Genomic DNA, 228,195 nt, shown 5'->3' with positions numbered 1-228,195 from the left:
TCAGTTTGTCGTAGTCGGACTCGGTAATGTCCGCGCGCTCCATCATGGCGTCGCGGATTTTCTCGTCCTTTTCCGCCAGCTTGATCAGCAGGCGAGAGCCCCATTCGGAAAACTCCGCACCGGAGTTGGCAGCAACAGATTGTTTGACCGGGTTCTCGCCGCGTTCCAGCAGGACATCGGTGACATTGGCCTCAAGATGCTGGCGTTTCGAGATCGCCAGCAGGTGCCCCTGGCCCATGGTCTTGGCCAGCCGCAGGATATCCTCGGTCTTGAGCGCATTGGAGGACGTCAGCATCGGCCTGGCGATGTCGATCTCTTCTCGGGCAAGCTCATAGGCGACCTTGTTGGACGTGTCGTCTATCGGCGCCAGCTGTTCGGATATCGCTTTCTTCTGTTCAGGCTCCATGGTGGGAAGCATGCTTTCCAGCACCGTGTTGAACAGGGCGATTTCTTCTGTCTGGTAGCTGTTCGCGCCACGCACAAAAAGCTCGGTAACGTGTTCCACCAGTTGGTGGCGTTTTTCCGGGGTGCTTTCCTGAGCGAGATTGAGAAGGTCGTTGAGCATATTTTAGCTGTCCGTTTTTCTTGCAACAGGACTACCGCAGAGACAGTTTACAACTGTCTAAAGCGCAGGATAAAAAAAGGATAAATCTATCGCGCCATCCGTATTAATTACAGGATAAGACTGACATTTTGCGCGCTTATGCGTGCCTCAAGCGTGTTTACTTTATTCGATAAAGTCTCTGGGAGACCCCGCACGGATTTGCACTAGGTAACTACTGGTTGAAGAAAGTGTCATTTTCCCTGTTCAACTTCCAAAGGCCCGGTGTCCAGAACGACCTTGTCCATTGGCACATCCCAGGGCATTGGAAAGATGGAGTTGAGACTGCAGAACGCGAACCCGATCCCGATGGTCAGCGGTTTGGCCGGCAGCGATGCCAGCGTGCGGTCGTAGTAGCCGCCACCATTGCCGAGGCGGTAAAAGTGGGCGTCGACACCAACCAGGGGCGCGATCACGACCTCGGGCACCTGCGATGAACCTTCTTCGGGAACGGGAATGTTCCAGAGGCCTCGCACCATCTTGCAGCCTGGCTGCCACGGGCGAAAGACCAGCGGGGTCTGCTTTTCGAGAACGACGGGTAGAAGAACTGTCCTGCCCGAGTTGCAAAGCTCCTGCATCAGGGGGCGAAGGTCCGGTTCTCCACGGATTGGCCAGTAGAGCGAGATCCTCTGATAGTCGACTGCTTCAAGGACGGGGCGAAGCTGATCGATCAGCGCAGCGGTCTTTGCCGCCCGCTCCGTGCTGGTCAGTCCCTTTCGCTTTTCATAGAGGCGGCTGCGCTCAGATTTGCGGAACCGGCTGACATCGCGAAAGGTTTCCTGATCTACGACAAATCCGCCCACCAGCATGTCGGCGTAGCAGACAGGGTCTCCCGGCAGGTCGTCATCTTGGCTCATTCAGGAAAATTCCCTTCGCGTCCCTGTGCTTTTACCGCGTCAGGCGGCCTTTCTGTCCGTTGCGGGCCAGACCAGGGCCTCAAGCAGGAGTGAACGGGTCAGAAAACCTTCGAACACTCCCTCCTGGCATACCGGAACATGATCCAGATTATCGCGAACCATCACATGCAGGGCATCACCAAGCGGCAGAGTGCCGTCGAAAGACGTCACCGGAGCATGCAGGAGGTCGCGAGCGAGGGGAGGGGCGAAGTTCGATCCGTCACCGAAGCCTTTGCTCAGGACGCGTAGCAGGTCGCGCTGGTTGATGAGACCGGCAAGATGGCCGTCAGCATTCACGACTGCGACTTTGGATGTTTCGGACTGCTGCAGTTTGCTGAGGATTTCCTGTAGAGACGCGTCTGGAGCTACATGAAGGTGTTCCAGGGCGATCGCATCTGCACAGGCTACCCCTTCGAAGGGAGGCTGTATCAACTCTGCCTCGACAGCGGCCACAAGCCGGGCAAGATCGACAGCACCGAGGTTGGTCGACTGGTGAAATTTCGACAGCAGGTCCGACAGATTTTCCTCGGTCAGGCCAAGCCGCCGCATTGGTGGTGGCCCGCTTTGCGAAAGGCTTGTCCGGAACGGATATTTCCGACCGGAGAAACGATGAAACACAAGGCCGGATGCCACCAGTACACAAGTCATCACGGCTGTATTGAAGACGATCATCAGCGCGCCTGTTTCTGTCAGAAGCTCAGGCGACAAGCCAATCAGCAAGGCGACAGCTCCGCCAGGCGGATGCAGAGCCCGGCCGAGCATCATTGCGGCAAACGCAAGCGCGACAGCCAGAACCGGCGCGGTTTCCAACGGCAGCAAGGCAAGCGCCACCACACCACACACCGCCGACAAGGTGTTTCCCAGAATTGCGGACCAAGGCTGTGCAAGCGGGCTGTTTGGTACGGCAAACACCAGTACGGCAGACGCACCAAGAGGCGCCATCAGAAACAGCGGCAGGCCGCCATATGCATGCATCAACCACACCATCAGGGCGCATGCGCCGATACCGACAGCGCCGCCCGCCATGGCCAGAAACGCTTCGGTTGGTTGCGGCCAAGGCAACGCCGGGGCGAACGCGGTTCTGAAGGTCGGTTTGGGATCGATGTGCATGAAGTCGCCTGAAAAATATGCAATTGCACAAGTTCTAGGCGAAAAATCCGAAATTGACTTGGATTTTGAAACTCAATTTTCGCCCTGTCGCGAAACGGATTTTCGCACTTGGGCCGGTGGCGATCAGGCAGCCTGCTCGTGTTTGGCTGCTTTCAGCCTGATTTTCATGAGCGCCAGAAGCCGGCGGGCATCGGTGTCATCGAGCATGTGGTAGTTCGTCAGCCACTTGCTGCCGGTGCTTTCTGGAAACTTCAGATGCTTGCATCGTTCCTTGCACACGGCCTGGAATTCCATTGCACCGATGCCGGTCGCCCGGCAGACGGTGGCGATGCCGGTGGAATCGAACCGGACCATGAGATTGTGGACATATTTCATGTCGAGGCCGGAGAAGAACGAGAGCAAGGCGACCGCATCGAGAAGATTGTGTTCCTGGGCCAGCTGGTAGACCGCCTTGTTCAGGGTCGTCTTGCCGAGACGGATGCCCATCAGCCACGCCTTCGGGCTGATCTTGGATTGCTTTTTCACCAGTTCCGCACCGGCAGCGACTTCACCGTCGTCACGGAACAGATCTTCCAGCAGCTCCTCGTTCGACTTGCGCAAGTGCCGGATGCGATCACCAAGCTGCTTGGGCATGTCCTTCACCAGGCTTTCGAACACCGGCATGGTGATCTCGGCGCCGAGGTTGGCGGCCAGCGTATGTTTGACATCCCTGCTGCCGCGCTTGATCAGGATATTGCTGATATCGTTGCTGACGTGGTCGCGCTTGGCGAGGGCCAGAAGGTAACCCTGGTCCTTGGTTTCCGCGATCTTGCGCAGATCTTCCTCGCGAAGCGACTTGGAGCGTTCCAGCACTGCCTGGGCCACAGGCAGGTCGTCGCCGGCCATTGCCGCGGCAAGCTTGGAGGACATTGACGGCACATCTGCAAGACGTTCGGACATCTTGCGCTTGGCGTCGTGAGCAAGGGAATCGTAGACGCCCTCGAGCATGTTGTTCAGAAGATGCGTCTCTTCGGAGCCGGGGTCGTCTGCGCGGGCAACAAGCAGGCCTGTCACGTGCTCGGCAAGCTCGTGTTTTTTCTCTGAAGAACTGTCCCTGGCAAGCTTAAGAAGCGAGTCGCTCATGTCCGTACCCTATCGGCATAAGTTTCGCCAAATTTCCTTTATAACCTGTGAAAACCACCAAGTGCTTTGTTGCAATAAGGTGATTTCGGCACTGTTGACCTGCAGGCACCGATGGGTCATTCCACGCGCATGAACGCAACCTTGATGCCGATCCTCTATTCTTTCCGCCGCTGCCCCTATGCCATCAGGGCAAGGCTCTCGATTGCCGCAAGTGGCGAGCAGGTCGAATTGCGGGAAATCGTCCTGAGGGACAAGGCACCCGAATTTCTGGAAACTTCTCCTTCGGCAACGGTACCCTGCCTGAAGACCGGTGAAACGGTGATCGATGAAAGCCTCGACATCATGCTCTGGGCGCTTGACCGGTCCGACCCGGAAAACTGGCTGAAGCCGGAAAAAGGCGATCTCGATGCCATGCTGGAATTGATCGGCGTTTGCGATGGCCCGTTCAAAAGCCATCTGGATCGCTACAAGTACGATACGAGATATCCGGACACTGACAGGGAAACAGAGCAAGCCGGTGCTGCGGAGTTCCTTTGGCATCTGGACAGCCGTCTCGCCGCTACGCCCTGGCTTTTCGGCGGCAAGGCCTCGCTGGCCGACTTTGCGATCCTGCCGTTCGTTCGTCAGTTCGCCAACTCGGACCGCATCTGGTTCGACAGCCAGGAGTGGACGTCGCTGAGCGCCTGGCTGGAAGCCTTCGAAGTGTCGTCCCGGTTCCAATCCGTGATGCCGAAATGGAACCGATGGCAGGCGGGAGATACGCCGGTCGTCTTCCCCTGACAGGCGAATCAAATCCGTCGTAACGCGACGCAGAGAACACTCTGCCTGGGTCGCTGGCCGGCTGTTTCCTGCTTCCTGCACTCGGTTTTCAGTTCTGTGCATGTTCGGGACGGAAAAAACCGTTGCCACTTGTGCCCCGATCGTGGCGGTTTTCCTCACGTTTTCTGTCATTTCTTCCAACCTTACAAAACCGTAATGCCGCCGACAGGCGCCTGTAAGACTGGTTCACCTACTTTCACTTTCGAACCTGGAGCGCTTTCCCCGCAAGCAGTCCAGGAAATGGTTTTCAAACCTTATCTCGAAAGAGGAAGACAACATGCAAAACAGTCGCTCAGTTTCTCCCCTGCGCTCCCGTCGCGCCAAACTGCTGGCAGGCGTCGTCGCGCTCGGCGCAGCCGGACTTCTGACGGCACAGACCATTGTTCCGAGCCAGTTGGCTCTGGCTGATGCTGTCCGTGTCGATACCGCGGCTCCGCTGGACTTCTCCCACGTCGTCACTGCCGTCAGCCCGGCCGTTGTCAGCGTTCAGGTCAAGCAGGCCGCAGAACCGCGCATGATGAACTTCGGTGGCGGCAACGACAATTTCGAAGACTTCTTCAAGGGCCTGCCTGATGGCCATCCGTTCCAGCGCTTCTTCCGCGAGTTCGGCGGCAAGGGTGGCGGTGACCAGCAACAAAATCAGCGCCGTGCCCCGCGCCAGTATGGCATTTCCCAGGGCTCCGGCTTCTTCATCTCTGATGACGGTTACCTCGTCACCAACCATCACGTGATCGAAAACGGGACCGAGTTCACCGTGATCGACCGTGACGGCAAGGAATATGATGCCAAGCTCATCGGCGCCGACAAACGGACGGATCTGGCCCTTCTGAAAGTCGAAAGCGACGAAACGTTCACCTATGTCGATTTCGCCAAGGAAGCACCGCAGGTCGGCGAATGGACTGTCGCTATCGGTAATCCGTTCGGTCTCGGCGGCTCCGTCACGGCGGGTATCGTCTCGGCACGTGGCCGTGACATCGGCGCCGGTCCTTATGACGACTTCATCCAGATCGATGCTCCGGTCAACCGTGGCAACTCCGGTGGTCCGGCCTTCAACATGCATGGCGAAGTCATCGGTGTGAATGCGGCGATCTTCTCGCCGTCCGGTGGCAACGTCGGTATCGCCTTCGCAATTCCGGCTTCGACCGCGCAGGATGTCATCATGGAGCTGAAGGACGACGGTACCGTCGTTCGCGGCTGGTTGGGCGTTCAGATTCAGAACGTCACGGATGACATCGCGGAGAGCCTTGGCCTCGAAGAGGCCCGCGGCGCCATCGTCGCGGAAGCGCAGGAAAACAGCCCGGCACAGAAGGCTGGCCTGCGCTCGGGCGACACCATCCTTGCCGTTGACGGCACTGAAGTGAAGGGCCCGCGCGAGCTGTCCAAGATCATTGCGGCTTACGAGCCCGACAGCCAGGTGGACATCACGGTCTGGCGTGACGGCCAGAAAGAGGACGTCACCGTGACACTGGGCCGCCTGCAGGATCAGGAACAGGTTGCAGCCGTTCAGCCGGAGGCCGGTGAAAGCAAGACCAGCCTGGATGATCTCGGCCTGGTCCTGACGACGAAAGCCGAAGCTGGCCTGGAAGGTGACGGCGTGGTTATTGCCGAAATCGACCCGGAAAGCCCGGCAGCCGAAAAGCGCCTCAACACCGGTGACGTGATCCTGGAAGTGGCTGGCATGAAGGTCAACAGCCCGTCCGATGTGCTGAAGGCGCTGGACAAGGCGGAAAAGGATGGCCGCAAGGCGGTTCTCTTCCGGGTTGAAAGCAACAACACGACACGGTTCGTGGCCCTGCCCATGAACCTCGCCTGATCAGGGGCCGGTTCTGCCCCGAACCGGACCTGTGAGGCAAGACCGGCCTGCCCTCTGCCCCCAAACCCCGACGGGCCGGTCATTGCCAAGGGTTTATCTGCTAAACCCTGACTGACTGGCGGCGGCGACTCTCACATCCATCGCCGCCGTCAGCCATTTTCTTTAGGGCCAACTCAAGCTAAAAGGATGAGATGTTGAGGATTCTTGTCATTGAAGACGACCCGGAAGCTGCAAGCTACCTCGTCAAGGGTTTGAGTGAACTGGGCCACACCGCCGACCAGGCTGCCGATGGGCGGACCGGGCTGGATATGGCCCTCGACAGGGACTACGACATCCTCATTGTTGACCGCATGCTGCCGAAGATGGACGGCCTTTCGGTCATTCAGGACCTGCGCCGGGAAGGCAACCACACGCCGGTGCTGATCCTCTCGGCGCTCGGTCAGGTCGATGACCGCGTCAAGGGCCTGAAGGCCGGTGGCGATGACTATCTGCCCAAGCCTTACGCCTTTACCGAACTTCAAGCCCGCATAGAGGCACTGGCACGACGCCCCAAGTCGGCCAGCCAGATTGAAACCACCTATACCGTCGGTGACCTGACGCTGGACCGGATGGCGCATTCGTGCCGCCGCGGCGAAACGGAAATCCCGCTGCAGCCGCGTGAATTCCGCCTTCTGGAATATCTCATGCAGAACGCCGGTCAGGTTGTGACCCGTACGATGTTGCTCGAAAACGTCTGGGAATATCACTTCGATCCGCAGACCAACGTGATCGACGTCCATATCTCCCGTCTGCGCGGCAAGATCGACAAGGGTTTCGAAACACCACTTCTGCACACCATCCGGGGTGCCGGATATACGATCCGTGACGCGGCTCACTAGGTTTACCAGAACCACAGCCTTCAAGCTGTCGCTGCTCTACATTGCCGTCTTCACGGTGATGTCCGGTGTGCTGCTGTTCTATATTGCGGACAACACGGACAACCTGATGTCCGAGCAGGTGGTTCAATCCGTCGATTCAGAACTGAAAACACTTGCCGACGTCTATGTGCGCGGCGGTGTTCGCGATCTTGTCGAAACCATCGACAGGCGCTCCCGCCACCCGGATGCCAGCCTTTATCTCCTCGTCGATTTTGCCGGCAATGCGCTTGTCGGGAATATTGCCCGCCTGCCGACCACCGTTCTCGAAGAGGCCGATGGTGGATTGCGCCGGGTTCGTTACACGCGCCTTGGCCAGGATGCAGAGGACGTAGAGCGGCAGGCCATGGTGCGCACGTTTGAGCTTCGCGGCGGCTTCCGTCTGCTGGTTGGGCGTGACCTGGGCGACCAGCTCAGGTTCTCCAACCTTCTGGCCAACGCCTTGCGCCTGTGGCTGGTCGTCGTGGTGGTCATGGCCGCGATCACCTGGTTGTTTGTCAGCCGCAGGGTGATGAAGCGCATCGACGAGATTTCCGCCACCAGTCGCACGATCATGCAGGGCGAGCTCTCCGGCCGTCTGCCCGTTGCGGGCAATGACGACGAATTCGATCGTCTGGCGATCAATCTCAACACGATGCTCGACCGGATCGAACTGCTGATGCAGTCGATGAAGGATGTGACAGACAACATCGCCCATGACCTGAAGACACCACTGACGCGCCTGCAGACCCGGATCGAAAATGCCTTGCGGGAAGCCAAGGGGGAGGAGGGCTACCGCGGCGCCCTGGAAGCGACACTGGAGGAATCCGACCAGCTCCTGAGGATATTCAACGCGCTGCTGCGTATTGCGCGTGTTGAATCCATGGCACCGGCCTCCGTCATGGAGCCGACCGATCTCAACAAGCTGGTTGCCGAGGTTGCCGAACTTTACGAGCCGTTGGTTGAAGATGAGGGCGGCAAGCTTGAAACCGATTTGCCCGAAGGGTTGAAGGCAGACTGTAATCGCGACCTCATCAGCCAGGTACTGGTGAATCTCATTGAGAATGCACTGAAATACGGTCGTCCTGAAACTGGCGACCTGCTTATTCGCCTTGGCGGGCGGGAGGAGGACGGCCGCATCGTCCTCAGCGTCACCGACAATGGTCCCGGCATTCCGGAAAAGGACCAGGACCGGGTGAAGGAACGTTTCGTTCGGCTGGAGGAAAGCCGTTCCGAACCTGGAACAGGCCTTGGATTGAGTCTTGTCAAGGCGGTTGCCCGCTTGCATGGCGGAGACTTGCGCTTCATGAATGAGGACCCGGGGCTGAGCGCCCGGATCGATCTCAAGCCGGTGAAACCGGACAGCAGCAGGAGCGGGCATGAACAAGGCGGCACAGCCGGGCAAACGGGAGACGGGAACTGACCAGGACGGTGGCGCGGGCGTTCTGGCCGACCGGATCGCGGTGGTCCCAACGGCACCGGATCCCGATCATGCAGCCCTGTTCCTGAAAGATCTTCTGGCTCATGCCGAAGCCGGTGAGGCCCTCAACGCTCTTCTGCACGAAAAACCGGACCTGGAAGGTTTCCTGATCGGGGTTATTGGAAACTCGCCCTATCTGCGCGATCTGATGCTCGCCGATCCACCGCGTCTCCTTCGCTTGCTGCAGGAAGCGCCGGAAAGCCGTCTTGAAAACCTGCTGTCTGCCGCCCGTGAAGCGCGGGCGGAGGACGAGGCCGGTATCATGCGGACCTTGCGCCACTTCAAACACGATCTCGCCTTGACGCTCGGCCTCGCCGATATCTCAGGTGCGATCGGTCTGAACCGCGTTACCGGTGCCCTGGCCGGGTTTGCCGACGCCGCGCTGACGGCGGCAATCAGGTTCTGCCTCGGCGATCTGGTCCGTCTGAACAAGTTCGCACCGCATGACCTGGAGAAGCCGGAAGTCGATAGCGGCCTCATCGTCCTTGCCATGGGCAAGCACGGCGCAAATGAGCTGAACTATTCGTCCGATATCGATCTGATCGTTCTTTACGACCCGGCCAAGGCGCCCATGGCGGGAACAGCGGAAGCTCCGGTGGAATTCGTTCGGCTGACGCGGCGCCTGGTCAAGATCATGCAGGATCGGACCGCGGACGGTTACGTCTTCCGTACGGATCTTCGCCTGCGCCCCGATCCCGGTGCGACCCCACTTGCCATGTCGGTGCCTGCTGCGCTGGTCTATTACGAATCCCTCGGGCAGAACTGGGAACGGGCGGCGCTGATCAAGGCGCGGCCCTGCGCGGGCGACATTCCCGCCGGCGAATCCTTCCTGCATGAAATCGTGCCGTTCATCTGGCGCAAGTACCTGGACTTTGCAGCAATTGCTGACGTTCAGTCGATCAAGCGCCAGATCCATATGCACAAGGGCCACGGGGCCATTGCGGTTGCCGGACATAACGTCAAACTCGGCCGTGGCGGCATCCGGGAAGTGGAGTTCTTCGTCCAGACCCAGCAGCTGATCGCGGGTGGCCGCAACCCGGCCCTTCGCGGACGTCGCACACTCGACATGCTGGACGCTCTGGTGGATGCAGACTGGATCAAGGGCAAGACACGCGACGAAATGGCCGCCGCCTACCGGTTCCTGCGCAATGTCGAGCATCGCATCCAGATGCTGAACGACGAGCAGACCCAGCTTCTGCCGAAGGATGAAGACGGCATGAAGCGGGTTTCCGCGCTGATGGGCTACGACACGCTTGCAGCCTTTGAAACGGCACTGCTCGACCACTTGCGAACGGTTCAGCACCACTATGCCGAACTGTTCGAAGATGAACCGGCACTGTCGTCCGAGCTGGGCAATCTGGTCTTTACCGGCGATGACCACGATCCCGGGACCCTGGAGACGCTTGCCGGTCTTGGTTTCAAGCAGCCCGCGGAAGCTGCCGCGATCGTCAAGTCCTGGCATTTCGGCCGCTATCCGTGCACCCGTTCGACCAAGGCGCGGGAGCGGCTGACCGAAATGCATCCTGCGCTTCTCAGTGCGCTGGCGGCCACGGACAATGCGGACGCTGCCCTGCGGGCGTTCGACAACTTTCTGGCCAAGCTGCCGGCGGGCGTGCAGCTGTTCTCGCTGCTGCGGTCCAATCCACAGCTCCTGACGTTGCTGGCAACCACCATGGGCGCTGCGCCACGCATGGCCGAAACGGTCTCCAAGCGGGTTCATGTGTTGGATGCAGTCCTCGATCCGGCGTTTTTCGGCGCCATGCCGAGCGTCGAGGAGTTCCGCGCCGGGCTCGACAGAACCCTGTCTCAGGCCCGCTTTTATGAGGAAGCACTGGACAGGGCGCGGATATTTACCCAGGAGCAGCAGTTCCTGATCGGCTTGCGGATGATTTCAGATACCTTGTCCGCCGACCGGGTAGGGTTTGCACTGGCACGGCTGGCCGAAGTTGTCGTCGACCGGATCCTGAAGCAGGTGATCGTGCATGTCGGCGAAAGCAACGGCACGGTGCCGGGGGGCAATATCGCGGTCCTGGCCATGGGCAAGCTTGGGGGGCGCGAAATGACGGCAGCCTCCGATCTGGACCTGATCCTGCTTTACGAAGCTCCGGAAGACGTCAAGCAGTCTGATGGAAAGCGGCCTTTGGCAATCACCCAGTATTACACCCGTCTGACCCAGCGGCTGGTCACGGCCCTCAGCGCACCGACGGCCGAAGGCTCGCTTTACGAGGTTGATTTCCGGCTTCGTCCGTCCGGCAATGCAGGTCCGCTCGCGACCAATCTGGACGGCTTCATAGCCTATCAGCAGAAAGAGGCCTGGACCTGGGAGCATATGGCTTTGACGCGTGGACGGGTGATTGCGTCCACGACGCCTGAGTTCAAACAGAAGATTGTCGACAGCATCTGTGGCACGTTGGTGCAGACGCGTGATCTGACGAAGCTGGCCGACGATGTTCGCACCATGCGTGCCCGGATCGAGAAGGAAAAAGGCACCAAGGATGTCTGGGATCTGAAACAGGTGGCCGGCGGTCTGGTCGATATCGAGTTTCTTGCCCAGTTTCTGCAGCTTGCACACGCTCAGGAAAACCCGGAAATCCTGGCGCAAAGCACGGAACAGGCTTTGGAACTGGCCCGCGACGCCGGCTTCCTCACGCTGGGCGACGCCGGGCTGTTGCTGGAAGCTCTCAGGCTTTACCACCGACTGACCCAGGTGTTGCGGCTGGCTCTTTCCGGCAAGTTCGTGCCGGCAGAAGCACCCCGCGGGGTGCTGGATCTCCTGGTTCAGGCCTCCGGCAGTCCGACTTTCACCCGGTTGGAAGCAGAGCTCGCAGACCTTCAGGTGAAGGTGCGCGAGACGTTTGTGCGGCTGATTGGCGAGGTTGAAACGGTCAACACTTGACCCGGATTGCCAAGCTGTTTCCATTGGGATAGGGAAGGACCGCACCGGCGGCCGATTTCAAATCATTCGCGCTCTCTTGAGCGAACCCTTTCCCATACTCTGAGAAACCTCATGACTTATTCATTCGACGAAACGGTCCGTCGTCCGGACCGGAGCGACCGTATTGCGCTGGCTGGCAGCCGTGTGTTTGCCTGGTCTGAATGGGGCCCGGTGACAGGCACGCCGGTTCTGTTTCTGACAGGCGCCGGCATGGCCGGCACACTCGGCTTTGGCCTGGAACATCTCGAAAAGCTAAACCTTCGATTGATTGCACCGGACAGGCCGGGCCTCGGCGCTTCATCGCCCGATCCTGACAAGTCACTGGCAAGTGTCGCGCGTGACGTTGGCGAACTTGTTGCGAACCTTGGCCTTGTCGGCATCCCAGTGGTCGCCTTTTCGCAAGGAGCGCCTTTCGCTTTCGCCGCTGCAGCGTCGGGATCTGCAAGCTCCCTTGCGATCGTCTCCGGCCAGGATGAACTCTACCGTCCGGAATTCGCGGATGGTTTGCCGGATCAGGTGAGGGATATGACCCGGCATGCACAGGAAGACCCCGCAGGGTTTTCTGCCATGCTTGAAGGCTTCGCCGAGCCGGATGGCTTCTACGACCTGGTACTGTCGATGAGCTCACCGGAAGACAGGTCGGTGTATGGCGTCGAACCTTTCGCCGCGGCCTACAGGCACGCCCTTCGGGAAGGTTTCAGGCAGGGACCGAAAGGATATGTCCTTGATACGCTCGCAGCGCTCAGGCCCTGGTGTATCGACCTTGGCATGATCAACTGCCCGGTCTCGCTCTGGTACGGCGGCAAGGATGGCAGCCCGGTTCATTCACCGGACTTCGGTCTTTCGCTCGCAGGCAGATTGCCCAATGCAAGTCGCCGGTTTTTTCCGGAGGAAGGCGGCGCATTGCTCTGGACCCGTTCGCTCGACATCCTGAGTGAACTGGCAACAACAAGCGGCAACGACTGATCTGCTGTGCTTTAGGGCTACGGACAACCTGGCTCGCCTGGAGGGTAAAACTCTTCAGGCGGCTTCCTTGTCGGCAAGCGGCAAGGTGAAGCTGACAGTGGTGCCTTTCTTGACTTCCGACTTGATTACCAGCGCTCCGCCATGAAGTTCAACCAGCGAGCGGGCGATGGCTAGTCCGAGGCCCGAGCCCTGGTGGGTCTTGGTGAACTGGTTTTCCACCTGCACGAAGGGTTGAGCAAGGCGTTCTATATCGCGCTCCGAAATTCCGATGCCTGTGTCGATCACTTCGAAATGCAGCTTGTCTCCGCGCGGCCGTGCCCTGAGCGTAACGGTGCCATTGTCCGGCGTGAACTTCACCGCATTGGCCAGCAGGTTCAGCAGGATCTGTTTGAGCGCCCGCTTGTCTGCGTGCACCGAGACGTTTTCAACGACATCCGTGGTGACGGTGATGTTCTTCTCGGTTGCAGCTCCCGTGACGATCCGGCTGGCATCTTCGGCCGATTCCGAAGCATTGACCGTTTCGGTCTCGATACTCATGCGACCGGCTTCGATCTTGGACATATCGAGAATGTCGTTGATCACGTTCAGCAGGTAAGTGCCGGAAGAATAGATATCCTTGCAGTAGTCGGAATACCTGTCGGTGCCGACGGGGCCGAACATTTCCTGCGTCATGATGTCGGAGAAGCCGATGATGGCGTTGAGCGGCGTTCTCAGTTCATGAGAAATATTGGCCAGGAATTCGGACTTGGCCTTGTTGGCGGCTTCCGCCCGGGTTTTCTCTTCCTGGTACTTCTCTGCCATTTCCACCAGCTGCCGGGCCTGAACCTCAAGGGTCTGACGGGACTTCTGGAGGTCGGAAACGGTTGCCCTCAACCGCTTTTCGGAGTCGATCAGCTTTTCTTCGTGTTTCTTGAGCGGGGTAATGTCGGTCCCGACAGACACGAAACCGCCGTCCTTGGTGCGCCGCTCGGAAATCTGCAGCCAGCGACCGTCTTCCAGTTGCGCTTCGTAGGAGCCGTCAGGAGCACCGCCACGCTGGCGAAGAGTGACCGGTTGCGGTGCTACTTCGGCATTGGAGGCAGCTGCCATCACGTCCTTGTAGGGTGTGCCAGGCTTGATCACGGCGTTCGGCAGGCTGTGCAGCGACTGATAGTTGGAATTGCAGATCACAAGCTCGTTTCGGGCATTCCACAGAACGAAAGCTTCCGAGATTGTCTCGATCGCATCACGCAGGCGAAGATCTGCCATACGGCTCTGTTCGGCAAGCTCGTGCTGCTCGGTAATGTCGATGCAGATACCGATGAGGTGCGGCTCGGCACGGCCGGGTTCCGACTGGATTTCACCACGGGCGCGAAGCCAGATCCAGCTTCCGTCGGCGTGGCGCATGCGGAAGGTCTCATCGACAAGGGTTTCACCGCTTTCCAGCAGGTGCTCGGCAAGGCCCAGAAGGTCGATGTCATCGGGATGGGTGATGTCTGCGACATCGGCAAAGCTGAGAATATCGTCCTTCGGTTCGCGTCCGAGCAGCTCGTACAGCGAAGAGGACCAGAACATTCTGCCGCGCGACAGATCCCAATCGAACAGTCCGCAGCGGCCGTGGGTGAGGGCGGTGTCGATGCGGGCACGGGTTGCCGCATACATGTCGTCAGCCGCTTCCGCGCGGGTTGCCTGGCTGAAGAAGCCGTAGATGACCGCAAGCAGCACCAGCGAAGTTCCGACGAAGAGCGTCACATTGGCCGAAAGGTCATCCCGCCACTGGCTGAAGATTTCGTTTTCCGGCTGCAGCACCGCCACCATTCCGAGGCGGCCGTCGAGGTGATGAACCGTTGCAAGAACCTGTTCTTGGCCCCGGCCTGTGCCAAGGTTGGTGGCAACCGGCATCACACCGGCACGGGCGCCAAACACCATGAGTGGCTGTGACGGGCCAAGGAGGTCGCTGATCGGCCGGCTTTCAAGCGATGGCTGGAGCGGTGCCGAGGCAACGATGGTGCCGGATTGGTCCGCAACGAGGTAAATGCGGCCCTTGCTGGTCGCCCCTGTGGGCAGACTGTCGGCAAGGATGCGTTTCAACGTCGTCCGGTAGCCCGTTTCAGGCAGATCGTTTTCCGACGACATCAGGCCGCTGGCGACGACAGTTGCCATCAGGCTGAGCGTAACCTGGGCGTTTTCCTGGGTCCGGGTGTAATCGCTAACAAGGTCGCCGGTGCGGAACAGGGCGAGTATGACGATGAAGATGATGGCGAGGCCGGGAATGAGGCGTCGCATCAGGCTATCGGAGCGGGCCAGGCTTTCGGCCAGAGCGCCGAGGAGGTTGCGCAGAGGCAGGCGTTTTGTGCCTGCGTCTGTCTCCCACTCAGACTCCTTCTCGCCGCGCCGCGCAGATGCGTCGCCAGCTAATGCTCTCGCCATAGGAAGTGTGCCTCAAAAACCGCCGCGTCGGGGGTGCCCCGAATCACTTCCATTTGAATCAAATCGTCTGTTTTTGTCCAGACCCGTCAAAGAATAAAATGGTTAACGCAAATCCGGATTTTCCGTTCTTTCGTTAACCTTTCTCAGTATTGCAGACTACTGCAAGGTTCTGTCGACGATGTCACGGCTGTCTCTCGACAGATTTTCGCATGCTGAAATCCTCAAGAGGGCAGATTCAGCAAGGGCACTTCTTTGTGGGTCAAGTGCGCGCCACGAGCGGAAGCTCGTCAGAAGTCTCGATGCCACTTGTGGATTTCGCTTATCGATCTCCAGAACTGATTCGGCGATCAGTTCAAATCCGGCACCATCCATCCGGGCAAATTGTGTCGGGTTGCCGGTGGCAAAGGATTGCAGCAGCGAGCGGACACGGTTCGGGTTGCCGGCATCGTAGGATGGGTCCGACATCAATGCCTTGACCCGGTCCAGCGTTTCGTTGCCGGGCGCGGTGGCCTGGGTCATGAACCACTTGTCCATGGCCAGAGAGCTGTCCGTGTGCCGCTCGCGGTAAGCTGCAAGCGCTTCCTCTTCACGTGGCATATGGTCGTGTACCAGAAGGGTGAGGGCCGCGAGGCGGTCAGTCATGTTGTCGGCAGAGGCAAACCGCGACCAGACCAGGTCAGTCGCATCGGCTGCGCCGGAGACTGCGTAATAATGCAGGCAACGGTTTGCGAGCGCTCGTTTTCCGGCTGCCTGCGCATCCGGAGAAAAGGTCCCACCTGCGGACTGGTCGGTAATGAACGGGACGAGGGAAGATGCGATGCGGGCGGCAACTGCGCGCCGCAGCATCTGACGGGCCGTGTGAATGGCGTCCGGGTTGACGTCCTTGCCGATTTCCTGTGCGACATCCGCTTCGCTGGGCAATGTGAGTGCCTGCGCACGCAGGGCTTCATCCAGCTGGGTTTCACCCAGAACAGACGCGAACACACCGATGACGTCTTCGGACGGCGTGCCTTCCGAGCCGTCACGGACCAGATCGGCAAGCCTCACAAGGTCCTGCATCGCCAGCGTCTGCACCGCCTGCCATCGATTGAACGGGTCCCGATCCTGTGCTGCCTGAAACAGGAGTTCCTCGGAATGCAGGGGCTGGTTCAGACGAACGGGTGCGGAGAAACCGCGCAGGAGAGACAGAACGGGAGCGGCGGCGACATTGTGGAAGACGACGTCCTGGTGAGCCTTGTCGAGCACAAGCACATCGCCGGCGACGTTGGCACCCTCCACGGAGCCTGTTTCCATGTCCTCGCCATTGGGGCCGATCAACCCGAAACGAAGCGGGATGACTGCCGGTTTGCTGGACTTCTGGCCGGCAATGGGCGGGATTTCCTGGGACAATGAAACGGTGAAGGACTTGCGGTCGGGATCATATTCCGTTTCCACCGACACGACTGGCGTTCCTGCCTGCTCGTACCAGAGCGAAAACTGTTCAAGATCGGTGGACGATGCTTCCTCGAAGCAGGACAGGAATGCCTCGATTGTGGTTGCTTCGCCGTCATGGCGGTCGAAATAGAGGTCCAGTCCGGCCCGGAACTTCTGTTCGCCCAGAAGCGTCTGAAGCATGCGAACAACCTCGGCGCCTTTTTCATAGACAGTCGCCGTATAGAAGTTATTGATTTCATGATAGGTTCGCGGACGCACAGGGTGTGCGAGCGGGCCTGCATCCTCCGGAAACTGATGCGACTTCAGCAAGCGTACATCGGCAATGCGCTTGACCGCGCGCGAGCGCATGTCGGACGAAAACTCCTGGTCGCGGAACACCGTCAGGCCTTCCTTCAGGCACAGCTGGAACCAGTCCCGGCAGGTGATGCGGTTTCCGGTCCAGTTGTGGAAGTATTCGTGTGCGATCACGGCTTCAATATTGGCATAATCCTGGTCGGTTGCCGTTTCCGGGTCGGCCAGAACGTACTTGTCGTTGAAGATATTGAGGCCCTTGTTTTCCATCGCGCCCATATTGAAGTCCGACACGGCGACAATGTTGAACACATCCAGATCGTATTCGCGGCCAAACACTTCCTCGTCCCAGCGCATGGACCTCTTCAGGGAATCCATGGCCCAGTCACACAGGCTCTCCTTGCCATGCTCGACGTAGATGTTGAGTGCGACCTCCTTGCCGGACATGGTGGTGAACGTGTCCGGAACTTCGGCGAGATCGCCCGCAACCAGTGCGAATAGATAGGCCGGTTTGGGGTGCGGGTCGTGCCACACGGCATAATGCCTGCCGGTGCCGTCGATATCTCCTGTCTCCGTCAGATTGCCGTTGGCCAGGAGAACGGGGCAGTCTTTCTTCGAGGCCTCCAGACGTGTCGTGTAAACGGCAAGGACATCCGGTCGGTCCAGAAAATAGGTAATCCTGCGAAAGCCCTCGGCCTCGCATTGGGTGCAATAGGTTGCCGAGGAGCGGTAGAGCCCCATCAGCTTCGTGTTCGCGTCCGGATCGAGTTCGGTCACGAGTGTCAGCTCGAACGGATCGGCAGGCGGTGAGGCAAGTTCGAGACGATCGGCTGTCGCTGCATAGGCAGTCTCGGCAAGCGCTTCGCCGTTCAGCTTGATGCCCGCAAGTGACAATTCGTCACCATCCAGCACAAGCGGGGCGCCGGCCTCTGTTCCCGGTTGCCTGCTGACCTCAAGCGTCGCGGTCACGCGGGTTGCGCCCGGGGCGAGTTCAACGTTCAGGGCGACCTTGTCGATGCGATAAAGTGGCGGTTGATAGTCTTCCAGCCGTATGGCCGGCGCCGTTTCTGAACGCATCGAATTCTCCTGCTGATGTTAGGCGCAATTGCCCGCCTGTGCCTGGCCGAAAGGCCCTTTTTGGAGGCCGCAACCGCACCCTCATGAAAATGTGAGGATGAGCTAAGGCGTTAGCATGATCGCAGATTACGGCAAAGTCCTGTTTGACCTTCCGCAAGGGCTGGTATTCCGTCAGCCTTTGATAACACCTAAATACGGACGGGAGGTTTTGACGGCAGCCGGGGCATTGTCTATGTCAGGTGCGTCGTAAGTTGCAGGGAATTTTTTTCATGAGCCGTTTGGACAGTTTTATTCGTCGAATGACATCCCAGAAAACATTGCTCGAATTTCTGGTCGACAAGGTCAACGAAGTCGACGGACCTATCCTGGAACTCGGGTTGGGCAATGGCAGAACCTATGACCACCTGCGCGAGATTTATCCGAACAAGGAAATTTTCGTATTCGATTTCGCCATGGACTGCCACCCGAGCTGCGCTCCGGACGCGCATCACATGATCCTCGGCAACATTCGCGACACGCTTGTTTTCTGCGGGCCGCGGATCGGGGCGAAGGCGTCGTTCGCCCATATCGACATCGGTTCGGCTGACCCTACAAATGACCTGGCGACAGCTTCCTGGCTGGCTCCTTCAATAGATGCCCACATGGCCGTTGGCGGAATTATCCTGTGCGCGCTCGAACTCGACCTGCCGAATTACGAGCCCCTGAAAAAACCGGATGGCATTCACCGGGGTCGCTATCATATCTATCGCAAGACATCAGAAGCCTGACCGTCGGCACTATTCAGGAAGAGACACATGACCGCGCCGCTCAAAGGCATCAAGGTTGTCGAACTGGCCCGCATTCTGGCCGGGCCCTGGACGGGCCAGACCCTGGCGGACCTGGGGGCAGACGTCATCAAGGTGGAAAGCCCGCAAGGCGATGATACCCGGGGCTGGGGACCGCCATTTGTCAAGGACGAGGCGGGCGCGGACCGGGATGCCGCCTATTTTCATGCCTGTAACCGCGGCAAGCGTTCCATTGCGGTCGACTTTCGCACACAGGAAGGTCAGGACCTCGTCCGCCGCCTGGTGGCGGATGCCGACATTCTGGTCGAGAACTTCAAGGTCGGTGGGCTCGCCAAATACGGCCTCGACTACGACAGCCTTTCCAAGGTCAATCCGAAGCTGATCTATTGTTCGATCACCGGGTTCGGTCAGGACGGTCCCTACGCTCATCGGGCCGGCTATGACTTCATGATCCAGGGCATGGGCGGCATCATGGATCTGACCGGGGACCCGGAAGGCGACCCGCAGAAAATCGGGGTGGCGTTCGCGGATATCTTTACCGGGCTTTACGGTGTCATCGGCGTTCTTGCCGCCTTGCGCCGCCGCGATGAAACCGGCGAAGGCGAATGGGTCGACATGGCATTGCTCGATGCGCAGGTCGGAGTGCTGGCCAACCAGGCGCTCAATTACTTTGTTTCGGGCAAGGCGCCGAAACGTCTGGGCAATGCGCATCCCAACATCGTTCCCTACCAGGTCTTTCCGGCCAGCGACGGGCATCTGATCATCGCGGTTGGCAATGATGGCCAGTTCAGGCGCCTTTGTGCTGTTCTTGGCCTGCCGGAACTTGCCGACAATCCCCGCTACGCCACCAACGCAGCGCGGGTTGCCGCCCGCTCGGACCTTGTGCCGATCCTGACGGCGGAAACGTCGACGAGAGCCCGCGACGACCTCCTGGCTGCGCTTGAAGTTGAGGGTGTTCCGGCTGGACCGATCAATTCCGTGGAAGATGTCTTCAACGACAAACAGGTGTTGCACCGGGATATGAAGGTCGACCTGCCGGCGACCGGTGTCGAAGGCGGCTCCGTTGCCTCCGTCCGCACACCCATCAGGTTTCGGAACGGGACACTCGTGCTGGACCGCGCCGCGCCGGCACTTGGCGAGCACACGGAAGAAATCCTGAAGGAACTGGGCATCACGTCTGAGCCGAACTCCTGAACGAAGAAAGCACTGCCATGAGTACCCCGGATTACCTCAAGGTCTCCGATAGCGAAGTTCTGTCCAATTCCTGGGGAACGCTGACCCGCCACCGGATCGAGTACAGGCGCCGGGACGGCGATTGGCAGGCGCAGGTGCGTGAAGTCTACGAAAAGGGACATGGAGCAACCTGCCTGCTCTACGATCCGGAACGCAATTGCGTGCTGCTGACGCGCCAGTTCCGGCTGCCAGTCTGGGCTGCCGGCCGAGACCCGATGTTGATCGAAGCACCTGCCGGTCTTCTGGAAGGTGCGCATCCGGAGGATCGCATGCGCGCGGAGCTGATCGAGGAAACAGGATTTGAGGTTTCGGACCTGGAACATCTCTTCGATGCATTCAGCAGTCCGGGATCCGTAACCGAATATGTGGCATTCTTCCGCGGGACATACCATCTGAAGGACAAGGTCGCCGAAGGTGGCGGCAAGGAAACAGAGGGGGAGGATATCGAGGTGATGCACGTTCCCCTCGACCAGGCGCTCGAGATGATCCGCTCCGGTGAAATCATGGACGCAAAAACCATTATCTTGCTGCAGGAACTGGCCCTGCGTCGATTGACCGGCTAAAGGCAAAAGACATCGCGGTGGCAGTCCTTTGCGGTGGAAAGTCGAAAGCTTGCCTTAATTTGACGGAAACCGTCATGCAGGTAAGCTGCCTGTTCGCAACAAGGGTCACCGCCCAATGAAAAAATCGAAACGCACCGGCCGGCGCATAATGCTGCCCCTGACGACTATCGTCGGGCTGGGGTTCGGTGCGTTTGTTGCGATTGCGATCGGTCTTGTGCTGGGCCTGTCTGTCTCTGCAAACTTTCGCAACACGTTTTCCCTGCTGAACGACAAGACGATCCTGAGCACTCAGGCGCTCGAGACGCAGCTGCGGACGCATTTCGTGTCTGTCGAAAACGCGATCATCGGCCTGAAGCCCTATTTCGACGACGGCACGCTCGGCTTCGATGATACGGAAAGGACGCTGCAGGATCTCTCGATCGCGCTGAAATCCAATCACGACATCACCACACTGGTGGTGACTTCGACCGACAGAAGCAAGCTGGGGATCTATCGGGCACCGACCGGCAAACTGTGGCGGATTGAAACCGACGCACCGCCACCCGGCATGAGCATGCAGGAAATGCCGCAATTGAGCGCCGACAGTCCGCCGACCTGGGGCCCGCTCGTCAAACACGAGGTCGGTCTTTTCGCGAATGTTTCGGTGCCGTTGGTGCGGGACGGCAAGGTTGCCGGCATGCTGACGGCTGCGACGTCCATGGAAGAACTTGCCCACATCGTTTCTGCTCAGGACGAGGGCGGCGACAACACCGTCTTCATCATCGCGGACGGCGATCAGGTGATCCTGCATTCGGACGCTCCCTGGCTCCAGACCGGCGGCAGCATTCAGGACAAGTTGCCGGGCTCCTGGCAGACGATCGGCGACCCCGTTCTGGCTGCCATGGTAAATGAAGAAAAGCTGGACGAATTCAAGAAAGCTGCGGAACTTGGCATCGACGTCTCCACCGTTGATGCAAACAACGAAGAATATATCGTCATGAAGGCCCAGCTGGATGGTTTCAGCGACCGGCCCTGGACTGTCGGGCAGTATTACCTCAGCGCGACGGTCTCCCGGGAGCTGCGGCGTCTTGCAGGCTCCATGTTCGTCGGCTTCGGTGCGCTCGTGGTGTCGGTGCTGATCGCATTCTGGATGGGGCGGCGCGTCGCCCGCCCGTTGCGCTACCTTGCAGTTCAGTCCAAGCGCATCGGTAGCCTGTCGCTCAACGAGGTTGAGCCCCTGCCGCGCAGCCGCGTTGCGGAGATCGATCAGGTGGCGCTCGCCTTCAATTCCATGGTTGAAGGCCTCAAGGCCATGAACACCTATGTGCCGCGCTCGCTCTTCATCAAGCTGATGCGATTGGGAGGCGGGAATGCTGCACAGGCGCGCGGTGCCGAACTCACGATCCTCTTTACCGATATTGTCGGGTTCACGGCCTTGTCCGAGCACCTGAGTGCGGAAGAGACCGCCAGCCTGCTGAATGACCATTTCGCTATCCTGGTCGAGGCTGTTGAAGGCGAGGGCGGCACGGTCGACAAATTCCTGGGGGATGGCATGCTGGCCTTCTGGGGCGCGCCTGATGCCCGCCCGGACCATGCGGAGGCTGCTGTCAGAACCGCACGCCGGATTGCAGCCGCGCTGCATCAGTCGAATCTGAACGCGGTTACCCAGGGGCGTCCGCAGATGGCGCTTCGGATCGGTATTCACACCGGTCCGGCAGTTGTCGGCAATGTCGGCGCGCTTGATCGCTGGAATTATACCGTTGTCGGCGACACCGTGAACGCGGCCGAACGCCTGCAGACGCTTGGCAAGGAAGTTCCCGAAAACCCGGAAGTCGTCATCCTGGCGAGTGCGGACACCGTTGCGCATCTGCCTGGTGAGCGGCACCAGCGGCCGGTCGGCGCGCATCACCTGCGCGGCCGAAGCGGGCAGATGGAAGTCTATTGGCTCGATCCCTTTCCGCAGTCAAAGCCTGTACACAGGCTCGTGGAGCGGCCGGTGTCTGCCGCGGAGTGATTCCTTCCGGACCGTTGGATCGTCGGCCAGGCTTCCAGCTAGTCTGTTTCGTGTTCAGATGAACGCAGAAAAAATGATTTCAGGTTCGTTCGACAATTGCAGTTTAACGTTCGGTTGCACCCGTTAATCGAGTGGCGGAACGGGTCTGCTCTTGCAAACTGTGACGAACATCACAGTTTGTTTTCATGAATCCTGCATTGCTATCCACTGGCGAATTTGGTTGTCTTTCAAATGCAATGAGGGCTTAGTAAGCCTCTGTCAGACAATCCTTGCCTGGGAGGAAATGCGCGGTGAATGTTCTCTCGATTGAGGGACTGACGGTTGATTTTAATACGGCGGAAGGTCAGGTCCGGGCGGTTGACAATGTGTCATTTGTCGTACCCGAGAACCGGACTGTCGCGCTGGTGGGCGAATCCGGGTCGGGCAAGACGGTCATATCGCAGACGATCATGGGTCTTCTGCCCCAGGCTGCATCCATTACATCCGGGAAAGTGATCCTGGCGGATCCGACCGGCACGGAGCCGCCTGTCGATATTGCAGCGCTTGAGCGCAAGGGACCGCAGATGCGGCACCTGCGCGGCAACCGGGTTGCGATCATTTTCCAGGAGCCGATGACGTCGCTGTCGCCGCTGCATACCATCGGCGACCAGATCGGCGAAGCCGCACTTCTTCACCGCAACGTTTCCAGCGCCGAGGCACGCGAACTGACCAAGACCATGCTGAGCCTGGTCCAGTTCCCCGATCCCGAGCGCGCTCTCGACACCTATCCGTTCGAACTCTCAGGCGGCCTGCGCCAGCGCGCGATGATCGCGATGGCCATGATCTGCCGCCCCGCGCTGCTGATCGCGGACGAGCCTACCACCGCGCTCGACGTCACAATTCAGGCGGAAATCCTGAAGCTCATTCGCGAAGTTCAGGCCGAACTGCGCATGTCCGTCCTGATGATCACCCACGACTTTGGCGTGGTCGCCAACATGGCCGACGAAATCGCGGTGATCTATCATGGCCGCATCATGGAAAAGGGCACTGCCCAGCAGCTCTTCTCCGATCCCAAGCACGACTATCTGAAGGCTCTGCTCAACGCGGTCCCGAGCTTCCACATGGACCGGGACGAGCGGCTGGTGCCGATCCGGCCCATCAAGGTCCGCTCGGAGGAACTGACGGCCAATCGCCCGCATTGCGACGTCAAGCCGGGCGAGCCACTGGTCGAAATGCGCGATGTCACCAAACGGTTCACCCTGCGCAAAGGGTCTTTCCTCGGTGGCAAGGTCAAGACCATGACCGCACTCGACAGCATCAACCTGACGATCCGCCGCGGCGAGTGTCTCGGCCTCGTTGGGGAATCGGGTTCCGGCAAGACCACCGCAGCAAAGGCCATCCTGAGGGCAATCGGTATCGAGGGCGGCAATGTCCTCTACAATCGCGGCAAGGGGCTGGAAGACATCTCCAAGCTCAAGGGCGCGGAACTGATGGACTATCGCCGCCGCGTGCAGCTTATTTTCCAGGACCCGTTCTCCTCGCTCAACCCGCGCATGACCATCAACGACACACTGATGGAACCCCTTGAGGTGCACGGCATCGGCACCCCTCAGGAGCGGGCCGAGCGCGCACGCAATCTGATGAACCTGGTGGGGCTCGACCCGCGTTTCCTGCGCCGCTATCCCCATTCGTTCTCCGGCGGTCAGCGCCAGCGCATCGGGATCGCACGAGCTCTCGCGCTGAACCCGGAATTCCTGTTGTGCGACGAACCGACCTCGGCGCTCGACGTCTCGGTACAGGCGCAGATCCTGAACCTTCTGCAGGATCTCAAGCGCGACCTGAACCTGACCTATCTCTTTGTCAGCCATAACCTGGCTGTCGTCGACTATGTTGCCGACCGGATCGCGGTCATGTGCCGTGGACGACTGGTCGAGATGGGGGAAACACGAACTGTCGTCGGCAATCCGCTGCACCCGTACACGAAAGCACTGCTTTCGGCCGTGCCCGAGCCGGACCTGTCGGCACCACTGGATTTTGCCGCCCTAGATGCCAACAGAGCATCGGAGCCGCAATCTTGGCCGGAACCTTTCCGATTGACCGACGGCCAGGCGCCGTCGCTGGTGGAAATGGAACCGGATCACTTTGTCTGCGCACCTGGCCTGAAGAATGCCGGGGCGCTTGAGGGGACTGCAGCATGAAGTTTTTGAATTCCGTAAGGGCCGGTCTTTTCCTGACCGTAGCTCTGATAGCGGGGCCACTGGCCGCGTTGGAGCTGAAGGAAACACCGGGCCTTGATCCGTCTCTGCCACCTGTGGCGGAACGGGTTCCCTCCGACCCTCTGATCGTTGATCTTGAAGCCAAGGGTCGAACCGTCGGCAAGCCGGGAGGCAAGATCGACACCCTGATCGGCCGGGCAAAGGATGTTCGACTGATCAACGTTTGGGGCTATGCCCGCCTCGTTGGCTACAACGAGCAACTGGAACTGGTTCCCGATATCCTGGCGAACGTCGATGTTGAAGATGGCCGCATTTTCACGCTTCACACGCGCGCCGGCCACAAGTGGTCTGATGGCCATCCCTTCGGTGCCGAGGATTTCCGCTACTTTTTCGAGGACATTGTCAGCAACGAAAGTCTGACCCCGTCAGGTCTGCCGCCGTACCTGCTGGCCAACGGCAAGGGCCCCAAGTTCGAGGTCCTGGACGAAACCACCGTCCGCTTTACCTGGGATTCTCCGAACCCGCTGTTCCTGCCGGAACTGGCAAAGTCCCGTCCGCCGTTCATCTATCGGCCAGCCCACTATCTGAAGCAGTTCCACGAGAAATACGGCGATCCTGATGTGATCGCCAAGGAAGCTGCAAAGGTGAAGGCGCGGGACTGGGCACCGCTCCATAACAAAAAAGACGACATGTATAACGCGCAGAACGTCGACATGCCGTCGTTGCAGCCTTGGGTGCGCAACCGCGATGACAGCGATCTGCGCTTCGTTCTGGAACGCAATCCATACTATCACCGGGTCGACAGCACCGGTCAGCAGCTTCCATATGTCGACGAAATCATCATGACGGTTGCCGACGGCAAGCTGATCCCGGCCAAGGCACAGGCTGGTGAAAGCAACCTGCAGGCACGTAACCTCAACTTCGCCGACATTACCGTCCTGAAGAAGGGCGAAAAGGACAATGACTATGTCACCGCGCTCTGGTCCAACACCAAGGGTGCGGAGATCTCGATCCTGCCGAACCTGACGGTCAAGGATCCGGTCTGGCGTGAACTGATGCGCAACACGAAGTTCCGTCATGCCCTGTCGCTCGGGATTGACCGCAACCTGCTCAACCGGGTCCTGTTCTTCGGGCTGGGAACACCGGGCAACGACACGGTTCTGGCGTCCAGCCCGCTTTACAAGGCCGAGTTCACCACCAAGTGGGCGGAATACGATCCGGAACAGGCGAACGCGCTTCTGGACGAAATCGGCCTCACCAAGCGCAACGGAAACGGCATTCGTCTGATGTCCGATGGCCGTCCGCTGGAAATCATCGTGGAGACAGCTGGCGAGGAACAGGTCCAGGATGATGCCCTGGAGCTGGTCAAGGAAATGTGGAAAGAGATCGGCGTCGCTCTGTTTGCCAAGCCGAGCCAGCGTGACAACATGCGCGAGCGCGCCATCACCGGTGACCTGCTGATGTCTGTCTGGTCCGGCTTCGAGAACGGCATTCCGACGTCCGAAATGCCGCCGGAAGATTTTGCCCCTGTGCGTGGCGACGCGTTTTCGTGGCACAAGTGGGGTGACTATTTCGAAACCCAGGGTGAGGGCGGCGAAAAACCCGACTGGGCCCCGGCCGAGCGTCTGATGGAACTCTATACCGCATGGTTGAGCTCCAGAACGCCGGAAGAGCGCACCGAGATCTGGGAAGAAATGCTCCAGATCCATGCCGACGAAACCATTCATATCGGTCTGGTTTCCGGCGTTCGTCAGCCGGTTGTGATCAAGAACGTCGAAAACGTTCCGCTTGAAGGTATCTACGGCTGGGATCCCGGCGCCCATTTCGGAATTCACCGCATGGATGAATTCTACATGGCCAAGTAAACCGCAGTTCCGCTTGTTTTCCGGTCCGGCTGGTTCTGACACCAACCGGCCGGGGAAACTGCCAGAGATATCGTTCGGTTCGGAAGATTATCCGAACCGAACGCTTTAAAGGCGACGGGCTGACTTGATCCGGCCTGTTCCGCCAGACGTTTTTCCGGGGACTGACTCTTGGTTGAAAAACGTCATACTATCGAAACCGAATTTGACTTTAAGTGCAGAAATCAGAGCCTGATTTGCGCAAAGTGCCGGGGCTGAGGGGAGTTTAGGTGCTCTATTACATTGTCCGACGTATTTTGATGATGGGTCCCACCTTGCTGGTGATCAGTCTGCTGACTTTCTTCATCATCGAGTTGCCGTCCGGTGATTACATTTCCAACCAGATTGCTGCCCTGAAGTCCTCCGGTGAAAGTTCCTCGGTTGCCAAGCTCGAGTTCCTGAGAAAGGAATTCTCTCTCGATCGTCCCTTCATGGAGCGCTACCTCATCTGGGTCGGCCTCTGGCCGGGACCTCACGGTTTCGACGGGTTGATCCAGGGCAACTGGGGCTGGTCGTTCGAATTCGACAAGCCGGTGGAGCAGGTCATAGGACCGACACTTCCCTTGACCGTGGTCCTGAACTTCGCGACGATCCTGTTTGTCTACGTGGTGTCGTTCCCCATCGGTATTTTCTCTGCAACGCGTCAGTATTCTTGGGGGGACTACGGGTTCACTTTCCTGGGCTATATCGGTCTTGCCACCCCCAATTTTCTGCTTGCGCTCATTCTGCTCTATTTCTTCAATCGCTGGTTCGGCCTGTCCGTCGGTGGCCTGATGGATCCTCAGTACATCGATCAGCCCTGGAGCTTCGACAAGGCAATGTCGGTGCTGGCGCATCTGATCGTGCCCACCATCGTGATCGGGACCTCCGGCACGGCGGCCATGATCCGGCGCCTGCGCGCCAACCTGCTTGACGAGCTTCACAAGCAATATGTCACCACGGGCCGGGCGAAGGGGCTGAAGGAAAACCACCTGCTGGTCAAATATCCCCTGCGCATGGCCATCAACCCGTTCATCGCCGACATCGGCAACCTGATCCCGTCGCTTGTTTCTGGCTCGGTGATCGTTTCGGTGGTGATGAGCCTTCCGACAGTCGGTCCGGTTCTTGTGTCCGCGTTACAATCGCAAGACCAGTTCCTGTCAGGGTTCATTCTGCTGTTCGTTGCCATGTTGACGCTGATCGGCATGCTGATCTCCGATCTGTTGCTGGCAGTTCTCGATCCGCGCATTCGTCTTGGCGGGAGGGCCTCGTCATGACCATGGACGTGAAGAACACGCCCACGCGCGAAGTCGAGCATTACGTCGATCCGACGCCGTTCAACCCGGCAGTCACCGAGGAGATGACCGCCGAGCAGGAGCGCTTCTACCAGGCTTCCCAATGGAAGATCATGTGGTGGAAATTCAAGCGCCACAAAATAGCGGTCTGGTCAGGCGTGGTCCTGATCCTGTTCTACCTGTGCGTTCCCTTTGCCGAAGTAATTGCGCCCTATGGCGCCAACAGCCGCGACAGCATGCATCTTTATGCTCCGCCGCAACCGATCCACTTGTTTCACGAAGGCAAGCTCGTCGGCCCGTTCGTCTACGGCATGACCTCGGAAATCGACATGGAAACCCTGCAATGGGTGTTCAAGGACGATCCGAATAATGTCCAGCCGCTCCGCTTCTTCTGCAGCGGCGCAAAATACAAGTTCTGGGGGCTTTGGGACGCGTCCTTCCACCTTGTGTGCCCGGCGGAAGGCGGCACGATGTTCCTGTTCGGGACGGACCGGCTTGGCCGCGATCAGTTCTCGGGACTGGTCTACGGCGCCCGGTTGTCACTCACTGTCGGTCTGATCGGCGTCGTGATCTCAATTGTTCTAGGGCTCTTCTTTGGTGGGATCGCCGGCTATTTCGGCGGCTGGATCGACAGTCTGATCCAGCGGGCGATCGAGATCCTGCGCTCTCTTCCCGAACTGCCTCTGTGGATGGCGCTCTCTGCGGCGCTGCCTGTCACCTGGAGCCCCGTCTGGATCTATTTCGGCCTGACGATCATCCTTGGTCTCCTGGATTGGCCGGGGCTAGCGCGTGCTGTCAGGTCGAAGCTTCTGTCCCTGCGTGAAGAGGAATACGCCAAGGCGGCGGTCCTGATGGGGGCCAAGCCGAAGCGCGTGATCACGCGGCATCTGCTGCCGGGTTTCACCAGCCACATCATCGCGTCGGCGACGCTGTCGATCCCGTCCATGATCCTGGGTGAGACCGCGCTGTCCTATCTTAACCTCGGTCTGCGTCGGCCGGCGGTTTCCTGGGGTGTTCTCTTGAACGAAGCGCAGAACATTTCGGTGGTGACCGTCTACCCCTGGCTGATGGCTCCGGTGTTGCCGATCATCATTGTCGTCCTGGCGTTCAATTTCCTTGGCGATGGTTTGCGCGACGCGGCAGATCCCTATAAGTGATGCATCTGAAATCTGAAGAACCGGCGGGCCGTTCTGGCCCGTCTTGCTGTTAGGAAGTCACAATGTCGAAGAATGCCACCACCGCCGCTGGCTGGGACGAGGAATATGAAGCCGGTCGCTGGGCCTTCCTGCGCTCGCTGCCTGAAAGCGGCCGATATGGCATTATCGGCATGTGGCTTAGTCTGACCGGCTCCATGGATGACGTTCTCGATATCGGCTGCGGCGAAGGCCTGCTCTATGAGCGTTTGCAGCCTATGGGCGTCAAGCGCTATGTCGGCATGGATCTTTCCCCGGCTTCCCTGCAGATCGCCAATGTCGACCCGGCCATCGCCAGCCTGCGGGCAGGCGACATGCACACTTTCGAAGCGCTGGAAGGCGAAACGTTCTCCGCCATTGTCTTCAACGAGGTTCTTCACTTCGCGAATGACCCGGCTGCCGTCGTCGCCCGCTACGTCCCGTTCCTGAAGGAAAACGGTGTTATCGCGCTGTCGATGTATTCACCGAAAAAGCCTGAGTCGGGTGCAAACAAACTGATCAACAAGCTCTGGGAAGCAACCGACGATACCAGCAAGTGGGAAGTGCTCGATGACTATCGTCTCGTCTCCGACAAGAAAGGCGTCACCTGGCGCATGCGCCTGGTGAAGCCGGTACGGTAAGCGCCGGAGAGCCCGAAAATCAGCATTGAATTTGGCGAACACAGTCCTGCTTCCTCGGTCTGAGGAAGCAGGACTGTTTTGATTCCAGATGGGGCGGCGTGATCAGGCAGCGGCTCCCCCGTTCCTGGTGTGCACCTGGTGATCCTCCTCGGGAGGACGATTTGCCCAGTGACAGGTGATCAACCCGGAAGCACGACAATCGTGGACTTGCCGCCCTTGTTCCGAAGGGCGTGCACATCGGCAAGGTCCGGGTCGCGATGCCAGGCCTTGGCGGCATCGGGAGTGGGGAAGGACAGCAGGGCAACCATGTTCGGCGCATCGATAGCCGCTTCCAGGACCAGAGGTTCGGGATCCGCTGCAATGACGCTGCCGCCATGGCGGGCGAGAGCGTCTGCAGCTTTTTCACGATAGGCGCCGAGCGCTTCGCGATCCGTCACCGTGATCATGGCAATCGCTTGAATGGACATCTCTTAGTCTCCTTTGTTTGAGATGCCAGAATCGTATCGCAGAGGCGGTTTGCGAAAAATTCTTCAAATTCGTAACCGAACTGTGCAAAAATGCACATGCCATGTATAGCTGGGATGATCTGAAATTCGTGCTCGCCATTGCCAATGCCGGCAGCCTGACCAAGGCCGCCCGCAGCCTTGGTGTGACGCATTCTACGGTGTCGCGGCGGCTGTCTGCGCTGGAAGAGGAAATCGGCGCACGTCTGTTCGACCGTCTTCCGGAAGGGTTCACGCCGACCACCGCCGGCGAAGAGGCGGTTGAAGCCGCCCGCCGGATGGAATTGGAAGTGCTTGCGTTGGACATGCGCATTGCCGCCAAGGATGCCGAACTCGAAGGCCCGCTGCGTGTCACGGCAGCACAGCTAATTTTCCAGGTGCAACTGGCCGAGATTGTCGCGCGCTTCAAGGAGCGGCACCCGGGCATCGACGTCACCATGAATGCGGCCAACGAAATTCTGAGTCTGCACCGGCGCGAGGCCGATATCGCGGTGCGTGTCACCGACAAGCCCGATGAAAGCCTGTTTGGCCGTCTTGCCACAGGCCAGAACCGCTGTTTTTACGTGTCGCGAGACTTTGCCCGCCGATACCGGGACGCGGCGCTCGAAACGGTCACATCGCAGGCAGTGCCTTTCATCGCTTTCAAATGGTGGGGCAACAAGGTGCCGAAGGAAATGCGCGATCGGTACCCCAATGGTGAGGTGGCAACGGTCACCGATGACATGATCACTATGCATGCGGCCGTTCGGGCCGGCATGGGTATCGGCCGTTTGCCCTGCTTTCTGGGGGATCCTGATCCCGACTTGATCCGCCTGCCGGGCGTCGAACCGAGCCGTTACTTCGATATCTGGATCCTGACCCATCCGGACCTGAAGAACGTCGCCAGGGTACGAACCTTTCTTCGCTTTGCGGCCGACGCCTTCAAGGAAAAGAGCAGTCTCTACCTCGGGAATTGAGTGACGTTGCCAGCTGTCAGAGCCAGCGGCGAACGCGCGCGCAATAGTCGAGATACTCCTGACCGAACAGGCGCTTCAGATGCTCTTCTTCAGGCCTGATCTGGAATTCGGTCAGGTACCAGACAAAAGCCGGAACGACGGCGAAAACCGTCGCCGTACCGAGGTAGGTGCCGAATGCCAGCAGCAGTAGAACGTCGGCGACATACATCGGGTTGCGCGACACCCTGTAGAAACCATGGGTCACCAGAGTTCTGGCTCTATCAGGCGTTATGGGGTTGAAGGTCGTTCCCGCCATGACAAAGCGAAAAAGCGCGTGTCCGCCAATTGCCAGTCCGGCGATGAGGAACACCGCGGCGATCGAAGTCTGACCTGAAAAGGTGAGGTTCAGCGCCGGAAACAGCCTGGCGCCTCCATACAGCAGAAGCAGTCCGATGCCGACGACGACCGGAGGCGGAAGCAACAGGCGCATGGTCGTCCTCAGGACCTCTGAAGAACGATTGGTGCGCCGTGCGGCGTGGCCCTGGCCGCGTTGTCCCAGGCCTTGCGCAGGTCTGCAAGTTGTCCGGCTGCGGCAATGTTCTTGGCTGTGAGCAGACCTTCAAAGGCCGCCAGCCAACGGTCGTAATAGCCTTCGGTCTCGCCGCTTCCGTCGCCATCCTTGGCAAGCTCGGCGCCCAGAGCCTCAGCCCATTCGCCCCAGGTAAACACTCCGGCTTCATGGGCTTTCACGGTCATGGCGAAAACCCTGGCTTCCCACGGAGCTCCGAACACCGGCCCGCCGTCTTCATCCAGCGGCAGACGCGGCGTTTCGAGAAACTTATCGGGCAAGGTCAAGATAAGGCTCCCAGAGATCGATACGCAGGGAAAGCTTGGGATCGCTGTCAGGACCCCAGATGTCGGTCCCCTTGAAGAGGACACCATAAAGCCAGGCCGGCTGTTCGCCTTCGCCGTGCGCGTTGGTATCCGGAAACACATGAACGCCGTGAATGGCCTCGATCGTGCCGACAGCATCGCGGGCATAGCGGGGAAGGCGGGTGTGGTGTTCGGGGTTCATGCGCCGCGTATGGACCTTGTCACCGACACGAAAACGGGCGGGCTGATGTTCCTCTCGGTCGACCGGTGCGCCCTTGGCCAGAACTCCGGCAACAGCGTCTGCCGAGAGCACGCGCTTGACCGGCTTCGCGGCTTCAAGTTTCCGGCCTTGTTTCAGTTCCTCTTCCGTAACGAGGCCATTGGACAGCACAAGTTTTTCAAGGCCCCTGGTCCAGATCTCGTAATAGCTGGAGGTCAGGTAGGTAACTTGCGGCAAGGATTCGCGGGCAAAGCGCGAGGCATCAAGCGTCCAGGAGCCGGTTGCGCCCATGGCCAGCGTTACCGCAAACGCGCGTTCTTCCCATTTGGCATGGAAGTTGGGTTCGTTTTCTTCCAGTTCGATGGGGCCAAAGCCCATCTGTCCGCCAAGATCCTGCGCGCCGTTCATGCCGCATCCTCCAGTTCGGAAGGATCGAGCGCCAGGCCGGTACCGATCATGCTGTTGCGGGTGACGAGATCCGCCAGACGTTCCTCGCTCCATCCGTCTGTTCCCGCAGGGCGTTTGGGGATCACCAGATAGCGGATTTCAGCCGTCGAATCCCAGACGCGGACTTCGGTATCATCCGGCAGCATTACGCCAAATTCATCCAGAACACCTCGCGGGTCGCGCACGGCGCGGGACCGATAGGGAGCGGACTTGTACCAGACAGGCGGCAAGCCCAGCACTGTCCAGGGATAACAGGAGCACAGTGTACAAACGACCATGTTGTGGGTCTGGTCGGTATTCTCGACCGCCACCATGTGTTCACCCTGACGGCCAGTGAAACCGAACTCGGCAATCGCTGAGGTCGCGTCTTGCAGGAGCCGGTCCCGGTAGTCCGCATCCGCCCAGGCCCGCGCAACAACGCGAGCGCCGTTCTTGGGGCCGATCTTGGTTTCGTAAGTCTCGATCAACTCGTCCAGGGCAGGGGGATCTATATATCCCTTTTCCGTCAGCAGCGTTTCCAAAGCGCGTACACGCAGCTCTATTTCGCTCAATTCGGAATGGTCGTGATCGTGGGAATGATCGTGCTCGTGAGCGGACATGGAAAGCTCCTCGCTGGCAGGTACCTCATATGAGAACGCAGGTCATGGCCTGTCAATTCCAACACGAGGTTGATCGCCTGATTTTGAGGAGGGTTTGTCATCCCGGATCGGTGCTCGACCTGGTCGCATTTGTCCGGGATGGCGGTGTTGCGTGGATCGGCCTTCAGATTAGTTACGAATGTAACCAATTTGACTTAGATCAAGGCGGGTGGGCTGTGGAGCTATATGGTTACATATGTAACTAATTTGGAGGAGCGGTCCCATGAAGATCGAGCAGATGCATCACGTCGCCTATCGTTGCAAGGACGCCAAGGAAACCGTGGAATGGTACGGCAAGATGCTGAACATGGATTTTGTTCTGGCGATCGCCGAAGATCATGTGCCCTCCACCCACGATCCCGATCCCTACATGCACGTCTTCCTGGATGCCGGAAACGGCAACGTCCTGGCGTTCTTCGAACTGCCGACCAAACCCGAGATGGGGTTTGACCCGAATACGCCGCGCTGGGTGCAGCATATCGCCTTCAAGGTGAAGGATCGGGACGAGCTGATTGCGTTCAAGGACCACCTGGAAAAGAACGGTGTCGAGGTTCTGGGCGTGACCGACCACTCAATCTTCCACTCCATCTATTTCTTCGACCCCAACGGTCACCGTGTCGAGCTGGCGTGCCCGGATCCCGAAGAAGACCAGCTTCTGGCTCGTCTGGACGAGGTCAAGTGGCAGATGTTGGAAGAATGGTCGAAGACCAAAAGGGCCCCGAAACACGCTGAATGGCTGCACGCCAAAGAGCTGGCCGATGTGTGAGCAAGACACATGCCGCCAGTGCGGCAAATGCCGTTCGATCGATGCCGCCTTGGCGGATCTGGGAGGAGAGCCCGATGTTTCAGACCTATCAATATCCGCAATACAGTTATCGTCAGTCGGAGGAGCAGCAGACAGGTACGGTCAAGCGCCACAAGGTGGTGGTGATCGGGGCTGGGCCGATCGGACTGACGGCTGCGCTTGATTTCGCCCAGCGGGGCATCCCCACCGTCGTTCTGGACGACAACAACACCGTTTCCATTGGCTCGCGCGCAGTCTGTTACGCCAAGCGACCGCTGGAGATCTGGGACAGGCTCGGCTGCGCCACACGCATGATCGACAAGGGTATCGAATGGAAGATCGGCAAGGTCTTCTTCCGCGACGACCTTGCCTACACATTCGACCTTCTGCCGGAAGACGGCCACAAGATCCCGGCCTTCATCAACCTCCAGCAATATTATCTGGAGGAATACATGGTCGACGAGGCTCAGAAATCGAACCTCATAGACCTGCGTTGGAAGCACAAGCTCCTTAACCTGCAGCAGGGGGACGATCATGTCGTACTGACCGTCGAAACGCCTGACGGCGTCTTCAAGATGGAAGCAGACTGGGTAGTTGCCTGCGATGGTGCTAACTCCGACACACGCAAGATGGTCGGGGCAGGCTTTTCCGGCCAGTTCTTCCAGGATCGGTTCCTGATCGCCGACATCATCATGAAGGCCGATTTTCCGACCGAACGCTGGTTCTGGTTCGACCCGCCGTTCCACCGGGGGCAGTCTGCTCTTCTGCACAAGCAGTGCGACGATGTCTGGCGGCTGGATTTTCAGCTTGGCTGGGAGGCCGATCCGGAAGAAGAGAAAAAGCCGGAAAACATCATTCCACGCGTCAAGGCGATGCTGGGAGAGGACAAGGAGTTCGAGCTGGAATGGGCCTCTGTCTACCAGTTCGCCTGCCGGCGGATCGATAACTTCCGTTATGGCCGGGTACTGTTCGCGGGCGATGCTGCCCATCAGGTTTCACCCTTCGGCGCACGCGGCGCCAACACCGGCGTGCAGGACATCGACAATCTGGGCTGGAAGCTGAAACTGGTGCTGGACGGAGACGCCCCGGAAAGCCTCATCGACAGCTACCACACGGAGCGAGCCTTCGCGGCGGACGACAACCTGCTGAACTCGACCAGGTCCACCGATTTCATCACACCGAAAAACGAGGCCTCTCGCAGGTTCCGGGACGCGGTTCTGGATCTTTCCGAGGTGACCGACTTTGCCAAGCCGCTGGTCAACTCCGGACGTCTGTCGGCGCCCACACCTTATGTCGAAAGCACGCTCAACACGGCCGACGAATCCAGTTTCGCAGGCAAGATGTCCCCGGGCACGTGCTGTGCGGACGCACCTGTGAACGTGAACGGTGAGGCGGCCTGGTTCCTCAACCAGATCGGCGACGGGTTCACCTTGCTTGTCTTTGGAGATGAAGCCGCAACAGATGTGTCAGCCGGCAACGTCAAGGCCCGGGTCCTGCGTGTGGGCAAGGACCTGCAGGACAAGGACGGAACACTTGCAGCCCGTTACGACGGGGCTCCCGGCACGGTCTACCTGATCCGCCCGGACCAGCATGTCGCCGCTCGCTGGCGCTATTTCAACGACAACAAGGTGGAAGCCGCCTTGAAAACCGCGATGGGAGGCGCATGAACCATGGCCCTAAATCTGAAGCTGAACCTGACACGAAACCTTCCCGATCCGGACGGCTTTTATGAGTATCTGGTCTCCAGTCAGCGCCATATGAGTGACGAGGAAGCAAACTGCATGAATGCCAGGCTGATCCTCATCCTCGCCAACCAGATCGGCGATCCGGATGTCCTCAAAGCCGCCATCGACTTTGCGGCCAATCCGAAGGCGGCAGAGAAAAGGGAAGCGGCCTGAGGCAGAAGGGGTTGGAGCACGTGTGTTTTGCATTGCCGTGGCTGTTGTCCGGATGCCTTCAAAACCCTTGATTTTCTGCAATGTCGGGCATGAGTAACCTGTCATTCCAGCGAAGGCCGGGATCCAGTAATCTGCTGACCCCGCCGTGGTTTTCGGCCGGGCCTCGCGGATACCGGGGCCCGGTCTTGCCGCTTGCGCGGCAAACCGGAACGACAAGGAAAGAGATCAGGAGCAGGCGCCTTTCACTCACACCCTGAGCCGCGCCATCGCATAGGCGTCGATAAACGACCCGGAGCGGAAGGCAAAGTCCTTGTGGGTGCCTTCTATTTCGAAGCCAAGTGTCTGATAGAGCCTGACGGCGGCTTCATTGTCGGTGAAGACGGTCAGTTCCAGGCGGCGGATGTTCATCCAGTTGTCCGCTATCTCGATCAGCTCTGTCAGCATCGCCCGGCCGATCCCGCGTCCGGTGTAATCGTCGTGTACGCCCATGCCCAGACTGGCCGCATGTCCACGCCGTCCGGCGGAACGGGCAAAACCGGCGGCGGCGACCAGCGTCCCGCCCAAAATGCCGACAAGGGACACCTTGTCCGGTGAGGACTGGTTCACACGGGCCTCGACGTCCTTGCGCCTGGGATAAGGCAGACGCAAGGTACCTGCCCGGAACTTCGGCAGACCTTGCAAGACGGTCAAACCGTTCACGTCGTCCGGTGTTTCGGCGCGTATAATCAGGCCTTCGGGCCAACTACCTGCCCTGGAGACCGGTGCAAATTCCGCGGGGATGTCTGAAATGCTCATTTTGCTCTCATTCGTTGGATCGAGAGAGCAGGCATCTGACAAACCCTGCTCTTCGAAGCAGGGTTGCGATGCGATCCGGCTAGATGTCTTCAGCCAACAGTGATCCCCTCGCGTCCCCTGCGGGAACGACGATATGCACCACGGTTAGATGAAGGGTCGCGCGATTGATCATGCCTCACAATCTTATGTTGTGCGCTGCCTGTCAATTGACGGCATAAGATCTCGTCTGGGGGAATCTCCGCCAAGCCGTTTTGCAAACGAAATGCCTGACGTCACACTGGGAGCATCGATCATGACATTGGAGGCCGGGGTGAAAATCGGGCTGGGCGGCGGGTGCCATTGGTGCACCGAGGCCGTCTTTCAGGCAATTGCTGGCATTTCGAAGGTGGAACAGGGCTTCATCCGCTCCGATCCGCCAGAAAATGCCTGGTCAGAAGCGGTGGTGGTGACCTTCGATCCGGTCGCGCTGCCGCTGGAGGTCCTGCTCGAGATCCATCTGCGCACCCACTCCAGCACCTCCCACCACAAGATGCGCGGCAAGTATCGCAGCGCCGTCTACGTTTATGACGCCGGTACAGGTGTGAAGGTCGGAAGGTTGATGCGCGCCTTGCAGCAGCGCTTTGACGAACCGCTAGTGACGCGGGTAATGACGCTTGCCGAGTTCAAGGCCTCCGACGAACAGTTCCGGAACTACTATGCCAAGGGGCCGGAACGCCCGTTCTGCAAGACCTATATCGACCCGAAGCTCGCCCTCCTGCGCAAACAATTTGCTGCTGCTCTGAAGCCGGAACGACTGGAAGCCGCGGAATAGACGAAGACTTTAAACAGGTCTGATTTTTGTCTGTCAGGGATGAGGATGCGGAAAGCCGTGGCGCTCGGTGAGGGCGGCGAGGATCGCGTCCTTGTCATTGATGAATCCGCCTTCGGTGAGCACCAGCACAGGCAGGGACTGATTGTCTTCCCCCAGACGTTCGGCCACTTCCCTGCGCGGTTTCGGCCAGGCAATGCGGCGAACGTCAAGCCGGTCCGCAAGCTCCGGAAACGAGGCGAGCACGCCTTCCATGAGCGCGCAATGCCAGCAATAGAAGGTCTTGCCGGGATAGGCGGGGTCTTCGAATCCAGGGGCGAGTATGTAGAGCGTGTCTTTCATGCCTTGGGCCTTTGCGTCGACTCCCCGGATTTGGATCTGGCGCAGCTATGCGGCAGACCAGCCCAAGCTGCAAGCTCCTGATCCATTCTGGTAAGGAAGACCATCTGGCAGGAGTAGGTCACCCCTAAAAGGCCACCCAGGGCGATCGCAGAGAGTAGACCCCGGATCTGCGCGGTGCTTGGCCGGGGAGACGCATAACTTTTGCTCGTCTGGCGCCTCTCGCCTCAGACAGAGGCTCTCACCCGAACGGCCAGGAACCGTTCTCGCCAAAGAGGCTTTTCACGTCCGGCCATTCCGCGCCTTCATGATGAGCGGCGATTTCCAGAAAGATCTCCAGAAACTCGAAGCAGCCGTCGTCATGCACCAGATGGTGCGTCAGGAGGCCGACCGGCTCGGCGCCGGTGTTGCGCCGGCGGGTAAGCTGCAGGTCGAAACGCAGGCGCGCGCTTTCCCAGCCGATGAAGCGCACCTGCTTTTTCCATTTCAGGATGTCGATGTGCGACTGGAGCTGATGCGCCCTCGGAAAGTTGTGCCAGGTGAAGGTGGAAAGACCCGACAGGCCGATACCGGGCAGGCGGCGGGAGATTTCAGGATCGATCCGGTTCCAGGGCGGCACCATGGCCTTCACGAACTTGTCGCCAAAGAGTTCCCACAGGCGGTCATGACCTGCCTTGAGCTCGGCCATCAGGTCGTCCGGATCCCGTCTGGAACCAAGCTCGGCTGCTTTTTCGCCGAGGTCCTTCCGCTGGAAATTCTTGTGCTGCCAGCCGTGTTGCAGAACCAGCGCATGTGGTTGATCGGCGAACCGTTCCGCAAGGGCTTTCGTCGCCATCTTTGGGATGACCGCGAACGCCACGCCGATGTCATGATTGTTGGCAAGAGACAACATGCGTTCAAGAGCCGGTGTCGGTTCGATGGCGTCGTCGTCGCGCCACCAGAAGCGGACCTTGCGGCCGCGTTCGGCAAACCAGTCGAGATGATCGGTAAGCTCCTGCCGGAAGCGCTGCGGGTGAGTGGTCATGACATCCGGTCTTTCAGGTCTTGAAGCAGGACACGGGCACTTTCCTCCGCACCACCCAGGCGGACGCTGTGCTTGCTGCGCGGAAGAGCCAACGCATCGTCAATGGCAGCGGCAAGCCGCTCCGGTGTGAGGTCTGCTTCCGGCGTAACAATCGCCCGTCCATGGCCGGCAAGCGCTTCCGCGCGTTGCGTCTGCTCGGTCTCGTTGATCTGGGCAAAGGGCACGAAGACAGCCGGAACACCAGCCTGAAGAATGTCGAGCACGGTGTTGTAGCCTGCCTGGCTGACGGAAAGGCGCGCCCGTTTCAAAAGGTCAGGAAAGTCACGCCGGGCGCGCTCGACAATGACGCCATCCACCGCGCTTTGCCGGTAAATGGCAAAGGCGTCGTCGGAAATGTCGTGACCGATCAGCACTCGCCACGGCGTGTCTTCCGCGCGGCGCGACAGCGGTCTGGCTTCCAGTGCCGCCGACAGCAGGCTTTCGGCAACGGCGCCGCCACCGCAGGAAATGATCACCTCGTCCTCGCCGTCCGGTCCTTCCACAGCAGGCCGTGGATCGCCGCCGACATAACCGGTGTAGCGAACCAGGTGGTCGACTTCCTCGGCAAAGGGGAAACTGTCTGCAAGGCGGATGAAGTCCGGATCGGAATGGATCAGGATCCGGTCGTAGAATTTCAGCGCCTGGTCGGCCATCCAGCGTTCTTTCCAGAGCTGCTTCTTGCGCACCAGAATGTCGCGAATGGAAGTGGCAATCAGCGGGACCTTGCTGCTCGCCTTGGCCGTTTCCAGAAGAGGGGCCAGTTCGAAGTCAAGCTGGCGACGACCGAAGGGGTAGGTCTCGGTCAGGAGCAGGTCGAAGTCGTCGGCCTCAAGAACTTGAATCGATGCTTTAACGCGGGCGATTTTCCAAGCATCGTCAATATCTTCATTGTCCAAAGTCACAAGACGCTTGAAGGTCGCGTCCGGACTTCTGCAGGCTGGCAGTTCGATGATCTTCAGTGATCCGGTGTCGAGTGTCGGCGGTATTGTGTTGCCGCTGGCAAGTGTCACCTCAACGCCTTCGGCGGCCAGTGCCTTGCCGATGGCCGCGGCCCGCACGACATGGCCTGTCCCGAGCAGATGCTGAACATGTATGAGGGCCTTGAAGCTCATGCGTCTTTCGTCTCCCGGCGGCTCAAGTGGTTCCGCATGGCCTTTTCGGCAAGTGCTTCCAGCCGGGCAGCGCCTGCCGAAAGCGTATGGAAATGAAGGATGTGGTGACGGGCTGCCAAGCCAAGCCTGTCCACAAGCGCCGGTTCCCGCATGGCACGGCTGAGGTTGGCGGCAAGTGCGGATACATCGCCTTCGGGGGACAGCATTCCGGTTTCGCCATCACGGACAATGTCGGGAACACCGAATGTGTCACCGGCAATCACGCCGACGCCTGCTGCCTGCGCTTCCAGAAACACGAGACCAAATGCTTCCCGGATTGCGGGCCAGATGAAGAGGTCGTGCCGCGCGTATTGAGCTGGCAGGTCGTCGCCGGCAAGGGCGCCGAGCCAGGTAATCCGTTCGGGTGGAAACAGGGCAAGGACCTGCTCGCGCATCGGGCCGTCGCCGATGAGCGTCAAATGCCAGGGCAGGTCCCGAAGTTCGACCAGTGCCGCGGCAAGCGCTTCGTAAGAGCGCTGCTTGTCACCTTCGCGCATCATGCCCACGGAGAGCAGTTTCAAAGGACTTGCCGCAAGCGGCTTGGCATTGGTCGATGCGGCGAGAAAGGGATCGGCATCCAGAAACGGCAGGAGGACCGACAGGCAACGATGCGGCACGACCGCCGCAAGGCATTCGGCATCAGCGTTGTGGATGGCGGCAACGGCATCGGCGCGCTTCAAGGCTTCATCCGCGGCGGCAAACCCGAAGGCCCAGTCGCCCTGCTGCCGTTTCGGCGCACGGCTGGCTTCAACGATCGCATAGGGAAGGTCGAACCGGTCGGCAAGCGCCGGGCCGATCCAGTCCGGCGCCTTGTGATAGAGATGATAGGTCAGGAACAGATCCGGCCGATAGCCTGATTGTTGCCAGTCGGCGCTTATCCGGTCTGCCTCTGCCAGCGCCTCATTCCGTACCTCTGACTGAATGTCGTCGCTGCCATCCTTGCGCCAGGACCTGAAACGGCTGGCAATCGTCACTTCGTGCCCCAGACTTTCCAGAGCCTTCACGATCAACCGTCCCATGGTCCGGTCGCCGGACGGGACCGGATGATCCAGGGGCTTCATCGGGGCAGTGAAGGCAATCTTCATGGTTTTCCTGGGGTTCTGCCTAAAGGACTTTGCGGAACTTGTCTGCAAGGCGGTCGAGGCCGGGGTCTGTCGAGAACGTTGTTCTGACCCTCGTGGCCGCGGCAAGGCCGAGACCGTGACGGATCTCGGGGGCGGTAATAAGGCGCTGCATGGCCTCGGCCAGTTCCTTTGGTGCGCCAGGGGTAACAAGCACACCGGTTTCACCGTCGAGGATCAGTTCGGGTATCGCCGAAACCTTGGTGGACAGGCAGCAGATGCCCATGGACTGGGCTTCCATCAGGACATTGGGCAGGCCGTCGCGGTCACCGGATTTCGCGAGCTTCGATGGCAGGACGAAGAGATCAGCCTCGCGGCAGGTGGCGATCACCTCTTCGCGCGGCTGTGCCCCCCGCCAGGTGATCCTGTCCGACAGTCCAAGCGCATCCGCCTGTGCCTTCAGGTGCTCGGAAAGGTCTCCGCCACCGATATGGGTGAAGTGCCAGTTGAGAGACGCAGGCAGTTTTGCAAGAGCATCCAGAAGGTCGTCATAGCCTTTCTTTTCCACGGCCCGGCCAACGGAAACCAGACGCACGGGCTCACCGCTGCCATCACGCGTCGTGGCTTTGGTCTTGGGCTCCGGAAAGCCGGAAAAGTCGAGGCCGTGATAAAGCAGCTCGATCTTGTCCGGATCCTCGGCAAGGCCTTTCAGGTGTTCGGCATTGACCGCGGTACAGGTCACGCCCCAGGCCGCATCGTTGATCTTGGTTTTCAGGTCCCAGTCGGGGCTGGTCCAGATGTCCTTGGCGTGTGCGGAGAAAGACCATTTGCGGCCGGATAGATGCGCAGCATAACGCGAGGCGGAGCAGGGGGTGTGCAGATAGTGGGTGTAGATCCAGGTCACGTCTTCCGGCAGTTCATGGGCGAAGACGCAACCCTGAGCCCACCTGCGTCGCCGGTCGGCGTTGGGTTGATGCGCGAAATCGGCATCGAACAGAGCCTTGGCAGCCTCGAAGGTCGGCTGTTTCTCCGCCCAGCGTTTGGCGCGGGCAACCCGGGCCGGGTCGTCTTTCACGTATTCCGGCAGATACATGACTTCTGCTGAAATCTGCCGGTGCAGATCGTGAATGTACGGGTCGTACGGCTTGCGCAGGGCAACGATCAGGATCTCGATACCTCGCCGCTCCAGACCAAGCATTTCCTGGGCGATAAAGGTTTCGGACAGGCGAGGATAGCCTTTGACCACAACGGCGATACGGGACATCGGTCAGCCCTTGAAAGAATGCGATTTGCGGGTGGCGATGGTCAGAAGTTGACCAGCTTCCGGCTGGCTGCCTGCTGTTCGTCGAAGATTTCTCCAACGCGGTTGGAGATGATATCCAGACCGCCAAGCAGGTTGTCGACGCCGGCTGCCGAAGGCGAAGCCATGCCCGGAAGTTCGGACAAGGCCGCAGCCATCAGGTCGGGATCCGGATACTGGTCGATCGGCAACACCTTCAAGAGGCCGCTTTGTTCGGCTCGCTCAGCCCGGATAGCCTGTTCCCGGCGCGGAATGACACGCGGTACCATCAGGGTTGGCTTGTCGAAGGACAGGATCTCGCAGAACGTATTGTAGCCCCCCATGCCGACAATGGCTGTGGCATTGGCAAGATAGGGTTCGATCTGCGGTGTGAAACGGATGATCTCGACGTCGCGCAGGTGTTCGGCGCGCTCGCTGAACTGGGTTGCGGCGGCCGCCGGCATGAAGGGGCCAAGCACGATCAGGGCCGGGAAAAGCGGACGCTGCCGGGCTTCGTAGGCGCGCATCACCCAGTCGACCATTTCAACGCCATCACCGCCGCCGCCTGGCGTCACCAGGATATAGGGTTCTTCGTCAAACGGCGCGGGTGCGGGATTTTCGAGCGCCGATTTCGGCAGCTCACGGCGCAGGTAACCGGTATAGCGTAGCTTGTCGCGCACCGATTGCGGCAGGTCGATGCCTTCCAGCGGATCACAGATATCTTCCGGTCCGTAGATCCAGATCTCGTCGTAAAGGTCGCGCAGGGCCGGATAGACGTTCTTGCGGTCCCACTCTTCCTTCAGCACCTTCGGGTCGTCCATGACATCGCGCAGGCCAAGTACGAGCTGGGTGTCGGTATCCTTCAGGGCTTCCAGCGTCCGCAGCACTTCCCCACGCAGGCCAAGCGGTTCCTTGTCGACGATGAAGATGTCCGGATCGAACACCTTGGCAGTGTGTTCGATGATCGATGACCTGATCGCAAGCGTCTGGTCGATGTTGATATGCAGCGACAACGGCGTGTACTCGCCGTTGCGCAGCTTGATCACGCCGGGAATGCGAACGAAATCGACACGGGAGCGAAACTCGAAACTGCCGATGATCGGGGAGCCGGACAGGATCAGGACAGACAGCGTATCGAAGTCCCCGACCAGGGATTGCGCAATGGCCCGGCAGCGTCTGAGATGGCCCAACCCGAAGGAATCGTGGCTGTAAATGAGGATCTTCGGCGTCTTGGAACTCATACTGCCCCTAAATTTGTAAAACTGCCCCGAAAGGCTTATGTCTCAATTGATTGGCCCTTGTCACGTGCGGATATTTCTTGACAGGGGACTTTCGACAAGGAACGGTCTGCGGACCCTTTTAAAGCGGTTGTGGCAAATGTTAATCCCGGCTGGCGCAACTAACTCGGATCGCTAATATACCAAATATGATCTGCTTGCACATATTTGATCCTTGTCTGTTTGGATGAGCTTATGGAAAAGAGCCTTTTCGGTTTTATTTGGAAATACAGCGCCAGACAGCAAATCTTCATTCTCATGGTCACCGTACTCACATACCCGGTGGTCTATGTCCTTCTCGAACTGCCAAAACTGATTGTCAATGATGCCGTCCAGGGAGACAATTTTCCTCGGACGATCCTTGGCGTCGATTTCGATCAAGTTCCATATCTTCTTCTTCTGTGTTTTGCCTTCCTGTTTCTGGTCGTCGTTTCGAACGGGCTGAAATTTTATCTCAACGTCTACAAGGGACGTCTCGGCGAACGCATGCTCCGGCGCCTGCGGTTCGAGCTGTTCCAGCGGGTGCTTCGCTTCCGCTTGCCGCATTTCAGAAAGGTCAGTTCAGGCGAAATCATTCCGATGATCACATCGGAAGTGGAGGATGTCGGCGGTTACATTGGTGAAGCCTTTGCGCTGCCGGCCTACCAGGGCGGCATGCTGATCGTTCAGATCGGCTTCATCTTCATGCAGGACCCGCTACTGGGCCTGGCTGCCATCAGTTCCTATCCCATTCAGGGCTATGTGATCCCGCTTTTGCAGCGCAAGGTGGTGCTGTTGTCCCGGCAGCGGGTGCGCAACATCCGCGTCATTGCCGACAAGGTTGGCGAGAGCATCACGGGCGTTGCCGAAATCCATGCCAACGACGCGGCGGCCTGGCATTCGGCGGATATCTCCGACCGCCTCTACGAGAACTTCAAGATCCGGTATGACATCTTCAACCGGAAATTCCTGATCAAGTTCCTGAACAACTTCATGAACCAGCTGACGCCGTTCTTCTTCTACCTGATCGGCGGGTATCTGGTCATTCAGGGCAATCTGAGCATCGGTGCCCTGCTGGCGGTCATCGCGGCCTACAAGGATCTCGCTGGCCCCTGGAAAGAGCTGCTTTCCTTCTACCAGATGACTGCGGACGTCAGCGTCAAGTATCAGACTGTTGTCGAAAACTTCGACCCGTCGGATATTTATGACAAGGAGCGCCTGACCTCGGACGATACGGTCGACCTTTCCGGCGACGTCAAGCTCGAGAATGTCAATTTCTCCGGCGGTGCGGCCGGGCAGGAGGTTGTCGACGTCTCGCTGACCGTTCCGTCCGGCAGTGCTTGCGCGATTGTTGGTCCGGACGGATCCGGAAGGTCGGAGGTCCTGCAGCTTGCCGCCGGGCTCGTTGCGGCCGTCTCCGGCAAGGTCTGCATCGGCAGCCACGATCTCGACAAGCTGACGGACGCCACTCTCGGCCGGCAAATCGCTTATGTCGGCGGGGCAGTGCATGTCTGGACGGGAACGATCCGGGACAACCTCTATTATGGTCTGCGCCACCGTCCGCTCGTTCCGCCCCAGCGGGAGGGGGAAAGCCTGAAGAACTACAAGCGGCGGCTCGCCGAAGCTAAGGAAACACGCAACCCAACGTATGACCTTGCCGCCGATTGGGACGATTTCGCTGCCGCGGGTGTCAGCGACGAGAGAGAACTCGACACAAGGGCGCTTGAACTGCTCGAAACCGTCAAGATCGACAAGGACATCTATCGGCTCGGTCTGCAGTCGCGGTTCGACCCGACCATGGACGACGGCTTTGCCGACAAGATCCTGAACGTGCGCAAGGCACTCGCCGAGCGCATTGCCCACGAACCCGAACTTGGTGGCCTGGTCGAGCTGTGGCATCGCGATCGCTTCAATGCGAGTGCCAGCCTGGCGGACAACCTGTTCTTTGCCGTGCCGGCCGATCCGGAAATCACCATGGACCAGGTGCCGGACCTCGATGAGGTCAAGGCCTTCCTGGCGGAAACGGGCTTCGATCAGAAGCTTCAGCAAATCGGCCTCAAGATTGCCGAAACCATGCTGGAACTGTTCTCCAATGTTTCCGGCGACAGCGGTCTGCTCGGCGCTTACTCCTTCATCACGCTGGATGAGATTCCGGATTTCGAGCGCATCGTCCGCATCGCCAAGTCCGATCAGCCACGCCCGGGACTGACAGACGCCGATCGGTCACGTCTGACCGGGCTGGCCTTCAAGCTGGTCCCCGCCCGGCATCGTCTGGGTGTCATGACCGACGAATTGAAACGCGATATCATCAGCGCCCGCCAGACGTTCCTGGAAGAGGTCGTCAAGAACAGCGACAACTTCGTTGCCTTCGATCCGGATGTCTATCTGCCGCCGCTGACCATTGAGGACAATCTCCTGTTCGGGCGTGCACGCGTCGATCGCCGGGATGCCCGGCGGCGTATCGACGATGTTATCCGCACCATTGTCGAGGAAACCGGTTTGCGGCGCCCGATCATCTATGCGGGCTTCGGATACCATGTCGGTGTGTCCGGTTCGCGCTTGTCTGCCGGCCAACGCCGCAAGATCGCACTGGTCCGCGGTCTTCTGAAAAACGCAAAAATCACCATATTGGACGATATCGCCACCGGTATGACGGACGAGGACAAGACGCTTCGCGAAGGCTTGAGGCAAATCCTGTCCGGTAAAACATTCCTGTTCGGCACGTCCAATGCCGAAATAGCAGCTGAATTCGATCAGCGCTTCATTCTGGATCAAGGACGGCTTTCAGAAAAAGGGTAAGACGGTGGGTGTGACAATAGGTGGGCAACCGGTCTGCGGAGACCGGCCGGGCGATTCGGTTCGGTCGGAACGAAAAAACAACGGGCGCGGGAGAAGAAGATGACACTTGAAACCGAAGTCGAGGCACTCCGTAAGGTGCCATTGTTCCGCGGGATCGACGAGACCAAGTTGAGGCTTCTGGCCTTCATCAGTGATCGGACCGAGTACCCCTCCGGCGAACGTCTTTGCTCCCAGGGAGAAGAAGGTGATTGCGCCTTCATCATCTTGTCCGGCGATGCGGATGTTCTGGTCGACACGCCTGAGGGTGAAAAAAAAGTAGCGCAGGTTTCGGAAAATTCAATTGTTGGCGAAATCGCTATTCTGTGCGACGTACCAAGAACCGCGACACTGGTCGCAGCGAATGACATGGATGTTCTCACTGTTTCGAAAGACGATTTCTTGAAACTATTGAAAGAATTTCCGGATATCTCGCTGGAGGTGATGCGGACACTGGCGCTGCGGCTTGAACGGACGACCCGGGATCTTGCCGACGCACGTCGAGGGGCTGCCAGCGGTTAGGGAGTAACACGTGGCTGAGGAATTTTCGCTTCGTTGCTGGGGCGTCAGAGGGTCCACCCCGACGCCGGGGTCGAGCACACTCCGCTATGGCGGCGAAACGTCGTGTTTCGAGATCCGGGCCGGCGACGCACTGGTTCTGGTCGATTGCGGTTCCGGCGCCAGAAATCTGGGCGTGGAAATCTGCGGGTGCAAGACACGAACCTTCGATTTGCTCTTCACCCACACCCATCTCGACCACATCTGCGGTCTTCCCTTTTTCAAACCTGCCTATGATCCGAGCTTCTCCGTCACTGCCTGGGCCGGACACTTTCAGGACGAAACCAGCCTCGTTGACATCGTCAGCCGGATCATGTCGCCGCCGATCTTCCCTGTGGCGGCCAAGACGTTGAAGGCGGTCGAGTTCAAGTCCTTCAATGCCGGAGACCTGATCCCGCGCACCGATGATCTCGTCATCCGCACCACGCGGCTTAACCACCCCGGTGGAGCGTGTGGTTACCGCTTCGAATTTAAGGGCAAATCGATTTGCATCATCACGGATCACGAACATGGCGATCCGGAAATTGATGCCGCTCTACCTGATTTCGTGCGCAATTCCGACGTCATGATCTATGACGCCATGTTCACTGACGACGAATACGACACCTACAAGGGTTGGGGCCACTCCACCTGGCAGAAGGCTGTCGAGCTGGCAAAGGCCGGCAACGTAAAGACCCCCGTTCTCTTCCATCATGATCCGCGCAGGTCCGACGACGAGCTCGATGAAATAGGTCTCGCCGCTCAAAACGCTTATCCCGGAACACTGGTCGCCAGCGAAGGCATGACCCTCAAGCCGTAAGCACCGCCCTGCCAGACAAGCCTCGATTCAATAATAAAAAAAGGGCGGCTCAAATAGCCGCCCAAAAAATCAATAAGGCTTAAAAATAGATCGATCGCCGGTTGCTGGAATGCGGGAATCCCGAGATTGCCGCCGGAAAACAAACACTTGTGACTTGAAACGCCGTCACACGTGCCTGCCGGATACGATCAATAGTTGTTTACAGGGTGTAGGAAATACTTGCATGGTCCATTTGGACTATAAATATGTATTTTCCGCAGCTGGGGAAGGGAGGATGGTTGGCCAGTATTTGGAAATTTGCCGGCCTCTGCACGACTGGCGTGATGACGAAATGGTCGGAACTTGATCAATGTTAACGCGCTGCCTCCGTTTTTTGCATATGTATTGAGGTGGAGCGTCGCAAGGTGGAGCGGGCTTAGCGGAAGCTGAAGCGTCAATCTGGTCTGCCCGACTTCGTTTACTGGCGTGATGCCGCAAGAACTCCCGGGGGGAAGGGTTGGCTGTCGCAGCAGAAGAATTGATTAGGCTGTCGAACCTTGCTGTATCGGCGGCACTGGATCCTGGGCGGTGGCAGGTTTTTCTCGACACGCTGAGCTGCAGCCTTGGTACGCGCGTATGCACGCAGCTGATCGGCTACGACGACCTGACCAAAGCCACACCGCTCACCTTTTCGTCAGGATACGACCCGTACATTCTGGAACTTTACGACGAGCACTACGCGGACAAGAACCCGTTTGCTGCTAACTTTGCCACCTGCAAGGTGGGAGACGTCGTATCAACCCATCAGCTGTGCCGACCTGAAACGCTGAAAAAGACCCAGTTCTACGCCGACCTTTTGTTGCCTCTTGAAGATATTACCGGTGGCGGTGGGGCGATGCTGGCACTGGATGGCGATCGCATGTTCCTGCTCGGTGGCAACATGCGCTCGAAGGACCGCGACAAATACGAAGACGACTGGCTTCGCCTGTGCGCGCAACTCGCCCCGGTCATCCGCCAGTCACTGGAAATAAATCGGACCATCTCCGGACTGACCTTCGAGAAATGGGCTGCTGAACAACATCTCATGGGATCTGGGACGGCGATTTTTGTGATCGATACCGCGATGCGGATCCACTATGCCTGCGCGGAGGCGCAAAATCTCCTGGCCTCAGGCTCTCTTGTCGGTTGTGGTTTCGACAGGCGTCTGCATTTCCGGTCCGAAGAGGATCAAGGCAGGTTCGCTGGTTTCGTGCAGCTACAATCCATGGGTGGTTTCGATGTGTTTCGGAACTGGCAGGCAACGGATGGCAGAGGCAGGAACTGGACCTGTCGCTCAATAGGTTTGCAACTGGGGGATCTGGACAAGACGCCCTTCGGTGTTTTCATGAACAAGGCGGTCTCTGCAGTACTTCTGGCGGTCAGGCCCGAAGCAGGCAGCGACACGTTCCTGGCTCAAATGCAGAAGAAGCTTGGCCTCAGCCCGGCAGAAGCGGCAACGGTCCTGAAGCTCGCAGATGGCCGGACACCGGCGGAAATAGCCCAGGACCGTGAGATCAGCATTTATACCGTGCGCAACCAGATCAAGGCTGCGCTCTCCAAGACCGGGTCGCGACGTCAAGCCGAACTTGTGCGCAGTGTTGAGCAATTGCGTTTGCAAGGCAGCCGGTAAGGGCCTGCTCACGTCCACTCACTTTACCGCGGGGTCGCTTGCGCAATCCGCAGTGCCGGTGGAAAATCCGCGCACGAGCAACGTCTTATCGGCGGCGAGATGACCACCATATCCCAGACACTGCGTTACATCCTGCAAGGCGGACCTCCGGATACCGGCATTCCGGAACGGGTCAGGGCCGAAATCCGTGCCCGAGAAGCGTCCTCCGAGCGCCTGATAGGCTGGGTCCAGCTTGGGCTCGTTCTGTTTTTCTCTCTGCTTTACGCCATTGCACCAAGGGCTGAGGGATCGGCCGGTTTCAACTTCGTGCCGATTGCCCTTGCTGCCTACTTTCTGTTCACCGTCCTTCGGCTTGTGCTGTCGTACAGGTTTGAGTTGCCGCGCTGGTATCTATTTGTGTCGATCGGTGTCGACATGGCGCTCCTCGTCGGGCTGATCTTTTCGTTTCACATTCAATACGGCCAGCATCCGACGTTCTATCTGAAAACCCCAACCTTGATGTATGTCTTCCTCTTCATCGGGCTAAGGGCTTTGCGGTTCGATCCGCGTTTCGTATTGACCACAGGCCTTGTGGCGGTCACTGGCTGGCTCGGACTGGTGTTTTATGCGGTGTTCGCAGACATGGACCACATGCGCGTGACCCGCAATTATGTCGACTACCTGACAGGCAACACCATCCTGATTGGTGCCGAACTGGACAAGACCATGGTCATCCTGGCCGTGACGGTCATTCTGTCCGTTGCCCTCTACAGGGGACGGTCGATGCTGTTCGAGGCTTCGAAAGATCACGCGGCTGCAATGGATCTGAGCCGTTTCTTCTCGCCGGAAGTTGCGGCCTCTATCACCGGAGCAGACACGGAGTTGCAGGCCGGCGAAGGAAGCTTGCGCGATGCCGCCATTCTTTATGCCGACATCCGTTCCTTTACTTCCACCTCCGCCACTCTGCCTCCGGAAACTGTGCTGGCGGTCCTGGCCGAGTACCAGAACCTGGCGGTTGATGTGATCGTTGAGGAAGGAGGACGGGTAGACAAGTTTCTAGGTGACGGCATCCTGGCAACCTTCGGCGCTGTCTATCCCTCAACGACCTACGCCGCCGATGCGCTACGAGCGGCCAAACGTCTGGTGGAAACTGTGGAGCGGGAACAGCAGCGTTTTCGGGACGCCGGCTGGCCGGGACAATTGCGCATTGGAACAGCGGCTGCCGCCGGGCCGGTCACGGTCGGTGTGATCGGCTCCAGGGAGCGCCTGGAATTCACCGTGATTGGTGATGCCGTCAACTGCGCTGCCAAGCTGGAAGACGCCAACAAGAGCCAGGGAACCAAGGCGCTGACAGACAAGGCGACGTTTGATCTGGCCGTTGCACAGGGGCACGACCTGCCCTTGATCGAAGCAAGGTCGGATGCGGCAGTCCAAGGTATCAAGCGTCCTGTCGACCTGGTGGTTCTGGCCAGATAGGCCGTTGGAGGCCCGCCGAACTGCCTTTTTGGTCAATACCGAAACACTTGACCGAACCGTCAATCTGGGCCAATTTGCCTTCAAAATTGACCTAATCGTCAATTGAGTAGATTAAATTCATTGATTTCAATGAATTGCATCCGTTTGGAGGTTTCTGTGAAACTGGACTCAACACTTTCAGCCATCGTGACAGGCGGTGCATCCGGGCTCGGAGCCGCCACCGCGCGCATGCTCGCGGCCGAAGGCGTCAAGGTAACGCTGTTCGATCGCAATGCCGGTCAGGGGGAACAGGTCGCTGCAGAAATTGGCGGCGTCTTTGCCGATGTCGATGTGACTGACCAGGCGAGCGTCGAAGCCGGTTTCGAAAAGGCGCGCGCAGCCCACGGTCAGGAGCGGATCCTGGTCAATTGCGCCGGTATTGCACCTGTGGCGAAGACGACGTCTCGCGGCGAACCTCACCCGATGGACATGTTCGAGAAGGTGATTTCCGTCAACCTGATCGGGTCCTTCCGGTGTCTGTCGATTGCAGCAACGGGCATGGCCGCGCTGGAGCCCGTCACGGCGGACGGTGGACGTGGTGTGATCGTTTCCACCGCTTCGGTTGCTGCTTTCGATGGCCAGATCGGTCAGGTGGCCTATGCAGCCTCCAAGGCAGGGGTCGCAGGAATGACGTTGCCAGTCGCCCGTGACCTTTCCAAATCCGGCATTCGTGTCATGACGATCGCACCGGGCATCTTCGAGACGCCCATGCTGTTGGGTCTGTCACAGGAGGTCCAGGATTCGCTTGGCCAGCAGGTTCCGTTCCCCTCGCGCCTCGGCAAGGCGACCGAATATGCGAAGCTGGTCAAATCCATCTGCGAAAACGACATGCTGAACGGCGAAACCATTCGTCTTGACGGCGCAATCCGCATGGCCCCCCGCTAAAACCGCTGTTGGCGGGGGCTGCCGGAGCGGCAAGAAGAACAGATCTATCCGGTTGGTGGCCGAAAGGCTGTGGCCGGATAGGTTGTGTCAAAGTCCTCCAAAGTCATACTTTTTCATACGCATGATCGGAAATCCCTTTTAAGGTTACGCGACTGTTTCTGCCACATCAGGCGGAACAAGGGCTTAAGGGGGAATTGCGATGGCGGAAAATATGCACGAGCTTGCTCCGCATCATCTGCCGCCTTTCATACCGGCTGCGGACGGTGGTGATTGGCTTTTTACCGTGATGCTGGTCGTGCTGATTTTCGGCGGGATCCTTGTCGGGGTGTTCTATCTGCATCTGCATTCGATCCCCGAACGGCTTGCCCACAAGCATGGACGCATGCAGTTCGAGCTTGTTGCAGTCCTCGGCCTTTTGGCTCTTTTCACACACAACAACATCTTCTGGGTCGCAGCGCTTCTGCTTGCCTTCATTCAGCTTCCCGATTTCTGGACACCGCTGGAATCGATGGCTCATTCCCTGAGCCGTCTGGCGGGAACGGGCGGTGTTTCGTCCGAAACCTTGGTCGAGCATGATCTTGAGCAGGAAGAGCAGGAGCTGGAGGCCGGCACGAGTGCGTCGGAGGGAGCGCCTCACGAACCACCGCCAACGCCAACCGGTCATTCCACCGCATCTGCCAAAGAACAGGAGAACAAACATGTTTGAGCTTCTGTTCTGTTCCCTTCTCACCATATTGCCCGACTATCTGATCCGCAGATATGTGCAGGGCAAGCGCATCGGCCGGGAAATAACGCTCTATTCGGTCTGGTTCGAGCTGCGCTACGGCATTGTGCTGTGCCTGATGCTGACCGTGTCCCTGATCACGCTGATTTTCTATTATCATCCAACGGCAACCACGGCGGTCTCGACATTCCGGACAATTCCGATACTGCCGGAAAGTTCCGGCAGGGTCGTCGAAACCTTCGTGCCGCGTGAGCTTGAGGTGGACATCAAGGCAGGTGACCCGATTTTCAAGCTCGACAGCACGCGCCAGGAAGCGGATGTCGTGACTGCGCAGCAGCAATTGGTCGAAATCCAGGGAGAGCTTGCACTGGCCCAGAGCGAACTGGCTGTTGCCAATGCCCAGACCGAGCAGGCGCAGGCAGCACTGAAGCAGGCGCAGGACGAGCTGGACACGAGGCAGGAGCTTTTCACCCGCAATGCCAATGTCGTGAGTGAACGGGACATCGAAAAGCTGCAGAACGCAGTGGATGCGCGAACCGGCGCACTGCGCGCGGCGCAGTCCAACCAGGAACTCATCCAGACCAAGATCACGGTATATCTGCCCGCGCGCCTGAAAAGCGCGGAGGCCAGATTGCACGAGGCGCAAGTGGAGCTGGAGAAGATGACTGTCTACGCCGGTGTGGACGGCACCATGAGCCAGTTCATTCTGCGTCCAGGTGACATCGTCAACCCGATGATGAGGCCTGCAGGCGTGCTAATTCCCACGGATGCACAGCGAGAGCGAATCGTTGCGGGTTTCGGCCAGATCGAGGCCCAGGTCCTCAAGGAAGGAATGGTGGCGGAAGCGTTCTGCGGAGCCGTACCTTTCACCATTATTCCGCTGGTCGTGACAGAAGTGCAGTCGCAGATCGCTTCCGGGCAGATAACAACCTCGGGCCAGCTTTTTGATGCCGCTCAAAGTGTGAAACCGGCAACGATTACCACCATGCTGGAACCGCTTTACGAAGACGGCCTGGCTGACTTGCCACCGGGGGCAATTTGCACGGTCAACGCCTACACCAGCAATCATGACCGTCTGTCGTCGGGCGAACCGATTGGAACCGGTGAGTTCATCTTCCTGCACGTGGTCGACACGGTCGGTCTCGTCCATGCGATGATCATTCGGCTTCAGGCGCTGCTGTTCCCGATCCAGACGCTGGTGCTGACGGGCCACTAGAACAAAAACATCCCGGCGGGACGGTGGGAAACCGTCCTGACGGGGTGCGTATCATTCACTTCGTGTAGCTGACCACTTCAAACTCGATGCCATCGTCATCGTCGAAATAGAATCTGCGGCCCGGCTCGTAGTCGCCGTGATTGTGCGTGTGATAGCCATCGGCCTTGATCACTGCTTCGGTTGCGTCGATGTCGTCGACGACGACTGCGATGTGGTTGAGGCCTCCGTGGTGGCTGTAGCTGTCTCCAGCAACCTTGCTGGTTGTACCTGGCGGTGAATAGGCTGCTACGTAGCTGGTTTCGTTGCCGATGTGATACGTCGTGCCGCCGCCAAGGCTTGCACCTTTCCAGCGAACCTTCCAGCCGAACCAGCTTTCCAGACGTTTGGCCGTCGCTTCCGGGTCACTGACCGTGACGTTCACATGTTCCAGGAATGCACTGCTCATCTCGGTGTCCTTTCAGGGTTTGACCTTTTGTGGACACCAGACATAATTCCTCAACCTTAGTTGAGGTCAAGAGAGACGAGGCGATATTTTGACGAAGGTTATGAAAGGCACCGATCTTCTAACCATCGGGGATCTGTCAGAGCGGACAGGACTGTCCGTTTCGGCGATCCGGTTTTACGAAGAAAAGGGGCTGGTGCACCCAAGCCGGAACGCTGGCGGCCAGCGGCGATTTTTAAGGGCCGACATCAGGCGCCTGTCCTTTGTACTGGTCGCGCAGGAATTCGGGTTCTCGATTGCGGAGATCGCGGCGCAGCTCCAAAGGTTGCCGGAGGGGCGGGCACCGACCAAGGCGGACTGGACAAGGATCAGCAGAGATTTTCGATCTCACCTTGATCGGAAAATCGAACGGATGACCGCCTTGCGCAACAAACTCGATGGCTGCATCGGCTGCGGATGCCTGTCTATGAAGACTTGCCAGCTCTACAACGCAGGAGACGCAGCGGCCAGCAAGGGACGTGGGCCCCGCTATCTTCTTGGCGATCGTCCGGATTTCGCCAGGGACTGACCCCCGAGCGGCTTTGGGAAAGTTGCCGGGACGCCAACAGGCTGTCCCGGCTCCTGACTTCACCTGTTGTCCAGTTGAGCCCTCACACGTTTCAGACCCAGCGGCGTGATCCGATAAGGGCCGCTGTTCCTGGAGGCGATCAGCCGTTTGTATTTCAGCTTATGGAAAAGCTGTGGTGAGCAGCCGCCCCAGAACCAGCCTTCACGGGTGACGGTTTCATGTTTGATGACACGGCCATCCTCATCCTTTTCCAGAAGGATATAGCCGCCTTGAGCCAGCAGGTGCAGGACCCGCTGCTCGGCTTTGGAAATGTCCATTGATTTGAATTTGCCTGAAAGTATGCACAGATCTTCAGTCACCGCAGCTAATCGCCTGCAGTGCTGATGTGACTGGCCCCGACTGATGTCAGCCGGGGTCTACCGGGACTGTTGCAATCCGCGCATAAAACCTCTCAGTTGGTGGGAAGGCCCTTAGCACACGCTGCCAAACGCGACAACGCGCCGAGGCTCAATGCAGCGGTGAGGCTGGGTGATTTGCAGAGGCTGTTGCAAATCTGCTGCGATCTGAAAACGCAGGATTTCGATTTCCTGGTTCGGTCGGGAGAAATAGCTTCAGCTGTGTTCAGCCGGCCAGTAGCCGTTGTCGGGGTTGCGGGAAACCGCGATGGCCTCGACATCCCGCGAGCCGCAGGAAGCGCAAGTAAGTGTTTCGCTCAAGGACGAGACTTTCTGGTCTCCGGTGAACCGTGAAAAGTTCATGTAACGGAACCGGCCACAGTGATTGCACAATATGGCAAGGCGTCGATCGGTCTTGAAGAGGGTGTCGACTGTTGGGTCGTCTGTTTCAATAGATGAGAGTAAAGTCATGGCCTTTAAAACTTATTTTAAGGAATGGAAGCTGCCAGAGGCAATGCATGTCAAATACTTGTATTCACAAAAGTAGCACAGAGTTTTGCTGTACAAAACCGTTTAAATTTAGGTGAGCTGAGGGTCATGTCCCGGCTTCTTGCCAGGGAAATGGGACTGTTTCATTCAATTACATGGCTTTACGGCCAACTGCTGAGACGAGACTGCAGCAATTTGCCGCCGGACTTATGTCCTTAAACTTGGAAACCGGCTCGCATTTTGTCCCGCACAAGGCTATGAGGAAGCCATGATGACGCTTTCAGAAACCTGGTACGACCTCTTCGGCCTTGCTGGCCTGTTCAACCCGTTTGCGCTGCTGATCGGCGGGTATCTGGGGTGGAAGGCCGACCGGCTGCAAAAGCTCTGGATCGCGGGATTCGCGGCGGCAGCGCTGACGCTCATTCTGGATGTGGCGATTGGCGCGCTGCCCGTGCCGCAGCCTTTTGCGCATGATGCCGGTGCGCTGGCTGTCTTTCCGTTCCGCTTTGTCGGCGGTTTGATTGCGTCTGCCGTGACCTATTGGCTCAGCCGCCGCGTGAAGCGCGCCTGAGGCCGGTGCTGCCGCGTTTTCAGCTGTCGATCCAGCTGTTGAACAGGGGAGCGTTGGGGCAGTTCGGCAGGGCTTCATCCGCGCCATCGGGATGGCTTTCAAGCCAGGCACGACAGGCTTCGGTTTCGCTGCAGTTGATGCATCGATAGGCGGCAGACCTTAGCGCCGCACCCGTGTGCACACCGGTCGGGACGTGGTTCATCGCGCCGATTGTGTCCAGCATCCTGCCCATCAGTTCCGCGCGCTCGTTGAGGCGATCCATCCAGTTCAAGCCGTTTCTCCTTCCGACGGGACATGTGCAGACATTGTCTGCCAAGGCCTTCTGTCTCTTGATGCCGCTCTGGTTTCCGGCACCGGTTATGAAGGACACAATGCAGCAGAAACACCTGCGTTACCTTGATCAGGGTCAACTCTGGGCAAGCATTGCGAAACCAGCCATACTGCAGGTTCATGATTCTGAACCCCTGCCAGGCCGCCTCCTGCAATTCGGAGCGCCGCAACACCTGGAGACGGTGGGATGGTTGAAACGGTAGGCGCCTCGCCGCTGCCCCAGGCAACCGGCAATGGCACAGTAGCTCAGGGACTTGTGCCGGGAACGGAACTCAAGGCCAAGGTTGAGGCGAACCTGCCGGGTGGTGTGGTGCGCCTTGCGACACCCGACGCAAAGCTGGAGCTGCGCGTTCCCGCACCACTTCCTGAAGGCGGCGAGGTTACGGTTACCGTCAGCGGCTCCAAACAGCAGCCTGCGATCCTGATCACCGTGGGCAAGGAGCAGCCGCAGCAGCAACCTTCCGCGCCGGCGACAGCTTCTCAAGGTCAGGCGTCGCAAGCCCAAGCATCCCAAGCTCAAGCACCCCAAGTACAGGCGTCAAAAGGCCAGACCGGCCAGGCTCCTGCGCAATCCGAATCCGGAGCGCCCCTGCAACCGCAACCTTCAACGGCGACCGCCTATCCGCGGCCGTCGCCGGTTCTGGCGCATCTGGTTCAGGTCCTTTCGGTCAACACGGCTCCGGGCCAGACTGCCGGCAATCCCCAGACCTTGCCGCAAACACCTCTGCCGGGGGCGTCTTCGCCAACCAGCGCTCCGCCGGCGGCCGGCGGCGTGCAGCCTCCGGCTTCAGGAAACGTCGCAACCGTTCAGCCTCTTCCGCCGACAGGAGCATCTGGACAAACAATCGCTGGAGCGACACCTCCGGCAGCGGTTTCTCCGCAGAACTCGGCGCCGACGCAGCCTGCTGCTGCCCCGTCCCAGGGGGCCGCACCTGCGCCAAATGGCCTTTCGGGTGGGGCCGCGCAGCCGCAAGTCGCTACCGCACCACCGGCGGGCACGCCATCTTCCGGGATCTCTCAACCGGGACAGCCTGCACCTCCGGCAGGGACTGCGGCCGGACAAGTGCCGTCGGGGGGAGGCGTACCTGTTACGGCTGCTACCGGACAAGGTGCGGCGAGCCTGTCGAACCTAACCGGTGGACAACCGGTTTCGCAGCCGGCAGCAGTTGCCTCAGCGGTTACAGGCATGCCCACGCAACCCGGAACATCGGTGAACCAGCCCGTAGCGAACGCTGCCGCAGTTTCACCTGCCGCTGGTTCTGTTCAGGCACCACCATCCACGCTTTCAGCAGGCACGCTGGCTACGCCAGCACCGCCGCCTTTACAAGGTAACCCGGCAGCTCCAGTGGGGGCTGCTTCAGGAAACGCGCCTGCGCCTGCCACAAGCGTCCCTGGTGTGCAAAGTGCAGTCCCCGGAACGTCGCCCGGTCAGGTTCCGGCAGGTGCAGGGGCCGGAGCGCCCGTATCAAGCACGGTGCAGGCAAATCCCCAGTCGGGAGGACCATCAGGACCAGCGCCTGTCCAGGGCTCGCAATTGGCATCAACCGCCGCGGGGGCTGGTGCCAACTCCGCTTCTCCTCCAGCTGCAAGCCTGCCTGGCACAGGCGTGCCCAATCAAGCCACAGGGCAGTCAAACGGCGCATTTCAGACAGTTGGAGGACAGCCCGTAGTCCTGACGCGAACGGCGATCCCTCAGACTTATCCCGCATCCGTTGGTGCATCCGTGCCGACTGCGGGAGCCCCGAACCCAACCGCGCAGGCTTCAGGGGTGGGGCAGCAGCCTGCCAATAAGATTGCCGAATTGCTGAAGCAACCGCTCAGTGAGCAGCAGGCCGGCCTTGGGAGCCTTTTCGCCCAGATCGGAAGCCTGATGTCCGCGCAGAACAGCGGGAACGTTTCTTTGCCGGATCCCGTGGTCAAGGCAATGCAGCAGATCCTTGGTCTACGCTTGTCGTCTGCCCAGGCACCGAGCGCGCAGGATCTGCAACAGGCCGTAAGATTGTCCGGACAGTTTCGCGAAGCACAATTGTCCTTGCCTTCCGGAGCGCAGCCGCAGGGCCAAGTCGCGCTGCCGGATTTGAAATCCGCCCTTTTGTCGTTCAAGGCACTGCTTCAGCAGTTGGGTGCCCGCTCTGAAATCACCCACCCCGCAGGACAGCCGCCGGCGCCATCCCGGCATGGTGCACCACAAGGCCAGGCGCAACAGACCAGCAGCGGGTTCTGGGCAGGAGCTGCTTCGCAAAATCTGCAGGCACTTCTGAAGGAAACGGATTCGGCCCTGGCGCGCCTACGGCTGACGCAGCTCAGCAATACAAAACTGTCCAGAGACGATGGACCGCGCGCAGCGTCCCGTCCGATGGATCTTGTGGTTGAACTGCCGCTCGCGTTTGGCAATGAAACGGCCGTGATGCAAATGCAGGTCGGCCGCGACGGGGCCGGAAACCAGGACGAGGATGAGGGGGAACCCGCCTGGCGGCTGCGGTTTGCACTCGATCTGACCGCGACAGGACCGCTGGAAGCTGCCATTAGTCTGCGCGGCGGCGGTACCTATGCCAGCTTGTGGGTGGATCGCAAGGAAACCTTCGACAGCCTGAACGCCGTTCGCGAAACCATGGAAGCCGCTTTTGCCGATGCGGGGCTGGATCTTCAGGAGCTGCGGCTGATCCGGGGGCTCCCACCCAGAACAGCGGCCAAATACGGCGCACTGATCGACAGGCAATCGTGAGACGGAACCGGCAATGAGTGAAAAGGACAAATCCGGGAAGAAGCTTGCGGTCGCACTGCAATATGAGAACGAGGGCGCTCCCGTTGTCACCGCCAAAGGCGCGGGCTCCATGGCTGAACAGATCGAACGTCTTGCGCGGGAGGCAGGCGTGCCGATTGAACAGAACCCGATGATGGCGGAGGCCCTGTCGCAGATTGAGGTCGACCAGGAAATTCCGATCGAGCTTTATCAGGCGGTCGCCGTGCTGATCGGCTTCATCATGCGGACTGGCCAGGCCAAGCACCCGCCGCAGGAATGATGGTGCAAGGCCGAGTGTTGTCGCGCTGACAAAGCAATTGCCACTGTGACCTTCCGTTGCACGCGTGTTGGTCGTGCTTTCTGGCTCTGGAAATGATCAGGCCGGGGGTGGCATTACACTCGTGCGTGACGGCACGGATGCTTGTTGCAACGCTTCGCAATGCGCGATTGCCAGGCAGGCAGACAGGAAAGGCGCGTCCTGCTGTGCGAAAGCTGACGCTTCAGGCAAGGAAAACCTTGCAGCCAGGACAATTCCCGACTAGGTCATCAAACGGCTACAAATTCGCGCCGCAGCATGTCTTTCCAGCTGGTTGACCAGACGCGAAATCAAAACGAACAGGATTTTTGACGACTATGACGATTGTCGACGTACGCACACCCGATCCGAAGAAATTCATCAAGGGCGCGACGGGCGATTGGGAAATCGTGATCGGTATGGAAGTCCATGCCCAGGTCACGTCCGAAGCCAAGCTCTTTTCCGGCGCCTCAACGGAATTCGGCAAGGACCCCAACGATAACGTCAGTCTCGTGGACGCGGCCATGCCGGGCATGCTGCCGGTGATCAACGAGGAATGCGTGCGTCAGGCGATCCGCACCGGCCTCGGGCTCAAGGCCGAGATCAATCTGAAGTCCGTGTTCGACCGCAAGAACTACTTCTATCCGGATCTGCCGCAAGGCTACCAGATCTCCCAGTTCAAGCAGCCGATTGTCGGTGAGGGCAAGATCCTTCTCGACATGCCGGACGAACAGGTCGAGATCGGTGTGGAGCGCCTGCACCTCGAGCAGGACGCCGGCAAGTCTCTGCACGACCAGCATCCGACCATGTCATTCGTCGACTTGAACCGTTCCGGCGTGGCGCTGATGGAAATCGTCTCCAAGCCGGACCTGCGGTCTTCCGACGAGGCAAAAGCCTATCTGACCAAGCTGCGCACCATCCTGCGCTATCTCGGTACCTGCGACGGCAACATGGACCAGGGGTCCATGCGCGCCGATGTCAACGTTTCCGTCCGCCGTCCGGGCGGCGAATTCGGCACGCGCTGCGAGATCAAGAACGTCAACTCGATCCGCTTTGTCGGCCAGGCCATTGAATATGAAGCACGTCGCCAGGTCGCACTTCTGGAAGACGGCGGCTCGGTCGATCAGGAAACCCGCCTGTTCGACGCCGTGAAGGGCGAAACACGGTCCATGCGGTCCAAGGAAGAAGCGCATGACTACCGCTATTTCCCGGATCCCGACCTGCTGCCGTTGGAGTTCACGCAGGCGTTCGTCGACGAACTGGCACAGCACCTGCCGGAACTGCCGGACGACAAGAAGAACCGCTTCATAGGCGACTATGGCCTCACCGCCTATGACGCCGAGATCCTGATTGCCGAAAAAGCTTCTGCCGATTTCTTCGAGGAAGTCGCCAAGGGCCGCGACGCCAAACTGGCTGCCAACTGGGTGATCAACGAGCTCTTTGGCCGCCTGAACAAGGAAGGCAAGGACCTTTCGACCAGCCCGGTTTCCGCGGCGCAGCTCGGCGGTATCGTCGATCTGATTAAGGACGGTGTCATCTCCGGCAAGATCGCCAAGGACCTGTTCGAGATCGTATGGACCGAAGGTGGCGACCCGGCGAAGATCGTCGAAGAACGTGGCATGAAGCAGGTGACCGACCTTGGTGCGATTGAAGCCATCGTCGACGAAATCATTGCCGCAAACCCGGACAAGGTTCAGCAGGCAATCGCCAAGCCGGGTCTTCTCGGCTGGTTCGTCGGCCAGGTGATGAAACAGTCCCAGGGCAAGGCCAACCCGCAGGCCGTCAGCGACATGCTGAAGCAGAAGATCGGTCTGGAGTAAGACCATGACCGGTGAGGGGACAGCGCCGAAAGTCGAGCTGCCCATCACCGGTTCCTGCCATTGCGGGGCGGTGTCTTACGAAATGAAGACACCGCCTCGACACGCCGTTGAATGCAACTGCTCCATCTGCCGCCGACTGGGCACCATCTGGGGGCATGGCGAAGCTGGCGATATCGAGATCAAGGCTGCTCCCGGAGCAACGCTCAGCTACGTCTGGGGCGACAAGGGACTGGCTTTCCACAGCTGCAACACTTGCGGCTGCACCACCCACTGGCAAAGTCTGTCGGCTGAGTTTCCCGGTCGGTTGGCAGTCAACCTCCGGCTTGCACCTCCTGGAACCATCGAAGCCATCGGGCTGCGTCACTTCGATGGCGCGGATACCTGGACCTTTCTGGACTGAAGGCACGTTGCGTGCTCTGATCGGGCCGAAGCGCTGTTGCGTACGTAATGCCATCCACACCTGGGAGGGGCAATGAACGAGCATCTTGCGAGCCTTTTTCTGGCTCTCGGCATCTTCTCTCTTGGTTTCGTCAGCATTGGACCAAACATCCTCGCCATCATCGGGACGTCGATGGAACGCGGTCGCAAGTCCGGCACCCAGCTCGCGTTGGGTGTAGGCGCAGGCTCCGGTCTATGGGCAACCTTCACGGTTGCCGGACTGACTGCCCTGATTGCCGCTTATGCCCAGGCCGTTACCGTTCTGAAGATTTTCGGGGCGGCCTACCTGTTGTGGCTGGCATTCAAGGCATTCCGTGCGGCTTCAAGGCCCGCCAACGCAATGCATGTAACCGGTGCAAGGGGACGCAATCTGTTCCTGCAGGGGCTCGCTATTCAGATGACCAACCCGAAGGCGGCACTGCATTGGATCGCGATCGTCGGGATAGGCCTGGGTGCTGATACGCCGCTATGGGTCGGTCTGCTGCTGATTGGCCTGAGTACGGCAATTTCCATCATCGGGCACGTCGCCTATGCAGTGACGTTTTCAACCGCACCCGTCATCCGCTTCTATCGGCGCAGTCAGCGCTGGATAAGCGCAACGCTGGGCGTCTTCTTCTCCTTCGCAGCTTACAAACTGGCTACATTCCGGCCTTGAGCGGAAAGACTTCGCTGCCGGCTGCCTGCTTCAAACTTTCAGGCCAATGTCCACTGAAGCTCAGTGGACATAACTGTTCAGCAGACAACAGGTTTTCGGTGACGTTCTGTTGGTTGCTTGGTTCAGATCCGGTCTGCGGCCTCCGGGGCAGGTGAGCGAAACCGCTTGGGCAGTGCTGCGAGCAACATCACCGTTGCGACACACGGTATTGCAAACAGTGCTGCGGTTGCGCTCATTGAGGCTACGCCACCCGTTTCAAGCATCCATCCGCCCACGAAGGTACCAAGTGCAATGCCGACATTGGCGGCTGCAATGTTCATGGATGCCGCGAAACTCTTGTGATCAGGCCCTGCCGTCATCACGCGCACCTGCGACAGCACGAAGCCGGCAGCGTGGGCCATGCCCCAGGCAATCAGTACGACTGTCAAAAGCAGGGCGGGAGCAGTCGCCAGAAGGCCGAAGGCCATGGCTCCGCCTGAAACAAGCAATGGAACGACAATGGCTCCGGCCAACGCATGATCCGCTGTCCTTCCTCCGACCCAGTTCCCGGCGAGGCCGGCTGCACCGAAAACCAGCAGCGCGATGGACATCTGATCTCCTTCAAGTCCGGCGTTGGCCAACAGACTGGTGAGATACGAATAGCCAGCGAACATTGCCGAGAAAACGCAGACAGACAGAAAAAGCTGACAGAGAAACGATGGACGGCGAAGCAGGGAAAGTGCGCTGGCTGTCTTTGCCTGGAAAGGTGGCAAATGAAGCCTCAGATTGGCGAACAGCAGGACTACTGACAACAAACCAAGGCCTGCGACAGGGGTTTGCCAGCCAAACCGTTCTGCAAAGAATGTTCCGCAAGACGGCGCCAGGACGACACCGAGCGTAACGCCGATATAAACTTTCGCGACGCCTTTGCCGGCGCCATACACCTGGGAGAGATGAGAGCTTGCGAAACTGATGTAGACCGGCAATGCCGCTCCCTGAGCGACCCGGAGAGCGGCGGCAAGCTCGAAATTCGGCAATACGATCAATATCAGGTTGGTGGAGTTGGGCAGCATCATCCAGCCGAGCACCTTCGCCGGAGATGTATCAGACAGATACGCGGAAAGGAACGGTGCGGCGAGGGCGGAGCCAATGGCAAACCACGTCACCAGCCAGCCGGATTGCGAGGGTGTCATGTCCAGCTGCGCCGACATTGCAGGTGCAAGGCCGATGACGACGAACTCCGTCGCCACCAGCACCAGTGCCGACAGCCCGATTGTCAGGGCTGTGGCTTTGGAAGAACCTCTTGTCATCAAGCGTTGGCACCATTGTCGATCAACCAGTCCGCTCCTGTAACAGACTGTGCAGCGTCCGAGGCGAGAAAAGCGACAACATTGGCAATTTCTTCAGGCTGTGCATAGGCTTGCCGTGCCATGAGGGCCCGTTGCCCGTCGGCAAACGGACCGTCGGCAGGGTTCATGTCCGTATCTGTGGAGCCCGGATGCACGGCATTTACCGTTATCCGCCGGGAGCCGAGATCACGCGCAAGCGCATGGGTCAATCCGGTGACGCCTGCCTTGGTTGCGCTATAGGCCACCAGTCCGGCCATGGGCGCCTGAGCTGCAAGATTACTGCCGATCGAGATGATCCTGCCTCCGTCCGGCATGTGCGTGACCGCGGCTTTTGATGCAACGAACACTGCACGAAGATTGACCGCCAGGGATGTGTCGAAGTCCTCCAGGGACAGTTGGTCGACCGGGCCGACGAGAAAGACGCCGGCGTTGTTCACCAGAATATCGATCTTTCCGAAGGTGGATGCAGCCTTGTTGATCGCGTCCTGCAACTCATTGGCCTTGCTGTTGTCGGCGCGAATGGCCAGTGCCTTGCGGCCCGTCTTTTCGATCGCCGCAACCGTCCCTGCGGCCGCGTCCTCGTTTGACGCAAAACTGATCGCTACATCAGCTCCATCTTCGGCGAGCTTGCGGGCGATTGCTGCACCGATGCCCCGGCTTCCCCCTGTCACGAAGGCGGTTTTTCCAATCAATGTCATCGTCAAATCCTATTTTGTAGTGATTGATACAAAATTAGATGGACTGCTTGTGTTGAAGGGTCAAGTGATTTATTTATCGATCGATACAGAAAGGGTTTGAATGGCAACGAGAGGTCGTCCGAGAAAATTTGACCGGGAAGAGGCTCTTGAACGAGCGATGCGTGTTTTCTGGTCGAAGACCTACGAGGGAACATCGCTGAGCGATCTGACATCAGCCATGGGAATAAACACGCCCAGCCTTTACGCTGCCTTCGGCAGCAAGCAGGAGCTTTTCCGCGAAGCTCTGGCTCACTACGTCGAGAACTATCACAACGGTATCTGGACCGGTTTGGACGAGGCCCCCTCAATTTTCGATGCGGTCCGGACCTTCCTGACACGCTCTGCAGAAGCCTATTGCATGATCGGACAACCACCTGGCTGCATGGTCGTACTGGGAGCTCAACACAGTTGCACCGAGGACCAGTCCGTTCCGGCGGGCTTGAGTGAGATGCGGAAGAACAATCTTCTCCAACTGCAGGCACGCATCGAGCAGGCAAAGGAGGAAGGTGAACTTCCCGGTGACTTCGATGCCGCAGCCGCGGCAACGATGCTCTTCTCGATGCAAACGGGAATGTCGGTTCTGGCCCGTGATGGCGTGTGCGATGACGCCTTGCTTGCTGCAGCCGACCAATGTGTCGAGGCTTTCAGGGCAATGGCAAACCGGCCCCGATAACAGCTATTCAGCAAGCCTGTCGCATCCATCGAGGCAGTGTCCATCAGGCAAGCAGTCCAGATTAATCGTCCAGGCATCCCCTGCGGCCTTGAAGTCGTGATAGCTGCACGATGCACACCCTCAACCCGGTGCCTGATCAGGTTTCTAGCTAGCTCGGTATCTGGGTGACCACCGGTCATGCCTGGTTGTCAGGTCGGACTGCCTTGTAATTTTGCCCAATATCGAGGCAAGTGCCTCCGTTGTTCGCGCATCACTTAAGTTCAGCTGCAGGTTCATGGCGAACGCCTGCAATTCTTTCCTTTGGCACAAGCCTTGCTCTTCCAACTCTGGTTTGAACCATTGGAAGTTTTTGATGAAGCACGGCCTTGTTTCTCTGGTTGGTATCAATGTCCAACCTTAGATTTTTCGAGATCTACCGGAATCCGGAATATTTGTGGCTGCTCGCCAAGGGCGCATTGATCAGCGCTGCGCTGACAATCGGCGGCGGCATCCTGGGGTTTCTCCTCGCCGTGCTGCTGGCGGCAGTCCGCCACTACAGGGTGCCGGTTCTTGCCCAACTGGCGGCAGCCTATGTCGAATTCATCCGCAACACGCCATTGATCGTGCAGATGTTTTTCGTCGCCTTCGGTTTACCGCTGCTTCTTGGGTACCAATGGCCCTTCTGGGCCCATGCGCTGCTGGCACTCTCCATCAATTTTTCCGCCTATTTTGCGGAGATCCTGCGCGCGGGCCTGGCGTCCCTCGGCGCGGGGCAAACGGAAGCCGCCGATGCGCTCGGTCTGCCGCGCTGGCTCAGCTTCGTGAAAGTGTGCCTGCCGCAGGCAGTTGCCGCCATGTATCCTTCGCTCAACAGCCAGTTCATCTTCCTGTTCCTGACAACCGGCATCATTTCGGAAATCGGCGTGACGGACCTGACATGGGCGGGTCTCTTCATCGACAGCCGGAATTTTCGCTCGTTCGAGATCTTCTTCACCCTGACGGTGATCTACCTGTTGATGTCACTGGGTTTCAAAACCCTTCTGGCGCTGCTGCATGACCGGTTGTTCAAATGGAAGGTGGTTCGATGAAAGACGCCTTCGTCGCCCTCCTTGGCAAACCATTCGGCATCGTCCTGTTCCAGCTTCTGGAAGCCACCCAATACACGATCTATCTGTCTCTGATCGCTTTCATCGGTGGGGGCTTGATCGGCGCATGCGTAACCGCTTCGCGGGTTTCACCGGTCAAGATATTGCGGAAGATCTTCACCGCCTACACCTGGCTGTTCCAGTCAGTGCCCTTGCTGATGCTGCTGTTTCTGCTCGGGCTGGGTATTCCGCATCTTTTCGAAATCCAGATTGACCCGTGGCGAGCGGCCGGCATTGCCCTGACGCTTTATACAAGCGCCTACCTGGCCGAAGTCTGGCGCGGGGCGCTGACGGCCATACCGGCAGGCCAGCATGAAGGCGGCAAGGCGCTGGGCATGACCTTCACTCAGATCATGTTCTTGATCATTCTGCCACAGGCGTTTCGCCTGGCCATTGCGCCCACGGTCGGCTTCATGGTGCAGATCATCAAGGGTACTTCGCTTGCCTATATCATCGGCTTTCATGACCTGATGACGGTCGGCAAGCGCTGGGCGAATGCGCCCGTGCCGGGCACCCAACCCTTCGTCATCTATCCGCTGATGGCGATGATCTATTTTTCTCTTTGTTTTCCGTTGTCTGTGTGGTCGCGGCGCCTTGAAAAGCGCCTCGGATCCACATCGTCCAAGGGCGGGGCTGCCGCCGCCGCCTGACAAATCGCGCTTCAAGAACAACCGAAGGAGGGTCGCGTAATGTTGAAAAAAATTTTTGGGCTGACAGGCTTGGCAGTGTCTGCCGCATTGATGATTGCTAGTCCTGCATCTGCAGAGCTGAAGGACATTCTGGAAGCCGGCAAGATCAAGATCGCTACACCGGAGAATTTTCCGCCTTTTGGCTCGCTGGGCAGTGAAGGCGAATATGAAGGCTACGATATCGACGTCGCAAAGATGATCGCGGAAGACCTGGGCGTCGAACTGGAGCTGGTGCCCGTCACGTCCAAGCAGCGCATTCCGTTTCTGGAAACCGACAAGGCCGATCTCGTGATTGCAACACTCGGTGCCAATCCGGAACGCGCAAAGTCGATCTGGTTCTCTCACGCCTATGCTCCGTTCTTTTCCGGAGCCTTTGCCAAGCCTGACGTGGCCGTTTCCACCATCGCGGATTTTTCCGGCAAGAAAATAGCGGTGACCAGCGGCACGCTTGAAGATCTGGCAATCTCGGCGGATGCACCGGAAGATGCGGAGATCATCAGGTTTGGCGACAACGCGGCCACCATTGCAGCTTATGTTTCCGGCCAGGCCGACGTTATCGTGACCGGCAACATGGTGGCTTTGGGCATTTCCAATGACAACCCGGACTTCAATCTGGAAAACAAGTTCATCATCGCCAATTCGCCGTCTTTCATCGGTGTGAAGACGGGCAACATCGACCTTCTGCAATGGGTCAACGTTTTCGTTCTGCACAAGAAGCTGAACGGCAAGCTGGGCGAGCTGTCAGAGAAGTGGCTGAAGACGCCGCTGCCGCCTTTGCCTGCACTTTAAGGCCTGCCGGCTGAACGCTTGAAGCGCGCGGCGTCGAGCCGCGCGTTTTTGTTTTCGCAAGGGAAAATGCGAGGTTACAGGCTTCCGAAAATCTAGTATCCCCCTGCCATGATGTTTCGCAGTTCGACCGCCGGTACAGGGCCGGCTCCGTTTTATGCCACGCCCCTCGGCGTCTGGGGCGTCGTCGCCCTTTGGGGGCTCGCGCATATCCTGCTGAGGGCGTTGAACACGCCCGTCCTTGGTACGGACGATATGTTCGAGAACGTTCTGGTGCAGACACTGGAGCCCGGTTACATGCTGCGTCAGCCACCGCTTTACGAGTGGCTGCTCTGGTCTGCGCAGCAATTGTTCGGCCCTACAATCTGGGCAGCGCTTTTCGTCAAATACACCCTGATCTCGATTGCCGCGCTGTTTCTGTTTCTGATCGCGCGCAAGGCCATTCACGACACGCGCCTTGCGGCCCTGTGTGTCTTTTCCTATTCGCTCTTCTACCAGTTCGGCTGGAACCTTCATGAAGGCGTCACTCACACGGTGGTGTTGACTGCAGCCTGCGCCATGAGCGCCTTCTTCTTCCTGAAGGCGCTGGAGACACAGCGGCTCGGCTACTACGTGCTGTTTGGCATGGCGGCCGGGGCCGGACTGCTGGGCAAGCATTCCTACCCGATTTTTGTACTTGCCCTGATCCTGGCAGCGGCCAGCGACCCGGCATGGCGCACCCGGCTGCGCCTTTCCGGCTTGTTGCTGGTGCCTTTCGCGGCGGCACTGATCTACAGCCCCTATGCCTATTGGATCTTCAGCGAAGGGCTGAAGCTGCTGGCATCGGTTTCCGACACCATGGGCGTCAGTGCTGAAACATCGCATCTGATGCGCGCAGGCGAGGGGCTCGGGAAACTTGCCTTCGGACTTGTCGGTTTCTCGGTTCCGCTGGTTCCTCTGCTGCTCCTGCTGTTCTGGCCGCGCTATCTTGGCCGCAAAAAGCCCGAAACACCTGCCGTGAGTGACGCAGCGCGCCTGTGCGGGCGCACGGTTCTCCTGATGATCCTGCTGACGGCGCTGATGATTGCGATCTCCGGTGCGACCTACGTCAAGGAACGGCACATGCACCCGCTGCTTCTGCTGCTGCCGGTGTGGCTGTTCGCCGACCTGGAACGCTTCGGATTTGAAAAACAATGGCGCTGGCTGACGGCCGTTGTTCTGGCGGTTGTCGCGGTTGCCTTTCTCGCCCGGGTACCAGGGTTGGTCGCGCCGGACAAGACATGGTGCGGTGGCAAGTGCCGGCACATGAAGCCTTACGCGGACCTGAAGGCACCGCTGGCTGACCTGGGTGCAGCAGACGCCACACTGATTGCCGATGATGGCTATACCGGCGGCAATCTGAGGGTCTTGTTTCCCGATGCCAGGCTGGTGACCAAGGCCATTCCGGCCAGAACGCCACCGCGACAAAGCTGCTTCTTCATCTGGGAAGAGGGGGACAAGGAGCCGGACACGTCTGCAATGGAGCGCTTCAGTCAGGTCGCCTTCTGGGATGCCGGCGAGGCGCTTGAGGCAACGTATCTCACCGGCGCTTGGCCGCATTTGTGGAAGCCGCCCGGCTGGCGGACAAGCTGGTGGGGCGTAGCGAAGCTCCCGCCCGAGAGCCCAATCTGCCGCTGACCGTAATCTTTCCTGACCAAAGGCGCGAACCGAAGATGCCGGACACATTTGCCTCGACTGTTTCCATCGAAAAAGCCCGCCCGGAGCACCTTCGCGAGATCGTCGCCATCATCAATGCGGGGGCGACCAGTGTTCGCAAGGACAGGGAATTTGCCGATTGGCAGGACTACCGACCGGCATTTGACGCGCTTGTCGCCGCACCCGAGTGCGATATCTACGTCGCGCTTGGCGAAAGCGGAGAAGTGGTCGGCACCTTCCAGATCCATTTCATGAAGGGGCTCGCTTTCCAGGGGCGTCCGAGGGTTGAACTGGAAAGCGTTCACGTGCGGGCAGACCAGCGTGGGTCCGGTGTCGGGCGGCTGATGATGGCAAGGGCTGAAGACCTGGCACGGCAGGGCAACGCCTGCATGGTGCAGCTGACGTCGAACAAGGAACGCGAAGGCTCACATCACTTTTACAAGCGGCTTGGCTACGACCAGAGCCATCACGGCTATAAGAAGATGTTCGTCTGAGCCATCATTTATCAGTCGGTGCCTGGCGCGCTGTGCCTTGATGGAACCGTAACTGCCAGGCTCCGTCTCGTCTGCTCCAGATCGAACTGCGGTTTGCTGTTTCAACGTTACCAAGCTCACGCCTGACCTCACTGACGTAGGTCACGAGAACCGAATTCGTGTCGATCACGGTGAACTTGAGGCCGGGCAGGGGCAGGCGTACGTCGATAGGCCGTGCGGCACACGCGGGCAGGATCAGGTCTTCACGCGGATAGATACGGCCGGATCGGCCGAACTCAAAAAAGTCATCCGCAAAGATCCGGTCCATCAGGACCGGATCGTACCGCGTTTCCGCTCGCCACAGGCTTTCCTCCAGTCTGGTGAGCGTTTCGATATCGTCGGGCGTGAGGCACGTGTCAGACATGGATCCGGCCTGAGCTGGTGAACCGGCGGTGTCAGTCGACCCGTCGCCAGGTTTCCTTTTCGCAGACATTGAAAACGACGCGGACGCAGCCCTGTACTTCCAGGGCGGAGGCGTTCTTCGGGCGCAAGGTGGCATCCGCGCTAAAGCCGCGACGCGGATCATAGACCCGGCCTTTCCAGCCATCTTTCTGTGGTGCCATGCGCCAGAGCACGGTCAGGCCGAGCACCTTCCGTTTGCGCTTGCTTTCGTCCTTGTTTTTGAGATCCGGCGTGTTTTCCATGGAATAGCCTTTGGGGGCCGGAAACCGGACAATCTTGCCGCAGGGCACCTTGCCGCATTTTTGTATCTGGATGACGGCCCCTGCCGGTGTCAGCCATTTGCCGTTGATGTCCGGGGCTGCAATGGCTTGGCCCCCTGTGCCTGCAAGCAGGAGAGCGAACAGACCGGCTTTCGATAACAGTCTGGAAGCCGGAAACGCAGAAACAAAGAAAGAAACAGGAACCACGATTATCCCCCGTCGCAATGCTGGTGACGACTGCGCCACAATCTCTGACCGGCAATTGCGACGGAGGAAAGGCCAAATCGACAGGATCTGGCGATTTCGGACTTTGTTCAGCCGTTTATTGTTCTCGTTTCCAGGTTTCGCCCTTGCAGATGAGGCCGCCCATCACGCAGCCCTCCAGTTTCAACGCGTTGGCGGACGTCAGCTCGATGAAGCCGGTATAGGTTTTGCCGTCCTCGGCGTTATAGACCTTGCCCTTCCACTGGTTTTCCTTGTCGGTGGGTTTCATGGCCTGAACGATCTGTACTCCCAGCAGCGGGCGGTCCCGCTTGGCCGCGTCCGGGTTCCTGGTGTCGTTTCGCGGCTCCCGCAGCCATATCAGCTTGCCGCACAAGGAACTGCCGCAGGAGCTGATCCGGATCTTGGATGCCCCGTTCGGGCGGACCCAGTCTCCCTTGGCATCGCCTGCGAAAGACATTGTTGCGGATGTGGTGATGATGGCGCCCGCAAGAAGTGCGGACGACAGAATGGTTTTCAGCATAAGTTCCTCCCAAAGCGGAATGCCTTCCGTTTACGGAAAGGGAATGTATAGCCCGGGAAACGTGCTGAAAAGCCGTCACCCAACGTCAGGTCGTCCGAAAATCTGCCTGAACGCCAAAGGGAGGCAAAGTCTGGTTTTCTGAAGGGAAGGGAACGAAATAGAGCCGGACAAAGAATTGTGGAAACGAATCCATGGTGAACAGATGGTTGATGGGCCTTGTCAAATTTTCGGAGAATGTGACTGATTAAAAAGGGAAAATCGCAACCATATACTTACCGCAATATGAATTTCAGACTTATTTAAATTTTTGTTCGCATTACGTTAAACCTGTCTTTTAACGCCCCTTTTAACTGCTGCTGATGAAGTAGACCTCAAGAAACAACGGGGAAAGCTTCACGAAAGCTTGTGTTTCTTAGATCGGTCCTTGCCAAGCCATTGTGTTCAGCAAAGTGACCGGTTGGCAGTAGGGAACCGGAACGGTGGGTCCAGAAGGATCGGAGCTGTTCCGCAGAAGTCAGACAGACGAAAGGGGAGCGTTATGGCTCGTTTTGAAATGCACTCGGCCGATATGGCCATCATGGGCGAAAAGCCGGTTACCGCGGACATCCTGTTCCAGATGGGTCTGGATAGCGCTTGCGGCCGTCACGGCATGACCGATCTCATCACAGCGCACAAGTGGTTCAACATCGCTGCTCTGAAAGGCAACAAGGACGCAGCGCGCTACCGCAAGGAAATTTCCGGTGAAATGTCCACTTCCGAAATCGCCGAAGCTCAGCGGTCGGCTCGTGAATGGCTGTCGATGCATTGAACCGGATGAAGGCTGCCGGCCGAACGGCACCTGAACCGGTATCCACAACCTGACGCGGCAGCACAGTTTTCTGCCGCGTCCAGTTTCCGGCCCCTTGCCGGGACCGCTCCAGTCAATGGATCGGCGCCAGACCGTACTCATCCCAGATCGAGCGGTCGATTGGTGCACCAAGGGCATATTCGAACCCGCTGACGATCTTGCCGCTGGCGTCCAGCCGGCATCGATAGGCGATCTCGTACCAGACCCGGTTGCTTCTGAGGGCTCCGGCGGGCACAACAATCATATCTTCCTTCTGAAATGAATTGCGGAAAGCATGTGGCGCAAGCCGTGTCGGCTTGAACCCCGGCCGCGCATGGCGAACCTGCTCCATTGCCTCCAGCGCGCAAATCTGTTCGCGTCCGTCTTCACTGGTCAAGGTTGGCAGAAACTCGCGTGCCTGTGCGGAGCGTGGGTCGTTCAGGACATCATTGGCAAAATAGGCATTTGCAGTAACCCATTCCTGCTCGGGCCTGGTCCTCGAAGAAGGTGGGTCCGTGGGCGCGGGCAAGTTGGCATTCGAAGAAGGCACCTGTACCGAAGGCGCGTTCGAACCTGACAACGGATCAGCAGTGGATTGCGGGGAGACTGCCGCAGTTTGCGACTGGCTCTCGTCGATTTCTTCCAGCGCGGTTTCCGGCAGACTTGGCGGCAGGAATTCAGGAATGATCTCGACGGAGACAGGCTCGGGCGGCTCTGGCAGGATAGTCCGCCACAGCGCCGCATCGCTCAACAACGCATAGAGCGCAAGGTGCAGCCAGAGCGCACAGATCCACGGAAACCTTTCCGCGACAAACCGAGTCAGATGCGTCGGAGGGGCGAGCTCGGCTATGGCATTTCTCCGATACCCGGCCAAGTTGAAGAATATCCATCGCACCAGAGGACTGCGGCTGAATTATGAAGGGGAAGACGGGAACTGGATCTGTTCCCGCGAACGGCGGCAGGCCAGTCAATCATCATGCGAGAAGGGTTTGAGACTTTCTGGTAGCGCGATGAACCACCTCTGGAAAAACGTTCCCTAACCCAACAGCCTGGCAGTAGCCCTGGGCAGCAGCCTGGTCAGTTTCTTGCGGGTGCGAATTTTCCGTTTCGACATCTTTCCGCGCATTATGTCCAGTGGTGAAACAGCCTTGGCTCGTCTGAGCGCCGCAGTCCACTCGTCTGTCCATGCATTGAACTGTTCCGGGTGGCGATCGTCACGCATCGGGACAATTTCGAATGTCGTTCTTGCAGACCGGTTGCACGAGCAGGTGCGCCGCAAATTTTCCCTGAGGGCGTGATTGTCAAAACAGGTCGCGGGTATTGCAAGGAGACTGACCAGAGAAAATGTTTTCTCTGGATGCAGACGCGCCATCATCTCTTCAAAAAGGGTTGTTTCGCTTTTCAGATGGGAAACTTCTGCATGAAAGTCGTTTATCGAATTTTCTTCCGCCACTGCCGCGTTGCGATAGTAGATGAAGGTCGTTTTTTCGCCGGTGTCTTTGATGAGTTTCCTGAACCTGTCAATCCGAACCCTGTAGTCCGCCAATACGTCACTGTTGTCGTGTGGATTGGTGTGCAGATGCGCGATTTTCGGGTAGTCCTTGAAAATGAGGAACTTCTCAACCGGATTTATTTGATGCGAGGCGTAAGTATAGTCGTGCTTGCTGGTAAGGCCCTTGAAGTCTGTCGCGATGATTTTCGAGACGTAGTCCAGGCCCGCGTCAAGGTTCCAGAGCCAGTCGAAGGGGTATTGCTCATGCCTCAGGCCCAGCTTCTTGAGGTTTGTCGCAGCGTCACACCCGCCACCCAGCGAAACAAAAACGTTTTTCAAGTATCACCCAAACCCAAATTCATTGATGAAAGAGGGTCGTTTTGCCGGTGGCGGGCCAAAAGTCAACTCTAAGATGTGACGGTGGCCGGGTGGGGAGGAAAAAAAGCGAAACCTGGCGAGCGAATTGCCAACCCGACTTGCGACGGGTGGAAAGAGGCGGTTCATTTTCAAACGAACGAGGCGTCAGGTTCCGCGATTTGTGAAGACGATGCCGGATTTCAGCGTTCGATGCCTGTCTTCACCTTCCAGAAGTTGCGAGGCCAAGCGCGGTGGAAAAAGTGACAAGGCGTAAAAAACGCCTTGAACTGTGAGGCTTTTATTCGTACACGGGCGTTACCGGAGAGGTGGCCGAGTGGTCGAAGGCGCTCCCCTGCTAAGGTTGTTCGCGAAATCAAAATTCGCCTTTAGAAACAACCCACTTACTCACTTTACAATTTTTACCTGTCTGGATTTTGCAGATTTGCTCTGCCTTCCTCGTGTGAACGCATCCCGAACATTTGCAGAACTCTCTTCGGAGTGTGCATAGGTATCAAGCAAGATGCGAGGGCTTGACCAGCGCCCGGCTTTGGCAGCGTCAACCGGGTTCACACCCTGGCGTACTACCGTCTCTGTTCCGAAGCCGTGCCGACCGGCTGCGTGTGGCGCAATGTACTCGATCTGAGCGCGTTTGCAGGCTGTTTGCCATGGCCCATATACCGAGTGGCGTGAAGCGTAGCCAAAGACCTTTCCATTGCGTGCTTTCAGGTTTGCCAGGACCGCTACCATTTCCGGAATGATGTCTACCCATTGACCGGGGTGCCCCTTGGAGGGTGGGAGCCAGACGCGGGAGTTGCGCAATTCCAAGTGCTTCGGCTCAATCAATACAGACTGCCCAACGCGGGCGCCTGTCGTGAACATGAACAGGGCCAATGCACCCATGTACTCGTTCGCTTCATCCCGGAACTTGTCGAGCCAATCCCAGGAACCAGGCGTTTTCTTTTTGCGGCTCTGCTTCCCGCGGATTTCGTCTTGCGCCTGGCGTTCGGCAGGGGTGTACGCCTTTACCCGGATCGGTGGGGTTCCCTTTTCTTGGTGGGCGTTATTGATGACGGCGCAAATTGGCGTCACCACTTGCCGGCGCCACGTATCACACGCGGCGGCCGGGTAGAGCTTCTTTCCCAGATCGCGGACAAGCTTGGGCTTGATGTCCTTGACCCTCATTTTCCCAATCTCTGGAATGACCTTTAGAAGGTAGCCCGCGTCCGCTGGCTTCGCGTCGTAGAGCACGACCGCGGCGGCAAATGTCAGCTCGTCTTCTTCCGTCGGCGCATCTGATCCAAGGATTGCACGTTGCCGGGCTTTCCTTTCAATTTCGGCGACCTTCGCGGCTGCAACTTGGATGTCAGATGTTTTGAGGCTTCGCTCAATGTAGCCGTCGAGCCCATCAGTGCGTCCACGGACCCAATAGCGGTTGCCTCGGCTGTAGATTTCGAGCGGCATGTTTCTTCCTCAAATATTCTGTCGATGTGCTCGGGTTTGATCAGCATCACGTTGCCCAGGCCGCAATACGCTCCTGTTTGACGGGCACGCTCTCTTAGCTTCCGCTCCGACAATTCAAGCCCAGCTTCAGCGAAGATTTCCACCCACTGTGCGGGCGTCTTCCCTTGTTCAAGGATCTTTGGCAGAGCCATTAACTTGCCTTCCTTATCTCGTCGGGTGTCACAGGCACGCGGAAGTCTTCGGCAATATGCTCGTCCGTCGGGTGCTCTCGGCGCACGGGAAGACTGCCGATCTGGTAGCCCTTGGCGCCTGTCTTGATCAGTAGCCGGATTACCCTTTGCCTCCGGCTTCCTGTCATAAACTGCACGTCGTCAAACAGGATTTCGAAAGCCTCGGCAACGTCGGCCGTTGTCAGCTTGAACCCGTTTCCAAGTGGCAGGCGTCGGCGGTAGTCCTCGACGCATTCGCGCAAGGTGTCTTCCTCGGCCGCCGTCAGCAAGTCGCCTTCGACGGCCTTTTGAAGCACTGCTATTTTTGCGACTGCAAGCAATGGCGTCCCTCACTCAGCGGCTTCATCAAATTCGCCGACAATGGCGAGGTTGATATTTCGGGCAAAGGTCGCCTCGACCAGTTCTCCAAAGCGCGGGTCCCGCTGTTTCGCATCCGCGATTGTGATGTTGACGGCAGTTGCAAGTGCGCCAATCACGACGGCGCGGCGCTCTACCTCGGGAAGTGGGCCAGTCACTAAGAGCATGTCGGCAAGCGTGTTCTTGGCAAGCTGCTCAATGCGGTCACGGTGTTTCTCGACTATGGCGCTCATTTCGTTGCCCTCCTGGCGTTCATGATGATTTTGCGGCCTGCCTTTACGTCTCCGGAAACCGCATAGAGTTGGCGCGCTACTTCCAGCGGATCGATGCCGATGCGATCCCAAAAGGCTTTTTCGTTGCCGCTGTGCTGCAGGCGGTGTTCCTCGGGCAACATGGGAACCGTCCAAGCGTCATCCGGCTTCCGCCCCTTGGCGGTCTTCGCCTTCTTGTGGCGCGGGTCGCCGTAACGGACGTGGCAGGCCTCGCAGCCGTGACCACCTGAAACCAGGCTCGGCAGTTTCCGGATGAATGCGAGGTGCGTTTCATCCGTCATCCGCTGCTGACCTTTGCCGCTCGGATCGAGCGAAAAAGCGGTTGTGGCGTGTGGGTTGTGCCAAAGGTGAGACATTAAACGGCCTCCTTTTCCAGAGACGGGAAAGAGGGCAGGGTGACTTTCACCAAGCGCGTTCCTTGCGGCCCGGTCAGCTTCTTCCCCGAATAACGATGATCGACAAGCGAAACGCTTTTCGTCTTGATGATGATCGGGCGAAGGCCCTTGCGGCCCGGGCAAACGAGGATTTCCGATTTCATGCTGCTGCCTCCTTAACCGCGGACTTTCCCGCCTTCGCCGTTCTCTCGGCCTTTAGTTTCGCCTGGGCTTCGTAATTCCATTTGATAAGACGCATAGGCCCGCCGTCTGGCTCGTAAAGCATGTAGTCAGCCCACTCCCACAACGGCCGTTCTCCGAAGACGGTCACCCCGTCGCGCTGAACAATTACGGGTGCTTCCCGGTTGTGCCCGCCTTCCTGCAGAAGTCGTGCAAGCTCGTGGATAACTCCGCCTTTGGACTTGGCGGCAGATAGGCCCTCGCATTCCGCAATGCTGAAATATCGGGTGCCGTCTGTGCTCGGTCGGCTTTCGTTCCGAATGGTGATGATCAGGGTCACGCCGCTTGCTCCATGTCAGAGATGATGTTCTCGGCGCAAAGGACGGTGAAGATGGCCCGGCAGGCTTCCGCCTTGGTGTGCAGGTTGTCCGGATAGATCCCGGCGTCTGGGGCTATTGCATTGAGCGCTTCGATTATCGTTGGCGCGACTGCCTCGCCGTTCTCATCCTGGCCGCCCACAATCGTTGCGCAGATGCCAGCAAGGCTCGTTGTCCGGAGTTGCGGCCGGATCAGGGTTGCCGGGTTGGCGTCGTGCCGGATCAACGCGGCCCGGATCACGTCAAGGTCAAAATCCAGATCCCAGCCGATAAGGTGGGTTGAGGTCTTGAGCGAGTTGGTCAGCCATGAAATGGCGGTCCGTTCCGGTAGGCCACGGCTCCGCGCAACACGGTCGCCGATCCCGTGGGATTTCTCCGCGCTCGCCGACACACTCTTTTCCTGGCGGATGAAACTGCGGTACTCGGCGAACACGCCTGCCGCGTCCCACTGCACGGCACCCATTGCGACGGGACGCGGGTACTGCTGATCATCGAGCGCGGCCGGGCGCTGAATGCCGGTGTTGGCGAGGCAAAGGGCAAGCGTGATCATTTGCCTGCCTCGATCCGCTCTTTCCGCTCATTGATCGCCAAGCGGGCTTGTTTCTTGTCCTCGGGGCGAAGCTGATTAAGGCCTGCTGCAAAGTCAGCCTTGATCGCGTCGACAGCTTCCAGCGTCTGGGCTTTGGACAACTCAGCCTTGAAGGACGCCAGCGGGTCGGTTGCGCTCTGTTTTGCCGGGGCTTCCTCGGCCGGTGCCGGGTTCTCGCTCTCCTGCGGCAATGGGCTGTTGTCTGCCGGGGAAAGGTCGAGCGTATTGGCGTTGCCACTCTGATCCGGCTTGTCCTGTTGAGCTGCAGCCTGTGCGGTGGTTGCGTTGACGTGTTCGAGGTTGAAGCCTTCTTGAGGCAGAAAGCTCTGTTCCGGCTGCTCCTGGCTCCGCTTCGCGGCAGCAAGACGTTCTGCGCCTGTCGCCCGGGCTGGTGTTACGTCGCGGGCATTATCTGCACCTTGGAAGCTTGCAACTTCTTCCCTGTCGTAGACGCCCAACAGTACTTCCGGGGTGTAACGGCGCGCCCATGCCCGGGCAGAGTAGTAGCCAAGCTGCTGTTGCGGGTCAGTCTTCCAAAGAGGGGAATTTTTTGTGGTTATTGCGCCGACCGGTGGAGACGTATAGCTGTACTCTTCACCGTCAATTGTGCCGCGAACGGTGCAAGTGAGGCTGTCGCCTTCGCCTTCAAATTCGTAGCGTAGCCGCCCTTGAATGCCTGAGCGGGTGTTGACCACGGCGGCAATGAGCTGCGCTTCATATGCAATTTGACCATTGACAGCATAAGACTTGGACGCGACCGCAAACGGGCTCATGTCCCATTCCATTGCCTGAAGTGCGACAGCCATGCAGGCGCCAGGGTTGTTCCGAAGGTGCTTAGGCAGAGCGATATCTGCGCGGCTCATGATGTCCGCAAATCGCAGGACTTCACCAAGTGACTGAGGCGCAAGCTTTGCGCCCTTCACGTGGTCAATCGAAACTGTTTGTCCCTTCTGAACCGCCAATTCAAGCGCGTCTTGGGTTGCCGGTACCTGGGTCATGCTGCTTGCTCCAATGCTGGGGTCTTAAGGTCTTGCTCGATGGCTTCGCGATCCCAATCGCCAATGCGAACGGGGCGGGCCTCATAGGGGCGGGCGCCGGGCCAGATGCCGGACGCCATACATTCGGCGATAGTGTCCAGGCCGTGACGAATTAGGGCTTCGCCTAGGTCTAGGTCGGCTGGATCCAGTTCAACGGCCTGAGTGTCGGGGGTGTCTCCGGTCGAAACGTAGACATTCCAAAAGCTGTCAAAGGGCAGGTCGAGTTCCCGGGCAGAGCGACGGACGCCGCCGCCTTGGATGAAATAGCCGTTGTCTTTGATCTGCCGCCGGATGAAACGTTCATCCATGCTCGACGTGGTTTTCAGGTCGGCAAAAAAGCCGTCAACTGCGTCGTTGTCCGGTCGGGACCTGAACCAAAGGCCGGTCCGCTCGTCCTTGATGAAAAGGGACCGCTCAACAGCGCCGTTCAAGATGCCCTGTTGCACCATGGGGTCGCGGGCTGCGTCCTCCGCAATGCGGCGGATCTTTTCAATCTGCTCGCTCGTGACGATGGTTTTGCCCGCGTCTTCCTGTTCCTTGTTCCACGCTTTGCAGTGAGTTGCGTTGTTGCTCCACGCGGACGGCTTTCCGGTTTTGCTATTCGGATATGTCTCCGGCTGCACCGCGAACTTTTCGGAAAAGACTTCGTCACCCAAAAGCAGTGCATGGACCGCTTTCCCTAAGTTCAGGGCGTTCGTTGTCTTCGGCTTGATGTGGTTGGGGTTCTGCTTCCATAGGTGCCAAAACTTTTTGGGGCTCCCGCCGAGGGCTGGAAACAGGTGTTTTAGCGAGGACTTGGATACGCTCGGTGCGTCCAGCAGTTTGAGATTGTTGTGGTATTCCTCAAGCGGAATGCCAACGTATACGCCTGGTTCTGTGATCGTCTCGCCGTTCCATTGGATTGCTTCGGTCATTGTGCCAACTCCTGCACAATGCGGTAGACGGTGCGGGCCTCTTCAACGCTCCGGATTTCAGCAGTGTGGTAGGTCGATTTTCCAAGTTGATCAGCAACAGCCCTATAGACTTGTTTCCGGCTCATGCGCTTTGACTTCCAAATCGGATCAAGCACCCGGTGAATTTGCTGACGGGCGTTTTTGATTTCGGGCGTGGGGATGCAGCCGAGCGGCGTTGGCGGTTTGCTGGTCTTGTGGTGACAGCCAACAAAGTTCTTGCAGCTATCGCACTTCCAGAAAGGCAAGCGTGATAGGTCGCGGCGATGTGGGTAAATCTCCCGGCCGGTTGTCAGTCTCGCCGAAACGTCTTCGCCGCACGCGCAGCAACAAATCTTCATCGTCAAGTCCTCTTGTGCCTGTTGCGCGTCTCCACTCGGGAGAGGCGGAAAAGACGGCCGGTCTTCCGGCCAGTTGGTGGGGAGGATGGTCAGAGTTGGGACGTTCTTCTGTGCCCCCGGCTGGCGTCCCTCAAAACCAGCCGGGGGAGTGTTGCAGCGTAGGAGGAAGTGCCGCTGCAAACAGGGGCGTCACATGTGGCGGAAGTGGCTTCCGATGGTCAGGGCAAGAAGGATCATTGCCGCCAGACCTGCCCGGCCCATTGCCGTGAAAAGAACCCGTTCAACCGAGTGAGAAACGCCGCGGTGTTTCGGCGGAAGTGGGAGCCGCTTCATGCGGCCACCCTATGCTCAACGCCTGCGACAGAGCCGGAAATACGCTCGGCCGAGTAATCGGAATAGTCTTCGCCGTCGTCTTCAAGTTCGGGGAAGGCGGCCGCCATCACGTCAGCGGTAATGTCGTTGCTCCAACCCTCTGCCGGGTTGAACTCGAAAATCGCTTTCACATTCTCAAGCTGGCCGCTCTGAATGTCGGCGACGATCTGCGAAAAGCGCAATTCTTCAACATCCATTTCCGGCGTGTAGATCGTTCCCTTGATGTCGCAAAGGACGTGGAAAAAGGATGTGTCGGTGCTGAGGGACATGGACTTTCTTCCTCTTCAAAGCTTGGCGGAAGATCTGGTCTGTTGCCGCCTTCGTTCCGCTGTTGATGAGAGAAAAATACCGACTTGGTATATTAAATCAAGTCCAAAATGGTATTGACGGCATAAAATATACCGATATGGTCTTAAATCAGCGGTGACAGGGTGCAATTCCCTGCTGGATGAAAACTGCAGGCGCGGGGGTCGAAAGTCCTACGGTGCCGCCAGAAACAGAGGACGAGTTAGCTGAAAGGCGCTCTGGCGTTTGTGTCCCATTCCCGGCTCCGGTCGACAAGACACAGGCCATGGTCTTCCCGCCTTCTGGGTCGCCCCAGGGGGTAGGGGGGTCTATGGCTTGGAACCCTTCCCCCACCTATCGACAGAAACAAGATCTGAAACTTAGGGTAGAGAGTTACGGATAGATCAGAGGGGGGCCGATTTGGGAAAGAGTCTGCTTGTAGCAAAAGCACCTTTCAAGGCCATTTCGTCGGACAAAACCAACTCAATCAATTCGTCTCTGCCTGGCTCGTTCAGCATCATTTTAGCGATCGCACCAGCGTCGTTTTCCCAAAGCTCTCGACGAAAATTTCCCTCATCGTGAAGTTTCTCAAGGATTCTCAAAATAGCGGCGCCGGCAAAAGGCAATTTTGTGAGCACGGTTTCAGCATCCGCCTCTTTGGCATCTCGTGCGAATGAAATAACAGTTAGGTGCGAAGCGGTTTCCGCCCTTGAATATCCATTCTCAACGGAGGCCAGCGCGACAGCAGCACCGAAAGGGGTAAGGTCATAGCCCATGTGCTTTACTAGGGCAGAAATCTCGGTCAGCGCATCGTTTGACGGGGCGTCGCTGTCTTGATCTTTACGACGCTTCGACAATACGAATACACATGCGGCACCAACGAACGCAGCCAAAATTAACGAATAAAAAGTTGGTTGGTCCATGGCTAATTGCCGCGGATTTACGACACCTCGCGAATGACTTTCAAAATCTTCGCGATAATCCGCACTTCCGTAGCTTCCTCGCTGTGTTCGTCAAAAATAACCGGCTCTTGAAAACGCGAGTCTGTAGACTCGGGACGAAGCTCAATGTCACCGTTGTGGCGCACAACACGTTTAGCGGTACGCTCCAATGTATGGCCGCCGTCCCTGAACCGCTCAACAACGACTAAGTCACCGGACACCAGATCAATTCCGGCCTGCCCATAGTCGAGACAAAGGATTAGGTCGCCATCCTGGGCGATCTTGTTCAAGCTCTCGCCACGAATGCGAAGCAGATATTGATAGTCCAGCGAATATCTTGCATCGCCGCCAGCTAAGCTAGAGTTCTCGGCTTTCTCGCTGTCAAAAAGATCAGCTTCCATCCATAGGCCAGCGGCGACATCTCCCTTTACTGAGAGGGTTTTGTTTTCCGCGGATGTTACTTTTACGATGTTGTCGGCGAACCCTGAACGCGAAACGGGCTTAATATGCAAGTTGTCTAATTTACCTTTGTGCTCATCCGGGAAGAGCAGCTCTGACGGGGAAATACCTAAGTGAGGTGCCAGGCGTTCCGCCCATTCACGCGTAATTGTTCGTTCGCCGTTTTCTAGGCGACGAATTTGCGGCTGTGACGTGCCAGCTAGTTCCGCAAGACGCGCTTGCGTCAATTCTCTGGCGGCCCGAAGGTCTTTCAACACATTCATACCACATTGGTAACCCCAATCACTTGGTATATCTAAAGCCAAATTGGTATTTTTATCTTGCATGATTATGCCTAATCGGTATGTTTTGGCTTATGAAGCTCAATGACTTCCTTGGAGATAACCAAATGTCTCACGCGGAATTTGGCGGACGCGTTGGCGTCTCTCAGGCCGCTATCAGCAGATATGCGAACGGCCTCCGCTGGCCTAAGCCGGAAATCATTTCGCTGATCGAAACGGCAACTGGCGGGCAAGTGACGGTGAAGGATCACTACGACGCTTACCAAGGCGCCAGGATCACTAAGAAGGCAGCCGCCTAGAAAGGCACAAGGTCATCACCGTTCGCCTTCTTCTGGGGTGAGCGATCGGACCCGGAAAGTATCTCTTCCCGGGTCCAAACCAAGCTTATCCGGCGTTTCCGCAGTCTCTCGGCCAGACTGTCAGCTCTGCGGGTGCCTGAGGCTACAAGCCTCAAAAAGTGTGGGTGTGGGGTCTGTTTCGTTTCCATGCCCAAAGAGGTGGGAACGCCCTCTGAAGTCTTCACGGTTGCAAATATTGGAAGAGAGTAACCATGGATTATCTGAGCCGCGACGAATACGACCGGTTGTCAATCGCAAGCAAAGACCTCGTGCGCGCCGCTGGTGGTGCCGAGAGAGCCCGGGAAATCACCGCATATAAGCAGCTCACGCAAATACAGCGCTGCACCACAATCGACGGCCAGGACCGTCGATTTTTTCCAATCAAGGCAATTGCCGAGCTTGAGGCCGACGTGGTGGAGAGCGGTTGCCTTCCTCCCGTAACCAAATGCCTCGCTGATATGGCGGGCTTTGATCTGGTGAGGCGCGGGACCTGCAAAGGCGACGGCTGTGCGCTCACGTCTCTCTCCGAACTAATGAAGGTCTTCGCGGAAGCAAGTTCGACAGTCGCCGATGCCTATGCGGATGCAAAGCTAACCAGCGAAGAGCAGGCGGCGTGCATTGAACGTTTGGAAGCGCTGTTGGATCAGACGGCAAGAACGCTGGCCATCCTCCGCGGCGAGAAGGTTTCTGCGAACGCAAGGGAGGTGGCTTGATGCGGATATGCGGGCTCGACGTAGCAACTAAAACCGGCTGGTGCATCGCGGACGGCAGCAATTATCAAACCGGCCTGTTCAATGCCGGGAAGGTCGGCAAACGCAAGGCGTCATGCGATGCCGAGCGGAATGCAAATTTTCGTCAATGGCTCTGGACCTTTCTAAAAACCAATGACGTACAGGCCGTTGCGATCGAGCGCCGGGCGGTCGCGAACATGAAGAAGAAAGTGAAAGACCCGCTCAGCGGCAAGATGGTTGAAACTGTCGTCACAAACGATGCGACGGCGGCAACGTTGGCTTACCTAAACAACTGCGCTCAAGAGGTATGCTTTTCTCTGAGCATACCTTTCCACCTCGTAGCGGTGCAGTCTTGGCGCAAAGACTTCCTCGGCGGTCTGAAGCCGGTCGGTGAAGAAGACTACAAGGACGTTGCAAAGCGCGTCTGCCAGATGATGAGGATCGAAACCAAATCCAAGGACGCTGCAGAAGCGGCTGGGGTTGCCTTCTGGCTCCAAACTCAAATGAGGCTGCAACGCGCTCAAGCTCCAGCCGGCGGCCTCTTCGGCGTGGGGGAGGCGGCATGAGCAACCTCGATCAGGCATGGACCGATTACAAACTGCGGGCGAATAAGGTTTCGCTTCTGGATGCCGCAAAGAAGAGTGGCGCAACGCTGAAGAAGGCCGGGGGCGGGGAATATGTCGGCCCGTGTCCGGGCTGCGGCGGAACTGACCGCTTTGCGGTGAACACGTCAAAAAATAAATGGGTGTGCCGGGGTGCTGGCGGCGGCGGTGATGCAATCGGCCTTGTCATGCACTGCGCCGGGCTGACCTTTCCGCAGGCCTGCCAAGAGCTGACCGGTGAAGCCCCACCGTCTGGCGGCACCGAATACACTCCTGAGCAACGCGCCGCCTGGGCGAAGCGTCAGGCTGAAGCCGAAGAGCGCGACCAGAAGAGGCAGGATGACGAAGCCCAGGACGAACTGGCCCGGCTTAAGGTCGCTAAGCAACTGTGGGGCGAGGCCCAGTTGATTGAGGGCTCGGTGGCAGAAGACTATCTGCGCAGCCGTGTCAAAGGCCTTGAAGGGAAGCTGCCCGATGTCCTCCGGTTCCACCCGAAATGCTTCCTCGGACCAGGGCAATATCATCCCGCGCTCGTCGCACTCGTCCAAGGGGCAGAGGGAAACCAGCTTGGAGCCTGGCGGATCTATCTGGATGCGCAAGGCAATAACCTGCGCGATGCGGAAGGCAACAAGATCAAAAAGGGCCTTGGTCCCTGTGGCGGTGGCGCTGTTCGGCTGCATCCTCCTAAAGACGGTCGTTTTATTGCTGTTTGCGAGGGGATAGAGACCGCCTTTGGCGTGCATCTGCTTTCAGGCCTGCCAGTTTGGGCCTGTAGAACAGCAAATGGCCTCTCTGGCCTTGAACTACCCAGGGAAATTGAACGGCTCGCGATCTATCCGGATGGCGATAAGTGGAAATGGCAGGCCGACAAGGGCCGTTGGCTGGATCCAACTGGCCGCCGCGAAGCGTTGAAACTCGCAGAGCTGGCTGTTGCGCAAGGCATTGAAGTGCTCATGCAGCCGGAACCAATGCCCGGGTTTGATTTCTTAGAAGTCCACAACAGTCTCTACATGAGAACTGAGATTAATTGATGAAAGAAAACGCTTATCACGCATTCAGCGGCGAAGAAATGGAACTATTTCTCGTCAATCTGGAGCCAGTCGTCTTCCTCCTCATCAACGGGCTGGGAGCCAATACTTGTCCTGCATTCGAGCGACCGAACATGCTCCCTGTTTTCATCTCTGTATCGCCATTCAATCTCAAGGGAGATTTCTTGAGCTGGAATATCAACGTCGTATTTCTGATCTGCGAATCTAATACGGAAAGTTATGGGTCTGCATCTGTGGCCGACTGGTGTCCCTGGAACAATGTCAACAAGACTCACTCTGCGGCTCTGTTCAAGCAAATTGCCAAGCGCTTCTCTGAGCTCATTATTCTTGATAATGTCTTTTTCTCTTGGATCGTTACGGCCATACTCAAGGAAGCCAAAGAATATATTGTCTGGCTTTGTTATCCTGATACTGAGAATTGTAATGTCTCGTCTATTGTAGTTCCAAAATCGAAAAATTTCCCTGTCGTCAGACTTAGCTTTCCCGTTGTGATTAAATACAGGGAGCAAATTACCCGTAACGACTCTTGTTTGCGTTTCAAGGATTTCGTTGCTTTCTCTGGCAGTGGAGAGCGTTTGTTTCAAAACAAACAGCGTAACTACAGCTGCACCAGCAGCAGCCCAACCACTCAGTGCTCCGATCCACGCCCGGTAGCATTCAAGAATGCTCTCATCGGCTTTACTCGCCGTGTCGAGGGAGCATGCGGTGTCGAGCATTGCGATCGACAAAAACAAGCCAATGGGGAGAAAAGCGCCGATCAGGATCCAGTGGTGAGGCTTCATATGACAGCCTTTAACACGCACAAGTTGACTCTGGGAGTCCTTGCATGACTTTTCATTTTCCCAACATTCCAGATCGCGAAGCCGAGCTGATTGGGCTTGTCCTGGCTCAACCGGAAATCACCGGCCACGTTTTGCGGCGTTTGCCGAAAGAGGCATTCACCAATCAACTGACTGTCGCAATCTGGGGCGCAATGCAGGGTCTCGAGGCCGGTGGAACGCGCATTGGTATCCAAGCGCTTCGTGAACGTGTGGACGTAGACCCCGCAAAGTTCGGCATCCCCGATCTTCCGTCATTTCTCGGCACTTGTCTGCAGCGTGCCGGCGGCGACATGCCCGCGTCTGACCTGTTGGACGTGCTTTCCGAGACCGTCTTTGACGAGTTCATCCGGCGCCAGGTGGTCGAGTTTTCTACGGATCTGATCCGCCGTGCCGGCGACAAGTCGGTGAACGGTGTGGACCTGGCCACTGCGGCAACCAAAAAGCTGACGGCAATTTCCGGCCAGCGTGTCCAGCGTGTGGGCGTCTCGGTTTTCGAGGCAGGCAAGCGGTTCATTGATGACCTACAGAAGGTTGAAAGCGGTGAACGCAGTATTGGTTTTCGCTTTGGTGTGGGGGCACTTGACGACCTGATGGGGCCGATCAGGGACGGAGACTTTGGCTACATCGTTGGCCCGTCTGGTCATGGCAAATCTGCCCTGGTTCGTCAGATCGCCAGAGCAAACCCATGGGTCAAGCATCTGCTCATCACTGCAGAAGAAACGGACGAAGACATTTCAGCCAAGGAAATCTTAGCAGAGGCAAATGTGAGTTCCGACCTGGCCTATCGTGGCGGGCTGTCAGCGCAGGAAATGGAAAGCATCGTCAATGCCCATATGGATCTGAAAGACGCGCCGTTGCATGTCGAGCCCGGAGACGACATGCGGATTAGCACCATTGAAAGCAAGATACAGGCTTTCAAGTTCCAAAACGGCGGCAAATGCGGTTGCGTCTTCCTGGATACGATTGATGACCTAGACGCGGAAGAGAAGGGCAACTTTTCCCTTGCTGAGCGCCCGGCATTGTCGGCCCGCAAGCTGGACAAGCTTTCTACCAAATTGATGGTGCCAATCATCGCTATAGGCCAGCTAACAAGCGCCTACGCGAAGCGAATGGACATCAGCATAAGCCTTGCGGACACCTACGGCGGTCAGGCGGTCCGGAACAAGGCCAATTGGGGCCTGATGATGCACCGGCCGGCACAGAAGATAGACGATGTCATCTTGCCGTCGCACCTCACGCAGGCAGAGCGTGACAAGTGGCTTTCTGAACGCGCCAACTGGCTCAACCTGGCTGAGTTTATCAATCTGAAATCACGCCGTACTGCAGTTGGGAAGCGTGCAAAGGCCGGTTGGGTCGGCCCAAGAACTTCATTCGTTGACTATGACGAACGCGGGCAGGAGGGCTTTGCGCTGTGATGGATCTGAAAGACCAAATCGAAGCCGCCCAACACAAGGTCGAAATGCTGCGGCGTAAGGCAGAGCGGCCTGGTGCCCGGATCGAGGACGAATTTGCCCTTGAGAGGGCGCGTAATCGGCTGCTCGTCCTTGAGCTCCGGGTGTTGAAGCAGGTCACGAGCCTGCAAAGGAAGATGCTCAAGGGGCATAAGCCGCAGCAAGTGCAGCAACCTCGACGCATGACCGCAAAAGAACGCGCGGAAGCGGCCTTTGCTGATTTGCAGAAAGAGGGGGCTTGATGGCATCAGGCGGCCACGTTGACCGTATAGCCGCGGAATTTGGCGTCCACTTTGTCGACCACACTACGCGGCCGACAGGGCGGCACCAATCGCGCGCCCGGCGGACATGCCAAAAGCTCTTGAAGAACCACGGTGCGGAACACCTGCGCCTTGTCTTCGGGCTGATCAACGCGGGTAAGAACCGAGGGAACTGGTCAGCCCCATGTATGTCTGCAGTCTCTTGGCTCGTGCTCAATAAGCCAGAACTAATTGAGCGTCGAGATTTCATAGAAATGTTTGACTGTCTGGACTTGGAAATCCTTCTGAAACGCTCAAAGGCAGTAAATCCAGCTGCGCCAACGGTCACGATGCGAATTTTGCTTTCCGCGGAAGTTCTTTCGCAGATTGAACAAATTGAAATCGCAAAAGTTGCCTGAAGTGTGTTCACTATGTAAATTCAACACGTTACGTAAGTTGAAACGGGGAGGGCCGAAAATTTAGTATTGCGGATTAATGGTGTGAAAATCCAATAAAGAGCGAGGCAAACATGGCGGGTTGGCAAATAACAGGTTTCGATAGTTCCATCGAAATTTACAGTGCAAAGTTACCAGATCTGTCCAAATCCGAAGTCGTTGAGATACTCAAGAGACTTTGTTGCACATCATTAAGCTTTGAAGAAATTCGGAGGTCTTCGCTGCGCAAGAATGATAAGGATCGCCTGTCCCTTCTCGATCGCTCCGGTAGTGAGTTGCCGATTTCTATAGGCGAGAATCCTTATTTCATTGCTGAGCCAATTTAAATGAGAGGGGTAGGTAACGTGAAGGAAAAAGAATGGGTCCTCATTAACGATCATTCAAAATTGTTGGGACCTACAGCTAATCAAATAACGCAATATTCAGATCAAGCACTTCGGTTCGCCACGTTTGAAGACGCGCAAACTTTTCTAGAGCAGAACAAAGACGTTGCTGAGCTGCTGCATCCGAACGCTCGGGCGTCCAAGCATCCACTTTAACAGAAGATAGGGGCCAACCGAATTGTAGGCGGAGTGACTTTCGTGAACTCTATCGTTCGCACGCGATACCGTCTCCATCCCGATCCAGGCGGTAGACGTCAGGCCCAATAACGCGGATTGGCCCCCTTACATAGACAGGGCCATTTCCGCTGCCACCAGCACAATCAACGTCACTTGCTATGGGCACGCATGGGTCGTAACTCGGATGGCAACCTGATTGAGATTGCGTCGGCGTGATTGAAGCGCCCACAACTAACAATGCAAGAAACAAGCGAATAGACATTGCAACCTCCCAACTCAATGAGAGGTTGCGTGTATTTTGGGTCGACCGCAACTCTTATTGCGGCGTATCCTTAACGCTCAAGAATGGAATTTTCGCAGAATGATTAGAACGATACTCGCGATGCTTCTTTGTCTTCTCTCATTTCAAGCATCAGCGGAGGAATGGAATAGCACCGTATCTAGAGTGATTGATGGCGACACGTTTCAGCTTAGCCGGCCGTTGATCAAAATCCGCCTGTGTGGAGTGGATACGCCGGAACGTGGCCAGCCTGGATACCGGGAAGCAACTCTGTTCACAAAGCGATTGGTTGCGGGGAATGCCGTGCAATGTCGGACTGTGGGCGAGGGGACGCCTTGTGATGGACGATCGCGCAAGAAATCTGGTGCGCGCTTCGTGGCACAGTGCTTTGTCGGCGGAAGGGACATTGGAATGGAATTGGTGAAGTCCGGACATGCTTGCGCCTGGCGTAAGTACTCCGGGCGCCACTATGTTGGCAACGCCGCGTGCGTAAAATAAACAATGGTACCGCAGACTTGAGCGGGCTGGGTTTGCGTTTGCACGTACCCATAATTGTGATTTTCAATGACTGCGAGTAGATACGCAGTTCAACGTCTTGAACTTGATTCAGCTTTCTAGTCGAAGGGTCACCAGTTTGCGCTGGAACAAACAGAATATCAGGCCGAGGCTGATCGCCTTGGGTGATAGCCATGCTCTTTATAATTTCGCGGGTGTTGCTGAGGCCAAAATATTCTGGCTTGGCCCCGTCACCATGCATCGAGCAGCGCGGGACGGTATCCGCGTTCTAATTCCGAAAAACTGCCGGCCGAAAAAAGGTGACTTTTTCGTTCTATCGTTTGGTGAGATTGATTGCCGGGTACACGTCAAGAAACAGGCCGTCTTAAAGAAAACGAACACGATTGAAGAGGTGGACAACCTTTGCGCTCGTTTCGAAGCGGCGTTGACCGAGTTCAAGGTAACTTGCAGGGCCAACATATGCTTGATGTCTATTGGTCCGTTTAATCCGGAGTTCCTCGACTGTTCGGCCTACGACAGCCCGGAGGAATGCAGGCAAGACGCCAAGGCGATCCGCGACCGCATTAATCAAAGGTTGTCGAAAATGGGGGGCCCATTCATTGATTATCGGGATGCGTTCTCAAACGCAGATGGGTCTATCAAGTCGGACATGTCAGACGGAAATGTTCATATCGATCACCGGATTTCTGATCCAATTTTGACCGCCTTAGGCCTGGCAACCGGCGTGGCCTACACCAGTAGAATACCGCCTTGGCCTTACCCCAGATCTTTGAATGAGCCGCCTTACGTTCCTCCGTTAAAGCAACTGCAGAAGCGCTTGTTGTACTTCACACGCCCGTTCCGTCGAAAATTCGAGAGGTTTTTTTCTGATCGCAAAACTGGTCAAAAGCATCCGTGAAAGAATAGAAGCGATGACCAATGAAACGGATATCGGAACGGAGTTGTTGAAGTCCTGACATGCTTGTGTATAGCGTCGGCACCACTGAAAATAGTGAAGAGAGAAAGATATATGGAGACCTTTTTATTATATTTTCCTTATATTTGTTTGGGAGTGTTCTGTGTTTCTTTTATAGCTGCTTTTTTTGATGGTGTTGATGAGGTTCATGTTGCAAATAATTTTATAGCAATAGTCACAATTCCTACGTCATTATTTTATTTGTATATAGTTCTTTCGTTAAATTGGGCGGATAGTTCAAATGGGAATTTTGGAGCAGGTTTTATTCTTGCTTACATTCTCTTGTTCTCGCTCGTAGCTTCTCCGGTAATTATAATCTTCCAGGGGCATGCAGGGTGGTCACTAGGTCATTACTGCAAATCTGGTTTCGGCGGGTCGCGCGATTAGTGGGCCATGAGCCCGTTTGTCTCCTCGTTTTCAACAGCCGAGCTTGTACAAGCCAACAATAATCTGGCTTTGTTTCGTTGCGGTCATTGTGAAAATGGAGAGACCACGCATGACATCAGAAACGATACTAACGCGGCTGATCGAGGCCGTCGAAGTCATCGCCATCATAGGAAAGAGCGACGGGCCAAGGACTACCTGGGCGGCATGGCCGGATCCAAACATGATCCGCAAAGTTCGTCGGTCGCGGATCTGCAGCGCTCAAGAGATTGCTCGGGCGGAAGAGGCGTTGACGTGGTTCGCGCTGATCGATGATCCGGACGCACGCCGGGCACTGCAATTTGAGGTCATGTGCAAGGCCGGGGGCGGGAAATTCACCCAAGTTTGCAAAAATTTTGGGTGGGAGCGCTCAACTGTGCTCAAACGCAACCGCGTTGTTCTGAAAAAGCTATCTGAAAAGCTGATCCTAGGAAGCATTTCTAGGCAAGCGGCCTAGCTGGACAGGTTTCACAGAATGCGCCTAAAAGCAGCCCCATAGAGATACCTTGAAGAACTGCGCCTGATACTGGGTCGCTACTTCAAGGCATCTTTCTGAGACATGCGCCGGGTCGTTTGACATGGACCATGCGTCACGTTGGTGTGGACCAACGCCCGGCACTTTTTTAGAATAGAATGACATGCGGCAAGAGATCAGATTAGCTACGGTCCTCTATTATATTTTGTATCTCTCCAAGTAATTTGATTTGGACATTTCGTTCTTCTATCCGAAGCGACCTCGCATCTGCTTCTGAAAGTCTTGTTATGTAATTTTTGTATATCTCTGCGTGATAAGATCCGATTTCATCCAAATCATAAATAGATTTTCGTATGTCGTCAGGATCATTACTGTCGTTAATGTGGAAATCTATTGATTCTTTTAGTTGTGAAAAAATTTCCCTAAAAGTACCTATATTGGTTCCAATGTTGACATCAAAAACACTGGGGGGCGAAATGTTAAATTCTTTACCGTTTACTGTCACTTTTGGAGGAAAAGTCTTCATTGTCACAGATGGATGAGAGATCGTAGGATTTTTTTCGCTCTCGCAAAGTGAAACATAATCCCTTCGCGCTTCAGACTGTTGCCGAAGAAGATTTTCGTATTCGAGGATTTCTGTTTGTTTTTTGAAGTAGTCTCCACTTCGTCTCGCCTCTTCGGCTTGCGCTCGTGTTGCTTCTTTGGCGTCCTCGGCTACTTCGCGTGATAGTTTCATCTCCGCGCGAGTTAACGAAAGTTCTTCACGTTGAGCTTTTAGTTCGCGTGCCTGGATAAACACCGCGAATGCGAGCCAAATGAAAGCTAGTGGCGCAAATGCTCCTGCGAGAAAGTCGCCAATTTCGTTTGAGGTCAAGCATGCCAGGACAACAGCTTCGTTGGTTCTATTGCACTCACTGCCACTGAAAAAGCCTACGGTGAGTATCGCTATCCAGACACTGCTGAGAAACAGTAGGCAATACAGACCAATTCTCATTGTTTAGGACAGCCTTCGACACTTTTATGGAGCGGCAGAGTAACCTCTGCAAATGATCGCCATCAACAGTTGTTGAGTGACACCTTGCACAATTAGATACGAATGAAACAAATCTCTGTCACCACACTGCAGGAAATAAAAGACAACCGTTACCGGCTGTCTGCCTACTGCCAATGGTGCCGACGTACTGAATGGCTGGAACTGGACAAGCTGATTGAGCGCCTTGGGCCTGACTATGTAGTGGCCGGCAATGATAGTTTCCGCCGTGCGCTCTCTTGTACTCGCTGCGGCCGCCGTCAAGCACAACTAACCGTGCATCCCCGCTGACAAATCCAAAAAATTGAAGAGGTGAGACATGGCCGCGCCAAAGGGTAATGCCTACGCGATGAAATGGCCGACGTCTGAAGCACGGCAGGAGCTTTGCCGAGCCTTCTGCGACCACATGGCTGCGGGGTACTCAATAGAGAGTTTCCCCGATGCTGACCGGAAGACGATCCGCCGATATGCGCAAGCGTTCCCGAAAGATTTCCCACCCGAAAAGCTGGATGAAGCCGCAAGGCGTGGACGGCTGGAATGGGAAAAGATCGGGAAGGATGGGGCCAAGGGTGAAATTGCCGGCTTCAACGCCACCGCCTGGATTTTCAACATGAAGAACCGGGCAGGGTGGAAAGATCGCACTGAGGTCGAGGCTTGGGGCATTCTCGGCGGTCCGGACGATGCCAAAAAACTGGAACAGATGAAGCCGCGTAGCGCGGAAGAAATTGCGCTCGGGGTTATGGCGCTGCTTACAAGTGGGGATGCAAGCGACAATGGCGACGGCACTGGAAGCGCTGATTGAGAAAATCAACGGGATGCCTTCGGCGGCTCGCTCTGAGCTTCAGCGGCAATTAGATGAGGCGGGGGTGCTGGATCAATTCGAGGTCTGGCGCCCGCAGAAAGGGCCGCAAACTGAGGGCTATTTCAGCACCGCAGACTTGACGCTGTATGGTGGCGCAGCCGGTGGCGGTAAAACGGATCTGATTGCCGGTCTGTCGCTATTCGCACATCACAAGGTCGCTATCTTCCGCCAGTCGTTGAAGTCCCTGAAGGGTCTGACCGAACGCATGAACGCGATTATGCGTAAGGCGGGAATGGGAAAGATCGCGGGCAACCCGCCCCGGTGGGTCGGTCCGGATGAACGGGCAATTGAGTTCGGGCACTTGGGTTTGCCGGGGGCGGAAGAGGACTGGCAGGGGCGCGACCATGACCTTAAAGCCTTTGATGAGGGTGCGCAGATGGACCCGCGCAAAATCATCTTTGTGCTCGGTTGGCTCCGGTCGACGCGCCCGGGACAACGTTGCCGGGGATTGATCGCCACAAATCCGCCTCTTGGTGGTCAGGGTGACTTCCTCGTGGAATGGTTCGCGCCCTGGCTGGATCCGCTGCACCCGCTGTTCGGCACAGTGAAGCCCGGGGAGCTGCTTTGGGCCGCTTTTATTGACGACGGGGACGCCATCCGCACGGTGTGGGTAGATGGTCCGGAGCCTGTCGAAATTGAAGGCGAAGTCCGAACCCCGAAAAGCCGGACTTTCATCCCGGCTCTGCGGAAAGATAATCAGTACCTTGGTGCCGACTATGACGCGCAGCTTGATCAGATGCCGGAACCGATGCGCACGGCGCTGAAGACTGGCGATTTCATGGCGGCCCGTCAGGATCATGAATGGCAGGTAATCCCGTCCGAGTGGGTAGAGCTTGCGTTTCAGCGCTACGATGATGGCGTTGACGCTGGCGCCCCTATGGACGTGTTGGCGGCGGACGTGGCGCAGGGGGGCAAAGACAAGACGGTCTTGCAACCGCTCCACGGCCGCCGGTTTGAAACCGCGATAATCCGCAAAGGCGTCGACACAAAGGACGGCGCGGATGTTGGCTCACTGATCATCAAGGAGCGGCGTGACGGCGCGTTGATCGTTGTTGATTGCACGGGCGGCTGGGGTGGCGACACGGTGGGCTTTCTCTCCCGGGAAAACAATATCCCGGCAGAAAAGTGCGTCTTCTCCGCTCAGTCGGGTGAGAGTGCCAAAGATAGCCGCATCCCGTTTTATAACCTGCGGGCGCAAATGTACTGGCGTCTACGTGAGGCCCTGCACCCAAAAAGCGGGCTTGGCCTGGCAATCCGGCGCTCGGCCACAGTGAAGGCGCAGCTAACCGCGCACCGCTGGAAAATGCGAGGCGGCCGCATCCTGATCGAAAGCAAAGAGGAAATCAAAGACCGCACGGGCTCGTCTCCGGATGAGGCCGACGCAGTTGTGATTGCGCTTGAATGGAAAGACAAAGCAGCACTGAAGAAGGTGAGGGCGGCGCAAAGCACGCTGCAGAGCGTCCCCTTGGCCGATCCGTTGGGCGACTTCTGATCAAGGGCCTATGCGTTCGTGATGCCTCTTACATTGCCGCGAACATGCGGCCGCAGGATTTTGCAGAGATTGGCTGTCTATGGGAGCGGTTTGACAGCCGCGTCTTAGGGATTGCAGCCATGCGGGCGGCGGTCGACGGTATGGCCTGGTCTGTCTGGTACGACGGGCAACCGGCTGCGGCCTACGGTTTCAGCCATGCGGCGGCCTTCGATCCGGAACACTGGCAAGCCTGGGCCTTCGGAACACATCGCTTTCGCCGCTGCGTCCCGATGATCACGCGGCACCTGACCAGCATTCGGCCGATTATCGAGCGTGATTGCCGCCGGTTGCAGGTGATTACGCACACAGAACACGACATTGCACACGGGTGGATTGAAGCCCTCGGCGCAAAACGTGAAGGCCTGCTGCGGTCCTACGGCCGCAATGGGGAAGACTTTTGTGTCTACGGATGGGTTAGAGCTCCGGCTCTTCTCCAAAATCGACAGCGCAGGCGATTTGGTTTGCAGGAGGAAGCTGGTTCAAGTCGATGAACTTGTCTTTCTCTTCCTTCGACCGGCAGCGCGGCACTTCCACGAACTTATATCCTTTATTGCGAAGGCATTGGACTTTTTGCCGGTCGCGCAAAGAGGCGTTCGGGTCTGTCGTGTAGACGGTCGTTGGAGACGAGTAGCCTGGTGTTGTTTCGCAATAGTAGGCGGTGCAGTACGAATAGCCTGGAGTGTAGGTGCCGGGGATTACAGTAGTTTGGGATGATGGCGGTACGGCTTTTAGCGCCTGAATTCTACATGAATCGATGTCCGATAGGCGTTTTGCTTGAGACACGCCCTGTTTGTAGGCCATCCCGATGTTTGCTGATTGGCATCCGGTCAGAAACAGAACGGCCAAAATCCCCAAGCTGCGTTTCATTGTGTGTCTATTGTCCAAGCTTTTCAGTTGTTTGGCAGAATCTCGGTAGAACGAGAAGCTACCTACTTTGTGTAGCACAGGTTCTGATCGAAGCAATCAGAGGTTTTGCTGTTCGCAACGCCTGAAACACTAACTGGAAGAGGTGAAAGCATGTGTATGTTTGGAGGTGGCGGCAAGAAGCAGCCCGAACCGGAACCAACGCCACCGCCGCCGCGTGAGCCTGATCCGCAGCGGCAAACAAAGAACCTGCAGGAAAACAGCCGGCGCCGTCGTGCCGCTGCCTACAGCACCAAGGCAACCACGCTCACGAGTCCATTGGGTGTCTCCGACTTCGGAAGCGCTTCACGGCCTGGCGTTACTCTTCTGGGGCGGGCTTAGGGGCATGTGGCCCTCGCTTCTGGGTTCGGTGAACCGTAGCCCGACCATTTCTAAGTCTCGCTCGTATTCGGCGGCAATCCAAACCAATGCAAGGATTAACAGCAGTCCGGCGATGTAATTTAGATCGACCTTCATTTCCTACACCTCTCAGCAAAAAAAAGAGGTGTGACTGCTGCTGCTGCGCACTGTGCGGTGATGACCTGGATGGGTCAAGCCGGGGTGAACTTACAGGGTCTAGACCGTCCGCATCTAACCTGGGGAAAACTCAATGAATATTGTTGATGATCTGAAGCAGGAGCTTCAGGCAGCCCGATCAGACCGTCTTTTCTACGAAAACGACTGGCAAGAGTACGTCACGTACACGGCGCCGGACATGGAACGGGCGTTCAACACTGCCAGCGGCGTGACTGCGCGGGATGGCATGTCGGCGCTTCGCCAGTCTGCTGCCCGGGAACGGTCCCGCAAGCTTTACGATCCGACGGCCGTTTGGCTGCTCGACCGGCTGGCTTCGGGTGTCGGGTCGCTGACGATGCCCGAGGGCTTCCATTGGCACGGTGTAGGCTATGGCGATCCGTTCGCCCCCGAACCATCGCAGGCAGAAGAAGAGTTCTTCGAAAAGATCCGCGACCACCTGTTTCGGGTCCGCTATTCCGGCCGGTCCGGTTTCGCCCTGGGCAACCGTTCGCGTCTGCTTTCGACCATAAAGCTCGGGACTGGCGTCCTCTATCCGGTCGAGAATGAAGACAACTTGGCCGACTTGCGGACGCCGATCCACTATCGATATGTGCCGCTCTATGAAATGTTTCTCATTGTCGACGCGCAGGGCAATGATTGCGGGTTCTTCAGGGTTCGCAAGCTCAAAGCCTGGCAGGCAATGAAGCTCTACGGCGGCAAGGTTTCCGACAATGTGCAGGCCGATGCGGAAGACCCGAAGCGCAAGGCAAATGAGCACGTCTTTGTGCATGCCTGCTTTAAGCGTGACGGCGGTTATAAGGACGCGCACGACGTTCAGCGCTCAAGGTATGAGAGCATCCATTTCGAGGAAGAGACTAAGCATATCTGCCGCCGGTCCGGCTTCTTCGAATATCCCTTGGTCATAAGCCGATGGGAGAGGGACGGGCTTTCGCCCTACGGGTCGCCTCCGCAGGCAAAGCTTATGGGAGACATCAAAAGTCTTCAGAGCCTTGCCCGTGACGCCTTGATTGCCAGTGGTCAGGCTGTGCGGCCGCCCATTGCCACCCATGCGCAAGAGCGTCAGCTAGATCTAAACCCGGGCCGGATAAATCCCGGGCTGATCGATGAACAGGGCCGCCCGCTGTTCCGGCCGATGATTGACACGGTGAACCCAGGTGCGGCCGACACGCAAATTGAGAACATCCGCGAAAAGCTGAGGGTTGGGCTCTATGGCGACCTCTGGCAGACGTTGCTTGAAGGGAACGGCCGCACCGCGACAGAGGCCAACATACGTCGCAAGGAAATGGCCGACATGATCGGGCCTTTCTCAACCAACGTGATGGCAGGCAACGAAAACCTGTTTGACCGTGAAATCGGCATTCTCGGCCGCCGTGGGGCTTTCGATCCGGGCTCGCCGCTGGAACCGCCGGAAGCTCTGGCCGAAAGTGAAGTGACGCTGACCAGCACCGCGCCAATCGATCAGATGCGGGAAGCCGGTCACTTTGAGGCAATCATGGGCTTTAACGAGTACCTGGGCGTCAAGGCCAACATGGACCCGTCGGTCTTGGATCTGGTCGACAATGAAGAAGAGTTTGACTTGACGCGCCGTTCGCTCGGCCTGCCGGCCAAACTCAAGCGCACGCCGGAAGAGGTCGAGGCGATCCGGAAACAACGCGCCGAACGCGAACAGCAGCAAGAGCAACTTGCGGCCGGTGAAAGCGTGGCGCGTATGGCAAAGGACGGTGCCCCGCTTCTGAGTGCTCTGCAGCAACAAGGGGGCGGTGGCAATGGCGTGGCTTAGCCTTCGGCGTCGAGCGCCACAACGCAAACATCGTGGGAAAGAAATTGAGCGGGCCTATCGGTCCGTTTTTTTGTGCCCTGAGGGTGAAATGGTTCTCGCCGATCTGGCGGCAGAGTGCGGCATGTACCAGGCGCCGCCGGTTGCGCTGGACACGCGGCAAAGCGGTTATGTGGACGGCCGCAAAGCCATGTTCGCCCGCATCCTATCGATGATCCGTATTCCGCCGGAAGAACACGCCGCATTGCAGGAGGCGGCCCGGCTGGAAACCCTGCCAGACTTCAAACATGAAGAGGACTTTTGACGATGTTTATCAAAACCAGCGGTGGAGCATTTGTGAGCGGTGCAAGGGTGATGCTGCAGGGCTCCGGCCCGGGCTTCCGGAATTTGCCCGTGTTCACTCCTGAAGGTGCCCCCGGGGCTGGCGGCACACCGGAAGGCGGTGCAGGCGGTGAAGGTGGCGGCGATGCTGCGGCATTCCTCGCCACGCTGAACGACGACAACCGCACCATTGCCACGGAAAACGGGTGGCAGGGTGTTGACGGCGTCTTTGAGGGCTATCGGTCTTTGCAAGACAAGCTGAGCGGATCGGTTGCGCTCCCGGGTGAAAACGCCACCCCGGAACAGCGGGCCGAGTTCTACAGTCAGGTTTCGGCCGGCTGGACGCCGAAAGACGGCTATCAGTTCTCGATGCCTGGCAACCTGCCGGAAAACTTTCCCTACGATCAGGACTTTGCCAAAGAGGCCGGGTCTTGGTTTCAGGAAGCAGGCCTGCACCCGTCGGCGGCTCAAGTGCTGCATGACAAGTGGGTGGGCAAAATGGCGGAACAGTTCACGGCCGGTGAACAGTCCGCAACTGAAGCTGCAACGCAACAGGCAGAAGCGGTGGAGACAGCCCACCGGGAGCTTGTGAAAGAGTTCGGCGAACCTTCAAGCGATGGCTACAAAAATGTAATTGCCAAAGCTGGCCGCGCCCGGGATGGGCTCAAGAGTGCCGGTATCGACGTATCCGACTGGTTTGCTGAAAAAGGCATCCTGACGGACCCCGACGACGACGGCAATCAACAGGTGGCAGACCCGACGGCGGTTCGGCTGCTCGCCTTCATTCACGACAAGGCCTTTTCTGAAGACGGTCTTAGCGATCTGGGCGAAGGCGGCAACGGTTCCAATCCGTTCGACAAGGACAAGCCCGACCTCAAAACACAATCCGAGCTGCTGGATAAGAACCCGGCGCGCGCAAAGCAGTTGATTGAAGCTGCTGGCCGCAACCCGGCTTCCTTCGGCCTCTAATCTCGCAATCTCTCGAAAGGGTAGCAAATGACGACTGCAATTTCTGACATCGTGGTACCGCGCGTCTTCACGCCTTACATGGCTGAAAACAAGCCGGCCAAACTGATCATGCTCGAAAACTCCGGCATCCTGGCTGGTCCGGCGCCTGAAATCGCACAGCGCTTTACCTCCGGCGGAAATCAGATCGAGGTCCCGTATTGGGAAGATCTGGACGACACGGAGCCGACCGTCATTGACGACAGTGACAACAAGATCGGCGTGAGCAAGATCACGGCCAGCGACATGAAGGCCTACAAGCACCGCCTGGCCAAAAAGCACGGCGCCAAGACGGTTGCCAGCTATGCGGCTACGGGTCGGGGCGACAGCGCAATGAACCGTGTTGCAGAGCGGATCAGTTCTTATTGGGGGCGCCGCAAGGAAGAGCGCATTATTGCCACTGCTCAAGGCGTCATTGCCGACAACGCGGCAAACGACGGCGGGGACATGGTTTATTCCATCTACTCCGACGTTGGCTCTCCGACGGCCGCCAACCGGGTCAGCTACCAGGCGATTAACCGCGCCCGGCTGACAATGGGCGAAAATCTGGACGACCTGCGCGTGATCGCCATGCACAGCTTCGTCTACGGCACGCTTCTGGACGACGAAAAGATCGAGTTCAAGAAGCCGTCCGAAGCGCCTTTCGAGGTGCCCTATTACGCCGGCATGATGGTCATTCATTCCGAAATGATGCCGGTTGTTGCCGGCGCCAACTCGGATGAATACTCGTGCTTTCTGTTCGCACCGGGTGCCTTCATGCACATTGACGAAGTGCCGAGCCGTCCGACGATCTACGGCAACGAGGGAACGGAAATCACCCGTGACCCGGATATCGGCGACGGCGGCGGGGCGGATTACCTGACCACTCGCCGCTTTGAGCTGATCCACCCGGCTGGAATGGACTTCACGGCCGCCTCCCTTACCAAGTCGCAAGGCGCAACCCTGGCGGAGCTTCGCAATGCGACCAACTGGAACCGGAAGTATGAACGCAAAAACGTCAAGTTCGCCTGCCTCAAGGTGAACATCTAACGCGTTCGACGGGCAACACTGAGGACTGAGAACAGGGCGGCTTTTGCCGCCCTTTCTCTTTGCAAAGAGGGTTTTCACATGGATGAAATCGAGCAGCGCCGGAGAGAGCACCTTGCCCGGCTGCAGAAGAACCACGCGTCTGATTACAAAGAGCGTTTCGACAAGGGCAAATCCCTTGACCAGACGCGCCGGGAAAAGCTGAGCGACACAATCTCGGCCGACTGGAACGCAAAGCAGAAGGCAAAAGCCGCTGCAATCGCGCCGGACCACGGCAAGCCGTTGCCTGAAGGGTGGCGCGATGCCCATTGGAAGACGCTTCAGGCCATGGCCGCAGAGTATGCGGGCGTTCAAACCAAGAACAAGGACGAAAGCTTGACCGTCCTTGAGAGCTATGAAGCGAAGTTGGCCGAAACCCCGGCCGAATAACAACCCACGTTAAGGCGGCTTCTCATGTCCGGCACGGTCAACACCTCCGTTGAAATGGCGAACCTTGCTCTTGCGCATCTGAAAGAGGCGCCGATCAGGGATTTTGATTTTTCTTCCGTGGCTTCTCGCTGGATGCGAAACCACTATGCGGCCCATCGTGACGCCTATCAGGCAATGCATGATTGGGACTTTGCAACGGAGCTTGTGAACCTTCCTGCAGACGTGGAAAAGCCGCCTTTCCGTTGGCAATACAGATACCGCAGGCCAGACAAAGCGCTGCGTCTCCCGCAACAGACCATAGGCGGCAGGCCTGACGGTGCGATTGTGCCTTATGAAGTCGTGGGGCAGTGGATCATGACGGATCAGCCGCCGCCCTTCGCTCTTCGGTACATCAAGAGAGTGGAGCGGGAAGCCGAGTTTTCGCCGCTCTTCGTGCACGGGTTCGGGCTCTTCCTGGCGTCCGGATGCGCTCATGTCATCACCGGCAAGAACAGCCGGGCCGAAGCACTCCGACAAGCTGCAACAGAGGCTTTTGACCAAGCGGGCGTCGCCGATGCGATGCAGGGGACGCCCCTCCCGATGGTTGAATTGGACATAGTGACGGACAGATGAGCTACAGCCTACAGGCAACGTTTAGCCGCGGTGAACTGGATCCAGAACTAGTTTACCGCTCCGATTTGGAGTTGTTCCGGTCCTCGCTGGCAACGTGCGAAAACTTCATTACGCTCAAGCGTGGCGGCCTGCGTCGCCGGGGCGGAACCAAATTCATAGCCGAGCTGAAAGACAGCACTGTTGGCGGTTGGCTGATCCCGTTCGAGTTCGGGAACGGGCAATACTACATGCTTGAATTCGGCAACGGCTATTTCCGGGTCTACACGAACGCGGGCCGGGTTGGCACGGTCGAGGTCTCCACACCGTACGGCATTGCAGACTTGCCGGGCCTGAAGTTCGTTCAATCGACTGACACGCTGTTCATTGCCGGCGGTGGCGTTGCCCCACATGCTTTGAAGCGTTTGGGGGAAACCTCTTGGACCATCGAGCGGATGAGCTTCAAGGATGGGCCGTTTCTCGATGTGAACATTTCGCCCACGAACCTGAAGCCGTCCAGCACCGGCAACCCGGTCCCTGACATGACCTCCAACAGCGCACCGAGTGGCACGGTGTCGGCTTCCAACGGCAGTTCTACCGCCTGGCAAGTGTTCAGCCGGTCAGAAGGCAAGTCGGTCCTTGGCGCTGGCGCAACGGGGTGGGTGCAGTATCAGTTCCCCAGCAGTGTTGTAATTGACGCCTACATGCTTCAGGCGCCGAACGACAACAGCCAGAACGACGACATGCCGTGGCAGTGGAACATTGAGGCATCGAACAACGGTTCTGACTGGACCATTCTGGATACGCAGGACGGACAAGACACGTGGGCGTCAAACGAGTGGCGGCAGTTCGCCTTCCACAATGAAACGGCATTCAGCTATTACCGGCTGAGCTTCACGCAGGGTGGCGGCCCTAACTCGGACAATTCGGCAATCGGTCAGATTGTCTTTCACCAAGCCGGGGAAGATCAGAGCCCGTTCAACCTGACGGCTTCCAGTGCTGCAGGAATCAATAGCGGATCTGGGTTTAAAGTTTCAGATGTTGGCCGCCATATCCGGTTCCGTGGATCGGATGGCTTTTGGCGTTGGTTCAAGATTACAAGCCGATCCTCCGCAACGGTGGTCAAGGTGCAGGTTTTCGGGCAGTCGCTACCAGACACGAAAGCGCAGAGCATTTGGCGCCTGGGCGCTTGGTCCGATACGACGGGTTGGCCTGAAACGGTCGGGTGGCACAAGAACCGCTTGGCGTTCGCCGGGACGGTGGAAGAGCCGCAAAAGATCTGGGAAAGCCAGACTGAAGACTTCACCAACTTTTCCGTTTCGCACGTGCTGGAAGCATCGGACGCGGTTTCGGTCGGCGTGCTCTCCGGTCAGGTGAACCGCATTCAATGGCTGGTCGATGACAATGACCTGATTATCGGCACGTCAAGGGCGGTGCGAGCTGTCGGCAAGGCGACTGAGCAAGACCCGTATGGGCCTGAAAACGTCGAGCAAAACCCTGAAACCAATTTCGGGGCCAACGGCGTGAGCCCTATAAAGGTGGGGTCGGTGCTTCTCTACTTCGGGCCATACGGTACCGACATGCGAGAAATGGGGTATGACTTCAGCGCTGACGGCCGCGTATCGCAGGCGGTTAGCGAGGTGCAGTCTCATTTGTTCCTGCCTGGCATCGTGGGGGCCTGCTACCAGCAATATCCCGATAGCATCATTTGGCAGTGGGATCGCAACGGCCGGGGCGTCGGCTTCACCTATGAACGCGAACAGCAAGTGTACGGAATGCAGCGCCACGACTTTGGCGGCGTTGTCGAGTGCATGGCTGACCTGACCGGCGTTCAATCGGATGAAGTTTGGATGACCGTCAATCGCACCATCAACGGGGTGACACGGCGATACATCGAAATCATGCAAAGGCCTTTCCGTGGCGGCCAAATAGAAGACGCTTGGCACCTTGATTGCGCCTCAAGGTACGAGGGCGTTCCAGCCAACACCATTGCCGGGCTGGACTATCTGGAAGGCAGAGACGTGATCATGTTCGCCGATGGCTCGGATTACCCGGCTACGGTGACCGGTGGAGAAGTCAGCCTGCCCAACGGGCGGACGGCGGAAAAGATCTTGGTTGGCCTGGATGTGAAAGCACGGGCCAAAACGCTGCCGTTTCCAATCAATGCGCAAGACGGTGCAGCCCTCGGCCGCAAAATGAAGGTCGACGATTGCAAGGTAGCGGTCATTGAAACGGGGACGCTCCGGGCGGGGTCAGACGCAACCTATTTGGATGAGCTGATCTATTACGGCGCGGGTGATCCTGCCGGGGAGCCTGCACCGCTGCGAACTGGTGTCATTGATCGGTCGCTAGAAACTCGCTGGGAAGATGGCGGGCAACTCACGCTTGAGGCAAGCGGCGGGAAGCCTTGCACGATCCTGGCACTCAATTTCGGTAGAGACGTGGAGCCCTAGAAAATGTGCGATCCCGTAACGCTCGCCCTGACGGCCGTCTCCGCTGTGGGGACGCTCGCGGGTGGCATGGTCCAGGCGCAAGGCATCCGGCAACAGGCGGAAGCAGAAGCCAAATCAGAAGAACGCCGCGCCGAGCTGGCAGAGCGTCAGAAGGAAGTCAATCAGACGCAAGCGTCTTTCGAACGAAAGAACGTCACCGACAGATTGCGCCGGATACAGGGGCAGAACCGTGCGGCCGGTGCCGAGCGTGGCTTATCTGAAACCGGGTCACTGGTCGACGTGATGGACGATAACGAGTTTGAGGCCGGGAAAGAGCTGGACGCGATCCGCTATGGGGCCGAAGGCGAACGGGGCAACCTGACGTTTGAAGCCAACACAGCCCGGGAGCGGGCAACCTCGGCACGCAAGGCCGGTAAAACTGCCGCGTTCGGCGCGGTTCTGGGCGGTGTGACCGGCGCAGTTAGCACTATCGGCAACTCCTTCTATCAACGCCCACTCACAAACTGACGGTGCATTGAATGGCAAACTTCGACAGATACCGCAACAACCGGGCACTGCCTGGGGTGCGGCAACCTACCGTCATCGCCGACACGGCGCAGGGGCGGGCGGTGGAAGGGCTCGGCCGTCAGATCCAGCAGTCAGCCGGGCAGGTCGGCCAACTCGCTCAATTGTCGCAACGCCGGCAAAACGAGATTGACGACTTTCAGCGCAAAAAAGGCTGGCTCGATTTCGAAGGGCAGTTTTCGCAGAAAGAGCTTGAAGCGCAAACCAACCTGCAGCCTGGCGCCGCTGGCTACACCAAGTCGATGCAGGCGAAATTTGATCAGGACGCTACGGCGTTCATTCAAAGCCTGCCGGAAGGTGCAAGGGCACAGGCTGAACTTGATGTTGCGGACCTGCGAAACCGATACACAAACCGCTTTGCCAAAACCGAGCTCCAAGAGCGCACCCGGTACTTTAAGCAGGGCATTGCCGAAGGCTCCGACCAGTTAGCGAAGGGCATTCGGGCAAACCCGAATACCTATGATGAGGCTCTTGAGGTCGGGCGCTCGCTGATCACGGAAAGCGGCCTGCCTGACATCGAGAAACAAAACGCCCTCAAGTCTTGGGAGCGTATGGCGTCGATTGCCTGGGCTGAAACGCTTCCGGCCACCGAGCGGGCTGAGTTGTTCGGCGTGTCTGCTATCGATGCCGGTTCGTTGATCCGCTCGCGTGAAGGTTTTGAAACCAAGGCCTATGCCGACACTGGCGGGCATGACGGGAAGCAGTTTTCCGGTTGGCGTGTGGGGTACGGCTCCGACACGGTGACAAAGGCAGATGGCACAGTCGTCAAAGTCACCAAGGACACGGTGATTACCCGGGCGGACGCTGAACGCGATCTGGAACGCCGCATTGCCGAGTTTCAGGCTATCGCGGTTAAGCAGGTCGGTGCGGATGCCTGGCAACGGTTGCCGCCACGGGCGCAAGCTGCGCTTTCCTCGATCACGTACAACTATGGGGAAGTTCCTGACCGGCTCCACGCGGCTGTCAGGTCTGGCGATCTTGAGCAAATCGCGTCGGCGGTCGAGGGGCTGAAAGGTGACAACGGCGGCGTCAATTCAGAACGTCGGCAGCAAGAGGCCGACATTATCCGGGGGAAAGTCTCGATCCCGAACGCCCCGCCTGAAGTTCAAGAGCGGTTAGACCGGATCTCGTATGAGGATCAAGTCAAGCTCTACGATCAATCGCAACGCGATCTTGTGTCGGTCGCTTCTGACCGCCAGGACGCTTACCGCCTGCAGATTGCCACCGATCCGTTGACCGTCGACCGTCAGCAGGTTCTTGACGATGCGATCTTAGACGATGGTCAGAAAGCCACGCTTATCAACTCGTTGAACAGCGCTCTTAAAGACGGGGAGAAAGAGCGCAAGGCGATTGATTGGGCGAACAGCGGGGCGGCCGCCAATCCGCTGGATCCTGACGACAGGAAAAGCGCCGAGCTGGTCTACCAGCAGGCAATGCGCACGGAACAAGATCCGGACCGGGTTGCCTCTGCCATTGTGGCCGGCAAAGGCGTTGTCCCTAAGCCATACGTTGACTTTGTGCGGAACGGCTTAAGGGGCACCGATCCTTTGCAGGTAGGCGCTGCATATGAGCGGGCTGCGGCTCTATATTCGATGAACCCGCAGGCCGTGCGCGGTGCCGATAACGGTGCGGAGCTTGAAGACGCGGCAACCAAGTGGCGGCTCTACACAGAAGGGCTCGGCCTGGATGCGGTGCAAGCCGGTCAGCGATTAGCCGAACTGAACAGCCCGGAAGCGATAAAGCAGCGTGACGCGCTGTTGGAAAGCCAGCCGGTCAAGGATCATTTGAAGAAACTCGACGCAAGCCGGGTGGAAGGGTTCTTTGACAAGGGGGTCTTTTCCATCGGTCCGGACCTTGGCGCCTCGGAAGAGGGCAAGGCCTTGGCGGTTTCCGAGTTCCGGCAGTTGTTCAAGGAAAGCCTCGGGGAAGTCGGGGGCGATCTGGATGCGGCCGAAAAGCTGGCATTTGAACGCATGTCCCGCACGTGGGGAACGTCCGAATATTCCCCGCATGGTTCCGACGTGGTGCTGAAATACCCGGTTGAAAAGCTCTATCCGCCGGTAGGGGATAGCGGCCACGAGTATATCGGCGATCAGGTCAAAGCCGCTCTGGAAGAGGAAGACATAGACGCAAAGCGGTTCTACCTCGTGGGCAACGAATACACGGTTGCTGACCACCGCGCACAGCGGGAACCGCGTCTGACGCTGCAGTATGTCGACAAAGACGGCGTGTTGCAGCAACTGCCCTTCGCTTTCAAGGCTGACGTACCGGGTGCGATCGCTGCGGAACAAGCGCGGAAAGACGCCGATTTTGAACAGAACGGCGCGCAATACCTGCAAGAGCGTGAAGACGCGACAGCACGTAAAGCCCTGGGCGACAGCCTGCGGCCATCTGAACAGCCGGGCGGCGCTCCATTGGACGAAATGAGCCGAGCGGCAAGTGAAGTCGATGCGTTGGATGCTGAAGCGGCGGAAGTCGAAACTGCGCGCGAGGAAAGAAGGCGAGCTGCTGACGAATTTCTTAAGGATAGACAGAAGTACCACGCATCTAAACCGCGCTGAGCAATAAGGAAAAAGTAATGCCGCTTGATAAGAACAGCCCCGTTTCCAGCGACACGGGGGCTTACACTCCGTTTGATCTGAACGCACAGGCTGGTGATCGAGTGGAAAAGCCCGGCTTCTTCGGCGCCACGGGTGCCGCGTTCCGGTCAGAAAATGAAGTCGGTTCGCTGCTCGCCTCGGAAGCTCTTGACCTCGACAAGCGGGAATATTTCCGGGTTGATCCGGAATATAACCCTTTCACCAACGGTGACTTGAAGGGCTATGAAGAGCATTCCGACCGCTTCCTTGAAGCCCAAAACGCAACCGTCGTGGAAGCCATCAAGGCCGATATTGACCGGGAAAAGCGTGACCGGGAAACCATTGAGGCGGCTGGTTGGGGCGGTACAGGTGCCGAGATTTTCGCCAGTGTTGCCAGCCCTACGCTATTGCTTCCAGGCGGCGCATTGGCGAAGGCTGGGCGCGCGGGCTACTTTGTCGGCCGCTCTGCTCTTTCCGTCGGTGTGGCGTCCGGTGCGGGCGCAGCTTTGCAGGAAGGCGCGTTGCATCTGACGCAACAGACCCGCGACCCGGGCGACAGTGCTTATGTGGTCGGTGGCTCCGTCATTCTGGGCGGGGTGCTGGGCGCTGCTGGCGCTCAAATCTTCAGCCGGTCGGATTGGGCAAAATTCAGCCACGCACTTGAAGAGGACTTGGCCGACGCAACGCCGCATCCTGCGCAAGTCTCGCAAGAGATTGTCCGGAAGCTGCGCAGTGCTGGTTCTGCGGCAACCGATGACCTTGATACAGTCGATTGGGAAAAGGAATTGCAGATTGGTGGCGGCCGTGCGGCCAAGGCGATTGCGAACGCAACGGCGGCTGTACGCCTAAATCCGGGGCTTCAGCTTCTAACCTCTCCTTCGATGAAGTCCCGCACCACGTTCCTGAAGCTGGCAGAAAACCACGTCGGCACGGCGGGCGAGTTAGAAGGCCGAACGCTTGGCCCGGCGGTGGAAAGCACGATGAAGCGTTACCAAGGCAACCTTGCAACGTTCATTGTAAAAAGGCGCGAGGGCTTCAAATCGGCAAGGAAAGCAGGGTTCACCGGGAAGCAGGCGGACTTTGACGCGGCCGTTGCCCGTGCCACCCGACGTGGCGACAAGGACGTTGACGGCAACGAGTTCGTTGAAGCTGTCGCACGGTCCTGGCGCGAAGACGTAGCGGACCCGCTGAAGGACGAGGCTGTGGGCGTTCGCCTTTTGCCGGAAGGCGTGAAAGTGACCACCGCACCAAGCTATCTTTACCGGATGTACGACCGGGGAAAGATCCTTGCGGGCGAGGGGCAGTTTCGGGGCATCCTCAAACAGTACATTCGCGGCGAGGTCGACAGGGCGATTGCACGGCAAGAGGAAATCGAGATTGCCAAGAACATCAACCGTGCATCTGACGTTGACGAACAGCTAAGCCGTGCGCTCGGGCGTGTCGAGAACGTTGACGAGCGCCTGGCCAATCGCAGGAAGGTCCGCGAGGGCAAACTATCAGCGATCCGCCGGAAGGAAGGCAAGCGCTTTGACGTGCTCCGGGGGCGCGTTCCTGAAACGGTTCTTGCTGCGGCAAAGCAAGCGGCTGATGACGATGTCATGGTGTGGTCGGTGGCAGAGGCTTCCCAATCGGTGAAGGCCGGGCAAAAGCGTCCTGTGCTGTCTCTACTGTCGCAGAAAGGCGGCGTTAAGATCGGCTCTGCGCTGGACCAAGAGCTTAGGCATATGGGGGTCACCCCGAAGACTGCCCCGGGCTTGTTCCGAAAGGAAGGCGGCCTGTCAGCGGTCGACAACTTGGTTGCGCGGGAAGACCCGTTGCTTGCCCGGATGCACACAGACCAGAACGGTTACGCTGACCCGGATGAAATCTTGGCGGCGATCCGTGATGAAATGGCCGGCGCACCACTCCGCACTGAAGACGAGTTGGCGGCAGAAGCCGCGCGCGAAGCTCTTGAGGCCAACGCGGAACAATGGTTGGAAAGCATCGGCTTGCCTTCAAATGCAACGGTCAAACAGGTGCGCGAGCGACTGAGCCGGGCCTTGAAGCAAGAAGACAAGCTGTCTGATCTTGACCAGGCTATCGGCCGGATGACGGGTGAGCTGGAAGAGTTCGACAGACTTACCGACGAAATCTCGGCCGAACGTCTCATTGCCGAAGCAGAAGCCAACCGCTTTGCGGATGAGCTGAATGACTTGGAGGCGAAAATCAACGAGGTGCGCCAGCAGGCCAATGCCTCGCCAACGGTTAAAATCTTGGTCGATTTCGCCGACGCTCGAAAGGCTTTTGCAAAGGGCCGGTACGATCAAGCCCGGATCGGAAACCGGATCGAGGCCATTGAACGCGTTGAAGCCGAAGGGCGGATGACGCCGGACATGGATGCAGAGTTGCGGGCACTTCGGGCCGACAAGAACAAGGCCGACGAACGGGTGTTAAAGGCAAAGGCGAAAGTTGATAAACTCAAGCCAATGCTGCCGAAGGATCGGGGCGAAGAGCTGGACTTTGCCGACGACTTAGACATTGACGGCTACGTTGACGAAATCGTGGGAAGCACCTTCGACAAAATCACCGGCCGTCAGGTCGAGGACGTGCCCGACTGGATGGTGCCAGTTAGCCGCGGACCTTTGAAGGGCCGGACGCTTCACATTCCTGATGAGCAAATAGAGGGCTTCCTTGTCAATGACATGGAAATGATTGCTCGGCGGTATGTGCGGCAAATGGCGTCTGAAGTGGAGCTGACCCGGGCATTCGGCCGGGCTGATATGCAAGACCAGATCAAGGAAATTCGCGCGGATTACAAAGAACTTCGGGCGAAAACTTCGGATCAAAAGGAGCTGACGAAACTCAAGAACCGTGAAGACGTGGACGTTGCCCACATTGAAGCTTTCCGCGACATGTTGCGGGGAACCTATCGGGCGGCGGAAGAGCGTTCGAATTGGTCAGCTTTTACCCGTCTGGCGCTGAGTTGGAACTATATCCGTCTACTTGGTGGGGTGGTGCTTTCAAGCTTGCCTGACGTGGCGAACGTTATGACTAGGCAAGGCCTAAGGTCATTCTTGGATGACGGACTAACGGGCCTGGTGTCGACCACCAAAGCGGCAAGGATTGCAAAACGTGACGCCCGTGAGTGGGGCATTATCACGGAAACGGTTCTTCAAACCCGGTTGGCTGAATTGGCGGAACTTCATGATCCTTATGCGGCGGGGACAGTTGTTGATCGGTTTATGAGCAATACAACCTCGTTGTTCTCGCGGGCGACGTTGCTTAGCCATTGGAATGACACGCTTAAAACTATCGTGACGTTGCAGGCCGGTAACAAGATCGCTCGCCTTACGCTTGGCAGTTTGGAAGAACTTCCGACCAAGTGGGAGACAGTCGGTCGACAGGCTTCCTTTGCCAAGCTTTCAAAATACGAGCGCGGCTATCTCGGCAAGCTCGGTATTGACGAGGCGATGGCAACCCGGATTGCTGACCAGATCGACCAATATGCTGTGAATGAGGGTGGAATTTGGGGGCTCAATCTCAGGGCATGGAAAGACAATGATGCCCGCCGCGTCATAGGTGCTGCACTCAGCAAAGAGGCTGACGGCGGGGTAGTCACTCCCGGCATTGCGGATAAACCGCTCTGGGCACGTTCCAATGCGGGAAAGCTCGCAATCCAGTTCAAGAGCTTCGGTCTTGCCGCACACCAGAGGATTTTGTTGTCGCGACTGCAAGGCCGGTCAAAGCACCTAGCTGAGTTCCTGGCATTCGGAACTGCGCTTGGAATGATGGTTTCTTACCTCAAGCTCATCGAGCGCGGGGACTTCGAAGCCGCCGATCGCCTGACTGAAAACCCGGGGCTTTGGATCGCAGACGGTTTCGATAGAACCGGCATTGCTACGGTACTTATGGACGTCTCAAACACTGCCGAAAAAATCGGCGCTCCTTTCGGGGTCAAGTCTGCGGCGCAAGCCATCGCGGGAGACGAAGACAGAGGTGCGGACGTTTCGAGATACGCAAGCCGCAATGTCTATGGCGCAGTGCTTGGCCCGTCTGCTGGATTGCTCAAGGATCTTGCAATAATCGCGTCTCAAATCGCCAACGGTGAAATGGATAGCGAAGGCGCGCGAGCTGCAGTCCGACAGGTGCCAGGTGGAACTCTCCCTATCGCCCGGACAGTCTTGCAGACCATTGCAAAACCGGCACTTGAGGACGCTGCAAAATAAGGCGCCCCCGAACTAACGGGGGCGCAATTTTCAGTGGCAATGATAGCCGCCAGTTTTGCGGTTGTGGTGGCAACCGTTACTGTCGGTACCGCCACTGTGAGCCAAGGCCGCTGTTGAGAAAATCGCGACCAATATTGAAACTAAAAGCACCCTCATTTTCTTGTCTCCTCCAATGCATTGTCTATGCAGCTACAACTCTAGTGTGTGCAGGTTGTAATTGGAAGTCGGCTCTTTGCTCTCACAAGTAAGGGGCATTTTTTGGGAACCTCAAAATGACAGTAGCAGCCTTGACCGAAGGCCGCGCCCAGATCACGGGCGACGGCGTGACGGATCGTGTCGACTTGCCTTTCCAGTTTGTCGACCAAAACAACCTGCAGGTATCACACCGGACTGCAACCGGCGTGATTACCGTTTGGCAGTATCAGCAAAGCCCGGGCAACTGGCACTTTACCGGGGGCAACTTCGGCACCGGTACTGTGCTGTTCGATGCAGCCGCCTTGCAGCCGGGCGAAGTGCTGACGGTTCTGCTGGTGAGCAATTACGATCAGCCTTACAGCCTGGCGGGTGGGGAGATTGACCCGGCAGTCATGGAACGCGCCATGGACCGGACGGCCATCAATATGCAGTCAGTCGCCACCCGGGCGCTGATCGAGGTCAACGGCGGTTTTGACCTGAAAGGCCGGCGGATGATCAACGCGCTTGATGCGGCCGAAAATCAGGACTTGCCGACGCTGCAGCAGGTTCTTGAAATCGCTTCTCTCCCGGGGGCTCAAGGGCCGAAAGGCCCGGTTGGCAACCAAGGCCCCACGGGTCCGTCCGGTCCGCAAGGCCCTGCAGGTCCGCAGGGGCCTCAGGGGGAACGCGGCCCGCTCGGCTATGAAGGTCCGCGAGGTCCAACCGGCTTTCAGGGGCCGGAAGGTCCGCGCGGTCCCGAAGGTCCGTCCGGTCCGACTGGTTCGCAGGGCCCGATTGGTCCGCAAGGCCCGCAGGGTCCAGAGGGACCGGTTGGGAAATCCTTCGATCCGGATTACACCGGCTTGACGGCCGACCGGGCGGCTTATGACGCCGAGCCCAAAGACACGTCCTTTCTCGATACTGAAGCGGGGATTGTCTATTGGAAGCTCTCCAACGCGGTCGGCGCCTGGTCGACGGGTGTCAACTTCGGGCGCGGGCCACAGGGCTTGCAGGGGCCGCAGGGCATTCAAGGCCCGGCCGGTCCCGTTGGCATGAACCACCGCGGAACGTGGAACGTGGCAACCGCTTACGTTGAGCGGGATACGGTCAGCCATGACGGGTCTTACTTCATCTGCGTGTCGGCACATACTGGCGTTACCCCGGCAGACGCGGCGGCGGAATGGGACATTGTTGCGGCAAAAGGGGAACGTGGTCTGCAGGGCTTGCAGGGCATCCAGGGGCCGGAAGGGCCGCAAGGCGTGCAAGGCCCGGAAGGCATCCAAGGCCCCAAAGGCGATACTGGTGCGCAAGGTCCGACAGGTGCACAGGGGCCGCAAGGTCCGCAGGGCGATCCCGGGTTGAGCTATCGTGGGGTCTGGACTTCTGGCAACACCTACAATTCGGACGAAACGGTCACCTACAACGGATCGTCCTATATCTCGTTGCGGGTGAACGTCGGACAGAACCCCAGCATTTCACCGGATGATTGGGGCTTGCTGGCGGCCAAGGGCGACGTGGGGCCGGTGGGGGCCACGGGGCCAGAAGGGCCGCAAGGTTCAACCAGCTACGACGCCGGGACCGTCGGCGGTCTGACGCCAAGCCAGTTGTTGCGGTCTGATATCGGGGGCACGATCAGCGGTAGTCTGACCGTCAACGGTCACGTCTACGCCACCGGCTACATTTACGTGAACACGGACAATAGCGGCGACGCCTGGATCGTTTTCAAAGATGCGAACAGCGGCGGTGCTGACCGTCTTTTGGGATGGGACGACAGTGCGAACGCACTTGTTGCTGAAGAGAATGACGGCGGCATTCACAAGCTGGCGCTTGTTTATGACGGTTCAAACGCAAACGAGACAAACTTTCCGATTGGGCACCCCATCCTAGTCAACCAAGGCGTCACGCAAACAGCCAACCGGAATGCCTCTGTCACGGTAAAGCTTGCCAGTGGCTCGCTTGACTACAACGGAAATTCAGGAGGCAGCACAACACTTTCAGGAACCTGGCGTTGCCGTGGTCGCGGCTACGGCGGTTCCGATATTCTGGTTGTCCGCGTGTCCTAAAGGGGGAACAAATGCAGCAAGACTTTAACACTCACACGCCGACCATAACGAACGTGATTGGTTTCGAGGCTTCGACAGAGACAGACCACACGGAAATGAATATGGCCAAGATTGTGGGAGCGGTGGCTTATGACGTGATTTGGCCGAATGGCCATACCGAAACGCTCTATACTGGCCTTCGTCCCGGCGACAACTTCGGTTGGACTATCAAGGTAATCGAAGCTGTGCAGGCTTGGCGAAATGCCGGCGGGGTCATTCCGGAATGGGTACCGCCGACACCTGAAGAGCTTCGCGAAAAGATGCCGTCCTTGACTGCTCGCCAATTCCGTCTTGGCCTTCTGCAGTCTGGACGTTCTCTTTCTCAAGTGGAGACGGCTATTGCGGCCATTGCTGATCCTACCGAACGTGAAAAGGCGCAAGTTGAATGGGAGTATGCGGCAGAGTTTAACCGCATGCACCCGCTTGTCGTGTCCCTTTCGGTAACTCTTGGGTTTACACCGGAAGATGTCGACACGCTTTGGCAGAGTTCTTTGCAGCTCTGACCGGATCGCCCAGCAATTACCACGCACCGCCCTTGAGGCGGTTTTTTTATGCCTGAAAGGCACCCCAATGAAACTGGTTTCAGACTGGCGCGCGGTCCTGCAAAGGGCTTGGAGCGTGCGCCTTATGCTGCTTGCTGCGCTGCTCTCTGGCGCGGAAGTGGCTTTGCCCTTTCTGAGCGACTTCATTGCGCCGGGCTTACTTGCTGCCCTGTCGGCGCTCACCGTGTCGGCCGCGTTCGTGGCCCGGCTTCTCGCACAAAGGAACATGAAAGATGGGACGTAAAACCCGCCTTGTCGGCGGCATTGGCGCGGCTTCGATTGCGCTGGTCGGTGCCTGGGAAGGTCTGCGCCTGGCGGCATACCGGGACGTTGTCGGCGTTCCAACCGTCTGTTACGGCGAAACGCTCGGGGTGAAGCTTGGGGACAAGCACACAAAGGCCGAGTGTGACGCAATGCTGCTGGCCTCGTTGCAGCGGCATGAAGCCGGAATGAGAAAGTGCCTCAAGCGGCCGGATGCCATTCCCGCAAAGTCCTATGTCGCGTTTGTCAGCCTCACCTACAACATTGGGGTCGGGGGCTTTTGCCGGTCGACTGCGCGCAAGCGTCTCGATGCCGGGGACGTGCGCGGCGGCTGTAACGCTGCCAAATGGTTCAACAAGGCAGGCGGCCGGACGATCCGGGGACTTGTGAACCGCCGCGCGGCCGAGCATTCGCTTTGCCTGGAAGGGCTGCGGTAATGCCGGTGATCACCTGGATGCTCCAAAGCCGCACCGCGCGTGCTGCCCTTGCCATTGCCGCCATTCTGGGCGGCTTTTTTGTTTGGCACAAGGTCGACAAGTCGAGCGCGGTTCGCCGGGCCGTTGTCGAGTATGTGGCCGACGCGGAATTGACCGCAGCCCGGGTGCAGCTTGAAGAACTGAAACGCCGGAAGGTTGTCACGGAACGGGCAAACCGGCGTTTCCTCTCCCTTATCGATCAGGCCAACGCGGAAGCGGAAGCCGCAGCACAGGAGTTGGAACACTATGTTTCGACCGTTGGGGATGGCTGCACTTTGCAGCCTGATCTTTTTGAGCGCTTGCGCAACCAATGACGAGCGGTTGCGAACGGCCGCCTCACTCTCGGCACACGTGGAAGCCTCGAAGGAGTTGCCGGGCTATCCGGAAGACTGCCGGCGGAAAGAAGCGTCCGGCGTTCGGCTCGGGGAGCCTCTGGACGTTGCCTTGATCCGGACAGACCAGGCGCTTGGCCGCGCCAATGCCCGCGTGATGCGGTGCGGCCGGTGGTACGACGAAATCAAACAGGGCTACGCAGGGGGCGTGCAGTGAACGAAGATCAGATGCGGGAAATTGCCCGTGAAGGTGGCAAAGAAGGCGGCCGGGAGGCTGCTCAAGAAGTGCTCAAGGCGCTCGGCGTCGATATCGAGAACACCATCGAAGCGCAGAAAGACATGCATTTTCTGCGTGATCTGCGAAAAGGAACGTCCAGCGTTAAAGGCAAGATGATCAACACCATAGTGGGGGCTTTGGCGCTGGCTGGCCTGTACAAGCTTCTGTCCGGCGTAAAGTGGGGGCCATAAAATCTTGACAATCCAGTTGGAAAATGAACTTTCCGACGTGGGGCCAAAACGTTGCCGGAGTTCTGTATGGCTCTGGTCAGGATGATACCTGATCGCGGAGGGTGATTGGTTCTTGCTTTCAGTGAAGCGAGAACCGATATTGATAGCACAATTAGGAAGGTAATCTATTTTGGTTGGCGCGCGTAGCTTGCAATTTGCATGGTTTCCCGAGACCGTAGAAGGGGTTAATGCCACCACGGTTTATACTCGTTGTGTTGGAAAAGATCCTGATACATCTCAGATCAACAAAGTGCCAACCCCAAGTAGCCCTTTTCTCAGCAGCGCAAGTGGCAAAATCAACGGTACAGAATACAATGTACGCGTAAATCAAGGGCGTATCGATTTATTCGCAAAAGGTTACGTAGATCCAGAAATTTATTTTGAAAGAATTCCCAACATTGATTTCGAGTATACGATGATGGGTGTACTGAATAGAATTCAAGATAATTCTATGGATTTTGTTGGGAGTGCCACAAGGCTTTCGATTGTTGCAACTTTGTGCTTTCCCTCTGATGATCGAGTTGATGCCAATCGAAAGCTTATCGAATTCTGTTCACTTCCTATAGAGCCAGATGACGCGAGAGATTTGTCATTTCAGTTTAATAAGCGGAAACAAATTTTAGAGAGTATCGAAATTAACCGTATAAATAAGTATCAGGTTGAAGAGACCCGAGTCATGGCGGTGCAAGTCGACGGGAACACCGGAGCTGAGTTGGGTTCTTCACTCGTTTCTGAGGCTTCCTACAGTGTGCTTGTTACGCTAGACTACAACACTGTACCTACCGGAATTAAATTCAGTTCTTCAGAACAGAAAATAATATTTGGCGAACTTGCTCGTGAGCTTAACAATTTTGCTCCGATGCCTTCTGTATCAAATATCGATGGGTGACAAGATGGCAGGGATTAGCAATTCAAGCGAAACATTTGTTGATGCTTGTCATGAAACACAAACAATTGTTCCGCCATCAAGCCAATCTTCTTTTACAAATAAGACATGCGGCCCCGAAATTGACTTTCGCGCAGTGCCCAGTCGTGCAAGCACAGATTATCGTCCACTTTCAAATTGGGAAGGGCACGTTTACGCTGAATTGTTTCAGGCGATCCATAGTATGAGTGAGTTACCTGAACAAGAAGATTTGTTCTTGGTGCCGGAAGTTGCGAAAAAAGCCTCTTCTGTTTTAGGGTTTTTGAAAGAACAAGTTCAACTAGCTCCGCCAAAGATTATCAATCAAGATGGAGAAGCTCTTTCATTTACTTGGGATGATCGCGTTCTTAAAAAGTATCTTACGGTTTCAGACGAAGAAATTGATCTAATGCACGTGTGTAAGCCATTGCTTACACGTTGCGAAGAGGTTCTGTCTGAGGGAGAGGTAATTGACTATAAGACAATATTTGATCGGTTTTCTGGTGTTGCGCGTTCATCGTCCATGAGCGAAGAGTTGGAAGATTGATTTTCAATGCAAAAGGAAGATATTATATGCAGAGCTGCGGTTTTTCCTAAGTTTGTCAATGGTGATATTTTTGACATTGAACAGTTCTTTAATTTTCAATCCTACGATTCGAAGAAAAATCTTTACATTACTTCGGTAGTTTCGAAATTTATTGCTGGTAGCGAAAAAAAAGTTCATGCGTACGGTGAGTCGGTCGCGGAAGCCTCAAATATGCGCTTGAATGAGCAATTCCAGGGAAATATCCCAGCGGACAAAGTGTGCCGATATGTAGGCTACTATGATATTCGATACTGTGATGCGGTCAGTGTCACGATGAGCTACTACAGTATCCGAGTAAAATGGCGACCAGAAAACGATTGTCAGGCACATTTTCAAATTGAGATGGTCCAAGATCATGGAGAAACTGGGAATGCTCGACAGCGCAGAAACGACAGAACTGTTGCTATCTACGCTCTGTCAAAATTAATGATGGGACCAACGAGGCTGCCGGCTACGGCAGAAGGCGTGCATAAGAGCATCACAGATCTATTGCCTGATGCTCCAGTTGCTGCATAGGCGCTATGTGTTTTTTTGACTTTATTATCTATTTTGATCAAATCTTTAGCGCAGCTGAAGTAGTTTATATCTCTCGGACAAATTCTTTGTTGGATGATGCGTTTACCGAGTTCACTTGTCTATCAACTCGATGAAGTTCGAATTGAGCACGCATATTTTGCCCAAGTAGCGCTTTTGCATCTTTGACACTTGTCTCGCTGCTGATCCAATCTTCGTATGCAGCCTGATCCAGAACAATGGGCATGCGGTTGTGCACCTGACTGATAGGTGCCACTGCGGGAGCTGTAAGGATCGTGCACGACGTTACGCCAAGCGCATTGTTGTGTGTCCATAGACCAGCGAAAGAAAACGGCGCCATGTCCGGCAGGTGAATGAACCATGGGTCCCGTCCACCGTCTTCTCCCTTCGTCCATTCGTACCAGCCATCGGCGGGGATCAAACACCGGCGGGTTTTGTATGCATCCCGAAACGCCGGCTTCTTTTCCGCATCCTCAGAACGCGCATTGAACATTGGGTACTTACTCTGTAGCTCCTTCGCCCAATGTGGGACCAACCACCACCGACCATCAGAAACAACTTGGTTTCCGTCATTGTCCAAGTGGATGAACGGAACTTCCTGTGTGGGAGCTATGTTGTAGCGTGCTTCGGTGTTCCGCTGCAGGTACTTGTCATTGAGCCTATAGAGGCGAACAAGTTCCCGCCAGGGGCTTATGAGGGTGTAACGGCCGCACATTTTCCGTCCTTTTACCTATGGTGGCAGCATAAAATGGCGCAAAGCAATGCCATTGTAAGTTGCTGACCAACGATGGCATATTATCCTCTGGTTGGTGAGAGGGGCGTATGACACCTGAGAAAATTGGCGCTATTGCACTGACAGCACTACTAGCATTGTCCGTTGCCTGGGAGCCCGGGCCAAGAGTGGTAGGATGCGGCATCAAGGGCAACGTTAGTATACGAACGGGCGAGCGTATTTATCACGTCCCTGGCCAAAAATATTATTGGGCAACGCGAATCAATCCATTCAAAGGGGAGCGTTATTTCTGCTCCGAATTTAATGCCAGGCAGGCGGGCTGGCGCAGAGCGCGTATCTAGCCATGCCATAGAACCGACGACCGACTTTTAGCTTTTTCTGAACGGCGAGCCGGCCAGCAAAACCGTTGCCAAAATGAGTGACGACACATGAAATATAATGACCTGAATTCTCGAGACGCCGTTCTAGACGCGATTGAAGAGTGCGATGCGCTCGGACGAGACGCGTTTCTTGAAAAGTACGGCTACAAGCGAGCCCGCACTTATACTCTCCACCACGGGGGTAAAACATACGATACCAAAGCAATGTACGGCGTTGCGTACGGCAAGCAGCATGGGAAGGCCTTGAGGTCCAGAGACTTTACCGGCGGGGTGGCAACCGTTGTGCCTGTTTTTGAGAAACTTGGCTTTGTCGTTTCGAAAGTTACACATCCAGCGGAAGTGCTGGAAGTTGGAAAGACCTATTTTCGTAAGGGGTTGAGGGACCTCTTTGGTGGACAGTTGCAAGCTGGCATCTGGACTCCGAAGGAGTTCCCCGTTGTATTTATTTTCTCTGGTGAGAGCGGGGCGAAGTACGGGTACAAAGACGGTTGGACCGCGGAAGGAGTGTTCAAATACACGGGGGAAGGCCAGTCAGGAGACATGACCTTTACTAATGGAAACGCCGCGATCCGAAACCACAGGCAGAACAACGAAGACATCTTGCTCTTTGAGGACCTTGGGAAAGGAAAAGGTGTTCGATACGTTGGTCTTTTTGACTTTGTAGATTGGAACGAAGTCGACGGGTTCGATGAGAAAAAAAATCGAAGAAAATTGATTGTGTTCGATCTGGTGCGTGTGGACACACCAACGCTGCGTTCAGATGAAACTTTTGATGTTGAAGTGCCGGGAGCATCAAGGAAGACGTTGGTTGAGTTAAGGCAGGCCGCCTATACAGCAGCGGACCCTGCCGGTTCCAAACCAAAGGTTGGAAAGGCGCTCACTGTTTGGCGTGAGCGCAGCAAGGCGGTCCGTGACTACGTGCTGGCCAGAGCGCGAGGGCTGTGCGAAGCGTGTGAGCAGCCGGCACCATTTTCTAAGAAAGATGGTTCGGCGTATCTGGAGGCGCATCACATTGAACGTCTTGCAGACGATGGCCCCGATCGTCCGGATTCAGTAACGGCGATCTGTCCAAACTGCCACCGGAGAATTCACAACGGTGCGGATGGAGCGGAATGGAACGACAGGGTCCGCCATAAGGTCAGTAAGTTAGAGAAAAAGGCTGATCAGGCCTGATCGTTAGTTCCCGGGAACAAATCAGAACCAAACTGTCGGAGTTTTGCAGAAATCTATCTGCAATTCGGTATCTGTTCTCTGCATGTTCTTACATGAAGGTGCAAAGCTGCGGGCGTGGAAAACCTACTCTGAAAATCAAAAAAGGGCTTGCTTCCCAAGGCTTCGGGCACTAAACGGGACGGACCGGAGAGGTGGCCGAGTGGTCGAAGGCGCTCCCCTGCTAAGGGAGTAGACGGGCAACCGTCTCGAGGGTTCGAATCCCTTCCTCTCCGCCACTTTCCTTCTTCCCACCTTCATAGTCCTATTTCGCTGCGCTGCAGGTAATCCAGTCTGTGTGCTGGTGTGACGCAAACATTGTTTTGCGAGAATGTGTTGTTGCGAGCGGAAACACAGCGGCAGCAACTTTGTGACCTTCCGGGCGAATGCTGCCGGCAACGCAATTGATTCACGCCATTGCCCGAAATTTGAAGGCACCGGTTAGCGACGCGACAGTGCGTTGCTCTGTTTGTTTCTGCGGTTAGCCGCGAATTTACCAAGGCGAAAATGCGGCTAATTTGTGAACAGTTTTCTTTTGATGTTGTCCTGAGGTTTCCGTAGTGTGAATTTGAGTTGGGGGATCGGTGTAAGCGATGGCCTGAGAACATGTTTTGTGTGGATCTGGAATGTCGCGTTTATCGGAATTTTTTCGACCGTTTTTGAAGCCTCTTTTCGGAATACTCACCCTTTCCGGCGCTGGCAGTGTTGATCGCGCAGCCGCTTTTTCAGACGAATTTCGGCAGTATCACCAGCAGCTTATCCAATCTGGCGATGTACGGGCGCTGGTCGATTTCGTATCCCAACTCGAAAACGGCAGGAGCGCCGGCGATCGCCTGATCCTGGCGCAAGCCGAACAGAATGATGACTTGCTGACGCCCGCCGAAGACGCGGTTTCGGATGAGGCGATTCTGACGGACAGCAGTGACGACCTGCTGCCTTCCGATGACGGAAGCGATGATCTGCTGACCGCAGAGGAACCCGGTGCCGCCTCTGTTTCCGATGGTGACGATCTGCTGGCAGGTGATGATCCCAAGGCTGATGGAGATGATCTTCTGGCTGGCGATGACTTGCTTGCCGGGGATGATTTGCTTGAAGGTGATGACCTGCTTGCGGGCGACGGGGCCGATGTTTCCGGCGACGACCTTCTGGCCGGAGACGACGATCTTCTCTCCGATGATGACCTTCTGACAGTTGGCGATGATGACGACCTGCTGAGTGGCGGCGGAACCGGGCTGACCGAAACCGTTGAAGGCAAGAAAAAAGAAGAAACGATCCGGCGAACAGCCAATGCGGAGCATGAAAAGCTCTTCCTGGAAAGCAAATATCCCTCCGCAAACACCTGTGCGACCTGCCACCCTGGCCAGTATGAGCAATGGTCCGTGTCTCAGCATGCCTATGCGCAGCTGAGCCCGATCTACATGGCGATGCAGACCACCATCAACATGAAGACCAGCGCGACCAACGGCGACTTTTGCATTCGCTGTCACAACCCGGTCGGGATGAACATCGGCGAGTCGCTCTATGTCTCAAACCTGAAGCGCAACCCGACCTCACGGGAAGGCATCACCTGCGTTGCCTGCCACCGCGTCAGCCGAAACTACGGCAAGATCAGTGGCCGGTTCGCGCTGGAAGAGGGGGATGTGTTCTCGCCGGTCTATGGCCCGAAGGGCGGCGAGGAGCTGAAGCGCGTTCTGAACACGCCCGAGGAATACCGGGTTTCCCAAAGCAAGGATGATCCGGGACGCAGCATCCATACCGAGGCGAAGCCTTTCTTCGCGCTCACCAAGCCAGGCTTTTGCGGCACCTGCCATGATGTGACGCTGTTCAACGGCTTCAAGCTGGAAGAGGCTTTTGCCGAATACAAGCGCTCGCCGGCCGCCAAGCGGGGCGAGACCTGTCAGGACTGCCATATGGGCAAGGTTCAGGGCGTTGCCTCCGGCTATGATTACGGCCCCGCCGCAATCGTTGGCGATGTCCCGACCCGTAACCGCAAACTGACCAACCACATGTTTGCAGGCCCTGATTACTCGATCATTCATCCGGGCATTTTCCCGCACAACGTCGAGGCGGCGGAGTTCAAGACGCTGGCTGAATGGCTGCAGTTCAATGTCGGTGCCGGTTGGGGAACGGACAAGTTCGAGGACAACGTCAAGGACGGCTACAAGTTTCCCGAAGCCTGGTCGTCCATCGATGATCGTTATGATGGCCGCGAGATCCTGGATACCCAGTTCGAGCGGCTGGAAAAGGCGCGTCAGGCACGGCTTCAGGTGCTGCGCAACGGCTTCAAGCTGAGCGACATCACCATTGTCGACAACACCAGCCGGGCTCTCAAGTTCTCCGTCGATGTCAGCAGCGGCACGGACGGACACGGTGTGCCGACCGGGTTTGACGCCGAACGGCTGATATTCCTTCAGGTGACGGTCAAGGACAGCAAGGGCAACACGGTTTATGTGTCCGGTGACCGGGACCCCAATGGCGACGTTCGCGATGCCCACTCGCTTTACGTTCACAATGGCGAGCTGAAGCTCGACAAGGACCTGTTCAGCCTGCAATCCAAGTTCGTGGTCCGCCTGCTGCGTGGCGGTGAACGCGAACAGGTGCTGGCGGTGAACACTTCGACGGACGTTCTGCCGCTCGTTCGGCCGGAACGCCGGGCAACCACCATCTACGGCAGGCCGCGCGGGGCCAGAAAGCACAAGCAGAACCTGGAACCGGGGGCAAGCCGCACCGCGACCTATGCCGTTCCCGCCGAAAACCTGAAGCCGGGTGAACGCTATTCCATCTCGGTGAAGCTGATTTCCCAGATGGTGCCGGTCAACCTGATCGCGGCCATTCAGGGAGCGGGCTTCGACTACGGCATGAGCCCGGCCGGTATCGCGCGCAAGGTGGTGCAGGGCAGCTCCGTGCTGTGGACGCGCAAGGCGAGTGTCGTGCTCAAATGAGGTATCAGGCAAGCAGAACTCGGGGACGGCGGTTCAGAGCGTGGGCAATCACGACGGTGGCTTCGGCTGCGCTTCTTCTGCAGTCCAGCGGGCAGGTATGGGCAGCGGGCAGTGCCTTGAGCGACGACCCAATTCCCATGGTCACGGAAGCGGAAGTCCGCAAGCATCAGGAAGAGAACAGCGGGCCTGCCCCCCTGATTGCCGGTGACCACCATTCAAGCGAATTGAGCACCGATGCAGTTCCGATCATAGCGGAAGATGAGGAGCCCGAACCGACGCCACCGATCTTCCAGCGCGGCGAGAAATTCCTCGCCAGCGGAAATCTTGCGCCCGGTATCGAATTGCCGACCGGGGCAATCTGGCAACCGGCGCTTTGGGTGTTCGGCGACGCGCGCACCGCAATTGGCCACTATGCCAACGGCGTTGAAGATCCGCGCCAGTTCTGGGCGAGCCGTATCGACATCTTTGCCAATCTGAAACTGACACCCACCGAGCGGATCCTCATCGGGTTTTCGCCCTTGACGGAAAAACGCCGGAACACGGGCATTCTCTATACGGATGAAGGCGGCGTTGAATATGTCAACGGGCTCAATCCCTATGTGACGACACTTTTCTTCGAAGGTGAGTTCGGCGAGATTTTCCCGAACCTCGACCCGGACGACAACCGCAATTTCGACTTCGGATTTTCCATCGGCCGTCAGCCCCTGTTCTTTCAGGAAGGCATGATGATCAACGACAGTGTCGACGCGCTCGGCATTACGCGCGACACGATCGTCATTCCCGGCTTGACGCCGGATCTGAGGGCCACCGGCGTTTTCGGCTGGAACAATATCCGCCGCGGCGACAATGAACTCGACGACAGTGCCTTCCTTCTCGGCTTGTTCACCGAGGCCGATTTCCGCAAGAGCACGGCCAATCTGGATCTTGCCTATGTCATCAGCGATGAGGACGAGGGGGGAGACGGCTTCTATTTCGGGGCGTCCGCCGTACAGCGGTTCGGGCTTTACAATACGGCGTTCCGGATCAACACCTCGACCGCGATCGAAAAGCGAGGCCCGGCTGTCGACAACGGCGTGCTGATGTTTTCGGAAGTTTCGCGCACCGTGACGGCGTCTGAAAACGTCGTCTATGCCAACGCCTTCTGGGCTATGGGCAACTACACCTCCGCTGCCCGTGACAGCCTCACGGGTGGTCCTCTGGGGCAGGTTGGCATCCTGTTTGCCGCTCCGGCTGTTGGTCTGGGCGGGTCTGCACTTTCCAACCGGGCAGACAGCGTCTTTGGTGGATCTATCGGCCACCAGATGTTCTTCAACGAGGACAAGACACAGCTTGTTATGGAACTCGGTGGTCGCAAGGATACCGACGGCAGCGACGCCGGTGTGGTCGCATTCGGCGGCCAACTCTTGCATGCCCTCAACAACAGGAGCAGCATTCAGGTCGACGGGTTTGTTTCCGCCGGACAGGACCGGAAGGCGGGAACGGGACTGCGAATGGAACTGAGAACGAGGTTCTGATGAGAAACATCGGCTCATTTCTGGTCGGAAAGGCGGCCTGCTCATGATCCTGGCACTGCAAATCGGCGGTGGTACGATTGTTGCGCTCGCCCTGTTTCAGCTCTGCCTCGGGGTTTATTCATCTGTGGCGGCCGTCTTTCGCGAAAGACGTCTGGACGCCAGGCACCTGCAGCATTTCAACGATCTGGCGCAGGCTGCTCTGCGCAATGCGGAAGTCGACAGGCTCAAGTCCGGATCGACCTGGGCCGGAAAACGCAAGTTCCGGATTGTCGAAAAGCGTGTCGAAAACAAATGCGGCGATATCTGCTCGTTCTATCTTCAGCCGCATGACGGAGGCGAGCTTCCACCATTTCTACCGGGCCAGTTCCTGACGTTCGAACTGCCGATTTCAGATCAGCCTGCACCTGTTATCCGGTGCTATTCCCTGTCCGACAGTCCCTCCCGTCTGGACCGGTACCGGGTCACGATCAAGAAACTGCCACCGCCGCCGGATGCCGGTGAAACCGTACCTGGTGGGCTATCCTCGACCTATTTCCATGCCAACCTCAAGGAAGGCGATGTCGTCGATGTGCAAGCGCCCAAGGGCGGTTTCGTATTGGACCTGCAATCGGAACGGCCGGTAGTCCTGATTGGTGGTGGTGTCGGCCTGACACCGGTGCTGTCCATGCTGAAAGCGCTTGACGATGCCGGCAGCCACCGCGAAGTGCATTTCTTCCACGCCGCGCGTAGCGGCGATGACATTGTGCTGTGCGACGAAATCCGGGAGATCGCCGAGCGGCGGAACAACGTCCATTACCGCGTGCTCTACAGCGCACCGACCGACGCTTGCGTTGAGGGACGGGATTACGATTGCCAGGGCTTCCTGACAGTTGATGTGCTGAAGCGGTATCTGACGTCTTCCAACTACGAGTTCTATGTTTGCGGCCCTCCGCAGATGATGTCTTCGTTGACGGAGCAGCTGCGCGATTGGGGCGTACCGGACAGCGATATCCACTTCGAGGCATTCGGGCCTGCGTCCGTCAAAACCGTCAAGTCGCCGACAATTTCAGGAGAGGCGGCTGAAAGCGTGCAGGTGGAATTTTCGCGCTCCGGCAAGAAGGTTTCCTGGCACGAGCAGGACGGAACGCTGCTGGATCTGGCCGAACGCAACGGCATCCGGGTCGCTTCCGGCTGCCGGGCGGGCAACTGCGGAACCTGCGCAACAGCGCTCAAGGAAGGCGACGTGACCTATGTCACGCGGCCCGCCAGCAGCCCGGCGCAAGGGTCGGTGCTCATGTGTATCGCTTGCCCGGGAGGCAATGTCATTCTGGACGCCTGACGACGCGAGAGGGTGTCCATCATTTTTGGATCAAAGGATTGAGGGATTGGATATGGCTGGATTACTGAAGGGCTTGCGCCAGGCGGCGTCCTGCCTTGCCGTGTGCGCTGTCGGATATCTCGTGCTGGCCGGACTTGCCCCGGCTCAGGCCGACCCGAGCATGATTGTCGGACCGAACGAATGTGCGGAATGCCACAAGAAGGAAACCTCGATCTGGCAGAACACGCATCACTTCAGCACCTTCAGGGATCTGCCCAAGAGCGAGGATGCCGAAAAAATCGCCGCCAACATGGGCGTGAAGCGACTTAAGGCGGAAAGCCTTTGCACCAACTGTCACTTCACCATGCAGACGGTGGACGGCAAGGAAAAGGCGATTGCCGGCAATTCCTGCGAGTCCTGCCATGGTCCTGCCAAGGAATGGTACAAGGTCCATTCGGACTTCAGCGGCAAGAAGGAAGGTCAGGAAACCGAGGCGGAAATTGCCGCACGGTGGGAAAAGGCCGAGGCAGCCGGCATGATCCGGCCCAAGATGACTTACGCACTGGCGAAAAACTGTTTCAGCTGTCACCTGGTGCCGAACGAGGAACTGGTGAATGTCGGCGGTCACACGCCCGGCAGTGCGTTTGAACTGGTTAGCTGGAGCCAGGGCGAGGTGCGTCACAACACCTGGTACAACAAGGCCAAGTCCAACCCGGAAGCATCCATCGAACGCAAGCGGATGCTGTTCCTCGTCGGGCGTATCGTCGAGCTGGAAACGGCACTGATCGGCGTTAGCAAGGCGACCGAGAAGAAGGACTACGCCGTGAAAATGGCCAAACGGGCAAGCAATGCCACGAAGGTCATGGCAAGTCTTGCCAAGCTGTTGCCCGAAGTGCCCGAACTGGGTGCGATCCAGGAAATCGCAAGTGGTGCAAAGCTCAAGCTGAACAACCAGGATGAGCTGACCGATGCCGCGGCAAAGATCTCCGTGCTCGGCCTCAAGTTTGCCGACACCTACGACGGGACGACGTTCGCCGCGGTCGACAAGTACATTCCGGGAGCCGACAAGTTCAAGGGACCCGTGACGCAGTAGGGAGCCGGACTGTTGGATCAGGAGCTTCGCGACGAGCGAAACCGGCGCTGGGACGAGCCATTCGGCAAGGAACCGCTGGACCGGGAGACGGTGGACCGTGTCCTGGCCCTGCCGGCGTTTGCCGACGTCAATCCGGCCGACTTTCCCTCGTGGCTGCCGGTTGCAAGCGTCATTGCGAATGATGGCCGGATCAGGACCTTTCAAAAGGGCGAAACTGTCCTGCGCAAGGGTGACTATGGAAGTTCGCTGTTCATCATTCTGTCCGGATCCGTGTTCGGCCTGACTGCGTCTGCGCCGACCGCCGGCTCGGGCCGCAAGCAACAGAAATCCTGGCGCAGGTCGCTTGCGCAACTGTTCGCGCGCAAGCGTCCGCCAGAGTACCGCCCTGCGCGGCGGCGGTCTCGCAGACCTTTGTCCGCGGCCGCTTCAGTCAATGAAGGCACACGAGCAAATGCGGTGGAAGCTGCCCTGCGTGTCGACGCGGACGAGCTGATTGCGAAGCACGAGACTTTCCTGCTGGAAGCCCCGCAGATGTTCGGCGAGCTGGCCGCCCTGACCCGAAGCCCAAGGCGCGCGACCATCTATGCCCTTGAGGACGACACTGTCCTGTTCGAGCTGCGCTGGCAGGGGCTGCGCGAAATTCGAGACTGGTCGGATGGCTTCCGCAAGCAGATCGACCAGCTTTACCATGAACGCGGTTTGCTGACCCGTTTGCAGGAATGCCCGGTCTTTGCCCATGTCGACAGTACAGCGCTGGCGGAAATCGCAGAAGAGGCCCTGTTCGAAACCTATGGCAATTTCAACTGGACCCACCGGTTCAAGACTGAAATTTCCAAGGAAGATGGTGCGCAGCACATCATCCAGCAGGAACCGGTGATTTGTGAACAGGGCAGTCACGTCGACGGTTTGTTGCTGATCAACAGCGGCTTTGCCCGGGTCAGCGAACGGATCGATCACGGTGACAGGACCATTGGCCATCTGTCGAAAAACGACGTTTTCGGACTGGATGCGATTGCGGCGTTTGCGCGGGACAAGGTTTCTCCGGTTCTGGATACGAGCCTGCGCGCCATCGGCTATGTCGACGTCATCCGCATTCCGACGCATCTGGTCCAGAAACATGTATTGCCGGGGCTCGATCCTTCCTTCCTGCGGCAGGGCAGGCCGGATGATCGTGACGGCACGCGCGGGGAACTGCGCCAGGGCATGATGGACTTCCTCGTCGATCACCGTTTCATCAACGGTGAGGAAGCCATGCTGATCAACCTGGAGCGCTGTGTCGGCTGTGACGATTGCGTGCGCGCCTGCGCGACCGCCCACGACAACAACCCCCGCTTCGTTCGGCAGGGGAGCCGGTTCGAGAACGCGATGATCGCGAGCGCCTGCATGCATTGCACCGATCCGGTTTGCCTGATCGGCTGTCCAACCGGCGCCATTCACAGGGCCGAGGACAGCGGGACTGTCGTCATTGACGACAACACCTGCATCGGCTGTGCGACCTGCGCCAATTCCTGTCCGTACAGCAATATCCGGATGGTCGAGATCCGTGACGAGAACGGGCAGTTCGTGACGGATCGCGAAGGGCAGCCCATCAGCCGGGCAACCAAATGCGATCTGTGCGCCGATCAGCTGACGGGCCCAGCCTGTGTCCAGTCCTGTCCGCATGACGCGCTTGCGCGCGTCAACATGCGCGACACCGAAAGACTGCTGGAGTGGCTGAAATGAGCTGGCTCCTCAATCGCAACATCCTGTTGAAGCTTGGCGCGGCCGCAGTTTTGCTCGCGGTTTTCATGACCGTAAACCAGGCTTACCGGATCTCGTTGCGCGACAGCCAGTTCCTCAACGGTTGGGTTCTGGTGGCGGTCATGGCCGGCATGCTGCTGCTGACGTTTCGCAAGCAGTTGAGCACGTTGCCGCTCGGGCGCGTGCGCCACTGGTTGCAGGTGCATTATTACCTCGGGTTCCTGACCATCGGCGTCTTTCTGGTGCATACGCATCTGCGGTTTCCGAATGCGCCGCTGGAATGGCTCTTGTGGATCCTGTTCGTGCTGGTTTCGGCAAGTGGCTGTGTCGGCGGTTTTCTGGCCCGGATCGTTCCCGTGCGCCTGGAAGGCAGAGGTGACCGGGTCCTGTTCGAGCGCATTCCCGTGTTGCGCGCGCAAATCGCGGACGAGGCGGAAACTCTGGCGCTGGCGTCGTTGGAAGACGGCAGTTCCGTCAGCCTTGCCAATGTCTACCAGCGGGAGCTCGGCCGGTTCTTTGCGCGGCCGCGGTATGTATTCGCGCATCTGCGCCAGTCGAGCCTGCCGATTTCGCGGATCATGGGCGAGTTGCAATCGATCGAGCGGTATCTGGACGGCAAGGGCAAGGAGCGTCTGGAACGGATGCGCCAGCTGGTGCGCGCCAAGAACGACCTTGATTTCCAGTATGCCAACGGCGGATTGCTGAAACTCTGGCTGTTTGTGCATGTACCGCCAACGTATGCCCTGATCCTGGCAATCCTGGCGCATGTCGTTGTTGCCTATGCCTTTTCGAGCGGAATTGCCTGACCATGAGCCTGTTACGCAGAATTGGTGTTCAGGAACGCCGCTATGAACGGCCGCAGGACGACTGGGTCTGCGGACATCTTGCCGACGGGTGTCCGTGTCGTTTGGGACCGGACCGGAAAGGAAACTGCAGGGCGGGGCCTGCCTGCCAGCCTGTACAGGACGGTGACCGCTGGATTTGCCGGCGCTCGAGCCAGGAAAGCGGACCTTGCGACGATGGTCCGCTGCCGGACGGAAGTTGCTGTCTGAACCAGGAACCCTGCGCGCCGAAGCCGAGCCTGCGCAAGCGCAGGCGGCGGGCAGCAGTCTGGCTCACGGCGCTGACTGCCGGGCTCGTGGCGATCATTCTCTCCGGCGGGGTGACAAAGAACTATCTGATGCCGGGCCGGCTTGCAGCCCAGCACGCCAACCTGACAGATTGCCAGTCGTGCCACGCCGACGCACGTCCGCAAGGCCTTGGCTGGCTTCATGGCCTTGCCGCGACAGCTGCAGGACCGAAACAGACAGCAGCGCTTTGCACCACCTGTCACGACGTTGGTTCGCAGCCGTTCACGGCACATACGACGCCGGTTGAACAGCTCCGGCAGATGACGCTTGCCCGCACGGCGGAAGTCGGCACCGGGCGTGATCAGAGCTGGACAAACCGCATCAAGTTCTCATTGCCGATGGCAGGGCAGACGCAAGGTAGCTCAGATACCGGGTCGCAGAACATCTATTGTGCCACCTGTCACCAGGAGCACCAGGGAAGCCTGGGCAAACTGACCGAAGTTTCCAATGACAGGTGCCAGACCTGCCATGTCGAGAAGTTCGGGCGTTTCGAGGTCAGTCATCCGCAATTCGCAGGCTATCCCTTTTACCAGCGCACCAGCATCATCTTTGACCACAAGTCGCATTTCGGAAAGCACTTCCCGGATACCGCCGAGAAGCCCGATGGTGCCGGGAAGGTTCCGGCCATGTGCGAGACCTGCCATGAGGCGGGGAACGACGGCCGCTACATGGCAGTTCGAGATTTCGAAGGCATGTGCGCGACCTGTCACAGTGGCGATATTCTCGGCCAGACCATCGTGAGCGGACCGAAGGGCACGAATTTCCTCTCTGTTCCGGGCCTGGACGTCGAAACGCTTGCGGAACGGGGGATCGACGTCGGGTCCTGGCCGGAAAGGTCCGAGGCAGGAATTACTCCCTTCATGCGAGCGCTTCTGGCGCTGGTGCTGGACGGCCGGGATATCGTGGGAGAAGTGTCGGACCTGGATCTTCTGGATCTGCGGGAGGCTGATGAGGACGCTCTGGCAAGGGTCCAAACGCTGGCCTGGGCGGTGAAGCAGTTGCTCGCGAATATCGAGCGTGATGGCCTTCCTGCCGCCATGGGCGCCGGGGCAGCGGACAGCGAAACCATGACGGACCACAGGCAAATGGCGCTGATGGTCGGAGTGATGCCACACGACGTGATCGCCGCCGCCAACCGGGAATGGTTGCCGGATCTCGCCGAGGACCTTGCCCGCCACGCCGACGGAACGCCAACCCGCGCGTTCGAGGAAGCCCGGCAGGAGGTTGAAGAGAACAACGCTGTACAAACCGAAGAGGTCGCGTCGGACAACCTTTCCGAGGGGGACGACAACGATATTCTGGCTGGGACAGACGATGCCGCCAGCGAAAACAATGGTGCGGATAGCCTCATCCTTGGCGGCGGAACGGATGATGGCGCAGAGCTGGCTTCCGAGGACCTGTTGCTGGCGCCTGCAGGAGCCGATGACGCATTGGCCGGCAAGGCAGATACCGACGATGACATTCTTGCAGACGAAGGCTCGTTGGTTGAAGACGGTCTTGCCATAGCGGATGACGCAGGCGCCGACGTGTCGGACGGCTTGGACATCCTGGCGGAGGACGACGCTTCGAGCAGTTCCGATGGGGACGCTCTTCTCGGCCAGCCTGCGGGCGGAGAGGAAATACTTGCCGGTGACGACATTCTTGCCGGTGAGGACATCCTTGCGGCAGACGAAGGCGGAACGGGCCTGTTGAGCGATGCGGCCGAACCTGTCGACACCTCGACTTCAACTGACGACCCTTCTGCGCAACCCCGGGAGGAACCATTCGATCCGGAAAACTGGGCTCTTTACGGCGGCTGGTACCGGCAGGACCATACGATCCGGTATCGCCCGACGGGACATGAAGACCCCTTCCTGAAAACATGGCTCGATTATTCGAGCCATGCGGCAACGGATCAGGAAAAGGCCCTGCGGGATCCTGTATTTGCCTCGCTCAGTGACCCGGGCGCGGTGGGACGCTGTACCAAGTGCCACAGCGTCGACACAGCCGGCGTTGAAAAGGCCGTGCGCTGGCACCCCTTCGATCCCGCTCAGGTGACGACACGTTTCACGCGCTTTTCTCACGACCCGCACATCAGCGCAGTTGGAACGGAAGGATGCGTGACGTGCCACGCGCTCACCACGGGGGCGGACACCTATCTGAAGAGCTACGAGCAAGGTGACCCTGCCATCCACGCACCGAACTTCACCCCGATCGATAAGGCCACTTGCGCGACCTGCCATACGGAACGTGCGGCTGGAGAAGAATGCACGCTTTGCCACCAGTATCACACGGGCGGTTTCAGCCTGCCGCTGGTCCGAACCGAGGTGCCTAAGGAATAGCAGTTCGCAAGAGTGCTCCCCAGGCAATCGTCAAGTCGCAGGTGTCAGTCGAAAGCGATGGCGTATTTGCCGCGCCCCAGGCCGGCGTCGAGTGAGACGGACTTCAGGTAGTCTTCTTTGGCCTGGTCGCGTTGGCCCAGTCGCAGCCTCAGGTTCGCACGGCTGTAATAGGCCTTGGCAAATCCGTCGCTGTGGGCGATCGCAGAGTTGAAGTCGTCTTCCGCCTTGTTCAGATGACCGGCGGCAAGATGAGCCTTGCCGCGATTGTAAAGGGCAAGGGGGTGGTTGGCGACAAGCTTCAGGACCACGTCGTAATCGGCAATCGCCGCGGTATAATTTTCAAGTTGAGCCTGGGCGAAACCACGGTTGAAACGTGCAGCGGCGTAATTGGTATTGATCGCCAGGGCTTTGTCGTAGTCGGCTATCGCTTCCCGGTATTGGTCAAGCTTGCGCTTGGCGTATCCCCGGTTGTTGTAGGCTGCGGCATATCCGGGCCGCATCTTAAGAGCGACATCATAATTGGCGATGGCAGCGCCATAATCGCCCATCATGCGGTAGACCAGCCCTCTGTTGTTGTAGGCTTCCGGAAACTCGGGGCGAAGCCGGATGGCAACAGTGTAGCGAAGCAGCGCGGCTGAATAATCTTTCGACTTCGCCAGTGCCAGTCCCCGGTTGTAGTAGGTATTGGCAAGTCGGCGTTGCAATGGCGCTTCGATCAGGCGGAAGTCCTGACAAGCCGTCTGAAAATCCTGCGTCTGGTCCAGGGTAAAGTCGACGTCCGGCCCTTTGCCCTGTTTCCAGTCCGATGCCTTGTGCCCGGTGATGGAATAAACGTAATTGCGGGTTTCATCAGGAAGGCGCCCGCGCCCACGGCGCCAGTTGTCGACACGGTCTTCCCCGGCATTGTAGGCCGCGGCCGCCAGCCCAAGGTTGCCGTAACCTTTAAAAAGATATCCCAGCAAGCGGGAAGAAGCTTCAATGGCTTCCACTGGCTCGAATGAGTTTTCAAGGCCCCAGTTGGCGGCCGTGTAAGGCATGAACTGGGCAATGCCTTCCGCACCGGCCGGGCTGATCGCGTTGGGGTCGAAACGGCTTTCCTTCCAGATCAACTTGGCGAAGAAACCCGGTGGCAGGCCCTGTTTATTCGCTGCCGCCTCGATGGTGCTGCACATCTGCTGCAGGAAGGCAGCCTCGTCCCGGACCGTGTAAAACGGTCCATGTTCCTTGCGCACTGTCTCGGCTGCCGCTCGGGCGGCAAGAACAGGTGCCATGATGACCGTTTCCGCAGGCTCCGCTGCGTAGGAAGACCCGAAACCGGAAAGGCATGCTGTGCCGGCAATCGCAAGGAGGAGAAACTGTCGAAGTGCCTTGGTCAACGCAGGTCCGTCAATCGGGTGAAAGGCGCACGTCATGTGCGGCGGCAATCATAGCTTCCCCGGCAGGCCAGCTCAATGTCTGCACTGAAGGCTGTAAACTTGTCGAAAACCTGTGTCAGGCAGGGGCTGACAACAGGTTCTGCGCAAGTGCCGGAAGGTCCTTGAAGCTCGAAAAGGACACAGCATGCGGAATTTCGGAAATGGGACGTTTGCGGTAGCCTTCGGTGAACAGTGCAAAGGGCATGCCCGCATTGACAGCCGTTTCGGCATCGACCTCGCTGTCGCCGACATAAACGACCGGACCGCCGCCGAGGGACGATTGCAGGTAATGCAACCCGGCCGGGTCCGGTTTGCGCTCCGTCAGGCTGTCCCCGCCGACCAGGCCCTGGAAGTAACGGGACAAACCCAGGTCCTCGATAATCTTCTCGGCGGGCCGCTGCGGTTTGTTGGTGCAGATCGCCAATGTATGTCCAGACTGCAGCAAGTGGTTGAGCGTGGCTTCGACGTCAGGGTAGGGGGCCGTCAGATCGGTCGCATGCGCCTGGTAATCCTCCAGGAAGCTCGAAATGAGACGTGTGCGATCTCGCGTCTGCAGGCCGGTGGCATCGATGATACGGTCAACCAGCGTCGGAATACCGTTGCCGATGAAGGAGCGGATGGTTTCAAGCGGCAGCGCCGGCAGGCCTTCGCCTTCCAGAAGGCGGCATGCCGCTGCATGAAGATCCTGGGCGCTGTCGATCAGCGTGCCATCGAGGTCGAAAATGAGAATCGGATTCATGCAGCCTTCCATTTGATGGAGCATCCCATGGACGGGATCTGGTCTTCCGGTCCCTTGCCCGTTTCTGCAACCTGTCGCATCGCTTCGAACAGATCTCGCCGAAGATCTGCAGGCCCCGTCTCCCTGCGGGAGGCATCAAGTCGCCCACGGTACTGAAGTTCCAGCGCTGAATTGAAGCCGAAGAAATCCGGTGTGCAGACCGCATCATAGGCGCGGGCGACAGACTGGTTTTCGTCAAAGAGGTAAGGGAAAGGGAAGTTTTCCCGCTGTGCAAGTTCTGTCATTTTCTCAAAACTGTCTTCGGGATAGCTCTCGACGTCATTGGCACTGATTGCAGCAACGCCGATGCCAATTGCCTGCAGGTCACGGGCATCGCGCAGGATCCTGTCACGGACGGCAACCACATAGGGACAATGGTTGCAGATGAACATGATCAGCGTGCCCTTGGGCCCGGCAATGTCTGACAGCTTGTAGGTCTTGCCGTCGGTCGCGGGCAATTCGAAATCGGGTGCTTTCCAGCCAAAATCGCAAACAGGCGGAATGGCGGCCATCGTGTCGTCTCCCCTTGGAATGATGCGCTTTGTCAAAAGGATAGAGTAGGTCACCCCATGGAAGAAATGAAGTGACCGGATGGAGGAAATTCGCCAACAGCAAATGGCCGGAGGCCAGCATCCGGCAAGATGGCAAGCGGTGAAAGAGATGATCAACGACCGGTAAAGCGCACTGGCTCGACCCCAGGTAAACGAAGACGCATTCCACGGACCGACCGGACATGTGGCATCGGCCCGGCATTCCGGACCGGTGCCGGGCTATTGTTTCAGAGCCAGGCCTGTTTCGGATCAGGCAGCGGAATTGCGTCGAGCAGCGTGCGTGTGTAGTCCGCTTTCGGATTGGCGAAGAGTTCCGCCGTTTCGGAGTTTTCGACAATCTCGCCCTTGTAGAGCACCAGGATGCGGGTACACAGCCGCCGGATAACTGAGAGATCATGACTGATGAAGGCCAGGGTGAGACCGAGGTCCTTGACGAGGCTCTCCAGCAGGTTGAGCACCTGGGCCTGGGAGGACACATCGAGCCCGGACACGATCTCGTCGGCCAGGATGAAGTCGGGTTTCAGGGCGATTGCCCTTGCTATCCCGACGCGCTGGCGTTGACCGCCGGACAACTCGTGTGGATAGCGGGTCGCGAAATGCCGGGGCAGGCCAACCATGTCGAGTGCTTCGTCGACCCGGCCCTTGATGTTGTCGAGTCCCTGAAGGCGCAGTGGCCCGGCAATGATACCGCCGACACGCCGGCGAGGATTGAGTGAAGACATCGGGTCCTGAAAGATCATCTGGAAGCGCCGGCGCAAGGGCCGCAGGCTGTCCTCATGAAGATGGGTGATGTCAGTGCCTTCAAACCGGATCGCGCCACTGTCCGGTTCGATCAGGCGGATCAGTGCCCTGCCGAGCGTGGATTTGCCTGATCCGGACCCTCCGACAATGCCGAGGACTTCGCACTTGGGAATATCGAAGGATAGCCCTTTCAGTACGTCGATCCGCGGTGCCGCGCCCAGAAGCGGTTTGCGGGACATGTCCGGAAAGGAGACGTGCAGGTCTTTCAGCTCGTAGATGATATTGCTCATGGCCGGGCTCCTGCCTTCAATTGTGCGTCGAACGCAGCCACTTCAGCTTCCACCGCTTTCGTCACGCCTTCCGGTACAGGTGTCAGTGAGCCTTGCGGGTCAGTGTATTTCGGCGTTGCCGCGAGCAGGGCCTTCGAATAGGCGTGCGAAGGCGCGGCAAAGAAGTTCTCGACGGAGGTTTCTTCAATCACCTTGCCCGCATAGAGCACTGTCAGTGACTGGGCTATCTTCGAGACGACACCCAGATCGTGGGTGACGAACAGCAGAGCAGTGCCGTGGCGCTGCTGCATTTCGCGGATCAGCTTGAGGATCTGCTTTTGAACGGTCACGTCGAGCGCTGTCGTCGGCTCGTCGGCGATGATCAGCTTCGGTTCGGCGGCAAAGGCGGACGCAATCAGGATGCGCTGGCGCATGCCGCCGGACAGTTCGTGCGGATAGGCCTTCATCACCCGTTCCGGTGACTGGATGTGGACCTCTTCCAACAGCTCCAACGCCCGTTTCTCGGCATCCGGGCGTTTCCAGCCGAGAATATCCACCAGCCTGTCCGTGATCTGCGGCCCGACACGGCGGGATGGATTGAGCGCGGTGAGCGGGTCCTGTGGTATCAGAGCCGCGCGGGCGCCAATCCGCTGGCGTCTTGCCTTTTGGGAAAGCGTCTGCAGGTCTTCCCCGTCGAGCAGGATCTTGCCCCCGGTCAACCTTGCGGCCTTCGGCAGAATGCCGAGAACAGCCTTGCCGATCATGCTCTTGCCCGCGCCACTTTCCCCGACAAGTGCACGCACCTCACCAGGCTCCACATCAAGCGAGACATGCCGGAGTAGCGGCATGCCGTTCTTCAGCTGGACCGTCAGGTCCTGAATGGACAAAAAGCTCATCGCAGCACCGGATCGAAATGGTCCTTCAGGCCTTCGCCGAGCTGGGAAAAGCTCAGCACCGTCAGGAAAAGCGCGAACAAGGGAAACACGAGAACCCACCAGGCCTGATAGATGGAGGTACGGCCTTCGGCAATCATGCCGCCCCATGTCGGTTGGTCCGTGGAAATGGACAGGTTCACGAAGGACAGGATCGCCTCGACGATCACCGCGATACCCATTTCCAGCGTCAAGAGGGCGACGATGGTCGGCAGGACGTTCGGCAGGATCTCGGTCAGGGCGGTGCCGAAACGGGTGCGGCCGGCAACCTGCGCCGACGCCACATAGTCCATCGCTCCCTGGCTCATCGCTTCAGCCCGGACGACGCGCGCAAAGCGGGTCCAGTCAATGACGACAATGGCAATGATGACGGACATCAGTCCGGTTCCCAGAACCGCAATCAGCAGGATCGCGAACAGAACCGGCGGAAAAGCCATCCAGATGTCGATGAAGCGCGAGATCACCAGATCCGCCCAGCCCCGGTAGTACCCTGCGATCAGGCCAAGCGTTGCCCCGATAAGACAGGTAAGCGTCCCGGCGACCAGCGCCACGATCAGCGCAAGTCTTGCGCCATAGAGCATGCGGCTGAGCACGTCGCGGCCGAGGCTGTCGGTTCCCAGCAAATAGGCCGGGTCGGCGCCTTGTTCGAAGAAGGGCGGCAGACGTCCGGCGAAAAGATCCTGTGCCAGCGGGTCATGTGGGCTGATCAGGGGAGCGAAGACGGCTGCCAGCACCAGAAAGGTGAGCCAGCCGCCACTGAGCCAGAGCCGAAGGCCGGGCAGGCGACGGATATGTCCACGGGCGTCACGCATGGCGCAGCCTCGGGTTCAGGGCGGCATAGGCCATGTCCACCACCAGATTGACCATCGTGAAGAGCAGGGCAAAAATCAGGACGATGCCCTGGATCAATGGCAGGTCGCGGTTGATCACCGCGTCAATCGCCATGTTGCCGAGACCTTCGTAGGAAAACAGGCGTTCGATGATGACCGTGCCGCCTATGAGAAATGTGAACTGGACGCCGATAAGCGTCAGCGTGGGAAGGATCGCGTTCGGCAAGGCATCACGCAGGATGATCGAGCTTTCCGAATAGCCCTTGGTGCGAGCCAGGGTGATGTAGTCGTCGTGCATGCATTCCTTCAGGGATTGCTTGAGGAGCTGCAGGATGATGGCTGCCAACGGGATTGCCAGCGCAAGCGCCGGCATGAGCATGTGCCCCATGAGATCCAGCACCACATCGAACCGGAACCGGGCGAGCGCTTCGAAGAGATAGAAATTGGAGCTGAACTCGAACCCGAGCGAAGGCGATATCCGGCCGGAAATGTGAAACAGCGGCCACAGCACGCCGAACAGCAGGATCAGCGCCAGGCCCCAAAGGAAATCCGGCAGGGACAGCGCGATGCCGCCGGCAACGTCGATCCCGCCTTCCACCTTGGAACCGCGGTAGAGCGTTGCAGTGAGAGCGGCAACACCTCCGATGATGACGGCGATCAGCAAGGCCATGACCGAGAGTTCCAGCGTGGCCGGCAAACGGCCGATCACCAGGTCGTAGACCGGCTGGCGCAGGGTGATGGACGTGCCGAAATCACCCTGGATCACGTTGGAGATCCAGATCACGAACTGTTCGAAGATGCTCTTGTCGAGCCCGTAAAGAGCTTTCAGCCGGTCAATGTCGGCATCTGTCGCCCCGGGCGGTAGCATCATGGCGATGGGGTTGCCAGGAACGACCCGGATGACCACGAACACGATGATCGCGGCCCCAAGCAGGGTGATAAGCGTTGTGATGAGGCGCGTCAGCAGCGCGCGCACGATTTGCATGACGGTATTTGGTCCAAAAATCGGAAAAAGTCGCCGCAACACCCCGGGAGCAAGCTTTAGAGGGTGTTGCGGCGAAGGCGGGTTCGAAAATTCCGGATTTTTAGGAACGCGTCATCAACGCAGGCAGCAGCGCGCCGGAAGCGTGCGGCGTGACCTTGACCTTGTCGCTGTGCAGGATCGGCTGGACATACTGCAGGAGCGGAATGACCAGGGCATTTTCTGCAATGTGGCGATCGACTTCCTTCCAGCCTTCGATACGCTTGTCCTCGTCAGCCTCGCCCCAAAGCGGCAGGATCTTCTGCATCAGCTCTTCGCCATCCCAGACGGAGTGAGGCGAGGGGCCGAACATGGCAAAGCCGGTCGAGGTGGTCGGGTCGCCAATGGCATTGCCCCAGTTGTAGAAGGCTGCCGGGGCCAGCGTATCGGCCGCGCGCAATTCGTAATGCTTGGCGATTTCGTAGACTTCGATTTCCGCCTCGATGTCGATCTTGCGCCACAATCCGACAATGGCCTGAATGATCTCGTAGTCCTTCGGCTTGAAGCCGCGGGTGGTCTGGATCTTGAACTTGACCGGATTGTCCGGACCGAAGCCGGATGCCGCCAGCAGTTCCTTCGCCTTGTCCGGGTCGTAGGGAACGGTGATGGAGGCATCATAAGCGGAATAGTCGGGTGTCTGCAGCGTGTCGATGGGCACGCCGTATCCGGACAGGAGACGTTCGATGATGGTCTTCTTGTCGATGGAATAGGCCATCGCCTTGCGCACGTTTTCGTCCAGCATCGGATCGACATCGTTGATGAAAATCATGCCGATGTCGGAGATCGGGGCTGCGGTGCCGACGATGCCGTCGTTTTCCTTCAGCCGGTCGAATTCCTCGTAAGGCATTTCCAGCGTGACATGCGCATTGCCCGACATCACTTCGAATGTGCGGCTGGACGCATCGGTGACGAACTTGATCGTGACCGTCTTGAATTCCGGTGCGCCGCCCCAGTAGTTCTCGTTGGCTTTCAGCCGGACGAAGGCGTTGCGCTCGAACTTGTCGACCATGTAAGGCCCGGTGCCGATCGGCTTGGCCTCGAAGCCGTCTGCGCCGACTTCCTCATAGTATTTCTTCGGCATCACATAGCCGGTCAGGAAGCTCATCCACTTGAAGATGGTGGGCTCGTATTCCTTGACGTCGGCGGTGATCTTGTTGCCGTCGATCTGGAAGTTGCCAACCTTGCCCCAGATGAACTGGATCGGATTGCCCGTGTCCGGGTTGCCGGCGCGTTCCAGCGACCAGACGATGTCTTCCGGTGTCAGCGGATCACCGTTGTGCCAGGTGACGCCTTCGCGCACATCCATCCAGATCTTCGACTTGTCGTCGTTCCAGCCCCAGCCGGTGATGATGCCCGGTGCAAAGCTGAGGTCCGTGTTCTGATGAATGAACATGTCGAACACGGACTGGTAGATGCCCTGGATGGTTGGGTTGACCGCGGACGGGCCGACCGTCGGATCCCAGCTCGGCAGGTTGACGTTATAGGCGATCACCAGTTCTTCGATGTCGCTGGCGAATGCTACCGGTGTTCCGACGGCTGTCAGCAATCCGCTGGCGGCCGCACTTTTAAGCAGTGTGCGTCTTGAAACTCTCATGGTTACTGTTCCCCATTTTACCTCTGGTGCCGGTGCGTTTGTTTTTGTCGCTATCCGGCAAGTTTTTGTGCAAGCAGATATCCGGGCCCTGCGCCGGTTCCCGCACCGGGCCAGACGGCCGCGCCGGTGTGGTAAAGGTTTCCAACCGGCGTCGTTCCGTCGGCAAAGCCGCGTACGGGCCTGAACATGAAATGCTGGGTCAGATGATGGCTTCCGCAGACCTGGTCTCCTCCGACCAGGTTGGGATTGTCCGCCTCCAGCAGGGCGGGCGATACGATATGGTGGCCGAGGATCTTGGCCCTCGTGCCGGGGGCATAACGTTCCAGAATATCGAGTGCGCGTTCGGCAAACGGCTCCGCCGCTTCGGTCCAGTCGGAGGCCGCAATCTTGCCGGCGGCATCCCCCTTGATGGTGCCGGGTGCCATGCGGACCTGAAGCCAGAGAACATGCTTTCCCTCCGGTGCCCGGCTAGGATCGACGACGGTTGGCTGACCGCAGACAATCACCGGTTCTTCCGGCAGAAGGCCGGCCTGGGCCTGTGCATAGGTTCGTGCCATCTGATCGAGATCCGGAGCCATATGCACATAGGCGAATTTTTTCAGCTCTTCGCCTGCGGTCCAGTCTGGCAGGGCGTCCATGGCAAGATGAATCATCATCGTGCCCGGTGCATGTGCTGATTTCTTCAGGCCGAGGTCATACCGCGCGTTGCCGGTTTCGCCCGCAAGTTTCAGCAAGGCGGATGGGGCGACGTTGGCGATCACCGCCTTGCGGGCCATGATCTGCCGACCGTCCTTGAGCTCGATGCCGCGTGCCTGTCCATTCTCGACGATCACGCGCGTGACTTCTGCATTGCAGGTTAGCGATCCGCCCGAAGCCTCGATCTGCGAAACCATGGCCTTGACGATCGTATCCGCACCGCCCTGACCCAAGACCATGCCGAAGGCCTGATTGACCATGCCTTCCAGGTAGGGGAACAGCGCGCCGCCTGAAATGTCGGGTGCAAAATCCAGATGCATCCCCCAGGCAGCAAGAAGGGCACGCACCTTCGGGGATGTGAAGGTTGTGTTCAGCCAGTCGCGCGGCGAGGATAGCAGAAAGCGGGCAAGGTCCAGCACGCCGTCCGAACCGCTTTTTCGCCACTCCTTGAACAATATATATGCAAATGCACGTTTTTTTGCCGGACTACCCAGAAGCGCGAACAAGGTCTCTGCGCGTCCCGGGAATTCCGACGTCAGCGCCCGCCAGACACGTGCGTCTTCCGGGCAGATCTTTTCGATTCGCGAAGCCGTCGTTTCCAGGTCGTTGCTGACACCAAGCCAGGTGCCGTCCGGAAAAACGGAAGAGAAACAATTGGATGCTGGCGCGAAAGCCAAGCCGTGGCTGCCCAGTTCCTCGGAGTATTGCTTGAAGAAGGCGGAGCCTGCAAACAGGGAAAGGTTCATGGCCGCCCAGTCGTGGCGGTAGCCGGGTAGCGTGTACTCGCCCGATTTGACCGCACCGCCAGGTTCCCCCGCGCGCTCGAAGACACCGACTTTCCAGCCTTGAGCTGCAAGATGAACAGCGCAGGCAAGGCTGTTATGCCCGCTGCCAATTATGACGCCGTCCAACACCTCGGTCACGATCAATCCCCTCCGTCGTTCGCAGAAGATAATTGCAAATACAAATAAATCTGTCTAGCATTGAATTGTGATAACGAGCCGACAGGCCACAGAGGTACAGAGGGAACGATTATGTCTGCAGAGAGCGCGCTCAGCGGGCTTGGAGCTAAACTCCTGTCCGGAGAAGTGGAAGTGGTGGATTGCACGGGCGTTCTGGGTCCGAATACGCCGATCCTGCAACTTCCGCCTGATTTTGCAAAGAATACGCCGAAGGTCGAGATCCACAAGATCAGTGAATATGACGCTGACGGTCCCTTCTTCGCCTGGAACTGGATGGTTCTGGGTGAGCACTCCGGAACGCATTTCGATGCGCCACATCACTGGATTACCGGGAAGGACTACAGCGACGGCTTTACGGACACACTGGATGTGCAGCGTCTGATAGCCCCGGTCAATGTGATCGACTGCTCCAAGGAAAGCGCTGCTGATCCTGATTTTCTGCTGACTGCGGATTTGATCAAGGCCTGGGAAGCCGAGCACGGCGAGATCGGTGCAGGTGAGTGGGTTGTGATGCGCACCGACTGGGACAAACGCGCCGGCGATGAAGCCGCGTTCCTCAATGCCGACGAAGCGGGCCCGCACAGCCCCGGACCGACACCGGATGCGATTGAATATCTGCTGTCGAAGAAGATCGTAGGCTGGGGCAGCCAGTGCATCGGCACTGATGCCGGTCAGGCCGGTGGCATGGAGCCGCCGTTCCCGGCACATAACCTGTTGCACAGGGACAATTGCTTCGGTTTGGCATCGCTTGCCAATCTCGACAAGCTGCCGGCGAAGGGGGCGATCCTGATTGCCGCTCCGCTGAAAATCGAACGCGGCACTGGTAGCCCCATCCGGGCACTGGCTCTGGTTCCGAAAGCCTGAGGCGTCTCGAAATGGCCGCTCCGCACGTAATCGTCGGCTCCGGTATAAATGCCCTCGTCGCGGCAGCAATGCTGTCGCGCAGAGGGGAGCCGGTTCTGCTTCTGGAACGCTCAGACGTCCTTGGCGGCTGTATGCGGACAGAGGAAATCACGCTGCCTGGATTCCGGCACGATGTGATGGCGGCCACCTTCGTTCTTTTCATAACCTCACCTGCCTATGCGGAGTTGGCGGAAGATCTTGGCCGGCATGGTCTTGAATTCTGCCACACGCCGCATCCGACCGCCGTTTTACGGCCGGGAGGCGAGACGCTGAAGCTGACGATGGACCGCGCGGCCAACATTGCCGCCTTCGAAGCCTTCGCGGCAGGCGACGGCAAGCAGCATGCGGCCGACGTCGGCGGTATCGAGGCCGACGCGGAGTTTCTGTTTGCCTTGCTGGGCAGCCCGCTCTGGTCCGGCAAGATGGCGCGCCTGATGCTCGCCCAAGCCTGGAAACGTGGTCTTGGCGGGTTGAAGGCATGGCTCGGTGCCTGCCTGCAGCCGGCTCGCGGCTGGCTGGAAGGAAGCTATCGGAGCGAAACCCTGCAGGCGCTTTGGGCGCCCTGGGTTCTGCACACAGGCTTGACGCCGGAAAGTACCTATTCGGGTCAGATGGGCCGGGTGATTGCTTTTGCGCTGGAAGCTGCCGGCGCACCAGTGGCCAAGGGCGGCTCCGGCTCCGTGCCGGAGGCGTTCCGAAAATTGATTGAGGCCAAGGGTGGCAAGATCCGCACCGGTGTCGATGTCGAACGTGTCCTGGTGAAGGACGGTAAGGCGGTCGGCGTCGAAACGGCAAGCGGTGAAACCATCAAGGCGCGGTCGGTGATTGCCTCCGTCACGCCAACGCAGCTCTATCAGCGGCTTTTGAAACAGGAAGCACTCCCGGAAGCCACGCAGAAATACCGCTACGGTCGCGGCAATTTCCAGCTTCACTATGCGCTGGACGGTGACCCGGACTGGATCGTCGAAGGGCTTGAGGATGTTGCGCTGATCCATCTTGCGGACAGCATCGACAGTGTTTCCAAGTCCGCCAACGAGGCCGAGCGGGGCCTTCTGCCTGAAGTTCCCACGATATGTGTTGGCCAGCCGCATCGTCTGGACCCCTCAAGGGCGCCGGAAGGCAAGGGGGTCCTGTGGCTTCAGATCCCTGACGCTCCGCGCAGGATCAAGGGCGACGCCGCGCGCAAGATAGAGACCGGTCCGGAATGGACCGAAGCAACCCGGGAGGCCTTTGCCGACCGGCTTGAAGAAATCCTGAAGCGGCATATCCGCAACTTCGATCAGATCAAGCTTGCACGGCGGGCTTATTCGCCAGCGGATCTGAACGACATCAATATCAATCTGGTCGGTGGAGATCCCTATGGCGGGGCCTGCAGCATCGATCAGTTTTTCATCTGGCGCCCCTTTGCTCATTCCGTTAATAGCGCCACCCAAATCCGGAACCTGCACATGATCGGCGCTTCGACCCATCCGGGGCCGGGGCTCGGTGGCGGGTCCGGCTACAATCTGGCGAAATGGATGGGTGCATGAGCAACGAGGATCGGACGGACGTCATCACGGAAGAAGCACGTGTGCAGCGGCTTGGCGAAATTGGGCTGGAGAATTTCCCGCCCTATCTGATGAACCGTATCATGGGCCGCTACAACGCGGCGCTGCGTGACGAAATGGCCAATCTGGGCCTGACGACGCCGAAGATGCGTACGCTTGCCGTCTTGTCCGTGATCGACGGCCTGCTGATCCGGGAACTTGCCATTTATGCCGTCGTCGAAGTGTCGACGCTCAGCCGGGCGTTGGACGCACTGGAACGGGACGGGCTTGTCCGGCGCGTTGCCGACAAGGACGACAGCCGTGCCGTCCGCATTCATCTGACGCCCAAGGGGCGCGACACGCATGAGCAGCTCTGGCCGCATCTGGCTGGTGCGTACCGGCAGATGTTCAAGGGCATCAGCGACGCGGACCAGCGGGCCTTCGTCGCCACGTTGCAGGCAATTTTGAAGAACGTGCGCAAGCACCCGATATGAGTTGATCGCGTAAGGAGGGGCCGATGGCCGAAAGGTCGTTCAAGGCTGAGGTAGAGCATCTTCGCAAGGGAACAGGAGACACCTTCACGGGTGAAGGTATTCTGGCCATCACCAAGGCACTCCTGGAAAACGGTGTCGGCTATGTCGGCGGCTATCAGGGGGCGCCGATCTCCCATCTGATGGATGTGCTGGCCGATGCGGAGGATCTTCTGGGTGAACTCGGCATCCGTTTCGAGGCCAATGCCTCGGAAGCCGCTGCCGCCGCCATGCTGGCTGCCTCCGTGCATTATCCCATTCGTGGTGCCGTCACCTTCAAGGGCTCTGTCGGCGTCAATGTCGCATCCGATGCACTCGCCAATCTGGCCTCGTCCGGCGTCAACGGCGGTGCGCTTGTCATCGTCGGCGAAGATTACGGCGAAGGCAGCTCCATCATGCAGGAGCGTTCCTACGCCTTTGCCATGAAATCCCAGTTCTGGCTGCTCGACCCGCGCCCGAACCTGGCATCCATCGTCAAATCCGTTGGCGACGGCTTTGCCCTGTCGGAAGCCAGCAATTCGCCGGTCATGCTGATGGTGCGCATCCGCTCCTGCCATGTCACTGGCCGGTTCGAAACCCGGGACAACGTTCCGCCGCCGCTGTCCGTGCGCGACGCGCTCTCCAGTCCGATGCGCGATTTCAAGCGCGTTGTCCTGCCGCCGATGTCCTATGCGCATGAGCATGACAAGATCGACAACCGCTGGCCTGCCGCTGAAAAGTTCATTCGGGAAAATCGTTTGAACGAGCATTTCGGCCCGGAAGAGGGCAAGGTCGGGATCGTCTGTCTCGGCGGCATCTACAACAGTGTCATCCGGGCGCTGCAACGCTTAGGACTTGCCGATATCAGCGGGAACACATCCATCCCGCTTCATGTGCTCAACGTCACCTATCCTCTGGTGAAATCCGAACTGCTTGAATTCTGCGCCGGCAAGGAAGCCGTGCTGATGGTCGAGGAAGGCCAGCCGGAGTTTATCGAGCAGCAGCTCGGGGCGATGCTCTACAAGGAAGGCCGGACGACGAAGCTGGAAGGCAAGGGTATTTTCCCGCGTGCGGGTGAATACACCGGCCAGATCATGCTCGACGGTCTGGATACCTTCGTTCGCCAGTACGCGCCCGAGCTTCTGCCGGGCAAGGTGCTGGCACCAAACGCGCCCAAGCCGGAACTGCCGGATCTTTCCAAGACCGTGCCGATCCGTCCGCCGGGTTTTTGCACCGGGTGTCCGGAACGTCCGATCTTTGCCTCGTTGAAGATGGTGGAGCAGGAAGTTGGCCAGCATCAGATCACCGGTGATATCGGCTGCCATTTGTTTGCCTGCCTGCCGCCCTTCGAAATTGGCGGCTCCACCATGGGCTACGGCCTTGGGCCGGCCTCGAACGCGGCCTTTGACGGTGGCGGCGAGAGGCGCGCAATTTCGATCATCGGCGATGGCGGCTTCTGGCATAACGGCCTCAGCACTTCCATCGGCAACATGGTGTTCAACAAGTCCGACAGCGTCGCGATCATCGTCGACAACTATTATTCGGCGGCAACCGGGGGACAGGACATTCCCTCCAGCCGGGCGAAGAACAAGACCAAGTCGACAAACAACCCGATCACCAAGGCGTTGCAAGGAGCGGGGGTCAAGTGGATCCGGCAGATCGACCGGACCTATGATGTCACCCGGATGCGCGAAACCATTCGCGAGGCACTGACCACCGAATATAATGGTCCGAAGGTGATCGTCGCGTCCTCCGAATGCATGCTCAACCGCCAGCGCCGGGAAAAGCCCCAGCGCAACAAGGCGATTGCAGGCGGCGAGCGGGTCGAGGTGCCGCGGTTCGGCGTCGATCAGGACGTCTGCACTGGCGATCACGCCTGCATCCGTCTGTCCGGGTGTCCGTCGCTTTCACTGAAGAAACTCGATGACCCGCTGCGGGATGATCCTGTCGCACATATCGACCAGTCCTGCGTGGGCTGTGGCAACTGCGGCGAAGTCGCCGACGCCGCCATCCTGTGTCCGTCCTTCTATGAAGCGAAAGTGGTTCACAACCCGACAGGCTTTGAAGCCTGGTATGCGGGGCTTCGCACAAGGATCATTTCCTGGCTGCAGACGCGGCGGGCCGGCTCCCGTCTGACCTTTACCGGGGAGGGCGTGTGATGTCGCTTTCATTGCCACTGGAAGCCAGACCGGCAGATCCGGCGCTCGAAGGGATCATCAAACTCGCCATCCTGGCCGTTGGCGGTCAGGGCGGCGGCGTTCTGACCAACTGGATCGAGGGCCTGGCCAGGTCACAAGGCTATCATTGCCAGGCAACGAGCGTGGCCGGTGTCGCCCAGAGAACCGGTGCGACCATCTACTACATGGAGATGGCGCCGGGCGATGTCGCGGCCCCCGTCTTTTCGCTCGCACCATCTGCTGGCGATGTCGACATTATCATTGCCGCGGAAATGATGGAGGCCGGGCGTGCGATCATTCGCGGTTTCGTGACCCCCGATCGCACCACGCTGATCGCTTCGACTCACCGCATGCTTGCGGTCTCCGAGAAAACCGTGCCGGGCGACGGCATGGCGTCCTCGGAGGAGGTAAAAGCGGCAGCTGAACTGGCAGCACAGAAGCTTGTTCTGGCTGATATGGATACGGCTGCCCTGAAAGTCGGATCCGTGATTTCCGCTTCGCTTTTTGGCGCACTGGCTGGCTCCGGTGCTTTGCCCTTCGAACGGGCGGCTTTTGAAGAGGCCATTCGCGCTGGCGGCAAGGGCGTTGAGGCAAGCCTCAGGGCTTTCGCCGCAGGTTACGATCTGGCGAAAAATGGCGAAGAGCCGAAGGTTGAAGCCGCAAAACCGGCCAGGCAGGAAATTGTCAGACCGGCCGGGCCGGATATGGCGCAGAAGGCCTGGGCATCTCTGGAAGCAAAGGTCGCGGCTCTGCCGGAGCCTGTTCGCGAGATGGCACGGGCGGGGCTGCAGAAAGTCGTCGATTTCCAGGATACCGACTATGGGGCGGAGTATCTCGGCAGGCTGGAAAGTCTCGTCAGCCGGGATAGCGCGGAGAAGGATTACGAGCTCTCCCGCGAGGCTGCCAAGTACATCGCCAATGCGATGGCCTATGACGATGTCATTCGGGTTGCTGACCTGAAGACGCGGTCGCAGCGTTTCGACCGGATTGAAACGGAAATGCAGGTGAAGGACGGCAAGCTGATGCACCTGACCGACTATCTTCACCCGCGTGCGGAAGAAATCGTCGGTTTGCTGCCGGAAAAGATGGGCCGGAAGATGGAGAACGATCCGGTCTGGATGAACCGCATCGACCGCTGGTTCAATCGTGGCCGCCGCATCCGCACCGATAGCCTGCGCGGCTTTGCAATGCTCTATTTCCTTGGTGGTTTGCGCGGCTGGCGCCGCAAGACCTTGCGCCACCGGATGGAGCAGGATCATCTGGAAAGCTGGCTGAAGATGGTCTCCGGTTACCTGCCGGACCGCTATGCCATGGCCGTGGAAACCCTGCGCTGCCGCAGGCTTATCAAGGGCTATTCCGACACCCATGCACGCGGCCTGTCGAAATTCGACAAGGTGCTGGCCGGCGCAAGGATGGTGGAAAACCGGAACGATGGTCCTGAATGGGTTGCCCGCCTGCGCGAAGCTGCCCTCAAGGATGAAAAGGGCACGGATCTCGACGGGGCGCTGAAGACGGTTGAGAGCTTCGCTTGAAGGAAGGGTGTCCCGGAACTCAATGAAGGGACATACCCCTCGATTATCCCCCTGGCGAGCATAGCGGGTCCCGGGGGGACCCATTTCCAGATTAACTGGGCTTCAAGACCGGTTCTCGTGAGATTGATGACGAAGCAGGCGGGGCGATACTTCGGGCGTTTTAGGGTCGGGCGGAGTTTGCAGCCCATCCTTCGAGACAGCGTTCCGCACTTTCTCAGGATGAGGCGGGAACGAGTTCGAGTTCAGAGGAACGACTTTCCGGGCTGCTACACCGACACCCACATCCTGAGGAGGCCGTCAGGCCGTCTCGAAGGATGGGCCGCTTGTGCTGGCTCCGGCGAAACGGCCTCCCGGCTCATCCTGCCAGTGCCTTCGCCAGTTCCACCACGACTTCGCGTGTGGCGTCTTCGCTCGTCTGGATGCCGGGGGAGAGCCGGAGGGTTGCGCCGCGGGTATCTGCGGAAAATCCGGCACCACGCAGATGGGTCAGCACCTGCACGGCTTGTTCTGGCGAAGCAAGTCCGAACATGAGACTGCCGCCACGATCTTCTTCTGATCTCGGTGTGAGCAGCTTCAGGCCAAGGTCATCCGCGCCATCGATCAGGATGCCGCAAAGGTGCCGGTTGCTGCGCAGGATGGACTCCCTGTCGGCGCTGGCATGCCACTTGAGGGCGGGCACAGAGGCGGCCGCAGGCATGATCGACGGCGTGCCGTTGTCGAAGCGGCGGATGTCAGAGGCATATTCGAAGGCGTCGATGTCCCAGTTGAACGGGTTGTCCTGGCTGAACCAGCCGCACAGCTCCGGCCTGCAATCCCGGATCAGGTCCGGGTGGACATACAAGATACCGGCTCCAGGCGTGCCACACATCCATTTCAGACTGGTCGAGACCACAAAATCCACGTTCGGCGCCTCAACCGAATAGGGCAGGAGTCCTGCGGCCTGAGTGATGTCCACACCGATGATGCTGCCCATCGAGCGGCCATGGTCAACGAGGGTTTCCAGATCCGAGCGTCTTGAGGTTGTGGAGCTGACCCAGGTGATCAGGCACAGCGCGACATCGCGATCCCACTCGGCGATCATGTCTTCGTCAGCGACGAAATTTGCACCCTGACGGGCCCGCACGGTTACCAGCTCGAAGCCGAGCCGTTCCTGCAGGCGGGTGAGAAGAAAGTGGTTGGAAGGGAAACAGTCTGCGGCCACCAGCACCTTGCGGCCACGCAGCAGGCCGTCCGGCAGCGCCCGCATGACCATGTCGACGCCCTGGGTCACGTTCTCGCAGGTCGTGGCGGACCCGGCGGGTGCATCGATGATCGCGCGCCAGTAATCGATGAACTCTCCGCGCTTGCCGAGCAGATAGGGCCACTGCTGATCGTTCGGAGCACTCCAGACGGCAGCCAGCTCCGCCATCGCGGCGCTCAATCCGGCTTCCTTGCCGGGATACTGGCCGATGGAATGATAGAGGAAGTAGCCGTCTTCCCTGGTCGTCATGCGGTCCCCCGAAATGTCGTTTCCTTCAGTCAATCGGGGTGCTGAAACAGAACCGTTTCCGTCTCAAACACGCTATTGACCGTCACCGGAATATTCGTATACAGTTTTTGAGATAGTTCAAGCTTAAAGGACTTTTCAAATGCCTGAAAATGGGTTGAATAGGCTGAGTGTCTGTTTAGGCTTGAATTGTTCTGTATACGGATTTGCCGTGGTGACGCGGTTCGTGACAAGGGAGGCTTGCCGGTGACAGCAGGAAAATCAACCGCCTCCACATCGGGTGCACAAAGCACCAGCGGACAGATCCACGACCTGCTCATGGGGCGTATCCAGCGTGGAGAGCTTGGTCAGGATATCCGCCTTGTCGACACCGCCGTGGCGGCCGAATTCGGCGTTTCCCGCATGCCGGCCCGTGATGCCCTGATGCGTCTTGCCCATGAAGGCTATCTGGAACCGACAACGCGGGGCTTTGTGCTGCCGCGTCTCGACCACCGGGAAATTCTGGAAATTTTCGATCTGCGACGTCTTCTTGAGCCGCGGGCAGCCGCCATGGCAGCGCTCAGCCTGTCGGAAGACGAGTTGAAGGGACTGGACGACATCCTCAAGGATGCGGGTTCGGCTATGGCGGCGGGGGATACCGAGCATTTGCATCGGGCCTGCGAGATTTTCCGCAACAGCTGGATTGCCGCCGTGCCGAATGTTTCGTTGCGCAAGGCGCTGCAGCGCTACATGACCCAGGTGCAGGCCGTTCGCCTGATGACCTTTGCCCATCAGGCGAACCATCCGTTGATCGTTGCCGGTAACACCCAGCTTTATCAGGCTTTCTGCCGCCGGGACGCGGTTGCCGCAAGCGACCGGATCCTGCGGTTCGTTTTTGAAGGGGAGGCGGCCTACCTCGCAGCACATGAGGATGCCGGCAATCTGAACACAACATCCTCTGCACAGGCAGGCTGAAGCGGGGGTAAAGGGAGCGATGGACAGGACATGACGGAAACCCGCGCGGAAGTCAGACTACCGACCCAGGACCTTGCCAAGGACCTGCCGTTCTTCACCAAGAAGCTGAACATGCGGCTGGACATGATCTATCCGGCCGACAGCCCGGAAATTGCGGTGTTCTCCGGTCACGGCTTGCGCGTGCGGGTAGAAAAGGGTGCAAGCGAAGCACCAGGCACGCTGCGAATTCTGACGGAAAATCCGGATGAATTTGCAGATGGTGAGCGCCTGCTGGTCTCCCCGAGCGGGACACGTGTCGAAATCGACGAACTCAATCCACCGCTGGTGATGCCTGAAACCGAGCACGCCTTCGTGGTGCGCCGTCTGGCAGACCAGGCCCCATGGGTGATCGGCCGGGCGGGCATGTCCTATCGGGATCTTGTGCCGACACGGCTCGGCGGCGCCATGATCGCCTCGCATATCCGGGTTCCGGACGGACCGGTTCCGGACATGGTTCACTTCCACAAGGTCGGGTTTCAGCTGATCTTTTGTGTCCACGGGTGGGTCGATGTTCTTTATGAAGATCAGGGCGGCATGCGCCGTCTGAGGGCTGGTGACTGTTTCATCCAGCCGCCGGAAATCCGTCACCGCGTGATGCACGCAGCCGAAGGAATCGAGGTGATCGAGATCGGCGTCCCAGCCGAGCACATTACCGAGATCGACCACGAGATGACCCTGCCGACGCCCCATGAGCGGCCGGATCGGGAGTGGCAAGGACAGAAATTCGTGCACAGCCTGGCACAGGACGGCGTTTTTGAACCGTTCCGCATTCCGGGTTTTGAGGCACGCGACACCACCATCTGTGACAACACCCGAGGCGTGGCATCTGTTATGGTGGCTCGTCCGGTCGGGGAGGCCTCTCCCTGGACGCGTCATGACTGCGATATTCTATTCAACTTTGTGCTGGCAGGCGAAATGACCCTGGAGGGCGAAGGCAAAGATCCTTACCGCCTGTCTGCCGGAGACGCCTTCGTGATCCCGCCGAACATGGCGACGCGATACGCGGAAGCAACTGCCGACCTGGAACTGCTGGAAGTCAGCCTGCCGGGCCGGTTCGAAACGGAGGTCCTGCGCGACTGAAAAGACAAAGCCTGTCGAGGAGGAAAGAACAGGCTGTGCAGGAGTTCAAGGTCAAGCCATGAGGGGATGACAGCATGAGAAAATTGACGACAATTGTGGCCGCAGCAGCGTTGCTGGGCACGGGCACCGCCGCACTGGCGGACGACACCAAGATCGGTATCCTGATGGACATCACTGGGCCGATCGCCAATTTCATTCCGCCGCTTCAAAATGCAGCCGATCTCGCGGTCAAGCAGGTGAACGAGCAGGGCGGTCTGCTGGGTGGCACGGCAGTTGCCGTCTACGGTGACACCACCGGCACCGCCCAGGGCGCGGTCGACGCTGCCCAGAAGCTGGTGAACGTGGAAAACGTGCCGATCATCATGGGTTCGCTCATGTCTGGCACCACCATTGCCGCTGCAGAAGCTGCAATCATTCCGGCGGGCGTGCCGCAAATCTCGCCGACCGCGACCTCTCCGGCGATGACCTTCCTGGAAGACAATGGACTGGTGTTCCGCATTGTGCCTTCAGACAACTATCAGGGTGAGATCCTCGCCAAGATGGTGATGGACGAAGGCATCAAGAAAGTCGCGCTCACCTTCGTCAACAATGACTATGGCGTCGGTATCGGCGAAACATTCATCGATGCCTACACTGAAGCCGGTGGTGAAATCGTCGCCGAGGCGAAGCACGAAGAAAAGAAGGATTCCTACCGTTCGGAACTTGCAAGCCTGGCAAAGGGGGATGCCGAGGCGCTGGTTGTGATCGCCTATGCCGGCGACAGCGGCGGCAAGATCGTCCGTCAGGCCATTGAAGGTGGCCTCTTCACCAAATTCATCGGCACGGATGGTCTTCGTGACGAACTGCTGATCCAGAACGTTGGCGCAGATGCCCTGAAGACCTCGTTCTTCTCCTCACCGACGTCTCCGGCTGAAAACCCGGCCCAGCAGTCTCTGCATGATGCCTTCAACGCCGAATTTGGCGAAGGTGCCGACAAGGCTTTTGTCGACCAGACCTATGACGCAACTTTCCTGGCACTGCTGGCTGTTGAAAAGGCCGGTTCGACTGACCGCGCAAAGATTGCCGAAGCTCTGAAGGAAGTTGCGATGGCTCCGGGCGAGAAAGTCGGCCCGGGTGAATGGGCAAAGGCGATTGCGCTGATCAAGGAAGGCAAGGACATCGATTACGACGGTGCCAGCGGCTCTGCGGAGTTCGATGAAAACGGCGATGTCGGTGGCTACATCGGCAAGTTCGTCGTGGACGGCGACGGCTACAAGCAAGTCGAAATTGTTGAATAAGCCGATAAGGCGACAGCGTGATTGAGCTGGACAAAATCTGCGTCGATTTTGGTGGTTTGCGGGCTATTGACCATGCAAGCTTCAAGATCGGCGCAGGCCGCATCACCGGCCTGATCGGGCCGAACGGTGCGGGAAAAACAACCGCCTTCAACGTCATTGCAGGTGCAATCCGGCCCAGTGCCGGCCGGGTGCTTCTGGACGGGAAGGACATAACTGCGCTCAAACCCCATCAACGGGCCAAGGCAGGCCTCGCACGCACCTTCCAGATACCTCACGAATTCGGGCATCTCTCGGTTCTCGAAAACCTGATGGCGTCTGCCTCGGCGCCGGAAGGCGAGAATGTCTTCAACGTGATCTTCCGCCGCGGCCACTACCAGGCCGAGGAGCAGGAAATCTATGAGACCGCGCGGGACACTGTCCGCCTGCTTGAACTGGACCATGTCATCGACGAGAAGGCAGGCAATCTTTCCGGTGGTCAGAAGAAGCTGGTCGAACTCGGCCGCGCCCTGATGCGCAACCCGAAGATCATCCTGCTGGACGAGATCGGTGCCGGCATCAACCGCACGCTTCTGTCCAAGCTGGCGGACAAGATCCTGATGCTGAACCGGGAGCGGGGCCTGACCTTCTGTCTCATCGAGCATGACCTCGATTACGTTTCCAAGCTGTGCGATCACGTGCTGGTCATGGCGCAGGGCACGCTGCTGACAGAAGGTTCGGTCGAAGACGTGCGTAACGACGAACGTGTGATCGAAGCCTATTTCGGCGGCGGAAAATACGAGGCGCAGCTATGACCGAGCGACTTTCCGTCACAAACGTCAGCGCCGGCTATGGCGGTCCGCCCATCATCGAAGAGGTCTCACTGACCGTTGAGCCTGGCGAGATCGCGGTCATTCTCGGACCGAACGGCGCCGGCAAGTCGACCTTGCTTAAAACCATCTTCGCACTGACCACCGTCTCCGCCGGGTCGATCAAACTTGGCGCGAAGGAACTGGCGGGCTGCAAGACGTCCGCTCTTGTTCCGCTCGGTGTTTCGGCAGTGCCTCAGACGAAAAACGTCTTTGCGACCATGTCCGTAGACGAGAACCTTGATGTCGGAACCTATGCAGCTCCACCAAAGGATAAAGCGGCGACGCGCGAACGTGTGCTCTCCCTGTTTCCCGACCTGCGGGACAAGCTGAAGCAGCCTGCTGGCGAGCTTTCGGGTGGACAGCGGCAGATGGTTGCCATGGGCCGCGCCTTGATGAGCGACCCGAAGCTGGTGCTGCTGGACGAGCCGACAGCCGGTCTGTCGCCTGCCTATCTGGAGCGGATCTTCGATCTGCTTCTCGACATCCGCAAAACCGGGATCACGATATTGATGGTGGAACAGAATGCCCGCCAGGCTCTGCAGATTGCCGATCACGGCCATATCCTGGTGAACGGACGAAACTATGCCAGCGGAACCGGCAAGGAGCTGCTGGCGGATGAAGACGTGCGTCGCCTCTTCCTCGGGGGAGCGGCTGCATGATCGAGTTCGTGAATTTCTATCTGTTCCCGGCGCTGGCCATCGGCAGCATCTACGCGCTTGGCGCTGTCGGGATTTCCATGATCTTCGGCATCCTGCGCTTTGCCCATTTTGCACACGGCGATCTCATGACCCTGGGCACTTACGGTGTGCTGGCCATGGCTGCCATCGTCCCGGTCAATCCGCTTCTGCTGATCCCCTTCGGCATGGCACTCACGATTGTCTCGGCACTGCTGGTCGACCGCTATTTCTACAAGCCACTGCGCGAGCTGCCGACCATTTACACGGTGATCTCGTCCTTCGGCATTGCGCTGGTCTTCCGTTCGATCGTTCAGTTGGTCTGGGGTTCTCAAAACCAGGTGTTTTCGACAGGCGTTAAACCGCCGCTGGTCCTGTTCGATACCTTTCGGGTGTCGGTGCTGCATCTGCAGGCGGTGATCTCGACAGCGATCATTGCCGTGCTTCTGCACTACTTCCTGACCGTCACAAGAACCGGCCGGTCCATGCGGGCAGTTGCCGACGATCCGGAACTGGCCGAAGTTTCCGGTCTGGATACCGCCAAGGTCATTCGCTGGACGTGGATCATCGGCGCGGCTCTGGCGGCGATCGCCGGAACCTTTGCCGCTTTGAACACCAGTGCTCACCCCAATCTGGGCTGGAACCTGCTGATGCCTATGTTTGCCGCCGCCATTCTGGGTGGGATCGGCAAGCCGATGGGGGCCATGGCAGGTGGTTTCATCATCGGCCTGGCCGAGGAACTTTCTTCCTATCACTGGATCGGTGACGATGCGCTCATCTCCCCGTCCTACAAAACGGCGGTTGCCTTCGTCCTGATGATCGGCCTGCTCATCTTCCGGCCCCAGGGCCTCTTCAAGGGGAGGTTGCTCTGATGGAACTCACCGGTCTCTTTTTCTATGCGGTCAGTCTTCTGATCCTGGGCGGTATCTACGCAATCCTGTGCCTTGCCCTGAATGTACAATGGGGCATGGGTGGCCTCTTCAATGCCGGTATCGCCGGATTCTACGGTGTTGGAGCCTATACCTCGGCGATCCTGACAACCGCGGCCTCGTCCAAGCATCTCGGGGGCTTTGGCCTGCCTGTGCCGATTGGATTGATCGGGGCTGCGATACTCGCCGGGCTTGCCGGCTGGGCGGTGGCCAAGATCTGCGTACGTCTCAAGAGCGACTATCTGGCGATGGCCTCCATCGGGATCGCCGAGATCCTGCGGCTCGTTATCGTCAACGAAAGCTGGCTCACCAACGGCAGTCTGGGCCTGTCCCGCATTCCAAGGCCTTTGGCGGACCTCACCACTGGGCGCATGGGGGACATTGTGTTTCTCGGCTTTGTCTGGTTCGTGGTGCTGCTGGTCTATCTGGCAGCCTCGCGCCTGCACGACAGCCCGTGGGGGCGCAGCCTGCGTGCGATCCGCGACAACGAGGCTTCTGCGGCGGCCGTCGGCAAGAACGTCGAGAAATTCAGGATCCAGACCTTCGTCATCGGTTGCGCCATCATGGGGATCGCCGGTGGCCTGTCAGCTCATTATTTCCGCTTCCTGTCGCCCACGGCCACCGATCCGCTGCTGGTGACTTTCCTTGTCTGGGTGATGCTGATGGCCGGTGGTTCCGGCAACAACAGGGGGGCCATCCTTGGCGCCTTGACCATCTGGACGCTTTGGTCCGTGACGGAAATCTTCACCAACCGCCTGCCGCCGGAATGGGCGACCCGCAGTTCGTTCATCCGCATGCTGCTGGTGGGTCTGCTTCTGCAGGTGGTGCTGCAGCGTTTCCGGTCCGGACTGTTGCCGGAGAAATCGCCGCCAGTGAAATTCCGGCAGGAATAGCAACATTGCCGTCAGGTCAGGCGAGCGGTGGAAACACCGCCGTCTTCTTCACGGTGCCATAAACGAAACTGGTATCGATCGACGCAATGCCGCCGATCGGATGAATGCGGTTGCGGATGAAGGTCTCATAGGCTTCAAGATCCGACACCACCACGCGCAGCTGATAATCCATCGCGCCGGTCAGCACGTGGCATTCCAGAACCTCCTCGATGGTCTGCATCCGACTTTCGAACCGGCGCACATCCTCCTCGTTGTGTCGCTCCAACCGGATGCGGACGAAGACGGTGATCGGCAGGCCGTAGGCGGCAGCATCCACATCCACCGAAAACCCCTTGATTGCCCCGGAGGCTTCCAGGTTCCGGAGCCGGCGCAAGCAGGGCGAGGGCGACAGGTTGACCGCTTCCGCCAGGTCCTGGTTGGTCATGCGGCCATCCCGCTGCAGCGCACGGATGATCTGTCTGTCTTTCTTGTCCATTTGAAGCTCGATTGGCAGATTATGCTAATCTGAAGGCTAGCACTGACATATTTTGAAATCTATCACCCTTATGATTAGATCATATTGCTCAGGCTGAAATCAGGGAGACAGCCATGAGTGCCTACAAGGGTTTTGCCAGCCGTGCGATCCACCTCGCTTACAATCCACTTGAAAACGAGGGATCTCTGACGCCACCGCTGCATCTGACCTCCACCTTCGTATTCGAGACGGCGGAAGCCGGCGGCGAGATGTTCGCGGGCGAGCGGGCAGGGCATATCTACAGCCGCATTTCCAATCCGACGCTGGACCTTCTGGAACGCCGCATTGCGGATCTGGAAGGAGCGGAAGCCGGTCTCGCGCTTTCTTCCGGCATGGGCGCGATCACCGCGACCCTTTGGACGCTCGTAGCACCGGGGGACGAGATCATCGTCGACGAAACCCTTTACGGCTGCACCTTTGCCTATATGCGCCATGGCCTGACCAAGTTCGGCATCAAGATCACCCATGTGGACCTGACCGATCCGGAAAACCTGCGCACCGTCATTTCCGACAAGACCCGGGTTGTCTATTTCGAGACCCCGGCCAACCCGAACATGCGCCTTGTCGACATCAGCCACGTTTCGGAAATCGCCCATGAGGCCGGTGCGACGGTAATCGTCGACAACACCTATGCCACGCCTTATCTCACCCGCCCGATCGAACTTGGCGCCGACCTCGTTCTGCATTCGGCCACCAAGTATCTGGGTGGTCATGGTGACGTCGTGGCCGGTCTGGTTGCCGGACGGGCCGACCAGATCCAGGAGATCCGTCTCGTCGGAATGAAGGACATGACCGGTGCGGTGATGGCCCCGTTCAGTGCCATGCTGATCCTGCGCGGTTTGAAGACGCTTGCCCTGCGTATGGACAGGCACTGTGCGTCCGCGCAGAAAGTCGCAGAATGGCTGCAAGACCATCCGGCGGTCTCAAAGGTCTACTTCCCGGGACTTGAAAGCTTCGAACAGCACGAACTGGCGAACAGGCAGATGAGCCAGCCGGGCGGTATGATTGCCTTTGAACTGAAGGGTGGTCTGGAAGCTGGTATTTCCATGATGAATGGCCTGAAGATGATCCAGCGGGCCGTATCCCTGGGCGATGCCGAGACGCTGATCCAGCATCCTGCGTCCATGACCCATTCCACCTACACCCCGGAAGAGCGCGCCGCCCACGGCATCAGCGACGGCCTCGTGCGCCTGTCCGTCGGCCTGGAAGACCTCGACGACATCCTGGAAGATATGGCGCAGGCCATGCCGCAAGTGCCTGTTGCGGCGGCAGCCTAAACTCAGTCAACGCCCAGGTTTTTCCAAAGACCACTAGATCCTCTCCTCCTCTCAACCTCATCCTGAGGAAGCGGTGGAAGTGAGAGTCGGGGAACGTGGCGGACAGTCCAGATCACGGCGTCCGTGCGACACCGGATTTCACCCGCCGCAGTGGAATGGAACTTTCGATGTTGGCGACACCAGGCACCTTGGTCAGCTTTCCGGTCAGGAAGGTTTCGAAGGCGGCGAGCCCGGTGGTTGCCACGCGCAGGAGATAGTCCCGGTTGCCAGTCATCAGCCAGCAATCAACGACTTCCGGAAACGCCTGAATGGCGGCTTCGAACTGGTCCAGGGTGACGTCGATCTGCTTGTCGAGCTGAACGGACACGAATACCGAAACCTCGTAGCCGAGCTTCACCTCGTCGATCAGCGCGCAATATCCTGTCACGATGCCGCGGTCTTCCAGGTGCCTCAGGCGGCGGGCTGCCGGTGTCGCACTCAGGCCGATACGTTCGGAAAGATCCTGAATTGAAATTCTGCCGTTCTGGCGCAGCTCCCGCAGGATCTGGATATCAAATGTGTCGAGCGTGTCGGAAATCGCCAAGGAAGGCCTCATTCTTGGTGAAACTCTCCAAGACTTAGCCGAAAAGATTAGGAAATAGCAAGAAACCGGTTCTAGCCCGAAGCTAGAGTAACGGCAAGTACGCACTTAACGGGAACGCCTCCATGAGCACCGAACACCTGAAGACCATCGAACAGCGCCTGTTGTGGCTGTCGCACTGGATGATCCATCACGCCAACCACGTGCGTCCGAAGGTGGATGGCATCAAGATCGGCGGGCATCAGGCAAGTTCAGCTTCCATGGTTTCGATCATGACAGCGCTCTACTTCTCTGTTCTCCGGCCGGAAGACCGGGTGGCGGTCAAGCCGCATGCCTCGCCGATCTTCCATGCGATCCAGTACCTGATGGGCAATCAGGCGCGCGAAAAGATGGAAAACTTCCGCGGCTACGGCGGCGTTCAGTCCTATCCTTCGCGTACCAAGGACATCGATGATGTCGATTTCTCCACCGGTTCGGTTGGGCTCGGTGTTGCGATTACCTCCTTCGCGTCGCTGGTACAGGACTATATTGCGGCCAAAAGCTGGTCGGGCGACAAGCCGCTCGGCCGCATGATCGCTCTGGTCGGCGATGCTGAACTCGACGAAGGCAATGTGTATGAAGCCCTTCAGGAGGGCTGGAAGAACGATCTCAGGAACTGCTGGTGGATCATCGATTATAACCGCCAGTCGCTCGACGGGATCGTTCGTGAGGGGCTCTTTGATCGGGTCGAGAAAATCTTCGATGCCTTCGGCTGGCAGGTGGTCCGGGTCAAATACGGGGTCTTGCAGCGCGCGGCCTTTGCCGAACCCGGCGGCGACAAGCTGCGCCAGTGGATCGACGATTGCTCCAACCAGGATTATTCCGCGCTCACCTTCATGGGGGGAGCCGTCTGGCGCAAACGCCTGATGGACGACCTGGGTGATCAGGGCGATGTCACCGCGCTGATCGACCGCCGCTCGGATGATGAACTGGCGGATCTCATGGAAAATCTCGGCGGCAATTGCACCGAGACCATGGCGGAAGCCTTCGCCGCCATCGATCATGACAAGCCGACCTGCTTCCTTGCCTATACCATTAAGGGGTGGGGCACGCCGATTGCTGGCCACAAGGACAATCACGGCGGCCTGATGAACAAGACCCAGATGGCCGAGTGGCAGAAACACATGGGCGTTGCGGAAGGCGAGGAATGGGAGCCCTTCGCGACAGTGCCGGATGTTGGAGCGCTGAAGGCGTTTCTGGATCAGGTGCCGTTCTTTGCCAAAGGCACCCGCCGTTTCTCTGACGACAAGATCGCCGTACCTGCCATCGAGCTTGCCTCCGACCGGGATATTTCCACCCAGATGGCCTTCGGCAAGGTGCTGGATGATCTCTCCAAGGGCGACAGCAAACTGGCCGAGCGTATCGTTACGACCTCACCGGATGTCACCGGCACCACCAACCTTGGTCCCTGGGTCAACCGGCGCAAGCTTTTCGCCCGCAAGGCCATGGCGGATGCCTTCATCGAGCACAGGATTCCCTCGACTGCGAAGTGGGAGTTCACGCCGGAAGGCCAGCATATCGAACTCGGCATCGCCGAGATGAACCTGTTCCTGCTGTTGGGCGCTGCCGGTCTTTCTCATTCGCTTTTTGGCGAAAGGTTGATCCCCATCGGCACAGTCTATGATCCCTTTGTCTGCCGGGGGCTCGATGCGCTCAACTATGCCTGCTATCAGGATGCCCGCTTCATGATTGTCGGTACGCCATCCGGTGTGACCCTGTCGCCGGAAGGCGGTGCGCACCAGTCCATCGGCACACCGTTGATCGGCATGAGCCAGGACGGGCTGGCCGCTTTCGAACCCGCCTTTGCCGACGAACTGGCCGTGATCATGGAATGGGCTTTCGATTACCTGCAGCGCGACGGCGAGGGCGATCCGGACGAACGCACCTGGCTGCGCGACGAGACCGGCGGCTCCGTCTATCTGCGCCTGTCGACCAACCCGATCGAACAGCCCGTCAAACGGGCCGACGATGCCTTCCGCCAGGGCGCCATTGACGGTGCCTACTGGCTTCGCAAACCCGGCCCCAACTGCGAAGTTGTGATCGCCTATCAGGGTGTCGTTGCGCCCGAAGCCATCAAGGCGGCGGGAGAACTCGCCGGTAACCGGCGGGATGTCGGTGTTCTTGCCGTGACGTCCGCCGACCGCCTCAACGCGGGCTGGACGGCGGCGCAAAGAGCAAGGTCTCGTGGCAACGCGGCCGCCAGGTCCCATATCGAGCAACTGCTGGGCGATCTGCCCGGTCATTGCAAACTGATCACCGTGATTGACGGCCACCCGGCAACGCTCGCCTGGCTTGGCGGTGTTGCCGGCCACCAGACCATCCCGCTCGGTGTCGAACATTTCGGCCAGACCGGTACGATTGGCGATCTCTACCGCCATTTCGGTATCGACGCCGCGTCGATCATCGAGAAGGTGAATGGATTGACGCCGGGGCGGCGAGTCTAAGTGCGCCTGAAGCTAAAGGAAGGGGCTGGATGGCACGTGATGTCTGCAGGTCATGGCTCGATAATGCCCTTGGTCAGAATGATGTTGCCGTAGAGGCGGTTCTCGCCTGTCTGGACAACGGCAAAGGCATGGCTGGCCGCTTCATAAAAGGCGTGGCGTTCCAGCGTTGAAATCCTGGCCGGCTTGTCGGCGGTGTCATCAATGATGGTCTGGAACTCGGCGACAATCTCCGGCACCGCGTCCGGATCACCGACCACCTGCATCGTCCGGGCGGGGGCGGCGACGAACGTGTCGAGCGGCATAACCGACAGGATCGCCTTCAGCGTGTCTGTTGCCGATATGCCATCGAGACGAACACAATCGGGACCGGAGCTTTCCGCCGGGAAATTGGCGTCGACAATGGCGATCTCGTCGCCGTGCCCCATGGCTCTGAGGGCATAAAGCAGCGCGGGGCTCAGGATGGGGGGAAGGTTACGCAACATGGGAAGTCTCGCTCGGCAAGGGGGCATCGGGGCGGATCAGACCAGCAGACCTGAGGTCTGACCAGAGTGCGGCAGGGATATCGGTCTTCAAGAGAGCAATATTGGCTTCAACCTCGGCCGCGTTCACTGCGCCGGGGATGACGGTCTTCACACTTGGGTGTCCAAGCACGAACTGCAGCGCGGCCGCGATCAGCGGCACTGAATGGCTGCGGCAGACATCTTCGATCTTGCGCACGCGCTCAAGGATCTCCGGCGGTGCATCGGCGTAGTTGTATTTCGCACCGGGAACGGCTCCGGTTGCCAGAATGCCGGAATTATAGGGCCCGCCCAGAATGATGCCGACGTCCCGTTGCTCGCAAAGCGGCAGGAAGCTCTCAAGGGCGTCCTGTTCCAGAAGCGTGTAGCGGCCGGCAAGCAGGAAACAGTCGAAATCGGCAAGGCCGAGCAGCTTTTGGCAAACCTGCCACTCGTTTACCCCTGCGCCGATGGCCGCAACGTCCCCGGCCTCTTTCAACTCGGTAAGCGCCTTGTAGCCGCCAAGATCGAAAAGCTCGCGGACGCGGGCATCGCTGGCTTCCTGAGAGCCTTGCGAAAAGGCGCAGACGTCATGCACGAAAAGGATGTCCGCGTTGGCGACCTCCAGTCGCTGACGGCTTGCCTCGTAGCTGCGCATGACGCCGTCATAGCTGTAGTCGAAGACGATCCGCTTTTGCGGCACATCGACAAAGGCTTCCGGGGTCACCTCGTGCGGCTCGCAATCCAGCAGCAGGCGGCCGATCTTGGTGGAAAGCTGGATGTTCTCGCGGCCAAAACGCTTGATGGCAGTGGCAAAGCGCATTTCCGATCGGCCCAAGCCGTATTGCGGCGCTGTGTCAAAGTAGCGGATGCCGTTGTCATAGGCCGCCTGAAGGGCAGCCTGGGCATCTTCTTCCGAAACCTTGCGGTAGAGATTGCCGAGCGGCGCGCCGCCAAACCCCATCTCCGTCAGATCGATCAGTCTTGCGGTTCTGTCGTTCAGCCGCTGTGTTTTCAAGGCGGTCATGTGTTTCCTCTGGATGTTTCCTCAGGATCAGTTTGAACGCCGCATGATCTGCGGTCTGGTGTCGGGCCACGGGCCAGGTTTTCAGTCGAACAGGTCCGGCCTGGTCTCGGCGAGCGGTTCCAGGCGCGTGACAAGTTCGCTCAGGTGCTTTTGCATTGCCTGGCGTGCCCGTTCCGGATCGCGGTCGCGGATTGCTTCCACGATGACCCGGTGCTCGTCATAGGCCTCAAAGGCTCTGCCGCGCATGGGCAACAGCAATTGCCGTGCCCGGTTGACCTGCATCCACCCGGTGGCAGACAGGCTGTGGAGCTTCGGGTAGCCGGTGAAGGAGAAGATAAGCTCGTGCATGCGCTCGTCTTCCCGGTAGAAGCCGGTTTCGTCGTGATCTTCCAGACAAAGAGCCTGCAGACGCAAATTGCGGTTCAACTCCGTCAACTGCTCTTCGGTGCGCTCCGCCGCCACCTTGGAAACCGCCGCCAGTTCGATGGCTTCCCGCAGGAAGGCGCCCTCGCGGATTTCCGACATGGAGAATTTGGTCACGCGGGAGCCGGACTGGGGAATGACTTCGACAAGGCCTTCGCCTGCTAGCCGGGTGATCGCTTCCGTCACCGGCGAGCGGGAGACACCAAGCTGTTCGCAGATGACTTGTTTCCTGAGAAGGGTGCCCGGCGGCAGGTCCATCGCCAGGATCGACGAGCGCAGCGCCTCATAGACACGCTGTGCGAGCGAGCCGGACAGTTTGCCAATGTCGGGCAGGGTGATCTCGGGAAAATCTTGTTCGTTGGTCAGGGACATTGTCAACTCGATTGAATGCTAACATGTTAGTTGACACAGTTACTCTGTCAAGCTAATCGTGAAGAAAGACCGGCCGTGCCGACGCTCCATGGAGAGAGCTCGGAGAAGAGTGAAAAGCTGATTGATGTCAGCGGGTTGAGAAGGGTCTTGTCATCTTGAAATGACAAGGCGGACCAACCGTAGCGGCCGTAGCGGGGAGAGAGACGTGTTGCAGCCTCATGCCAATTCGATCCTTCTGAATGCCGATGACAATGTGGTCATCGCCCTTCAGGATATTGCGGCCGGCGCAAGCGTTGCCCATGTTGACTGTCCGCTATCCGGGCAGGTCATGCGTGGCCACAAGATTGCCCGCAAGCCGATCTCCGCTGGCGAAAACGTCATTCGGTACGGTCAAATCATCGGGCAGGCGAAGTCAGACATCAAGCCGGGGGAGCATGTCCATGTTCATAACCTCGGCATGGGCGATCACAGCCAGGACTATCAGCACGCCGAAGCCTCGATCCCGCTTGAGCCCGCAACGCAAGAGCGCACCTTTCTCGGCTACCGCCGGCAAACGGGGCGAGCAGGCACGCGCAATTACATCGGCATTCTGACCTCGGTGAACTGCTCGGGGTCTGTCGCAAAATTCATTGCGGAGGCTGCCGAGAAGTCCGGTCTGCTGGACGAGTTTCCGAATGTCGACGGCATCGTGCCAATCGTTCACGGAACCGGCTGCGGCATGTCCGGCAAGGACGAAGGTTACGCGACGCTGTTCCGGACGCTTTCCGGTTATGCCCAGCATCCGAATTTCGCGGCCATCCTGCTGATCGGTCTTGGCTGCGAGGTCATGCAGATTGCCGATCTCGTCGGTGACCGCAAGATCCGCCCTGATGGCGATTTGCGCTACATGACCATTCAGCAGACCGGCGGTACGCGCAAGACCATTGAAGCCGGGCTGAAAGAGTTGCGGGCGCTTGCCGAACTTGCCAACAAGGCCGAGCGCACGCCGGTGCCGATTTCCGAAATCACCGTCGGAATGCAGTGCGGCGGCTCGGACGGATATTCCGGCATCACTGCCAATCCGGCACTCGGGATTGCCTCCGATCTTCTGGTCCGTCATGGCGGTACCACGATCCTGTCCGAAACGTCGGAGATCTACGGCGCGGAGCACCTTCTGACCCGCCGGGCGGTTTCCGTCGATGTCGGCAAGAAGCTGATCGAGCGTGTGCGCTGGTGGGAAGACTACACTGCCCGCAATGGCGGCGAGATGGACAACAATCCGTCGCCCGGCAACAAGCGCGGCGGATTGACTACAATCCTGGAAAAGTCTCTTGGTGCAGCGGCCAAGGGAGGCTCTGCCCCCCTTGTGGACGTCTACAAGTTTGGCGAACCCGTCGACAAGAAGGGTTTCGTCTTCATGGACAGCCCAGGCTTCGATCCGTGTTCGGTGACAGGTCAGATCGCCTCAGGCGCCAATATAATCGTCTTCACGACGGGGCGCGGCTCCGTGTCCGGTTACATGCCGACCCCTTGCATCAAACTCGCCACCAACAGCGAGATGTATGGCCGGATGTCGGAAGACATGGACATCAATTGCGGTGACGTGATCTCCGACAATGTCAGTCTGGAAGCCAAGGGCGAGGAGATCTTCGAAATGATCATCGCCGTTGCCTCCGGAAAACAATCGAAGAGCGAGGAACTCGGCTTCGGCGGAGTGGAGTTCGTGCCGTGGCAGATCGGTGCGGTGATGTAGCCGCATCCGGCAGAACGTTGTGACGATGAGCGGACTTTCGGGAGGATTTCAGTGCGCTTGAAAGATAAAACAATATTGGTGACGGCAGCCGGGCAGGGTATCGGCCGTGCAAGCGCGATTGCCTGCGCCAGGGAAGGCGCAAAGGTCTACGCCGCGGACATCAACGAGGAAACGCTGTCGACGCTCCCGGGCGAATGCCCCGGTATCGAGATCCACAAACTGGATGTCTGTGATCGCTCAGCGGTTGACGCCCTGGCAAAAAAACTGCCGACGCTCGATGGGCTCTTCAACTGTGCGGGCTTCGTTCACAACGGCACTGTCCTCGATATCACCGAAGATGACTGGGCCTTCAGCTTCGAGCTGAACGTCACCTCCATGTACCGGATGACGCAAGCTTTCCTGCCGGGCATGCGCGAACGCGCCAAGGCAACCGGCACGGCATCGATCCTGAACATGTCGTCGATGGCATCGTCCATCAAAGGCTTTCCGATGCGCACCGCCTACGGCGCCACCAAGGCAGCCGTAATTGGCCTCACCAAGGGCGTCGCAGCGGATTTCGTCAAGGAAGGCATTCGCTGCAACGCGCTATGCCCGGGCACTGTCGATACTCCGTCCTTGCGCGGCCGCATTGCTTCAGCACCGGACCCGGTGGAAGCGGAAAAGAATTTCATCGCCCGGCAGCCCATGGGCCGTCTGGCAACCGTCGACGATATGACGCCGATGATCGTCTACCTGTTGTCCGACGAAAGCCGGTTCGTTTCCGGGCAGGCACTTCTGGTCGATGGAGGTGTCACCATCTGACGGTGGCCCCTTTGTCGCGGTTTGGGAGGATCGCGCATGACAAATCTGGTGAGGATGACGGGGATCGAAAAACGCTTCCCCGGTGTGCACGCCCTCAAGAATGTCAGCTTTGACCTGAACAGCGGCGAAGTGCATGCCCTGATGGGCGAAAACGGCGCCGGCAAGTCGACGCTGATGAAGATCTTGTCCGGAATTTACCCCAGGGACGGCGGCGAGCTGCTGGTCAACGGTCAGGCCGTGGAGATCGACGGTCCACGGGCCGCCCAGGCGCTGGGCATCGGTATCATTCATCAGGAACTCAGCCTGATGAATGATCTGACGGTCGCGCAGAACATCTTTATCGGCCGGGAACCGCGCAAGCGTTTCGGCCGTCTGGATGAGGCGGCGCTCAACGCCCGGGCGCTCGAGATCTTCAAGTCCATGAACCTGAAGATGAACCCGAAGACGATCGTCGGTGAACTCACCATCGCCCGTCAGCAGATGGTCGAGATCGCCAAGGCACTGTCCTACCGGTCACGCGTCCTCATCATGGACGAGCCGACCGCCGCCCTGAATGATGCGGAAATCGCCGAACTCTTCACCATCATCCGCCGGCTGAAGGCCGATGGCGTGGGCATCATCTACATCAGCCACAAGATGGACGAGCTGAAACAGATCGCCGACCGGGTGACGGTCATGCGTGACGGCTCCTATGTCGGCACCGTTGATGCAGCGCAGACGCCTGTTTCCAAGATCATCTCCATGATGGTGGGCCGGGAGCTGACCAGCGAGGCCATCGTGATCCCCGATCTGTCCGACGCCGAGACGGTGCTGGACATACGCGGGTTGAACAGGGGGCGCGAGATCCGCGACGTCAGCTTTTCCGTCAAGAAAGGCGAGATTCTCGGCTTTGCCGGCTTGATGGGAGCCGGGCGGACGGAAGTGGCACGGGCGATTTTCGGAGCTGATCCGCGCGACAGCGGCGAGATCCGGGTTCACGGCAAGCCCCGTTCGATATCGAAACCTTCCGATGCCGTGAAGGCGGGGATCGGATACCTTTCGGAAGATCGCAAGCATTTCGGTCTGGCCACCGGCATGGATGTTCGGACCAACGTGGCGCTGGCCAGCCTCGATCGTTTTTCCAGCCGGTTTGGCGTCCTGAATGACGATGCCATGCGCAAGACGGCGCAGGACTACATCGCCAAACTCGAAATCCGCACACCGTCCGACCGGCAGGAAGTCCGCCTGCTTTCCGGTGGCAACCAGCAGAAGGTCGTCATCGCCAAGTGGCTGTACCGGGATTGCGACATTCTGATCTTCGACGAGCCGACCCGCGGCATCGATGTCGGTGCCAAGTCGGAAATCTACAAACTGCTGAAGGCACTGGCCAACGAGGGCAGGGCGATTATCGTCATCTCCTCGGAATTGCCGGAGATCATGCGTCTCAGCCATCGCATTGCCGTCATGTGTGAAGGTCGCCTCACCGGCATCCTGCCGGGCGGTGAAGCCACCACGCAGGAAGATATCATGCATCTGGCGACGCTTCGGGCGCCATCCATGCAGCCAGAAGGATACCAGCAATGACCGCCGTCAACCCGTCCTCCTCGCCGTCGCTCGTTGCACGTCTGATCGAGACAGGGGCGCACCAGAAGCTGTTGGCCTTCGCCAGCCTGGTTCTTCTGCTGATCGGTTTCTCGATCGCTTCACCCAACTTCATGCAAACCTCCAACATGATCGCGATCCTGCAGGCGACCTCGGTCAATGGCGTATTGGCTGTTGCGGCAACCCTGGTGATCATCACCGGCGGGATCGACCTTTCCGTCGGAACCTTGATGACGTTCTGCGCGGTCATCGCAGGCGTCGTTCTGACCAATCTCGGCATGCCGCTGCCGCTCGGTGTGATTGCCGCCATCGCGACCGGTGCGCTGTGCGGCCTGTGTTCGGGCACCTTCATCGCCAAGATGAAAATCCCGCCATTCATCGCGACCCTCGGCATGATGCTGATCCTGAAAGGCCTGTCGCTGGTGATTTCCGGAACCCGGCCGATCTATTTCAACGACACGCCTGGCTTCGACCTGATTTCCCGTGGCTCGCTGATAGGCGATATTTTCCCGGCTCTGCCGATCCCGAACGGGGTTCTGATCCTGTTCCTTGTGGCCGGGGCTGCGTCCTACATTCTCGGCCGTACGGTGCTTGGCCGCTACACGTTCGCGCTGGGCTCCAACGAAGAAGCGGTTCGCCTGTCCGGCGTCAACACCGATTTCTGGAAGATGTCGGTCTACGCCCTGGCTGGCTCCATCTGCGGCATTGCCGGAATCCTGATCGCCTCGCGCCTCAACTCTGCCCAGCCGGCGCTCGGCCTGGGGTATGAGCTGGAAGCCATCGCGGCCGTCGTAATCGGTGGCACGTCGCTTTCCGGTGGGCGCGGAACGGTTCTCGGGACCCTGATCGGTGCCTTGATCATGGCCGTCCTGACCAACGGTTTGCGGGTCCTGTCCGTCGCCCAGGAGTGGCAGACGGTGGTGACCGGCGCAATCATCATCCTGGCCGTTTACGCGGACATGGTGCGCAGGCGTAAAGCCTGAGTTTCATCAACACACAAGAGGGTGGTCACACCCCGGTACCGGACCTTCCGTCCAACCCAACCACAGGAGAGGAATATGCTGAACAGACGTACTCTTATCGGAGCTGCAAGTGCCGCTGCCCTGATGCTTTCCGGGAACTTTGCCTTCGCCCAGGAAACCTACATTCCGCTCATCTCCAAGGGTTTCCAGCACCAGTTCTGGCAGGCCGTGAAGGCTGGAGCCGATCAGGCCGCTTCGGAGCTGGGTGTCACCATCACCTTTGAAGGCCCGGACAATGAGACCATGGTCGACCGCCAGATCGACATGCTGGCCGCTGCCCTTGCGAAGAACCCGACGGCAATCGGCTTTGCCGCTCTCGACAGTCAGGCCGCCATTCCGCTTCTGAAGCAGGCTCAGGAAAAGGGAATCCCGGTCATCGCGTTCGACAGTGGTGTCGACAGCGATATTCCGGTGTCGACAGCGTCGACCGATAACATTGCTGCTGCAGCACTGGCTGCCGACAAGATGGCAGAGCTGATCGGCGGAGCTGGCCAGGTTGCCGTGGTGGCACATGACCAGACCAGCCGGACCGGCATCGACCGTGTCGACGGTTTCGTCAACCAGATGAAGGCAAATCATCCGGATATCGAGGTCGTCACCGTTCAATATGGCGGCGGTGATCATCTGAAGTCGACAGAACTCACCAAGGCCATCCTGACAGCCAATCCGGATCTGAAGGGCATCTTCGGTGCCAACGAAGGGTCTGCCCTTGGTGTGGTCAACGGTGTCTCTGAAATGGGCAAGTCCGATGTGGTCATCATCGGCTACGACAGTGGCAAGGCCCAGAAGGATGCGATCCGCAACGGCGTCATGGCCGGTGCGATCACCCAGAACCCGGTCGGCATCGGCTACGAGACCGTGAAAGCAGCCCTCGAAGCATCGCAGGGCAAGGAAGTTCCGGCGCATATCGACACCGGCTTCTACTACTACGACAAATCCAACATTGACGATCCGAAGATCGCTGCTGTCTTGTACGACTGATCGATTTTGTCGTAACCAACCCCATCGAGCCCGGTTGCTCGCGCAACCGGGCTCCAACCATTCAAGGACGATCCTTTATGAAATTGCTGAGATTTGGCGCTCCGGGACAGGAAAAACCCGGAGTTCTCGATGCCGACAACCGCGTTCGTGATCTTTCTTCCGTTGTCGCGGATATCGCCGGCGATGCTCTTCTGCCTGAAAGCATTCAACGCCTGCAGGGGCTCGACGTCGCTTCGCTGCCACTGGTGGAGGGCGCTCCGCAGCAGGACCTGCGCGTCGGACCTTGCGTCGGTAATATCGGCAAGTTCATATGTATCGGCCTCAACTATGCCGACCACGCTGCCGAATCCGGCATGGATGTGCCGCCGGAACCGGTGGTCTTCAACAAGTGGACCTCGGCCATTGTCGGTCCGGACGACGACGTCAAGATCCCGCGCGGCTCGCAGAAAACCGACTGGGAAGTCGAACTCGGCGTCGTGATCGGCAAGGGCGGTGCCTATATTGAGGAAGCCGATGCGATGAGCCATGTCGCCGGATTCTGCGTGATCAACGATGTCTCCGAACGCGAATTCCAGATCGAACGGTCCGGCACCTGGGACAAGGGCAAGGGATGCGATACCTTCGGCCCGATCGGCCCCTGGCTGGTAACGCCGGATGAAGTCGGCGACTTCGACGATCTCGGCATGTGGCTGGAAGTGGACGGCAAGCGCTACCAGAACGGCTCCACCAAGACGATGGTCTACCGGGTACCGTTCCTGATCTCCTATCTCAGCCGCTTCATGAGCCTGCAGCCTGGCGACGTCATCTCCACCGGCACGCCCCCGGGTGTTGGCATGGGACAGAAGCCGCCGGTCTACCTGAAGGGCGGCGAAGTCATGACGCTTGGCATCGACAAGCTGGGCAGCCAGACCCAGAAGGTGACCAAGGCCTGATCAATCGGGATCTTGTATGAACAGTCACGGCCGGACGCGGGAACGCGTTCGGCCGTTGACGTTTTTGAAGAAGGGGCGCACGGCATCTCCTGCGTGTCGTCCCGGTTTGTCGCGTCAGCGTCAAGAGCGGGATCCAGTATCTTATGTGGCCGGTGAGGGGCAGAGGCGACTTCATGCGATTACTGGATCCCTGCCTTCGCTGGTATGACAAGGCGCATGTGGACAGATTGATAGAAATCCGCTTTGTCCGTGGACGAGCAGCGCCGCCACAGGTTCTCTTCAGCCCTCTCTGGCGATCTGCCAGCCGGCCCAGGACTGGCTGACGGGCATCAGTTCCAGCGAGTTGATGTTGAGATGCGGGGGCTGTGTCGCGACCCAATAGACAGTGCTGGCGATGTCTTCCGGCTGGATCGCGTTGGCGCCACCATATAGAGCATCGTAGCTTTCCTGGTTGCCACCGGTACGCACCAGCGTGAATTCGCTTTCGCATAGGCCCGGTTCGATGGAGGTAACCCGAACCCCCTTGCCGTGAAGATCCGACCGCAGGCCAAGCGAGAACTGGCGCAGGAACGCCTTGGTACCCGCATAGACGTTTCCGCCCGGATAGGGCCAGTTGGCAGCAATGGAGGAGATGTTCACGACCATGCCCTTGCGCTCGATCAGTTTCGGCAGAAGCTGGTCGGTGATGGTGACGAGACCGGTGATGTTGGTATCGATCATGGTCTTCCAGTCGGAGAGTTTCGTCGCCGGTGCCGAAGCCGTGCCGAGGGCAAGGCCGGCATTGTTGACGAGGATGTCGATCTCCTGAAAGTCCTCCGGCAGGCTGGCGAGGGCCGCAGTTGTTGCAGCTTCGTCCATGATGTCGAAGACAAGCGCGTGAAATGCCTCGCCGAGATCCGTCTTCAGCTTTTCCAGCCGATCCGCGCGCCGGCCGGTACCGATAACCTTCCATCCGTTTTGCACGAACAGCCGGGCCATCGCCTGACCGAAGCCGGAGGTCGTTCCGGTAATGAGAATTGTGCCGCTCATGAGCCTGCCTTTCCGATGTATCTGAAACAGTCGCTTGATCGGACCATAGGCAGCTGCCCTGCCAGCACAACGCCAAAAGCAGGCTTTGGGCCTCTGGCTCCTATGAATTCAAGCGCTGGCTCTACGGCGGGTTTGCGACTGGTCCTAGGAGTGTTGGGATTGCTCCGATCTGAAGGACCCTGCGCCATGACCCAGATGCCGATCAACATGGATCACCACTGGCTTCCGTTCACCAACAACCGTCTCTTCCACAAGGAACCGCAGATGTTCGCGCGGGCGGAGGGCGTGCGGTATTGGACGCCTGAGGGGCGGGAAATCCTGGACGGATCTTCAGGCCTGTTCACCTGTGCAGCGGGGCATGGCCGCAAGGAGATTGCCGAAGCCGTCTACAAGCAGCTTCAGGTTCTGGATTATTCCCCGCACTTCCAGCGCGCGGCGCCGATCTCCTTCGAACTTGCCGAAGCGCTCAGCGGAATTCTGCCGGAAGGTCTCGACCGCATCTTTTTCGGGTCTTCCGGGTCTGAAGCCGTCGATTCCGCCATCAAGATCTGCCTTGCCTATCACAAGGCCAAAGGCGAGCCTCAGCGCACCCGTTTTGTTTCGCGGGCCTGGGCCTATCACGGGGTCAACCTTGGCGGCACGTCACTGGCGGGCATGGTCAACAACCGGCGGGACTTTTCCGGCGTTACCTGCGACGTCGTTCACATGCGCCACACCTGGAACGAGGATCAACGCTTCACGAGAGGGCAACCGCAAGACGGAGCGTGGATTGCCGAAGATCTGGAGGAGATCTGCAAGACCTACGGTGGCGAGACCATTGCCGCGGTCTTTGTTGAGCCGATTGCGGGTTCTATCGGCACTATCGTGCCGCCCGTCGGATACTTGCAGAAGCTGCGCGAGATCGCCGATAAATACGGCATTCTGCTCGTGTTCGATGAAGTCATCACAGGTTTTGGCCGGACGGGCTCGGCCTTCGCGGCACAGGAATTCGGTGTCACACCGGATGTCATGACGATGGCGAAGGCGATTACCAACGGCGCGATCCCCATGAGCGCTGTCGCGGTGAAGACGGAAATCCAGAAAGCCGTCATTGATTCCATCACCGCGGATCGGCCGGAACTGATGCACGGTTATACCTACTCCGCCCATCCGGTTGCCTGCGCCGCAGCTTTGGCAACACTTGGCATCTACAAGACCGAAGGTCTTTTCGAGAGGGCGGCAAGCCTCTCGTCAACATTCCTCGATGGCGTTTTCAGCCTTCGCAATCTGCCTCATGTCCACGATTTGCGTGGTCATGGCATGATGTCCGGCATTCAGCTGACACCGGGAAAAACGCCGGGAGCAAAGGGATCTCTGGTGCAGCGGAAGCTGTTCGACGAAGGCCTGCATGTCAAAGCAACCGGTGATGCTCTGATCTTCGCCCCGGCACTCACTACATCGGAAGAAGATCTCTCGATGATGATCGATGTCCTCCAGAAGGTCTTGGGCAAGGCAGAGCTGTAAGCTGCCGGTCGCGGGGTATCCCGGCTTTGAGCCGGGATCGCTACCTGCTGTCCGCCAGAAGTTGTCCGAGCAACTTGATGCCCGGCTCCATCTTTTCTTCAGCAATTGCACCGAAGCCCAGGCGGATCCGGTTTCGAGGACTATTCGGGGAGAAATACCGGTCGTCTCCTGCCTCGATCAGCAGACCTTGCCGCGCGGCTCTCGATTGCAGTTCCGCAGCGCGGATACTCTCCGGTAGCCTGATCCACACGCCTGACCCACCCGTCGTGACCGTTGCCTGACAGGTCGGCAAATGCGTTTCGATGAGCCTGAAGATCTTCTTCCATTTCTGCGACAGCACCTTTCGCTGACGTCTGATATGGGAATCGTAATGGCCCTCGGACAGAAAGATCGCCATCGCCCGCTGGTCGAGTGCTGAGGGGTGCCGATACATCAAGCGTCTGAGTGCCCGAAGCTCTCTGATAATGCGCCTGTCCGCAGCGATGAAACCGAGCCGCAATCCCGGAAACAGGGCCTTGGAAAGACTGGCTACGTGGATGACACGTCCGGTACGGTCGAAACTGCGCAAGGACGGTTTCTGTGCGCCGATGAAATTCAGCTCATGCTCATAGTCGTCTTCCAGGACGATGAAATCATGCGTTTCGGCATGGGCCAGCAGCCGCAGACGCCGCTCCATCGACATGGTGACGTTGGTTGGGGACTGATGGCCGGGTGTGACATAAACAAGTCGTGCCCCCTTCAGCTCGTCTCCAACCCGCATGCCGTTTGAATCAACCGGGTGATACTTCAGCTCTGCCCCAAAGGATTGGAAGATGTTGCGGGTGTCCACATAGCCGGGTTCTTCCATGTCCGTCCTGACCCCGGGCCGGCAAAAGAGCTGTGCCACCAGGAAGAGGGCATTCTGGGCGCCGACGGTTACCAGAATCTCGTCCGGCTCTGCCCGGAAGCCCCGTTGCGGCAGCATCCGGCGGATGATCTGGTTGACCAGCATCGGGTCGTCCTGATCGACCAGATCGCCGATCCAGGTCGGGGCGTGCTGGGCAGTGCCTGCCAACCGGACACAATCGCGCCAGCGCGCGACGGATGTCTTGTCCGGCGCAAGCTGGCCATAGATGAAAGGGTAGGGATAGGACTGCCAGTCGGCTGGTTTTGAAATGTTTTCCTGGGCCGCGTAGCTGTAGGTCAGAAAGGCTTGCGGATTAAACGGGTGCTCCGCAGTGGGCAGGATGTCCTTGGCGTGATCATCCACCCGGATGTTGAGCTGTTCGCGGATGTGCCGTTCGTTGATGAAATACCCGCGCCGGCTGACCGATTTAAGATAACCGTCCTCAACCAGTCTCTCATAGACGATGGCGACCGTGTTTCTGGAAACCTTTATCTCGCTGGAAAAGACACGGGTTGCCGGCAGCGGTTCGTGCAGGGGCCACACGCCGTCCAGAATGGCCTCGATAAGCCGTTCCTGAATCTGGTGCTGCAATCGTCTGCCCGGATCGAAGGGCGTGTCGAAATAGGTCGCAAGCATTTGAACTTTTTGGTCGTCCCTGAATTCGGTTGGCCCGAGGGCGGCAGTTTGAAGCTGTTTCCCGAACCTGCAAAGCCCGGCAATTCCTCTGGCTCCATAGTTTTCACTCTCTGGCTCTAAGGGTGAATATTGCACCGCAATATCCTTTCTTGCAACGCGGCGCAGGATCGTCCGGGCAATGCGACCCTTTCCAAAAAAATGCGGCCTGTAACGCGCCAGAACGAGGAACAGTTTGGTGAGACCAACAGTGAAGGGGAAGTCATGATCAGTTTTAAAAAGGGGGCATCCGCAACGCGGCGCGATTTCCTGAAAACCGCAGCCGCGGCAGGCGCAGGGCTGTCCATGCCGGCAATCGTCAGCTCCAGCGTGCTGGCCTCGTCCGGTGAAATCAACATCATGATGTGGTCGGACTATCTGCCGGAAAGCTTCGTCAACGGCTTCACGGACAAGACCGGCATCAAGATCAACTTCACCGGCATCGGCTCCAACGAAGAGATCATCAACAAGCTGAAGGCCACCAACGGCGAAGGCTTCGACATCGTTTCACCGACCGTGAACCGCAACCTTCTGTGGGCAGAACTTGGCCTGTTGCAGCCGTTCGACATGTCGAAGGTCGCGCTCGACAAGGTCAACCCCTCAATGGCACTTGGCGAAACCCACTGGAACTTCGACGGCAAGGGCGTCTTCTGGCTGCCGCATATCTGGGGCACGGAAGGCATTGCCTGGCGGACGGACGCCTTTGTTCCGGGCGGCGAATTCCCAAGCTATTACGATGTCTGGGATGAAGCCAATGCCGGCAAGACAATGGGCCGTGGACATTCCATGCTGCTTGGCCTCGGTCTCGGCCTTGAAGGTCGCGGCGAACTGGAGCCGGGTTCCATGTGGGCTGCTTACGAGAGCCCGGAAAAGATGGACGAGGTCTGGACCAAGGTCGTTGAGGCCGCCATCGCCAAGAAGCCGAACATCAAATTGATCTGGAACGATGCGGATACCCAGAAGAACGGTCTCCTGAACGAAGGCGTGATCGTCGGCCAGACCTGGGATGGACCTCCGCTTGCCCTGAAAACGGCTGGTGAGCCGGTCATGTACCGGGCGCCGAAGGAAGGTGCGATGGCCTGGGTCGATGGGCTTGCCATGCCGACCGGAGCAAAGAACATCGACCAGATCTACGCCTTCATCGAGACGGCTTATGACGCCAAGCTCGCCGGCGAAGCCATCAAGACCCACGGCTACAATTCACCGGTAATCGGCGCGGCCGAATTCGGCGGCGAAATCTATGCCAAGAACTTTGCCGATGCTTATCCGGGCGAAGCGCTGGACAACCTGAATGCCTGGCCGGCGGAAGCCCCGTGGTATTCGGAAAAGCGGACCGAATACACCAACAAGTTCCTGTCCGCCTAAGGCCTCTCCGGCTTTCTCAATGGCGGGTGCCGGGCGCAATGCGTCCGGCACCCGGCCGCCCTTTTTCCGTCTCCCTTTCCCGCCGTCCTTCTGAGAGCGCCATGGCCACAAAAGATATTGTTCTGGATCACGTTTCCATTCGTTTTGGGGCCTATACCGCGGTCGACAATGCACATCTCGTCATCAAGGGCGGCGAGTTCTTCTCCTTCCTGGGGCCGTCCGGCTGTGGCAAGACCACCTTGCTGCGGTGTATTTCCGGCTTCTCCGATCCGTCCGAAGGTCGGGTGCTGATCGGCGGACAGGACATGAAGGGCATCGGCCCGAACAAGCGCCCGACGGCGCTGATCTTCCAGAACCTTGCTCTCTTTCCGCTCATGAGCGTTGCCGACAACATCGCCTTTCCACTGGAGGTCCGGGGGATCGGTCGCAAGGACCGGCGCAAGCGGGCAGACGAACTTCTGGACATGATCGCGCTTCCCGGTGTCGGCGACAAAAAGGTGCACGAACTTTCCGGCGGTCAGCGACAGCGCGTGGCGATTGCCCGTGCGCTGGCGGTCGAGCCGGATATTCTGCTTCTTGATGAGCCGCTGTCCGCGCTCGATCTGAAACTGCGCCACCACATGCGCACCGAATTGCGCGCCATCCAGCAGCGCGTCGGACTGACCTTCATCTATATCACCCACGATCAGGGTGAGGCCCTGACCATGTCGGACCGTGTTGCGGTCATGAACTCCGGCGTTATCGAGCAGGTCGACCCGCCTGAAACCATCTACAATCGGCCGAAGACTTCGTTTGTCGCCTCATTCGTGGGCGAGACCAACGCCATCGAAGGCAAGGTCGCCCAGCAGTCGGAAGCGCTGGTTTCCGTTGAAACGCCACTCGGCCGCCTGCAGGGAAGGGCAGCAGGCGGGCGTCAATACAAGGCGGGCGAAGACTGCATCCTGTTCATTCGACCCGAGCAACTGAGCCTTGGTGATGGTGCCCCCAACAGCTTGACAGCGAACTGGGTGAAGGAAGAGTTCGAAGGCAATTCACGGCAGATGTTCCTGGAAGCGAACGGTGTCCAGCTTCGGCTCACCCGGGTCAACCTTGGCGGTGCGCCGGACAATCTCTCCGGTGGTGCCGTTTCGCTCGGCTTCACGCCTGAGCAGGCAATCGTCCTGCCGCATGGCGCACTTGCGGGAGCGTGAGGATGAAAGCGCTTCAAAACGTATTCAGGGAAATTTCCGGCAAGCATGGTCTTGGCGCTGCATCGTTCGTCGCGGTGGCGGTTCTGTTCTGGGTCATCTGCCTGATCACGCTGCCGCAGGTGGCAATGCTCGACTATTCCTTCCGGTTCAACCTGCCGGCAGCTGAAGTCGGTGGACCGCAAGATGTCTATACTCTTGAAAACTATTCATATTTTTTCCAAGGCAACGACGGTACGGTAAACACGCTCGATATCGGTATCCTGTTCAAGACCCTGATCGCGGCGGTGTTCGTCACCTGTATCGACATTCTGCTTTGCTACCCGATCGCCTTCATTCTCGCTCATTCGGCCACCGGCGTGGCGGCGCGGATGATGGTCATCGGCCTGATCGTGCCTTTCTGGGTCAACGAGATCCTGCGTGCCTTCGCCTTCCGTGTCCTGTTCGGCTCAACGGGCCTCATCAACGGCATCGGCATGTCGGTGGGACTGTGGGATCAGCCCGTCGATTTCATCCGGGCTGACGTCGCGCTCTATTCCGGGCTGACCTATGCCTACATCCTCCTGATGGTTTTCCCGATCTTCAATGCCGTCGAGGCGCTCGACCGCAACCAGATCGAAGCGGCAAGGGACATGGGTGCCAGCTGGTGGCGGGTGCATTGGCGGGTGGTGCTGCCGGTTGCCAAGCCGGGCATCGCTTCCGGGGCAACCATGGTGTTCATGCTGACGGCAGGTGCGCTTGCAGCCCCCCAGATCCTCGGCGGTCCTTCCAATCTCTGGTTCACCCAGCTCATCTACCAATGGTTCAACGAGAGCGCCAACTGGCAACGCGGTTCGGCCTATGCGGTGATCCTGCTGATTGTCTGCATCTCCTTCGTCATGATGCTGATGCGGATCTTCAAGGTTTCCATCGGGGAGATCGGCCGATGAACCGGGGCACAGGCGGCGGCGTGGTCGCGGCAGGCTTCTCCCTGCTTTTCTTCACCTTCCTGTTCGGGCCGCTGATCATCATGGTGATCACGGCGTTCAATTCGTCCTCCTTCCCGCGGATCACGCCATGGGAATGCTTCACGACGGATTGGTTTGGTGTCCTCTTCGCCAATGACCGTCTTATGAGAGGGCTGGCCAACAGCTTGGTGATCGCCATCAGTGTGGTGGTCATTGCCGTGCCGATCGGACTGGCGGGAGCGCTTGCGCTATCGGAGCTCGGACCGCGCCTGCGGGCGGCGCTCTACACGGTGCTGATCACGCCGATCCTCATTCCGGGCGTCGTTCTCGGCATCTCGACCATCGTCTTCTGGGGCGCCTTCGGCAGGTCCGTCGGGGCGGACTACGGTTCGATCTTCTACAATGGCATGTTTCTGACGCTTGCCGGTCAGGTCACCTTCATTTCCGCCTATGCGATGCTGGTGTTTCTCGCAAGACTGCAGCGCTTCGATCCGATCCTGACGGAAGCCGCGCTCGATCTCGGCGCGACCCCGGGACAGGCCTTCCGCAAGATTCTGTTGCCGTTCCTGTGGCCGGCCATCGGCTCTGCCGCGTTCCTGACCTTCCTGGCATCTTTCGAGAACTACAACACCACCGTCTTCACGATCCTCTCCGGCAATACGTTCACCACGGCACTGGCTTCCAAGGTCCGTCATGGGACAGACCCTTCCTTGTCGGCGCTCGCGGTCATCATCATCGGGGTTACGCTGATCGGGGCAGTGGTCCACGAAGCCCACATGCGGCGGAAGGAAGTGATGCGGACCGGCACTGCTGCGCGTTCCCGCATTTACGGCAATCCGGTTCTGCGGACGCTCGTCCACCCGCTGACGATCTTCGTGATCCTTCTAGGTGTTGCAGGTTTTGCCACCTATCAGGGTTCGCAGCACGATGCTGGCGTATGCAAACAGCAGATCCTCGATGACAAGCGCGCTCGTCAGCAGGAACTTCTGGAGGAACAGCGCCGGAAGATGGAAGCGCAACAGCAGAACCAGGCACCTGCGTCCACTGCGCCGGTTGAAGCGCCGGTGAAAGCCAATCCGTCGCCCTTCGGCGGGGCCTTCAAGCCTAATGGTTTGAAACCAGGCGAGTAACAAGCGAACAGAAGCGTGCCGTCTACTGTCCGGAAAGCCGGGACAGCAGCACGGCAACGCTTTTGACCTGAAACTTCTTCAGAAGGCGCGCGCGCACATCCTCAACGGTTCTTGGAGACAGGCTCAGGACACGGCCCATTTCCTTGCTGGTCTGTCCCTGGGAAAGAAGCAGCAGGACGTCTCGTTCGCGCGGTGTCAGCTTCGGCCCGGCGGCAGCATTGTCGATCAGGGCGAAACTCAGGACGATCCGTGCCAGCGGTGTTTCCGGCGTCAGGGTTCGCGCCCGAAACCGGCACCAGATTGGCGTTCCATCGGACCGGCGCATCAACCGCTCGTCCGTGTAGGGCAGGGACCGGCGCAAGGGCTCCAGGCCAATGTCGCGGATCTGGTGAAATTCCTGATCCGTGCCGTAGAGCAACCGGAAACTCTGCCCGATCAGCTGAGACTTCTTGAACCCGAACATCTCAACGAATGTCTGATTGCAGGCACGAATGATCCGGTTTTCGGTCAGCGCCAAACCCATGGGCGCGTTTTCGAAGGCCAGTTGGTCGAGGTCTGTCATGTTTCACCGTGTTCCTACGGTATTGGCACCGTAGTTTGACGGTAGCATAGTTCTCGTTGCTTTTACCAAGGGGAGGCTGAGACGGGATGGCGCTAGCAGACGACCTGATCCGGGAGATCGACGGAAGGCGCGAGGATCTGATCGCGTTGACCCAGGACCTTCTGCGCATTCCCACGCTCAACCCGCCCGGCGAGAACTACCGCGATATCTGCGATTATCTGCAGAAGCGTCTGTCCAGGTCCGGCTTCGACATCGAACTGATCCGGGCGCATGGAACGCCAGGCGACAGCGACAAGTATCCGCGCTGGAACATCGTCGCGCGCCGGGATGGCGACCGACCGGGCGAATGCGTGCACTTCAACAGTCATATCGACGTTGTCGACGTCGGGCATGGCTGGACAAAGGATCCGTTCGGCGGGGAACTTGTCGACGGCAAGATTTACGGCCGAGGCGCCTGCGACATGAAGGGTGGCCTTGCCGCCAGCATCGTTGCAGCCGAGGCTTTCCTTGCAGTCTGTCCGGACTTTGCCGGAGCTATCGAGATCAGCGGAACGGCCGACGAGGAATCGGGGGGCTACGGCGGCGTCGCCTATCTTGCAGGCAAGGGCTATTTCAGTCCGGACCGGGTTCAGCATGTCATCATTCCCGAGCCGCTGAACAAGGACCGGATCTGCCTTGGACACCGAGGAGTGTGGTGGGCCGAGCTGGAGACATTCGGAGAGATCGCACATGGCTCGATGCCGTTCCTCGGCGATTGTGCCGTCCGGCACATGGGAGCGGTGATCGATGAGATGGAGCAGAGCCTGTTTCCGGCGCTCGCGCAAAAGCGCACCGAAATGCCGGTGGTGCCGGAAGGCGCGAAACAGTCGACGCTCAACATCAATTCCATCCACGGTGGTCAATCGGAAGGCGATGCGGATTTCACGGGTCTTCCGAGCCCCTGCGTGCCGGACAGTTGCCGGATGGTGATCGATCGCCGGTTCCTGCTGGAAGAGAACATCGACGACGTGCAGGCGGAAGTCCTGGAAGTTCTGAGGACGGTTGAAGGACGGCGCGACAAGTTCCGCTACGACTTGCGGGAACTGCACAGGGTGCTGCCCACCATGACCGAAAAGGATGCGCCCGTCGTGCGGACCGTCGCCAAGGCCATTGCCGAAACCATGGGCCGTGAAGCTGAATATGTCGTCAGCCCGGGTACCTACGACCAGAAGCATATCGATCGTATCGGCAAACTGAAAAATTGTATCGCCTATGGCCCGGGCATTCTGGATCTGGCACATAAACCGGACGAATATGTGGGAGTGGATGACATGCTCGATTCTGCGAAGGTCATGGGCCGTTCGCTGATCGAGCTGTTGGCAAGGCCTTGCGAAAGCAGCCTCAATAAAGGGGGAAGTCATGCGTTTGCGTAAGTTTGGATTGGGTCTGGTCAGTGCTTTGGCGCTGGCAGCGAACATGGGAATGGCCCATGCAAAGAGCGATATCGTGGTTGCCATGCAACTGGAACCGCCACATCTGGACCCGACTGGTGCCGCTGCAGGCGCAATTGATTCTGTCCTTTACTCCAACGTCTTCGAAGGCCTGACCCGCTTCGGTCCGGATGGTTCGGTCAATCCCGGGCTGGCCGAAAGCTGGGAGATTTCCGAGGACGGCAAGACCTATACCTTCAAGCTGCACGACGGCGTGAAATTTCACGATGGATCGGATCTGACGGCGGACGACGTCAAGTTCAGCCTCGATCGTGCCCGCGCAGACGACAGTCAGAACGCCCAGAAAGCGCTGTTTGCCGGTATCGAGAGCGTGGAAGTGGTTGATCCGCTGACCGTGAAGGTAACGCTCAAGGAGCCGAACGGCAGTTTCCTGTTCAACATGGCCTGGGGCGATGCGGTTATTGTCGCTCCGGAAACCATTGGCGATATCAAGAGCAAGCCGGTTGGAACGGGCGCGTTCAAGTTCACCGACTGGGTGCAGGGCGACCGGATCGATTTGGAAAAGAACGCCGACTACTGGGGTGAACCGGCCAAGCTCGACAAGGTCACCTTCAAGTTCATTTCCGATCCGACGGCTGCCTTCGCGGCCGTGATGGCGGAAGACGTCAACGCCTTCGTCGGTTTTCCAGCGCCGGAAAACCTGCCGCAGTTCGAGGCCGACGCCCGCTTCCAGGTGCTGGTCGGCTCTACCGAAGGCGAGACCATTCTTGCAGCCAACAACAAGTTGCCGCCGCTCGACAACATCAAGGTGCGCGAAGCGATTGCCCACGCGGTTGACCGGCAAGCGATCATCGATGGCGCGATGTTCGGCTACGGCACGCCGATCGGAACGCATTTTGCACCGCATAACCCTGATTACGTCGATCTGACGGAGAGCAGCCAGTACGATCCGGACCTCGCCAAGAAGCTGCTGGCCGAGGCCGGCTATGCGGATGGTTTCACCACCACGCTCAAGCTGCCGCCGCCATCCTATGCCCGCCGGGGCGGGGAGATCATCGCCGCTCAGCTCCGCGCCGTCGGCATCGAAACGGAAATCACCAACCTGGAATGGGCGCAGTGGCTTGAGCAGGTCTTCAAGGGCAAGGATTTCGGCCTGACAATCGTCAGCCATACCGAGCCGATGGATATCGGCATCTATGCCCGGCCGGATTACTATTTCCAGTATGACAATGCGGACTTCCAGAAGCTCATTGCCGATCTGACGGCGGAGAACGATCCGGCAAAACGCTCCGACCTTCTGAAACAGGCCCAGGAGACGATCTCCAGGGACTACGTCAACACCTACCTGTTCCAGCTCGCATTCCCGACCATCGCCGACGCCAAGATCAAGGGGCTCTGGGAAAACCAGCCGACCCAGGCAACGGATCTGACGGCGGTCTATTGGGAAGACTGACCCATACCGCAAAGCGGATGCTCGCGCCCGGTGTGCGGGCATCCACCTTCACTCCTTTCCTTTTGCCGGTATCTGACTGCCGATAGGCACGCGACGCGTTCATGCTGCAATATTTCCTGAAACGCCTTCTGTCCCTGGGGCTCAGCCTCGTGGCCGCGTCGGTGATAATCTTCCTGGCGCTGGAAGTGGTGCCGGGTGATCCGGCGTCCTACATGCTTGGCCTCAACGCCCAGGAAGACACGCTTGCAGCCCTGCGCGAAGAACTGGGCCTTGGCGGCAGCATCCTAGAGCGCTATGCAGCCTGGGCAGGTGGTCTTCTGGTTGGCGATTTCGGCACGTCCTACACATATCGCACACCCGTTGCAGGCATGATCGCCGACAGGCTTTGGGTGTCTCTGCCGCTGGCGGTCTATGCGCTGGTGCTGAGTACCTTGATCGCCTTTCCGGCCGGCATCTGGGCTGCCTCGCGCCGGGGCTCCCACGCCGATGGCGCCGTCATGGGCGTGACCCAGCTCGGCATCGCCATCCCCAATTTCTGGTTCGCGATGCTGATGGTGCTGGTTTTTGCCATCAATCTGCGCTGGTTTTCTGCCGGCGGATTTCCCGGGTGGGACGCGGGATTCTTCGCTGCCATGAAAGCGCTGACGCTGCCGGCCATCGCCCTGGCCCTGCCGCAGGCGAGCATCCTGACACGGGTGATGCGCTCCAGCCTGCTGGACACGCTGGGAGAGGACTTCATCCGCACTGCCCGTGCCAAGGGTCTCAGCAAGGGACAGGCACTCTGGCGTCATGCGGTGCGCAATGCCCTCATTCCGGTGCTGACGATCCTCGGGCTGCAATTCTCCTTCCTGCTGGCGGGCGCAATCATCATTGAAAATGTCTTCTTCCTGCCGGGCCTCGGCAGGCTGGTCTTTCAGTCTATCAGCGCGCGCGACCTGATCGTGGTCGAAAGCGTCGTGATGCTGCTGGTCTTTGCGGTCATCGTCGTCAACTTCACTGTCGACATGGCCTACGCCTGGGTCGATCCGAGACTGCGGAGGCGGCGTTGATGAGCGTCCTGTTCCACAGCCGCACACTGCTGCCAGGCGCCATTCTGACGCTTCTGTTCACGGCCGCCGCGCTTATCAGCCTCGTCTGGGTTCCGTATGACACGACGGTGCTGGATATCGCCAACCGCATGAAGCCGCCAAGCTGGCTGCACCCCTTCGGTACCGATCAGTTCGGGCGGGACATTCTCAGCATGATCATGGTCGGTGCACGAACGTCCATTGCCGTTGCCCTGGTGGCTGTCGGCATCGGCATGGCTGTTGGTGTGCCGCTCGGTCTTGCGGCAGCTGCCAGGAAAGGCGGCCTGATGGACGAGATCATCATGCGCGCCAATGACCTTGTGTTTGCGTTTCCAAGCCTTCTGATCGCGGTCATGATCACTGCCGTCTTCGGGGCGTCGGCGCTCAACGCCATCATCGCCATCGGCATCTTCAATATCCCGGTCTTCGCCCGCCTGACGCGCGGCGCCGCGCTGTCGCTCTGGAACCGGGAATACATTCTGGCGGCGCGGGTCGCGGGCAAAGGCTCGGCGCGTATTTCGCTGGAACACATCCTGCCCAACGTCGCCAATCTCCTGATCGTTCAGGGCACGATTCAGTTCTCTCTGGGCATTCTCGCCGAAGCGGGGCTCAGCTATGTCGGCCTCGGAGCACAGCCGCCGACTGCCAGTTGGGGGCGGATGCTGGCAGACAGCCAGACGATGATATCGCTCGCGCCTCATCTGGCGCTGTTTCCGGGCCTTGCCATCCTTCTGACGGTGCTTGGACTGAACCTGCTTGGCGATGGCCTGCGGGACAGTCTCGATCCGAAACTCAGGAGGGCCCGGACATGAGCCTTCTGACCATAAGGAACCTGTCGCTTTCCATTCACGGTCTTCAGATCCTCCGGAATGTCTCAATGGAAGTGGCGCCGGGCCGTATTCTCGGGGTGATCGGCGAGAGTGGGTCAGGTAAATCGATCACGGCCTTTTCCGTGCTGCAGCTGTTGCCGGGCGGCGCTTCCTGCACCGGTTCGATCAATCTGTCGGGCAAGGATATCCTGTCGCTTGGCGAAGCCGAAATGTGTGGCCTGCGCGGGCGGGACGTCGGCATGGTCTTCCAGGAGCCGATGACCGCGCTCAATCCGCTGAAGACCATCGGCGACCAGGTTGCCGAGACAATCCTGATCCACGAGCGCGTTTCGAAAGCCGAAGCAATGGTTCGCGCAGCGGATGCCCTGCAACGCGCGGAACTACCGCAGGAACGGTTTCCGTTAAGCCGGTATCCGCACGAACTCTCCGGCGGTCAGCGCCAGAGAGTGGTCATCGCCATGGCCATTGCTCTCAAGCCCATGCTTCTGATTGCCGACGAACCGACCACTGCACTGGATGTCACGACCCAGGCACAGATCCTGGAACTTCTGAAGCGTCTCGTCGCCGAGGACGGTATGGGGCTGATGCTGATCAGCCACGACCTCGCGGTCGTGGCCGACCTTGCCGACGATTTGGTGATCATGCGTCAGGGCGAGGTGGTCGAAAGCGGTCCGGCCAAGACGCTCTTCGGCAATCTGCAGCATCCCTATTCGCGCGCGTTGCTGGAAGCCTCCGCTCATGTGCCCGAACGCGGCAACGAAACGCTGGAACAGCCCCTGCTGCAGGTGTGTGATGTCGTGCGCGATTATACCGGACATACACACGGATGGTGGGGCAAGGCCACGCAGTTTCGTGCTGTTGATGGCGTCAGCTTCGAGATCCGCAAGGGCGAGAGCCTCGGCCTTGTCGGTGAATCGGGTTGCGGCAAGTCCACACTGACGCGGGCTATCCTGGGTCTGGAAGAAGTGCAGGGCGGCGAAATTCTGTTCGACGGTCTGCCTGTCTTCACCCATCACCACGCCAACCAGATCGTGCGCCGGCGCATGCAGGTGGTCTTTCAGGACCCCTATGGAAGCTTTAATCCGCGCTGGCGGGTGGACAGGCTGATCACGGAGCCTTTCCATCTGCTCTCTGACCCGCCCAAAGGGGCCGAGCGAGACGCGGCAATTGCCGAAGCTCTTGAAAGCGTCGGTCTGAGCGCGTCGGATGCCCATAAATACATTCACGAGTTTTCCGGTGGGCAGCGTCAGCGCATCGCAATCGCACGTGCGCTCATCATCAAGCCGGACCTGATCATTCTCGACGAAGCAGTTTCAGCGCTCGATGTGTCCGTTCGCGCCCAGGTGCTCGACCTACTGGCGGACCTGGCCGACAGGTTTGGCCTGACCTACCTCTTTATCAGCCACGATCTCAGCGTGGTCCGCTCGATAACGGATCGGGTGCTGGTGATGAAATCCGGCAAGATTGTCGAGCAAGGCCCGACGGACACGGTCTTCGACCGGCCGAACCATCCATATACCCAACAACTTGTTGCTGCCGCACCGGTCCTTCCGGCCGGCATCCTTTAGGGGAGGAACCCATGACCCAGGAACTGGACCTTTGGTTCGATCCGGCCAAATGCCTGATCGGCGGAAAATGGGTGGAGCCGGCAGGAGGCGGAGAACTGCCGCTCAACGATCCTTCGACCGGGGCACGCATCGGTGCGATTGCCCGTGGCGGAGCGACTGATATCGATGCAGCGGTCGATGCGGCCGAAGCCGCCATGGCAGGCGAATGGGGGCGGACCAACGCCGCCGAGCGGGGCCGGTTCCTGTTTCGCCTGCGCGAGTTGGTGCTGGAAAAGGTCGATCATCTGGCGCGGATCGAATCCATCGATGTCGGCAAGCCGTTGAAACAGGCACGCGCAGACGCTGTCGCTCTTGCCCGATATCTGGAATTTTATGGCGGGGCCGCAGACAAGCTCCATGGCGAGACAATTCCCTATCTCGATGGGTACACGGTCTACACCTTGCGCGAACCGCATGGCGTTACCGGGCATATCGTGCCCTGGAACTACCCGATGCAGATCATCGGCCGCTCAGTTGGCGCGGCGCTGGCAACAGGCAATGCCTGTGTGCTGAAACCGGCGGAAGACGCCTGCCTGACGGCGCTCGCCTTTGCCGATCTCGCCCGCCAGGCCGGTTTGCCTGACGGTGCGCTGAACGTGGTTCCGGGTCTCGGGTCGGAAGCCGGCGCGGCCTTGACCGCACATCCGCGTGTCCACCACATCTCTTTCACCGGTTCGGTCGCAACTGGTGTTCAGGTGCAGACGGCGGCAGCCCGGAATGTCGTGCCGGTAACGCTGGAGCTCGGCGGCAAGTCGCCTCAGCTTGTGTTCGAAGATGCCGATCTGGATGCTGCCCTGCCATTTCTGGTGAACGCTGGCATCCAGAACGCCGGGCAGACCTGCTCGGCTTCCTCACGCATTCTGGTGCACAGGTCTGTGTCCGATCAGGTGACCGAGCGCATGGCGGCTCGTTACGGTTCGCTGACGGTCGGACCTGCACTGAACGATCTCGATGTCGGACCGCTGATCTCGGCCAAGCAGAAGGACATCGTCTCAAGTTTTCTGGATCGGGGCGCGGACCTGCAAAAGGTGGCGGAAGGTGTGTTGCAGGACGCACCGGACGGCGGGAACTACGTTTGCCCGACCCTTTTTGCCGGCGTTTCGCCCGGCCACGTGCTGGCACGGGACGAGATTTTCGGCCCGGTGCAGGTGATCATTCCCTTTGACGACGAGGAAGAAGCAATCTCGATTGCCAACGGCACGGACTACGGCCTTGTCGCGAGCCTGTGGACCAGCGACGGTGCCCGCCAGATGCGGCTCGCCAAAAAGATCCGGACCGGCCAGGTTTTCATCAACAATTACGGTGCCGGTGGCGGTGTCGAGCTGCCGTTCGGCGGCATGGGCAAGTCCGGTCACGGCCGGGAAAAGGGGTTTGAGGCGCTTTACGGATTCACCACGCTGAAGACCGTTGCGGCGTTTCACGGGTGAACGCCCGGACGCTCAATTCGATGCGCGTACAAAGAACAATTGAATGTAGCTCCCCGATCCCGGCTCGCGCTTCGCTCAGCCGGGATGACGCTGGAGAGCAAGGAACCAAGATCGGGAGGTTTGCATGAGACTTGAAGGAAAGAAGGCGATTGTCACGGGTGGCGCCTCGGGCTTTGGCGCCGGCATCGTGCGCAAGTTCGCAGCAGAAGGCGCGAAGGTCATGGTCGCCGACCTGAACCTGGACCTTGCAGAGGAAATTGCCGCGGAAGTTGGCGGACTGGCCATCAAGACGGATGTCTCCAGCAATGACAGCGTCAGCCACTTGGCCGATGTTGCCTCCTCGCTGCTCGGTGGGGTCGATATCCTGGTCAACAATGCCGGCATCACGCATCTGCCCAAACTGATGCAGGATGTCACGGAAGAAGAGTTCGACCGGGTCCTCGCGGTCAATTGCAAGTCGGTCTATCTGACGGCGAAGCACTTCGTCCCGGCCATGACGGAAGCCGGCAAGGGGGCGATCCTGAATGTGGCTTCCACCGCAGGCCTCAGCCCGCGTCCCAGGCTCAACTGGTACAACGCCTCCAAGGGGTGGATGATCACCGCGACAAAGACGATGGCGGTTGAACTCGCCCCGTCGGGCGTGCGGGTCAACGCAATTTGCCCGGTGGCCGGCGAAACGCCGCTTCTGAAAAGCTTCATGGGTGAAGACACGCCGGAAATGCGTGCCAAGTTCCTCTCTACCATTCCCATCGGCCGTTTTTCGACACCGGAAGACATGGGCAACGCAGCCTGTTTCCTATGCTCGGATGAGGCGGGCATGATTACCGGAGTTGCGATGGAAGTTGACGGCGGACGCTGCATCTGAGGATTGATCAGCCTCGGCCGGATCATGTATCGACAGGTCCGAACAGATTTGCGCGACATCCAGACGGCCGAAGGAAGACGAGATCATGAAGCGATACACCGGTGGCTGCCTGTGCGGGAATGTCCGGTTCGTGGCAGAAGGCGAACCGTATCGGGTCGGCCTTTGCCATTGTCTTGACTGCCGCAAGCACCACGGGGCGCTGTTCCACGCCTCTGCTGTCTTTCCGCAGGATGCCGTAAGCCACGAAGGAGAAACGGGCGCGTATCGGGGGCGCTTTTTCTGTCCTCGGTGCGGGTCGTCCGTTTTTTCGCAAACGGGTGATGAAACCGAGGTGCATCTGGGAGCACTGGACGCACCCGACCAAATGACCCCGACCTACGAACTCTGGACCATCCGCCGCGAAGCCTGGCTGCCGGAATTTCCGATTTCCAGACACTACGAGCGCGATCGGGAAAACGAGGGCCGCGAGGAGTAGAGGCTGTCAAACCAGGGCCGGGTGCCAAGTGGATGGCGAGTAGGCCCTGCATTGCGCGTCATGCCTTCGTGTTCCGGTCGCTGATGTCTCGAAACCTGTAAGACTTCGCGTACTCTGTCTTCCGGTTTGTGCATCTGCAACCGTTTGTGCCTTTGCAGTCAGGCAGGAAGTCAGGGGGCTGGATTCGGCCCCTTTTTGCTGCGCCATAACGTTCCCGAGCAAATTTTTTCACGTTTAAATTCAGGTGAAAGATCCTGAAATCACTCGCTATTTCTACGCATGAAATGAATGCATTCAAAAAAATGAAACGTTTCATATTGACGTTGTAATTCGGCCGTGCTTTCAATTGTGCAGCCTGATAGCGCCCTTGGAATGGCGTGAGAGGTGCAGCCTTTTTGGGAGGAAAATCATGAAGTTATTGAAAATCGCTGCCGCGGCAGCGGCCGGCCTCGCTTTGCTTGGTGGAACCGCTCTTGCCGACGACAAGCCGGTGGTGGGCCTGATCATGAAATCACTGGCCAACGAGTTCTTTCAGAACATGATGGTTGGTGCCGAGGAGCACCAGAAGCGCCGTGGCGACTATGAGCTCAAGGCCGTCGGCATGCAGAACGAGACCGACTTTGAATCCCAGATCAATGCGGTCGAAAACTTCATCACGCAGGGTGTGGACGCCATCGTTGTCGCTCCGGCTGACAGCCGCGCCATGGTCCGTCCGCTGAAAAAGGCGATGGAAGCCGGTATCGTCGTGGTCAACTTCGATGTGGCGCTTGACGAGGAAGCCAAGAAGCAACAGGGCGTAGAACTCGCGTTCGTCGGCCCGGACAACCGCGGCGGTGCCAAGCTTGCCGGTGATGCACTGGGCAAGAAGCTGGGTGAGGGCGCAAAGGTTGTCATCATCGAGGGCAACCCGGGTGCAGACAATGCCACGCAGCGCCGCCTGGGCTTTGAAGACTCTGTTGCCGAGTACAAGCTGGACCTGCTCGACAGCCGGACAGCGCATTGGGAAACCGAAGAAGCCAACCAGGTCTTCGCCACAATGCTGACAGCGCATCCCGACGTTCAGGGCGTGATGGCGGCCAACGACTCCATGGCGATTGGCGTTGTAAAGGCACTGGAAAGCGCCGGCCGCACCGACATTGAAGTCATTGGTTTCGACAACATTCCTGCAGTCGGCCCGATGATCGAAGACGGCCGGATGCTGGCTACCGTCGACCAGTTCGGCACCGACATGGCGGCCAATGCCATCGACATGGCGCTCGACGTCGTTTCGACCGGTGAGCAGCTTCAGGGCTGGGTCAAGACGCCGATCGAATTGGTGACTGCGAAGTAAGCAGTCTCAAGAACGCTCCCGCCCGGTCAGCTTCAGGGCGGGAGCTGTTTATCCATCAAAAAACGACTGGACGCACCATGGCAGCAGCATCGCTTGCCGCAGCCCCCGCCGCTGCACCGGACCGTGCTTTCCTGACGGTCGAGGGTCTGAAAAAGCATTTCGGTGGCGTCAAGGCACTGGACGGGGTCAGTTTCTCCCTGGATGAAGGCGAGGTTCATGCGCTCGTCGGAGAAAACGGCGCCGGCAAATCCACCCTTATCAAGATCCTTTCAGGCGTGTTTCCCTACGACGCGGGTCAGATCGCCCTGGCAGGCGAACCTTACCGCCCAATGAGCCCGCATGACGCCAAGGATCATGGCGTTCAGGTGGTTCATCAGGAATTCAACCTGCTTGAACATCTCACCATCGCCGAAAATATCTCCATAGAACATCTGCCGAAGAACAGCCTCGGTCTGTTGGACCGCAAGGAAATGAACCGGCGCGCGCGCAAGGCACTGGATGCAATCGGACTGACGGATGTGGACGTCACCGCTCCAGTCCGCTCTCTCGGGATTGCCCATCGCCAGCTGGTCGAAATTGCCCGGGCGTTGCAGTCGAAAAGCCGGATCCTGATCCTGGACGAGCCGACCGCAACCCTGACGGAACGCGAGACCAGACGCCTGTTTGACATCGTTGCCGGTATCAAGGCGGACGGGGTCACCGTGGTATTCGTCTCGCACCACCTCGATGAGGTGTTTGCCATCTGTGACCGTGTCACCGTGTTTCGAAACGGCAAGACCATTGCGACCGATCAGATCAGCGAGACCACTCCGGAAGGTGTTGTGCAGCGGATGGTGGGGCGCAAGCTTGCCGCCGAACAGGACGAACAGCCCGATGGTCATGCGCTTGGCGCAAGCGCATTGAGGCTGGAAGACCTTCTGACCGTTGCAAATCCCGGGACAAACGGGGTTTCACTTGATTTGCGTTACGGCGAGATCGTCGGGATATCCGGACTTGTCGGGGCAGGGCGTACCGAAATCCTGCGCGGCATCTTCGGGATCGATCCGCTCAAGTCCGGCAAGATCTACCGTGATGGTGTGGAAGTGCGCTTCAAGGGGCCGCGTGACGCCATTGCTGCGGGCATCGGTTTCGTCACCGAAGATCGCAAGGACGAAGGCCTCATACTGGACATGCCCATTGCTGCCAACATATCGCTGGCCAACATGGGCTCGGTCTCGCGCAAGGGGCTATTGAAACTGGCCGAGGAAACGCGCCAGGCCATCGCAAGCGCGGCTCGGCTGACCCTCAAATACGGACGGGCCTCGGATCCTGCGTCGAGCCTCTCTGGCGGCAACCAGCAGAAGGTTGTTCTGGCCAAATGGCTTGCGCGCAATCCGAAGGTGTTGCTGCTCGACGAGCCGACACGCGGTGTGGACGTCGGCGCCAAGGCAGAAATATACGCCATTCTGAAAGACCTGGCCCGAGAAGGGGTTGCCTTGCTTGTCGTCTCTTCGGAAATGCCGGAGCTGATGACACTGGCCGATCGCATTCTGGTGCTTGCCGAACATGAGATCCAGGGCGAAGTGAAACGCCCGGATTTCTCTGAAGAAAACATTCTGAAACTGGCCTACGGGCAAACGCCGAGCGCCGGGGAAAACGACAAATGACAACCGAAACCTTGAGTGAAACGGCCGCCGCCGCACCGAAGTTCTCCATCCGGACGGTGTTGCACAATGCGGGTATCGGCCTGGCCCTGCTGGCGCTGATCGTCTTTTTCTCGCTCTTCACCGAGCACTTTCTGACGCCCAACAACATCACCAACATCCTGACCCAGATCACCATCAACCTTGTGCTGGCCGTCGGCATGACTTTCGTGATCCTGATCGGCGGCATCGATCTGTCTGTCGGATCCGTCATGGCCTTTGCTGCCGTTGTTGCCGGCAAGGCGATTACCTTGCCCGGCTTTGGCCCGGCGGAGGCGATCGCGCTAGCCGTTGTCGCAGCCACCCTGACCGGCGTCTTCTGCGGCTTTCTCAACGGTGCCATCAGTGCCTATTGGTCGCTGCCGTCCTTCATCATCACGCTCGGCATGCTGAACATTGCCCGCGGTGCGGCGCTGCAGGTTTCCGAGGCACAGACCATCTATTCCTTCCCTTTCGCGTTCGAGGAATTCGGGTCCGCCATGGTTTACGGTGTGCCGGTAGTGTTCCTGGTGGCGCTTGTGCTGGTGTTCATTGCCTGGTTCGTGCTGAACTTCACGGTCTTCGGCCGCCTGATCTACGGTATCGGAAACAACGAGGAAGCTGTCCGTCTGGCCGGTCATTCGGTGGCTCGCTACAAGATCGCCGCCTTCACCATCTGCGGTCTGACCGCCGGGATTGCCGCGGTCGTTTATATGGCACGCCTCAACATCTCCAGCCCGATTGCCGGCATCGGCTTTGAACTCAACGCCATTGCCGCCGTCATCATCGGTGGCACCAGTCTCAGCGGCGGGCGCGGATCGGTCATCGGGACGCTGCTGGGTGCTTTCATCATTGGTGTCCTCGCCAACGGGCTCATCCTGATCGGCCTCAGCGATTTCATGCGCCAGATGATCACCGGTGTCGTCATCATCGTTGCCGTCATCCTTGACTACTACCGTGCAAAGTACGCATCCAAATGAAACGCACAGCCCTTTTGAACCGCCACCTGAGTTCGCTTGTTGCTTCTCTCGGGCACCTGGACGAAATCGTTGTTGCCGATGCCGGTCTGCCTGTCCCGGCCGGTGTGAAGGTGATCGACCTTGCCGTCACTGCAGGGGTGCCGAGCTTTCGCGAACTGCTGACCGCACTGAAGTCCGAACTTGTCATTGAAGGTGCGGTCTGGGCAGAGGAGGCATCTGCGGAACTGACCTCGTTGATGCAGCAAGAAGTGGCTTCCTGGGCGGAGGAGACGGGTAAGGCGATTACCGTTTCAAGGCTTTCGCACGAGGCTTTCAAGCACCGGACGCAAACGGCCAGGGCCGTGATCCGCACCGGCGAGGTGACCCCCTACGCCAACATCATCCTCATCAGCGGAGTTGCGTTTTGACGTCCGTTACCGTTGTCGGCAGCATCAATATCGATCTCACCAGCTATCTCGACCGCTGGCCGAAAATTGGCGAGACGATTTCCGTTCGCGAAACCGTCACCTCGCTGGGCGGGAAGGGGGCCAACCAGGCCGTCGCTGCCGCCCGTCTGGGAGCCAGTGTCAACTTCATCGGTGCCGTCGGCAGAGATGGCTTTGGCGCGGAAGCCGCCGCAGCCCTCCGGCCAGAAGGGGTTGCGATCCTTCTGGAGGAAATGACCAACACCGCAACCGGTCTTGCCTTCATTGATGTCGGCCCTGACGGGCAGAACATTATCCGCCTCTCCGCCGGTGCAAATGGCAGGCTGTCACCGGAAAATGTCTCGAAATATGCAGATATCCTCCGCAAGAGCCGCGTCCTGCTTCTGCAGAACGAGATCGGTCTGGAAACATCGCTGGCCGCCGCGCGGATTGCCCGTGAGGCGGGTGCGCTGGTCATCATGGATCCGGCACCCGCACCGAACCCTGCCTGGCCCGCTGAAGTTCTGTCCAGCTTTGATATCCTGACGCCAAATGCGGGTGAGGCGGGCGGCCTGTTGGGAACAGAACCGCAAACACTGGCCGATGCGCGCGAGGCGGCAGGTGCGTTGCGCAGCTTGGGCTTGCGCGGGGCCGTCGTCACCATGGGGGCAGACGGAGTTGCCTGGTCAATCGACGGCAGTACCGGCGCCTTGCCTGCGCCCAGGGTTCGCAGCATCGATACGGTTGCCGCCGGTGACTGTTTCAACGGTGCTTTTGCGGCAAGAATAGCCTCGGGCAAGCCGATTGAGGATGCAATTTCGTTCGCCATGCAGGCGGCGGCCCTGGCAACAACCCGCAAGGGAGCGGCAACATCGTTGCCACGTCTGGACGAGATGGAGGCTTTCCCCGCCCAACGCATTGCCTGAATGCATTCATTTGCTTGATCAGATCACCGAGGAATGGTTCAAGGGGGCAACGCCTGGGGCGCGGGGAGAAACGCAAAACATGCCAACAATCAAAGACGTCGCACGCAAAGCCGGTGTGTCCGTTGGTACTGTCTCCCGCGTTCTGTCCAAAAACGAGTCGGTAAAGCAGCCCCTGAAGGAGCGTGTGCTCGCGGCTATGAAGGAGTTGGACTACAAGCCCAACCTGGCTGCCAGGGCTTTGCGCACCAACAGCATCGACGTGATCGGCCTCGTGGTGCCGGATATCACCAACCCTTTCTTTTCTCAGCTCGCCAAGAATATCGAAATGGAAGCCGCCAAGCGGGGCCACTCCGTGATGCTCGCAAATTCCCATGACGACGCGGAAGCCGAACAGACCCAGATCGCGGCCTTGCTGGACAGGGCCGTGTGCGGGGTCATCGTGGTGGCAACCTCCGACGGTGGCCAGACACACAAGGCCGACGTGCCGATCGTTTCGCTCGACCGCCGTTTCGGTCCCTATCCGCTGGTCGCCACTGACCATTTCGACGGCTCGGCGAAGATCGCCGATCATCTCGTCGGCCTCGGCCATCGCCGCATCGCCTATATCGCCGGCCCGCAGTCCATGGAAGTGGCCCGCCAGCGGCGGGAGGGCTTTGTTGCCCGGATCAAGGCCCTGTCAACGCCGGAAGATCCGATCATGCTTACTGTCCACGAAGGTCATTTCGATTACGACAGCGGCGAAGACATCGGCCGGTCAATCCTGAAAGACGCTTCCGAGGAGACCCGCCCGACAGCCATCGCCGCCGCAAGTGACCAGCAGGCCATCGGCGTCCTGCGCTGCGCCCGCGATCTGAAGATCGCCATTCCGGCGGATCTTTCCGTGACCGGCTTCGATGATATTGCACTGGCAGCTCTCGTGGTCCCGCGTCTCACCACCTTGCGTCAGCCCATTGAACAGCTGGCCGGGTCAGCGGTTGCAAGGATCTTTGCCGGGGAGGCTGCGGCCGACGAAGCGATTGCCGGGGAGATCGTGGTGCGGGAATCGACTGGCAATATCCCGAATCCCTGAGACGCATTGAACGGTTCCGGACCTGTATCCAGCCTGACATAAAAGTCGATTTGCAGATCGATACCGTCATTTATTTCAAGCTTGAAATTTTAGGCTTGAAATAAATATCTCCCTGTGGTTCGCTGAGCATACCACAGCAGGGGAGGTTCGTATGCGGATTGCTTGTCTGGGCGGGGGACCTGCCGGTCTCTATTTCGCCATCTCGATGAAACTGCGAGACCCATCCCACGAGATCGACGTGATCGAGCGCAACCGCGCCGACGATACGTTCGGCTGGGGCGTGGTGCTCTCCGATGAGACCCTTCAGAACCTTGCGGTGAACGACGCCGTCAGCGCCAAGGCCATCGGCGAGAATTTCGCTTATTGGGACGACATTGCCCTTCACATGCGTGGAGAGCGTCTCGTCTCCACCGGGCATGGTTTCTGCGGCATCGGTCGCATGAAATTGCTGCTGCTCCTTCAGGAGCGCGCCCGCGAGCTCGGCATCAACCTGAAGTTCGAAACCGAAGTCGACAGCGCCGAGAATTATCGCAAGGACTACGATCTCGTAGTGGCCAGCGACGGTCTGAATTCCAAGACCCGCACGCTCTATCAGGACACGTTCAAACCTGACATCGATCAGCGCCTGTGCCAGTTCGTCTGGCTCGGCACGCATCAGAAATTTGCCGATGCCTTCACCTTCATCTTCGAGGAAACCGAACACGGCTGGGTCTGGGCGCACGCCTACCAGTTCGATGATGAAACGGCGACCTTCATCGTGGAGTGCACGCAGGAAACCTTTGATGCTTTCGGCTTTGGCGAAATGAGCCAGGAAGACAGCATCCGGACCTGCGAGGAAATCTTCAAGGATCACCTTGGCGGCCATCCGCTGATGACCAACGCCAAGCATATCCGGGGCTCCGCCTGGATCCGCTTCCCGCGTGTTCTGTGCGAGAAGTGGAGCCACGAGAACGTGGTTCTGCTCGGCGATGCTGCCGCAACGGCGCATTTTTCCATCGGTTCCGGCACCAAGCTTGCCTTTGAATCGGCAATTGCGCTCGCGGAATACCTGCACACCGAAGCGGATATGGCCGCTGCTTTCAAGCGCTACGAGGAAGACCGGCGCCTGGAGGTGCTGCGTCTGCAGTCCGCAGCGCGCAACTCGCTGGAATGGTTCGAACACGTCGAGCGTTATCTCCATCTCGATCCGGTCCAGTTCAACTATTCCATGCTGACCCGTTCCCAGCGCATAAGTCACGAGAACCTGCGTCTGCGGGATCCGAAATGGCTGGAATCTGCCGAGCGCTGGTTCATGAACCAGGCCGGCGTTTCCCCGAATTCTCCCGTGCGCGCACCCATGTTCACGCCGTTCAAACTGCGCGAGATGGAGTTGAAGAACCGCATCGTTGTCTCGCCGATGGCGCAGTACAAGGCCGTTGATGGTTCGCCGACCGACTGGCACATGGTCCATTACGCCGAGCGAGCCAAGGGCGGGGCAGGTCTCGTCTTTGTCGAAATGACCTGCGTCAGCGCCGAGGGTCGGATCACGCCAGGCTGTCCGGGGCTCTATGCGCCTGAACACGAGGCGGCCTGGAAACGGTTGACCGATTTCGTGCATGCCGAAACAGATGCCAAGATCTGTTGCCAGATCGGCCATTCCGGCCGCAAGGGCTCCACGCGGATCGGCTGGGAAGGCATGGACAAGCCGCTTCACGACGGCAACTGGGAACTTGTTTCCGCGTCCGCGATCCCCTGGTCCGAGGGCAATGCCGTGCCACGCGAGATCACACTTGCCGAGATGGACGCGATCAAGGCGGAGTTCGTTGCCGCAGCCGAAATGGCTGAGCGCGCCGGCTTCGACATGATCGAGCTTCATGCGGCTCACGGCTACCTGCTGTCGTCTTTCATTTCGCCGGTGTCCAACGCACGGACGGACGAATACGGCGGGTCACTGGATAACCGCATGCGCTGGCCATTGGAGGTCTTCAACGCCATGCGCGCTGTCTGGCCTGATCACAAGCCGATGTCTGTTCGAATTTCTGCCTGCGACTGGGTGGGCGAGGAAGGCATCACGCCGGACGACGCTGTCGAGATAGCTCGCCGCTTCCGTGATGCCGGCGTCGATCTGGTCGACGTCTCCGCAGGTCAGACAACCCCGAAGGCGCGTCCGGTCTATGGCCGCATGTTCCAGACGCCGTTCTCAGACCGTATCCGCAACGAGGGCGGGCTGCCGACAATGGCTGTCGGCAACATCTACGAGGCAGACCACGCCAACTCGATCCTTATGGCAGGCCGGGCAGATCTTGTTGCTGTCGGCCGTCCGCATCTGGCGGATCCGTATTGGACGCTGCATGAAGCAGCCAAGATCGGTGACCGGAACGCCACCGACTGGCCGTTGCCATATCTTGCGGGCCGCGACCAGATGTGGCGTCTGGCCGATCGGGAAGCGGAGATGTTGAAGGTATGAGTGTCGCTTGCCGCCATATCCTTGTTACCGGTGGCGGCAGTGGCGTCGGTGCCGCCTGTGCCCACCTCTTCGCTGAAAAAGGCGCAAAGGTCACCATTCTCGGCAGGACGGAAGCAAGCCTTGCCGAACAGAAGCTGCCGTACCAGGTATGCGATGTAACCGATGCGCAGGCCGTCCAGGCAGCCGTTGCTGCCGCCCGGACGGTCAATGGTCCGGTTGATGTCGTGGTCGCCAACGCAGGCGCTGCCAGCAGCAAACCCTTTGCCCGCACCTCCGCGGAAGACTTTCAGGCGATGCTGGCGGTCAATCTCTTCGGTGTGTCGAATGTCTGGCAGGCTGTTTTGCCGGACATGAAGGCGAGCGGCTGGGGCAGGATGATCGCAATTGCCTCCACCGCCGGTCTGCGCGGCTATCCCTATGTAAGCGCTTATAGCGCCGCCAAACATGCCGTCGTCGGGCTGACGCGCTCGCTGGCGCGGGAACTGGCCAGAACCGGCATCACCGTCAATGCGATTTGCCCCGGCTTCATCGAGACGCCGATGCTGCATCGCTCCATCGACACGATTGTCGAAAAGACCGGCATGAGCCGGGAAGCCGCGGCTGACAGCCTGAAAGCGGACAATCCACAGGGACGCTTCATCCAGGTGTCGGAAGTGGCCGAAGCTGCGCTTTATCTGTGTTCTGATGGAGCGGTGTCCATCAACGGTCACGCGCTGACACTTTCGGGAGGAGAGCTGTGATGGCGGAAACCGCAGCGAAACAGGAAGCCCTGTCCAAGACGCGTTTGCGCCTGTGGCTGAAGCTGTTGAAATCCGTCAATGGCATCGAAGCCGAAATTCGCCGGAACCTGCGTGACCAGCATGGCACGACGCTGCCGCGGTTCGACGTCATGTCGGCGCTCGCCCGCTTTCCCGACGGATTGAAAATGTCGGAATTGTCCACGTTCCTGAAGGTGTCGAACGGCAATGTCACCGGCATTGTCGACAAGCTGACCGAGGAAGGTCTGGCCCTGCGTGTCGCCGTTCCTGGTGACCGGCGAGCCCAGGTGGCCCGGCTGACGCCGAAGGGCAGAGCCGCCTTCGAGGAACTTGCAACCCATCACGAAACCTGGATCGATGAACTGCTGGACGGCTGGTCGGCGGAAGACATCGCGGCGCTTTCGAGCCGCCTTGATCTGGTCCTGAAACGTCAAAGCCAAGAGGAGAGCGGCAATGCGAAGTGACGTGACGCATTTCAAATGTGAGATCGCGAACGGCATTGCGCGGATCGCGCTCGACCGCCCTGAGCGCAAGAACCCACTGACGTTCGAAAGCTACGCCGAGCTGCGCGACTGGTTCCGGGATCTCGTTTATTCGGACGATGTCCATGCAGTGGTGATCCTGCCGAACGGCGGCAACTTCAGCTCCGGTGGCGACGTGCATGATATCATCGGCCCGCTGACGAAGATGAACATGAAGGAACTTCTGGCCTTCACCCGCATGACCGGTGATCTGGTGAAAGCCATGCTCAACTGCGGCAAGCCGATCATATCCGCGGTCGACGGCATTTGCGCCGGTGCTGGTGCCATCATGGCCATGGCGTCCGATCTGCGCGTTGCGACACCGGAAGCCAAGGTTGCCTTCCTGTTCAACAAGGTCGGCCTTGCCGGCTGCGACATGGGTGCTTGCGCGATCCTGCCACGTATCATCGGGCAGGGCCGTGCGGCGGAGCTGCTTTATCTCGGCCGCTCGATGAAGGCCGAGGAAGGTCATGCGTGGGGGTTCTTCAACGCGGTGGTGCCGGCGGGTGAGCTGGACCAGACGGCCATGGACATGGCCGGCCGTATTGTTGCCGGACCGACCTTCTCCAACTCCATGACCAAGACCATGCTGGCGCAGGAGTGGTCCATGGGCCTGGATCAGGCCATCGAGGCGGAAGCCCAGGCTCAGGCAATCTGTATGCAGGGCAACGACTTCCGCCGGGCTTACGAAGCCTTCGTGAAAAAAGAAAAGCCGGTGTTCGAGGGCGACTGATGTCGGATAAATCTTTCCTCCACTGGCCGTTTTTCGAAGAAAAGCACTGGCGTCTCGCTGAAGAACTGGAGATCTGGGCAGGATCGCATCTGGCTCATGTTGACCATTCGGACACGGACGCAGCCTGCCGTCATCTGGTGACAGCGCTCGGTGATGCAGGCTTCCTGCAGCACAGCGGTGCCCCGGATGGCAAGCTGGATGTGCGCAGCCTCTGCCTCATTCGAGAAACGCTGGCCCGCCATGACGGCCTGGCGGATTTTGCCTTTGCCATGCAAGGCCTTGGAACCGGCGCAATTTCCCTGTTCGGTACGGACGAGCAGAAAGCCGAGTGGCTTCCGCAGACGCGCACCGGCAAGGCAATCTCCGCCTTCGCGTTGACCGAACCTCAGTCCGGTTCCGACGTTGCCAATTCGACCATGACCGCCACCGACGATGGTGATGCCTATGTGCTCGACGGCGAAAAGACCTGGATTTCCAACGGTGGTATCGCCGACGTCTACACGCTTTTTGCAAGAACCGGCGAAGCACCCGGCGCAAAGGGTTTGTCGGCCTTCATCGTGACGCCTGACCTTGAAGGTTTCGAGGTTGTCGAACGCCTGGAAACAATCGCGCCCCATCCGCTTGCCACACTGCGTTTCACCGGCTGCCGCATTCCGAAAAAGAACATGATCGGCACGCCGGGCGCAGGGTTCAGGATTGCGATGTCTGTCCTGGACATTTTCCGCTCGACCGTCGCCGCCGCCGCCCTTGGCTTTGCCCGCCGGGCGCTGGATGAAGCGCTTTCACGGGTGACGACACGCGAAATCCAGGGCTCTCCGCTGTTCGACCTGCAACTTGTGCAGGGGCATATCGCGGACATGGCGCTGGATGTCGATGCCGCAGCCCTGCTGATCTACCGTGCCGCCTGGACCAAGGACAGCGGCGCCCCCCGCGTGACGCGAGAAGCCGCCATGGCAAAACTCTTTGCCACCGACCAGGCACAGAAGGTCATCGACAAGGCCGTGCAGCTTCACGGTGGCGATGGTGTTCGCTCGGGCATGCAGGTCGAAAAGCTCTATCGAGAAATCCGTGCCTTGCGCATCTACGAGGGTGCGTCGGACGTTCAGAAGATCATCATCGCGCGCCAGACCCTTGGCGCCTTTCAGGGAGACTGATCCATGCTTGGTCCCTCCGCACACGTCGATACCTTTACACGGGACAACCTGCCGCCGGAAGACAGCTGGCCCGATTTCCTGCTCGATGGGTTTCAGTATCCCGAACGTCTCAATGCAGGCGTTGAGCTTACCGACAGGATGGTGGAACAGGGACTGGGGGATCACACCGCCCTGATCGGGAATGGCCGCCGCCGAACCTACAAGGAACTTGCGGACTGGACCAACCGGCTGGCGCATGCACTCACCGAAGATCTTGGTGTGAAGCCGGGCAACCGGGTGCTTATCCGTTCCGCCAACAACCCGGCAATGGTCGCCTGCTGGCTCGCCGCAACCAAGGCCGGTGCCGTTGTCGTCAACACGATGCCCATGCTGCGCGCGGGCGAACTTTCCAAGATCGTCGACAAGGCGGAAATCGAGTTCGCACTGTGCGACACGCGTCTCATGGACGAGATGGTCGCCTGTGCCAAGACATCATCCTTCCTGAAGAAGGTGATCGGCTTCGACGGAACGTCGAACCATGATGCGGAGCTGGACCGGCTCGCGCTGGAAAAATCCGTGCTCTATGACGCTGTCCCGACCGGACGCGATGACGTCGCCCTGCTGGGCTTCACGTCCGGCTCCACGGGCACGCCCAAGGCCACGATGCACTTCCACCGGGATTTGCTGATCATTGCCGACGGCTATGCCAAGGAAGTTCTGGGTGTCACACCGGACGATGTCTTCGTCGGCTCACCACCCTTGGCCTTCACTTTCGGTCTTGGGGGGCTTGCAATCTTCCCGCTGCGGTTCGGCGCAGCAGCCACGCTACTGGAAAGCGCGACGCCGCCGAACATGATCGAGATCATCGAGAAATATAAGGCAACCGTCTGCTTCACTGCACCGACCGCCTATCGCGTGATGCTGCAGGCCATGGAGGAGGGGGCTGACCTTTCCTCGCTGCGCGCCGCGGTCTCTGCCGGTGAAACTCTGCCGGGTCCCGTTTATGACGCCTGGATGGCCAAGACCGGCAAGCCCATGCTGGACGGGATCGGCGCTACGGAGATGTTGCATATCTTCATTTCCAACCGCTTCGACGACCACAAGCCTGCCTGCACCGGAAAACCCGTTTCCGGATATGAAGTCAGGATCCTCGATCAGGACGGCAAGGACGTCGCTCCAGGTGAAGTGGGGCGTCTTGCAGTGCGCGGTCCCACCGGATGTCGCTATCTGGCGGACGATCGCCAGGGGCAATACGTGATCGATGGCTGGAACATCACCGGTGACAGCTTTTCCATGAGCGAGGACGGCCATCTGCACTTTGCTGCCCGCAATGACGACATGATCATCTCCGCCGGCTACAACATTGCAGGCCCGGAAGTGGAAGCGGCACTGCTTGCGCACCCTGCTGTCCAGGAATGTGCCGTCATCGGTGCGCCGGATGAGGAGCGCGGCTCCATCGTGCAAGCCCATGTGGTTCTTGCTGCTGGACACGAAGCCTCAGACGACCTTTCCAAAGCATTGAAAGATCACGTTAAAGCGACGATCGCGCCTTACAAGTATCCTCGCTCGATCATCTTTGCAGACGCCTTGCCGAAAACCGAAACCGGCAAGATCCAGCGCTTCCGGCTGCGTCCGGACGCCTGACCAGACCCTCGCGTGGGGCACGCGGGACACTAAAAAGACAAGCCCCTTGCTGACCGTGCCGCAATAACGAAGCACGGCGGTCCAAACTAAAAAACCGAATGGGAATAGCAGGTCACAAGACCAAGAGGAGCAGCATATGAAATTTGTAACAATGGCGGCCGCAGCCGCTCTCGCACTCGGCCTTTCCAGCGCCAACGCGGAACCGGTGAAGGTCGGCATGATTACCACTCTGTCTGGTGGTGGTGCAGGCCTTGGCATCGATGTGCGCGATGGCTTCATGCTGGCTGTTAAGCAGGCCGGCAACACGGATCTGGAAGTGGTGGTCGAGGACGATCAGCAGAAGCCGGACATCGCCGTGCAGCTGGCCGACAAGATGATCCAGTCGGAAAAGGTGGACGTCCTGACCGGTATCATCTGGTCGAACCTCGCCATGGCCGTGGTGCCTTCAGCAACCGCGCAGGGCAAGTTCTACCTGTCGCCGAACGCAGGCCCCTCCGCGCTGGCCGGCAAGGGCTGCCACCCGAACTATTTCAACGTCGCCTGGCAGAACGACAACCTGCATGAAGCTGCCGGCGCCTATGCCAATTTCGAAGGCCTGAAGAACAGCTTCCTGCTTGCGCCGAATTACCCGGCCGGCAAGGACGCGCTGACCGGCTACAAGCGCATGTACAAGGGCGAGTTCGCGGGCGAAATCTACACCAAGCTGGGTCAGACCGACTACGCGGCTGAAATCGCGCAGATCCGTGCCTCCGGTGCAGACAGTGTCTATTTCTTCCTGCCGGGCGGCATGGGGATCTCCTTCCTGAAGCAGTACAAGGACTCCGGTGTCGACCTGCCGGTCATCGGACCTGCTTTCTCCTTCGATCAGGGCATTCTGCAGGCCGTTGGCGATGCGGCGCTCGGTGTCAAGAACACCAGCCAGTGGAGCAAGGACATCGACTCCCCGGCCAACAAGGCCTTTGTTGAGAGCTTCCAGGCCGAGTACGGACGCCTGCCGTCGCTTTACGCTTCGCAGGGCTTCGATACCGCCAATCTGCTGCTTTCGGCCATGGCCAAGGCGGACGTGAAGGATGCTGACGCGTTCCGCGCGGCGCTGGAAGAAGCTGATTTCGCTTCCACTCGTGGTGGCTTCAAGTTCGGTCCGAACCATCACCCGATCCAGGACATCTACGTCCGCGAAGTCATCAAGGAAGGTGACGTCTACACCAACAAGATCATCGGCAAGGCCTTGACCAGCCATGCGGATGCCTACTGGTCCGAGTGCAACATGTAAGGTATTGACCCAAAAGCCGGTGCGGGAAACCGCGCCGGCCAAAGGGGCGGGGTACTCATGTCACTGATATTGCTCATAGAGCAGGTTCTGAACGGCCTGCAATTCGGCATCATGCTGTTTCTGATGGCCGCCGGGCTGACCTTGATCTTCGGCGTCATGGGGTTGATCAACCTTGCCCATGGTTCGCTTTACATGATCGGGGCGTTCTGCGCGGCGGCTGTTGCGGCTGCAACCGGATCGTTTCTGCTGGGCCTCGTGGCGGCACTTGCCGGTGCTGCCATCGCGGGCGCCTTGGTCGAGTTGGTGGTCATCCGCCGGCTTTACGCCAAGGATCATCTGGATCAGGTGCTGGCGACATTTGCGCTGATCCTGATCTTCTCCGAAGGAACGCGCTGGATCTTCGGTTCCTTTCCGCTGTTTCTCGACGTGCCGGAATTCCTGTCCGGTCCGGTCACGTTGCCGGGCGGCATCGAATATCCTCTCTACCGGCTGACGTTGATTGCCGTCGGCCTTGCCGTGGCGCTTGGTCTCTGGATGCTGATTTCCAGAACGCGTCTCGGTGTGCAGATCAGGGCAGGGGAAAATGACCGCGAGATGATTGCGGCCCTCGGCATCGACATTGCGCGGCTCTATACCATCGTCTTCGCGCTTGGCGCTGCTCTGGCAGGTCTTGCCGGCGCCCTGGTCGGTGCCATCCAGTCGGTGCAGGTCGGCATGGGGGAACCGGTGTTGATCCTGGCTTTCGTCGTCATCGTCATCGGCGGCATCGGCTCCATCAAGGGCGCGCTTGTGGGCGCTATCCTGGTCGGATTGACCGATACGCTCGGTGGCATCTTCCTGCCGGAGATCCTGAAGCTGTTCCTCGATCCGTCGACAGCCACGTCCGTCGGATCCTCGCTCGCCTCCATGGCGATCTATATCCTCATGGCTGCGGTGCTGATCCTGCGTCCTGCCGGTCTGTTCGGAGCGCGCGCATGATCCGGGAACGCTATCTCAATGCGCTGACGCTGGCGCTCTTCGTCGCGATCCCTTTTTGGGCGATCTCGGCGGAAGAACCCTTCACCATTACGCTGATGACGCGTGCCGTCGTCTTTGCGATCGCGGCCGTTGGCCTCAACATCGCGCTCGGCCTTGGCGGGCTGGTCAGTCTCGGCCACGCGGTCTTCTTCGGCCTCGGCGGTTATGCCATGGGTATCCTCGCCTACCATGCCCAGAACTATACCGCGCTCACCGAGTGGCCATTCCTGATCGAAGGCACGAAGTCCATGCCGGTGATCTGGCTTGTGGCCGTCGTGGTGTCCTCCTTGGCTGCGCTGGTGATCGGGATCCTGTCCTTGAGAACGGCAGGGGTCTACTTCATCATGATCACGCTGGCCTTTGGCCAGATGTTCTTCTTCTTTGCCATTTCCTGGGCGGAATATGGCGGAGAGGACGGACTGTCGATCTATGTCCGCAACGGGTTTCCGGGGCTCAATACGCTGGACCCAATCCAGTTCTACGGGCTTTGCCTGGGGCTTTTGTGCCTTGTGCTGCTGTTTGCATGGCGGCTGTCGGGGTCTCCATTTGGTCTTGCTCTCAATGCTGCCCGGCAGGTTCCCGTTCGTGTGGAGACCGCGGGACTGGACCCTGTGCGGCTGAAGCTCGTTGCCTTCGTTGTGTCCGGCGCCATCACGGGTCTTGCGGGAGCGCTGTTTGCCGACCTGAACCGCTTCGTCAGTCCGACGATGTTCAGCTGGCAGACCAGTGGCGAGATCATGATCTTCATCATCATCGGTGGGGTCGGACGGCTTTTCGGGCCTGTGGTCGGCGCGCTGGTCTTTGTTGCGCTGGAGCACTGGCTCGGAGCCTTGAGCGACTTCTGGCACATCTACCTGGGGCTGTTGCTTCTGGTCATCGTGCTCTTCGGTAAGGGCGGTGTGATCGGCATGATTTGCGGACGGGAGGCTGTTCATGACTGATGCTGTCCTGCAAACAAACGGCATTTCCAAGAGCTTTGGTGCCTTGCGAGCCAGCCGTGATATTTCCATCGACCTGAAGCCTGGCGAGATCCACGCGATCATCGGTCCCAATGGTGCCGGCAAGTCCACCCTGATCGGGCAGATTTGCGGAACACTGCGGCCTGATGCCGGGTCGGTTCGCCTGCTGGGCAGGGACGTGACGCATCAACCGACACGCGCCCGTGCGCGTGCCGGCCTTGGGCGTACCTTCCAGATCTCCTCGCTGGCCATGGAAGATACGGTTCTCCAGAACGTTCTGCTCGGGGCACTGGGCGCCAGCGGTCGGCCCTGGAGGTTCTTCTCCAACGTGACCCGGGACACCTCCTTGCGTGAAACCGCCGAAGAAGCGCTCGCCCGTGTCGGCCTGTTGGACCAGGCCCGCATGCGCACGGCGGAGCTCAGTCACGGACAGCGCCGTCAGCTGGAAGTGGCCGTTGCGCTGACGCAGAAACCAAAGGCGCTTGTCATGGATGAACCCATGGCAGGCATGGGCTCTGAAGGCTCGAAGCTGCTTACCGGTTTTCTCGATCAGCTTCGGCACGAAGCACCGATCCTTCTCGTCGAACACGACATGGACGCGGTCTTTTCGCTGGCAGACCGTATCAGTGTGCTGGTGTACGGCGAGGTGATTGCCACCGGCACGGTCGATGAAATTCGGTCCAACGCCGCCGTCAAGGAAGCTTACCTGGGAGACGAAGCATGAGCAGTCTTCTGACACTGTCCAACGTGACGGCCTCCTATGGCGCCAGCCAGGCACTTTTCGGCGTGGATCTGGAAATCGGCGAGGGCGAAGTGCTGGCACTGCTCGGCCGCAACGGCATGGGCAAGTCGACCACGGTCAAATGCATTTGCCGGATGCTCTCCGCGCAAGGCTCGCTGACATTTGCCGGTCATGACCTTGCCCGCCTGCCGAGCCACAAGGCTGCCCGGTTGGGACTGGGCCTTGTTCCGGAAGGGCGTCGCTGTTTCAGCACCTTGAGCGTTCAGGAAAACCTGATCGCGGCGGCTCGGCGCGGCGACTGGACCTTCGAACGCGTCATCGGCATGTTTCCGCGGCTTGGTGAACGGCGCGGCCAGCGGGCGGGCTCGCTGTCGGGTGGCGAACAGCAGATGCTCGCCATTGGCCGAGCCCTGATGACCAACCCGAAGCTGCTGATCCTGGACGAAGCGACAGAAGGTCTGGCCCCTGTCATCCGCCAGGAAATCTGGGCCGTGATCCGTCAGTTGAAGGCGGAAACGGGGCTCGCGATCCTCGTCATCGACAAGTCGATCAAGGAACTGCGCCAGGTTTGCGACCGGGCGACGATCCTGGAACGCGGCACATCCGTCTGGACTGGCGGTATTGATGCTCTGACCGACGACGTCACTGCCAAGTACATCGGAGTTTGAGTGATGTTCCGGTTCGAGCAACCCATCTTGTTCAAGCATTGCGATCCGGCGGGGATTGTCTTCTATCCCCGCTATTTCGAGATGATGAACGATTGTGTCGAAGCCTTTTTCGACAAGGTCGTCGAATGGCCGTTCAAGGACATTCACAAGGTGGGAGCCGTACCGACTGCGGAAATCCGTACGCGTTTCATGGCTCCGAGCAAACTGGGCGATCTTCTGGTGCTCGGCTTGAACGTGACCAAGGTTGGCCGGACCAGTTGCGGCATCGCAATCAGCGCGCAATGCGATGGCGAGGTGCGCTTCCAGACCGAGCTGACCATCGTCAACGTGGACAGCAGCGGCAAACCGGAGCCATGGCCGGAACAGGTAAAACAACGATTTCTGGACCAGTCGGCACTCGCTTGAGCGCCGACCGGTTCAACAGGTAGGGAGCGATCAGCCTTGAGAGTTCAATCCAGTCGGATTGATTTTCAGCTGATCCGGAAGACAAGGAAAGTCAGGATCAATGACGGTCAAAAGCATTCAACCCGACGGCTGGGCCCCGGCAAAAGGCTATGCAAACGGCATGTTGACGGAGGGCAAGACGCTCCATATCGGCGGCCAGATCGGCTGGAACAAGGACCAGGTCTTTGAAACCAGTGACTTCGTCGGCCAGATGGAACAGACGCTCGCCAACATTGTGGCCATCGTCGAGGCCGCCGGTGGAGCCGTGACCGATATCGCTCGCCTGACATGGTTCATTACGGACAAACGTGAATATCTTGCCCGGCAGAGAGAAGTCGGTGAAGCCTACCGCAGGGTGATGGGGCGGCATTTCCCGGCCATGTCGGTCGTCGTGGTGGCCGGCCTCATCGAGGACGATGCATTGATCGAAATCGAGGCAACCGCCCAGGTCGGCTGACCCTCAAAACTGTCTTGTTGGAACCATCAGCAGCCCGGCACAGCGTGCCGGGCTTTTGTTTACAGCCTCCGCGACAGGCCGTCTTCGGGACAATCTCCCACCTCGATTTCGTCCTCCTGGACGGAGCGCAGCGCAGATCCTGGAACGGGGAAGCTGAGGCCTGTCGATAGGAGGCGGGCCACCGCCGTCGCCAGCGGCTCCCCGATCCCGGCTCGCGCGTTGCTTGGCCGGGATGACGATGGTGAGGGTGATTGTGGTGAGAGGCGTGGAGCTGCGGTGGCTGGTGTTCTTCGCGAGAGTGTGAAATTCACTCAATAAAACAATTGTTTAAACGGGATAGCGCTTTGCCTGAAAATTATGTCAGACAAAGTGTTTACAATGTCAGACAAAGTGGTAACGTGAGATGGCAAACAAAGAAGGTCGACATCTGTCCATGCCGGAAAATGCACAACAGCCGAAACCGGAAACGGGGTCTGCAGCAGCGAGTGAGCCGCGGGATGTGCCGCGAGCCCTGATCAGCCTCATCGAGCAGGAAGGTCTCAAGATCGGGGATCGTCTGCCGCCGGAACTGGAGCTTGTGCGCCGTCTCGGCTTTGGCAGGTCGACCATTCGCGAGACGCTCAAGACCTGGGAAAGCATGGGTGTCGTCAGCCGCAACAAAGGAGCCGGCACAAGGCTCATCGCGGAAATATCAACCAATACACTGCGCGTGGCCCTCACCATCAAACATGAAGCCGAGAGCCTGTTGCGAATGCAGCAGGTTCGACGGCCTCTGGAAATCGAGTCGGTGCGCATCGCAACGAGATCCGCAACGCCGGAACAGCGCCGCATCATCAATGCCCGGGCGGCGGAACTGATGGCTGTGTTCGAAGCCGGTGAAGACTGGCGCCCGGCCGACCATCGGTTTCACAACGCCGTTCACGATGCGACCGGCAATCCCCTGTTCAGGCAATTCATCGAACAGATCCAGAAAGCCTTTCACGACATTTACGAAACACCGTTCGGCAAGCCGCATCTCGGCCAGGACACCATCCCGCTGCACCGCCCGCTTGCCGACGCGATCATCGCCGGTGACGAGGACAAGGCAGCGGAACTGACCGAGATGATCATCGATATGGTCTGTGCCGAAACCCAGAAAATTTCAGAGGAACACGATGGCTGACGCTGTGCCGGGTGGATATTCGATCGAGACGCTGCTGGCGGCTGCTGCCGAGACAGGAGGCGCTGTGGCGCCGCCGATCGTGCAGACGTCTCTCTTCACCTTCGACAATTACAAGGCCTTCGAAGACCGGATGGCGGGCCGCTCCAACGAGCCGCTCTATACACGGGTTCAGAACCCCACTGTGGCTGCCTTTGAAAAGCTGATGGCCCAGGCGGAAGAGGGCGAAGCTGCTGTCGGTTTTGCGTCCGGCATGGCAGCGGTCTCCTCCACCGTTCTTGCCTTCGTCAAGCCGGGTGACCGCATTGCCTGCATCGAGCATGTCTATCCGGATGCCTATCGCCTGTTCGAGCGTATGCTGCGCCCGTTTGGCGTCGGGGTTACCTATCATTCAATTGAGGAGTTCCAGTCGGATCCGGATCTGCTCAAGGGCGTGAAGCTCGCCTATCTGGAAAGCCCGACCTCCGTCGTCTTCAAGACGCTGGATCTCGGACTTGTCGCCTCACATGCGAAAAAGCACGGCACGATCACCGTAATCGACAACTCCTGGGCAACACCGCTTTTCCAGCGTCCACTGACCCTCGGCATCGACATCGTTCTGCATTCTGCCTCCAAGTACCTGTCCGGCCATTCCGATACGGTTGCCGGCGTGGTGGTGGCACGCCAGGACCTGATCGACCGGATCCGGGACCTGACCCTGCCATTACTCGGCGGCAAGCTTGCCCCATTCGAGGCTTTTCTGCTGACCCGGGGACTGCGCACCCTCGGCCCGCGCATGCGCCAGCACCAGGCGACCGCGAACCTGTTTGTTGACCGGCTGGCGAGCCACCCGCATGTCAGCGCTGTGCATTCGCCCGGTCCGAACATCGTGCCCGGTCTGACCGGCCGCTCGGGCCTGTTGTCCGTCGCGCTGAACGACAACGTCGACATCCCGAACCTTGCCGACAGCCTGAAGCTGTTCCGCCTTGGCGTCAGCTGGGGTGGTTTCGAAAGCCTGATCCTGCCGACACGCATCGGCCTCAATCAGGCGGGTGAACAGAATTCAATGCAACGCTTTGGCGTGTCCGACCGGATCGTACGCCTCAGCCTGGGGTTGGAAGACCCCAACGATCTTTGGGCCGACTTCGAGGCGGCCCTGAGCAAAAGCGCCCGGACATAAGACGGCGCAATTCAAACCAAACCTGAAAGAAGCGGAGTTGAACCATGAGGGGACTGATAGGAGCAATTAGCGCATTGGCGTTTCTGGCAGGCTCGGCAGCGAGCGCGGAAACCCTGAAGCTGGTGGAAGTGATCACCAGCCCGGAGCGCACGGAAGTACTGCAGAAGCAAGTGGACGCCTTCGAGGCTGCCAACCCGGGCACGGAAGTTGAAATCGTCTCGCTGCCCTGGGGCCAGGCCTTTGAGAAACTGGCAACCATGGTGGCCGGTGGCGACATTCCCGATGTCGTTGAAATGCCGGACCGTTGGGCGGGCATCTACAAGGACAGGCTGGTCGATCTGAACGACAAGATCGCAGGTTGGGAATATGGTGGCACGCTGACCCAGAAAACTCTGGACATGGGCCGCCAGACCGACGGCAAGACGGCACGGATGATCCCTTACGGCTTCTATCTGCGCGCCATGTTCTACAACAAGAAGCTGCTGGCGGAAGCCGGTGTCGAAAATCCGCCGAGCACGATGGCGGAATTCATGGATGCGGCCAAGGCCGTTTCCGAACTGGACGGAAAATACGGATATTGTCTCCGGGGCGGACCTGGTGGGCTCAACGGCTGGATCATGATGGCCGCCACCATGAACGGGGACAACACCTTCTTTGACGCGGATGGCAAGAGCACGCTCAACCAGCCGGGTTCCGTCGAAGGCATCCAGTTCCTGATCGACATGTACCAGAACGGTTATGCCCCGAAGGATTCCGTCAGCTGGGGCTTCAACGAGATCGTGGCCGGCTTCTATTCGGGAACCTGTGCGTTCCTCGATCAGGACCCGGATGCGTTGATCGCGGTTGCCGAGCGTATGGCGCCGGAAGACTTCGCTGTGGTTCCGATGCCTGTCGGTCCGGCCGGCAAGGCCTTCCCGACCATCGGTTTCGCCGGTTGGGCGATGTTCGACACGACCAGCAACGAAGACCTTTCGTGGAAGCTGATTGCGCATCTGTCCAGCCCGGAAACCAACAAGGAATGGGCGAAGCGCGTTGGCGTCATTCCGATCCATGAAGGTGCCGAGCAGGATCCGTACTTCAAGACCGAGCAGTTCAAGGGCTGGTTCGACACCCTGAACGGCGACCAGTACATCCCGACGGTCATGCCGACCTATCTGGAGCAGTTCGGTTACTTCGCGGACTCCATCGCCCTGGAATCCAGCCAGGAAGCCCTCCTGGGTGAAATCTCCGCTCAGGAAGTGGCCGACAAATGGGCCGAGTTCCTGACGGAAGAATATGGCCGCTGGAAAGCCGCGCAATGACCACGATCGACACTGCCGTGCCCGGGAAAAAATCCCGGGCTCGGCCCACCTTCTACTTCCGTTACATGGTGGAGCCTTATCTCTACCTGACCCCGGCAATCGTGCTGATTGCCCTGGTGATGCTGGTGCCGCTGGTGATCGGCGTTTCCTATGCCTTCCAGGCCGTCAATTTGCTGCGCCCGTTCCAGTCGGGCTGGGTCGGCTTCGCCAACTTCGAGGCCCTGTGGTCTGATCGGAAGTTCTGGCTGGCGCTCACCAACACGTTCTGGTGGACGCTCGGGTCGATTTTCTTCCAGTTCTTCCTGGGACTTGGCCTCGCGATGCTGCTGAACACTCAGTTCCACGGCAAGCGCATTGTTCAGGCACTGGTCTTTCTGCCCTGGGCCGTACCGACGTTCCTGTCGGCTCTCACCTGGGCCTGGCTCTTCAACCCGACCATCGGACCACTGCCGCACTGGCTGGCCGCTCTCGGGATCCTTTCGGAGCCGTTCAATATCCTGGGTGACAAGGACCTGGCCATGTGGGGACCTGTGACCGCAAACGTCTGGTTCGGCATTCCCTTCTTCGCCATCACGCTGCTGGCTGCGCTGCAGTCCATCCCGGGCGAGCTTTACGAGGCTGCGGAAATTGATGGCGCGACCGCCTGGCAGACCTTCACCAAGATTACGCTGCCGTTCCTGGCACCGATGATCGCAATCACCGTCATGCTGAGGACGATCTGGATCGCGAATTTCGCCGATCTCATCTTCGTCATGACCGGCGGCGGGCCTGCAAACTCGACGCAGATCCTGTCGACCTACATTTTCACAACAGCCTTCCGGAAACTCGATTTCGGCTATGCCTCCGCAATCGCGGTCGCGCTCCTGGGTCTGCTGCTGATCTATGCGGCAATCCTGCTGGTGCTGCGCCGGAAACTGGTCAAGATCTGAGGTGCTTCGATGAGTGCGCTTCGTAATAGCTCGCCTCTGGCGGTCACGGGAAAATATCTGGCTCTGGCGTTTTACGTCGCCTTTGCGCTTTTCCCGCTCTACTGGCTCGTCAAGATCGCGATCACGCCGGACAAGCTGATCTTCACGGAAGGGACGGCGCTCTTTCCGAGCGAGTTTACCTTCGAGAATTTCCAGACCGTTCTGATCGCAACGGATTTCCTGTCCTATTTCAAGAACAGTGTAATCGTGTCCATTGGCACCGCGGCCATCACCACGGCGATTGCGGCGGCTGCCGGATATGCTTTCTCGCGGTTCGATTTTCGCGGCAAACGGCTGATCATCGCCCTGATGCTGATCACCCAGATGTTTCCGCTTCTGATGATCATTGCCCCGATCTACAAGATCGTTGCAGCGATCGGCCTGCTGAACTCGCTTACCAGCCTGATCATCGTCTACACGGCCTTCAACATTCCCTTCGCCACCTTCCTGATGCAGTCCTTCTTTGACGGCATTCCGAAGGATCTGGAGGAGGCCGGCATGATTGACGGTTGCAGCCGCTTCGAAGCGCTCAGGAAGATCATTCTGCCGCTGACGCTCCCGGGGCTTGGGGCGACGCTAGGCTTCGTCTTTACCGCCGCCTGGAGCGAGCTGCTCTTCGCACTCATGCTGATCAACTCCAACGACACCATGACCTTCCCCGTCGGGCTTCTGACTTTCGTTTCGAAGTTCTCTGTCGACTGGGGGCAGATGATGGCCGCCGGTGTGCTCGCACTGGTGCCGTCCTGCCTGTTCTTCATCTTCATCCAGCGCTATCTGGTCCAGGGGCTTACCTCTGGCGCCGTCAAGGGGTAGGAGACCCAGACCATGGCTCGTATCGAACTCAAGAACATCGCCAAGGCCTATGGCTCCGTCGAGGTTATGCGCGATATCAACCTCTCCATCGATGATGGCGAATTCATCGTGCTGGTCGGCCCGTCCGGCTGCGGCAAGTCCACGCTGCTGCGCATGATCGCCGGCCTGGAACCGATTTCCGGAGGCGACTTCACGGTAGACGGCAAACGCATGAACGAAGTGCCGCCCCGTGACCGCGACATGGCCATGGTATTCCAGTCCTATGCGCTTTATCCGCATATGGATGTGGCACGGAACATGGGCTTCTCGCTGGAAATCCGCAAAGCGGCCAACGAGGAGCGGGTAAGCAAGGTGCAGGAAGCTGCCAGGACACTCGGCCTGAGCAATCTGACTGCACGCCTGCCGAAACAGCTTTCAGGCGGACAGCGCCAGCGTGTCGCCATGGGCCGAGCAATCGTCCGTGATCCCAGCGCCTTCCTGTTCGATGAACCGCTGTCCAATCTCGATGCGGCACTGCGTGTCGAAATGCGCCTGGAAATCGCCCGGCTGCACCAGCGTCTGAAGTCGACGATGATTTATGTGACCCACGACCAGGTGGAAGCCCTGACGCTGGCCGACAGGATCGTGGTCCTGAATGCGGGCGACATCCAGCAGGTGGGCACGCCTCTGGAGCTCTACGACACCCCTGCCAACAAGTTCGTTGCCCAGTTCATCGGGTCTCCGACCATGAACATCCTCGATATCGAACCGAAGGACGGTGGCGTTGCACTGAAGAACGGCGCCAGCCTCGGCCTTGGGTTGAGCAATGGGCAAGCAGCTGCAAGGGAGTTGGGGGTCCGTCCGGAACATCTCAACATCGTCGCCCAAGACGTCGCTCATATTTCCGGAACGGCCGAACTGGTCGAGCACCTGGGCTCGGACACCAACATTCACGCAAGTGTGCCGGGCATCGGTCAGGTCCTGGTGCGCGAGCACGGGCATTTCGCGCTGAAATCCGGCGACCCCGTCGGCATCGCGCTGGATCTGGACAAGACACATCTGTTCGATGCTGAAGGCCGACGCCTGGCAGCCTGAGTGCGTGGGGAGCTCAACCTCCCACTTGCTCAGGCTGACTAAAAAGTGCGCGCACGGTCAGTTGCTGCTGCAGAGGCAGGTTTTGTAGGCGTCCAGGCTTGTGGCATCGAGTGCGCAGCCATATGCCTGCCAATTGACGGGATCGATTTCCGGGGTCGCTGATTGAACGGCATAGAGATTACTGAACCGCTGGCGCAATGGCTCGTCGTTCTGAAGCGTCTTGGCGAGTGAAGCCCGGCTGGCGGCGGAAAGGTCCGGAACCGCATAGGTGGAGCGGTAGTCATATTCGAGCTGCCAGTCCGGCTTTGCACCGGCGGCGGCAGCTTCGAGGTTCGTCAGATAGAAGGTCGCCGAGTCCTTCACCGCGCCGCTGGTCTTGTCGTATAGAAAGACCGCAAAGGCCGGGTTGTTGCCGAAAACAGGGCTGACCGATGCCGTTATCTGGTTCGCAATCAACGGTTCACCCGAAGCATCATTGATGACAGTGAAGCCGTCCATATGCGTGTGGCCGGAAAACGTGTAGTCGACGGTGCCGGCATATTTGTACATCAGCTCCAGAAAGTCCGTGAGGTAATGCTCCTGCCAGAAGAGGTGGATACTGGCCTCACACGTCTCCTTGTCTGCATGGCGCGCCGTATCGCGGGCATCGGCGCCTGGTGGAACATGCATCAGTAGCTGCGCCTTGCGGCCGGCCTGCTGCGTTTCGGCAAGCTGCTCATCCAGCCAGGTCATGACGTCCTTTCCAGGATCGCCGCCATTGGTATTGCAGGCATCCGAATAGTGTTTTGCCCAGTAGACGTTGCTGAGGGCGATGATGTCCTGATCCGGCACCGTTGGATGCGTAACCTTGTAGAAGCCGTCGTGCTTGAACGCCTGGAATCCGCCCGGTTGACGGCTCAGCTTCGCCCACTGCTCGCCGACACCTTCGAGAAATGCACTGTCGGGAGCGAGCTGGTAGTCACCGCAGGCTGAATCTTCGTTGCCCAGAACGCCATAGACCGGGATGTTGCCGAACGTATCGCCCAGAAGCTGGGAAACATATTGCGTGGTCTTGATGGCAAACGAGGTCACGCCCTGCGGATTGTCGCCCGCTGTCTTCTGGTAGGTGTCATTGAAGTGGTGGCTCAGGTAGTCGCCGGTATAGAGCACGTAGTCGTAGGTCATGCCTTGGGCTGCCGCCGCATCCAGGGCGGAGACCATCAGCGAGTAGGTGGCATCATTGCCGTAACTCTTGATGCTTTCGGCGGCCCCCTTGAAAATGTCTGTCCACCCGGAGACCGGGCTCTTGTCCAGTGCCGGCACGAGGGCCGGATCACTGAACGGGTCGAAGTGGATGTCGGTGACGATCAGAAACAGACCCTCGTTCGTTCCCGGGTAGAACACCGGTTCCGTGGATTGGGCGCGAACACCGTCGAGCGTCAAAGTGACGGCTGCAAATGCCGCAAAAGAAAATGCCAACCTGTCGAACATTCCGGCCCCCTAGCTGTGCCAAAAATTCCCTGGCGGAATATTGGCACAGTCAAACACGGCACCGGTAAATGGATGTGAACCGCACTTCCGAAAATTGAGCCGATTTGCGCCTACCGATAGACCAGTGTCGGCAGCCACATCGAAAAGGCCGGAACGAAGGTCAGCAGCAGCAGCACTGTGATCAGCGGGACGAGGAAGGGAGCCGTTGCCGTCACGCATCGCTCGAAAGGCACTTGCGCCACTTTTGAAAGCACGTAAAGCACCATGCCGACCGGGGGCGTCAGAAGGCCGATCATCAGGTTCAGGATCATGATGATCCCGAAATGGACCGGATCAATACCCAGGCCGACGGCCACCGGAAGCAGCACCGGCGTCAGAATGGTGATGGCGGCAATTGTTTCCATGAACAGGCCGATCACCAGCACGATCAGCGTGATGATCAGTAGCAGAACGACCTTGTTGTCCGTCAATGCCACCATCAGCTCGGAAAAATGGCGTGCGGTCTGGTTGGCCGTCAGGATCCAGGCGAAAATCGTGGAAGCGGCCACGATCAGCATGATGGCTGCGGTCGTCTCCACCGTCTCGAAGGAAACCTTGAGGATCTTTCTGAAATTCAGCGTTCGATAGACGCCGACACCCAGAAAAATACACCAGGCGACGGCAGCGATCGCCGCTTCCGTCGGAGTGAAAATACCGAACATGATGCCGCCGATGATGATCGTCGGTGTCATGAGGGGAAGCAGGGCGTCGAGAAAGGTCTGGCCAAGCCGCGAAAAGCGGAAATTGAGATCGCGCGGATAATTCCTCTGCCGGGAGTACCAGGCAACCATCACCATCAGGGCCAGTGCCATCATGAGCCCGGGAACGATGCCGGCCATGAAAAGCTGGCCGATGGAAGCGTCCGCGATGACGCCGTAGATAACCAGGGGCAAAGACGGAGGAATGATCGGCCCGATAGTGGAAGAGGCAGCTGTGATGCCGACCGCGAAATCCGTATCGTAACCACTGTCCCGCATGGCCTTGATCTCGATGTTGCCGAGCCCGCCCGCATCCGCCACGGCGGCCCCTGACATGCCGGCAAAGATGACACTCGCGCCGACATTTACGTGACCCAGTCCGCCGTGCATCCAGCCGACCGCCGCGCGGGCGAAGGCGAAGATGCGGGTCGTGATGCCTGCGGAGTTCATCAGGTTGCCGGCAAGGATGAAGAAGGGAACCGCGATCAGCGGAAACGAATTAATGCCGTTGACCATGTTTGCCAGCACGATCATCGGCGGCAGGCCTTCCATCAGCACGAAGGCGAGCGAGGCGAGGGCGAGGGCGGCAGCGACCGGCACCCCGATGATCATCAGGGCGAACAGCAGCATCATCATGAACAGGACGGCCATCGGCGAAAACTCTTCAATCGGTTGGCAGGTGGTCGTCCAGCGAGCGGACGAGGTCTTCGGGGCTTTGGCGAAGGCGGCGCCACAGCCAGATGGCCGAGTAGAACGCCATCAGTCCGAGAGCGACGACGCAGATCGTGTAGATCCAGGCCTTCGGAATCGGCAGGGAAATCATCTTCTGCCGGGTTTTCTGGGTCAGTTCGATACCGATCCAGGTCATGGAGGCGAAAAAACCGAGCGTGATCGTCTGGGACAGAACGGTCAGACCTTTCGCAAGACGCGGTGGCACCATGCGCATCAAAAACTCGAGCGTGATATGCGCACCACGCCGCGTCGCGGTGACTGCGCCAAGAAAGCAGACCAGGATCAGCAGATAACGGGCCACTTCCTCGGTCCACGCGAGGGAATCGTTCAGCACATAGCGAGTGAAGAACTGGAGGAAAACGACAACGGCAAGGACCCAGAAGACCAGAATGCCGGGGGCATCGATCCATTTCAGCGCGCTGAGGTCGGTTTCGGTCTCGTCAAAGTGAAGCAGTTCGGGCGCGCCGTCCGCGCGCCCTTGCTCCGTTTGTGCGGTGGCCTGTTTCGTTTGGTCAGCCACGGCATCGTTGCTTTGCGTCATTGAGCGAGAGCCTGCATCCGCTCGTAGTGTTCCTGGGTATAGGGAACCTTGGATTCATCGGTCAGGATCGGCTCGACAGCAGCCTGGAAAGCAGCCTTGTCGACTTCGTTTATCTGGATGCCCTGATCAACGAACCACTGCACAAGGTCCTGTTCCGACTGATAGATCTCGTCCGCATTCTGGGCGGCGGCTTCCTTCAGAACTGCGTCCACGGTGGCCGCATCGTCCCCCAGCTGCCCCATCGCGTTTTCGGAAACGACGATGATCAGCGAATTGCCGATATGGCCGGTCAGATTGATGTTGGACTGGACCTCGTAGAACTTCTTGAACTTGATCGTCGGCAGAGGGTTTTCCTGGGCGTCGACAACGCCTTGCTGCAACGCCAGATACACTTCGGAAAAGGCGATCGGTGTCGGGTTGGCGCCAACCGCATTCGGGAACAGCACCATCAGCGGCGAATCCGGCACACGGATCTTCAAACCCTTCATGTCGTCCGGTTTTGTGATCGGAAACTTGGATGTCACATGGCGGTAGCCGTACCAGGTGATGGCCATCACCGTGTGACCGGTCGCTTCCTTGTAGCCATTGGAAAGGTCACTGAAGAGGTCACTGTCCCGGTAGGCCTTCCAGTGATCATAGTTCTTCAGCATGAAGGGATAGTCGGAAATGGCGATCGGACCGTAATCGCGTTCGGCGAAGTTGGGTCCGGTATAGATCATGTCGACGGACCCGATGGTCAGGCCTTCGTTGATCTCTGCTTCCTTGCCAAGTGACGAGGCCGGGTAGACCGAGATGGTCACGCGGCCATCCGTTTTTTCCTTGATCTGGTCTGCGGCCCACAGCGCCCATTTGTGGTAGCTGGATCCTTCCTCATAGACATGCGCCCATTTCAGGTCCGCGGCCCAGGACTGTCCAGCCAGGGCAAGTGTCATCGCGGCGGCCAGAAGGCCGCGCTTCATCGTTCTTCCAATCATGTCTGTCCTCCCGTCGGCCGGGGTCGAGCTCCTCCACTCAATCGGCCTATCTTGTATAACTGGTATACAAGTTATTTTACGTATATGACATATTGTAAGAATGCAAACGAATTCGGCTGGTCATCCCTTTGCCGGATTGCTAGTAAACCGGAAACGAGGGGAAGAAACTGTAGGGATTCGAAGCAGATAGGCTCAATTCAGCTGTATCTTCGAACCTCTTGGTTTCAGGAAAGACGATGACCGTATCACTGGATGAAACGCCTTCTGCCGGAGGCAAGACGCGCAAGCCGAGAGCAAAAAATGCACCGCCACGCGGTGCAGCTTCCGGGACCGCCAGACGGGCGGCCCGCAACTCGGAAATCGTCTACCAGGACCTGCGCAACGCGATCATAAATGTCACGCTGCCACCCGGTTCGCCGCTGGCGGAAAAAGACCTGACCGAAAAATACGGCATCAGCCGAACGCCGGTTCGCGAGGCGATCTTGCGGCTGGCGGAAGAGAACCTTGTCGACGTTTTCCCGAAGTCCGGCACCTTCGTTGCCAGGATTCCCGTTTCCGAATTGCGCGAGGCCATCGTCGCGAGGAAAGCGCTGGAGGAAGTCTGCGTTCGCGAAGCCACGATGAAGGCGAGCAAGAGCCAGTTGATGGGGCTGCGGGCGATAGTCCAGCGTGAGCAGGAGCTGGCCGACAAAGGCGACGAACAGGCCTTCCACGAGGCGGACAATGCCTTTCATTCCGGTATCGCCGCAGCCAGCGGTTACCCGGGCATCTGGAACATGATCGAAAAGATCAGGCTGCAGGTGGAGCGCTACCGCAGGCTGACGCTGCCGCAGGAAGGCCGGATGCAACTGATCGTCGGCGAACATGCCGCTGTTCTGGAAGCGATCGAAAAGGGCGATGCAGATGCTGCGGTTGCCAATATGAACAACCATCTCAACAAGCTTCAGATCGATATCGGCACCTTTCAGGATCTGTGGCCCGACTATTTCCTGTTCGACAAGGATTAGGCCTGCCCGTTTGTGGCTCTGCCCCGATCGGAAAAGGCGGGCAGTTGGGGCAGGTGGTAACGAGGTGGCGTGAGCCGGCGCGACTGTTGCGCTCCAGGAAGAGCGAGTTTTTGGGGCTATACTGTGGAAGGCGCAGCGGCACAGGCGGCATCCGCCATTTCTTTTTCAATCGCAACCATTCAAGTGCGCTGTTGCCCGGGGCGGTTTCGGAAAACGGGTCTGGGTGTGGAGGCCTGTTTCAAGCGGCTGGTTCTTATTTCTTTTAGAAAACAGATTGTTATGCCTGATCTCTGAAGCGGGACCTCGACTGAACAGCTCCCGCGACCGTGCAGGACAGGACTGTGCAGAAACCAGCTCGCAAGAGGGCCAAAGCATTTGTTCCGGCTGGAGTAATGCCAGTTATTTACAAGACAACACCGGACAGGCGGAAATCCGCCGGATTTCGGCGTTTGCTGAACGTGGCGAAACAATACCTCTGAGCCTGAAAGGCCGAAAAAACAAATCCAATATAATACCAAAAAGCTGCGTGAATGGGCGATTCGGCCTGTGAAAAATGATTTTCACGATTTCAAACTAATAGGTCGACAAGTGGTATCAAATAGGTATTATATGAAATGAGCAGGAGGGCTGATGCTCTCCGGCGCATATTGTTCTGTATCTGGCGGTAAAACAAAAACGCGAATGGCAACGGAAGGTCCCATTAGGGCCGGCCGCGCCGGGAAGCGGGACGGGCTCCAACGCCGTGAGCGGACAATTTTGAACATCCAGCAATGGATGGAACTTTTCGGAGGTGTCTTATGAAACGCAATATTCTAGCTCTGGCGATGGCCAGCACTGCGCTCTTTACGTCGACTGCTTTTGCTGAAGATGTCACGCTGACGATCGAAAGCTGGCGCAACGACGATCTGGCGCTGTGGCAGGAAAAGATCATTCCGGCTTTTGAAGCCTCGCATCCCGGCATCAAGGTGAAATTCACCCCGTCCGCACCGACAGAATACAATGCCGTACTGAACTCCAAGCTTGATGCCGGCTCCGCGGGGGACCTGATCACCTGCCGTCCGTTCGACGCCTCGCTGGCGCTTTATGATGCCGGACATCTGGCGGACTTGTCCGACATGGACGCCATGAACAATTTCTCTGACGTTGCCAAGGCTGCCTGGCAGACGGACGACGGTTCGGCAAGTTTCTGCGTGCCGATGGCTGCCGTGATCCACGGCTTCATCTACAACAAGGATGCTTTCAACGAGCTGGGCATCGAAGTCCCGACGACCGAGGAAGAGTTCTTCGCCGCTCTCGACAAGATCAAGGAAGACGGCACCTATATCCCGATGGCCATGGGCACCAATGACCAGTGGGAAGCGGCCACCATGGGCTACAACAACATCGGTCCGAACTACTGGAAGGGTGAGGAAGGCCGCAAGGCTCTGATCGCCGGCGAGCAGAAGCTCACCGACGAGCAGTGGGTTGCCCCTTACGCCACGCTGGCAAAGTGGGCACCTTACCTGGGCGATGGCTACGAGGCCCAGACCTATCCGGACAGCCAGAACATTTTCACGCTTGGCCGTGCAGCGGTCTATCCGGCCGGTAGCTGGGAAATTTCGGGCTTCAACACACAGGCCGATTTCGAAATGGGCGCTTTCAAGCCGCCGCTCCGCAACGCTGGCGACAAGTGCTACATCTCCGATCATACCGACATCGGCATCGGCATGAACGCCAAGACCGAGCATCCCGAACAGGCCAAGGAATTCCTGGCTTGGGTGGCGTCTCCTGAATTCGCCACCATCTTCGGCAACGCTCTGCCGGGCTTCTTCCCGCTGTCCAAGACGCCGGTTGAACTGGAAGATCCGCTTGCGAAGGAATTCGCCAGCTGGCGCGGCGAGTGCGAAAGCACCATCAGGTCCACCTACCAGATCCTGTCCCGTGGCACGCCGAACCTGGAAAACGAAACCTGGGGCGCATCTGCTGCCGCTATCAAGGGTACGGAAACGCCTGAAGCACTCGGCAAGAAGCTGCAGGACGGTCTGGCGAGCTGGTACGAGCCGCAGAAGTAATCTGCACGAATGACAAACGGTTCCCTGGCGGTGTTCGCATCGTCCGGGAACTCTGGACCTGGACAGGCCTCTGTCTGCCCAAGGGAAGTTTGTGTCCCGGGCAAGCCTCTGCCTGCCCAAGGAAAGTCTATATCCCGGGCAGGCTGCTGCCTGCCCGGGGCATTTGACCGGAGCTTTTTATGAGCAGGCCTCGCTTCCGCTGGCATATCGTCGTGTTCCTGGCCCCAGCGGTCCTTGTTTACACGGCCGTGATGATCTTTCCCCTCTTCAACACGCTTCGTCTTGCCCTCTACAGCAAGATTGACCAGGAGCGCGTCTTCGTGGGGCTGCAGAATTTCACCACGCTTCTTGGCGATCCACTCTGGTCGGATCAGTTCTGGAACGCGCTGGGGAACAATTTCTGGTTCTTCATCATTCATATGCTGGTTCAGAACCCGATCGGCATCGCCCTGGCGGCCATCCTCAGCCATCCGCGACTGCGGTTTGCGGCCTTCTACCGTTCGGCGATCTTCATTCCCACAATTCTGTCCTTCGTGATTGTCGGTTTCGCCTGGAAGCTGATCCTGTCGCCGATCTGGGGCATCGCTCCGTCCATGCTGGATGCCGTCGGTCTGAAGTTCCTGTTCGCGCCCTGGCTCGGCAAGGAAGAGTACGCACTGACCACGTTGTCGCTCATTTCGGTCTGGCAGTTCGTGGGCATCCCGATGATGCTCATCTATGCCGCGCTGCTGTCCATTCCCGAAGAGATACTGGAAGCTGGCGAAATTGACGGCATCACCGGCATGTCGGCCTTCTGGAAGATCAAGCTGCCGCTGATCCTGCCGTCCATCGGCATCATTTCGATCCTGACCTTCGTCGGCAATTTCAATGCCTTCGACCTGATCTACACGGCACAGGGGGCGCTGGCAGGGCCGGACTTCTCGACCGATATTCTCGGCACCTTCATGTACCGCACGTTCTTCGGATTCCAGCTTCAGCTGGGCGATCCCTACATGGGCTCGGCAATCGCAAGCGCCATGTTCGCGATCATCCTGATCGGCGTCTGTCTCTACCTCTTCGGCATCCAGACCCGGATGCGCAGATATCAGCTGTAAGGGAGGTCGTCACATGAACAAGGCGCGTACCAACCCGCTCAACACCGCCGCCATGCACGGCGCCCTGATCCTCTATACGCTGATCGCGCTGTTCCCGGTCTTCGTGATCCTGGTCAACAGCTTCAAGACCCGCAAGGCGATCTTCAGGGAACCGCTGGCACTGCCGGACGCCGAAAGCTTCTCGATGATCGGCTACCAGACGGTCATGAAGCAGGGGGATTTTTTCCTCTACTTCCAGAACTCCATGATCGTCACCGTGGTGTCCTTGACCTTCATCCTGCTGTTCGGGGCAATGGCGGCCTTTGCCCTGAGCGAATACCGCTTCAAGGGCAACATGCTGATGGGCCTTTATCTGGCACTCGGCATCATGATCCCGATTCGGATCGGCACCGTGGCCATTCTGGAAATGATGGTTGCCACCGGTCTGGTCAACTCGCTGATGGCGCTGATCCTGGTCTATACGGCGCAGGGGTTGCCGCTGGCTGTCTTTATCCTGAGCGAGTTCATGCGGCAGGTGTCAGACGATCTGAAGAACGCCGGACGTATCGACGGGCTTTCGGAATACACGATCTTCTTCCGCCTTGTGCTGCCGCTCGTGCGCCCGGCGATGGCGACAGTTGCCGTCTTCAACATGATCCCGATCTGGAATGATCTGTGGTTCCCGCTGATCCTGGCGCCTGCTGAAGAAACCAAGACCCTGACCCTGGGCAGTCAGGTGTTCATCGGCCAGTTCGTTACCGACTGGAACGCGGTCCTGTCCGCGCTTTCGATGGCGATCCTGCCGGTGCTCGTCCTTTACGTCATCTTCTCACGCCAGCTCATTCGCGGCATCACCTCGGGAGCTGTCAAATGATCCGGGTTCTGATCGTCGGCCTTGGCAACATGGGACTTTCCCACGCCCTGGCTCACCACAAGCATGCGGACGCCGAGATCGTCGGTCTCGTCAACCGTTCCGGACGGGTGACCCATCCGGATCTTGCCGGCTATCCGGTGTTCACGGATTACGCGCAGGCACTGGATACCTCCAAACCGGACCTGGTGGTGATCTCCACTTATTCCGACACCCATGCGGATTATGCGGTTGCGGCGATGCAGGCAGGCGCTCATGTATTTGTCGAAAAACCGTTGGCGACAACCGTGGCCGATGCAAAGCGGGTGGTTGCTTGCGCCGGGGAAACCGGCCGCAAACTCGCGGTCGGCTATATCCTGCGGCATCATCCGTCCTGGGTACGGCTGATTGAGGAGGCGCGGGGGCTCGGCGGACCATATGTCTTCCGCATGAACCTCAATCAGCAGAGCTCGGGAGCGGAGTGGGAAACCCACAAGGCCCTGATGCAGACGACTGCTCCCATCGTCGATTGTGGTGTGCATTATGTCGATGTCTGGTGCCAGATTACCGACGCCGAACCCGTGAAGGTGCACGGTATGGGGCTGCGGCTTTCCGACGAAATCGGCCCGGACATGTACAACTATGGCCAGTTTCAGGTCTTCTTCGACGATGGCTCGGTCGGCTGGTACGAAGCCGGGTGGGGGCCGATGATGTCCGAGACCGCCTTCTTCGTGAAGGATGTCGTTTCGCCCGCAGGCTCCGTTTCGATAGTCGAGGACGACAAGGGTGCATCGGCCGATGTTGACGGCCACACCAGGGTCGGCGGGCTTCTGGTCCATCGCCCGGAAGGAGACCGGCGCATCGATCTGCCGGGTGAACCCGGCCATCAGGAACTTTGCGACGCCGAGCAGGCTTTCATGCTTCGTGCGATTTCGGAAAACATCGATCTCAACCGGCACATGCTGGATGCCGTCCGGTCGCTGGCAATTTGCCTTGCCGCCGACGAGAGCATCCGCACCGGTCACTCAGTCATGCTAAAGGAGCTAACGCCATGACGGCGCTAACCCTGACCAACGTCAACAAGTCGTTCGGCAACGTCCATGTCCTGAGGGACATCAATCTCGAAGTGGAAGACGGCGAGTTTGTCGTCTTCGTCGGACCGTCAGGGTGTGGCAAGTCCACCTTGTTGCGGGTCATCGCAGGTCTTGAAGACGTCTCCTCCGGCGAGGTCAGCATCGGCGGGGAGATCGTGAACACGACGCCGCCGTCCAAACGCGGCATTGCCATGGTGTTCCAGAGCTACGCGCTTTATCCGCATTTGAACGTGCGCAACAACATGACACTGGCGCTCAAGCAGGAAAAGCAGAGCAAGCAGGTGATCGACCAGCGCGTTGCCGAGGCAACCCGCATGCTGAACCTGGAGGACTATCTCGACCGCTATCCGTCGGAACTCTCCGGTGGCCAGCGCCAGCGTGTCGCGATCGGCCGGGCCATCGTGCGCCATCCGAAACTGTTTCTGTTCGACGAGCCGCTGTCGAACCTTGATGCAGCGCTGCGCATGAACACAAGGCTGGAGATCGCCAACCTGCACCAGCAGCTCAAGACCTCGATGATCTATGTGACACATGACCAGTCCGAAGCCATGACGCTGGCCGACAAGATCGTGGTCCTGCGCGCTGGCCGCGTCGAGCAGATCGGCAGCCCGATGGAGCTTTACAACAATCCGGTCAACCAGTTCGTGGCGGGTTTCCTCGGTTCGCCGGCCATGAATTTCATGCCCGCAAGCCTGGTCAGTGAAGGCGATGACCGCACGTTGGGAGTGCGCCCGGAAGATCTGTTCCTCAGCGACCAGGGGCAACTGAAAGCGTCTGTGCAGCATGTGGAACAGCTCGGCGGCGACACCAACGTGATCGCGAAAGTGCAAGACCAGCAGATCACTGCACGGCTCTTCGGCCAGCACGAGATCAAGCCGGGTGCTGAGTTGAGCTTCGGCATCGCGGAAGGCAAGTCGTTCTATTTCGACAAGGACGGCGCCCGGCTTCGCGGATAGGGCACTTCTTTTAGAAACAACAAAAAGGCCACCTGAAGATATTCAGGTGGCCTTTGTTTTTTGGGGCCGTCATTCCGGAAAAGTGAGGCAAAGCCGAACGCCGATCCGTAATCCAGACATACTCGTGCCAACGGCACACAGAGCTTGAAAGAGCAACGGTGTTCGCTGCGTTCACGCTGATATCTGGGTTCCGGATCGGCGCGCAACTTGTGTTGCGCTTGTCCGGAATGACGGTGGAGGAGGCGTGGCTCTGTCATCAAAAAAGCCGCCCCGGTCTCCCGGGACGGCTTCTCGATATCTCGTTACTCAGACTTAGCCGATCTGGGTCAGCAGCTTGTCGAGGCTGGCCTTGGCGTCGCCGTAGAACATGCGCGTGTTCTCCTTGTAGAACAGCGGGTTCTCGATGCCGGAGTAACCGGTGCCCTGGCCGCGCTTGGAAACGAAGACCTGCTTCGCTTTCCAGACTTCCAGAACCGGCATGCCGGCGATAGGCGAGTTCGGGTCTTCCTGGGCAGCCGGATTGACGATGTCGTTGGAACCAATGACGATCACGACATCCGTTGACGGGAAGTCCTCGTTGATCTCGTCCATTTCCAGAACGATGTCATACGGCACCTTGGCTTCGGCCAGGAGCACGTTCATGTGGCCGGGAAGGCGGCCTGCGACTGGGTGGATCGCGAAGCGCACTTCCTTGCCCTTGGAGCGCAGGCGCTTGGTCAGTTCGCTGACCGATTGCTGTGCCTGGGCAACTGCCATGCCATAGCCCGGAACGATGATGACGCTGTCGGCATCTTCAAGCGCCGCAACAACACCGTCGCTGTCGATGGCGATCTGTTCGCCTTCCACTTCCATGGCCGGACCGGTGGTGTTGCCGAAGCCGCCGAGGATAACGGAGACGAACGAGCGGTTCATCGCCTTGCACATGATGTAGGACAGGATCGCACCGGAAGAACCGACGAGCGCGCCGACGACGATCAGCAGATCGTTGCCAAGCGAGAAGCCGATGGCGGCCGCGGCCCAGCCCGAATAGGAGTTCAGCATCGACACCACAACAGGCATGTCGGCGCCGCCGATGCCCATGATCAGGTGGTAACCGATGAAGAACGCCAGCAGCGTCATCAGAACCAGCGTCCAGATGCCGGCCCCGTTCAGGAACATCAGCAACAAGATGACGCTGAGTGCGGCCGCACCTGCGTTCAGCATGTGGCCACCAGGCAGTTTTTCCGCCTTGGAGGTCAGCTTGCCGGCCAGCTTGCCGAAAGCGACGACAGAGCCGGTGAACGTAACGGCACCGATGAAGACGCCAAGGAACACTTCAACCTTCAGGATCGACTGTTCGATCGGGGTCTTGTGCGCCAGGATAGCGGCGAAGCCTTCAAGCGCATTGCGTTCTTCCTCGCCCATCGCCAGCACGTTGCCGAGCTCGATATAGGCATTGTAGCCGACGAACACGGCGGCCAGACCCACGAGTGAGTGCATGGCGGCGACCAGCTGAGGCATTTCGGTCATCTGGACGCGCTGCGCCACGAAATAACCGATGATGCCGCCGGCAGCGATCAGGATGAGAGACAGGAGCCACAGGCCAGAGCCCGGACCGATCAGGGTGGCGACAACGGCCAGTCCCAT

At 58.6% G+C, this 228,195-nt stretch carries 216 protein-coding genes and 1 tRNA gene (2 of these 217 running past the window's edge); 147 read left to right on the top strand and 70 right to left on the bottom strand.

Annotation, left to right across the window (positions count from 1 at the left end):
- From HCG46_RS26615 to HCG46_RS26600, 4 genes are all read right to left on the bottom strand, one after another.
- On the bottom strand, positions 1-565 hold the 5' portion of the coding sequence (locus HCG46_RS26615) for a DUF2336 domain-containing protein (RefSeq protein WP_022997826.1). 515 nt of this gene lie to the left of the window's left edge; only the first 565 of its 1,080 coding nucleotides appear in the window; its start codon is at positions 563-565; its stop codon lies beyond the left edge, outside the window.
- 230 nt (positions 566-795) lie between these two features.
- Complete coding sequence (locus tag HCG46_RS26610; protein ID WP_168687977.1) at positions 796-1,458, bottom strand: 5-formyltetrahydrofolate cyclo-ligase; 663 nt, start codon at positions 1,456-1,458, stop codon at positions 796-798.
- Between the two features lie 39 nt (positions 1,459-1,497).
- A complete protein-coding gene (locus HCG46_RS26605) occupies positions 1,498-2,607 on the bottom strand; it encodes an HPP family protein (RefSeq protein WP_168687976.1) in 1,110 nt (369 codons plus the stop codon).
- Between the two features lie 123 nt (positions 2,608-2,730).
- Positions 2,731-3,729: a DUF2336 domain-containing protein gene (locus tag HCG46_RS26600; protein WP_168687975.1), complete on the bottom strand. Its 999-nt coding sequence runs from the start codon at positions 3,727-3,729 to the stop codon at positions 2,731-2,733.
- Between the two features lie 111 nt (positions 3,730-3,840).
- On the opposite strand from HCG46_RS26600, the gene HCG46_RS26595 reads away from it, so the two are divergent.
- The 6 genes from HCG46_RS26595 to HCG46_RS26570 all read left to right on the top strand — a co-directional run bounded on the left by HCG46_RS26595 (position 3,841) and on the right by HCG46_RS26570 (position 12,635).
- Positions 3,841-4,509 (top strand): glutathione S-transferase, encoded by a 669-nt coding sequence (locus tag HCG46_RS26595; RefSeq protein ID WP_209009637.1) that lies wholly within the window; start codon positions 3,841-3,843, stop codon positions 4,507-4,509.
- Between the two features lie 316 nt (positions 4,510-4,825).
- Positions 4,826-6,361: a Do family serine endopeptidase gene (locus HCG46_RS26590; RefSeq protein ID WP_022997820.1), complete on the top strand. Its 1,536-nt coding sequence runs from the start codon at positions 4,826-4,828 to the stop codon at positions 6,359-6,361.
- Positions 6,362-6,552: 191 nt separating this feature from the next.
- The gene (locus HCG46_RS26585) at positions 6,553-7,239 is read left to right on the top strand and encodes a response regulator transcription factor (RefSeq protein ID WP_022997819.1); all 687 of its coding nucleotides are present in this window, start codon (positions 6,553-6,555) and stop codon (positions 7,237-7,239) included.
- The gene (locus HCG46_RS26580; RefSeq protein WP_168687974.1) at positions 7,223-8,677 is read left to right on the top strand and encodes a HAMP domain-containing sensor histidine kinase; all 1,455 of its coding nucleotides are present in this window, start codon (positions 7,223-7,225) and stop codon (positions 8,675-8,677) included. Before HCG46_RS26585 ends, HCG46_RS26580 begins: the two co-directional genes overlap by 17 nt.
- Positions 8,634-11,630, top strand: a complete 2,997-nt coding sequence (locus HCG46_RS26575; protein ID WP_168687973.1) for a bifunctional [glutamine synthetase] adenylyltransferase/[glutamine synthetase]-adenylyl-L-tyrosine phosphorylase — start codon at positions 8,634-8,636, stop codon at positions 11,628-11,630. Before HCG46_RS26580 ends, HCG46_RS26575 begins: the two co-directional genes overlap by 44 nt.
- A 111-nt stretch (positions 11,631-11,741) precedes the next feature.
- Positions 11,742-12,635, top strand: a complete 894-nt coding sequence (locus tag HCG46_RS26570) for an alpha/beta hydrolase (RefSeq protein ID WP_168687972.1) — start codon at positions 11,742-11,744, stop codon at positions 12,633-12,635.
- Positions 12,636-12,689: 54 nt separating this feature from the next.
- On the opposite strand, the gene HCG46_RS26565 is transcribed toward HCG46_RS26570, so the two are convergent.
- Positions 12,690-15,044 carry a PAS domain-containing sensor histidine kinase gene (locus tag HCG46_RS26565; protein ID WP_168687971.1) on the bottom strand — a complete coding sequence of 785 codons (2,355 nt, stop codon included), beginning with the start codon at positions 15,042-15,044 and terminating at the stop codon, positions 12,690-12,692.
- Between the two features lie 156 nt (positions 15,045-15,200).
- Entirely contained in the window at positions 15,201-17,846 is a 2,646-nt protein-coding gene (gene pepN, locus HCG46_RS26560) for an aminopeptidase N (RefSeq protein ID WP_168687970.1), read from the bottom strand.
- Positions 17,847-18,115: 269 nt separating this feature from the next.
- Between pepN and HCG46_RS26555 the strand changes: the two genes are divergently transcribed.
- The 9 genes from HCG46_RS26555 to HCG46_RS26515 all read left to right on the top strand — a co-directional run bounded on the left by HCG46_RS26555 (position 18,116) and on the right by HCG46_RS26515 (position 29,603).
- Complete coding sequence (locus tag HCG46_RS26555; protein ID WP_168687969.1) at positions 18,116-18,613, top strand: class I SAM-dependent methyltransferase; 498 nt, start codon at positions 18,116-18,118, stop codon at positions 18,611-18,613.
- A 27-nt stretch (positions 18,614-18,640) separates the two neighbouring features.
- The gene (locus HCG46_RS26550) at positions 18,641-19,825 is read left to right on the top strand and encodes a CaiB/BaiF CoA-transferase family protein (RefSeq protein WP_168687968.1); all 1,185 of its coding nucleotides are present in this window, start codon (positions 18,641-18,643) and stop codon (positions 19,823-19,825) included.
- A 17-nt stretch (positions 19,826-19,842) separates the two neighbouring features.
- Entirely contained in the window at positions 19,843-20,427 is a 585-nt protein-coding gene (locus HCG46_RS26545) for an NUDIX domain-containing protein (protein ID WP_168687967.1), read from the top strand.
- Between the two features lie 115 nt (positions 20,428-20,542).
- Positions 20,543-22,420, top strand: a complete 1,878-nt coding sequence (locus HCG46_RS26540; RefSeq protein ID WP_209009635.1) for an adenylate/guanylate cyclase domain-containing protein — start codon at positions 20,543-20,545, stop codon at positions 22,418-22,420.
- Positions 22,421-22,710: 290 nt separating this feature from the next.
- Positions 22,711-24,597 (top strand): ABC transporter ATP-binding protein, encoded by a 1,887-nt coding sequence (locus HCG46_RS26535; RefSeq protein WP_168687966.1) that lies wholly within the window; start codon positions 22,711-22,713, stop codon positions 24,595-24,597.
- Positions 24,594-26,480, top strand: coding sequence for an ABC transporter substrate-binding protein (locus HCG46_RS26530; RefSeq protein WP_055658732.1), 1,887 nt, complete (start codon positions 24,594-24,596; stop codon positions 26,478-26,480). The genes HCG46_RS26535 and HCG46_RS26530 overlap by 4 nt, the downstream gene beginning before the upstream one ends.
- A gap of 266 nt (positions 26,481-26,746) precedes the next feature.
- Complete coding sequence (locus HCG46_RS26525) at positions 26,747-27,772, top strand: ABC transporter permease (RefSeq protein WP_031268102.1); 1,026 nt, start codon at positions 26,747-26,749, stop codon at positions 27,770-27,772.
- Positions 27,769-28,947: an ABC transporter permease gene (locus HCG46_RS26520; protein WP_022997806.1), complete on the top strand. Its 1,179-nt coding sequence runs from the start codon at positions 27,769-27,771 to the stop codon at positions 28,945-28,947. The genes HCG46_RS26525 and HCG46_RS26520 overlap by 4 nt, the downstream gene beginning before the upstream one ends.
- Positions 28,948-29,009: 62 nt before the next feature.
- Complete coding sequence (locus HCG46_RS26515; RefSeq protein ID WP_168687965.1) at positions 29,010-29,603, top strand: class I SAM-dependent methyltransferase; 594 nt, start codon at positions 29,010-29,012, stop codon at positions 29,601-29,603.
- 179 nt (positions 29,604-29,782) lie between these two features.
- On the opposite strand, the gene HCG46_RS26510 is transcribed toward HCG46_RS26515, so the two are convergent.
- Complete coding sequence (locus HCG46_RS26510; protein WP_055658736.1) at positions 29,783-30,070, bottom strand: DUF1330 domain-containing protein; 288 nt, start codon at positions 30,068-30,070, stop codon at positions 29,783-29,785.
- Positions 30,071-30,171: 101 nt separating this feature from the next.
- Between HCG46_RS26510 and HCG46_RS26505 the strand changes: the two genes are divergently transcribed.
- Complete coding sequence (locus HCG46_RS26505; protein WP_022997803.1) at positions 30,172-31,062, top strand: LysR family transcriptional regulator; 891 nt, start codon at positions 30,172-30,174, stop codon at positions 31,060-31,062.
- Positions 31,063-31,078: 16 nt separating this feature from the next.
- On the opposite strand, the gene HCG46_RS26500 is transcribed toward HCG46_RS26505, so the two are convergent.
- Genes HCG46_RS26500 through nthA form a run of 4 tightly spaced genes read right to left on the bottom strand, consistent with a single transcriptional unit; the run spans position 31,079 to position 33,180 of the window.
- Positions 31,079-31,531, bottom strand: coding sequence for an isoprenylcysteine carboxylmethyltransferase family protein (locus HCG46_RS26500; RefSeq protein ID WP_152507135.1), 453 nt, complete (start codon positions 31,529-31,531; stop codon positions 31,079-31,081).
- A gap of 8 nt (positions 31,532-31,539) precedes the next feature.
- On the bottom strand, positions 31,540-31,890 hold the full coding sequence (locus HCG46_RS26495; protein WP_286185543.1) for a nitrile hydratase accessory protein: 351 nt from the start codon (positions 31,888-31,890) through the stop codon (positions 31,540-31,542).
- Complete coding sequence (gene nthB, locus HCG46_RS26490) at positions 31,880-32,542, bottom strand: nitrile hydratase subunit beta (protein WP_168687963.1); 663 nt, start codon at positions 32,540-32,542, stop codon at positions 31,880-31,882. The genes HCG46_RS26495 and nthB overlap by 11 nt, the downstream gene beginning before the upstream one ends.
- On the bottom strand, positions 32,539-33,180 hold the full coding sequence (gene nthA, locus HCG46_RS26485) for a nitrile hydratase subunit alpha (protein WP_168687962.1): 642 nt from the start codon (positions 33,178-33,180) through the stop codon (positions 32,539-32,541). The genes nthB and nthA overlap by 4 nt, the downstream gene beginning before the upstream one ends.
- 262 nt (positions 33,181-33,442) lie before the next feature.
- Between nthA and HCG46_RS26480 the strand changes: the two genes are divergently transcribed.
- The 3 genes from HCG46_RS26480 to HCG46_RS26470 all read left to right on the top strand — a co-directional run bounded on the left by HCG46_RS26480 (position 33,443) and on the right by HCG46_RS26470 (position 35,901).
- Positions 33,443-33,985 (top strand): VOC family protein, encoded by a 543-nt coding sequence (locus HCG46_RS26480; protein WP_022997798.1) that lies wholly within the window; start codon positions 33,443-33,445, stop codon positions 33,983-33,985.
- Positions 33,986-34,059: 74 nt separating this feature from the next.
- A complete protein-coding gene (locus HCG46_RS26475) occupies positions 34,060-35,670 on the top strand; it encodes an FAD-dependent oxidoreductase (protein ID WP_168687961.1) in 1,611 nt (536 codons plus the stop codon).
- A 3-nt stretch (positions 35,671-35,673) separates the two neighbouring features.
- Entirely contained in the window at positions 35,674-35,901 is a 228-nt protein-coding gene (locus HCG46_RS26470; RefSeq protein ID WP_075282037.1) for a DUF2783 domain-containing protein, read from the top strand.
- A 246-nt stretch (positions 35,902-36,147) separates the two neighbouring features.
- Here HCG46_RS26470 and HCG46_RS26465 read toward each other — a convergent pair whose 3' ends face one another.
- Positions 36,148-36,696 carry a GNAT family N-acetyltransferase gene (locus tag HCG46_RS26465; protein WP_168687960.1) on the bottom strand — a complete coding sequence of 183 codons (549 nt, stop codon included), beginning with the start codon at positions 36,694-36,696 and terminating at the stop codon, positions 36,148-36,150.
- Positions 36,697-36,988: 292 nt separating this feature from the next.
- Here HCG46_RS26465 and HCG46_RS26460 point away from each other — a divergent pair, with 292 nt between their 5' ends.
- Positions 36,989-37,507: a peptide-methionine (S)-S-oxide reductase gene (locus HCG46_RS26460; protein ID WP_055658752.1), complete on the top strand. Its 519-nt coding sequence runs from the start codon at positions 36,989-36,991 to the stop codon at positions 37,505-37,507.
- A 33-nt stretch (positions 37,508-37,540) separates the two neighbouring features.
- Here HCG46_RS26460 and HCG46_RS26455 read toward each other — a convergent pair whose 3' ends face one another.
- The 6 genes from HCG46_RS26455 to HCG46_RS26430 form a co-directional block, all read right to left on the bottom strand.
- Positions 37,541-37,846: a DUF3088 domain-containing protein gene (locus tag HCG46_RS26455; RefSeq protein WP_168687959.1), complete on the bottom strand. Its 306-nt coding sequence runs from the start codon at positions 37,844-37,846 to the stop codon at positions 37,541-37,543.
- A 238-nt stretch (positions 37,847-38,084) separates the two neighbouring features.
- Entirely contained in the window at positions 38,085-38,867 is a 783-nt protein-coding gene (locus tag HCG46_RS26450) for a polysaccharide deacetylase family protein (protein ID WP_168687958.1), read from the bottom strand.
- On the bottom strand, positions 38,864-40,018 hold the full coding sequence (locus HCG46_RS26445; RefSeq protein WP_168687957.1) for a glycosyltransferase: 1,155 nt from the start codon (positions 40,016-40,018) through the stop codon (positions 38,864-38,866). The genes HCG46_RS26450 and HCG46_RS26445 overlap by 4 nt, the downstream gene beginning before the upstream one ends.
- A complete protein-coding gene (locus HCG46_RS26440; RefSeq protein WP_168687956.1) occupies positions 40,015-41,142 on the bottom strand; it encodes a glycosyltransferase family 4 protein in 1,128 nt (375 codons plus the stop codon). Before HCG46_RS26440 ends, HCG46_RS26445 begins: the two co-directional genes overlap by 4 nt.
- A gap of 19 nt (positions 41,143-41,161) precedes the next feature.
- On the bottom strand, positions 41,162-42,382 hold the full coding sequence (locus tag HCG46_RS26435) for a glycosyltransferase family 4 protein (protein WP_168687955.1): 1,221 nt from the start codon (positions 42,380-42,382) through the stop codon (positions 41,162-41,164).
- Positions 42,383-42,423: 41 nt separating this feature from the next.
- Positions 42,424-43,638: a glycosyltransferase gene (locus tag HCG46_RS26430; protein ID WP_022997787.1), complete on the bottom strand. Its 1,215-nt coding sequence runs from the start codon at positions 43,636-43,638 to the stop codon at positions 42,424-42,426.
- Positions 43,639-43,932: 294 nt separating this feature from the next.
- Here HCG46_RS26430 and HCG46_RS26425 point away from each other — a divergent pair, with 294 nt between their 5' ends.
- The 8 genes from HCG46_RS26425 (at position 43,933) to HCG46_RS26390 (ending at position 53,812) form a co-directional block, all read left to right on the top strand.
- Positions 43,933-46,452, top strand: coding sequence for an ABC transporter ATP-binding protein/permease (locus HCG46_RS26425; protein WP_209009633.1), 2,520 nt, complete (start codon positions 43,933-43,935; stop codon positions 46,450-46,452).
- A gap of 99 nt (positions 46,453-46,551) precedes the next feature.
- A complete protein-coding gene (locus HCG46_RS26420) occupies positions 46,552-47,010 on the top strand; it encodes a Crp/Fnr family transcriptional regulator (protein WP_006931293.1) in 459 nt (152 codons plus the stop codon).
- A gap of 10 nt (positions 47,011-47,020) precedes the next feature.
- Positions 47,021-47,845 carry an MBL fold metallo-hydrolase gene (locus HCG46_RS26415; protein WP_022997784.1) on the top strand — a complete coding sequence of 275 codons (825 nt, stop codon included), beginning with the start codon at positions 47,021-47,023 and terminating at the stop codon, positions 47,843-47,845.
- A gap of 496 nt (positions 47,846-48,341) precedes the next feature.
- A complete protein-coding gene (locus tag HCG46_RS26410) occupies positions 48,342-49,493 on the top strand; it encodes a helix-turn-helix transcriptional regulator (RefSeq protein ID WP_168687953.1) in 1,152 nt (383 codons plus the stop codon).
- Between the two features lie 99 nt (positions 49,494-49,592).
- The gene (locus HCG46_RS26405) at positions 49,593-50,948 is read left to right on the top strand and encodes an adenylate/guanylate cyclase domain-containing protein (protein WP_077290366.1); all 1,356 of its coding nucleotides are present in this window, start codon (positions 49,593-49,595) and stop codon (positions 50,946-50,948) included.
- 156 nt (positions 50,949-51,104) lie between these two features.
- Entirely contained in the window at positions 51,105-51,872 is a 768-nt protein-coding gene (locus HCG46_RS26400) for an SDR family NAD(P)-dependent oxidoreductase (protein ID WP_031268094.1), read from the top strand.
- Positions 51,873-52,071: 199 nt separating this feature from the next.
- A complete protein-coding gene (locus HCG46_RS26395) occupies positions 52,072-52,578 on the top strand; it encodes a hypothetical protein (RefSeq protein WP_168687952.1) in 507 nt (168 codons plus the stop codon).
- Positions 52,571-53,812: an HlyD family secretion protein gene (locus HCG46_RS26390; protein ID WP_168687951.1), complete on the top strand. Its 1,242-nt coding sequence runs from the start codon at positions 52,571-52,573 to the stop codon at positions 53,810-53,812. The genes HCG46_RS26395 and HCG46_RS26390 overlap by 8 nt, the downstream gene beginning before the upstream one ends.
- Positions 53,813-53,867: 55 nt before the next feature.
- Here HCG46_RS26390 and HCG46_RS26385 read toward each other — a convergent pair whose 3' ends face one another.
- Entirely contained in the window at positions 53,868-54,257 is a 390-nt protein-coding gene (locus HCG46_RS26385; protein WP_062489392.1) for a VOC family protein, read from the bottom strand.
- A gap of 100 nt (positions 54,258-54,357) precedes the next feature.
- Here HCG46_RS26385 and soxR point away from each other — a divergent pair, with 100 nt between their 5' ends.
- Positions 54,358-54,822 (top strand): redox-sensitive transcriptional activator SoxR, encoded by a 465-nt coding sequence (gene soxR / locus HCG46_RS26380; protein WP_075282024.1) that lies wholly within the window; start codon positions 54,358-54,360, stop codon positions 54,820-54,822.
- 59 nt (positions 54,823-54,881) lie between these two features.
- Here the strand turns inward: soxR and HCG46_RS26375 are convergent, their stop codons facing one another.
- Positions 54,882-55,139, bottom strand: coding sequence for a YjhX family toxin (locus tag HCG46_RS26375; protein ID WP_022997776.1), 258 nt, complete (start codon positions 55,137-55,139; stop codon positions 54,882-54,884).
- An 835-nt stretch (positions 55,140-55,974) separates the two neighbouring features.
- Between HCG46_RS26375 and HCG46_RS26370 the strand changes: the two genes are divergently transcribed.
- Positions 55,975-56,277: a hypothetical protein gene (locus HCG46_RS26370; RefSeq protein ID WP_055658779.1), complete on the top strand. Its 303-nt coding sequence runs from the start codon at positions 55,975-55,977 to the stop codon at positions 56,275-56,277.
- Positions 56,278-56,296: 19 nt separating this feature from the next.
- Here the strand turns inward: HCG46_RS26370 and HCG46_RS26365 are convergent, their stop codons facing one another.
- Positions 56,297-56,539 carry a DUF6455 family protein gene (locus HCG46_RS26365; protein WP_022997773.1) on the bottom strand — a complete coding sequence of 81 codons (243 nt, stop codon included), beginning with the start codon at positions 56,537-56,539 and terminating at the stop codon, positions 56,297-56,299.
- A 255-nt stretch (positions 56,540-56,794) separates the two neighbouring features.
- Between HCG46_RS26365 and HCG46_RS26360 the strand changes: the two genes are divergently transcribed.
- The 5 genes from HCG46_RS26360 (at position 56,795) to HCG46_RS26340 (ending at position 62,558) form a co-directional block, all read left to right on the top strand.
- Positions 56,795-59,332 (top strand): flagellar hook-length control protein FliK, encoded by a 2,538-nt coding sequence (locus HCG46_RS26360; protein WP_168687950.1) that lies wholly within the window; start codon positions 56,795-56,797, stop codon positions 59,330-59,332.
- Between the two features lie 13 nt (positions 59,333-59,345).
- Complete coding sequence (locus tag HCG46_RS26355; protein WP_022997768.1) at positions 59,346-59,630, top strand: EscU/YscU/HrcU family type III secretion system export apparatus switch protein; 285 nt, start codon at positions 59,346-59,348, stop codon at positions 59,628-59,630.
- A 353-nt stretch (positions 59,631-59,983) separates the two neighbouring features.
- Entirely contained in the window at positions 59,984-61,465 is a 1,482-nt protein-coding gene (gene gatB / locus HCG46_RS26350) for an Asp-tRNA(Asn)/Glu-tRNA(Gln) amidotransferase subunit GatB (RefSeq protein ID WP_168687949.1), read from the top strand.
- Positions 61,466-61,469: 4 nt separating this feature from the next.
- Positions 61,470-61,865 (top strand): GFA family protein, encoded by a 396-nt coding sequence (locus tag HCG46_RS26345; protein WP_168687948.1) that lies wholly within the window; start codon positions 61,470-61,472, stop codon positions 61,863-61,865.
- A 72-nt stretch (positions 61,866-61,937) separates the two neighbouring features.
- A complete protein-coding gene (locus HCG46_RS26340; RefSeq protein ID WP_168687947.1) occupies positions 61,938-62,558 on the top strand; it encodes a LysE family translocator in 621 nt (206 codons plus the stop codon).
- Between the two features lie 122 nt (positions 62,559-62,680).
- Here the strand turns inward: HCG46_RS26340 and HCG46_RS26335 are convergent, their stop codons facing one another.
- A complete protein-coding gene (locus HCG46_RS26335) occupies positions 62,681-63,847 on the bottom strand; it encodes an MFS transporter (protein WP_168687946.1) in 1,167 nt (388 codons plus the stop codon).
- Complete coding sequence (locus tag HCG46_RS26330; RefSeq protein ID WP_168687945.1) at positions 63,847-64,584, bottom strand: SDR family NAD(P)-dependent oxidoreductase; 738 nt, start codon at positions 64,582-64,584, stop codon at positions 63,847-63,849. Before HCG46_RS26330 ends, HCG46_RS26335 begins: the two co-directional genes overlap by 1 nt.
- Before the next feature lie 100 nt (positions 64,585-64,684).
- On the opposite strand from HCG46_RS26330, the gene HCG46_RS26325 reads away from it, so the two are divergent.
- The 6 genes from HCG46_RS26325 to HCG46_RS26300 all read left to right on the top strand — a co-directional run bounded on the left by HCG46_RS26325 (position 64,685) and on the right by HCG46_RS26300 (position 70,063).
- Positions 64,685-65,296: a TetR/AcrR family transcriptional regulator gene (locus tag HCG46_RS26325; RefSeq protein ID WP_168687944.1), complete on the top strand. Its 612-nt coding sequence runs from the start codon at positions 64,685-64,687 to the stop codon at positions 65,294-65,296.
- Positions 65,297-65,682: 386 nt separating this feature from the next.
- Positions 65,683-66,363, top strand: coding sequence for an amino acid ABC transporter permease (locus tag HCG46_RS26320; protein ID WP_062489369.1), 681 nt, complete (start codon positions 65,683-65,685; stop codon positions 66,361-66,363).
- Positions 66,360-67,070 (top strand): amino acid ABC transporter permease, encoded by a 711-nt coding sequence (locus HCG46_RS26315; RefSeq protein WP_168687943.1) that lies wholly within the window; start codon positions 66,360-66,362, stop codon positions 67,068-67,070. Before HCG46_RS26320 ends, HCG46_RS26315 begins: the two co-directional genes overlap by 4 nt.
- Before the next feature lie 39 nt (positions 67,071-67,109).
- Complete coding sequence (locus tag HCG46_RS26310) at positions 67,110-67,898, top strand: transporter substrate-binding domain-containing protein (RefSeq protein WP_168687942.1); 789 nt, start codon at positions 67,110-67,112, stop codon at positions 67,896-67,898.
- Between the two features lie 108 nt (positions 67,899-68,006).
- Positions 68,007-69,551 (top strand): glycosyltransferase family 39 protein, encoded by a 1,545-nt coding sequence (locus tag HCG46_RS26305; RefSeq protein WP_168687941.1) that lies wholly within the window; start codon positions 68,007-68,009, stop codon positions 69,549-69,551.
- A 35-nt stretch (positions 69,552-69,586) separates the two neighbouring features.
- Complete coding sequence (locus tag HCG46_RS26300) at positions 69,587-70,063, top strand: GNAT family N-acetyltransferase (protein WP_168687940.1); 477 nt, start codon at positions 69,587-69,589, stop codon at positions 70,061-70,063.
- A gap of 4 nt (positions 70,064-70,067) precedes the next feature.
- Here the strand turns inward: HCG46_RS26300 and HCG46_RS26295 are convergent, their stop codons facing one another.
- The 3 genes from HCG46_RS26295 to HCG46_RS26285 all read right to left on the bottom strand — a co-directional run bounded on the left by HCG46_RS26295 (position 70,068) and on the right by HCG46_RS26285 (position 71,509).
- Positions 70,068-70,466, bottom strand: coding sequence for a DUF4440 domain-containing protein (locus HCG46_RS26295; RefSeq protein WP_168687939.1), 399 nt, complete (start codon positions 70,464-70,466; stop codon positions 70,068-70,070).
- A gap of 31 nt (positions 70,467-70,497) precedes the next feature.
- Positions 70,498-70,971 carry a DUF2147 domain-containing protein gene (locus HCG46_RS26290; protein WP_168687938.1) on the bottom strand — a complete coding sequence of 158 codons (474 nt, stop codon included), beginning with the start codon at positions 70,969-70,971 and terminating at the stop codon, positions 70,498-70,500.
- A gap of 115 nt (positions 70,972-71,086) precedes the next feature.
- Complete coding sequence (locus tag HCG46_RS26285) at positions 71,087-71,509, bottom strand: DUF2147 domain-containing protein (protein WP_022997754.1); 423 nt, start codon at positions 71,507-71,509, stop codon at positions 71,087-71,089.
- A gap of 538 nt (positions 71,510-72,047) precedes the next feature.
- On the opposite strand from HCG46_RS26285, the gene HCG46_RS26280 reads away from it, so the two are divergent.
- A complete protein-coding gene (locus HCG46_RS26280; protein WP_022997753.1) occupies positions 72,048-72,317 on the top strand; it encodes a hypothetical protein in 270 nt (89 codons plus the stop codon).
- 112 nt (positions 72,318-72,429) lie between these two features.
- Here the strand turns inward: HCG46_RS26280 and HCG46_RS26275 are convergent, their stop codons facing one another.
- From HCG46_RS26275 to HCG46_RS26200, 16 genes are all read right to left on the bottom strand, one after another.
- Positions 72,430-73,209 (bottom strand): DUF930 domain-containing protein, encoded by a 780-nt coding sequence (locus tag HCG46_RS26275; RefSeq protein WP_168687937.1) that lies wholly within the window; start codon positions 73,207-73,209, stop codon positions 72,430-72,432.
- 162 nt (positions 73,210-73,371) lie between these two features.
- Positions 73,372-74,166, bottom strand: coding sequence for a DUF1796 family putative cysteine peptidase (locus HCG46_RS26270; protein WP_168687936.1), 795 nt, complete (start codon positions 74,164-74,166; stop codon positions 73,372-73,374).
- A gap of 423 nt (positions 74,167-74,589) precedes the next feature.
- Positions 74,590-75,645 (bottom strand): tyrosine-type recombinase/integrase, encoded by a 1,056-nt coding sequence (locus HCG46_RS26265; RefSeq protein ID WP_168687935.1) that lies wholly within the window; start codon positions 75,643-75,645, stop codon positions 74,590-74,592.
- A 190-nt stretch (positions 75,646-75,835) separates the two neighbouring features.
- Positions 75,836-76,195, bottom strand: coding sequence for a hypothetical protein (locus HCG46_RS26260; RefSeq protein ID WP_168687934.1), 360 nt, complete (start codon positions 76,193-76,195; stop codon positions 75,836-75,838).
- A 9-nt stretch (positions 76,196-76,204) separates the two neighbouring features.
- Positions 76,205-76,465 (bottom strand): hypothetical protein, encoded by a 261-nt coding sequence (locus HCG46_RS26255; protein ID WP_077290239.1) that lies wholly within the window; start codon positions 76,463-76,465, stop codon positions 76,205-76,207.
- Entirely contained in the window at positions 76,462-76,860 is a 399-nt protein-coding gene (locus HCG46_RS26250) for a hypothetical protein (protein WP_168687933.1), read from the bottom strand. The genes HCG46_RS26255 and HCG46_RS26250 overlap by 4 nt, the downstream gene beginning before the upstream one ends.
- Positions 76,860-77,042: a hypothetical protein gene (locus HCG46_RS26245; protein WP_168687932.1), complete on the bottom strand. Its 183-nt coding sequence runs from the start codon at positions 77,040-77,042 to the stop codon at positions 76,860-76,862. Before HCG46_RS26245 ends, HCG46_RS26250 begins: the two co-directional genes overlap by 1 nt.
- Complete coding sequence (locus HCG46_RS26240) at positions 77,039-77,398, bottom strand: hypothetical protein (protein WP_168687931.1); 360 nt, start codon at positions 77,396-77,398, stop codon at positions 77,039-77,041. The genes HCG46_RS26245 and HCG46_RS26240 overlap by 4 nt, the downstream gene beginning before the upstream one ends.
- Positions 77,395-77,985, bottom strand: coding sequence for a hypothetical protein (locus HCG46_RS26235; RefSeq protein ID WP_168687930.1), 591 nt, complete (start codon positions 77,983-77,985; stop codon positions 77,395-77,397). The genes HCG46_RS26240 and HCG46_RS26235 overlap by 4 nt, the downstream gene beginning before the upstream one ends.
- Positions 77,982-79,022, bottom strand: a complete 1,041-nt coding sequence (locus HCG46_RS26230) for a recombinase RecT (protein ID WP_168687929.1) — start codon at positions 79,020-79,022, stop codon at positions 77,982-77,984. Before HCG46_RS26230 ends, HCG46_RS26235 begins: the two co-directional genes overlap by 4 nt.
- Positions 79,019-79,975: a PD-(D/E)XK nuclease-like domain-containing protein gene (locus HCG46_RS26225; protein ID WP_168687928.1), complete on the bottom strand. Its 957-nt coding sequence runs from the start codon at positions 79,973-79,975 to the stop codon at positions 79,019-79,021. Before HCG46_RS26225 ends, HCG46_RS26230 begins: the two co-directional genes overlap by 4 nt.
- Positions 79,972-80,352, bottom strand: a complete 381-nt coding sequence (locus tag HCG46_RS26220) for a zinc-finger-containing protein (protein WP_168688024.1) — start codon at positions 80,350-80,352, stop codon at positions 79,972-79,974. The genes HCG46_RS26225 and HCG46_RS26220 overlap by 4 nt, the downstream gene beginning before the upstream one ends.
- Before the next feature lie 189 nt (positions 80,353-80,541).
- A complete protein-coding gene (locus HCG46_RS26215) occupies positions 80,542-80,685 on the bottom strand; it encodes a hypothetical protein (RefSeq protein ID WP_168687927.1) in 144 nt (47 codons plus the stop codon).
- A complete protein-coding gene (locus HCG46_RS26210) occupies positions 80,682-80,993 on the bottom strand; it encodes a hypothetical protein (protein WP_168687926.1) in 312 nt (103 codons plus the stop codon). Before HCG46_RS26210 ends, HCG46_RS26215 begins: the two co-directional genes overlap by 4 nt.
- Before the next feature lie 420 nt (positions 80,994-81,413).
- On the bottom strand, positions 81,414-81,932 hold the full coding sequence (locus HCG46_RS26205) for a hypothetical protein (protein ID WP_168687925.1): 519 nt from the start codon (positions 81,930-81,932) through the stop codon (positions 81,414-81,416).
- Positions 81,933-81,949: 17 nt separating this feature from the next.
- Positions 81,950-82,735: a LexA family transcriptional regulator gene (locus HCG46_RS26200; RefSeq protein WP_168687924.1), complete on the bottom strand. Its 786-nt coding sequence runs from the start codon at positions 82,733-82,735 to the stop codon at positions 81,950-81,952.
- Positions 82,736-82,797: 62 nt separating this feature from the next.
- Here HCG46_RS26200 and HCG46_RS26195 point away from each other — a divergent pair, with 62 nt between their 5' ends.
- The 7 genes from HCG46_RS26195 to HCG46_RS26165 all read left to right on the top strand — a co-directional run bounded on the left by HCG46_RS26195 (position 82,798) and on the right by HCG46_RS26165 (position 87,924).
- Entirely contained in the window at positions 82,798-82,989 is a 192-nt protein-coding gene (locus tag HCG46_RS26195) for a helix-turn-helix transcriptional regulator (protein WP_205838710.1), read from the top strand.
- A gap of 251 nt (positions 82,990-83,240) precedes the next feature.
- Positions 83,241-83,741, top strand: coding sequence for a hypothetical protein (locus HCG46_RS26190; protein ID WP_168687922.1), 501 nt, complete (start codon positions 83,241-83,243; stop codon positions 83,739-83,741).
- Positions 83,738-84,325 carry a hypothetical protein gene (locus HCG46_RS26185; RefSeq protein ID WP_168687921.1) on the top strand — a complete coding sequence of 196 codons (588 nt, stop codon included), beginning with the start codon at positions 83,738-83,740 and terminating at the stop codon, positions 84,323-84,325. The genes HCG46_RS26190 and HCG46_RS26185 overlap by 4 nt, the downstream gene beginning before the upstream one ends.
- Positions 84,322-85,392, top strand: coding sequence for a toprim domain-containing protein (locus HCG46_RS26180; protein ID WP_168687920.1), 1,071 nt, complete (start codon positions 84,322-84,324; stop codon positions 85,390-85,392). Before HCG46_RS26185 ends, HCG46_RS26180 begins: the two co-directional genes overlap by 4 nt.
- Positions 85,392-86,240 (top strand): hypothetical protein, encoded by an 849-nt coding sequence (locus tag HCG46_RS26175; protein WP_168687919.1) that lies wholly within the window; start codon positions 85,392-85,394, stop codon positions 86,238-86,240. The genes HCG46_RS26180 and HCG46_RS26175 overlap by 1 nt, the downstream gene beginning before the upstream one ends.
- Entirely contained in the window at positions 86,237-87,646 is a 1,410-nt protein-coding gene (locus tag HCG46_RS26170; RefSeq protein WP_168687918.1) for a DnaB-like helicase C-terminal domain-containing protein, read from the top strand. The genes HCG46_RS26175 and HCG46_RS26170 overlap by 4 nt, the downstream gene beginning before the upstream one ends.
- Positions 87,646-87,924 carry a hypothetical protein gene (locus HCG46_RS26165; RefSeq protein ID WP_168687917.1) on the top strand — a complete coding sequence of 93 codons (279 nt, stop codon included), beginning with the start codon at positions 87,646-87,648 and terminating at the stop codon, positions 87,922-87,924. The genes HCG46_RS26170 and HCG46_RS26165 overlap by 1 nt, the downstream gene beginning before the upstream one ends.
- Positions 87,925-88,964: 1,040 nt before the next feature.
- On the opposite strand, the gene HCG46_RS28725 is transcribed toward HCG46_RS26165, so the two are convergent.
- On the bottom strand, positions 88,965-89,198 hold the full coding sequence (locus HCG46_RS28725; protein WP_168687916.1) for an excalibur calcium-binding domain-containing protein: 234 nt from the start codon (positions 89,196-89,198) through the stop codon (positions 88,965-88,967).
- 99 nt (positions 89,199-89,297) lie between these two features.
- Here HCG46_RS28725 and HCG46_RS28720 point away from each other — a divergent pair, with 99 nt between their 5' ends.
- From HCG46_RS28720 to HCG46_RS26145, 3 genes are all read left to right on the top strand, one after another.
- The gene (locus HCG46_RS28720; protein WP_168687915.1) at positions 89,298-89,714 is read left to right on the top strand and encodes a thermonuclease family protein; all 417 of its coding nucleotides are present in this window, start codon (positions 89,298-89,300) and stop codon (positions 89,712-89,714) included.
- Between the two features lie 136 nt (positions 89,715-89,850).
- Positions 89,851-90,630 (top strand): SGNH/GDSL hydrolase family protein, encoded by a 780-nt coding sequence (locus tag HCG46_RS26150; RefSeq protein ID WP_168687914.1) that lies wholly within the window; start codon positions 89,851-89,853, stop codon positions 90,628-90,630.
- Positions 90,631-91,183: 553 nt separating this feature from the next.
- The gene (locus tag HCG46_RS26145) at positions 91,184-91,567 is read left to right on the top strand and encodes a DUF6362 family protein (RefSeq protein WP_168687913.1); all 384 of its coding nucleotides are present in this window, start codon (positions 91,184-91,186) and stop codon (positions 91,565-91,567) included.
- A 199-nt stretch (positions 91,568-91,766) separates the two neighbouring features.
- On the opposite strand, the gene HCG46_RS26140 is transcribed toward HCG46_RS26145, so the two are convergent.
- Positions 91,767-92,579 (bottom strand): hypothetical protein, encoded by an 813-nt coding sequence (locus HCG46_RS26140; protein ID WP_168687912.1) that lies wholly within the window; start codon positions 92,577-92,579, stop codon positions 91,767-91,769.
- 355 nt (positions 92,580-92,934) lie between these two features.
- On the opposite strand from HCG46_RS26140, the gene HCG46_RS26135 reads away from it, so the two are divergent.
- A complete protein-coding gene (locus tag HCG46_RS26135; protein WP_168687911.1) occupies positions 92,935-93,417 on the top strand; it encodes a hypothetical protein in 483 nt (160 codons plus the stop codon).
- Positions 93,389-94,969 (top strand): terminase, encoded by a 1,581-nt coding sequence (locus tag HCG46_RS26130; RefSeq protein ID WP_168687910.1) that lies wholly within the window; start codon positions 93,389-93,391, stop codon positions 94,967-94,969. The genes HCG46_RS26135 and HCG46_RS26130 overlap by 29 nt, the downstream gene beginning before the upstream one ends.
- Before the next feature lie 453 nt (positions 94,970-95,422).
- Here the strand turns inward: HCG46_RS26130 and HCG46_RS26125 are convergent, their stop codons facing one another.
- A complete protein-coding gene (locus HCG46_RS26125) occupies positions 95,423-95,875 on the bottom strand; it encodes a hypothetical protein (protein WP_168687909.1) in 453 nt (150 codons plus the stop codon).
- Positions 95,876-96,521: 646 nt separating this feature from the next.
- Here HCG46_RS26125 and HCG46_RS26120 point away from each other — a divergent pair.
- The 10 genes from HCG46_RS26120 to HCG46_RS26075 all read left to right on the top strand — a co-directional run bounded on the left by HCG46_RS26120 (position 96,522) and on the right by HCG46_RS26075 (position 111,395).
- Complete coding sequence (locus HCG46_RS26120; RefSeq protein ID WP_168687908.1) at positions 96,522-98,228, top strand: portal protein; 1,707 nt, start codon at positions 96,522-96,524, stop codon at positions 98,226-98,228.
- Between the two features lie 88 nt (positions 98,229-98,316).
- Complete coding sequence (locus HCG46_RS26115; RefSeq protein ID WP_168687907.1) at positions 98,317-98,529, top strand: hypothetical protein; 213 nt, start codon at positions 98,317-98,319, stop codon at positions 98,527-98,529.
- 2 nt (positions 98,530-98,531) lie between these two features.
- Positions 98,532-99,515, top strand: a complete 984-nt coding sequence (locus HCG46_RS26110) for a hypothetical protein (protein WP_168687906.1) — start codon at positions 98,532-98,534, stop codon at positions 99,513-99,515.
- A 27-nt stretch (positions 99,516-99,542) separates the two neighbouring features.
- The gene (locus HCG46_RS26105; protein WP_168687905.1) at positions 99,543-100,580 is read left to right on the top strand and encodes a hypothetical protein; all 1,038 of its coding nucleotides are present in this window, start codon (positions 99,543-99,545) and stop codon (positions 100,578-100,580) included.
- A 78-nt stretch (positions 100,581-100,658) separates the two neighbouring features.
- Positions 100,659-101,006, top strand: a complete 348-nt coding sequence (locus HCG46_RS26100; protein WP_168687904.1) for a hypothetical protein — start codon at positions 100,659-100,661, stop codon at positions 101,004-101,006.
- Positions 101,007-101,030: 24 nt separating this feature from the next.
- The gene (locus HCG46_RS26095) at positions 101,031-101,618 is read left to right on the top strand and encodes a hypothetical protein (RefSeq protein ID WP_168687903.1); all 588 of its coding nucleotides are present in this window, start codon (positions 101,031-101,033) and stop codon (positions 101,616-101,618) included.
- The gene (locus tag HCG46_RS26090) at positions 101,615-104,047 is read left to right on the top strand and encodes a hypothetical protein (RefSeq protein ID WP_168687902.1); all 2,433 of its coding nucleotides are present in this window, start codon (positions 101,615-101,617) and stop codon (positions 104,045-104,047) included. The genes HCG46_RS26095 and HCG46_RS26090 overlap by 4 nt, the downstream gene beginning before the upstream one ends.
- Before the next feature lie 3 nt (positions 104,048-104,050).
- Positions 104,051-104,554: a hypothetical protein gene (locus HCG46_RS26085; protein WP_168687901.1), complete on the top strand. Its 504-nt coding sequence runs from the start codon at positions 104,051-104,053 to the stop codon at positions 104,552-104,554.
- An 11-nt stretch (positions 104,555-104,565) separates the two neighbouring features.
- Entirely contained in the window at positions 104,566-107,172 is a 2,607-nt protein-coding gene (locus HCG46_RS26080; protein ID WP_168687900.1) for a lysozyme, read from the top strand.
- Between the two features lie 101 nt (positions 107,173-107,273).
- Complete coding sequence (locus tag HCG46_RS26075; RefSeq protein ID WP_168687899.1) at positions 107,274-111,395, top strand: hypothetical protein; 4,122 nt, start codon at positions 107,274-107,276, stop codon at positions 111,393-111,395.
- Positions 111,396-111,425: 30 nt separating this feature from the next.
- Here HCG46_RS26075 and HCG46_RS26070 read toward each other — a convergent pair whose 3' ends face one another.
- A complete protein-coding gene (locus HCG46_RS26070) occupies positions 111,426-111,551 on the bottom strand; it encodes a YHYH domain-containing protein (RefSeq protein WP_168687898.1) in 126 nt (41 codons plus the stop codon).
- A 116-nt stretch (positions 111,552-111,667) separates the two neighbouring features.
- Here HCG46_RS26070 and HCG46_RS26065 point away from each other — a divergent pair, with 116 nt between their 5' ends.
- The 10 genes from HCG46_RS26065 to HCG46_RS26020 all read left to right on the top strand — a co-directional run bounded on the left by HCG46_RS26065 (position 111,668) and on the right by HCG46_RS26020 (position 117,795).
- Entirely contained in the window at positions 111,668-113,632 is a 1,965-nt protein-coding gene (locus HCG46_RS26065; protein ID WP_168687897.1) for a collagen-like protein, read from the top strand.
- A gap of 11 nt (positions 113,633-113,643) precedes the next feature.
- Positions 113,644-114,174, top strand: coding sequence for a hypothetical protein (locus HCG46_RS26060; RefSeq protein ID WP_168687896.1), 531 nt, complete (start codon positions 113,644-113,646; stop codon positions 114,172-114,174).
- 67 nt (positions 114,175-114,241) lie between these two features.
- Positions 114,242-114,457 (top strand): hypothetical protein, encoded by a 216-nt coding sequence (locus HCG46_RS26055; RefSeq protein WP_168687895.1) that lies wholly within the window; start codon positions 114,242-114,244, stop codon positions 114,455-114,457.
- Positions 114,447-114,911 carry a lysozyme gene (locus HCG46_RS26050; protein ID WP_168687894.1) on the top strand — a complete coding sequence of 155 codons (465 nt, stop codon included), beginning with the start codon at positions 114,447-114,449 and terminating at the stop codon, positions 114,909-114,911. Before HCG46_RS26055 ends, HCG46_RS26050 begins: the two co-directional genes overlap by 11 nt.
- Entirely contained in the window at positions 114,911-115,264 is a 354-nt protein-coding gene (locus tag HCG46_RS26045; protein WP_168687893.1) for a hypothetical protein, read from the top strand. Before HCG46_RS26050 ends, HCG46_RS26045 begins: the two co-directional genes overlap by 1 nt.
- Before the next feature lie 7 nt (positions 115,265-115,271).
- On the top strand, positions 115,272-115,499 hold the full coding sequence (locus HCG46_RS26040; protein ID WP_205838709.1) for a hypothetical protein: 228 nt from the start codon (positions 115,272-115,274) through the stop codon (positions 115,497-115,499).
- A complete protein-coding gene (locus HCG46_RS26035) occupies positions 115,496-115,750 on the top strand; it encodes a hypothetical protein (RefSeq protein WP_168687892.1) in 255 nt (84 codons plus the stop codon). Before HCG46_RS26040 ends, HCG46_RS26035 begins: the two co-directional genes overlap by 4 nt.
- Before the next feature lie 169 nt (positions 115,751-115,919).
- Entirely contained in the window at positions 115,920-116,678 is a 759-nt protein-coding gene (locus HCG46_RS26030) for a hypothetical protein (protein ID WP_168687891.1), read from the top strand.
- Positions 116,671-117,240 carry a hypothetical protein gene (locus HCG46_RS26025; RefSeq protein ID WP_168687890.1) on the top strand — a complete coding sequence of 190 codons (570 nt, stop codon included), beginning with the start codon at positions 116,671-116,673 and terminating at the stop codon, positions 117,238-117,240. The genes HCG46_RS26030 and HCG46_RS26025 overlap by 8 nt, the downstream gene beginning before the upstream one ends.
- Before the next feature lie 6 nt (positions 117,241-117,246).
- Entirely contained in the window at positions 117,247-117,795 is a 549-nt protein-coding gene (locus HCG46_RS26020; RefSeq protein ID WP_168687889.1) for a hypothetical protein, read from the top strand.
- Between the two features lie 64 nt (positions 117,796-117,859).
- On the opposite strand, the gene HCG46_RS26015 is transcribed toward HCG46_RS26020, so the two are convergent.
- On the bottom strand, positions 117,860-118,528 hold the full coding sequence (locus tag HCG46_RS26015; RefSeq protein WP_168687888.1) for an SOS response-associated peptidase: 669 nt from the start codon (positions 118,526-118,528) through the stop codon (positions 117,860-117,862).
- A 446-nt stretch (positions 118,529-118,974) separates the two neighbouring features.
- Between HCG46_RS26015 and HCG46_RS26010 the strand changes: the two genes are divergently transcribed.
- The 9 genes from HCG46_RS26010 (at position 118,975) to HCG46_RS25970 (ending at position 132,172) form a co-directional block, all read left to right on the top strand.
- Positions 118,975-120,099, top strand: coding sequence for an HNH endonuclease signature motif containing protein (locus HCG46_RS26010; protein ID WP_168687887.1), 1,125 nt, complete (start codon positions 118,975-118,977; stop codon positions 120,097-120,099).
- 185 nt (positions 120,100-120,284) lie between these two features.
- Positions 120,285-120,374, top strand: a tRNA-Ser gene (locus tag HCG46_RS26005).
- Positions 120,375-120,794: 420 nt separating this feature from the next.
- Positions 120,795-123,077: a multiheme c-type cytochrome gene (locus tag HCG46_RS26000; RefSeq protein WP_168687886.1), complete on the top strand. Its 2,283-nt coding sequence runs from the start codon at positions 120,795-120,797 to the stop codon at positions 123,075-123,077.
- Between the two features lie 116 nt (positions 123,078-123,193).
- Positions 123,194-124,591: a hypothetical protein gene (locus HCG46_RS25995; protein WP_168687885.1), complete on the top strand. Its 1,398-nt coding sequence runs from the start codon at positions 123,194-123,196 to the stop codon at positions 124,589-124,591.
- 43 nt (positions 124,592-124,634) lie between these two features.
- Positions 124,635-125,909, top strand: coding sequence for a 2Fe-2S iron-sulfur cluster-binding protein (locus HCG46_RS25990; protein WP_168687884.1), 1,275 nt, complete (start codon positions 124,635-124,637; stop codon positions 125,907-125,909).
- Between the two features lie 52 nt (positions 125,910-125,961).
- Positions 125,962-126,981, top strand: coding sequence for a cytochrome c family protein (locus HCG46_RS25985; RefSeq protein ID WP_168687883.1), 1,020 nt, complete (start codon positions 125,962-125,964; stop codon positions 126,979-126,981).
- A gap of 12 nt (positions 126,982-126,993) precedes the next feature.
- A complete protein-coding gene (locus tag HCG46_RS25980) occupies positions 126,994-128,703 on the top strand; it encodes a 4Fe-4S dicluster domain-containing protein (protein ID WP_168687882.1) in 1,710 nt (569 codons plus the stop codon).
- The gene (locus tag HCG46_RS25975) at positions 128,700-129,527 is read left to right on the top strand and encodes a hypothetical protein (RefSeq protein WP_022997721.1); all 828 of its coding nucleotides are present in this window, start codon (positions 128,700-128,702) and stop codon (positions 129,525-129,527) included. Before HCG46_RS25980 ends, HCG46_RS25975 begins: the two co-directional genes overlap by 4 nt.
- 2 nt (positions 129,528-129,529) lie before the next feature.
- A complete protein-coding gene (locus HCG46_RS25970) occupies positions 129,530-132,172 on the top strand; it encodes a hypothetical protein (RefSeq protein WP_168687881.1) in 2,643 nt (880 codons plus the stop codon).
- 44 nt (positions 132,173-132,216) lie between these two features.
- Here HCG46_RS25970 and HCG46_RS25965 read toward each other — a convergent pair whose 3' ends face one another.
- The 9 genes from HCG46_RS25965 to HCG46_RS25925 form a co-directional block, all read right to left on the bottom strand.
- Entirely contained in the window at positions 132,217-133,548 is a 1,332-nt protein-coding gene (locus HCG46_RS25965) for a tetratricopeptide repeat protein (RefSeq protein ID WP_168687880.1), read from the bottom strand.
- Between the two features lie 115 nt (positions 133,549-133,663).
- The gene (gph, locus tag HCG46_RS25960; protein ID WP_031268069.1) at positions 133,664-134,326 is read right to left on the bottom strand and encodes a phosphoglycolate phosphatase; all 663 of its coding nucleotides are present in this window, start codon (positions 134,324-134,326) and stop codon (positions 133,664-133,666) included.
- Positions 134,323-134,877, bottom strand: a complete 555-nt coding sequence (locus HCG46_RS25955) for a thioredoxin family protein (RefSeq protein ID WP_075281999.1) — start codon at positions 134,875-134,877, stop codon at positions 134,323-134,325. The genes gph and HCG46_RS25955 overlap by 4 nt, the downstream gene beginning before the upstream one ends.
- A gap of 266 nt (positions 134,878-135,143) precedes the next feature.
- Positions 135,144-135,947 carry an ATP-binding cassette domain-containing protein gene (locus HCG46_RS25950; protein WP_168687879.1) on the bottom strand — a complete coding sequence of 268 codons (804 nt, stop codon included), beginning with the start codon at positions 135,945-135,947 and terminating at the stop codon, positions 135,144-135,146.
- Positions 135,944-136,822, bottom strand: a complete 879-nt coding sequence (locus HCG46_RS25945) for an ABC transporter ATP-binding protein (RefSeq protein ID WP_022997714.1) — start codon at positions 136,820-136,822, stop codon at positions 135,944-135,946. Before HCG46_RS25945 ends, HCG46_RS25950 begins: the two co-directional genes overlap by 4 nt.
- Positions 136,819-137,670: an ABC transporter permease gene (locus tag HCG46_RS25940; RefSeq protein WP_022997713.1), complete on the bottom strand. Its 852-nt coding sequence runs from the start codon at positions 137,668-137,670 to the stop codon at positions 136,819-136,821. The genes HCG46_RS25945 and HCG46_RS25940 overlap by 4 nt, the downstream gene beginning before the upstream one ends.
- A complete protein-coding gene (locus HCG46_RS25935) occupies positions 137,663-138,673 on the bottom strand; it encodes an ABC transporter permease (RefSeq protein WP_055659064.1) in 1,011 nt (336 codons plus the stop codon). Before HCG46_RS25935 ends, HCG46_RS25940 begins: the two co-directional genes overlap by 8 nt.
- Positions 138,674-138,773: 100 nt before the next feature.
- Positions 138,774-140,303, bottom strand: a complete 1,530-nt coding sequence (locus tag HCG46_RS25930) for an ABC transporter substrate-binding protein (RefSeq protein WP_168687878.1) — start codon at positions 140,301-140,303, stop codon at positions 138,774-138,776.
- Positions 140,304-140,353: 50 nt separating this feature from the next.
- Entirely contained in the window at positions 140,354-141,913 is a 1,560-nt protein-coding gene (locus tag HCG46_RS25925) for an NAD(P)/FAD-dependent oxidoreductase (protein ID WP_168688022.1), read from the bottom strand.
- Positions 141,914-142,033: 120 nt separating this feature from the next.
- Here HCG46_RS25925 and HCG46_RS25920 point away from each other — a divergent pair, with 120 nt between their 5' ends.
- The 5 genes from HCG46_RS25920 to HCG46_RS25900 are packed head-to-tail and all read left to right on the top strand — an operon-like array spanning position 142,034 to position 148,608.
- Positions 142,034-142,825, top strand: coding sequence for a cyclase family protein (locus tag HCG46_RS25920; RefSeq protein ID WP_031268066.1), 792 nt, complete (start codon positions 142,034-142,036; stop codon positions 142,823-142,825).
- A gap of 11 nt (positions 142,826-142,836) precedes the next feature.
- Positions 142,837-144,393, top strand: coding sequence for an NAD(P)/FAD-dependent oxidoreductase (locus tag HCG46_RS25915; protein WP_168687877.1), 1,557 nt, complete (start codon positions 142,837-142,839; stop codon positions 144,391-144,393).
- Positions 144,390-144,884, top strand: a complete 495-nt coding sequence (locus tag HCG46_RS25910; RefSeq protein WP_022997707.1) for a MarR family transcriptional regulator — start codon at positions 144,390-144,392, stop codon at positions 144,882-144,884. The genes HCG46_RS25915 and HCG46_RS25910 overlap by 4 nt, the downstream gene beginning before the upstream one ends.
- 23 nt (positions 144,885-144,907) lie before the next feature.
- Positions 144,908-147,058 carry an indolepyruvate ferredoxin oxidoreductase subunit alpha gene (locus HCG46_RS25905; RefSeq protein WP_168687876.1) on the top strand — a complete coding sequence of 717 codons (2,151 nt, stop codon included), beginning with the start codon at positions 144,908-144,910 and terminating at the stop codon, positions 147,056-147,058.
- The gene (locus HCG46_RS25900) at positions 147,058-148,608 is read left to right on the top strand and encodes an indolepyruvate oxidoreductase subunit beta family protein (protein ID WP_168687875.1); all 1,551 of its coding nucleotides are present in this window, start codon (positions 147,058-147,060) and stop codon (positions 148,606-148,608) included. Before HCG46_RS25905 ends, HCG46_RS25900 begins: the two co-directional genes overlap by 1 nt.
- Positions 148,609-148,963: 355 nt before the next feature.
- Here the strand turns inward: HCG46_RS25900 and HCG46_RS25895 are convergent, their stop codons facing one another.
- The gene (locus HCG46_RS25895) at positions 148,964-150,097 is read right to left on the bottom strand and encodes an aminotransferase class V-fold PLP-dependent enzyme (RefSeq protein WP_168687874.1); all 1,134 of its coding nucleotides are present in this window, start codon (positions 150,095-150,097) and stop codon (positions 148,964-148,966) included.
- Positions 150,098-150,340: 243 nt separating this feature from the next.
- Between HCG46_RS25895 and HCG46_RS25890 the strand changes: the two genes are divergently transcribed.
- The 7 genes from HCG46_RS25890 to HCG46_RS25860 all read left to right on the top strand — a co-directional run bounded on the left by HCG46_RS25890 (position 150,341) and on the right by HCG46_RS25860 (position 156,788).
- Complete coding sequence (locus HCG46_RS25890) at positions 150,341-151,048, top strand: GntR family transcriptional regulator (protein WP_209009632.1); 708 nt, start codon at positions 150,341-150,343, stop codon at positions 151,046-151,048.
- 30 nt (positions 151,049-151,078) lie between these two features.
- Complete coding sequence (locus HCG46_RS25885) at positions 151,079-152,167, top strand: cupin domain-containing protein (protein WP_022997702.1); 1,089 nt, start codon at positions 151,079-151,081, stop codon at positions 152,165-152,167.
- A gap of 74 nt (positions 152,168-152,241) precedes the next feature.
- Positions 152,242-153,444: an ABC transporter substrate-binding protein gene (locus HCG46_RS25880; RefSeq protein WP_022997701.1), complete on the top strand. Its 1,203-nt coding sequence runs from the start codon at positions 152,242-152,244 to the stop codon at positions 153,442-153,444.
- Positions 153,445-153,461: 17 nt separating this feature from the next.
- Positions 153,462-154,235, top strand: a complete 774-nt coding sequence (locus tag HCG46_RS25875) for an ABC transporter ATP-binding protein (RefSeq protein WP_022997700.1) — start codon at positions 153,462-153,464, stop codon at positions 154,233-154,235.
- Positions 154,232-154,951: an ABC transporter ATP-binding protein gene (locus HCG46_RS25870; RefSeq protein WP_022997699.1), complete on the top strand. Its 720-nt coding sequence runs from the start codon at positions 154,232-154,234 to the stop codon at positions 154,949-154,951. The genes HCG46_RS25875 and HCG46_RS25870 overlap by 4 nt, the downstream gene beginning before the upstream one ends.
- Entirely contained in the window at positions 154,948-155,838 is an 891-nt protein-coding gene (locus tag HCG46_RS25865; protein WP_022997698.1) for a branched-chain amino acid ABC transporter permease, read from the top strand. Before HCG46_RS25870 ends, HCG46_RS25865 begins: the two co-directional genes overlap by 4 nt.
- Entirely contained in the window at positions 155,838-156,788 is a 951-nt protein-coding gene (locus tag HCG46_RS25860) for a branched-chain amino acid ABC transporter permease (RefSeq protein ID WP_022997697.1), read from the top strand. Before HCG46_RS25865 ends, HCG46_RS25860 begins: the two co-directional genes overlap by 1 nt.
- A gap of 16 nt (positions 156,789-156,804) precedes the next feature.
- On the opposite strand, the gene HCG46_RS25855 is transcribed toward HCG46_RS25860, so the two are convergent.
- Positions 156,805-157,263, bottom strand: a complete 459-nt coding sequence (locus HCG46_RS25855; RefSeq protein ID WP_055659083.1) for an Lrp/AsnC family transcriptional regulator — start codon at positions 157,261-157,263, stop codon at positions 156,805-156,807.
- Positions 157,264-157,376: 113 nt separating this feature from the next.
- Here HCG46_RS25855 and HCG46_RS25850 point away from each other — a divergent pair, with 113 nt between their 5' ends.
- A complete protein-coding gene (locus tag HCG46_RS25850; RefSeq protein ID WP_168687872.1) occupies positions 157,377-158,579 on the top strand; it encodes a methionine gamma-lyase in 1,203 nt (400 codons plus the stop codon).
- Between the two features lie 112 nt (positions 158,580-158,691).
- On the opposite strand, the gene HCG46_RS25845 is transcribed toward HCG46_RS25850, so the two are convergent.
- A complete protein-coding gene (locus tag HCG46_RS25845; RefSeq protein ID WP_022997694.1) occupies positions 158,692-159,174 on the bottom strand; it encodes an Lrp/AsnC family transcriptional regulator in 483 nt (160 codons plus the stop codon).
- A 110-nt stretch (positions 159,175-159,284) separates the two neighbouring features.
- Here HCG46_RS25845 and HCG46_RS25840 point away from each other — a divergent pair, with 110 nt between their 5' ends.
- A complete protein-coding gene (locus tag HCG46_RS25840; protein ID WP_168687871.1) occupies positions 159,285-161,642 on the top strand; it encodes a 1-deoxy-D-xylulose-5-phosphate synthase N-terminal domain-containing protein in 2,358 nt (785 codons plus the stop codon).
- A gap of 50 nt (positions 161,643-161,692) precedes the next feature.
- Here HCG46_RS25840 and HCG46_RS25835 read toward each other — a convergent pair whose 3' ends face one another.
- The 3 genes from HCG46_RS25835 to HCG46_RS25825 all read right to left on the bottom strand — a co-directional run bounded on the left by HCG46_RS25835 (position 161,693) and on the right by HCG46_RS25825 (position 163,961).
- Positions 161,693-162,124, bottom strand: a complete 432-nt coding sequence (locus tag HCG46_RS25835) for an RbsD/FucU domain-containing protein (RefSeq protein WP_168687870.1) — start codon at positions 162,122-162,124, stop codon at positions 161,693-161,695.
- The gene (locus HCG46_RS25830) at positions 162,114-163,166 is read right to left on the bottom strand and encodes an aldo/keto reductase (RefSeq protein ID WP_168687869.1); all 1,053 of its coding nucleotides are present in this window, start codon (positions 163,164-163,166) and stop codon (positions 162,114-162,116) included. Before HCG46_RS25830 ends, HCG46_RS25835 begins: the two co-directional genes overlap by 11 nt.
- A gap of 81 nt (positions 163,167-163,247) precedes the next feature.
- Positions 163,248-163,961, bottom strand: a complete 714-nt coding sequence (locus tag HCG46_RS25825) for a GntR family transcriptional regulator (protein ID WP_022997690.1) — start codon at positions 163,959-163,961, stop codon at positions 163,248-163,250.
- A gap of 205 nt (positions 163,962-164,166) precedes the next feature.
- Between HCG46_RS25825 and HCG46_RS25820 the strand changes: the two genes are divergently transcribed.
- The 6 genes from HCG46_RS25820 to HCG46_RS25795 all read left to right on the top strand — a co-directional run bounded on the left by HCG46_RS25820 (position 164,167) and on the right by HCG46_RS25795 (position 171,010).
- Complete coding sequence (locus tag HCG46_RS25820) at positions 164,167-165,693, top strand: altronate dehydratase family protein (protein ID WP_152507088.1); 1,527 nt, start codon at positions 164,167-164,169, stop codon at positions 165,691-165,693.
- A 45-nt stretch (positions 165,694-165,738) separates the two neighbouring features.
- Positions 165,739-166,494, top strand: coding sequence for an SDR family oxidoreductase (locus HCG46_RS25815; RefSeq protein WP_353621842.1), 756 nt, complete (start codon positions 165,739-165,741; stop codon positions 166,492-166,494).
- A gap of 36 nt (positions 166,495-166,530) precedes the next feature.
- Positions 166,531-168,057 carry a sugar ABC transporter ATP-binding protein gene (locus HCG46_RS25810; protein ID WP_062489288.1) on the top strand — a complete coding sequence of 509 codons (1,527 nt, stop codon included), beginning with the start codon at positions 166,531-166,533 and terminating at the stop codon, positions 168,055-168,057.
- Positions 168,054-169,058: an ABC transporter permease gene (locus tag HCG46_RS25805; RefSeq protein ID WP_006931376.1), complete on the top strand. Its 1,005-nt coding sequence runs from the start codon at positions 168,054-168,056 to the stop codon at positions 169,056-169,058. Before HCG46_RS25810 ends, HCG46_RS25805 begins: the two co-directional genes overlap by 4 nt.
- A gap of 75 nt (positions 169,059-169,133) precedes the next feature.
- Complete coding sequence (locus HCG46_RS25800) at positions 169,134-170,078, top strand: ABC transporter substrate-binding protein (protein ID WP_022997686.1); 945 nt, start codon at positions 169,134-169,136, stop codon at positions 170,076-170,078.
- Positions 170,079-170,155: 77 nt separating this feature from the next.
- Positions 170,156-171,010: a fumarylacetoacetate hydrolase family protein gene (locus HCG46_RS25795; protein ID WP_062489284.1), complete on the top strand. Its 855-nt coding sequence runs from the start codon at positions 170,156-170,158 to the stop codon at positions 171,008-171,010.
- 279 nt (positions 171,011-171,289) lie between these two features.
- Here the strand turns inward: HCG46_RS25795 and HCG46_RS25790 are convergent, their stop codons facing one another.
- The gene (locus HCG46_RS25790) at positions 171,290-172,039 is read right to left on the bottom strand and encodes an SDR family NAD(P)-dependent oxidoreductase (protein WP_055659098.1); all 750 of its coding nucleotides are present in this window, start codon (positions 172,037-172,039) and stop codon (positions 171,290-171,292) included.
- 186 nt (positions 172,040-172,225) lie between these two features.
- On the opposite strand from HCG46_RS25790, the gene HCG46_RS25785 reads away from it, so the two are divergent.
- The gene (locus HCG46_RS25785) at positions 172,226-173,542 is read left to right on the top strand and encodes an aminotransferase class III-fold pyridoxal phosphate-dependent enzyme (protein WP_205838706.1); all 1,317 of its coding nucleotides are present in this window, start codon (positions 172,226-172,228) and stop codon (positions 173,540-173,542) included.
- Positions 173,543-173,582: 40 nt separating this feature from the next.
- Here HCG46_RS25785 and HCG46_RS25780 read toward each other — a convergent pair whose 3' ends face one another.
- Complete coding sequence (locus tag HCG46_RS25780) at positions 173,583-175,064, bottom strand: PLP-dependent aminotransferase family protein (RefSeq protein ID WP_022997682.1); 1,482 nt, start codon at positions 175,062-175,064, stop codon at positions 173,583-173,585.
- 261 nt (positions 175,065-175,325) lie between these two features.
- Between HCG46_RS25780 and HCG46_RS25775 the strand changes: the two genes are divergently transcribed.
- The 4 genes from HCG46_RS25775 (at position 175,326) to HCG46_RS25760 (ending at position 179,729) form a co-directional block, all read left to right on the top strand.
- Positions 175,326-176,465, top strand: coding sequence for a substrate-binding domain-containing protein (locus HCG46_RS25775; protein WP_075282063.1), 1,140 nt, complete (start codon positions 175,326-175,328; stop codon positions 176,463-176,465).
- A 101-nt stretch (positions 176,466-176,566) separates the two neighbouring features.
- Positions 176,567-177,655 (top strand): ABC transporter ATP-binding protein, encoded by a 1,089-nt coding sequence (locus HCG46_RS25770; protein ID WP_168687867.1) that lies wholly within the window; start codon positions 176,567-176,569, stop codon positions 177,653-177,655.
- A 2-nt stretch (positions 177,656-177,657) separates the two neighbouring features.
- On the top strand, positions 177,658-178,581 hold the full coding sequence (locus tag HCG46_RS25765) for an ABC transporter permease (RefSeq protein ID WP_022997679.1): 924 nt from the start codon (positions 177,658-177,660) through the stop codon (positions 178,579-178,581).
- Positions 178,578-179,729 (top strand): ABC transporter permease, encoded by a 1,152-nt coding sequence (locus HCG46_RS25760; RefSeq protein ID WP_168687866.1) that lies wholly within the window; start codon positions 178,578-178,580, stop codon positions 179,727-179,729. Before HCG46_RS25765 ends, HCG46_RS25760 begins: the two co-directional genes overlap by 4 nt.
- A 22-nt stretch (positions 179,730-179,751) precedes the next feature.
- On the opposite strand, the gene HCG46_RS28655 is transcribed toward HCG46_RS25760, so the two are convergent.
- The gene (locus HCG46_RS28655; RefSeq protein ID WP_062489274.1) at positions 179,752-180,291 is read right to left on the bottom strand and encodes a PAS and helix-turn-helix domain-containing protein; all 540 of its coding nucleotides are present in this window, start codon (positions 180,289-180,291) and stop codon (positions 179,752-179,754) included.
- 86 nt (positions 180,292-180,377) lie between these two features.
- Here HCG46_RS28655 and HCG46_RS25750 point away from each other — a divergent pair, with 86 nt between their 5' ends.
- The 33 genes from HCG46_RS25750 to ugpC all read left to right on the top strand — a co-directional run bounded on the left by HCG46_RS25750 (position 180,378) and on the right by ugpC (position 215,084).
- Entirely contained in the window at positions 180,378-181,703 is a 1,326-nt protein-coding gene (locus HCG46_RS25750) for an acetylornithine deacetylase/succinyl-diaminopimelate desuccinylase family protein (protein ID WP_168687865.1), read from the top strand.
- Positions 181,690-183,174 (top strand): ABC transporter substrate-binding protein, encoded by a 1,485-nt coding sequence (locus HCG46_RS25745; RefSeq protein WP_168687864.1) that lies wholly within the window; start codon positions 181,690-181,692, stop codon positions 183,172-183,174. The genes HCG46_RS25750 and HCG46_RS25745 overlap by 14 nt, the downstream gene beginning before the upstream one ends.
- A 101-nt stretch (positions 183,175-183,275) precedes the next feature.
- Positions 183,276-184,223, top strand: a complete 948-nt coding sequence (locus tag HCG46_RS25740; protein ID WP_022997674.1) for an ABC transporter permease — start codon at positions 183,276-183,278, stop codon at positions 184,221-184,223.
- Positions 184,223-185,053: an ABC transporter permease gene (locus tag HCG46_RS25735; protein WP_022997673.1), complete on the top strand. Its 831-nt coding sequence runs from the start codon at positions 184,223-184,225 to the stop codon at positions 185,051-185,053. The genes HCG46_RS25740 and HCG46_RS25735 overlap by 1 nt, the downstream gene beginning before the upstream one ends.
- Positions 185,050-186,639, top strand: coding sequence for a dipeptide ABC transporter ATP-binding protein (locus tag HCG46_RS25730; RefSeq protein WP_168687863.1), 1,590 nt, complete (start codon positions 185,050-185,052; stop codon positions 186,637-186,639). The genes HCG46_RS25735 and HCG46_RS25730 overlap by 4 nt, the downstream gene beginning before the upstream one ends.
- Before the next feature lie 11 nt (positions 186,640-186,650).
- Positions 186,651-188,105: an aldehyde dehydrogenase family protein gene (locus HCG46_RS25725; RefSeq protein ID WP_168687862.1), complete on the top strand. Its 1,455-nt coding sequence runs from the start codon at positions 186,651-186,653 to the stop codon at positions 188,103-188,105.
- Positions 188,106-188,229: 124 nt separating this feature from the next.
- Positions 188,230-188,970 (top strand): SDR family oxidoreductase, encoded by a 741-nt coding sequence (locus tag HCG46_RS25720; RefSeq protein ID WP_022997670.1) that lies wholly within the window; start codon positions 188,230-188,232, stop codon positions 188,968-188,970.
- A gap of 85 nt (positions 188,971-189,055) precedes the next feature.
- The gene (locus HCG46_RS25715) at positions 189,056-189,445 is read left to right on the top strand and encodes a GFA family protein (protein ID WP_055659119.1); all 390 of its coding nucleotides are present in this window, start codon (positions 189,056-189,058) and stop codon (positions 189,443-189,445) included.
- A gap of 409 nt (positions 189,446-189,854) precedes the next feature.
- Positions 189,855-190,775, top strand: coding sequence for a sugar ABC transporter substrate-binding protein (locus HCG46_RS25710; RefSeq protein WP_168687861.1), 921 nt, complete (start codon positions 189,855-189,857; stop codon positions 190,773-190,775).
- Between the two features lie 77 nt (positions 190,776-190,852).
- Complete coding sequence (locus HCG46_RS25705) at positions 190,853-192,421, top strand: sugar ABC transporter ATP-binding protein (RefSeq protein ID WP_168687860.1); 1,569 nt, start codon at positions 190,853-190,855, stop codon at positions 192,419-192,421.
- Positions 192,418-193,416 (top strand): ABC transporter permease, encoded by a 999-nt coding sequence (locus HCG46_RS25700; protein ID WP_062489262.1) that lies wholly within the window; start codon positions 192,418-192,420, stop codon positions 193,414-193,416. The genes HCG46_RS25705 and HCG46_RS25700 overlap by 4 nt, the downstream gene beginning before the upstream one ends.
- Positions 193,413-193,823 (top strand): D-ribose pyranase, encoded by a 411-nt coding sequence (gene rbsD / locus HCG46_RS25695; protein WP_168687859.1) that lies wholly within the window; start codon positions 193,413-193,415, stop codon positions 193,821-193,823. Before HCG46_RS25700 ends, rbsD begins: the two co-directional genes overlap by 4 nt.
- Positions 193,820-194,746, top strand: coding sequence for a ribokinase (rbsK, locus tag HCG46_RS25690; RefSeq protein WP_168687858.1), 927 nt, complete (start codon positions 193,820-193,822; stop codon positions 194,744-194,746). The genes rbsD and rbsK overlap by 4 nt, the downstream gene beginning before the upstream one ends.
- A gap of 79 nt (positions 194,747-194,825) precedes the next feature.
- Positions 194,826-195,815: a LacI family DNA-binding transcriptional regulator gene (locus tag HCG46_RS25685; protein WP_168687857.1), complete on the top strand. Its 990-nt coding sequence runs from the start codon at positions 194,826-194,828 to the stop codon at positions 195,813-195,815.
- A 151-nt stretch (positions 195,816-195,966) separates the two neighbouring features.
- Complete coding sequence (locus tag HCG46_RS25680) at positions 195,967-198,261, top strand: bifunctional salicylyl-CoA 5-hydroxylase/oxidoreductase (protein WP_168687856.1); 2,295 nt, start codon at positions 195,967-195,969, stop codon at positions 198,259-198,261.
- On the top strand, positions 198,258-199,001 hold the full coding sequence (locus HCG46_RS25675; RefSeq protein WP_077290317.1) for an SDR family oxidoreductase: 744 nt from the start codon (positions 198,258-198,260) through the stop codon (positions 198,999-199,001). The genes HCG46_RS25680 and HCG46_RS25675 overlap by 4 nt, the downstream gene beginning before the upstream one ends.
- Complete coding sequence (locus HCG46_RS25670) at positions 199,001-199,483, top strand: MarR family transcriptional regulator (RefSeq protein WP_055659133.1); 483 nt, start codon at positions 199,001-199,003, stop codon at positions 199,481-199,483. The genes HCG46_RS25675 and HCG46_RS25670 overlap by 1 nt, the downstream gene beginning before the upstream one ends.
- Positions 199,473-200,273: an enoyl-CoA hydratase family protein gene (locus HCG46_RS25665; protein ID WP_075284482.1), complete on the top strand. Its 801-nt coding sequence runs from the start codon at positions 199,473-199,475 to the stop codon at positions 200,271-200,273. The genes HCG46_RS25670 and HCG46_RS25665 overlap by 11 nt, the downstream gene beginning before the upstream one ends.
- Complete coding sequence (locus HCG46_RS25660; protein WP_152511336.1) at positions 200,273-201,427, top strand: acyl-CoA dehydrogenase family protein; 1,155 nt, start codon at positions 200,273-200,275, stop codon at positions 201,425-201,427. The genes HCG46_RS25665 and HCG46_RS25660 overlap by 1 nt, the downstream gene beginning before the upstream one ends.
- Positions 201,428-201,430: 3 nt before the next feature.
- Positions 201,431-203,050 carry an AMP-binding protein gene (locus HCG46_RS25655; RefSeq protein WP_022997656.1) on the top strand — a complete coding sequence of 540 codons (1,620 nt, stop codon included), beginning with the start codon at positions 201,431-201,433 and terminating at the stop codon, positions 203,048-203,050.
- A 136-nt stretch (positions 203,051-203,186) separates the two neighbouring features.
- On the top strand, positions 203,187-204,323 hold the full coding sequence (locus tag HCG46_RS25650) for an ABC transporter substrate-binding protein (RefSeq protein WP_168687855.1): 1,137 nt from the start codon (positions 203,187-203,189) through the stop codon (positions 204,321-204,323).
- 57 nt (positions 204,324-204,380) lie between these two features.
- Positions 204,381-205,301 (top strand): branched-chain amino acid ABC transporter permease, encoded by a 921-nt coding sequence (locus HCG46_RS25645; RefSeq protein WP_022997654.1) that lies wholly within the window; start codon positions 204,381-204,383, stop codon positions 205,299-205,301.
- Positions 205,298-206,281 carry a branched-chain amino acid ABC transporter permease gene (locus tag HCG46_RS25640; protein WP_022997653.1) on the top strand — a complete coding sequence of 328 codons (984 nt, stop codon included), beginning with the start codon at positions 205,298-205,300 and terminating at the stop codon, positions 206,279-206,281. Before HCG46_RS25645 ends, HCG46_RS25640 begins: the two co-directional genes overlap by 4 nt.
- Entirely contained in the window at positions 206,274-207,023 is a 750-nt protein-coding gene (locus tag HCG46_RS25635; RefSeq protein WP_022997652.1) for an ABC transporter ATP-binding protein, read from the top strand. Before HCG46_RS25640 ends, HCG46_RS25635 begins: the two co-directional genes overlap by 8 nt.
- Complete coding sequence (locus tag HCG46_RS25630) at positions 207,020-207,709, top strand: ABC transporter ATP-binding protein (RefSeq protein ID WP_055659143.1); 690 nt, start codon at positions 207,020-207,022, stop codon at positions 207,707-207,709. The genes HCG46_RS25635 and HCG46_RS25630 overlap by 4 nt, the downstream gene beginning before the upstream one ends.
- 3 nt (positions 207,710-207,712) lie before the next feature.
- Positions 207,713-208,114: a thioesterase family protein gene (locus HCG46_RS25625; RefSeq protein WP_062489245.1), complete on the top strand. Its 402-nt coding sequence runs from the start codon at positions 207,713-207,715 to the stop codon at positions 208,112-208,114.
- 100 nt (positions 208,115-208,214) lie between these two features.
- Positions 208,215-208,610: a RidA family protein gene (locus tag HCG46_RS25620; RefSeq protein WP_022997649.1), complete on the top strand. Its 396-nt coding sequence runs from the start codon at positions 208,215-208,217 to the stop codon at positions 208,608-208,610.
- A gap of 403 nt (positions 208,611-209,013) precedes the next feature.
- On the top strand, positions 209,014-209,772 hold the full coding sequence (locus HCG46_RS25615; RefSeq protein WP_022997647.1) for an FCD domain-containing protein: 759 nt from the start codon (positions 209,014-209,016) through the stop codon (positions 209,770-209,772).
- Positions 209,765-210,928: an aminotransferase class I/II-fold pyridoxal phosphate-dependent enzyme gene (locus HCG46_RS25610; protein ID WP_022997646.1), complete on the top strand. Its 1,164-nt coding sequence runs from the start codon at positions 209,765-209,767 to the stop codon at positions 210,926-210,928. The genes HCG46_RS25615 and HCG46_RS25610 overlap by 8 nt, the downstream gene beginning before the upstream one ends.
- Before the next feature lie 44 nt (positions 210,929-210,972).
- Entirely contained in the window at positions 210,973-212,229 is a 1,257-nt protein-coding gene (locus tag HCG46_RS25605) for a sugar ABC transporter substrate-binding protein (protein ID WP_031268042.1), read from the top strand.
- Positions 212,230-212,294: 65 nt separating this feature from the next.
- Complete coding sequence (locus HCG46_RS25600; RefSeq protein ID WP_228148102.1) at positions 212,295-213,158, top strand: sugar ABC transporter permease; 864 nt, start codon at positions 212,295-212,297, stop codon at positions 213,156-213,158.
- A gap of 9 nt (positions 213,159-213,167) precedes the next feature.
- Positions 213,168-214,010 carry a carbohydrate ABC transporter permease gene (locus tag HCG46_RS25595; protein WP_022997643.1) on the top strand — a complete coding sequence of 281 codons (843 nt, stop codon included), beginning with the start codon at positions 213,168-213,170 and terminating at the stop codon, positions 214,008-214,010.
- Between the two features lie 12 nt (positions 214,011-214,022).
- The gene (gene ugpC, locus HCG46_RS25590) at positions 214,023-215,084 is read left to right on the top strand and encodes a sn-glycerol-3-phosphate ABC transporter ATP-binding protein UgpC (RefSeq protein WP_022997642.1); all 1,062 of its coding nucleotides are present in this window, start codon (positions 214,023-214,025) and stop codon (positions 215,082-215,084) included.
- Between the two features lie 57 nt (positions 215,085-215,141).
- On the opposite strand, the gene HCG46_RS25585 is transcribed toward ugpC, so the two are convergent.
- The 4 genes from HCG46_RS25585 to HCG46_RS25570 all read right to left on the bottom strand — a co-directional run bounded on the left by HCG46_RS25585 (position 215,142) and on the right by HCG46_RS25570 (position 219,538).
- Positions 215,142-216,554 carry a metallophosphoesterase gene (locus HCG46_RS25585; protein ID WP_168687854.1) on the bottom strand — a complete coding sequence of 471 codons (1,413 nt, stop codon included), beginning with the start codon at positions 216,552-216,554 and terminating at the stop codon, positions 215,142-215,144.
- A 110-nt stretch (positions 216,555-216,664) separates the two neighbouring features.
- Positions 216,665-217,942: a TRAP transporter large permease gene (locus HCG46_RS25580; RefSeq protein ID WP_022997640.1), complete on the bottom strand. Its 1,278-nt coding sequence runs from the start codon at positions 217,940-217,942 to the stop codon at positions 216,665-216,667.
- A gap of 13 nt (positions 217,943-217,955) precedes the next feature.
- Positions 217,956-218,543, bottom strand: coding sequence for a TRAP transporter small permease (locus HCG46_RS25575; RefSeq protein WP_168687853.1), 588 nt, complete (start codon positions 218,541-218,543; stop codon positions 217,956-217,958).
- 17 nt (positions 218,544-218,560) lie between these two features.
- Positions 218,561-219,538 (bottom strand): sialic acid TRAP transporter substrate-binding protein SiaP, encoded by a 978-nt coding sequence (locus HCG46_RS25570; protein WP_031268038.1) that lies wholly within the window; start codon positions 219,536-219,538, stop codon positions 218,561-218,563.
- A gap of 236 nt (positions 219,539-219,774) precedes the next feature.
- Here HCG46_RS25570 and HCG46_RS25565 point away from each other — a divergent pair, with 236 nt between their 5' ends.
- From HCG46_RS25565 to HCG46_RS25540, 6 genes are all read left to right on the top strand, one after another.
- The gene (locus tag HCG46_RS25565; RefSeq protein WP_168687852.1) at positions 219,775-220,545 is read left to right on the top strand and encodes a GntR family transcriptional regulator; all 771 of its coding nucleotides are present in this window, start codon (positions 219,775-219,777) and stop codon (positions 220,543-220,545) included.
- A gap of 797 nt (positions 220,546-221,342) precedes the next feature.
- Positions 221,343-222,596, top strand: coding sequence for an ABC transporter substrate-binding protein (locus HCG46_RS25560; RefSeq protein ID WP_022997635.1), 1,254 nt, complete (start codon positions 221,343-221,345; stop codon positions 222,594-222,596).
- A 179-nt stretch (positions 222,597-222,775) separates the two neighbouring features.
- Positions 222,776-223,690 carry a sugar ABC transporter permease gene (locus HCG46_RS25555; RefSeq protein ID WP_023000238.1) on the top strand — a complete coding sequence of 305 codons (915 nt, stop codon included), beginning with the start codon at positions 222,776-222,778 and terminating at the stop codon, positions 223,688-223,690.
- Positions 223,691-223,703: 13 nt separating this feature from the next.
- A complete protein-coding gene (locus HCG46_RS25550; protein ID WP_023000237.1) occupies positions 223,704-224,543 on the top strand; it encodes a carbohydrate ABC transporter permease in 840 nt (279 codons plus the stop codon).
- Positions 224,540-225,574, top strand: a complete 1,035-nt coding sequence (locus HCG46_RS25545) for a Gfo/Idh/MocA family oxidoreductase (protein ID WP_082444664.1) — start codon at positions 224,540-224,542, stop codon at positions 225,572-225,574. Before HCG46_RS25550 ends, HCG46_RS25545 begins: the two co-directional genes overlap by 4 nt.
- Entirely contained in the window at positions 225,571-226,569 is a 999-nt protein-coding gene (locus HCG46_RS25540; RefSeq protein WP_168687851.1) for an ABC transporter ATP-binding protein, read from the top strand. Before HCG46_RS25545 ends, HCG46_RS25540 begins: the two co-directional genes overlap by 4 nt.
- A 312-nt stretch (positions 226,570-226,881) precedes the next feature.
- Here HCG46_RS25540 and HCG46_RS25535 read toward each other — a convergent pair whose 3' ends face one another.
- Positions 226,882-228,195, bottom strand: the 3' portion of a protein-coding gene (locus HCG46_RS25535) for an NAD(P)(+) transhydrogenase (Re/Si-specific) subunit beta (RefSeq protein ID WP_023000234.1). The gene runs 120 nt beyond the window's last position; the window shows 1,314 of its 1,434 coding nt (coding positions 121-1,434); the start codon falls outside the window, past its right edge; it ends in the stop codon at positions 226,882-226,884.

Origin of the sequence: Labrenzia sp. PO1, assembly GCF_012273635.1 — a bacterium.
GTDB classification, from domain to species: domain Bacteria; phylum Pseudomonadota; class Alphaproteobacteria; order Rhizobiales; family Stappiaceae; genus Roseibium; species Roseibium algicola.
The sequence above is the reverse complement of the archived record's forward strand: the minus strand, read 5'-3'. Positions and strand labels throughout refer to the sequence as shown.

What these genes read in the sequence shown, in the direction of transcription:
- HCG46_RS26610 (WP_168687977.1), bottom strand. Translation starts at nt 1,458, where the DNA reads ATGAGCCAAGATGACGACCTGCCGGGAGACCCTGTCTGCTACGCCGAC.
- HCG46_RS26605 (WP_168687976.1), bottom strand. Translation starts at nt 2,607, where the DNA reads ATGCACATCGATCCCAAACCGACCTTCAGAACCGCGTTCGCCCCGGCG.
- HCG46_RS26600 (WP_168687975.1), bottom strand. Translation starts at nt 3,729, where the DNA reads ATGAGCGACTCGCTTCTTAAGCTTGCCAGGGACAGTTCTTCAGAGAAA.
- HCG46_RS26595 (WP_209009637.1), top strand. Translation starts at nt 3,841, where the DNA reads ATGGGTCATTCCACGCGCATGAACGCAACCTTGATGCCGATCCTCTAT.
- HCG46_RS26590 (WP_022997820.1), top strand. Translation starts at nt 4,826, where the DNA reads ATGCAAAACAGTCGCTCAGTTTCTCCCCTGCGCTCCCGTCGCGCCAAA.
- HCG46_RS26585 (WP_022997819.1), top strand. Translation starts at nt 6,553, where the DNA reads ATGTTGAGGATTCTTGTCATTGAAGACGACCCGGAAGCTGCAAGCTAC.
- HCG46_RS26575 (WP_168687973.1), top strand. Translation starts at nt 8,634, where the DNA reads ATGAACAAGGCGGCACAGCCGGGCAAACGGGAGACGGGAACTGACCAG.
- HCG46_RS26570 (WP_168687972.1), top strand. Translation starts at nt 11,742, where the DNA reads ATGACTTATTCATTCGACGAAACGGTCCGTCGTCCGGACCGGAGCGAC.
- HCG46_RS26565 (WP_168687971.1), bottom strand. Translation starts at nt 15,044, where the DNA reads ATGGCGAGAGCATTAGCTGGCGACGCATCTGCGCGGCGCGGCGAGAAG.
- pepN (WP_168687970.1), bottom strand. Translation starts at nt 17,846, where the DNA reads ATGCGTTCAGAAACGGCGCCGGCCATACGGCTGGAAGACTATCAACCG.
- HCG46_RS26555 (WP_168687969.1), top strand. Translation starts at nt 18,116, where the DNA reads ATGAGCCGTTTGGACAGTTTTATTCGTCGAATGACATCCCAGAAAACA.
- HCG46_RS26550 (WP_168687968.1), top strand. Translation starts at nt 18,641, where the DNA reads ATGACCGCGCCGCTCAAAGGCATCAAGGTTGTCGAACTGGCCCGCATT.
- HCG46_RS26545 (WP_168687967.1), top strand. Translation starts at nt 19,843, where the DNA reads ATGAGTACCCCGGATTACCTCAAGGTCTCCGATAGCGAAGTTCTGTCC.
- HCG46_RS26540 (WP_209009635.1), top strand. Translation starts at nt 20,543, where the DNA reads ATGAAAAAATCGAAACGCACCGGCCGGCGCATAATGCTGCCCCTGACG.
- HCG46_RS26530 (WP_055658732.1), top strand. Translation starts at nt 24,594, where the DNA reads ATGAAGTTTTTGAATTCCGTAAGGGCCGGTCTTTTCCTGACCGTAGCT.
- HCG46_RS26520 (WP_022997806.1), top strand. Translation starts at nt 27,769, where the DNA reads ATGACCATGGACGTGAAGAACACGCCCACGCGCGAAGTCGAGCATTAC.
- HCG46_RS26515 (WP_168687965.1), top strand. Translation starts at nt 29,010, where the DNA reads ATGTCGAAGAATGCCACCACCGCCGCTGGCTGGGACGAGGAATATGAA.
- HCG46_RS26510 (WP_055658736.1), bottom strand. Translation starts at nt 30,070, where the DNA reads ATGTCCATTCAAGCGATTGCCATGATCACGGTGACGGATCGCGAAGCG.
- HCG46_RS26505 (WP_022997803.1), top strand. Translation starts at nt 30,172, where the DNA reads ATGTATAGCTGGGATGATCTGAAATTCGTGCTCGCCATTGCCAATGCC.
- HCG46_RS26500 (WP_152507135.1), bottom strand. Translation starts at nt 31,531, where the DNA reads ATGCGCCTGTTGCTTCCGCCTCCGGTCGTCGTCGGCATCGGACTGCTT.
- nthB (WP_168687963.1), bottom strand. Translation starts at nt 32,542, where the DNA reads ATGAACGGCGCGCAGGATCTTGGCGGACAGATGGGCTTTGGCCCCATC.
- nthA (WP_168687962.1), bottom strand. Translation starts at nt 33,180, where the DNA reads ATGTCCGCTCACGAGCACGATCATTCCCACGATCACGACCATTCCGAA.
- HCG46_RS26480 (WP_022997798.1), top strand. Translation starts at nt 33,443, where the DNA reads ATGAAGATCGAGCAGATGCATCACGTCGCCTATCGTTGCAAGGACGCC.
- HCG46_RS26475 (WP_168687961.1), top strand. Translation starts at nt 34,060, where the DNA reads ATGTTTCAGACCTATCAATATCCGCAATACAGTTATCGTCAGTCGGAG.
- HCG46_RS26470 (WP_075282037.1), top strand. Translation starts at nt 35,674, where the DNA reads ATGGCCCTAAATCTGAAGCTGAACCTGACACGAAACCTTCCCGATCCG.
- HCG46_RS26465 (WP_168687960.1), bottom strand. Translation starts at nt 36,696, where the DNA reads ATGAGCATTTCAGACATCCCCGCGGAATTTGCACCGGTCTCCAGGGCA.
- HCG46_RS26460 (WP_055658752.1), top strand. Translation starts at nt 36,989, where the DNA reads ATGACATTGGAGGCCGGGGTGAAAATCGGGCTGGGCGGCGGGTGCCAT.
- HCG46_RS26455 (WP_168687959.1), bottom strand. Translation starts at nt 37,846, where the DNA reads ATGAAAGACACGCTCTACATACTCGCCCCTGGATTCGAAGACCCCGCC.
- HCG46_RS26450 (WP_168687958.1), bottom strand. Translation starts at nt 38,867, where the DNA reads ATGACCACTCACCCGCAGCGCTTCCGGCAGGAGCTTACCGATCATCTC.
- HCG46_RS26445 (WP_168687957.1), bottom strand. Translation starts at nt 40,018, where the DNA reads ATGAGCTTCAAGGCCCTCATACATGTTCAGCATCTGCTCGGGACAGGC.
- HCG46_RS26440 (WP_168687956.1), bottom strand. Translation starts at nt 41,142, where the DNA reads ATGAAGATTGCCTTCACTGCCCCGATGAAGCCCCTGGATCATCCGGTC.
- HCG46_RS26435 (WP_168687955.1), bottom strand. Translation starts at nt 42,382, where the DNA reads ATGTCCCGTATCGCCGTTGTGGTCAAAGGCTATCCTCGCCTGTCCGAA.
- HCG46_RS26430 (WP_022997787.1), bottom strand. Translation starts at nt 43,638, where the DNA reads ATGAGTTCCAAGACGCCGAAGATCCTCATTTACAGCCACGATTCCTTC.
- HCG46_RS26425 (WP_209009633.1), top strand. Translation starts at nt 43,933, where the DNA reads ATGGTCACCGTACTCACATACCCGGTGGTCTATGTCCTTCTCGAACTG.
- HCG46_RS26420 (WP_006931293.1), top strand. Translation starts at nt 46,552, where the DNA reads ATGACACTTGAAACCGAAGTCGAGGCACTCCGTAAGGTGCCATTGTTC.
- HCG46_RS26405 (WP_077290366.1), top strand. Translation starts at nt 49,593, where the DNA reads ATGACCACCATATCCCAGACACTGCGTTACATCCTGCAAGGCGGACCT.
- HCG46_RS26395 (WP_168687952.1), top strand. Translation starts at nt 52,072, where the DNA reads ATGGCGGAAAATATGCACGAGCTTGCTCCGCATCATCTGCCGCCTTTC.
- HCG46_RS26390 (WP_168687951.1), top strand. Translation starts at nt 52,571, where the DNA reads ATGTTTGAGCTTCTGTTCTGTTCCCTTCTCACCATATTGCCCGACTAT.
- HCG46_RS26385 (WP_062489392.1), bottom strand. Translation starts at nt 54,257, where the DNA reads ATGAGCAGTGCATTCCTGGAACATGTGAACGTCACGGTCAGTGACCCG.
- soxR (WP_075282024.1), top strand. Translation starts at nt 54,358, where the DNA reads ATGAAAGGCACCGATCTTCTAACCATCGGGGATCTGTCAGAGCGGACA.
- HCG46_RS26375 (WP_022997776.1), bottom strand. Translation starts at nt 55,139, where the DNA reads ATGGACATTTCCAAAGCCGAGCAGCGGGTCCTGCACCTGCTGGCTCAA.
- HCG46_RS26370 (WP_055658779.1), top strand. Translation starts at nt 55,975, where the DNA reads ATGATGACGCTTTCAGAAACCTGGTACGACCTCTTCGGCCTTGCTGGC.
- HCG46_RS26365 (WP_022997773.1), bottom strand. Translation starts at nt 56,539, where the DNA reads ATGGATCGCCTCAACGAGCGCGCGGAACTGATGGGCAGGATGCTGGAC.
- HCG46_RS26360 (WP_168687950.1), top strand. Translation starts at nt 56,795, where the DNA reads ATGGTTGAAACGGTAGGCGCCTCGCCGCTGCCCCAGGCAACCGGCAAT.
- HCG46_RS26355 (WP_022997768.1), top strand. Translation starts at nt 59,346, where the DNA reads ATGAGTGAAAAGGACAAATCCGGGAAGAAGCTTGCGGTCGCACTGCAA.
- gatB (WP_168687949.1), top strand. Translation starts at nt 59,984, where the DNA reads ATGACGATTGTCGACGTACGCACACCCGATCCGAAGAAATTCATCAAG.
- HCG46_RS26345 (WP_168687948.1), top strand. Translation starts at nt 61,470, where the DNA reads ATGACCGGTGAGGGGACAGCGCCGAAAGTCGAGCTGCCCATCACCGGT.
- HCG46_RS26340 (WP_168687947.1), top strand. Translation starts at nt 61,938, where the DNA reads ATGAACGAGCATCTTGCGAGCCTTTTTCTGGCTCTCGGCATCTTCTCT.
- HCG46_RS26335 (WP_168687946.1), bottom strand. Translation starts at nt 63,847, where the DNA reads ATGACAAGAGGTTCTTCCAAAGCCACAGCCCTGACAATCGGGCTGTCG.
- HCG46_RS26330 (WP_168687945.1), bottom strand. Translation starts at nt 64,584, where the DNA reads ATGACATTGATTGGAAAAACCGCCTTCGTGACAGGGGGAAGCCGGGGC.
- HCG46_RS26325 (WP_168687944.1), top strand. Translation starts at nt 64,685, where the DNA reads ATGGCAACGAGAGGTCGTCCGAGAAAATTTGACCGGGAAGAGGCTCTT.
- HCG46_RS26320 (WP_062489369.1), top strand. Translation starts at nt 65,683, where the DNA reads ATGTCCAACCTTAGATTTTTCGAGATCTACCGGAATCCGGAATATTTG.
- HCG46_RS26315 (WP_168687943.1), top strand. Translation starts at nt 66,360, where the DNA reads ATGAAAGACGCCTTCGTCGCCCTCCTTGGCAAACCATTCGGCATCGTC.
- HCG46_RS26310 (WP_168687942.1), top strand. Translation starts at nt 67,110, where the DNA reads ATGTTGAAAAAAATTTTTGGGCTGACAGGCTTGGCAGTGTCTGCCGCA.
- HCG46_RS26305 (WP_168687941.1), top strand. Translation starts at nt 68,007, where the DNA reads ATGATGTTTCGCAGTTCGACCGCCGGTACAGGGCCGGCTCCGTTTTAT.
- HCG46_RS26300 (WP_168687940.1), top strand. Translation starts at nt 69,587, where the DNA reads ATGCCGGACACATTTGCCTCGACTGTTTCCATCGAAAAAGCCCGCCCG.
- HCG46_RS26295 (WP_168687939.1), bottom strand. Translation starts at nt 70,466, where the DNA reads ATGTCTGACACGTGCCTCACGCCCGACGATATCGAAACGCTCACCAGA.
- HCG46_RS26285 (WP_022997754.1), bottom strand. Translation starts at nt 71,509, where the DNA reads ATGCTGAAAACCATTCTGTCGTCCGCACTTCTTGCGGGCGCCATCATC.
- HCG46_RS26280 (WP_022997753.1), top strand. Translation starts at nt 72,048, where the DNA reads ATGGCTCGTTTTGAAATGCACTCGGCCGATATGGCCATCATGGGCGAA.
- HCG46_RS26265 (WP_168687935.1), bottom strand. Translation starts at nt 75,645, where the DNA reads ATGCCGCTCGAAATCTACAGCCGAGGCAACCGCTATTGGGTCCGTGGA.
- HCG46_RS26255 (WP_077290239.1), bottom strand. Translation starts at nt 76,465, where the DNA reads ATGAGCGCCATAGTCGAGAAACACCGTGACCGCATTGAGCAGCTTGCC.
- HCG46_RS26250 (WP_168687933.1), bottom strand. Translation starts at nt 76,860, where the DNA reads ATGTCTCACCTTTGGCACAACCCACACGCCACAACCGCTTTTTCGCTC.
- HCG46_RS26245 (WP_168687932.1), bottom strand. Translation starts at nt 77,042, where the DNA reads ATGAAATCGGAAATCCTCGTTTGCCCGGGCCGCAAGGGCCTTCGCCCG.
- HCG46_RS26235 (WP_168687930.1), bottom strand. Translation starts at nt 77,985, where the DNA reads ATGATCACGCTTGCCCTTTGCCTCGCCAACACCGGCATTCAGCGCCCG.
- HCG46_RS26230 (WP_168687929.1), bottom strand. Translation starts at nt 79,022, where the DNA reads ATGACCCAGGTACCGGCAACCCAAGACGCGCTTGAATTGGCGGTTCAG.
- HCG46_RS26225 (WP_168687928.1), bottom strand. Translation starts at nt 79,975, where the DNA reads ATGACCGAAGCAATCCAATGGAACGGCGAGACGATCACAGAACCAGGC.
- HCG46_RS26220 (WP_168688024.1), bottom strand. Translation starts at nt 80,352, where the DNA reads ATGAAGATTTGTTGCTGCGCGTGCGGCGAAGACGTTTCGGCGAGACTG.
- HCG46_RS26215 (WP_168687927.1), bottom strand. Translation starts at nt 80,685, where the DNA reads ATGAAGCGGCTCCCACTTCCGCCGAAACACCGCGGCGTTTCTCACTCG.
- HCG46_RS26210 (WP_168687926.1), bottom strand. Translation starts at nt 80,993, where the DNA reads ATGTCCCTCAGCACCGACACATCCTTTTTCCACGTCCTTTGCGACATC.
- HCG46_RS26205 (WP_168687925.1), bottom strand. Translation starts at nt 81,932, where the DNA reads ATGGACCAACCAACTTTTTATTCGTTAATTTTGGCTGCGTTCGTTGGT.
- HCG46_RS26200 (WP_168687924.1), bottom strand. Translation starts at nt 82,735, where the DNA reads ATGCAAGATAAAAATACCAATTTGGCTTTAGATATACCAAGTGATTGG.
- HCG46_RS26195 (WP_205838710.1), top strand. Translation starts at nt 82,798, where the DNA reads ATGTCTCACGCGGAATTTGGCGGACGCGTTGGCGTCTCTCAGGCCGCT.
- HCG46_RS26190 (WP_168687922.1), top strand. Translation starts at nt 83,241, where the DNA reads ATGGATTATCTGAGCCGCGACGAATACGACCGGTTGTCAATCGCAAGC.
- HCG46_RS26180 (WP_168687920.1), top strand. Translation starts at nt 84,322, where the DNA reads ATGAGCAACCTCGATCAGGCATGGACCGATTACAAACTGCGGGCGAAT.
- HCG46_RS26175 (WP_168687919.1), top strand. Translation starts at nt 85,392, where the DNA reads ATGAAAGAAAACGCTTATCACGCATTCAGCGGCGAAGAAATGGAACTA.
- HCG46_RS26170 (WP_168687918.1), top strand. Translation starts at nt 86,237, where the DNA reads ATGACTTTTCATTTTCCCAACATTCCAGATCGCGAAGCCGAGCTGATT.
- HCG46_RS26165 (WP_168687917.1), top strand. Translation starts at nt 87,646, where the DNA reads ATGGATCTGAAAGACCAAATCGAAGCCGCCCAACACAAGGTCGAAATG.
- HCG46_RS28725 (WP_168687916.1), bottom strand. Translation starts at nt 89,198, where the DNA reads ATGTCTATTCGCTTGTTTCTTGCATTGTTAGTTGTGGGCGCTTCAATC.
- HCG46_RS28720 (WP_168687915.1), top strand. Translation starts at nt 89,298, where the DNA reads ATGATTAGAACGATACTCGCGATGCTTCTTTGTCTTCTCTCATTTCAA.
- HCG46_RS26145 (WP_168687913.1), top strand. Translation starts at nt 91,184, where the DNA reads ATGACATCAGAAACGATACTAACGCGGCTGATCGAGGCCGTCGAAGTC.
- HCG46_RS26140 (WP_168687912.1), bottom strand. Translation starts at nt 92,579, where the DNA reads ATGAGAATTGGTCTGTATTGCCTACTGTTTCTCAGCAGTGTCTGGATA.
- HCG46_RS26135 (WP_168687911.1), top strand. Translation starts at nt 92,935, where the DNA reads ATGGCCGCGCCAAAGGGTAATGCCTACGCGATGAAATGGCCGACGTCT.
- HCG46_RS26130 (WP_168687910.1), top strand. Translation starts at nt 93,389, where the DNA reads ATGGCGACGGCACTGGAAGCGCTGATTGAGAAAATCAACGGGATGCCT.
- HCG46_RS26125 (WP_168687909.1), bottom strand. Translation starts at nt 95,875, where the DNA reads ATGAAACGCAGCTTGGGGATTTTGGCCGTTCTGTTTCTGACCGGATGC.
- HCG46_RS26120 (WP_168687908.1), top strand. Translation starts at nt 96,522, where the DNA reads ATGAATATTGTTGATGATCTGAAGCAGGAGCTTCAGGCAGCCCGATCA.
- HCG46_RS26115 (WP_168687907.1), top strand. Translation starts at nt 98,317, where the DNA reads ATGGTTCTCGCCGATCTGGCGGCAGAGTGCGGCATGTACCAGGCGCCG.
- HCG46_RS26110 (WP_168687906.1), top strand. Translation starts at nt 98,532, where the DNA reads ATGTTTATCAAAACCAGCGGTGGAGCATTTGTGAGCGGTGCAAGGGTG.
- HCG46_RS26105 (WP_168687905.1), top strand. Translation starts at nt 99,543, where the DNA reads ATGACGACTGCAATTTCTGACATCGTGGTACCGCGCGTCTTCACGCCT.
- HCG46_RS26100 (WP_168687904.1), top strand. Translation starts at nt 100,659, where the DNA reads ATGGATGAAATCGAGCAGCGCCGGAGAGAGCACCTTGCCCGGCTGCAG.
- HCG46_RS26095 (WP_168687903.1), top strand. Translation starts at nt 101,031, where the DNA reads ATGTCCGGCACGGTCAACACCTCCGTTGAAATGGCGAACCTTGCTCTT.
- HCG46_RS26090 (WP_168687902.1), top strand. Translation starts at nt 101,615, where the DNA reads ATGAGCTACAGCCTACAGGCAACGTTTAGCCGCGGTGAACTGGATCCA.
- HCG46_RS26085 (WP_168687901.1), top strand. Translation starts at nt 104,051, where the DNA reads ATGTGCGATCCCGTAACGCTCGCCCTGACGGCCGTCTCCGCTGTGGGG.
- HCG46_RS26080 (WP_168687900.1), top strand. Translation starts at nt 104,566, where the DNA reads ATGGCAAACTTCGACAGATACCGCAACAACCGGGCACTGCCTGGGGTG.
- HCG46_RS26070 (WP_168687898.1), bottom strand. Translation starts at nt 111,551, where the DNA reads ATGAGGGTGCTTTTAGTTTCAATATTGGTCGCGATTTTCTCAACAGCG.
- HCG46_RS26065 (WP_168687897.1), top strand. Translation starts at nt 111,668, where the DNA reads ATGACAGTAGCAGCCTTGACCGAAGGCCGCGCCCAGATCACGGGCGAC.
- HCG46_RS26060 (WP_168687896.1), top strand. Translation starts at nt 113,644, where the DNA reads ATGCAGCAAGACTTTAACACTCACACGCCGACCATAACGAACGTGATT.
- HCG46_RS26055 (WP_168687895.1), top strand. Translation starts at nt 114,242, where the DNA reads ATGAAACTGGTTTCAGACTGGCGCGCGGTCCTGCAAAGGGCTTGGAGC.
- HCG46_RS26050 (WP_168687894.1), top strand. Translation starts at nt 114,447, where the DNA reads ATGGGACGTAAAACCCGCCTTGTCGGCGGCATTGGCGCGGCTTCGATT.
- HCG46_RS26045 (WP_168687893.1), top strand. Translation starts at nt 114,911, where the DNA reads ATGCCGGTGATCACCTGGATGCTCCAAAGCCGCACCGCGCGTGCTGCC.
- HCG46_RS26025 (WP_168687890.1), top strand. Translation starts at nt 116,671, where the DNA reads ATGGGTGACAAGATGGCAGGGATTAGCAATTCAAGCGAAACATTTGTT.
- HCG46_RS26020 (WP_168687889.1), top strand. Translation starts at nt 117,247, where the DNA reads ATGCAAAAGGAAGATATTATATGCAGAGCTGCGGTTTTTCCTAAGTTT.
- HCG46_RS26015 (WP_168687888.1), bottom strand. Translation starts at nt 118,528, where the DNA reads ATGTGCGGCCGTTACACCCTCATAAGCCCCTGGCGGGAACTTGTTCGC.
- HCG46_RS26010 (WP_168687887.1), top strand. Translation starts at nt 118,975, where the DNA reads ATGAAATATAATGACCTGAATTCTCGAGACGCCGTTCTAGACGCGATT.
- HCG46_RS25990 (WP_168687884.1), top strand. Translation starts at nt 124,635, where the DNA reads ATGATCCTGGCACTGCAAATCGGCGGTGGTACGATTGTTGCGCTCGCC.
- HCG46_RS25985 (WP_168687883.1), top strand. Translation starts at nt 125,962, where the DNA reads ATGGCTGGATTACTGAAGGGCTTGCGCCAGGCGGCGTCCTGCCTTGCC.
- HCG46_RS25975 (WP_022997721.1), top strand. Translation starts at nt 128,700, where the DNA reads ATGAGCTGGCTCCTCAATCGCAACATCCTGTTGAAGCTTGGCGCGGCC.
- HCG46_RS25970 (WP_168687881.1), top strand. Translation starts at nt 129,530, where the DNA reads ATGAGCCTGTTACGCAGAATTGGTGTTCAGGAACGCCGCTATGAACGG.
- gph (WP_031268069.1), bottom strand. Translation starts at nt 134,326, where the DNA reads ATGAATCCGATTCTCATTTTCGACCTCGATGGCACGCTGATCGACAGC.
- HCG46_RS25955 (WP_075281999.1), bottom strand. Translation starts at nt 134,877, where the DNA reads ATGGCCGCCATTCCGCCTGTTTGCGATTTTGGCTGGAAAGCACCCGAT.
- HCG46_RS25950 (WP_168687879.1), bottom strand. Translation starts at nt 135,947, where the DNA reads ATGAGCAATATCATCTACGAGCTGAAAGACCTGCACGTCTCCTTTCCG.
- HCG46_RS25945 (WP_022997714.1), bottom strand. Translation starts at nt 136,822, where the DNA reads ATGAGCTTTTTGTCCATTCAGGACCTGACGGTCCAGCTGAAGAACGGC.
- HCG46_RS25940 (WP_022997713.1), bottom strand. Translation starts at nt 137,670, where the DNA reads ATGCGTGACGCCCGTGGACATATCCGTCGCCTGCCCGGCCTTCGGCTC.
- HCG46_RS25935 (WP_055659064.1), bottom strand. Translation starts at nt 138,673, where the DNA reads ATGCAAATCGTGCGCGCGCTGCTGACGCGCCTCATCACAACGCTTATC.
- HCG46_RS25930 (WP_168687878.1), bottom strand. Translation starts at nt 140,303, where the DNA reads ATGAGAGTTTCAAGACGCACACTGCTTAAAAGTGCGGCCGCCAGCGGA.
- HCG46_RS25920 (WP_031268066.1), top strand. Translation starts at nt 142,034, where the DNA reads ATGTCTGCAGAGAGCGCGCTCAGCGGGCTTGGAGCTAAACTCCTGTCC.
- HCG46_RS25915 (WP_168687877.1), top strand. Translation starts at nt 142,837, where the DNA reads ATGGCCGCTCCGCACGTAATCGTCGGCTCCGGTATAAATGCCCTCGTC.
- HCG46_RS25910 (WP_022997707.1), top strand. Translation starts at nt 144,390, where the DNA reads ATGAGCAACGAGGATCGGACGGACGTCATCACGGAAGAAGCACGTGTG.
- HCG46_RS25905 (WP_168687876.1), top strand. Translation starts at nt 144,908, where the DNA reads ATGGCCGAAAGGTCGTTCAAGGCTGAGGTAGAGCATCTTCGCAAGGGA.
- HCG46_RS25900 (WP_168687875.1), top strand. Translation starts at nt 147,058, where the DNA reads ATGTCGCTTTCATTGCCACTGGAAGCCAGACCGGCAGATCCGGCGCTC.
- HCG46_RS25895 (WP_168687874.1), bottom strand. Translation starts at nt 150,097, where the DNA reads ATGACGACCAGGGAAGACGGCTACTTCCTCTATCATTCCATCGGCCAG.
- HCG46_RS25885 (WP_022997702.1), top strand. Translation starts at nt 151,079, where the DNA reads ATGACGGAAACCCGCGCGGAAGTCAGACTACCGACCCAGGACCTTGCC.
- HCG46_RS25880 (WP_022997701.1), top strand. Translation starts at nt 152,242, where the DNA reads ATGAGAAAATTGACGACAATTGTGGCCGCAGCAGCGTTGCTGGGCACG.
- HCG46_RS25870 (WP_022997699.1), top strand. Translation starts at nt 154,232, where the DNA reads ATGACCGAGCGACTTTCCGTCACAAACGTCAGCGCCGGCTATGGCGGT.
- HCG46_RS25865 (WP_022997698.1), top strand. Translation starts at nt 154,948, where the DNA reads ATGATCGAGTTCGTGAATTTCTATCTGTTCCCGGCGCTGGCCATCGGC.
- HCG46_RS25860 (WP_022997697.1), top strand. Translation starts at nt 155,838, where the DNA reads ATGGAACTCACCGGTCTCTTTTTCTATGCGGTCAGTCTTCTGATCCTG.
- HCG46_RS25855 (WP_055659083.1), bottom strand. Translation starts at nt 157,263, where the DNA reads ATGGACAAGAAAGACAGACAGATCATCCGTGCGCTGCAGCGGGATGGC.
- HCG46_RS25850 (WP_168687872.1), top strand. Translation starts at nt 157,377, where the DNA reads ATGAGTGCCTACAAGGGTTTTGCCAGCCGTGCGATCCACCTCGCTTAC.
- HCG46_RS25845 (WP_022997694.1), bottom strand. Translation starts at nt 159,174, where the DNA reads ATGAGGCCTTCCTTGGCGATTTCCGACACGCTCGACACATTTGATATC.
- HCG46_RS25840 (WP_168687871.1), top strand. Translation starts at nt 159,285, where the DNA reads ATGAGCACCGAACACCTGAAGACCATCGAACAGCGCCTGTTGTGGCTG.
- HCG46_RS25835 (WP_168687870.1), bottom strand. Translation starts at nt 162,124, where the DNA reads ATGTTGCGTAACCTTCCCCCCATCCTGAGCCCCGCGCTGCTTTATGCC.
- HCG46_RS25830 (WP_168687869.1), bottom strand. Translation starts at nt 163,166, where the DNA reads ATGACCGCCTTGAAAACACAGCGGCTGAACGACAGAACCGCAAGACTG.
- HCG46_RS25825 (WP_022997690.1), bottom strand. Translation starts at nt 163,961, where the DNA reads ATGTCCCTGACCAACGAACAAGATTTTCCCGAGATCACCCTGCCCGAC.
- HCG46_RS25810 (WP_062489288.1), top strand. Translation starts at nt 166,531, where the DNA reads ATGACAAATCTGGTGAGGATGACGGGGATCGAAAAACGCTTCCCCGGT.
- HCG46_RS25805 (WP_006931376.1), top strand. Translation starts at nt 168,054, where the DNA reads ATGACCGCCGTCAACCCGTCCTCCTCGCCGTCGCTCGTTGCACGTCTG.
- HCG46_RS25800 (WP_022997686.1), top strand. Translation starts at nt 169,134, where the DNA reads ATGCTGAACAGACGTACTCTTATCGGAGCTGCAAGTGCCGCTGCCCTG.
- HCG46_RS25795 (WP_062489284.1), top strand. Translation starts at nt 170,156, where the DNA reads ATGAAATTGCTGAGATTTGGCGCTCCGGGACAGGAAAAACCCGGAGTT.
- HCG46_RS25790 (WP_055659098.1), bottom strand. Translation starts at nt 172,039, where the DNA reads ATGAGCGGCACAATTCTCATTACCGGAACGACCTCCGGCTTCGGTCAG.
- HCG46_RS25785 (WP_205838706.1), top strand. Translation starts at nt 172,226, where the DNA reads ATGACCCAGATGCCGATCAACATGGATCACCACTGGCTTCCGTTCACC.
- HCG46_RS25780 (WP_022997682.1), bottom strand. Translation starts at nt 175,064, where the DNA reads ATGCTTGCGACCTATTTCGACACGCCCTTCGATCCGGGCAGACGATTG.
- HCG46_RS25775 (WP_075282063.1), top strand. Translation starts at nt 175,326, where the DNA reads ATGATCAGTTTTAAAAAGGGGGCATCCGCAACGCGGCGCGATTTCCTG.
- HCG46_RS25770 (WP_168687867.1), top strand. Translation starts at nt 176,567, where the DNA reads ATGGCCACAAAAGATATTGTTCTGGATCACGTTTCCATTCGTTTTGGG.
- HCG46_RS25765 (WP_022997679.1), top strand. Translation starts at nt 177,658, where the DNA reads ATGAAAGCGCTTCAAAACGTATTCAGGGAAATTTCCGGCAAGCATGGT.
- HCG46_RS25760 (WP_168687866.1), top strand. Translation starts at nt 178,578, where the DNA reads ATGAACCGGGGCACAGGCGGCGGCGTGGTCGCGGCAGGCTTCTCCCTG.
- HCG46_RS28655 (WP_062489274.1), bottom strand. Translation starts at nt 180,291, where the DNA reads ATGACAGACCTCGACCAACTGGCCTTCGAAAACGCGCCCATGGGTTTG.
- HCG46_RS25750 (WP_168687865.1), top strand. Translation starts at nt 180,378, where the DNA reads ATGGCGCTAGCAGACGACCTGATCCGGGAGATCGACGGAAGGCGCGAG.
- HCG46_RS25745 (WP_168687864.1), top strand. Translation starts at nt 181,690, where the DNA reads ATGCGTTTGCGTAAGTTTGGATTGGGTCTGGTCAGTGCTTTGGCGCTG.
- HCG46_RS25740 (WP_022997674.1), top strand. Translation starts at nt 183,276, where the DNA reads ATGCTGCAATATTTCCTGAAACGCCTTCTGTCCCTGGGGCTCAGCCTC.
- HCG46_RS25735 (WP_022997673.1), top strand. Translation starts at nt 184,223, where the DNA reads ATGAGCGTCCTGTTCCACAGCCGCACACTGCTGCCAGGCGCCATTCTG.
- HCG46_RS25730 (WP_168687863.1), top strand. Translation starts at nt 185,050, where the DNA reads ATGAGCCTTCTGACCATAAGGAACCTGTCGCTTTCCATTCACGGTCTT.
- HCG46_RS25725 (WP_168687862.1), top strand. Translation starts at nt 186,651, where the DNA reads ATGACCCAGGAACTGGACCTTTGGTTCGATCCGGCCAAATGCCTGATC.
- HCG46_RS25720 (WP_022997670.1), top strand. Translation starts at nt 188,230, where the DNA reads ATGAGACTTGAAGGAAAGAAGGCGATTGTCACGGGTGGCGCCTCGGGC.
- HCG46_RS25715 (WP_055659119.1), top strand. Translation starts at nt 189,056, where the DNA reads ATGAAGCGATACACCGGTGGCTGCCTGTGCGGGAATGTCCGGTTCGTG.
- HCG46_RS25710 (WP_168687861.1), top strand. Translation starts at nt 189,855, where the DNA reads ATGAAGTTATTGAAAATCGCTGCCGCGGCAGCGGCCGGCCTCGCTTTG.
- HCG46_RS25705 (WP_168687860.1), top strand. Translation starts at nt 190,853, where the DNA reads ATGGCAGCAGCATCGCTTGCCGCAGCCCCCGCCGCTGCACCGGACCGT.
- HCG46_RS25700 (WP_062489262.1), top strand. Translation starts at nt 192,418, where the DNA reads ATGACAACCGAAACCTTGAGTGAAACGGCCGCCGCCGCACCGAAGTTC.
- rbsD (WP_168687859.1), top strand. Translation starts at nt 193,413, where the DNA reads ATGAAACGCACAGCCCTTTTGAACCGCCACCTGAGTTCGCTTGTTGCT.
- HCG46_RS25685 (WP_168687857.1), top strand. Translation starts at nt 194,826, where the DNA reads ATGCCAACAATCAAAGACGTCGCACGCAAAGCCGGTGTGTCCGTTGGT.
- HCG46_RS25680 (WP_168687856.1), top strand. Translation starts at nt 195,967, where the DNA reads ATGCGGATTGCTTGTCTGGGCGGGGGACCTGCCGGTCTCTATTTCGCC.
- HCG46_RS25675 (WP_077290317.1), top strand. Translation starts at nt 198,258, where the DNA reads ATGAGTGTCGCTTGCCGCCATATCCTTGTTACCGGTGGCGGCAGTGGC.
- HCG46_RS25670 (WP_055659133.1), top strand. Translation starts at nt 199,001, where the DNA reads ATGGCGGAAACCGCAGCGAAACAGGAAGCCCTGTCCAAGACGCGTTTG.
- HCG46_RS25665 (WP_075284482.1), top strand. Translation starts at nt 199,473, where the DNA reads ATGCGAAGTGACGTGACGCATTTCAAATGTGAGATCGCGAACGGCATT.
- HCG46_RS25660 (WP_152511336.1), top strand. Translation starts at nt 200,273, where the DNA reads ATGTCGGATAAATCTTTCCTCCACTGGCCGTTTTTCGAAGAAAAGCAC.
- HCG46_RS25655 (WP_022997656.1), top strand. Translation starts at nt 201,431, where the DNA reads ATGCTTGGTCCCTCCGCACACGTCGATACCTTTACACGGGACAACCTG.
- HCG46_RS25650 (WP_168687855.1), top strand. Translation starts at nt 203,187, where the DNA reads ATGAAATTTGTAACAATGGCGGCCGCAGCCGCTCTCGCACTCGGCCTT.
- HCG46_RS25645 (WP_022997654.1), top strand. Translation starts at nt 204,381, where the DNA reads ATGTCACTGATATTGCTCATAGAGCAGGTTCTGAACGGCCTGCAATTC.
- HCG46_RS25640 (WP_022997653.1), top strand. Translation starts at nt 205,298, where the DNA reads ATGATCCGGGAACGCTATCTCAATGCGCTGACGCTGGCGCTCTTCGTC.
- HCG46_RS25635 (WP_022997652.1), top strand. Translation starts at nt 206,274, where the DNA reads ATGACTGATGCTGTCCTGCAAACAAACGGCATTTCCAAGAGCTTTGGT.
- HCG46_RS25630 (WP_055659143.1), top strand. Translation starts at nt 207,020, where the DNA reads ATGAGCAGTCTTCTGACACTGTCCAACGTGACGGCCTCCTATGGCGCC.
- HCG46_RS25625 (WP_062489245.1), top strand. Translation starts at nt 207,713, where the DNA reads ATGTTCCGGTTCGAGCAACCCATCTTGTTCAAGCATTGCGATCCGGCG.
- HCG46_RS25620 (WP_022997649.1), top strand. Translation starts at nt 208,215, where the DNA reads ATGACGGTCAAAAGCATTCAACCCGACGGCTGGGCCCCGGCAAAAGGC.
- HCG46_RS25615 (WP_022997647.1), top strand. Translation starts at nt 209,014, where the DNA reads ATGGCAAACAAAGAAGGTCGACATCTGTCCATGCCGGAAAATGCACAA.
- HCG46_RS25610 (WP_022997646.1), top strand. Translation starts at nt 209,765, where the DNA reads ATGGCTGACGCTGTGCCGGGTGGATATTCGATCGAGACGCTGCTGGCG.
- HCG46_RS25605 (WP_031268042.1), top strand. Translation starts at nt 210,973, where the DNA reads ATGAGGGGACTGATAGGAGCAATTAGCGCATTGGCGTTTCTGGCAGGC.
- HCG46_RS25600 (WP_228148102.1), top strand. Translation starts at nt 212,295, where the DNA reads ATGGTGGAGCCTTATCTCTACCTGACCCCGGCAATCGTGCTGATTGCC.
- HCG46_RS25595 (WP_022997643.1), top strand. Translation starts at nt 213,168, where the DNA reads ATGAGTGCGCTTCGTAATAGCTCGCCTCTGGCGGTCACGGGAAAATAT.
- ugpC (WP_022997642.1), top strand. Translation starts at nt 214,023, where the DNA reads ATGGCTCGTATCGAACTCAAGAACATCGCCAAGGCCTATGGCTCCGTC.
- HCG46_RS25585 (WP_168687854.1), bottom strand. Translation starts at nt 216,554, where the DNA reads ATGTTCGACAGGTTGGCATTTTCTTTTGCGGCATTTGCAGCCGTCACT.
- HCG46_RS25580 (WP_022997640.1), bottom strand. Translation starts at nt 217,942, where the DNA reads ATGGCCGTCCTGTTCATGATGATGCTGCTGTTCGCCCTGATGATCATC.
- HCG46_RS25570 (WP_031268038.1), bottom strand. Translation starts at nt 219,538, where the DNA reads ATGATTGGAAGAACGATGAAGCGCGGCCTTCTGGCCGCCGCGATGACA.
- HCG46_RS25565 (WP_168687852.1), top strand. Translation starts at nt 219,775, where the DNA reads ATGACCGTATCACTGGATGAAACGCCTTCTGCCGGAGGCAAGACGCGC.
- HCG46_RS25560 (WP_022997635.1), top strand. Translation starts at nt 221,343, where the DNA reads ATGAAACGCAATATTCTAGCTCTGGCGATGGCCAGCACTGCGCTCTTT.
- HCG46_RS25555 (WP_023000238.1), top strand. Translation starts at nt 222,776, where the DNA reads ATGAGCAGGCCTCGCTTCCGCTGGCATATCGTCGTGTTCCTGGCCCCA.
- HCG46_RS25550 (WP_023000237.1), top strand. Translation starts at nt 223,704, where the DNA reads ATGAACAAGGCGCGTACCAACCCGCTCAACACCGCCGCCATGCACGGC.
- HCG46_RS25545 (WP_082444664.1), top strand. Translation starts at nt 224,540, where the DNA reads ATGATCCGGGTTCTGATCGTCGGCCTTGGCAACATGGGACTTTCCCAC.
- HCG46_RS25540 (WP_168687851.1), top strand. Translation starts at nt 225,571, where the DNA reads ATGACGGCGCTAACCCTGACCAACGTCAACAAGTCGTTCGGCAACGTC.